This is a genomic window from Brachyspira hampsonii 30446 (genome assembly GCF_000316195.1).
Lineage (GTDB): Bacteria > Spirochaetota > Brachyspiria > Brachyspirales > Brachyspiraceae > Brachyspira > Brachyspira hampsonii_C.
Map to the genome: position 1 here is coordinate 380,571 of NZ_JH994111.1, position 230,686 is coordinate 611,256.

The window sequence follows — 230,686 nt, forward strand, 5'->3', positions numbered from 1 at the left end:
ATGTATTTAATTTTTTTTACTAAATTAAATATTTGCTGTTTATAAAAATATATTTAATTTTTTTACTAAATTAATTATTTGCTGTTTATAAAAATATATTTAATTTTTTTACTAAATTAATTATTTGCTGTTTATAAAAATATATTTAGAGATAGTTGTTTATATGAAAGATAAAAATTTAAAAAATAAATTAAAAAAAATAGAGGTATCAAGAGAAGAATTGGAAGCAAAGGAAATACCGTTGCTTTTTAGTGTTGTAAATTTTTCTTCCAATATACCAGTTTCTATTTATGCAGATACTATAGGGATAAAAACTTCTGAATCATCATACAGGGCTGCTATGCATTCAGAAGTAAATAGAAATATTAGTGAGGAATATCTTTTAAACTCTAAAAAATCATCAATAGATTTATCTTCTCTGCTAAATGTTGTAAGTTATTCATCATTTCCTATAGATGCGGCTTTAAGTAACAGGGTATTATTAGAAGAAGAAGTGCATAAAAAGGGAAATGCATTGAAACTTCCACCGTATAAAAATATTAATGCCTCTATAGGATCTGTAATAAGGTCAAGAAGAAGCAGAAGAGATTTTAAAGGCAATCCATTAACATTAGTTGATTTATCTACTTTACTTTATTATGGAGATGGAATTTCAGGAGATTTTGATTTTAATTTAAATAAAAATGAATATGATACAATAACTTTCGGAGATAAATATATATCAAAGCTGAGAACAGCTCCTTCAGGCGGAGGACTTTATCCTATATATCTTTATATAGCCGCACTTAATATAAATAATCTTGATAAAGGTATATATAAATACATGCCTTTTACTCATTCGCTTGAAAAAATAAAATTATTTAGCGATGAAGATTTAGAAAATTATTATAACAATAATGTTTTCGGAGGCGGTATAGATTTAAGAAAAGTAGCATTATCTGTTTATTATGTTTATAGTTTGTATGAGAATTCGAGGAAGTACGGAGATATGGCACTTCAATTTGCTTTGATAGAAACAGGAGAGATTGCTCAAAATATACAGCTTACTGCTGCTGCAAGCGGTATTTCTGCATGTGATATTGGAGGATTTAATAAAACTTTATCTGAAGATTTACTTAATATTGATGGTAATACAAATCATGTTGTGCATTTGACTTTACTTTCAAAATAAAATAATTAAATTTATGTAATATAAACATATATAAAAAATAATAGGTTATAAAAATGGATAAAAAAAATATTAAACTTTATGATAATGTAAGTATCTTCTTTAATTCTGATCATGAGATTAGATTTAGAAAAGGAGTATGGAATTTTGAGGAGGCTTCTTTAGAGCTTAATGATTTAAATGATGATATAAAAGAAGCTGTTATGTTCATTTCTAAAGAACTTTTTGATGATAAATTAATTTCTTTTGATGATATAGTAAAGAAATTTTCTCTTAATGATAAAGATAGTGACTTTTTGAATGAGATTATATCTTCTCTTATAGGCAATAGATTTTTAGAGTATGATGATAAAAAAAATAATATGCTTAATACTGTTTATGAGTTCATAGGAGAATATTTTTATGATATACCAGATGAAAGTAAGGTTCAGAAGAATAAAATAATGTTCATTACTGATAATGACAGATTAAAAGAGTATGCAAAATTAACATCAGAAGATTTGTATATGAATGTCATCATGATGGATATTGATGATATAAAAAAAATAGAGAAAGCAAATCTTACAGATACTACAGATGCCATTGACAACATAGAAAAACATAAAGAATTAATAAATTTATTTGATGATATTTCCTGTATTGTTGTAAGTGTTGAGAAGCCTAGATTAAATTTACTTAGAAATATAAATAGACTTCTTCTGGATAAATCTATACCAATAGTTATATCAATATTAGACGGACCGTTTTTAAATATTACTACAATAAAAGGTAAAGAAACCGGATGTTATGAATGTTTTGAAAATAGAGTAGTGGCTAGAAATGAAAGTTTATCAGTTTATAATAAATTTGTTAAGCAGAGTATGAATTTTAAATATAATGGTAAAAGAACTTATATAACACCTATTTTACAGACATTTACTTCTCTTGCATTATATGAAGCATTTTTATTTGCATCTATAGGTAAATGCAAACTAGCAGGACGAGTTATTAATGTTTATATACCTTTAATAGAGATTCAGATTCAGGATTTACTTAGAGTACCTTTCTGTCCTGCATGCGGTCATATAAGTAAGGCTAAATATAATGAGATGTATACTTCTTCAAAACAGATAATAGAAAATTTTTCAAGTAAAGTGATAATAAAATGATTAAATGATGGACAATATATGATTAAATATTACCCAAGCTATAAAAATATATTAAATAAATACAATTCTATTTGCGGTCATCAGACAGGTATTATGGATTCTCTTATTATAATGCAGGCTAATTCTGTTATTGCTGAAAATATCAATACATGTACTGCTATGCTTCCGGATTATCATAAAATATTATTAGGCGATAATGCTGAAGTTAATTATCATCTTTCAGGTTATGGTATTTATAGAGATGAGGCTGTTATTAGATTATTGGGTGAAGGCATTGAAAGATATGCATTATTTACAGCAAATTTATACTTTGAAGAAAAATTAAAATATGCCTCCTATAATCAATTAAAAGAAAAGTATCCTGATAATATAATACCTTTTGAATATGTTAAGATATATAGCGATGAAGACTGTAATAAATTAAATAGTATAGGTATTTTAGAAAATATAACAGAAGATGATGTATTGTCTTGGGTACTTCTCCCTTCTTTATTTGACAAAGAAAAAGAGTATTATGTACCTGCACAGAATTTCTTTTTATCTCATATTATTAGAAGGGATAAGAAGGAAAAAATATTTATAGGGGGATTTTCAAAGGGAAGTGCAAGTCATAAAAGTATTCCGCTTGCCTTGAAATCTGCTGTCAATGAAATTATAGAATGCGATGCATGCATGATAAAATGGTATACAGAGAGTAAAGTCAAAGAAATTATTATTGATGATGATATTCTTAATGAAGTTATAAATAGTATTTTAAAAGATATTGATTATAATGTTAGAGTTTTTGATTATACAGTTGACAAAAAATTAGGATATGTTTTTACTGTTATGCTTGTAAATAAAAGTGAAAAATCTCCTTATATTGTTGTAGGGGCTTCTTCTGGGCTTAATCCTAGAAAAGTTATATACAGAGCCTTTATGGAGGCTTTAGCTATACTTACATTAAATATTAACGGACCTTTATCAATGCCGGCGGATTATTTGGAGACTGTATCTGAAAAAAATTATCTTAATCTTGACAGTAATGTTAATTATTGGGCTGATGCTGTCAATAAAGATAAGAATTTAAAATTTATTAACAGTAAAGTTCAGGAAAAAATCGAATTAAAAAAATATAAAAACCTCGAAGTAAATACTGAGTCTGATTTGGAGTATTTATTAAAAGGTCTTTATAATGTATCTAAATATGCAGTTTATTTGGATATTACATCTTCCGAAATATCGGATAAAGATTTGCATGTTATTCGTGTATATATTCCGGAGCTTGTTCAAATGTCAATGCCTGCTTTCCCTTACAGTAAGCACCCTAGGATTATTAATAATGGAGGAATTTCAAATAATGAATTTCCACACCCATTACCTTAGTGCTTTTCTTGTACTGCTTGCCATTTCTTTTCCTACTTCTTTGATAGGAGTATTTTTCAAATTAAATTTAGGAAAGATTAATACTATACTTCCAAATAGTTTAAGTCATCTTTTATTTGTGGTAATGCTATTTTTTACAGGATATATAGGAATAATTAATTATCATATTGATATTTATTTTGTTGTTTTAGCTTTTATTATGTCCTTTGTATGTATTGGATTAGAAATATTTGAGTCAATGCTGATTCATTTTTTTAAATATAAATTCTGGATAAAAAGTATAGAAGTTCATAAAATAATAGAAAAAAAGAATATATTATTTGATATAATAATAATATTCATAGGTGTTTTATGTGAAGAGATGATTTTCAGGCAGGTTTTTTTTAATATCACTTATAATATATTTAATATTAATATTCATATTATTATTATACTTTCAGCATTTATATATTCCATTAATCATATATATTTCGGAGCTAATGCTGTATTTCAGAAGTTTATTGTAGGGATTATTTATTCTTTATTGTTTGTATTTTCTTCTTTTAGTATAATAGCACCTGTAATTACTCATTTTTTACAGAACTTTATTTTATATATACTATCATTTAGAAGAAATAAAAGAGAGGCATTAAATTGATATTTTTAACTCTTTTACCTTATATAGCAGTATCTTTTATATTAGGCATTATAATCAAGTTTTTAGAACATACTAATATAATTAATAATATTTGCTTTAAATTAATGAATCATAGCAAGCTTGAATATGATGAAATATATGTTTATGTAAGCACTTATATATATTGGCTATTAATGATTTTTTTTGCTGTTGTAATAAGTTTAGTAGAAAAACAAAATATTTTATCATATTTATCTATAGAAAGAAAATATATAATTTATATTTTTATAAATATTTTTGCTGTTATATCTTCTTTTGAACTTATTATTAGCGTAATAAGTATATTAAATAGTGATATGAAAGTAAATACTATCTTTAATAATATATTATTAGTTCCTTCAGTATATATGCTTTATTCTTCAAGAAGCAATCCTAAATGGACTTTGATAATGTTTGCCAGTATAATTAAATGTTTATTCTTCAACGGAGTAATATACTTAGCTGTGAAAATGAAGTTTAGCGACTACAGTATATTTTTTACTATTTTCATAGTAAGTATTTTATTTTCATTAGAAGAAATTTTGAGAGTAAATAATATAAAGCAGGCATTGATATTTACAATAGCTTGTTTTATTGTTACAGCTATTAATACTATCTCATTTGAATATAGCGGAAGTTTAATTCCTTCTATATTTGCTAATATATCTTTTACACTTTATTATTTTGGACAGTTCGAGAATATGGACAAATTTTATAAAAATTAGGTATTAATTTTTTTATATATTTTATATAGAAAATTTAATATGAAAAACATCAAAAGGAGTTGTTATATGATTAGATATTCTTCTAAACTACTAACAACATGTTCTATAAAAGTCAATCTGTTGTGTTGACTCCTGGAGGATGTTGCTGTTCTTGTTGTTGTTCTTGCTACGTTAGCGTAGTAGTCAACTAATTTATTATAATAGACTTGTTTCAAAAAGTACTTGACAAATGCTTTTGTACTTTCATTAAAGCAATAATTATGTTAATATCTTATTAAAAAAGGTTTTTATTAAAATGATTGATTGTCAAAGTATTATTGGCTTAAAAAACATATTTCTTTCTTTTAGAAAAATTAAGAAAAGTATATAAGGATTGTAATAACGGCAGACCGCGAAAACCCTCTTTAGAAACGATGCTTTTTCTCACTTTTGTATATTTCAAACAATACATCACTTTTAGACAATTATCTTTCTATTTTAATGTATCTGCTTCTACTATTTCTCAAGTATTCATTATATAGAAGAATTATTGTATCTTATTTTGAATAATAGACTTGTTTCAAAACTCAAATTTTTAATATTTATAGTTTTTTAATTTAATATTTTTTTGATTATAGTTGGGGCTTTGCTGCGAAGCACACAGTCGTGCCAAACCACACTTCTTTTGTGACGCCTGTCCGCCTTCGGTGTGGCACATACGAAGTACGCCTCGCCGTGCGTGCCTTCGGCAGGCGAGAAGCAAAAAGACTGCATATTTATATACTAAAACAATAATTTATAAAACATGTCAAACATTATTTTATAAATTATAAAATTATGAAATTTTTATATGTAATTTTTTCAAGTAGTTTTGAAACAAGTCTAATAAAAACTACATACAAGTAAAGAATGATAAAAAAATTATTATACTTGTTTCAAAACTAAATTTATAAATTTTTAATTTAATATTTTTAAATTTAGTTGGGGCTTTGCTGCGAAGCAGACATTCGTGCCAAACCCCAGTTCTTTTATTGGTATAAAAGAACCAAGAGAACTGCATTTTCTAGCTTAAACATACAATTTACACAATAAGTAAAACATTTAATTAAACTATAATTAATATTATTTATATTTATCATAAAATAATAAACTTATTAAATTATTTGTCAAGTACTTTTGAAACAAGTCTAATAGTTTATAGTAAATTAATACGCCTGCTATATTAGTTTTATTAATGCAGCGGGTTATTTACGATAATAATTAAGTTGGTTATAATGGAAACATTGATTAGTGCTAGAAATATAGAAAAGAAATTTAATAAAAATCTTATTTTAAAGAACGGAGAAACTACTCCTTATCTTAATGGAGATTATTCTACCTCAGAGCTTACAGTTACAAAATAACAATATATAAATTATCTGATAATTCATTTAAAACGGCTTTTGTAGGAATTGAAGAGATTTTTACATTTACTGATACTGGTTTAACTGTTAGTTCTTTATGGAAAGAAGTTATTTATCAAAAATAATGATAAAATTTTGATAAAAAGTTGGCTGCAAAAAGCCTCTTTTTTATTTGCATTGAAAAATATTTATATAAAAAAGTTATAAAAATATTTTATATACTATTGACATTTATTTATATTTGTGTTATATATATAGCATTCAATAATAAATAATTTAAAGAATATCTTAAATAATGGATATTCTTTGAAGGAGTTGTTATATGATTAAATATTCTTCTAAACTAAGAACAACATGTTCTCTAAAAAGTCAATCTGTTGTGTTGACTCCTGGAGGATGTTGCTGTTCTTGTTGTTGTTCATGCTGCTTTAGCGTAACAACCAAATAATTTATTATAATATTTTATAGTAAATTAATACGCCTGCTGTATTGGTTTTATTAATGCAGCAGGTTATTTATAATAATAATTAAGTTGGTTATAATGGAAACATTGATTAGTGCTAGAAATATAGAAAAGAAATTTAATAAAAATCTTATTTTAAAGAATGTTAATTTTGATATAAATAAAGGTGAAATAATAGTACTTGTAGGTCCTAATGGTTCGGGAAAAACTACATTAATTAATATATTATTAGGAATATTAAAAGCTGATAAAGGCGAATTAAAAATAAATATAGATAATTATAAAAAACATATAGGAGTTCAGCTTCAGTCTACTCCATTTTTTGATGGATACAGTGTAAAAGATAATATATTAATGTTTTCAGCACTTTATGATATAAAAATGACCGATGAAGAAATAGAAAGCATTACAAAAAAATACGGATTGAATCCGAAAACTCTTGCTATAAAACTTTCAGGGGGTGAACAGAAGAAACTTGCTATAATGATAGCTACTATGCAAAATCCGGACTTACTTGTATTTGATGAGCCTACTGCAAGTTTGGATCCTAGAGAAAGGTATAATGTTAAAAATATGTTGTTAGAGTTTGCTAAAAATAATAAGACTATACTTTTTACTTCTCATGATTTAGAGGAAGTTGAGGACCTTGCTGGCAAAATAGTATTTTTATATAAAGGCGAGATATTAGAAAGCGGCAGCAAAGAAGAACTTTTAAATAAATATAATTTTGATAGTTTGGAGAAGCTTTACCTGCATATTACTAACTATTAATATATTTTTGAAATTTTTAAATTTTATGGAAATAAAAGAATAATCATGAAAACTATATTTAAACTCACAATGAAAAAAGCTATAAGAGATCCTTTTCTTATATTTTGGTCTATATTTTTTCCTTTGGTGATAGTTATATCATTAGGACTTTTTTTAAAAATGGAAAGCTATACTGTGCATATACTTACTGCTATGAGCTGTGTGAGTGTTCTTGCTTATTCTTTTATGACTACTAGTTTTAATGTACTTAGTCAGAGAAGGAGAGGAGTTTATAATCTGCTTAAAGTAACGCCTCTTCCTTTATACAAATATATTATAAGTTTATCTTGTGCTTGGGTAATAATATCTATTATAAGCTGTTTATTTGTATTTTTTGTATGTGCTTTATTTTTTAAATTAGAATTTTATTTTGCTTCTATACTTTTATTTTTGCCTGTAATTATATTGGCATCTTTGCTTTATATATTTATAAGCTTCTTTGTTTCTAGTATTGTAAAAAATAATGAGACAGCAAGCATATTATATAATATTATTTTAATGGCTTCTATGTTTTTAAGTGATGGGTATTATTCATTATATGATGCTCCTAATATAGTGCAAATTTTAAGCAAATTAAATATTTTTCAGTATTTTTTGAATGCTTTTAGAGGTGCTTTTTATTTTGATTTTCATGCTTATTTTATTGGTATAGCGGTACTTCTAGTATGTTTAATAATTGCTTTAATTCTTGCAGTTAATACTTTTAGATATGCTGATAAATAATAAATTATTTTTTTAGCTATTGACAAAATTCTTTATTATCTTACCTTAAAAAATATATTATAATTAGTTTAGGATTAGTTTAATGTATATAGAAAGTGATATTATAAGAGGTCATATAGATGCTGTGGTTATGCATTTTTTGGAGTATAATGATTCTTATGGTTATGAGCTTTCTAAATTAATTACTGATAAAACTAATGGAGAATATGAGATTAATGGTCAGACTTTATACAGTGCTATAAGAAGGCTCGAAGGTAAGAAGTTAATAGAAAGTTATTGGGGCGATGAAAGTCATGGCGGAAGAAGAAAATATTATAAAATTACAGAAGAAGGTAAAAAGTTTTTGAAAGAAGAGAGAGATATATGGCTATTCACAAAGAAGATAATAGATAAACTTCTTGGTATTGAATAGATTTTATATAAAAGAGAAACATTATGATAGATGATTTTTGTAATGAACTGAAAAATAAATACCCTAATACTCAAAAAATTAGAGATCAGATTGAAGAGCTTAGAAATTATTTATATATGAAAAGTGAAGAATATATAAATGATTCTAAAGAGGAAGCTTTTAAAAAGGCTCTTAAATCTTTTGGGGATGTAGATTCACTTCTTGAAGAATTATCCAAGGATGCAAAAATTATTAATAAATACAGATTATATTTATTTGCCGGTATTATTGATATTTTTATTGCGGCTTTTTTAAGTTTATTATTATGCTTTATATCTTTGAAAAATAATAATATATCATTTTTTTCTTATATAAATAATTCATTGATTGCTAGTATATTTTTTATTATTTCTGGAATAATTGCTATTTTTTTAACTACAGTTATACCATTTATTAATATGCGTAGTATATATGAGGTAGTTGAATATACTTATAATGATTATAAAATCAATTTAAAATATTCTATAATCGGTTTTTTTATTATATCTTTAGCTGTATTTATATTCAATATGTTCTTTAGTCCGCATCATATTTGGTTTGTATTTGTTATTATATATTTTTTATCTTGGCCTTTGACTGTATTTTTCTTTTATAAGTTTTTTAAAAATTCTGATAAAAATATTAATAGGAAATAGTAATGAATATTAATGAGTTTTATAAAAATATTAAAAAGAAATATCCTAATACAAAAGAAGTTCTTGAGCAATTAGATGAAATAAAAGATATGCTTAATTCTAAAGTTCAGAATTATGTAAAAAATGGAATGAAATATGAAGAGGCAAGCAGTAAAGCTATAGAGAGTCTAGGAAATATTGATGAAGTTTTTGAAGATATAAGCAAAGATGCTAAAATTGTTTATAATGTTTATATAAAAATATTAACAGTTTTAATATCATCTTTTTCTGCTGCTTTTTTAGCTTTTATTTTGGGTTTGATTATAGAGAATTTAAGTATTTTTAATGAAACTACAAAAATCGGATATAAACTTACTATGCCTTATTTTTATTTGATGTTATTTATTTATATAGTTGTTTATTCTCTTTGGAATTTCTCTGATAATATCAAACCTAAAATAAGAAAGTATAGTTATGATATTTATAAAATTAATTTAAAAAACTCTATTATTGCGGTTATAGTTTATTCGCTAATAATGCTTATTATAAATATTATTACTTATAAATATAATAATTATTTATGGTTTGTTTGGGCTTTTATGGGAATATTAAATTGGACTATTTCTATAATTGCTGATTATCATTTATTTAGGAGTAAAATATTTGAATATAAGAAATAATTCTTTAATATTTTACACAAAGTATATTGACAGACATAATACTTATGCTATAATAGTAATATAAGATAAATAATAGGTGCGGCGTTTTGAAAAGAATATTATTATTATTTTTTATACTATCAAGTTTCCTCTTTGCTCAGAATGATTTTGTAAAATCTGGTTTTCATTATAGTTATAATTATTTTGGATTTCCATTTTCTGTTGATTTAGGATATGCGTATAAAAAGAATTCACATTTTGTATATGTACCTCGTATAGGAATAAGTTTTGATTACGGCTCTGAGTCATCATTTGGAATATTTGCTAATGTTGGAATGGAGTATAGATACAGAAGATTTTTTATAGATTTAAATTACAAACAAGGAATAACACCTCCTTTTTCTACATTTAATTATAAAGATTTAGAATATTACGGACAATTAAAATTAGGGTACTCTTTTGATAATGTAATGATTTATTATGGAATGAACATAGGAAAAATACTTTCTTCTGAGAGGGAGGTTTACAGATTAAGTTCTATTTTTAAGATTAATCAAAGTGTTGGTCTAAGTTCTACATTTGTTGATGACGGAGTTAATAAATTAAAATTCAATGCTGGAGTTGGGGCAAGCATTATACCTAATGAAAATCAGTATTCGTATAATGTTTCAGCTAGTATGCCTTATTCGTTCTTTCATTATTGGGGCGAGCTTGGAATTATGCCTTATATAGGATACAGTGCTTATTTTGATAAAAGTGATAAAAAATATTCTATAGGGTTTAAATATTTATACTCTCTTATGATGATGCCTTTAAGTAATTTAGAAGCTCATCTTAAAAATATGGATTTTCTTACATTTGTTCATCTTGAATATAAATTTTTTATGAGATTTCTTCCTTCTGGTTTTAATGATATATACTTAGTTGCTTTTGGAAATGTGGGATACGGAAAATATTTTGAAAGCAGTATTGATAAAGGAAATTTATTGTACGCAGTAGGCGGAGGAATAGGATATAACCTTTACGGGTCAACACCTTTGCAATTAACTTTTGGTATTGATAATAATAAAAGTTTGGTTATGAATTTGATAATAAGCACTATAGTGTTTTAATGTTTTGGAGTTTATTATTTATGGTAAATGTAAAAAATAGAATTATATATTCTTTTATATGCTTAATCTTTTATACAGCATTGAGTTTATCATTTTATTTAATACCTTTTAATTCAGAAGTATTAAGTTTAATTGCAATATTTTGTACTGCTATATTTAGCATATTTTTTATACTTCCTGCATTTTTATATTCTCCTATTTATTCAATAGTGATTGGTATTTTATATTATATATTTTTTAGATTGTTTGAAATTATAAGAATGTTTACTATTTTGGATTCTACTCCTGTAACTTTACTTTATATGAAGATAAAAGACAAAGCGTTTTTTGCTAATATGAATAATTTGAATAATGATGTTAACAATGAGTAGTTTTTATTGTATCTTGTTTTTAAGGAGGATTTAAAATATGATAAAAAAAATTTTAACAGTTTTATTTTTATCTTTTGTTTTGACTATTTTAGCTTTTTCATATAGTAAGGATTTTAATGAACTTTATAATCTTTACTATATGATTAATACAAATAAAGAAGGGGATTTAAATGCTATTATAGAAAAAATAAAAAATGGTAATTATGGAAAAATAGAAAAACAAACTTATGAGAATCTTATTTTACTTATGGATATATATATGAATCCTAAAAGTAAAAGAGAGACTTATAAATTATTAAATGATAATATAAATAAGAATACTCCGTTACTTTCAGAAAAAGATGCTGATTATATGTCTTCTGTTGCTGATGTGATGAGCGGTGCTATTAATTATTCTTCATTTAATGATGTTATAAAACTTTCAGCAAAAGCTGGGGAGATATATGATAATGCTTTAAAAGTAAATGCCAATCATTTTCCTTCGCTTTTGGGCAAAGCAATACTTACGTCATACAGTCCGGAGTTTGTAGGAGGCGGAATAGATAAAGCAATTCCAATATTTAAAAAGGCTGAAAGCAATGCCAAAGAGAAATGGGAAAAACATGTAGTTTATTTATGGACTTCTCAGGCTTATTTTAAAAATAAAGATAAAGCCAATTATGATAAGTACATAAAAATGGCAAAAGATATATTTCCAGAGGGGGCTTTTATAAAAAATGTTATTGATATGAATAATAAAGGAAAAGGAATGTTTAATTAATATATAGTTGTATAGTTATATATAAGATTATTATAATAGATTATAAACTTAAAAATTGTTAGTATATATAAAATTGCTGTAATAAATAAGGATATTAAAATGTTTAGAGTGATTGTTTTGATTTTTATTAGTTCTTTCTTAGGATTATATGCTGAGGTTTCAAGAGAGGCTAATAATATATTAAAAGAAATAGATAATAAAAATAATGAATATCATTCAGGTAAGAGACTTGTAAGAACGAGCGAGGCTAAAGATATTTTAAACAGAATAAAAAACAGTAATTTAAGCGAAGAAGAGAAAATGTATTTAAGTATAGAATGCTACACTCTATGGTCTAATGTATCTATAGCAAGCGGAACTTTTGAAGAGGATTATAAAATATTAGGGGATATATATAAAGATCTTAAAAAGGATAAAGTTTTTAAAAAAGGCTCTTCTGATATTTACGGAGCTTATGCCAATTTTGCTAACTCTTTTACTTCTCTTGCTTTTTTCAATAAAAAATATCCTTACAGCGTGATTGTTGATATGTATACTTATTCTCGTTTGGCTCTATTAAAGAACAAAAATAATATAAGAGCAAAGCAGGTTTATGGAATGTGGCAGATAGCTACTTTGAGTTTTTATAATAATGCGGCATACTATTCTGTGATGACATCATTAAATGATACAAGCAGTTTACCAGATTATATGATTTACAGAGCTTATATTTACAGATCTATGGCATATATGAAAGTAAATGAAACGTATAAGGCATTTGAAGAATTGGATAATGCTTTGAAAATGTATCCTAAGGGTTTTTACGGGTATTTATTAAAAAACTCTTATGATAAAGGTAATGACGGATTTTTAAGTGCGGAGGGTTCTGAGTTTTAATTATGATAAAATGCGAAAATATATCAAAAATATATAAAACTAAAGATTACAATATAGCTGCAAATAAAAATATTAGTTTGGAGATAAAAGACGGAGAAATTGTTTGGGTGGCTGGAGTTTCAGGTGCTGGTAAAAGTACGCTTCTTCACATACTCTCAAGTATAGATATTCCTACAGAGGGATCAGTTTATTGGAATGATAAAGAGGTTTCAAGATTGAGTGATAGAGAAAGAAGCAGTTTCAGACTTTTAAACATTGGGCTTATTTTACAGTCTCTTGAGCTATTAAAAACTCAGAGCGTATTTGATAATGTGGCACTTCCTCTTAAATTTTTAAATGAAAGTTCTTCTAATATAAATAAAAAAGTTAATGAAATATTAGAAAACTTAAAAATAGATAATTTAAAAAAGAAAAAACCAGAACAGCTTTCAGGAGGACAGAAACAGAGAGTAGCCATAGCAAGGGCATTGGTAAGTGAAGCTCCTTATATATTCGGCGATGAGATAAGTGCTAATTTAGATACTGACACAAGCAAATTTATTTATGAATATATAAGAAACACTATAAAGAGAAGAAACGGCATAGGCTTTTTTATTTCGCATGATGAATTGATAGAGAATTATGCTGATACAAAATATATTATGAGGGAGGGTATATTATTACTAAATTGATGTGTATATAAATTTTATATATAGGTAAAATATTATGTTTTATTTTTTCAACTTTTTCCCGCCTTTGCTTGCCTACGGCACACAGAGTGGCGGACTTCGTCAAAGTTGTAAAAAGTGCAAGTATAAAATTAGTAATCAAATAATCAATTAAAAAACTTAAATTTGTTAATAAATATAACGGAATAGAAAAATGAATATAATAAAATTAGCTTTTGATAATCTTTGGTATAATAAAACCAGAACAATTTTAAATATGATACTTATTATAGTGTCTTTTGTATCTCTTATGATGATAAGCGGATATAATAATTTTACTAAAGAAGGCATTATTACAAGTATAAATACAAGCGGAGGATCTATTGTAATAGCTGATAAGTCATATTGGGATAAAAAAAGCGAAAAAATTAATATGCTTAAAGATAGTGATTTTGAAATTATTTATAAAAAACTTGAAACTATAAATGAAGTTAATGATTATCAGAAAAAACTAGATATAAGCGGACTTATAGGCAATGAAAGTAAAAGTAAATTCTTTTCAGGTTATGCTTATGAGAAGCCTTCAAAGATTATGTCATCAGTTTCTTTAAAATCCGGTACTCCTATATTTGATGATGATATTAATACTATGGTGCTTGGTAAAGATTTGGGAGAGTTTTTTAATCTCGATTATGATGAAGAGGCTTATTTAAATTTGATGACTGATTTCGGAGAGGGCATAAGTTTAGGTTCTTTAATGTCGGTTGGTTTGATATCATTAAATAATAGTGCTTCAGATGCTATTACTATTTACTGTCCTCTTAATGCTGTATATGGAGTATTTGGTCTTGAATACGGTGATGCTCATAATTTACTCATATATTTGAAAGATTATAAAAAGGCAGAAGAAATAAAAAACAATCTTAACAAATATTTTAGTGAAAACAATTTAAATTATGAGGCTAAAGATTGGAAGTATTTGAATGCATTTTTACTTTCTGTTATTGATATGAATACTAATAATTATTTAATAGCTTTAGGAGTATTAAGCATATTAGTATTTGTTTCAGTCATGCAGATGCTTACTACAAATTTTTTGGAGCGTTTAAATGAGTTTGGTACTATGCGTGCATTAGGAATAAATATAAAAAATGTAACTTTGCTTTTATTTTTGGAAATTATAATAATGGCTGTATTAAGTTCAGTTATTTCAATAATTATTTCTTACAGTGCTTCCGGAATACTTAATGCTTCAAACTTTATAATGAAATTTCCTGGGGCTACTGACGGTTATCCTTTAAGTTTATTACTAACATTCAAAGATACTGTTTTAATATTTGCATGGGTATTATCTGTATCAATTTTAGCGGGTATTTATCCGATAATAAAGGTTATAAAAATGCCTATAATAGAGGTTATAAAATATGTTTAGAAAAATTGTGAAAGTTTTATTTATAATAAGTATTTTATCTTTTAATTTATACAGTCAGAATATATTTAATGATTTTGTTAATATTTATAATAGAGGTGGCAAAAGTTATAAGATGTCTGGAACTTTTACTGATATAAAAGACGGAAAAAAAACTATTAATAATTTTGATATGATAGTTGGAAAAGATTATAAACTAATGTATTTAAAAGATAATAAAACTTTATTTTTAGCTAATAATCAGGGATTTTTTGTTCAGGGAGAAAAGCAGGTTTCTCCTTTAAAAATTTCAGGGAGCTATGTTGTAACGGGTGCTGCCAATATGAATGATTTGATGTCTATAAACTTTACTGATGATTATAAACTTGAAAGCATTGTAAGTGATAAAGAAGTGAATTTAGTAAAGAAAAATAGAAGTGTTCCTTATGCTAAGGCAATATTAAAAAAAACTTCTAATGGCTATAGCATAGAATTTTTTGACAATAGCGGTAAAGCATTAAAAAGAGGAATATATAAAATTAGTAATAATGCTTTTAATGATATGGAGTTTTATAATTTGATTATTAATATTAATTTAAGCACAGTATGTCGTATAGAAACTACAGTGCCTTCAAATTATTCAAGTTCATATTTTAGAAGTGAAAACATGAAAATACTTTTTAATTTATTTAAAGATTAATTAGAGAAATGAAAAATATAAAAATATATCTTATTTTTTTTATTGTATCATCTATAGCATTTGCTGATATAACTCCTAAGTTCGGAATAAAAAACAATTTTAGCTATATAGATATGAAAGAGACGGCATTTATGCCAAACTCTGTCTTAAGCAATGATACTTATTTTTATTTGGGATTTGAATATCTTAATAATAATTTTTATTTTTCATTTAAGCCGGCATTAAGAATATACACCAAAGATAACATAGATCTCATTTATGATAACGGTAATTTTATAAAGCAGACAGATAATAAAGCATATGCTTCTTTTACTTTTGATGAGATTCAATTTACATATATAAATGATATTTTTAGTTTTTATATAGGTAAAAGAAAATTTCATTTCGGAGAAGGTTTTAATAGGCAGTATATGTTTGTAGGAGAGAGCGTATTATATAATGATTTTGATGCTTTATATAACAGCGAACTTAATTTTTATCAGAATAATATAACGCATTCTATAGGATTTATCACAGATACAAAGTCAATAGATTTACTAGAAGAACCAAAGTATTACAGAGCTTGGTATTATTTAAAATACTCTTCTTCACATTTGGGTTTAATGGCTATTACAAAATATACTTATGACTTAACACTTAAAAATAATTTAATGCTTGGTTTTGAGGCTTCATATATATTTGATATAGGGTTTAAACTTTACGGAAATGTTACTTATAATATTTTAAGCAGTGATAATATAGGAAAAAGTCTTAATGATATAAAAAGCCTTTTAGGAATAAATTATACTTTTATTTATAATTATGATTTTGTATTAAGTCCTTATGTTGAATATTTTTATGAGGATAGTCATTCATTTTACTCTATAGGACTTTATTTATCTTTTCTTAATAATTTATTTAATATAATAACTTATTTTTCTCATTCGCCTAATTATAAAATGGATTTAAATACTAAATTTCTTATCAACTATAATAATTTTAGTTTTACTTTTAACTATTATACTCCATTTAATCATGATGAAGTTTTGGAGCATGTATTTGAAATAGGTTTGGAGTATAATTATTGATTAATTTTCCTAAGTAATATATTTTTTAATACTTTATTTATTTTTACTTACACTAAGTATATTTACTAATTGAAGAAAATATAATATTTTTATTTAATAATTATAAAACATATAATTAATAATATAAATTTTTTTAGTAATATTATTAAATATAGTAGTAAATCATTTTTTAATTTATTGATTAATTTATTATAAAAATATATAATACAATCAATATTAAAAAGGAGTAAAATATGATTAAAAAATTATTTTTATTTACTTTGTTAGTATCTAGTTTTTTGGTAATAAGCTGCAGCAACAAAGATACAACAGGAGCAACAGGTACAGGTATAGACTCAAAATATGATGGAACCTATTACTATGGTACAAGTGAAAGAATTGTAGTTGCTAATGGAGGAACTACTTCTTATACTTATGGGAATTATTCTACTACAGTGCTTACAGTTTCAAAAGAAAAATATTATAAATTATCAGATAATTCATTTAAAACAACTGTTGCAGGAGTTGAAGAGATTCTTACATTTACTGATTCAAGTTTGACTGTTAGTGTTTTAGGAAAAGAATTGTTTTACATAAAACAATAATAAAGTTTGATAAAATAAATGGGCTGTAAAAAGCCTCTATTTTTATTATTAACTGTTTTTATATATTGACTAATTAAATAAAAACATATATTCTTATGTCAGATATAAAAAAGGAGCAAAATAGTATGAAAAAATTATTTTTATTTACTTTGTTGTTTTCAAGTTTTTTAGTAATAAGCTGTAATAATAAAGATAAAACAGGTCCTAATAATGCATCAGTAGGAATAGATACAATATATGCTGGAACTTATAGCGGTAATACAAGTATCTATGAAGATTTTGGTATAATGACGGAAACTATGCTGACAACTCTTACAGTGAGGGCCGACGGTTCAGCTTTAATTGAGCTTAATAATAGTGGTGCAATAATTACAATAGATATAACTAAATATTTTCAAGATGACGGTGCAGGAAAATATATATGCAAAGGTTATAATAGTAATTATGGCTTCCCTTATATTTTGTATTTTAATTTTAGTGATTCATCAGTATCTATTCAGATGACTGAAAATTATTCTGAAGATTCTAATCTTATACCAAGTGTAAGGGTTGGTATTCTTAATGCATCAACACCTGCACAGTAATAATATAATTGTATAATACAAATTAGAGGAGCCTTTTTAAGCTCCTTTTTTATTTGCATTTAAAATTATTTTTATAAAGCATTAAAAAATTACTAAAAATATTTCTTATACTATTGACATTATTTATATTTGTATTATATTGATTTTCAATAATAAATTATTTATGCAATAGCTCGAGTAATGGATATTCTTTGCAGGTGTATCTGTTGACTAAGAAAGGCTTATTATTAATCTATAATTAGCTAGAACGAAAAAAACCCTATGCGGGTAAGCGACGAGTAAACTGCGTTTTATACGTTAAGATGTATATACGTAATTTTACGGAGGCTATTGCAAATATACGCATAGGGGGCTTTATCATGAGCGATAATATTATCGTGTCTTTAAAAAATATCAATGTTTCCTACGATGAAAACTCTATATTAGAAAATCTTAATCTTGATATCAAAGATAAAGAATTTTTAACTCTTTTAGGACCTTCAGGCTGCGGCAAAACAACTATACTTAGAACTATAGCAGGTTTCATAAAGCCCAATTCAGGAGAAGTTCTTTTTGACGGAAAAGTTATTAATGATACTCCTGCTTACAAGAGGGAAGTTAATACAGTTTTTCAGCGATATGCATTGTTTCCGCATTTAAATGTTTTTGAAAACATTGCTTTCGGACTTAATCTTAAAAAAGTTCCTAAATCAGAGATTAAAGAGAGAGTTCATCAAATGCTTAAAATGGTGAACTTAGAAAATTACGGAAACAGAAATATTGCAAGGCTTTCAGGCGGACAGCAGCAGAGAGTTGCAATTGCAAGGGCGCTTATTAATAAACCTAGAGTGCTGCTTCTTGATGAGCCTTTGGGGGCTTTGGATTTGAAACTTAGAAAAGAAATGCAGATAGAATTAAAGAAAATTCAGCAGTCTTTAGAAATTACTTTTGTATATGTTACTCATGATCAGGAAGAAGCTTTAACTATGAGCGACACTGTAGCAGTAATGAAAGACGGAGAAATACTTCAGATAGGAACTCCTGAAGATATATACAATGAACCTAAGAATGCATTTATAGCAGACTTTATAGGAGAGAGCAATATTATAGATGGGATTATGCATGATGATTATTCTGTAGAGTTTGCTGGGTATATGTTTGAATGCGTGGACAAAGGTTTTGAAAAATTAGAAAAAGTTGATGTTGTTATAAGACCTGAAGATATAATAGTTGTACCGCCTGATAATGCTAATATATCTGGTTTGGTAGAATCTGCTATATTTAAAGGCGTTCATTTTGAGATGATACTTGATGCCCATGGTTATAAATGGATAATACACTCTACAGAAAAATGGGAAGCAGGTACTGAAATAGGGATAGATGTTGCTAAAGAGAATATACATATCATGAAAAAAACTGTAGAAGAGGTGATATTATGAAAACAAAAATACCGGCAATACCTTATTTAATCTGGACATTAGTTTTTGTATTAGTTCCTCTTTTTTTAGTTATATATTTTGCTTTTACAAATCAAAATGGAGATTTTACTTTAAATAACTTTGCTAATGTTACATCATTTACTCCTGTTATAGTTCGTTCTGTGGTGCTTGCATCTATTGCTACGATAATATGTTTGATACTTGCTTATCCTATGTCATATTATATATCAAGGCAGGAAAAAACAGTTCAGCATGCTCTTATAATGCTTGTAATGCTTCCTATGTGGATGAATTTTCTTCTTAGAACTTATGCTTGGATGACTATATTAGAAAATAATGGGCTTATAAATAAAGCTTTTATTTTTATGGGGCTTTCACCTGTAAAGCTTATAAATACTCAGACTGCTGTATTAATAGGAATGGTTTATAATTATCTTCCTTTTATGATACTTCCGCTTTATTCGGTTATGACTAAAATACATCATAGTTTGATAGAGGCTTCTCAGGATTTGGGAGCTAATTCTTTTGATGTATTCAGCAAAGTAATATTTCCATTAAGTCTGCCTGGAATGGCTGCTGGAGTTACAATGGTATTTGTGGCAGCTGTTAGTACATTTGTAATTTCTCGTATGCTTGGCGGAGGATCTAATATACTTATAGGCGATTTAATAGAGATGCAGTTTTTAGGTATGTCTTATAATCCTAATTTAGGTTCGGCTATAAGTTTGGTGTTAATTGTAATATCTTTATGTGCTATTATGCTTATGCAGCAGATAGATGAAGAAGATGAAGATATTAATGGTATGTTTTTATAAGGATATGCCGTTATGATAAAGAAAATATTATCAAGAAGTTATATTGCTTTTATATTTTTATTTTTATATGCTCCAATAGCAATATTAATTTTTTTCTCTTTTAATAAGGCTAGAGGAAGAGGGGTTTTTACCGGTTTTACTTTGCATTGGTATAAAGAATTATTTTCCAATGATTTAATATTAAGTTCATTTGTTAATACAGTAATAGTTGCGGCAGTATCTTCAATATTTGCTACTATACTTGGTACAATGGCGGCAATAGGTATAAATAGTTTTAATAAAAAAATGAAAAGTGCTGTTATGGGTATTACTTATGTATCTATAATAAATCCTGAAATAGTAACAGGAATATCTTTAATGCTTTTATTTGTTATAATGAAGCTTAAATTCGGATTTACAACTTTAATATTAGCACATATAACTTTCAATGTACCTTATGTTATATTAAATGTACTTCCTAAGTTAAGACAGCAGGATAATAGTTTATATGAAGCGGCTTTGGATTTAGGCTGTACTCCTTCAATGGCTTTTTGGAAAGTTGTTATACCAGATATACTTCCAGGTATACTTGCCGGATTTTTAATGGCATTGACTTATTCATTAGATGATTTTGTTGTAAGCTATTTTACTACGGGTATTACTTCTCAGACTTTGCCTATTACCATATATTCTATGACAAGAAAGAGAGTAAGCCCTGAGATTAATGCTATATCTACAGTTATATTTATAGTTGTACTTGTGAGTCTTGTTGTTATGAATTTAAAAGAGATTAAAAAAGAAAAATATTTAATGCAGTTAAAAAGAAAAATAAATAAAAATTAAAAAAAGGAGTAACAAAATGAAAAAGAAAATTTTGGCAGTTCTTATGCTGATTGCTATAGTATCAAATGCTCAAACTATTGATCTAAGCAAATTTGATACTAACTATTATCATAAGTATAAGGGACAGAATTTATCGGTTAATGTTTACAATTGGGGCGAGTATATATCTGATGGTTCAGACGGTTCATTAGATGTAAATAAAGTATTTGAGGAACTTACAGGAGTGAAAGTCAACTATTCTACTTTTGCCTCTAACGAAGAAATGTATGTTAAATTAAAAGTAGGAGGTATTCAATATGATGTTATAATACCTTCTGACTATATGATAGAAAGACTTATAAGAGAAAATTTGGTAAGAAAATTGAATTTTAATAATATTCCTGCAAATACTAATATCAATAAAAGATTTAAAAACCTTCCATTTGATGCTACAGGAGAATATTCTTTAGCTTATACTTGGGGTGTTACAGGTATAATATATAATAGAGAGTTAGTAAGTGAAAAGGAATCCGATATAGATTGGAAAATACTTTTCGATAAAAAATATCAAGGACAAATACTTATGTATTATAACCCTAGAGATGCTTTTGGAATAGCTCAGGCATATTTAGGATATTCTCTTAATACTACTAATGAATCAGAGCTTGCAGAATGTGCCAAACTTTTAAAAAGTCAAAAACCTTTGGTGCAGTCTTATGTAATGGATGAAATGTATGATAAGATGGAAGCTGGAGAGGCTGCTATAGGTGTTTATTATGCTGGGGACTCTTTAAGTATGATAGAAAACAATCCTAATTTGAATTTTGTTATTCCTAAAAAAGGAGCTAATTTATTTGTAGATTCTATGTGTATACCTTCTTCTTCAGGTTCTCCTGAGTTAGGTGAGATGTATATTAATTTCTTATCTGAACCTGAAATAGCTTTAGCAAATATAGAGTTTATTAATTATGCTTCTCCAAATGACGGAGCTATCGCTATAATGAGCAGCGAAATGAAGAATAATAAAATAATATATCCGGATAAGGAAACTTTGGATAATTGTGATGTTTATATAACATTGCCTGATGAAACTAATATCTTAATGGAAGAATTATGGAATGAAATACTTTCTAATGATACTACATATAAAGGCTGGGTAATACCTGTTGCTTTGGGGGTTATAGTTCTTCTTTGCGTAGTTATTATCGTATTGAAAAAGATGAAAAGAAGAGAAAATTAATATTTGTCTTATGATATAAAAGCCTAGTATGTTTTAGCATGCTAGGCTTTTTTTATTTATAAAAAATTACCTTGAAAAAGAGAATAATAGATATATAATTTTTATATAATATTTAAAGGAGAACTAAAATGTTTAAAAGAGCTTATGTTATTTTATTATTATCTTTAATCATTTTATTTTTATATTCCTGCTCTAATTCTACTGCAAAGAAAACAGGAAATACAGGCAGCTTAACCATAATACATATGAATGATACTCATGGAAAAGATGAACAAGAAATGGTTGTTAATAGTGATGTAAATCCTCCTGAAACTAACTATATGTATGGAGCAGCTAGAAGAGCTTCATATATAAAACAGGTAAAGTCTACTAATAATAATGTATTAGTACTTCATGCTGGAGACACTATTACAGGAAGTGTATATTCTACAGTATTTCAGGGAAGAGATGAAGTTGATATTATGAATATGATTGGAGTTGATGCTGCTGCTGTTGGAAATCACTTTGTAGATTATGGACTTAGCAATTTCACAGAGATTATGAAAGACAGAAAATTTCCTACGCTTTCTTTAAATATAAAAAATAAATCAGATAATAGCTATTATGCTGCTCCATACATTGTTACAAATGTGAATGGACTTAATGTAGCAATTATTGGTATAACAACTTCAGATTCTGTTTACAGTCCTAAAAATATTGAAGGTTTGGTGTTTGAAGAAGAAATTAAATCATTAAAAGATTTCATAAAACAAACTCCTCTTAATACTACTAATGATCTTACAATATTGCTTAGCCATGTTGGATATGAAGCAGACAAAAAAATTGCTGAAGCCATTCCAAATACATTTGATATAATAATAGGAGGGCATAGTCATACTGAATTAGAAAAAGCTGAAGTTGTTAATGGTACTCATATAGTTCAGGCTGGTTCTTACGGACATTATTTAGGAAATATTAATTTGAATGTTAATAATGGGGTAATGGATAAAAATAATTTAAACTATAAATTAGTAGCTATGGATCAGACAATAGAGCAGGATAATGATATGCTTGCATTTATTAATGAGATGAAAGGTACGGTGGACAAAGAATTCAATGTAAGAATAGGATCTTTACCTATGGAATTAGCTCATGACGGAATAAGATCGAACTCTATGGCTATAGGAAATTTTGCATGCGATTTAGTAAAAGATTCTTATGAAAATGTTGATATTGTAATGATTAATTCCGGAAATTTAAGATCTGCATTAAAAGCTGGGGATATTACTTTAGGAAACATACAGAATGAATTTGCTCCTTTTGATAATGAAGTGATTATAGTTTCATTGAATGGAAAGGATATTCTTGATATGATAAAACTTTCTGGTAAAAAGAGAGGACTTGGAGGATTCTTACAGTATTCTAAGGGTATGGAAGTAAAATACACAGCAGACGGAGAGTTAGTATCGGCAAAATTGAATGGAGATGATATAAGTGAAGCTAAAGATTACACTGTTATTTTATCAGATTTTGTATTTGACGGCGGAGACGGATATTTTGATGCTCAAAATAATCCTATTGGTAGAAAAGGAAAAAATGTTGTTCATACTGGAAATGATATAAGAGATGCTTTAATATCAAAGATTAAAGAGTTCAATAATGTTCCTTATGATTATATTGATCAAAATCCAAGAGTAATATTTGAATAATAGTAATTAAAAGATAAATAAGAGTCTAGTTGTAATAAACTAGGCTCTTTTTTTATATACGATAACATTTTAAAAAATTAATTTACACGCGGTGATTAGATTTTAAACATAAAAAAAATTATTCTGTAATAAGAATTCATAATATAGTTTTCATTAAACGCGTGCTTAAATTAGTTATAAATTTTAAAAAAAATAGGGTGGGGCATATTATTTCTGTGTTCATAAAAATAGAAATAAAAAGTTAAAAATAACTAATTATAACAATAAGGAAAAAGGGCGGGCATTCTAATAAAATTTAGAAACCAACCCTTTATTTTTATCATATAGTATTATTAATAATATTAAAATGAATTTTTTCAATATTATTTTTTATAAAAAACAGCCTTTAAGTTTAGTATCACCAAGTAAATGCTTTTCTATTGATGCCGCTATAGAAACAAAAGAATCTTTCACACCTATATCAATATTTTTTTTCAATTTTTTTCCGTAAGCAAGTATAGGTATATACTCTCTTGTATGATCGCTTCCCTTGTATGTAGGATCGCATCCATGATCAGCAGTTATAATAAATAAATCATCATCATTCAAATTTTCAATCATATCAGGAATATATCTATCAAACTCTTCTAATGCATTTTTGTATCCTTTAGGATCTCTTCTATGTCCGTAAAGCATATCAAAATCAACCAAATTTGTAAATATTAATCCTTCATCAATTTCTTTAATAGCTTTAATAGTTTTTTCTATACCATCAAGATTGTTTTTATTAGTTTGTCTGTTTTCTGTAATTCCAACACCTGCAAATATATCGCTTGTTTTTCCTATGCCTACAACAGGAAGACTATGATTTTTTAATCTGTCAAGCATAGTTTCTCCGCTTGGAGGCACTGAATAATCATGTCTTCTTTCAGTTCTTTTATAACTGCCTTTAGTTCCTATATAAGGACGAGCTATAACTCTTGCTACAGGAGAATATTCATTGCATATTTCAAGAGTTTTTTTGCATATATTATAAAGCTCATCTATCGGTATTATTTCCTCATGAGCTGCAATTTGAAGCACAGAATCAGCAGAAGTATAAACAATTAAAGAACCATTTTTTAATTGTTCATCAGCATAATCATCTATAACTTCAGTACCTGAATAAGGCTTATTGCATACAACTTTTCTTCCTGAAACTTCTTCTATTTTTTTTATAGTAATTTCAGGAAAACCATTAGGATATGTATTAAAAGGTTTTTCTGAAACAAGCCCTGCTATTTCCCAATGTCCTGTAGTGGTATCCTTAGCTTTAGAAGTTTCCATCGCTTTACCATAATATCCTAAAGCATTATTATTTTTAGAAACTCCTTTTATATCTATTATGTTTCCAAGACCTATTTTTTCCATATTAGGAAGAGCTATTCCTCCTTCAGCTTCCGCTAAATGAGCAAGAGTATTAACTCCCTCATCACCAAATACAGCTGCATCAGGTAAAGCACCTACACCGCAGCTATCTACAACTATTAAAACAGCTTTCTTTTTCATATATGAATCCTATACTTATAAATTTATATCATAGACTTGTTTCAAAACTCAATTTATTAATACTTATAGTTTTTTATTTAGTATTTTTTTAATATAGTTGGGGCTTCACCAACCGCTCTACGTGCTTCGCAAAGCCCCACTTCTTTTGTTGCCCCAGGAACAGCCCGCCTGCGGCGAGAAGCATACGAAGTACGCCTCACTATGTGTGCCTACGGCAGGCGAAGGACTGCATATTTATATGTTAAAATAATAAATTATACCACATATAAAACATACAATTTATTTAATAATTAATATTATATAATTTAGCATAAAATAACAAACTCATAAAATTATTTGTCAAGTAGTTTTGAAACAAGTCTCATATTTAAATATAACCATTTTCAAACAATAAAATAAAAAAGGACAGCATTAAGCCATCCTAATTATAAGTATTATTTTTTTATTAATTTATTTTTTATTATCTTTTTTCTTTTGAAGTTCTGGTATAGCATCAGCCAATTCCTTATCTATAACAACAACTACATCATTATGAAGTTTAAGGAAAGTAACCGGACATTTGGTAGTAATTTTATCATTAGTAAGAAGCTCTTTCATAGCAGCAGCTTTTCCTTTACCAATAGCAGCTATAACTATTTTTTTGGCTTTTAATATTCCGCCCATACCCATACTGAATGCCTCTTTAGGTACATCTTTTTCTGAAGCAAAAAATCTTGAATTAGCTTTAATAGTTTTTTCATTAAGTTTAACACATAAAGCATTAGCATGTAAAACTTCATCAGGTTCATTGAATGCTATATGTCCATTAGGTCCTACTCCTAATAATTGTATATCTCTAGGAAGTTTATTTATTTTATCATCAAATTCTTTTAATATTTTTTCTTTTTCACCTATACCTTTAGGAACAAAAGTATTCTTTTTATCAATATTTACATGATCAAATAAATTTTTATTCATAAAGTATCTGTAGCTTTGTTCATTTTTAGGATCTAATCCTTTATATTCATCTAAGTTTACAGATTTAACATTTTTAAAATCTATTTCTTTTTTTTCATAAGCTTTTATTAAATGAGGATATACAGCCTCAGCAGTACCTCCTGTAGCAAGACCTAAAACAGCATCTTTTTTCACTTTTAATAAATTAATAATTTCTGCTGCTGTCTTTTTTCCAACTGCATTAGCATCTTTAGCAATAATTAATTTTAATCCCATAATAATATGCTCCTTTTACTTGGATTATCATATTTTTCATAAATCATCTTTTCATCGAAATTATAACATAGATATAATTTATTATCAAACTTTATGCTGCTATTGATTTTGATAGAAAAAAATATAAAATATTTGTATTAATATATTAAGGGAAGATTAATAATGTATAAAACTATAAAGATAAAAGCGGCAATATGTGATTTTGACGGAACTTTAGTCGATAGCGAAAGTTTATATACTAAAGCTTTGATTCATGTATCTAATGAAATGAATGTACTCAAGGATGTTGATTTTAAATCCTTGGCTGGTTTTCAGACTAAAGATATAGATAATCTTTTAAAAAAAGAAGGGCATTATATACCGGATAATTTTTTTAAGTCGGCGGAAATTTATTTTCATAAAATAATAGAAACAGATTTAGAAACTTTTGATGGTGTTATGGAAACTTTAGAAAGATTAAAAAATATTGATATTGTTATAGCATCAAATAGTAATATTAATTATGTTACAAGAGTTTCTGATAAAAAAGGAATATCAAAATATATAAAAGATTATTCATGTTATAATGGTGAATTAAAAGCTAAACCTGAACCTGATTTATTTTTAAATGCTTTTGAACTATTAAAAAAATTAAATAGTGATATAAAAAAAGAGGATGTCATAATATTTGAAGACAGCCTTGCCGGTGTTATAGGGGCAAAAAAAACAGGAATAATTACTGCAGCAATTACAAATAGCTACAGTAAAGAAATATTATTGGAAAATGGTGCTGATATAGTTTTAAATAGAATAGATGAAATATTTAATTATATAGAAATTATTTGATATTTGTATATAAAATTGATAGAAATATTTACAATAAAAAAAGGGAAACTGAAAATTATCAGCTTCCCTTTTTATGTTATTATATAATTTACATATCAGCTATAAATTTGTACATAGGGAATCTTTTACATAGAGCAGCTACTTTTTTAGCAATGGCATTAATCATTTTTTCATCATTACTATTGCTTAAAACTTCATCTATATATTGAGTTAATTCCATAACATCTTTTTCTTTTAATCCTCTTGTAGTTATTGCCGGAGTACCCAATCTTATTCCGCTAGTAATCATTGGAGATTCAGTATCATAAGGTATTCCATTTTTATTTATAGTTATATGAGCTTTATCTAAAATAGTTTCAGCAAGCTGACCTGTTATGCCTTTAGATTTTTTTACATCAACCAATATTAAATGTGTATCAGTACCGCCGGAAATTAATTCATATCCTTTAGCAAGGAACATATTAGCCATAGCCTCAGCATTTTTTATAACCTGCTCCTGATATTTAACAAATTTAGGATCCAAAGCCTCTTTAAAACATACAGCTTTAGCAGCTATAACATGCATTAAAGGACCGCCTTGTATACCTGGGAATATAGTTTTATCTATTTTTTTAGCCAAATCTTCTTCTGTAGAAATTATATATCCGCCTCTAGGACCTCTTAAAGTTTTATGAGTAGTACCTGTAACAAAATGAGCATAAGGAACAGGGCTAGGGTGAACACCAGCAGCAACAAGTCCTGCAATATGTGCCATATCTACCATTAATAAAGCACCAACTTCATCAGCTATTTCTCTGAATTTTTTGAAATCAATGAATCTAGGATAAGCACTTCCGCCTGCCACAATTAATTTAGGATTAATTTTTTTTGCAGTGTCTCTAAGTTCATCATAGTCAATTTGCATAGTATCTTTTCTAACATTATAATGTTGGAAATTATAAATTTTTCCGGAGAAATTGACATTTTTACCATGTGTTAAATGTCCGCCTGAATCAAGAGATAATCCTAAACAAGTATCTCCCGGCTGAAGAACTGCCATATAAACACCCATATTTGCTTGAGAACCGGAATGCGGCTGTACATTTATAAAAGGTGCTTTGAATAGTTTTTTAGCTCTTTCTCTTGCTAAGTCTTCTACAATATCAACCTCACTGCATCCGCCGTAATATCTTTTTGACGGATAACCTTCGGCATATTTATTTGTAAATATAGAGCCTTGTGCCTCCATAACAGCACGTGAAACTATATTTTCGCTAGCTATAAGTTCAAAGCCATTAACTTCTCTCTTGTACTCGTTTTTCATTGCAGCAAATATTTCTTTATCAGCACTTTTTAATGGAGTTTCTGATACATAATATTTAGGAGCAATTACTTTTTTATCTGCAGTTTTTGAAGCTTTTTTTACATTAGAAGCTTTATTAGATGCAGCTTTTTTGTCAACAACTGTTTTCTTAGCAGATTTAGAAACCTTTTTTGATGAAGATTTAACTGCTGCTTTTTTATTAGATACAGCCATATTTCCTCCAATGAAATTTATTATTTATATAAAATTTTTATTTTAAACAATGATATATCAATATAATTTTTTTTTCAATTATTAAAATATTATTTGATATGTTTTTTTATAATTTTTGAATTATAAATATTTTTTTTATTTTATCTATTTTTAGCTATTGATTTTTTTATTTTAAATGTTAGAATATACTAACAAATTGAATATGTGTACTAACTTATGCATGGTGCTTATATGAAATACATAATTATTTTATTTATAATAATAACAAATATAATATATTCTTATGAATCCAAAGAAATAAATAATTTTTACAATGAATATTATTCTTCATCATATAGTATAAAATCAATAGAAAATAATACATCAAGAACTTATAAGAATATATATGCTCTAATAAAATCAAAAAGTATAACTAATGAAAAAGAAAAATATAATTATTTGAAAGATGCTATAAATGCTAACAAAGATTATACAAAATCAGAAGATATTGATTATTTGATAAGTGTATCTGAATTAATGAGTTATATAGTTTATTACAGCGGACTTTCAGAAAAAATTTCTTTTGGTTCAAAAAGCAAAGAGATATATAAAGATATTTTAGAGAAAGATAATTCTAACTTTTTTGCTCTTTTAGGTACAGCTATAGGATATATGCATGCTCCTGCAATAGCTGGAGGAAGTAATAAAAAGGCTTTTGAATATTTTAATGAAGCATTGGATAATGCAAAAGAAAAATATCAAAAATATTTATCATATATATGGCTTTCTCAATACTATTTCAAGGTAAAAGATGATGAAAATTATAATAAGTATATTGAAATGAGTAAAGAGATATATGAAAACGGAGAATTATTAAAGGAGGCAATAGAAAGAAACAATACCAAAAACAAACCATTATAACAAAAAACAGATTTAATAGTGATAGGAGTCTATAATAAACTTGTTTTATCATTTTATCTGGGGATTTGTCATGATAAATATCCTGCCAATTTTATATATGGCAGATCCCTAGTTTCTATATGAAACAAGTATATAAATATTGTATTAATAAAAAATACAGAGTTGTTAAAAAAATTATAAACAAAATTAAGGATAATATTATGAAACGTTTATGTTTGATTTTAACAGCTTTAATAATGAGTGCTTATAGTATATTTGGCTATACTATTTTAGAAGACTTTAATGATTTTTTAATTGATGAGAATCAGTTAACTATAAGGCTTGACAGATTAGGAGTATTAGCCGGTACTGAGAATTTAAGATTTATGGTAGGTGTTGAAGGAGAAACAGCAGGAGTATTACTTGATAATTTGGATAGCGGAACAGAAGGCGGAATAAATACTTTCAGACCTGCAGCTATAGCTGGATTCGGATACAAAACAGACAGCTTTGGTATAGGGGCTGGATATCAATTTAAATATGTATCAGGATCTTGGCAGGCACATACTCCTATAATTACAGCTACTGCATTGAATGATAATTTGAGAATCAATGTACCTGTTACAATAGGGGTGGGAAGCGGAAGTGTTAATGAAGGAGATATAGCTGTTTCAACAGATATAAGAGTGGAATACTACACTGGAAATGATATTTTCAGCAGAATAAGAGTTAATCTTAAATACGGTATGTATAAATTAAAAGCTAATTCAAGCAGAAGCAGAGATTTAGCAGGAAATGGAAGTATAAATATGTTTCCTGTAACTGGAACTGTAGGTGAGAATGGTAAATATGGATTTTTAGAAGATACTACAGCACATTCTATAGGTATAGATTTAAGGGGGTATTTTATAGCAGCAACTGATCCTTTATTGATAGAGCCTCAGGTAAGAGTAGTATATCAAGGATCAATAGCTGACTTTACAGGAACTTCATATACTGTAACAACACCTGCAGGAACTAAAGAAGGAGGAGCTAAATTCGGACTTTACAATATAGATGCTTCAAATCCTATAGGTGCTTTTGAAGTGGGAAATTCTGGTACAATAACAGCTGCACCATATTATGATTATACAGCTCATAATATAATGTTTACAGGTGAGGGAGCTTCTATAGAAATAGGCGGAACAGAATATTATCTTACAAAACCTCAGTTTATAGGTGTATCTATGCCTGTAGGATTTACTGCTGAAAGCGAGTTTATAACTGTATATTTAGAGCCTGCTATTTCATTTTCTATGATTACAGGAGGGGTTAATGCTTATGCAAGCAGTTCAAAACCTGTAAGAATACCTCCATTATTCTACTCTGTGGGATATTTAGTATATGGAGAATTATATATCACTCCTAAGCCTAATTTAGAATGGTATTTTGAAGCTCAGATTGGAGGTGCTACTACTGTTGATGGTATTGGAAATAGTGCGAACAGTGCACTTGCCTTCAATGGAAGTACAGGCATTACTTGGAAATTTTAATTTGCTAAATTATTGATATTGGGAAGATAGATTTATTGGGTGTCTTTATAAAAAAAGATACCCAATATGCAAAACAAATGAAGGTTATGAAAATGATTGTAAAAAAAGATTATTGTGGTTTTTTATGTTATAGTAATGAAGAATACAGAATATATAAAAAAAGAGAGAATGAGAAAAAAACTATGCTTTGTATGATAGAAATTTACTGCAGGAATAATCATAAAAAATATCATAAATTTTATAATAAAACTTTCGGCAGTAAAAATATTTGCAAGGAATGTGAAAACATATATAATTATGCTAGTATAAGAACTGATAAATGCAGATTTATGGAGACAAAAACTTTCTGCAGTGCATGTATATCTCAATGCTATAAAAAAGATATGAAAGAAAGAATAAAAGATATTATGCATTTTTCTGGTAAGAGAATGCTTTTTTATCACCCTATAATAGCATTGAAACATATTATTGTTATGATAAAGCATAATTTTAATAAAAATAAAAAAATTAATTTTAAAGGTTTAATATGAGAGTGTTATTTATAGTTTTAGGTTTTATTTTTGTAGGTATAGGTGCTGTTGGAATAGTAGTTCCTATTTTGCCTACTACACCTTTTCTTCTTCTTGCTTCTTTCTTTTTTGCTAAGGGGTCTAAGAGGTTTCATGATTGGTTTATGTCCACAAAACTATATAAAAGACATTTAGAAAGTTTTGTAAAATCAAGAGCTATGACTTTAAAATCTAAACTAAGCATACTTCTTCCGGTAAGTGCAATGCTTATAATAACATTCATTTTTGTAAATAATATTTATGCTAGAATAACGCTTGTAATACTTTTTATTGGGAAATATTTATACTTCTTTACCCAGATAAAAACTATAAAAGAAGAGGAAATAAATAAAAACACAAATGAATTAGACAATTTAGATAATATAGAGTAATTTTTTTTATCTTAAACAAATAAATAACATTCTTAAAAAATAGCAGTTATATTTTATTAAAGGAAAATCGATGAAAATATTAAAATATATTTTTATAATAAATATTATACTTTTATATTCATTCGCTATACTTAATGCAGAAGAAAATACAGAAGAAAAAAAAGGATTTCAGTCTGTATTAGATAATAGATTTTTTTCTATAGGACTATTTAGTAGTGCAGATTCTATAAAGACAACTGTCAATATAGAGTTTGGATTTAAGATAATGAGATATAATAATTTTCAAATTAAAAGTTATACTGCCATAACAGGTTCAAAAATATATGATGATAATCCGCAAATGTATCAGTTAGGACTTATGCAGAAATTTACTTTCGGTAATAATGATGAATATACAGGAGAGATAGGTATATCAAGATATGGATTTGCTTTTTTTAGTTTTGGATTTTTATCTTTTGATCCTGATAAAAGCGGAAAATTTTTATTTGCTTCTCCGTATTATTGGGAGGTTGGAGGAGGAGCCGGTTTTAACATAAATGTAAGCAAACATGTTGCTATAGTGTTGGAGTTCGGAGGAGGACTTCATCTTGTACCTGATGGCAAAGAACTTGGATATCCTGAAAAAATTAATAAGGCGGGATTTGGAAGAATGAGTATTGGCGGAAGATATTATTTTTAAATTGTTTCTCCTATTATTATAATTGCTTAGTATAATTAAATTTGCTTCAATTATATTAAGCAATTATTTTTTATTAAGATTAAAATTTATTACCAAGTTTTTTTAATTTCTTTTAGAATGTTTTCTGTTAATTTTATAGTATTAACATCATTTTCAATAGATACGAATCTTTTATCTTTTCCTAGTATGCAGTTGGCAAAATGTTCATCTTCTAATTTAAGAGGATTATCTCTATGTATAAATACTCTTTCTATTATAGATTCCTGCTTATAATTAATACCAACTGATGTTTTTATATTACTTTGACTTGCTGCCTGTCTATGTATAGTTATATCCTGAGTGGCATAATCCAATAAGAAATATGCTTCTTCTGTACTAATGGCTAAAGTTCTTATTTTTTCTTGAGTTACTCTGCTTGCACTTATAGTTGCTATAGTTGAATCTTCAAACTCTAATAATGCACTTGCAATATCTTCATTTTTTGTTCTGATTCTTTTTCCGCTTGCTGAAAATTTTATTACAGGTTTTTTCACCAAAGAAGTTACTATATCTAAATCATGAATCATTATATCAAATACAACCCCTACATCGGCAATACGAGGTGTAAAAGGTGCTAATCTTCTAGCTTCTATTAAATAAGGTTTTTCTATTATATGATGAAGTTCCTGTACGGCACCATTAAATCTTTCAACATGCCCAACTTGAAATATAACATTTTTTTGTTTTACAATTTCTTCTAATTCTAAAGCCTGAGTATAAGTTTCTGTCATTGGTTTTTCTACTAATACATGTTTTCCTTTTTCTAAAGCTTTTTTCGCTATTTCAAAATGATATATTGTAGGGCTTGCTATTATAACAGCATCAGCATTATCTATTGCTTCATCTATACTATTAAATTTCCTTATATTAAATTTTTTTGATATTTCGTTTAAATGATTTTCATCAGCATCATATATACCTGATAAATTTATTTGATTTATTTGACTTACAACATTTAAATGGAATTGTCCCATTCTTCCTACACCTATAAGGCTTATATTTACTTTATCCATTGGTAATCCTTTTTTAAATAAATTTTATTTCCTGTAAATATTGAAAACTTTTAAAGATTATAATAATAATTTGACAAAATTCAATAATATTTTTTTATTTTATAAAAATTTATAACTATCAAATATTTTAAAATTATAGTATATTTTGAATGCATATAAAAAATTGTTTAATTGGAGTATATATGAAAACAGACATAGAAATAGCTCAAGAGTGTAAATTAGAAAGAATAGAAAAAATAGCTGAAAAGCTAAAACTATCAGATGATGATTATGAGGTATACGGAAAATATAAGGCAAAGATAGAATTATCATTATTAAATAAATTAAAAGATAAAAATGATGGAAAATTAGTTTTAGTAACTGCAATAACTCCGACACCGGCAGGTGAGGGAAAATCAACCGTTACAATAGGACTTACTCAGGGATTAAATAAAATAGGAGAGAATGCTGTTGCTGCTTTAAGAGAGCCTTCTCTCGGACCTGTATTTGGTATAAAAGGAGGTGCATGCGGAGGAGGGTATTCTCAAATTGTACCTATGGAAGATATTAATTTGCATTTTAACGGAGATTTTCATGCTATAAGCAGTGCCCATAATTTAATATCTGCCTGCATTGATAATCATATTAAGCAGGGAAATGAATTAAAAATAGATCTTAATAAGATAGTATTTAAAAGAGTTTTGGATATGAATGACAGAGCATTAAGAGATATAGTTATAGGTCTTGGAGGAAGTGAGAACGGATTTGTAAGGCAGTCATCATTTCAAATTACTGTATCTTCTGAAGTTATGGCTATACTTTGCTTATCAAATTCATTAATGGATTTAAAAGAGAGAATAGGAAATATTATATTTGCTTATGATATAAATGATAATCCTTTGAGAGTAAAAGATTTAAAAATAGAAGGTGCTGCATGTACATTGCTTAAAGATGCCATAAAACCTAATTTAGTTCAGACACTAGAGAATACGCCTGTTATAGTTCATGGAGGCCCTTTTGCTAATATTGCTCATGGATGTAATTCTATACTTGCAACAAAAATGGCTTTAAAATTATCTGATTATACTATTACAGAGGCGGGCTTTGCTGCGGATTTAGGAGCTGAAAAATTCCTTGATATAAAATGCCGTGCGGCTGGTTTAAAGCCTAATTGTATAGTATTAGTTGCCACTATAAGGGCATTAAAACATCATGGCGGAGCTTCTGATATTAATAAAGAAGATTTAGATGCTTTAAATAAAGGTTTTGAGAATTTGGATAAACATATTGAGAATATGCATAAATATAATATTCCTGTGGTAGTTGCTGTTAATAAATTTGTTTCTGATACAGATAAAGAGATAGAATGCATAACAAAACATTGCGAGAGTATAGGAGTTGATATTTCATTATGCGAAGTTTGGGCTAAAGGAGGAGAAGGGGCAATAGATTTATCTCATAAAGTTTTGAAAGCGGCTTCTAAGGAATCAAATTATAAACCTTTATATGAATTGGATAAGAGTATAAAAGAAAAAATAGAAACTATATGTAAAGAAATATATTCGGCAGGTGATGTTAAATTTTCTAATAAGGCTTTAAAGATGATGAATAGGATAGAAGATATGGGATTTGGAAATCTTCCAATATGTATATCAAAAACTCAAAAATCAATATCTGATAATCCTGCTTTATTGAATGCTCCTAAAGGCTATACATTAAATATTGATGAGATAAAACTTGCATCAGGGGCGGGATTTATCATTGCTATGGCTGGAGGTATTATAGACATGCCGGGACTTCCTAAGATACCTGCTGCATGCAATATAGATATAGATGAAAATGGTAAGATAAAAGGTTTATTTTAATATAAATAATTATTAGAATATAAAAAAAAGAGCCGTAATTTCATGGCTCTTTTTTATTAATTTTATTTAATTTTTAATTTGGTAATACTGTGTTATCTGTACCAGCAGTATCATTATCTGAGGTATTTTCAGTGTTATCAGTATTTGCTGTATCTCCTACAGCCGCATCATTTGCAGTGTTATCAGTATTTGCTGTATCTCCTGCAGCTGTATCATCTGTAACAGTATCACTAGCCATATTTCCTGTATCATCTGTAACAGTATCATTTGCTGTATCTTCTGCAGCTGTGTTATCTGTAACGGTTGTATCTTCTGCAGGTTCCGGTTCAGGCGGTGGCGGAGGCAGTTTAAGGTTATCAATATCTTCTACTCTTATATTTAAATCCATTCTTCTAATTACAGTTTTAGCAATTTCTGCTTCTACAGGTTCCCCTAAATAATCAAGCAAAGTTATTTCAGGATCTTCATTTCTGTACTGTTTCATTTCTAGTACATATCCTTCGGCATCTCTTGCCACAGTAGTTTTATTTCTTCCATCATTTACTATATCTATAGTAACACCATCGGCTCTTATATCATTGACTGTTGTTCTGCCGTCTGTATAGGTTTTTGTAGTTGAGGTACTTCCATCTGCTTCTGTTGTTGTTGTTTCCGTATTTCCTAGAGTATCTTTTATTACTACAGTGCTTGAACCATTAGGTCTGACTGTTGTAGTTATACTGCTTGAATCTGCTGCTATAATTTCAGTTACGGTGCTTGAATCACTATTAATAGTAGTAGTTTCTTTTGATCCGTCTTGTTTAATTATTCTTTTTATAGTAGTACCGTCAGGCATTTTTATTTCGCTTGTAGTATCTTCTGCAACAGTATCAGTTATTACTGTACCGTCAACTTTTTTAGTTACAACAGTAAATGAACCGTCATCATTATAAGTTTTTGTTATAATACTTCCGTCATCAGCTTTAACATTGTATGAGAATGTGCCGGCTCCTGCTCCTGTAGAGTTTCTTTCTTCAACTCTTCCATCAGGATAAACTATTTTTAAATTGCTTGTTCCGTTAGTATCTACTGTTGTAGTTCCTATGCTTCCGTCTATGTAATTGGCAACTACTACATAACTTCCGTCAGGATTCTCTGTTTTTACTATAACAGCTCCGTCAACCCTTTTAGTTTCAGTTGTAATATTGCCTAGATTATCTTCTGTTCTTTTTACCTCTGTACCGTCTAAACTTCTTGTATAGAAGAATGCTCCGTTATTATCTTTATAATTTGTTGTTATAGAACCGTCGGATCTTTCCACTACAAATGCTTTGTTGCTGTCTAAAGTTTTTCTATTTATAAATGAACCGTCCGGATATAAAGTATATTCAAAAGTATCGCCGGCAGAAGTTTTTGTATTGACAGATTTTGAATTATCTGCCATATATGTTTCTAATCTTTTGTCTCCATTTTCAAATACTGTTTCTATTTCTCTTTTTCCGTAAGGGTATATTGTATCTGAAATTTCATAATTATTAGAATACATTTTTGTCTTTTCTATTTTTCCATTTTCATAAATTATTCTAACACCATTAGGATATATAGTTTCTCTTTCATAATCAAAATTAGGGAATATAGTTTCTGTTGTTATGCTTCCGTCATTATTTGTATTCACTCTATGATTATTAGTAAAAGGGATAAATTTAATTGATGTATCATTACTTCTTATAAGTGAGATAACTCTTTCTAAAGATTCTTTCTGATAATAATCATTTCCTACATTAGTTAAAAATATTTCATAAGATATAGCCGCATTAGTTATTTCGCCAAGTGCTAAAAAAGTATGTCCCATATTGAGATATGCACTGTAATATAAAGCCCAAGTATTATAAGCGTCTACTGAAGCTATATTCGTTTTTATTTCTACCATATTTCCATTAGTATCCATAACATTAGTCATTATAACTATATTTGTTACTATAAATGGATTTTCTTCTGTTATTACATAAGTAGAACCTGTAACTGTTGAATTGGTAGACATAGAAACAGTGTTTGAATCTCCTGCTGCTGCTTCATTAGTAACATTATCAGGAGGGAGTGCAGTTTCTGATACTGAAGGATTTACTACTTCTAAATTAAAATTAGCATTTGCTTCAAATATTACAGTTGTATTTGTAAATTCATAATTATTTGTATATGTATTTGTTATAACTACATTTGTAAATAATGGAAGTTTTGTAAATGTGCTGTCCAATGTATTTTTAATGTTTTCATTTGCTGCATTAAGATTATTTATGGCATCAGATATTGCATTGGTATCAGATGATAAATTTGTTGCTGATGTGTTTGTAGTTATAGCAGTGGCAGTTATATTAGTTGATATAAATTCATTTGTTAATGATTCATTTGAAGTTATTGATATATTAGTAGCAGATTCATTAGAAGCAGTATTATTAACATCAAATATAAATATTGTGTTTGTTACTACATTTTGTGAAACTGTATAATTAGTCAATACCTCATGATTTAATTTAGTTATATATGGTGAATGAAGTCTTTCTATGGATCTATTATACCAAAGCAAAGCATCTTCATAATTTTTTAACTGATAGTATGAGTTTGCTATATTATTGCAATATGAATATGAATCATTTATATCAAAAGCCAATTTATAATAATTTATAGCATTTTCATATTGTTTATCTTGGAAATAGCATGCTCCTATATAATAATAAAGCATATCATTTGTTGATAATGGTCTTCTTTTCAAATATAAAAGAAATGCCTCTCTTGCAAAATTATATTTTTTTTGGAAGAAAAGTTTTTCTGCATTATAAAATTCTCTGTCAATATTTCTTTCATCGTTTGGAGCGGCATTCTGTGCCAACAGTATAGATGATAATGATATTAAAATAGATATTATAATTATTGAAAGAATTTTTTTCATAATAATATGATCCTCTTTATTTTCTAAGGATAATATTTAAAACTATCAATTTTTTATATAGTCAAAATAATGATTAAATAGCGAATATAATATATATTCACTGTATCCTCTTACCTTTTTATCTTTATCCAAAACATCATTTAAAAATTCAAAAGTTTGTTCATTTGGATTTTCTATATAGTAAATCCTTTCTTTAGATATTGAATTGCTTTCGTTTTTTATCATTTTTATAATAGAAAGTTCTTTTAATCTGTCTTTTTTATCCTCTCTGCTTGCTTGATATGAGAACAGACGCTTTACTAAATTTTCAAATACTATTTTATTGTACATAACAGCTCTTCTCACATCAGTATCAACGCCGCCGTCATAATTATTAATTTCACTGTCAAATATTGCTATAGATATTGCAGACCTAATATCAGCAAATACAGCTTTCTCTTCTTTTAGTTTAAATTTCTTATTAGACATAATATCAGAAAATATTCACCTTTGTTTAAAATATGAGTCTTATACTATATCGACAAAGTAAGAAATTTAATTAGATTAAAAAATTGATTTATATTAGACTTGTTTCAAAACTCAAATTTTTAATATTTATAGTTTTTTAATTTAATATTTTTTGATTATAGTTGGGGCTTTGCTGCGAAGCACACAGTCGTGCCCCGCTCTGCGTGCTTCGCAAAACCCCCACTTCTTTTGTTGGCACATACGAAGTACGCCTTCGGCGAGAAGCAAAAAGACTGCATATTTATATATTAAAATAATAATTTATAAAACATGTAAAACATTATTTTATAAATTATAAAATTACGAAATTTTCATATATAATCTTGTCAAGTAGTTTTGAAACAAGTCTATTATAGTGTTAATATACTTAATAAAAAACCCCTTCCATAATTATTTTATGAAAGGGGAAAACTATATAATTAAATAAGATTATTTATTTTTAATAGGATCATTAGGATTAGAAGCTGTTTCTTTAGATAATCCGCGAGCCCATTGACCTGTAATGAATAGTTCTATAACAGCTAATATTATCATAACAGCGGCTATAGCAGCTAATACATAACCGTCGAAAGTAGCTTTCATAACATTAGTATAAACAACTAAGCATAGAGCTGAAAGAGTAACAGCAAACATGAATACTAGAGGAATAATATTTTCCCAAGAATTTCTTTTTTGTCTGTTTTTTATCCAAGCAGCAACAGCAAGCAATGATAAACCAGCTAATAATTGGTTAGCACTTCCGAATATAGGCCAAATTCTAGCATAACCGTAAAGAGTAAATCCTAAAGAAACTAATACTGTAATACCAGTAGCTATATAAGGATTAGTTAAGAAAGTTTTATGTACTCTTCCATCAGCAGCAGTATATTCGCCTAATTCTTGTATTAAGTATCTTCCTATACGAGTAGCACTGTCTAAAGAAGTTAAAGCAAAAGAAGCAAATGCTAAAGTAACGAAAGTTTTACCCATACTTAGAGGAACTCCGAAAGAAGTCATAAAAGTAGCAACACCAGTAGCAAATCTAGCAGCAGGAGTACCTTCGCCATTACCAGCAACAGCAGAAACACTCATTAAAGCAACTATAGCAACTATACCTTCAATAAGCATAGCACCATATCCTACTAATTTTGCATCTTTTTCACTGTTAAGCTGTTTAGCACTAGTACCAGAGCTAACAAGAGCATGGAATCCTGATATTGCACCGCATGCAACGGTAATGAACAGTATAGGGAATAAGTAGTTGCCTTCGCTAGGCATAAAGCTAGTAAATGCTGGAGTTACAACAGCAGGTCTCATTATTACCAAACCAATAACTCCTCCTACTACCATAGCATATAGCAAGAATGAAGATAAGTAGTCTCTAGGCTGTAATAATATCCAAACAGGCATTAAAGAAGCTAATATTATGTAAATAATTAATATTATTTGCCAATGTATTTTTTGTAAAGCTAAAAATGGGAATTTATCAGAAATGAAAATGATAGCGGCTAATAATACAACACCAACTATTGTAGAAACAGCAACGCCGGCACCTCTTCTGTATACTAAGAAACCAAATAATAAAGCTAAAACAATGAAAAGCATACTGGCAGTACCAGCAGCAGCAGATTCTCTAGCATTATCAACATTTACCGCAAAAGTACCGGCAGTAATGTCTAAGAAAGCAGCTACTACCAAACAAATAGTAATAAATGCATAGAGAGTAAACATTATTTTACCTTTTTGGCTTACATTATGTCTTATAACTTCTCCAATAGATTTACCTTCATGTCTTAAAGAGGCAACTAATGAACCATAATCATGAACTCCGCCAAAGAATACACATCCGAATATAATCCATAAGTATACAGGAAGCCAACCAAACATAGTAGCAATAATCGGACCTGTAATAGGACCTGCTCCAGCTATAGATGAGAAATGGTGTCCTAATAATACTTTAGCATCTGTAGGAACATAATCTTTACCATCATTAAGAGTATGTGCAGGTGTTTTTTTACCAGGGTCTATTCCCCATTTTTTTGCTAAATATGAGCCATAAGTTATGTAAGCTACAAAAAATATGACCATACCTAACAATAGAAGAATGAAAGCATTCATTATATATCTCCTTATATTTTTTTATAACCTCCTAAAAATCTGAAAGAAGAAGTTTTAACTCTTTCTTTCTCATTTTAGGTAAGTATACATTTTTATCAGTCATAGACACTATAGCATACTGTGTCTCTGACCAGCCGTGAAATAAAAGTTTGTAATTAACTTTATAAAAGAATTTTTTAGCCATCTTTTCCCATTCTTTTTCTAATGGGCTTTCTGTTACTATAATTCCTGTTATAACACTTCTTTTATGAAATTTATTAGGGTTTGAAAGTATAGGTGTTAATCTTATAAGCATTTCCTGAAAATTCTCTATATCTTCTTTTTTTAATTCTTTAACAAATCTCAAAAGCATATGCTCAAATACAGAATAACCTTCATAAACTGTAGATTTTGTTATGAATGACTTAAAAAAATCATTTCTATGAAAAGCATAGAGGTCAAAGTATTCATTTTCTTTGGTAATTTCATATTCTAAGTCGAAATGTCTCATCAATTTTTCTGAAATATTGAATATGTATTTTTTTACATTTTCATTATCTATGTGAAGTTTTGCCATGTCTTTTCTCCATGGTATATAGTATATAAAGTTTTTTTTTATTGTCAAGTTTATATACATACTAAATAGTAATTATTTTTATTTAATATTATTTTTTTATTGGCTTTTGTATATGGGTATTATTTGTATGATATATGTAAAATAACAATACCAAAAATATACTTTAGATAAATAAATATATTAAATTTACTTTATATACTAAATATTAATATAATATTTTTTATTCTTTGATTATATTAGACTTGTTTCAAAACTACTTGACAAGATTGAGTATAAAATTATTTAATTTTAAAATTACATACATGGTGTTTTACATGTCGTATAATTTATTATTTTAGTATATAAATATGCAGTCTTTCACCTGCCAACACTTGCAAAAGGCACGTTTCTTGATGTGGACTTTGTCGGCATGCACAGCGAGACGTACTTCGTATGTGTAACCACCGAGTAGGTACCTTGATCATGGCACACAGAGCCTCGGCAAAAGAAGTGGAGTGTTACTAAGTAGCACGGCTGTGTACTTCGTAGGGCTAGTACACACAAAATTATAAAAAATTAGTTTTGAAACAAGTCTAATATAAAAAGTAAATTTATTGTTATAACATTGATATATGTTATAATTTCTGTAATATCATTTATAGCTGTAAAAATAATATTTAGTAAGGAATAATTTATGAAAAAGCAAATAATTTTTATTATGACAGATACTACAAGAAAAGATATGCTTGGCTGCTATGGAAACAAAAAAATGATAACTCCTAATTTAGATAAGTTAGCAGAAAACGGCATAAAATATGAAAATGCTTATACATGTCAGCCTGTATGTGGACCTGCCAGATCTGCCATATTTACAGGTACTTTTCCTCATACTAATGGAATGGTTACCAACTGTGTTTCTTTAAGGGAAGGAGTAAAAAGTATAGGGCAAATATTAACTTCTAATAATATACATTGTGGATATATAGGCAAATGGCATCTTGATGGAGGAGATTATTTCGGATATGGTGTTTGTCCTGATGGATGGGATAAAAATTATTGGTATGATATGAAAAATTATCTTGATGAACTAAGCGAAGAAGACAGAGTAAAATCCAGACAGTCTGAAACCTCATACAATGATGATATGAAAGAAGATTTCACTTATGCACATAGATGTTCTGAGAGAGCTTTAAAATTTTTAGATGAGTATAAAGATGAGGATTTTCTTTTGGTAGTATCTTATGATGAACCGCATGGACCTTGTTTATGTCCGGCACCTTATAATACAATGTATGAGGGATTTAAATTTGATGATGACACAGTTTTTAATGATAATTTAGAGAATAAGCCTTTTATGCAAAGATTATGGGCTGGAGAGGCTTTGCATCAAAAAGCCGATGAAATAAATAAGCCTTCTAAACAATTAGCTTTATTCTTAGGATGTAATTCTTTTGCAGATTATGAAATAGGGAGAGTTATTGATAAGGTAAATGAAATAGCTTCTGATGCTATGATTATATTTACATCCGATCATGGAGACATGCTTGGTGCTCATAAACTTCAAATGAAAAATGCATGTGCTTATAAAGAAATAGCCAATATACCTCTTATAATTAAATATAAGGAAAAGGGAAAAACAGTATCATATCCTGCTTCTCATATAGATTTAGCACCTACTATACTAGATTATATGAATGTTAAAATACCTAAAGCATTTGAAGGAAAGAGTATGTTAAAGCAAATTGAAGACTCTAATGTGAGGATAAATGATGAGGTATTTTTAGAGTTTACAAGATATGAAGTTGATCATGATGGTTTCGGAGGACTTCAAATGATGAGGGCGGTTGTTGATGACAGATATAAACTTGTTATTAATTTATTGGATAGTGATGAGTTTTATGATTTAGAGAAAGATCCTTATGAAGTTAATAATCTTATAAATGATGAAAACTATAAAGAGGTTAGAAACAAATTACATGATAAACTTTTGGATAATATGAACAGAACAAGAGATTTATACAGAGGATATCAGTGGGCTGCAAGATCTTGGAGAAAAGATAAAGTGCCTAATTGGAATAATGACGGATATACAAGGCAGAGAGAAAATGAAGAAAATGAACCTCGTCAGCTTGATTATGATACAGGGCTTCCTATGATTAATGCGGTTAGAAAAAAAATATTAAATGACGAAAAAAAATAAATATATTATTTTTAATTGGGTATATATAATATGTTATATGCCCAATTTAAATAAATATTTATTTAAAAACAAAGCATCAGTAGAAAGCAGAATATTTTATAGTAAACATCTGTTTATTGATATTCATTAATAGAAAACAGTTTTGAAATATGATACGAAACATTTTAAAGAAAATAAATTTTATATAATTATTATCTATATATATAATAGAATTAAAAATAATGCAAAATATTTTTGATCATACTTTTAATATTTATATATATTATTTGCTTTTATCATGTTTTCAAAATTATCTTCATATTAATAATTATAAACTAATAGTGATAAATACCGGACAAAATATTTTTCATTTTATTCATAGCTAATGATCTATGACTCATGGAATTTTTTTCTTCAAGGCTCATTTCAGCATAAGTAATATTATATCCGTCAGGCTGAAATATAGGGTCATATCCAAAACCTTCAAAACCTCTTGGATTTTCTATTATCTTTCCATTAACTCTGCCTTCAACTGCTATATAATAATTATCATCTAATACGCATACAGCAGAAGTAACAAAATATGCAGTTTTATCTTTTTTATCTTTTAATTCATCTAAAAGCATCTGCATTTTTTCTTTATATCCTAAACTCTCTCCTCCGTATCTTGCAGAATATATCCCAGGTTTTCCTCCTAAAGCATTGACACAAAGTCCGGAATCATCTGCTAAAGATGGAAGCTTAGTATGATAGTATACCGCTTTAGCCTTTATAAGAGAGTTTTCTATAAATGTATTTCCGTCTTCTATTATTTCACCTATATCAGAGGGCATTGATAATATTTCTTTTATTACACTTCCTTTAAATATAGATTCTATTTCTTTTAATTTATGTTTATTTGATGTTGCTATTACTAATTTATCAAGCATATTAATATCCTTAAAATAATTCTAATTTTTAATTTTAAAAAATAAATAAAAATCTTTGCTGTTAGGTATATAGTATTCCATTACATTTCCAACTATTATATATCCATTTTTAGGAGCATAATCCTCTACTATCTTTGTAAATATTTTGCTGTAATTTTCTATATTGCATTTTACTTTTATGAACTTGCCGCCTTTAATATTCCATTTTATCCAGTCTTCAGGCACGGAAGAATTTTCTTTTACTTCTACTCCTGCCATATATTTACCCATTTCACCCCAAGGAGCAAAAGTCTCATCAACATCATTCATGATTCCCCATATACCCGCCAAATTATTATTTTCATCAACTTTTACTAAATTTATAATTTCTTTAATATTTTTATTAAAATTCTGCCAAAGAGGAAGAACCCACTGAGAATGTTTTTCACTTTCGCCCTCAGCTACTTTACCAATTACTTCAAAATCTTTTTTTTCTAGTATTTCTATTTCCATGGATATATTTCTCCTGCTTATATTAGCAAATATAATAACATATTTTTGTAAAATGAACACATGATTTTATATATGCATTTTAAATAAATTGCTAATATGATACCAGATTATGCATTGTACTTTTTAATTAATAAATGAGTTTAAAATACGGATTAAAATTATTAAATTTATATGGTGATAGTAAGAAAAAATTATAAAAAATAAGGAAGCCTATATTAGACTTCCTTCTATTTTTTATTTTATGCTGCTGCAGTGTTCATTTTATTTTTGTTTCTTGTCAGAATTTGTACAGCAACTAATATTACTATCATTCCTATTCCTATAATATCGCTGTAAACTTCAGGATATATAGAAAGAAGACCTGCTATAATAAATAATATTCTCTCATAAGGTTTACATTTTCTAAATACATAACCTTCTAATCCAGCAGATACCCCAAACATACCTATAAGAGAAGTTATTAAAATAGGTATAACATCAGAAATTGTAGTATTAATCATAAGTATATCCGGATTAAATATAAACATATAAGGTATAATAAAAGCACCTATAGAAAGTTTTGTCGCCTCTATTCCTGTTTTAAGCGGGTCAGATTTAGCAATAGCAGCGCCAGCCATAGCAGCTAAAGCAACAGGAGGAGTAACATCGGCTATAATACCAAAATAAAATACAAACATATGAGCAGCTAAAGGTTCATAACCTAAACCTATTATAGCACTAGCAGCTATTGTAGAAGTGATAAGATAATTAGCAGTAGTAGGGACACCCATACCCAATATAATAGAACTTATCATAGTTAGGAACAATAAAAGTATAGGTATGCCTCCGGATATTGATATTAAGCCTGCACCTATTTTTAAACCTAATCCTGTTAGGGTTATAACTCCTATTATAATTCCAGCCATAGCACATGCAATGGCAACGCTTATTATATTTCTGGCAGCATTAACAAAAACATCTATTAAATCATTAAGTCCGAAACTTACTTTTCTTTTCATTATGATGTCTACTATAGAGTTAATAACAGCAACTATAGCAGCAGCAATAATACCCATTAAACCAGCATAAATTGCAGTTTTACCAAGTACAAAGAAATATATTATAGTAAGAAGCGGAATAACTAAATATCCCTTCTTCATTAAAAGCTCACCCATTTTAGGAAGAGAATCTCTTGATAAACCTTTAAGCCCTGTTTTTTTAGCCTCTAAATGCACCATTATAAATATACCTGTAAAATAAAGTATAGCTGGAATGATAGCAGCCTTAGCAACCTGCATATAAGGTATTCCCAAACTTTCAGCCATTAAAAAAGAAGCAGCACCCATTATAGGAGGCATTAACTGTCCTCCTGTAGAAGCAGAAGCCTCAACAGCACCTGCAAACTCTCCTCTGTATCCTAAAGATTTCATCATAGGTATTGTGAAACTTCCTGTACCTACAGTATTAGAAACAGAACTTCCTGATACTGTACCGAACATTGCACTTGTAAGTACAGCTACTTTTGCAGGACCTCCGTCAAAACCTCCTGCTATAGCATTACATATATCTATAAAAAACTGACCTATTCCAGTCTTATCAAGCAATGCTCCGAAGAATATAAATAAAAATATAAATGTAGCCGATGCCCCTATAGGAGTACCCATTATACCTTCTGTATTATAAAACAAATGCGATACTAATCTTTGAAGAGAGTATCCTCTATGATTTAAAAAACCAGGTGCATAAGCTCCGAATAATGCATATATAATAAAAACTATTGATATTATAAGTATAGGAAGACCTACTATTCTTCTGCAGGCTTCAAATACAAGAAGTATTCCTATGATGCCTATTATAATATCTGTTGTTGTATATATACCAGCTCTTCTTACTATTGATTCAAAATTAATTACAATATAACCCCAAGAAGCAGCTCCTATTATAGCAAGTATAACATCATACCAAGGAAGTTTATCCTTAGGCATATCTTTTTTCATTGGAAAAAGCAAATATGCAAGAAGCATTACAAAGGCTAAGTGCGTAGCCCTTACAACCTGAGCAGTAATTCTTCCAGAAAGTATTGAATATAATTGAAACAAGCAGAATATTACTGATATTGCTATGATTAAATATTTTTTAAATCCATTATATCTTCTGTATCTTGATTCACTGTCATATTTGCTCATATAATCATCAATTTCTTCGACTGTTGGAATATGAATATCTTTTTTATCTTTCATTGTTTTCTCCTTGCACTTGTAATCATTTTAAATAATGAAACTTTTTTATATTGTATTTTTATATTTATTTGAGGTTTGAATAGAGTATTTAATTTTATTTCTTTTTCATCAAATTCTATTCTGTGATCCGCTACAATACCTACAAACAAATATAAATCTTTTATTACTTTATTAATGTTATTTATTTCTATGTAATCATCTGTAATAATTATATTTTCATCGCCCTGAGGATCCGACATACCGGCACCATAAGAAACAAATCTTGTTTTTTCCAGCACTATATCGTTGTTATCATTTATAATATAGTAATCTCTAATTCTTCCTTTATTTACAGAATGGGTATATGAAATTATAAACTCTTTTTTATCAATATTAAATATAAAATTAACTTTATTATTTTTAACACTATTTAATACAAGTCTTGGAAATAGAGGCACAAATAATAAAGCAATAATTATTATGATTATAACAGATATACATATAATAATTTTCTTTAACATATATATATTATTTTTTAGAATAATTATTTGGTGTATTCATTTTAATTAAAATAAATAATATGAATACACCAACATATTTATAATTATTGTATATTATATCCCAATTCTTGATAATATTTTAAAGCACCGGGATGGAATGGTATAGATATGCTTTTATAAGCATCTTCAATATTTAATTCTTCGCCTTTAGCATGAGCAGTTGCTAAATCAGCTTTTTTATCAAATAATGTTTTCATTAAATTATAAACAACATCTTCAGGTATATTATTATTAACAGCAATAGTAGCTTTTACTGCTACAGCTTTAGTATCAGTATTAACATTATTATAAGTATTTGCAGGTATTGTTATTTCTGTATAATATTTGTATTTTCTAATCATTTCATCTACCTGAGTCTGCTCCAAAGAAACTAATACTATATCGCTTGATAAAGATAATTCCTGTAAAGCAGCGTTAGGTATTCCAGCAACTATAAAACAAGCATCTAATGTTCCATTTTGAAGTCCGTCGCTTGATTCTTTAAATGAAAGATTTGATTTGTTTATATCATCAAATGTAAGTCCATAAGCTTCTAATATTTGTTTAGCATTAAACTCAACACCGCTTCCGGCATCGCCTACAGATACTCTTTTACCTTTCATATCAGCTATTGTTTTTATTCCGCTTGATTTTGTAGCAGCTATCTGTACTATCTCTGGGTATAATGTAAGCATAGCAGAGAAATTAGTTAATACCTCTCCTGCGAATATGTCTGTACCGTTATAAGCATAGTCCATAACATCATTTTGTACAAATGCAAAGTCAGCTTCATGTCTATTAAGAAGTCTTAAATTTTCAGCAGAAGCTCCTGTTGACTGAGCAGTAACATTCATTCCTTCAATATTAGCATTCCATATACTTGCTATACTTCCACCAAATGAATAGTAAGTACCGCTAGTTCCTCCTGTAGCAAAAATGTAATTTAGATTGTTGCTTTTTTGACATCCTATCATTATTAATGATAGAATAATAGCTGTAGAAATAAAAATATTTCTCATAATAAGAATACTCCTTATAAGATTTATTAAATAATACATTCTATAATATTAAAAGTCAATATTATATTTGTATAATAACAATAATACTGTTTTTTAGAATTTTATCAATAGTAATAAACTATTCTAAGACTTCTATTATATCTTCAATATTAAATTCACCCTTATAATAAACTTTTTTCCAAGTATATTTAGCCCAATTTGTAGTGGTATATTTTTCCCCTTTTGAATTAGTTTCCTGATAACCTTCAAAATTTCCTAAATATAATGTCATCTGTCCCTTAGGTATACCCTCCCAAGCATTTCCATCTGTAGCACCTGTAAAATCTAATCTCGAACCATAATATACTACATGTTTAAGATTTGTTACACTAGCAAGCATACGAGGATACATAGTATTAAAATTACTTCCCAAAACTATCGCTTCAATTGATGTGCAATTATAAAAAGCATTATTTCCTATAGCTTGCATATCAGCTGGAAAGTAAATCCCAGTAAGATTTCTTACATTTGTAAAACTTTCACTTGGCCATGTTTTATTGTTATCTTTAAAAATAACATTTTCTGCATATAAAAATACATGTTTATCCGGACGCTGTCTTAAGCATTCCGCTATACTTTTTATTGTAGTTGTATCTATAACTCCTCGAATTCCTAATCTGCTTCCTCCGCTTCTGTCTATTGCATCATATATTATAGGACATTGAAAAGCTCCTCCATTATTACTAGCAGACAAGTGAATTTGATATATAAAAAAATCTACTTTGCTTGCTTCTTCTATTGCATTATCAGGACCTAAATATTCTATATTACAAGATATAGTAATAATTAAAATAACCATAATAATAATAATGTTTTTTGTTTTCATAAATTAAACTCCTTTATAATTTTGGTTCAGATGCAAATCTATATACAAAAGGTATGAACATAACTGAAAAACTCTTTGAAAATATAGCATATTCAAATGATAAGGATTGGTAAAATATATCAATAGTAGCACCAATTCTTATATCATAAGAGAAATAGTTATCTTTTATTGATACTTCAGGCATATTTGAATGCAACTCATAAGTTTTATTATTAATATTTTCAGTTATACTATTTATACCAAATGTAGATTTAGAATCTAAAAAACTATATATTAAGTCAACGCCGATAAAAGCATATATAGCAAAATAATCTATATATGGAACTTTATCTTTAATCTTTAATCCTCCTACTAATTTTGGAGTTAAAGCAAAACTTATCCATTTATTTTCTATATTTGCTGATGTTGAAAAATATGCACCAGTATATGTACTATTTGCAGAATTATACATTTGAAACATATATCTTTCATCCATAAAACCTAATTTGAATGTTCCATAATCAAAATTGAAATCTGCCCTAGCATCAATAAAGAAATAGTTGTCTCTATATACATAAAATTTCAAATCCATAGCTGCATGTAATCCAAATGTTTCTATTTTTGTATCTTTAATAAATAAATTATAAAAATCGCTATAACCCGGCATAAATGCAAATCTTAATCCTATAGATAGAGGTGCTGTCCAGCAATTAATAGAACCGAAAGCATAGATATATGGAAATGGTACTTTATCTATAGAATTTATAAGTCTTGCAAAATCATTATCATAATTTAACGAAGTTTTAGTATCTTCAAGCTGAAAATTCAAGTAAGCACCAATTCCAACAGTACCTAATGGAAAATGCAAAGGAATAATTAATCCATAATTATCTCCTGAAGCAGCATTAAACTGTATTTTTCTCTTTATTTTCTGCTCTATAGAATATCCTACAGACATATTAAAATAATAAATATCATATAGGAAGTTTATACTTGACATTAAAAGTATTGCATCAGGAGATTCAGGGTATTTTGATATTAATGACGGATTATTAACAACATCTGTCCAAAAATCAGGATTAATATCTTCTATAAATAATTTGGTATTATTAAAAAAATTTAATAAATATTCATTTTTAGAAATGTAATCAATATATCCTGCATCATATTTATTTTCCATTTGAAAGTATTTTGTTATAAATTCATTATACTGACTATTAATATCTTGAGAAAATGCAATGGGAGCATATAAACAGATGAAAATATAAACATGTAAAAAATATTTCATATATTTTTAATATAATAAAATTATTTTATAAATCAATATGAAAAAAAAATTATATAAAAAAAATTATTAATTATTAAAAATTAAATAATATTTTTACGATAAAATTTAAAAAAGTAGTTATTTTATTTATGAAAAAAATTATTATTTTTATATTTATTATTTTTTATAGTATATTAATGTCCACCCCATTATTTATAGAAGAAACTCCAATAAAGAACTATGTAAAAAATAAAATTTTGAAAGAGGCAGAAAAAAAAGGAGATATACAAACCATAAAAGAATTAACTAATGATTATGTTATAATTAGTACAAATATGCAAACTAATAATAATCAATTAATCATAACTAATGATATAGATTTTTCAAAATATATAGATAGAGGATACGATATAACAATGGATGTACTTCCCAGATATTATACTGTGAGGGCAGGGGATACATTATTAAAAATATCATCATATCCATTCATATATGGAGAAAGAAATTTCTGGCGTATTATATATATTCATAATAGAGATATAATAAATGATACTTCTTCTCTGCCAATTGGGTTAAAACTTTTTATACCAAGCATAAGAGGAGAAACCAGATATTGGAATTATGAACCCAAGCTTGAATATGTGCCTTTCAAAATAAAGATGGATTTAACTACAAATCTATATCAGGACTATCCTTTCATTATAAAAACTGAATAATTTTAACAATAAAAAAGGCTTAAACTTATAAAAGTCTAAGCCTAATATTTTATATAAGTTACCCTTTGAGTATTAACTCCATATTATAAGTTTCATATCAAATTTATAACTTAAGTCCTTATGATATGGATACATTCTTATAGCATAACCGCTTTGTCCGCTATTAGTACATTCTAAAGTACCTGAGAAAGAATGTCTTCCATTTCCTAAATCAGAAGAATGCTTCATTTCAACTGTAATAGGATCTATGATATCTTCTTTCATGCTTAATTTACCATAATAAAGTTCTATTCTTACAGAATCAGGTGCTATATCGCCAAGATTAACTATAGTTTTAACTTCAAATTTACTTCCAACTTTTAAGTTTCTTGAAGGCATTTCAGAAATTGTATTTTCAAATGAAACTTTAGACCATTTTGAAATAATATCATTTTTCCAATTTTTTAGATTTTTAGCTTTATCAAATTCATTTTCTGTCATATTAATAAATCTTTTGCTTGCATTATTGTAGAATTTGTTAAAGTAATCGGCAACCATTCTATTTGTAGAGAACACAGGACAAACAGTCTGCATACTCCATTTCATAGCAGCAACCCATTGTCTAGGTATATCATCTCTTCCTCTTTCATAGAATAGAGGTATAATTTCATTTTCTAATACATTATAAAGAGCTTTACTTTCAACCTCATCTTGATATTCTAAATCTGTATACTCTTCTCTGTTGCCTATAGCCCAGCCATTTTGTCCGTCATAAGCCTCATCCCACCAGCCGTCTAATACGCTGAAGTTTAATCCTCCGTTTGGCGGAACTTTCATACCGCTTGTACCGCTTGCCTCTAAAGGTCTTCTAGGATTGTTAAGCCATACATCTACACCCTGAACCATATATCTAGCTACATTTATATCATAATCTTCTATAAATACTATATGATCTCTGAAATCTTCTCTTCTGCATATCTCAGCAATATTTCTTATTAATTCTTTACCGCCATTGTCATGTGGGTGAGCTTTACCTGCAAATATTATCTGTACTGGTCTTTCAGAATTAGAGACAATTTTCTTTAATCTTTCTAAATCTTTGAAAAGTAATGTTCCTCTTTTATAAGTAGCAAATCTTCTAGCAAAACCTATTGTTAAAGCTTCTGGAGAAAGTATTTGATCGGCATGTTCTATTTCTTTTTTTGTGAAGCCTCTGTTTGTAATTTGAGTTTTTAATCTTTCACGGCAAAAGTCAATGAGTCTTTCTTTTCTTCTTTCATGAGTTCTCCAAAGTTCTGCATCAGGTATTTTTTGAACTCTTTCCCAAATTTCATATTCTAATGGTTTAGTTCTCCAACGAGGTCCTAAATATCTGTCAAGTAAGTTCTGCATATCAAAAGATATCCAGCTTAAAGTGTGAATTCCATTAGTAATAGAATCTATAGGAAGCTCATTAACAGGAACGCCTCTCCAAATATCTTTCCACATATTTCTTGATACCTGTCCATGAAGTTCGCTTACACCGTTATTTTCAGCTGATAAATTAAGAGCAAGAACTGTCATACAGAAACTTTCTTTTTGATCATCAGGATTAATTCTTCCTAGTCTTATGAACTCATCCATAGACATATTGATATGCTTAACATATTCTGTAAAATATTTTTGTATCATATCTATAGGGAATATGTCATTACCAGCAGGCACAGGAGTGTGAGTAGTAAATATATTAGAACTGTAAACTACCTCTCTTGCTGTTTCTCTATCTAAATTATTATTTTCCATTAATTGTCTTATTCTCTCTAAAGAAAGAAAAGCACTATGTCCTTCATTCATATGGTATATAGTAGGTTTAATACCTAGTTTGTCCAAAGCCTTAACACCGCCTATACCAAGAAGTATTTCCTGCTGTATTCTAGTTTCTAAGTTACCGCCGTAAAGCTGAGCTGTAATATCTCTGTCTTCAACGCTGTTTTCTTCAATATTAGCATCTAAATAATAAAGCTCTATTCTTCCTACATTAGCTTTCCATATCTGAGCATAAACTTTTCTTCCAGGCAAATCAACATCTACTTTCATTGTTTCGCCGTTTTTATCTAAAACTTTTTCTAAAGCTAAGTTAAAGAAATCATTTTCTATATCGTATTCCTGCTGCCAGCCGTCAGCATTTAAATATTGTCTGAAATATCCTTTTCTGTATAAGAGTCCCATTGCCACTAAAGGTAAACCTAAATCGCTTGCAGATTTTAAGTGATCTCCTGATAATATACCAAGACCTCCTGAGTAGTTAGGCAAAGATTCATGAAGTCCGTATTCAAAAGAAAAATAAGCTATTTTTTCATTTTTAGTTTTTTTGCTTTCATCTAAACTATTATACCAAGTTTCCTGATTCATGTAAGTTTTAAACTCATCATAAACTTCAGCTAAATTCATCATAGCAGCATCATCTTGAAGCATAGCATCAAAACGTTCTTGTAAAGATTCGCCTAAAACTCTTATAGGGTTGTGATCTCTTTTATCCCAATTATCAATATCTATCGTTCTCAACAAAGTTATTGCTTTCTGATTCCAGCACCACCAAAAGTTTTTAGTAATTTCTATAAGTGGTTCTAATTCTTTTGGTACCGATGGTGAAACCATATATTTATTTAATTTCATAAAATTACCGCCTTAAAAATTATTTTAGATATAGCTCTGCTTATTCTATAATATTTTACAATAAAATCAATGAATTTATTTAATTATATGCTGTTATTTTTTATAAAATTATAATTATAGGTGATTTTTCTTGACTTTTATTCATATTGATATATAATTAATTATTATGAAACGCAGAATTTTTATTAACTCTATCAGCAATAACTTCTTTTGCTTATCATTCTTCTTTAACTTTTTTGGCGTTTAAGGCGCCAGAATATTCTATTTTTTACAACAAACAAAACATATAAATTAATTTTTTAATTCAAAGAAAACATAATATAAAGCAATCATACTTAACATAATATTTTAAATTCGAGGAGATAATTACTATGATTATTGTAATGAAACCAAATGCTAAAGAAGAACATATTAATAATATAACAGATAGGCTTATAGAAGCAGGACTTGGTACTAATAAGATAGTAGGAGTTGACTGCACTGTTATAGGTATAGTAGGGGATACTTCTAAGGTTGACAGAGAATTGATGGCCACTTTACCGGGTGTTGCAAGAGTTTTAAAAGTTCAGGAACCTTTCAAAAGAGCAAACAGAGCTTTCAAAAAAGAAGACACTATAGTTGATGTAAGCGGTGTAAAAATAGGAGCTGAAAAACCTGTTATAATAGCAGGTCCTTGTTCTGTTGAAAGTGAAGAGCAGGTTATCAATATTGCTAAAAGCGTAAAAGCTGCAGGTGCTTCTATACTTAGAGGAGGAGCTTTCAAACCTAGAACTTCGCCTTATGCTTTCCAAGGATTAGCACTTGACGGGCTTAAAATATTAAAATTGGCTAGAGAAGAGGTTGGCATTCCTATAGTAAGTGAAATCGTATCTATAAGACATTTGGAAGAGTTTGAAAATACAGTGGACATGATTCAGATTGGGGCTAGAAATATGCAGAACTTCGAGCTTTTAAAAGAAGTAGGTAAATTAAAGAAACCTATACTTCTAAAAAGAGGCTTGGCTAATACTATGGAAGAATGGCTTATGAGTGCTGAATATATTTTGGATAAAGGAAACAGCAATGTAGTATTATGTGAAAGAGGTATAAGAACTTTTGAAACTTACACTAGAAATACTTTCGATGTTTCTGCAATACCTATAATAAAAAGAATGAGCCATTTGCCTGTAATAGGAGATCCTTCACATGCCAGCGGTAAATCTTGGATGGCACTTCCGCTAACTCTAGCTGCTCTTGCTGCTGGTGCTGATGGTATGATAATAGAAGTACATAATGATCCGGAACATGCTTTATGCGACGGAGCTCAGTCTATAAAGCCTGATACTTTTGAAGAGATTATGGCTTCTGTTAATATGATGGCTGATACTGTAAGTAAGATAAAAGAGCGTCATGGTGGTAAGATTTATACTAAAAATTAATTTTATTTAAAATGGATTTTAAACTATGTATTTGTTTTTGTCTTGATAACAAATACATAGTTTTTTCTTTTTTAAATATTGGACAAATCCATTATGGTGAAATTCATAGACTCTATAACTTTAAGTAAAGCATAAGCCGTATCTAATGATGTAATACATGATATATTATTTTCAGCAGAAGCTCTTCTTAATTCTAAACTGTCTGAATGTGTTTGGCTGTTGCTTTCTATTGTATTTATAACATAGTCCACTTTACCAAGTCTTATAGTGTCTATTATATTTTCTAAACCTTCTTCATAAATTTTTGATACTTCTTTAACATAAAGTCCTTTTTCTCTTAAGAAATTGGCAGTTCCTTTTGTGGCATATATTCCGTAGCCTATATTAGAAAATCTTTTTGCCAAATCAAGTATTTCAATTTTATGATTATCTGAAATAGTGAGAAGAACATTTCCTTGTAAAGGTATTCTAAGTCCGCTTGCTATTAATGCTTTGTATAATGCTTTTTCAAAATTAAAATCAAAGCCTAATGCTTCGCCTGTACTTTTCATTTCTGGTCCTAGTATAGTATCTACTTTTCTTAATTTAGCAAAAGAAAATACAGGAGCTTTAACAAATACTTTATTAGATTCTTCTTTATATAAACTATTGTATCCTTGCTCTTTCAATGATTTTCCAATTATGCACATAGTTGCCGCATTAGCCATTGGTATATTAGTTATTTTGCTTAAGAATGGTACTGTTCTGCTGCTTCTAGGATTCACTTCAAGTACATAAACATTATCATTTTTATCAACTATAAATTGTATATTGTAAAGCCCTATGAAATTAAATCCTATACCTATTCTTTTAGTATAATCAATAATAGTTTCTTTTACTTTATTTGATATTGTTTGAGTAGGGTATACGCTTATAGAATCACCGGAATGAATTCCTGCTCTTTCTATATGCTCCATAATTCCCGGAATAAATATATTATTCTCACTGTCGGCAATAGCATCAATTTCTATTTCCTTTCCTATAACATACTTATCAATTAATATAGGAGCTTTATTGCTTACTTCTTTTACAGCAGTTTCCATATAAATTTTTAATGATGCATCATTATCCACTATCTCCATAGCTCTTCCTCCAAGTACATAACTAGGACGAACTAAAACAGGATAGCCTATATTATTTGCTATTATTAAAGCTTCATCAACAGTTATAGCAGTTTCACCTTTAGGCTGAGGTATATCCAATTCTTTAAGCATCTTCTCAAATTCATGTCTGTCTTCAGCTTTATTGATATTTTCTAAAGAAGTGCCTAATATGTTAACTCCATGCATAACTAGTTTTTCTGCCAAGTTAATAGCTGTTTGTCCGCCGAACTGTACTATAACACCTTTAGGTTTTTCAAGCTCTATTATATGCATAACATCTTCTATAGTTAATGGTTCAAAATAAAGTTTATCGGATATAGAAAAATCAGTTGATACAGTTTCAGGATTATTATTTATTACTATAGCTTCATATCCTGCTTCTCTTATAGTCATAACACAATGAACTGTAGAATAATCAAACTCCACACCTTGTCCTATTCTTATAGGACCTGAACCTAATACTATGATGCTTTCCTTTCCGCTTTTAAAAGATTCATTTTCTTTTTCATAAGTAGAATAGAAATAAGGAGTCTCACTTTCAAACTCTCCTGCACAAGTGTCAACCATTTTATATACAGGAATAATGTTATTTTCATGTCTTAATTTGTATATATCAATTTCTTCAGTTTCCCAAACTTTAGATATATAGCTATCAGAAAATCCTCTCTCCTTACATTCTTTTAAAACTTCTATATCCATTTTATTTTTATGCAATTTTTCTTCTAATGTAATTATATTTTTTATTTTGTCTAAAAAGAATTTATCTATATGAGTAATATATATAATATCTTTTATATCTTCTTTTCGTCTTAGAAGTTCAGCTATGATAAATATTCTTAAATCATCTCTTAATTCTATACGCTCCCATAATTTTTTGGTGGTATAATTGGAAACATCATTATGTATTATATGATCGCATTTTATTTCAAGAGAGCGTACAGCTTTTAAAAATGACTCTTCAAAATTTCTTCCTATACTCATAACTTCGCCTGTAGCTTTCATTTGAGTACCTAATTGTCGATCGGCGTTTGGAAATTTATCGAATGGAAGTCTTGGGAATTTTGTAACTACATAATCAATAGAAGGCTCAAAACATGCAAAACTTTTTTTAGTTATCGGATTAATTATTTCATCTAAAGTCATGCCAACCGCTATTTTGGCACTGATTTTAGCAATAGGATAGCCCGTAGCTTTACTAGCCAAGGCACTAGAACGAGATACTCTAGGATTAACTTCTATTATATAATATTTAAAGCTATTAGGATCTAATGCCAACTGTACATTGCATCCGCCGCATATTTTCAAAGCTCTTATGATTTTAAGACTTACATTTCTAAGCATTTGATTTTCTCTGTCGCTTAAAGTCTGACAAGGAGCAACTACTATACTGTCTCCTGTATGTATTCCAACAGGGTCAACATTTTCCATATTGCATACTACTATAGCATTATCATTATTATCTCTTATTACTTCATATTCTATTTCTTTATAACCCGCGATACTCTTTTCAACTAAGCATTCATGTACAGGACTAATTTTTAAACCTGTTTCGCATATTTCTATTAATTCTCTTTCATTGCGTGCAAATCCGCCTCCTGTTCCTCCAAGAGTATAAGCAGGACGGACAACCAAGTGATAGCCTATTTTATTTGCAAATTCAATAGCTTCTTCAACACTATGAACTATTATACTTTCAGGAACAGGTTCATTAATCTCATTCATAAGATTTTTAAAAAGTTCTCTGTCTTCAGCACAATTTATAGCATTCAAATCCGTACCTAATACTTCAACATCATATTCATCTAATATTCCGCTCTCAGCAAGTTCAACAACCAAATTCAATCCTGTCTGACCTCCAAGAGAACCTAATATAGCATCCGGTCTTTCTTTATATATTATTCTTTTAGCGAAATCTAAGTTAATAGGCTCAATATAAACTTTATCAGCAACAGCAGCATCGGTCATTATAGTAGCAGGATTAGAATTTATAAGTACAACCTCATATCCTTCTTCTCTTAAAGATTGGCATGCCTGCGTACCTGCATAATCAAATTCAGCAGCCTGTCCTATAACAATAGGTCCTGACCCAATTACTAATATTTTTTTTATATCATTTCTTTTAGGCATTTTTTTCTCCATAATTGTTGTTTATCATTTCAATAAAATTATCAAATAAATATTTACTGTCTTCAGGTCCCGGACTAGACTCAGGGTGATACTGAACAGAAAATACAGGATATCTTTTATGCTTAACTCCCTCACAGCTTCCGTCATTTAAAGATATATGCGTCATAATAAGATCCGTATTTGATAAACTTTCTGCTTTTACTGCATAACTATGATTCTGACTTGTTATGCTTACTTTTCCGGTTTCTAAATCTTTAACAGGGTGATTTCCGCCTCTATGACCAAATTTTAATTTCATAGTATCAGCACCGCATGCCAAACTTATAAGCTGATGCCCCAAGCATATACCGAATATTGGTACTTTTCCTATAAGCTTTTTTATTGTATTTATAGACTCTTTAACATCTTTAGGGTTTCCCGGTCCGTTTGAAAGCATTATTCCGTCAGGATTTAAACTCATTATTGTTTTGAAGTCTGTATCATAAGGAACTACTATTAAATCACAATTTCTTTCGCTTAATTCTCTTATTATGCCGAGTTTTGCTCCGAAATCTATTAATACTACTTTCTTTCCTCTATTAGGAATAGGAAAAGCATTTTTTGTAGAAACTCTTTTTACATGATCATTCATATATGGTGTTTCTTTAAGCATTTTTACTATATCGTCTTTATTATCTATAGTATCGCTCATTACAGCTTTAAGAGTACCTGCTTCTCTTATTTTTTTTGTTATTGCTCTAGTATCTATATTTTCTATACCAGGAATATTTTTAAGCTTCAAAAACTCATCTATAGTTTCAGCATTCCTGAAATTATTAGGACTTTTACAAGCCTCTTTAACTACAAATCCAAATATAGCCGGATTTAAACTTTCAAAATCATCTCTGTTTATTCCATAATTTCCTATAAGCGGATAAGTCATAACAGTAATTTGTCCGCAGTAAGATAAATCGGATAATACTTCCTGATAACCTGTCATAGATGTATTAAATACTAATTCTCCTACTTTAAAATTATCAGAACCAAAAGCTATGCCTTCATAATGGCTTGCATCTTCAAGTATTAAGTAACGTTTCAAATTATACCTTCCTATTATTCTAAATTTTTTTTAGATTTTTGTTAAAAATAAAAAAAAGATTGGAAATTAACTGAAAGTCAATCTCCAATCTTTTTAAGATTATCAAAAACTGTTAACAGCATATTCTTTAATTTAAACTTTTTCCAAATCATAGTACAATTTTCTTCTCAATTTTTGCCTCTAATAATAACATATAATAATTTATTTTACAATTAATTTTTTCTTAATGATATTAATTATTTATAAATTTGAACAGATACTCTTTTAGTTTCTTCGTCAAGCCATTTTATGAATGATTCTCTCATGCGGGCTTCGCTTAAATAGTTTTTTACTCTTGTTCTTATGCTTTCCATATCTTTTTCTATTTCCATTATTTTTACTATGTAGAATCCTTTTCCCACTAATTCGCGAACGCTGCTTACAGTACCCACTTTATATCCTCTTTTAGCCAAATTAAGACCGGCATTTATTTGAGCAGGCAAAGATCTTTTACCGGCATCATAAAGAAGATTATATCCCAAATCTCCTCCGTTTTTTCTTGTTGCTTCATCTTCGCTGTATTGCTTAGCTAATTCAGCAAAATCTTGTCCTCTTGCTGCCATTCCTCTTACTTTACTTGCTAATTCTTGTTTTTCTCCTTTTTCTGTAAATGTGGCAGCTTTGAAAAATATCCAAGAAAGTTTTACCAAAGTATCAGCTTCAAATGCAGATTTATCTTTAGAATTATTATAGAATTCATCAGCCTCTTCATCAGAAATTTCTGCATTATTAACTACAAGTCCGTATAAATTTTCCATAGCTATTTGTTTTTTTATAGAATTCTTATATTCTTCATAAGATATTCCTTCAGCCATCAATTGTTTAGCAAACTGATCTGAAGTCATATTATACTGTTTTGCAATACTTTCTAATCTTCTTTTTACATCATTATCTTCTATAACATAATTATTTTCTTTAAGTTTTAAATACATTATCCTCTCTTCAACTAAATCTTTATAAACCATATCATCAGTAACTTTTTGACCAATAGATCTAGCCTGCAATGTCAAAAATGTTTTTCTGCTTAAAAAATCTTCATAAGTAATGGGCATAGAACCAACTATACCAACTATACTATTTACAACATCATTAAATAAAAGATTACTTTGCAGAAAAATAAAAGATAATATAAAAACTACTGCTTTTTTCATATAAACTTTAATCCTTAATAATTATGGCATATATATAAACCGTTTAAAAAGAATATCATTAAAACATTTTCCATGCAAGTATATTTTTAATCATTTAAATAGTATGAAAGTATGTTTTTAAACGATTTTATATAGTATTTTATATCGTAAATATCTCTTATACTTTTTATTTTCTGAAAAACATATCTTGGAGTAAATGATAAATTATAAAATGATTCAATGTATTTGAATATTTGTTCATCATCTATATCAAGCTTCATAACACTTTTTCTCATATCATAGTCAAACCAATTTTTTGTTTTAATCAAATCATTTTCATCGCAATATTTGAATAATTTGGTTCCGGGATATGGTATAAAAAGAGAAGCGTTCATAGAATTAATATATCCATTTAGCATTAGATATTTTATAATATTAAATGTATTTGTTATATCTTCAGGCGTTTCCCAGGGATAACCTATTTTTACCATTATATCTACGAATAAACCTGCTCTCTTGGCTAATTTTATGGATTCTATAATATTTTCTATCTTGTTGTCAGTAATGCCTAGTTTTTCAATAGTTTTAGAATTTCCTGAAGGTAAATTAAAAATAACCGTTTTAAACCCGGATTTTTTCATCATTTTATAGTCTTGATATTCCAATATTCCAAGATAAACATAACAGTCTATATAAAGTTTTTTATTGAGTTTTCTTTCCTTCATGGTTTCACAGAATAATGAAAGCCATTCTCCTGTGGGAAAATAAACACTTGTGTCTAATATTTCTTTTATTCCATATCTTTTATTTAAATATTCTATTTCATCTATTACATTAATTGGATTTCTAACTCTTATATTGTTAAATAGAATATTTGAAGAATTACTATTATAGTTATTATATATAGAACCTCTTGCCGACATTACAAATGTTCCGGGTGTTTTTTTGAAATATCTATTTATTTTTGAATATAGTTTCCAATTTGTGAGATTTCTATCTATAAATGGCAGTCTGTCTAAAGATTCTTCAAGTTCAAATCTTCCTGTATTTTTTATATTTCCATTTGAAGTTCTGTAGTATATTCCTTTTTTCAGTTTCTCACCGTTATTTATATGATTAATCAAATTTAAAAGAAGAAAATCATAATCTCCGCCTGTTAATACAAAATCAGTTTTAGATTTATTCATACTTTCTTCAGGCAAAGCTGTAACATGATCGCCTCCTAAAACTACATAAGTATTGCTATATCTTTCCTTTATCGCTTCTATTGTATCCCAAATATAATTAATTATAGGAGTTTTTACCTCAAAAAATATTAAATCAGGAGAGATATTATCTATACTATTAAACCAATCTATAGTTGTTATATTAGAGGCTATTGTATCTAAAAAGACAACATTAATACCGTTATTCTTTAATAATGTGGCAGCATAAGAAGGTATCATTGGATATGAATATGACGGATTTTTTAACCATTGAAATTGTCTATTTAAAGATATTAATGGATATCCATTATTATATTCAAATGGCGGATATGTTATACAAACTTTTTTTATTTCTTTTTTTTTCATATTTTATCTATTTTTTAATTTTTTTAGCAGCCTTTTTCTTTGTGCCGGAAGATTTTTTCTTAATTATCTTATTTTCATATACATATTTTTCTAATTCATACTGATCATCAAATATTATATCATACCACTCTTCATATCTCTCACATTTAGGAGGACTATGCTTTGAACAGATTTCATTTCTATTCTCATAATTTTTACATAAATATGTTTTTTTATCTAAATATCTGCATTCGCTTCTTATCATGTGATACCAAGTCTTTTGATATATAAAGATAAAAGAATGTCTGAAATGCAAATACCATTTTAATGTATTAAGTTCTGCTTCATTTTTAGGAGGAGATATTTCCATAACCAAATCATGACAGCATAATGAATTGCAGTCAGCACATAATTTTTCACTTACTTTTTCTTTTCTATTTTTTAATAAACTATCTGATGGTATAACTTTCAAAATAAAACCGCCTTTAAAAATAATTTATTCAAGTATTATATTAATTATTTTATTAAATTCAATATTTTAATTATCAAAATAACTATTCATAAATGTTATAAGTTTCTTTTGAGATTCAACATAATTTTTTATCTCATCTTCTGTAAGACATTTAAGCATTGCTATATCCAATTTTTCCAACTCTTTTAATATAGGCTCAGCAAATGTAATACCTTTTTTTGTTAAGCTAATAAGTCTGTTTCTTTTATCTTTAGGATTAACTTTTTTCTTAATATATCCTTTCTTTTCAAAGTTGTCTAGTATAGAACAAACAGTTTGTTTTGGTACAGACAATTTTTCGGTAATGGAGTTCTGTACACATTCTTTGCTGTTGTAAATTATAAATAATGTAAATAAAGATAAATCTGTGATTCCGTATTGTTTAGCCCATAGATAATAAAATCTATTTGATGTATACCAAAAATCATATATTATTTCTATATGTTTTTTCATATCTTCATTTTTCATAATTTTATCCCATTATTTAATATTTTTATTAATATTAAACATAAATTAAAAATAAAACAAGACGGATTTGTATAAAAATAAGAGTTTGAAATTTACATCTCAAACTCTTATTATTATCATAAAAATTGTCAGCTTTTATACTATGATATAAACTTACTAATTTTATTTTACCTTTATCTCTATAGTTTCTTCTTTTACTCTTTTATTTTTTACTGTAATTTTTATACTTCCTTTATTTTTATTTGATTTAACCCAAAAAGAATAATAACCCCCTTCAAGTACAGGATTATCATTTCCTATTAATTCTCCTGCTCCTTTTACTTCTATAGTAATAGCTTCGTTAATATATGGAAGTCTGTTGCCAATGGCATCAACTGCTTTTACAGTTATTCTTGTTGAATCCCAAGAAGAGCCGTCTCTTACAGCATTAATTTCATTGTCATCTGCATATACATCTAAACTTGAAAATGTAGGATTACTCAAATATTTTTTTTCTATAACTGCTTTTCCTTCCATGTAGCCTATTATTTTAAGATCTCCCCAACCCATATCACTTACACCAGGTATATTAACTTCCATACTAATTATTATAGGAGGATGCTTTAACCCCTGATACTTTCCTGTTGCAGGATACTCTTTTGCTAAAAGCTCATCTCTATAATATAATTCCACATAATCACAGTTAGTAGAAATCATCAAAGGGGATATTCCTCCTATAGCTCTTTCTCCTCTGGCATATATAGTTATAGGTTCTAATACTATTTTATTTCTTTTATTTGTTTGTGATGAATATACTGATGCAGCCAATTTTGGATTTCTAAACATGTCGTAAACACCATGATAGCATATTCTGTCGCCTGAACCGAAATTATAGTGAGTATGATAATCAAAGGTGCACCAACCTGTAGAACCTGAAATATGATTATCTATAGCAACGGCATTAATTATTTCAAAATGTCTTTTAGTATGTTCTATTAATCTCTCTTCACAGTCCTGCATTTTTGTAGGGAACATATGTCCGTTATATTCTGTTATCATATAAGGAACATTTTTATCTAATTTTGTTACAGATTTCTGTGCTCTTAGAGGATCGGCAATACCGTCATAATTAAAATCATTCACTGTGTATACATCTTCTAATAATTCACTTCCTGTTATATATCTTACTCCGCCTGTTTGTCTTGTTTTATCAAGTTCATGTGCTGTTTTATTAGTTTCTTTATAAAAGTTATGATTATCCTGACTTTCATTTATTCTTACACCCCATATAACTATAGAAGCATGATGAAAATCTCTATCTATCATATCTTTCACATTTTCTACAGAAACTTTCTGCCATTCTTTATCACCTATATGCTGCCAGCCCGGTATTTCTTCAAAAACCATTAATCCTATTTCATCGCATCTGTCCAAAAAATGTCTGGAAGCAGGGTAATGCGAAGAACGAACTATATTAAGTCCCAAATCAAATTTCAGTATATCAGCATCTTTTTTCTGTATTCTTTCAGGCATTGCATATCCTACATAAGGAAAACTTTGATGTCTGTTCAATCCTCTTAATTTAATTTTTTCACCATTTAAAAAGAATCCATTTTCTGTAAATTTGGCATCTCTAAAACCAATTTTTATTGAAACAGAATCTTCATTTGAAAGTGAGGCTTCTAATCTGTATAATCTAGGATTATTAATATTCCAAAGCTCTATTCTGTCTGAGTTTATATTCTCATCTATCTCTATATCAGTGAATAATTCATCTTTTTTTAAATTTATTTCTTTTTTTATCTCGCATATATGATATTCCCTATTATATAAATTAATTGATATTGTTTCATTTATATTTTCTTTTTTGCTGTTTCTTATTCTTATTTTGCCTGTTATATTTTGATTAGCAAGTCCTGTAAGCATTACATTTTCTATAGAAATTTCATCTGCTATAATTATCTGAACTTCTCTGTATATTCCTCCATAGCATAAATAATCTATTTCATTTCCGAAGGGTGGAATATCTTCTCTCTCTGTACTATCTAGTTTTACAGCTATGAGATTTTCTCCGTCTTTTAATTCATCTGTGATATCATATACAAAAGGTAAATATCCGCCTTTATGCTCTCCAAAACTTTTTTCATTGACAAATACTTCAGCAGCTGCCATGGCACCTTCAAAATTAATTAATATTCTTTTATCTTTTAATTTTGATTTGTCGTATTGAAAAATATTTTGATATCCTGATACAAGCCAAGTATCTGATTCGCTGAAATAATGCAGAGGGAGCTCAGAAACTGTATGAGGCAATGTGATATTTTCTCCGTTTAATTTTTCAATTTTTATATTATCATTCCATTCCTTAAAAAACTTCCAATCGGTATTAAAATTGATTATTTCTCTCATTTTTGTAATACTCCAATAATTTTTTATGAAAATATTTTATATTTAAAATAATAAAAATCAATGAAAGTGTTGAAAAATATATTTTATTTGAATTTACTCATACTTTTTATGAATATATAGAAGTATGAGAGAAAATTTTTATTAAATTTAGTTAAAATAATAAACTTATTTTAGAATTATAGAGTTTTAGAAATTATGTTTTTATTCAACACGCGTTAAACTCATACTAAAATAATGGATAATTAATAGTTCTAATTTTTGCTATAAACTGAAATTTTATTCACCGCGTGCTATTATAACATCAAATTAAAAAAACACTTGGGCGGGCATGCTTTTATTAACAAAGTAATGAGTATTAATAAAATGTTTATTTCAGAGTAAAGTCTTAAACCTTAAAGGGCGGGCAGTTAGAATAAAATTTTTTGCTTTATTCTAATTCCCACCCTCTAGATATTTTAATTTAATATAGAATTATAATATTTATTTGATTTTTTATTTTTCTCTAATTTGTTAAATCCCACCCAAGCTGTAATTAGATTTATGACTTTTTTAACGCACGCATAACATATTTATAAACATAGTAAAAATTTTATTATTAATCAATTTATATTGTAGAATTTAGTTTACCGTGCGGTAAATTGACTATAAATTTAAATTAGTTTTGGAGGGTCATGCTTTTTAGAAGTTTGAAACAAACCTGCAAAAAAATCTTCTTTAAAAAATTTATATTATTTTTTAAAGCAGTGTTTTGAGCAATTCTATTATTTTTGATGATTAATTATATGTTACTATATAAAATGTCAAATAGCTTGCAAATAAACACCATGCCAAATATGGTACAAGAAGATAAGAAGCTGCTTTTGAAATAGATTTAAATTTTATTATAGTTATTATTATCATAACATCCAAAATCATTATTTCTATAAGACCGAATAAAGGCTGTTTTAAACCGAAGAAAATAAAAGTCCAAAGAGAATTTAATATTAATTGTACTATAAAAATTATAACAGCTTTTTTATCTGTAGGTTTTTTATTTATTATAATCGAAACTGATACAGCAAGCAGTATATAAAGAATACTCCAAGCTATTGGAAATAATATATTCGGAGGATTTAACGGAGATTTATTAAGTGAATCATACCAAACAAAATTATCCGCTTTTACACTAAGTCCTCCTAAAGCCCCTATTAATAAACATACAGCTGCTGAAATTATTAAAGTAATGATAAATCTTTTATTCATTATAATACCTCCTCATATATTATAATTATATATTATAATATAAATTTAGTATTCATTATATAGTTTGAAGTTTGCGTAAAAACAGAACTTTTTAATATTTTTATGCATAAGTATCTAAATTATTTCCTTTAGAAGATGAACTTGCTATTGCTGCCTTTGTAACACCTCCAGAAACATAAACTCTTTTACATTCTGGGCATATATTAGTAGTTAATGTTACATTTTGGAAAATTACTTCACCACCGCTTTTTTCAGCAGATCTCTGATTATTGGCAACATGCTCTTGTTCATGTGATGCTACTAGGGAAGGGGCACTTGAAGGATCTATACGAGTAGGGCTTTTAAAAGATACTCCTATATCATTAGATCCGTCCTGATATGTTCTTGAGGCACAAGTTTTACATACTCCTACTTCACTTATAGGAGTTTTTTGACTTGCTTCCTGAACAATATTATTGCTGTTATTTCTTATGTTAGTATTGTTTCTTATATAAGGAGCATTATTACGAATACTTATTTCCATAATTTTATCCTCTTAAATATTTAATTCTACCCCTATATGCAAATTATAAACCTATAAAAATAAATATCAATACATATTATATTTATAATTGTTGTTATGTTTACTATTTATACAATTTTATTTATAATTTGACAAATTTTTTATTTTATAAGTATAGTTTTATTATTTCCGATAATAGAAACGGTATTTTATAACTTGGATTTTATAATGAAAAAAATAATTATTCTATTATTTATAGTATTTAATTTGGCATTTGCTCAGAATGATGAATTAATGGAATCTATAAAAAATAATGATATAGATAAAGTAAAAACATTATTAAGAGAAGGCATTAACTTGGATTTATATAATGTAAATTATGGTATGAGTCCTTTAATGTATGCAACTCAGCTTGGTAATAATGAAATAGTTCAGGAACTCCTTGATTTTGGTGCTAAAGATTTTGATTTTGCTTTTTATGTTGCATGTGCCGAAGGTTATTGGGATATAGCAGAAAATATAATGAAATCTGGGGCTAGTAATTATAATATTGCATTATCTTATGCGGCTATTGGCGGACAATTGGATATAGCAGAGAAACTTATTGATTTAGGAGCTAAAGACATTAATTCAGCATTGGTATCTGCATGCGAAGGTAATCATTTAGAGGTTGTTAAATATTTAATAGATAAAGGTGCTAATGTTAATACAAGAGCATATATAGAAGTATACAGAAATTATAAAGGTGCTGAGAGAAAATCACCTTTAACTGCGGCAACTAATATTGATATAATAAAAGAATTGGTAAATGCTGGGGCAAGCAATTTGAACGAGGCTATTATATATAATTCTCAAATGATATCTACGAATTTTGACAGCACTTATTCTACGGAAATATTAAATGAATATATAAATTTAGGTGCTGATGTAAATTCTTCAAGTACAAATGACGGAAAAACACTTCTTATGTATTTGATAGAAAAAAGGCAGTTAGATTTTGAATTAATAAAAAAAGTGATAGAACTTGGTGCTGATGTTAATGCACGCGACAGGAATGGAAATACTGTTTTAATAAGAGCGGTAATGTATGAATATGAAGCTCCTGTTCAGGATAGTAATTTAAATAAAAAAATATACAGAACTATAGGAACGCCTATAAATATAATAGAAGAACTTTTAAAAGCAGGGGCTAATCCTACTGATAGAAATAGCTATGGAAATACTGCATACAGATTAGCAGCAAAAAATAAAAGAGACGATATAATAAAACTTTTTGATGAGTATTTAAAAAGATAATTATTTATTAATATAAAATTTAATATTATAAGAGTTAGAAAATATATATAAATCTTTCTTATATTTTTTTATAATCAATATCATTACTTGCATTTATTTTTATTAGAAACATTTCATTTATATGCAACTGAAAAATATTTTAATCTTGCACTAATTTTTGCAATTCCTCTTTCGTTTGTGGTTTGTATTTTATTATTGTGTTTCCTTATTGTTTTTTTATTATTTTATATTTTATTTATTAGAACTGTTGCGATTTTGTATTTTTATACAGTTAATATTAAAAATATATTATAAAGTTTATTTATAGTAATTTTATATTTCTTATTTTTTGTTTTAAATGTAATATAATTTTATCTAAATAAGATATAAAAATGCAGTCTTTTTGCTTCTCGCCGAAGGCGTACTTCGTATGTGCCAACAAAAGAAGTGGGGTTTGGGGCAAAGCCCCAATTATTAAAACTATAAATATTATTTTTAAATTTATTATATAATAATATCACTATATGTATGTACAAAATTGCAACAAGTCTATTTTTTATTGTTCTTTTTCCCGCCGCAAAAAGAACCTTATATCCTCGACAAGCTCGGATACGCTTAGCGAAAGTGCAAATAAAAAATTACTATAAAATATTTTTATATGTGTTAAATTATATAAAAATATTATTATTGCAGTTGATTTTTATTTAATATGAATAAAATTAAAGTGTTATAATATCCTACTAAATAATTTTACTAAATCTTCATTTATACTAGAAATATATTTATCTATTTTTAATATACCTAAATCAACTAATTTGATAGTAGCAAACTCCTCAGAAATTCCAAATATATATTTGACATATTCTATAAACATTATTGCCATATTTTTATTAATATGTTGATTATCATAAAATAAAAAATTTTTAGTTATACAATATTTCTTTCTAAAATAATACCAATGAATTTCCATAAATATATTATTTACTAAAAAATTAGAGGCAAAAATATTAGCTTGCATTTCCATTCTTCTATTGAGATTTTTTGGTATAATTTCATTTTCTGAAAAAACATCTGTAATATTATCTTCAAATATATCCATATATTTTTCTAAATATTGTTTATGTAAAATAAGATGACCTATTTCATGTGCTAAAGTGAATCTCCATCTTGGACTATCATACTTTAAGCGATTTGATATAAATATTGTATTTTTTTTAAATGATATTAATCCTAATATTGTATCTCCCAAATTTATATTAAATTCAAAAGTTATATTATATTTATTACTAAAAAAATATATAACTTTATCTGTATCCAATCTATCATTTTTATAAATACTAAAATAATCAAATTTTTTAGTTATTATATTAATTATTTCTTTTTCTGATATAAATGGTATTTTTATTTTTGAAAAATATTGTATGTTTCTATCTAAAATACCAAATTTAAATAATATTTCAAAGATACTATAATATATATAGTTATCTTCATTTCTTTTAAGAATTATGTCATTTTGATTATTAATAACTATCAAATCAATTTTTAATTTTTTGGCTATTGAAATTGCATCTTCTGTAAAATCACTTTCTGATATTATTATTCCGCTTTTTGCTCTTGAATTTTCTATTTGAGTATGAAAATATTCTATATTTTGCACTGATAATTTTCTATTATGAGATTTACATTCTACAGCAATCATTTGATAATGTTTTATATTTTCACCTTTTTCAGCTAGTATTTTTTCTTCCTCAGTGTTATATACTTTTATAACAATGTCAAAATTTATATCTCTGTAATTATTATCTTCTTTTTTACATACATATTTATGTATAACTATACTCTTTTTAGGATTAATATAATACTTATCATCGTTTATATACTTTTTCAATAGTTCATATACTTTTTTTTCAAATTTATCACCTTTTTCTGTTGTATTTTCCATAAAATATGAATATCCCTAAAATAATAAATCAATATATTAATATTCAATAATTATATATTTATATATTACAGTTTTTTAATTATACAACTTATAAACTATATTACAATCCACTATAAATAACTTTTAATTTTTATACCAAGATGGCGGACTATTTTCTATAATCAACATGAAAAACTGTATTTCTGAATAATCTGCTCATATCAGTTATTAAACTAGATATCACCCAAGTAAATATTGTTTCTTGCACTAGCTTTTTCAATTCTTATTTTACATAAGGCTTATATTTCATTTTGCAGCCTTTTATAATTTTACATTCTTATATCTGGTATATCAAATACTTTTCCATTTTCAAAGTTTTTCACTTTTTCTTTTTCTGTAACGGTAATAAATACCTGTCCTAATGTTTTTATGTATTCTAGTATATTATCTCGTCTTGTATTATCAAGTTCAAGCATAGCATCATCGATTAATAGAATAGGATATTTTTTTCTGTATTCAGATAATATTTTCTCGCTTGCAAGTTTCATTATGAGAGTAAACATTCTTTTCTCGCCTTGAGATGAAAATTTTTTTGAAAGGGAGTCTTTATAAAAGAATTGATACTCTGCTCTATGTATCCCAAAATATGTTGTGTGCATTCTTATTTGCTCGTTTAGGGTGGTTTCTAGTTTTTTTATATATTCGTTTTCATTTGATATATCTTCTATAGTAGACTGATACTTTATTGCATAAGGGTTTTCATTATTAAAAATATTTTTGTAAATTTCATTCATTTTATCTTCTAAAAGAGAAGAATATTTTTTATTTTCACTAGCTATATAAATAGAAAGTTTTGCTATATCATTATTATAGATATATGCTTCATTGGGTTTGGTGCTTAAACAAATATTTCTCATTTTTAAGAGTTTATTATATTTGATTAATGCAAGCAGATATTCTGATGATATTGTAGATATTAGCATATTAAAATAATCTCGTCTTAATTTTGGCTCTGCTATTACCAAGTCAGTATCATTAGGCAGAAATATAACATAAAGTATTCTTCCTATTAGATCTTTTCTTGAAGACACTTCTTTTTTATCTATAAATACCTTTTTTACTTTTTTTTGATATGCTATTTCTATATTTGTGTCATAATTTAATTCATCTTCTCTGAAAACTCCTCTCAAAAAATAATTATCATTTCCATTTTTTACAAGCTCTCTATCAAGTCTTGTCCTAAATGATACTCCGTTTCCAAGCATATATATTGCTTCGAGTATATTAGTTTTACCGCATCCGTTATGTCCGTAAAGCACATTTATTTTATCAGAGAATTCAAATATATTTTCATTGTAATTTCTAAAAGAACGAATAGTAAGTTCTTTAAGTATCATTTTATTTAAGCCTTTTATTTTATTAGTGAAAAGTATTATATATTAAAATATTAAAAATAGTAGTATGAGTATTATATTAATTTTTTATAAAAAATTTTTATACGACAGTTTTTGTCATATAAATTACATATACTATAATTAAATAGAGGAGACTATTATGTATAAAGATTTTGAAAAAAGAAAAAATGAATACTTGATAAAAAGCGGATTTTTTAATTGTGATAAAGGAAACGGAGTATTTAATGGTAAAAAATATCCTTATGTATTAGAACATAATGAAAATAATTTCTACATGCCAATATACAATGAAGTTATAGATTATTTTAATAAATTTGCTATTACTTGGTGGGGTGAAAATAAAAGCAAACCTAGCTGTCATACTTTATCATCTCAAATATCATGTTTAAATCATTTATTTTATATTAGAAGAAATAGATTTTTATGCTTGCATGTACTTAATTTTATAACAAATAGAAATTTTATAGATGTGATTTCCTTTGAAAATTATATTAATGATAATGGATATATAGCCTTTGAAATTTCTAATTATAAAGAACCTTATGTATCAGTAAATGCTTTATTTTTAGCAAAAGATAAAGAAAATAAAAAACATATTATAATGATAGAATGGAAATATACAGAAGATCATTCAGATGAAGATTTTTCTATTAATAAATATGAAAAAATACTTAATGAATATTTTTATCTTATAAATAACTCTAAACAATTAAAGATGAAGTATTTTAATTATAAATCAAGCATATATTTTCAGGGTGAACTTTATAAACTTACAAGACAGACTTTATGGGCTGAGCAGATGATAGAAAATAAATATAATGAAAAAATAGAAGCTGATGATTTTCTGCATATAGTTGTTATACCAAATAAAAATAAATCGATTCTTTCAAGCAGATACAAAATATCAAATATGAATTTAGAAGATACATGGAGAAATGTTTTGAATGATAATTCTAAATTTATGATAATAGATAATAAAAAAATTATTGAAGCATTAGAATATATTACAGAATTAATAAAGTATGGACTTATAGATTCAAGTTTAATAGTATCTCATAAAAACATTAATGTAATGTCAAATAGTAGTAAGTTATCTAATAAAAAAAATAATTCTGTTGAAAGCCATATAAGTTCAGAAGATATAGTTGTTTCAGAAGAAGATATATATGATTTAGAAGATTTTGTAAAATATTTAAAAATAAGATATTAATAATTTTAAGGAAGTCTATATGAATATATACAGAGAATTAGAAATTAAAAAAAAATGAAAAGTTAATCAAAGATGGATTTTTTAATGGCGATGCAGGAAACGGAATATTTAGAGGTACAAAATATCATTATGTATTAGGAGATTATAAAAATAATTTCTATCCGCCTATAATTGAAGAGGCTTTAGAATATTTTGAAAAGAATGAAATAAAATGGTGGAATAAAGATATTAATATAAATCAGCCTGCCACAAACACTTTATCATCTCAGATAGCATGCTTAAATTATTTATTTTTTATTAGAAGAAGTAAGTTTTTAAGTTTGTATACACTTAATTTTATAACAAATAGAAAGTTTATAGATTTATTCACTTTAGATAATGATAAATATAATAAGGCTTATATATCTTTTGAAGTTTCAAGCGATAAAGATCATTTAAATGAAATAAGTACAAATAGAGGAGAGTTAAACACTTCAATAGATGCATTATTTTTGGCAGAAGATGAAAATCATAAAAAATGTATGGTAGTTATAGAATGGAAATACACAGAAGAATATTATAATAATGAAGATGAATCTATAAAGATAAAAAATGGCGTACATAAAAAAGGAGAAGAGAGATTAAACAGATATACTTCACTGATTACTAATTCAAAACAGTTAAAACATAAATATTCAGATTATAAATCATCTGTATATTTTAATGGAGAGCTTTATCAGCTTACAAGACAAACTTTATGGGCAGAACAAATGATAGAAAATAAAGATGATGAAAGTATAAAGGCTGATGATTTTCTTCATTTAGCTGTAATTTCTAACAAAAATAAATCTATGCTTTCAAGTGTATACAAAATATCAAATATGAATTTAGAAGATACTTGGAGAAATGTTTTAAATGATAATTCTAAATTTATGATAATAGATAATAAAAAAATTATTGAAGCATTAGAAACATTATTGCAATTAATAGAATACGATGATATAGATTATAAAAAAATTGTTTTTGATATTGAAAATCCAAAACCAGCATCAAGTATTTTGCTGCATATATTAAGACATGCTGAAAAAAGTAAAGCTAATATAATTAATGAACTTACTGATTTTTTAACTTATTTAAAAACTAGATATTAATAAAATAAAAGCATACTAATATGCATTATAAATATTAGTATGCTTTTTATAATTTAGAAATTTGTTATTTTTAATCCAATGCAGAAGTCTTTAAATTGATCCAAGTTTAATACAAATTGATTGAATAATGCATATCCCATAAATGAAGATACTGCAAATTTTATTTCTATATTTTTTAATTTAGATTGTGTTTTTATAGCTTCTTTATATATTCTATAAGTAAGCTCGCTTTTAGGATTCAAATCGGCAAATAAAATAATACATTCTGCTTTATCATCTAATTCTTTAATATCATCTGCATTTTTATCTGCTCCGCTGCTTAAATTTATTAATCCTAATTCTCTTAATTGTCTAAATTGAATTAGAGTTTGTTCTTTTAAACTATCAAGATGAGAATGTCCGTCTAAATATAAAATATCGCTAAAATGTTTATTCATATTATCAAGAGCATCTTTACCATATTTCATTTCTACGATACTCAATTTACATTTATTTATATTTTTTCTATTAGCCCATTTAAAACCAACTATATCAAATCGGCATTCTTTCATATCAGGATCTATACTTTCAATATCGACAAAATAATAATCTGACTCCAATGCTAATTTAGAACTTGTATTTGTTCTAACCACCAATTGCTGAAATTCTTTTTCTGTTTGGGATTTATTTATTTTTGTATCAACTAAATTTTTTAATGTTCCAATATTATCAATCCATTCATTTACATTAGATATAGATAATGAAGAATGTGCAATACATACTTTATCGTAATGTGATTTATCTATTCCTTTACCATCTTCAAATTTTAAAATACTTACTCCTCTATAATAAACATTAATATTATTTTCTCTTATGCAAAATAACAAAGTATCATCTTTTTTTACTATATCAACTACTTTTATCAAATCTGGCTCTTTCATGAAATCGCTTCTTAATTTTCTCATATTTGTATCCTAAAAATATTTATAATATAAAGGGCTTGCTAATATTTTATTAACAAGCCCTGAATGTTTAAAACTTTTTTATTCTTTTATTAAAATTAATTATTTAGCATTAGCAAACAAATCTTTTATATCTGTTTTTTCCCAAGTAAACTCTGGAAGCTCTCTGCCGAAATGTCCGTAAGCAGTAGTTTTTTCATAAATAGGTCTTCTCAAATCTAATCTTTTGATTATGCCTGCAGGAGTTAAATCAAGCTCTTTAGCAACTATATTAGCCAATACTTCATCATGAACTTTTGCAGTACCGAAAGTATTAACATATACAGATAAAGGCTCAGGAACACCTATGGCATAAGCAAACTGAACTAAAGCTCTGTCAGCTATACCAGAAGCAACTATATTTTTAGCAACATATCTAGCCATATAACAAGCACTTCTGTCTACTTTTGTAGGGTCTTTACCAGAGAAAGCACCGCCGCCATGTGCACCATGTCCGCCGTAACTGTCTACAATAATTTTTCTTCCTGTTAATCCGCAGTCTCCCATAGGTCCGCCTACTACAAATGAACCTGTTGGGTTAATATAGTATTTAGTATTTTCATCAAGCATATTAGCTGGGCATATTTCACTAATAACATGTTTTTTTATGTCAGCTTCTATTTGTTTGTGATCAACACCTGCAGCATGCTGAGTAGAAATAACAACAGCTTCTATTCTAGCGGCTTTACCGTCTTTATATTCAACAGTAACCTGACTTTTACCATCTGGTCTTAAATAGTCAACTATTTTTTCTTTTCTGACTTTAGCCAAACGCTCTGCCAATCTATGAGCTAAATGTATAGTTAAAGGCATAAATGTCTCAGTTTCATTTATAGCATAACCGAACATTATACCTTGATCGCCTGCACCTTCAGAAACATTTGATGATTCAGAATTAAATAATCCTTTACCAGCACTAACACCCATATCTATATCAGGAGACTGTTCAGCAATAGCCTCCATTACCGCACAAGTATCAGCGTCAAAACCCATTTCGCTGCTTGTGTATCCTATTCGCCTTACGGTATCTCTGGCGATTTTTTGATAATCCAATTTAGCTTTTGTAGTTATCTCTCCAGCAATAAAAATCATACCTGTTTTTGCTAAAGTTTCGCAAGCTACTCTTGAATTAGGATCTTGTTTTAAACATTCGTCTAAGACTGCATCGCTTACAGCATCGCAGATCTTATCAGGATGGCCTTCTGTTACCGATTCAGAAGAGAAATAATAATTTTTTATCTCTGCCATAGTTTTACCTCTTTATTAAAATATAATCTGATTATTCTATATCAGTAAACATAAATAGTCAAGGAAATATATGATAATTATTACAATTTAGTATAAATAACTATTAATTTTTATAAGAATTATTATTACATATAGTATTAATTAAAGATTGTAATACATATCAAACTATGGTATTATCAAAAACCTAGTTGTAGAAAGTATTACACTTAAACATAAACAAATCAAAGCTATTATAATGAAAGGTTTATACAATTCTTTATATTGAATTAAATCATCATCTAATATTGGTTTTTTCTCTAATCTGTCTATTGTATTGTAAACATTATCTAAAGCTGAGGCATTTTTAGCATTAAAATATTTTCCGCCTGTAGTTGCCGCTATATCTATTAAAGATTCTTCATTAAGTGTAAAATCCGCTCTTATTCTTCTTTTTCCATAATTAGGATCATCATAAGTTACCCAAGCATGACTTCCGCCAGCATCACCTATACCTATAGTATATATTTTTATATTAAAGTTAGAAGCTATTTCTGAAGCTAATTTAGGATCTATTTCACCAGAATTATTTTCTCCGTCTGTAAGAAGTATAATAATCTTTTCATTATCGCCTTTAACACTTCTAAGCATATCAACAGCAGTGGCTATTCCAAGTCCTATTGAAGTAGAACCTTCTTCATCTATTTCTATCTTTTTTATTTCTTCTTCTAATGAAGTATAATCAAAGGTAGCAGGTGATAGTACAGAAGCCCTTAATGCAAATGCTACCAAACTTATTTTATCAAAATTTCTTTTTTTTATAAAATCTATCATTGTTTTTTTAGAAGCCTCTAATCTTGTAGGAAGCATATCTTCAGCCATCATAGAAGGTGAAACATCCACTACAAGAGAAATATAAACACCTTCTCCATTAATATCCGATAAATGAGAAACTTTTGCAGGACGGGCTAAACCTATGATAGAAAAAAATAAAGCTAAAATTATAAGTGTAAATGGTATATCTTTAACATAGTATCTTGATTTCAATACTTTAGACATACTTACCCTTGGGTGCTTTACTGAGTATGAATGATTTTTTCTTGTTTGTATATATAAAAATATTATAATAGGTAAAGTAAGAAGCAAGAATAAAAATTTTGGAGATACAAAAGTCATTTATATATTTTCCTAATTATAATTTTAATATTAAAACATGCTAAATAATACAAAGTAATATTTGCTAAACTATTATACTAAAATACAGATAAAAGTAAAGTATTATATATCTAATAGATGTATATATTTAATATAAAATAAATTATATTTGATGCATACAAATATTTTATATAATTTCTTCTATAATAATTTATCTATTATAGAAACTGCCTTTTTAAATCTTGAATGATAATCTCCATTTATAGAATAATATTTAATTTTTAGATTATCAAGTATATCTTTTATTTGTCTGCTGTATTTTTCTCGATCATTTTTTATTACTTCGCTTCTGTCTCCGTCCTGAACAAAATCAACATCAGGCTCTAAAAATAATACTGCATCATATTTATTTATATTAATAATCGCTTTTGCTAATATTTCATTATTAACTATATTTTCATCTTTCAAAAAATGCATATAAAAAATTGTAATTACAGCATCAGTATCTATAAATAATATTTTATTGCTATGTTCTAATGCCTTTATTTCATTTAGCTTATGAGTTAAAAGGATTTCTGTAAAATCTTCTGAAAGCATAAGCAAGTCCGTTCCAGATTTTTCGGATATTTCTCTTCCAGCCTCTTCTATATAATTGGTATTATAATAATTAGCCAAATTAATTGTAAGTGTTGATTTTCCTGTACTTTCGCTTCCCAAGAGCAAAACTCTTTTTGTATAATAAGGCTTTACTATATTAGGTAAATAATCCCAATATTTATAAACATTTTCTCTAATCTTTGCAGAGCTTATTTCATCTCTCTCTATAAATATTAATTCTGACTCTTTATAGTATCTTGTATAAAAAGAATCTTTATCTTTATAATCATCTCCCAAAAATACAGCATCAATCTTTTCACCTATAGCATTTTTAATTTTTATAGAATCCTCTTCCCAAAAATCTTCTGTATAATCTTCTTTTGTTTTTGCATTATCTTCTATAAATAGAATTTTTACATTTCCTATATGTTTAGTTAATTGATAAAGCCATCTGTATCTTATTTTTCTATCAATTTCATTTCTATTATTTCCAATGCATAAAATTATAAAAAGAGTTTTACATTGATTAGCAGCTTCTATTATGCATCTTACATGCCCTAGATGAATTGGATTGAATGATCCTGCATACATTCCTACATTATACATAAAAAACTCCGAACAACATATTTTATTATTTTTATTAAATATTCACTTTATAAATTTTTGAACATTTGCCTCTTTGTACCATTTTATAAGCATAAATATAGCATTAACTAAATATACACTCCACATAAGTAAAGTGGCTATATTATCTCCGCCGCTTGAAAAGTTAATATACCATATAGAAATATTTAAAATATTTACTAATATCCACATTATCCATTGTTCTGAACATCTTTTTATGCATAGTATCTGTGCCGTTATGGCAAATACTGTACTTGCACTATCTACAAAGGGAAGAGAGCCTCCTAATTTTTTTAATATAAGTCCGTAAATAAATATAGATATAAAAGACAAAGCAAATATTATAATTTTATATTTATCATTTAATTTTGTTTTTACAACTTCCTTGCTTTCGTTATTTAAATTTCTGCTCCAAAGTATAAATCCAGCTATATTCATAGGTATATAATAGAAGACATTGAGCATAAACTCACCGTAGTATTTGGCATTAAAGGCGATATACGAATATAGAATTGTATTAATCATTCCAAATATATATGAAGATAATTTTCCTTTTCCTGTTAGAATTACACATAATATACCGCTTATTGATGATATTATGCCTATAATATTTTCTTTCCAATATATAGAAAGTGATAGTATTATAGCAGTTGCTGTTACAATCCATAATATTTCTAAAGCTTTCCAATTTTTAAGTTCACTCTTTATGAAATTTGTCATTATAATTTTTTATTTTGGTAAGTTTTTTATTTATTATATAATTATTTTACATAAAATCAATATTACTAAATTTTCTATATTAGACTTGTTTCAAAACTAATTTTATTTATAATTGCTGAGACTAGCAATTAAACTAATTTTAGTATGTATGTATTCTAAAGATGGCAGTAAATTACAAAATATATATAATATCTCAAGTACTTTTGAAACAATCCTGATATTTGAAAAATAACAAAAACAAGTTGGTAAGTTTAGAGATACCAGCTTGTTTTTCATATTATTATTTTATTCTTTTATGCTTAAAGCTAACTCTATGGTTTACATAATCTTTTATTATCTCTAATAAAATTGTTAGTTAAATGTCTCCTGCCATTCTAACGAATAGCAGGTACTAATAATTTTTATATTTTATTTTATTCTCTTATGCTTAAAGCTAGATTTATGAGTAACATAATCATCTACAATCTGATAATTTCCAAAAATTTTGTATTTGTATATGGTTAAACCTTCCAAACCTACAGGACCTCTTGCATGCGTTTTGTTTGTAGATATTCCTACTTCCGCACCGAAACCGTATCTAAATCCGTCAGAAAATCTAGTTGAAGCATTACAGTATACATTGGCAGAATCAACATAAGTCATAAACTTTTCTATATTGTTTTTATCTTCGGATATGATTGAGTCTGTATGATGAGAGCCGTATTTGTTAATATGATTGTATGCTTCCTCTGTGTCTTTTACTATTTTTAATGATACTTCTTTATCTCCGTATTCTAAATGCCAATCTTTTACTTCTCCTATGTCTTGAGTATTCAATATTTTTTTTACTTCTTCATCACCGTTCATTTTTATTTCATTTTCTTTAAATAAGTTATAAAGTTTTGGTAAATACTCTGAGGCAATATTTTTGTTTACTAGTATAGTTTCAACAGCATTGCATGCACTCGGATACTGAGCCTTTGAATCCAAACATATTTTTAATGCCTTTTCCTGATTAGCAGATTCATCTATATATAAATGGCATATACCGTCAGCATGTCCTAGTACAGGTATATTTGTATTTGATTTTATATATTGTACTAAACTGTTTCCGCCTCTTGGTATTATGAGATCTATATATTTATCCATTGATAATAATTCTTTTATGTCTTCTCTGGTAAATACTAAATTAACAGAGTTCTTTGGAAATTCTTTTATATTGTTTAGAGTTTCTTCTATTATGTAGAATATTGCTTTATTAGTATTTTCTCCTTCAGAACCTCCTTTAAGTATAACAGCATTTGAAGATTTGATGCATAAAGAAGATATTTGAGATATAACATCAGGACGAGCCTCGAATATTACAGCAATTAAACCTATAGGGCAGGATATTTTTTTTAATATTAAATTGTCATCAAGCTCAGTTTCTAATAATACTTTATTAATAGGGTCTTCAAGTTTTACAACATCTCTTATACCAGAGACAACATCTATTAATTTATTTTCATCTAGTTTTAATCTATTGAAAATTGATTTAGAAATTTTATTTTCATTAAGAAGTTTTTGAGCATATTCTAAATCCTTTTTATTGGCTTCAAATATTTTATCTTTATTTTCTTCTATTTTTTTTGCTATTTCAAGCAAAGCCTTATTTTTTATATCAGTATCAAGCGATTGTAATTGATATGTTGCCTCTTTTGCATTTTTTACTAAATCTATTAATTGCATATTATTCTCCTTAATATGTTTATAATATAATTATTAATTAAGCATTATTGATACCCAATCATTTTTCCTTTTTCTCATAATAATATTCAGTTTGTTTGCTCTTATGGCATTAATCATATAGGATTCTTTTTCTAGTAAAATTCCTGATAATATTAATGTAGAACTTCTTTTTAATAATTCTTTTAAATCCGCAAGAATCTCTATTAAAATATCAGTTTCAATATTAGCTATTACCAAATCAAATTTAAAATTCAAATTAATTAAATCTCTTGCATTTCCAAGTATTACATTATCAAGTTTTATACTGTTGTAATCTGCATTATCAAGAGTACAATTAACAGCATCATTATCAATATCTATAGAGGTAATATTTCTTGCTCCTAATTTATAAGCGAATAATGATAATATACCGCTTCCGCATCCTATATCAGCAATACTCTTTGAAGCTATATCGTTATTATCAGTATATTCATAAATCATTTCAAGTGCAAGCGATGTGGTTTCATGAGTTCCTGAACCGAATGCATACTGCTTTGCTATATAAAGAGGATTAGTACTTTCTTCATTATGAAAATCTTTTAAGTTCGGCACTATAGTTATATTTCCAATATCAAAAGGCTTTAAAAACTCTATATATGAAGTTAAATATTCTTCTGATTTTAACTGTTTTGTAGTTAAAGTATAACTCGCAATATCTTTTATATTTTCTTCTATTATAGAGAGATTATTTTTTAATATATCCTCTGTTTCATTATATATATTTACTATAGACGAAGTGCTGTCCTCTATTGGGAACTCTATATTAAAACCCAATATATTTAATTGACCGCTCTCTATAACAGCCTCGATTATATCTTCAAATCCTCTTTCTAATTTTATAGATAATGAATATATCAGCATAACAACTCCAAATATTTTTAATATATTATAATATATTAATTAAATTATTAATATCATTTATTTTATTTTCCATGTCTTTTTTATATTTTACAACAAAAGTATTATCATTAACAGTACCTCTCACAGCTTCAAAATCTTTTTCCATCATCGTTTTATCATCTATTCCAGCACTAACCATTTTTGCTATATCATATTCTTTTTCAACATCTTTATAAAATATATCATATGCTTTTTCTAATAATATTTTATGCTCATCTAATAATTTTTTTATATTATCTTTATTAATACTTTCTATATTATATCTTGATTTAATAGAGTTCATAACCCAAGATTTTTCATCTTCAGAGTATATATTGTATAATTTTTCAAACTCTTCAATTAATGATTTTATATCATTTATTTTGTCATTTTCTAAGTCATTTATTATATTATCAACTCTGTCCTTAGCACATATAAGCCCTCCAATATCAGACCAATTATCAAATACATTATTTTTATCATATTCTAAACTTGATATTATCTCATCTATATTTTTAGAATCTTTTATGTATGAAAGTATTTTGTTATGCAAGTATAAATCTATTGCTATAGAATATCTTTTTGAATATTTATCTAAAGAAGATTTTTTTATTATCATATTTTTGTATGTTAAAAAGTTTTTATCATTATTATTATTTTCTTTTTTAATATTTTTTAATATCTTTTCGGACTTAATCATTTTTGAAACAGTATACGGACTAAATACATCAAATATTATCAAATCTTTTTTATCGCCTTTTCTTCTGTCTCTGTCTTTCCATTTATTTTCATCTCTTGAAAGCCCAACACCGAATAAATTTAAGGCAGGTATTAGTCTTGTTTGATGATACCCATGTTCGGTTATGTATGAGAAAGGAAAATCCGAAGTATCAACATTATCATAATGAGCACCTATAACAGTTGAAAAAGCCCCTATATAAGAAGGCCATAAAATATATGAATTACTTCCAGTTTTGCATCCTCTCTCCATAAAACCATGATGATAAGGTCCTAATTTGTACATATGATTGCTTTGATTAGTACCGCTTCCCGCATTAAAAAATGAAAAATGACTTGCTATTAAAAGTGTTGCTTTATGATGCGTAACTGTATAAGGACCTGCAAATATAGAAAACATCTCGCCATGCTCACCTTCGCAGTTTGCAAAAAGAAGAGAGTCCTCGCATGAAAACTGCCTTGCAAGTCTTACCCCTTCTCCTATAAAAGCCTTTTTTATTACAGTGCTGTCTGTTATACTTGCACCTTTAAGAACGATAGAGTCTTTTAATATAACAGAAGTTCCTATATATGAAGGACATTCTTTTGTACTTATAACTGTTGTATTGCTGATTTCATCTGCATTTTCTACAGTGGTGTATGGATCTATTAATGAGTTTTTTATTAGTCTTGCATTTATTATTTTGGCATGTTTTTTTATTTTTCCGAATTTTCTTGTTTTTTGTTTTGCATATTCATCTATTATAGTATTAATTTTTTCACGCATTAATTTTTTATGTCTGTATATTGCAACTAAATATGCTATATGAGAATTAAGTCTATTAAATATTTTTACACTTCTTCCGTCTCCTTCCATAATAGGAGAGGTTTCAACTCCGTTTCCGAAACTGCTTTTTCCTTCCATATATATGGAACCTGCATTTTCTATTATAACGCCATTTTCTATTTTATAATTTTCTATAAATCTTCCTACATTATTAATATAAACATTTCCATTAATGCATACATTTATTAAAGTTGCTCTGTTTATAGAAGCTAATACTTTAAGTTTTTTATGATATCTAACATTTCCATTAAGAGAGTTTATTTTTATTCTGCCATGAAACTGAACATCTTTTATTCTGCTTAAATCTACATTTTTGATGAGTATTTTATTCCAAGACTGAGAAGAACAGCCTTGAGATTTAAGGAAGTTTATTTCTTCATTTGTAAGGTTTCTAAAATCTTTGTCTTTTTTTTTGAAAATATACATAATTAAAAGTTTTCCTTTTTTTATTATTTATTAGTCATTATGTTAACTTTATGATTTTGTGTAAAATTTGTGTAAAAATCAAAATTCGTTAAAAAATGAAAAATATTATAGATTATATATCAAAATTAAATAATTTTCTATTACTTTTTATTTACTTTTATTGTGTGCTTATTTTTGTATTTACGAAATTTTAAAAAAATTAATATTATCTATTGACTTTATTGCTATATAAGTATATTATTATATTATAATATACTTATATAGAGATGAGGCAATATGAAAAATAATGTAAAAAAAGATATTGAAACTTCTGATGAGGAATATTTAAATAATAATGATGATGATTGTGAAATAAGTACAAAAGATTCAAATATATCATCACTCATTCCAAAACTTCCGAATGATGAAGAGTTTTCGCTTTTGGCTGGATTTTTTTCTGTGTTTTCAGATCCGACTAGACTTAAAATAATATCAGCATTAAGCGAGAAAGAGTTATGTGTGCATGAATTATCATCTTTACTAGAGATGAAGCAGCCTTCTGTTTCTCAGCATTTAAAGATGCTCTGGCAGGCTAGGGTGGTTAAAAAAAGGAAAGTAGGACTTCATGTTTTTTACAGGCTAGATGATGAACATATAGAAAAGATTTATACTTGGGGGTATGAACATGTTAAAGAATAAAGAAAGATTTTTATTTTTATCAGAGATTTTTTTAGGGCTTATAGTATTAATATTATTATATACGCTTCATAAAAATATACATGGTACTATAGAATATATTATTTTCTTTATACCATATCTTATTTTGGGAAGAGAAGTTTTTAAGAATGCTGCTTTAGATTTTATAAAGGGTAAGTTCATGCGTGAGAGCTTTCTTATGAGTATTGCAACAGTAGGAGCTATTATACTTCATCAGCTTCCAGAGGCTTTGGCGGTACTTATGTTTTATAGGGTAGGTGAATATTTTGAGGATATGGCTGTTGATAAATCAAAAAGAACGATAGCGGCATTAATGGCTATAAGACCAGACTCAGCAAACATTATAAGAGAAAATGGAAAAGTTGAAAAAGCTGATATATCAGAAGTTCATGTTGGAGATAATATAATAATTAATCCTTTTGAGAAAGTACCTCTTGACTCTGTTATATACGATGGTGAAAGTTGGATTGATACTAAGGCATTAACAGGAGAGAGTATGCCTAGAAGCGTTAAAGTTAATGATGAAATTTTAGCTGGAACTATAAATGGTGATAACACTATAAAAGCAAAGGTTGTCAGAGCTTATGCTGAGTCTTCTATAGCTAAAATTTTAAAACTTGTTCAGGATTCTCAAAACAGAAAGGCTAATATTGAGCAGTTTATAAGCAAGTTTGCTGGTATTTATACTCCTATAGTGGTATTCGGAGCGATTTTTCTTACAGTTATACCTACACTTATATACGGCAAAGAGGTTTTTTCTAATTGGTTTCAAAGGTCTTTAACTTTGCTTGTAGTGTCTTGTCCTTGTGCTTTTATGGTTGGCATTCCTTTGACATATTTTGCTTCTATAGGAAGGGCTTCAAAATTGGGTGTAATGGTCAAAGGAGGAGTGTTTTTAGATTTGCTTGCTAAGACTGATAAAGTAATTTTTGATAAAACAGGTACTCTTACAAAAGGTGAGTTTTCTATAAAAGAAATATACAATACCGGTGTATATGATGATGAAACTATGATTAAATATGCTGCTTATGCTGAAACAGGTTCTTCTCACCCAATTGCAGTTTCTATAGTAGAACATTATAAAAATCATCATAATGGTTCTATAAATGAAAGTTTAATTTCAAATCATAAGGATATTAGCGGTAAGGGAGCTTCTGCTGTAATAGAAAATAAAAATATACTTATAGGCGGTATTAATTTATTAAAGCAGAATAATATCGACACATCCAATTATAAAGAAAATATTAATGTTCATATAGCTATAGATTCAAAATATGCCGGCGGTTTCTTAATTGATGACAGTGTCAAAGATGATACTAAAGAGGCTATATCATTATTAAACTCTATGAATATAAAAACTGCATTGATAAGCGGAGATAATGTTGGAAGAGTAGAGACTTTTGCTAAAGAGATGAATATACAATCATTCAAAGGAGGCTGCTTGCCTGAAGATAAAGTTACTACATTAGAAGGTATGATGAAAGATTCCAAATCTTCAATATTTGTAGGCGATGGTATTAATGATGCTCCTTCTCTTGCCCGTGCTGATATAGGTATTGCTATGGGAGGTCTTGGTTCTGATGCTGCTATAGAGAATGCCGATGTTGTTATTATGGACGATAAGCCTTCAAAAGTTGCTTCAGTTATAAAACTTGCTAAAAAGAATTATATTGTGGTTTGGGAGAATATACTTTTAGCATTGGTAATAAAATTTGGGGCTATTATATTGGGAGCTTTGGGGCTTGCTAGTATGTGGCTTGCTATATTTGCTGATACAGGTGTAACTGTAATAGTAGTATTAAATGCTTTAAGGCTTCTTTATCCTTTAGGAGAAAAAGATGATACCTTGAATAATGTAGATACTAAATCCTGCAATATCAAAGTTACTGACTGTGACTGCGGATGTGAGCATTAATTTATAATATCAATAAATAATATTTATTTAATGGAGATGTTTTATATAGGCATCTCCATTATCTTTTTTTATAGTCTTTTTTATCATTAATCTATGCATAATAAACATCAATATTAAAATGAATACTAAATATATTGGAAGCAATGATATTGATATATGATTTGCAATATATCCGAATAATGGAGGCATTGCAAGAGTACCTATATAGGCACTAGCCATTTGTACTCCTATTATAGCCTGAGAGTTTTCTCTCCCAAAGTTATATGGAGTTGAATGTATTATTGATGGATATATCGGAGCACATCCTAAACCTATGATGATAAATCCTACTAAAGATACTGTATTTACTGCAGGAATAATTATTAATACTATTCCTATAAAAATTAATAATTCACCTAAAATTATCATTTGATTATCATTTAATTTCATTGTTATAAATCCGGATATTGCTCTTCCTATAGTTATTCCTATATAAAATAAACTTCCAAAAGAAGCTGCAGTTTTTATATCAATATTTTTATATAGATTTAAGTAACTGCTTGCCCATAATCCTGTAGTAGACTCAATGGCACAATAACAAAAAAAGCATATCATAATTTCTTTAGTTCCTGATATTTTTATAATTTCTATTAATTTTAAAGTTTTTGTATTTATTTTTTCTTTATTTTGTTCATCATTTTTCTTCCATAAAGAAAGACTAAAAAATAAAATAGCGGTCAGCACAATCTGTATTATTGATATGTATCTGTATCCTTTATTCCAATTATTATTAATGAGTGCATATCCCATTATATAAGGCCCCATTGCAGCACCTATTCCCCACATACAATGAAGCCAGCTCATATGTTTGCTTTCATAATGAAGAGCTACATAATTATTTAGAGAAGCATCTACACTTCCTGCACCTAATCCATAAGGTATAGCCCAAATACAAAGAAATAAATACGAATGAGCAATAGAAAAACCAAAAAGTGCTATAGCTGTCATTGCAACACTAAAGGCGGTTATTTTTCCTGTACCAAATTTTTTAGTAAGTCTATCGCTTTGCAAACTAGAAATTATAGTTCCTGCAGAAATAATCATAGAAATTATACCGGCATAAGAAATAGGCACTTTTAATTCTTTATACATAGTAGGCCAAGCTGATCCAAGAATGGAATCCGGAAGTCCTAGACTAATAAAAGATAAATATATAATAGCAAGAAGAAGATTAAACATATTAAATCTCCATAAATTGATTTTTATATTATAATACAAATAATTTTTTTTAATACTTATTATATAAATAATTTTATAATTCTATTATGTTTATATACTTTTTTTGTGTATGTATAATTTTTATTTGACATTAAGCAGAAATTATTATATCATAGTCCTAATATCAAATTAGGAGAATAAAAATATGGTTGTAACCGCACCGCACCGCACCGCACCGCACCGCACCGCACCGCACCGCACCGCACCGCACCGCACCTAGCATTATATAGAATAAATAATTTAATATATTCTAATTCATTAACAAAAATATTTTTAAATAAAAAATTTATAATCATGGAGTTATTATGTTATTTAGCTCTATGATTTTTTTGTGGCTTTTTCTGCCTGTAGTTTTTATACTTTATTATGTAATCGATAAAAGATTTAGAAATGTGCTGCTTCTTATAGCGAGCATTATATTTTATGCTTGGGGTGGAGTTAGTTACACTCTTATAATGTTTTCTTCTATAATAATTAATTATTTTTTTGCATTGTTAATTGATAAGGCAATCGAAGAAAATGACAAATCTAAAAAGAAAATATATTTATCCTTATGTGTAATAGTTAATTTATCAATATTAGGTTATTTTAAATATACTGATTTTGCGATATCAATAATTAATTCTATATCAGGTAAAGAAGTAATTTCATTAAAAAACATAGTTCTTCCAATAGGTATATCATTTTACACTTTTCAGGCTTTGTCTTATGTTATAGATGTTTACAGAGAACATAATAAAGCACAGAAAAATATTATTAATTTGGCATTATATATATCTTTCTTTCCGCAGTTAATAGCAGGTCCTATAGTAAAGTATCATGATATAGACAGTCAAATAACAAACAGGACTGAGAGTTTAGAGAATATCAGCTACGGAATAAAAAGGTTCATTTACGGACTATCAAAAAAAGTAATACTAGCTAATATGTTTGCTTTATCATGCGATGAGATATTAAAACAGCCTATAGGTGATATAGGTACTGCCTTAGCTTGGGTTGCTGCCATTCTTTATACACTTCAAATTTATTATGATTTTTCAGGTTATTCTGATATGGCTATAGGTTTGGGGTATATGTTTGGATTTAAGTTTTTGGAGAATTTTAATTATCCATACATATCAAAGTCCGTTCAGGATTTCTGGAGGAGATGGCATATATCTTTGTCAACTTGGTTTAAGGAATATTTGTATATACCATTAGGTGGAAACCGCAGAGGAAAATATTTTACTTATTTAAACTTGCTGATTGTATTTTTTGCTACAGGTTTATGGCATGGAGCTAGTTTTAATTTTATTCTTTGGGGGTTATGGCATGGTTTATTTTTGGTCATAGAGCGTATATTTTTAGGCAGGCTATTAGAGAAAAATAAATTAAAGTTTATTAATCATATATATGTAATATTAGTATTTGTGCTAGGCTGGGTATTATTCAGAGCCAATGATTTAAGTCATGCACTAGATTTATATAAGTTAATGTTTAGTTATCATGAAAGTCCTTACACAGTAAGATATTTCTTTTATCCTCAAACCCAAGTATGTTTTATATTTGGTATATTATTCAGCGGTATATTTCAGAGTTTATTTCCAAAGATTAGAGAAGCTGTATTTTCAAGCAGAGTTTATATATTAGAAAGTATTATTCAGTTCATACTTCTATTTATATGCATTATGTATTTAGTTAATGGTACTTACAATCCATTTATTTATTTCAGATTTTAAGAGAGTTATTTATGAAATTAAAAAAAGTATTAATTAGTATTTATGTATCTTTATTAATTTTATTTGTTATAAGTTTAATAGTTCTTAGTATTTTAGGCAGTAAAGAGAGGATAGGATATTTATCTTATATTTCATTAAATACAGAAGAGACATTAAATAATAATTCTATAAATACCAATAACATTACTAATATAGAAGAGTATATATTTACAAATAATTCAATTACTAATTATATTTATAATTTTAGGATAAATTATTATGATAAAGTATTTAGAAACAGTGATATATATGATGTTTATTTAAATACTAACAGTCTACCTGATTATATAAAAGATGTAAAATTTGTAAGTAAAGGAAGTCCTTTTGGTGCTCTAATATCATCTAAAAAAATAGAAGGAAATATAGATAATATTAAATATTCTTTAAAATTAAAGTTTTCTAATTTATTTTTATATTTAATATTATTTTATATATTTGTTATTTTAGTATATATTTTTAGAAAGTCATTATTTAATATTTTACATTATATTGTTTTTATTTCCAAAAAATATATGAAATTGTTGTTAATATATTTTATAATATACATATTTATTTTATTTTCTTTATTTATATTAGGTAAAGTTAGCAGAGTTGGTTATTTATCTGATATTTCCTTAAGTATAGAAGAAACATTAAATAATAATTTTATAAATGCTAATAATATTAAAAACATAGAAGAGTATATACTTACAAATAATTCAATGACTAATTATGTTTATAATTTTAGAATAAGTTATTATGATAAAGTATTTAGAAACAGTGATATATATGGAGTCTATTTAAATACTAATAGTTTGCCTGATTATATAAAAGATATGAAATTTGTAAATAAAGGAAGTCCTTTTGGTACTCTAATATCATCTGATAAAATAGAAGGAAATATAGATAATATAAAATACAGTTTAAAACTTAAACTTACTTTTTTAATAACTATATTGTTATTTTTTATATTTGCTTTACTTATTAGACCTATTATATTAGAATTTGTAAGTCTTATTAAAATTAGAATTAACTTAAAAAACATATATGTATATATACTTATAATATTTTTATGTTTTTTGATAATGCCTAATATAATATATATTTTATTTGGAAGTTATTTTGACAATACTAATTATGAGAATAGATTAAAAGCTAATAAACCTATTTTATCCATAAATAATTTATCAAAATATCCAAATGAATATGAAAAATATTTTAATGATTATTTACCTTTTAGAAATGAATTGATACAATTAAAGAATATTATAGATTTTTTAATTTTTAATAATATTTTATCACAAAGTGCTATACTTGGAAAAAATAAATGGGTTTTTTTTAAAGAAATTAGGTATGTTATACAAAATTATATTGGAATATATAGATTTTCTGATGAAGAATTAGAAAATGCCAAAAATAATTTACTTCATTTTAGAAATGAATTAAGAAAAAAAAATATAGATTTTGTGTTTATGATATGTCCTGATAAAACATTGATTTATGCTGATTATATGCCATACTATGTTAAGAGAAAGACCATGATTAATGCTGCAGAACAATTTGTAAATTATATTAGAAAAAATACAGATATAAAAATAGTTTATCCTAAAGAAGAATTATTGAAATATAAAGATACATATTTATTGTATTATAAATACGATTATCATTGGAATTATTTAGGGGCTTATATAGGATATAGTGAATTTATGAAAACTGTTGGTATTAATGTACCTGAAATATATAATCGTAATATTATATTAACTAATATGCTTCCTTTTTATAAAGATTTGACAAGTTTCATAAATTTATATAGTTTTTTAAAAAAAGATATAGAAAAAATATATACGATATCAGGTTATAATAATTATAATATAATTGAAGGTACAAATGTTTTTAGCCAATATGTATTAGTAAAACCAAAGTTAAATACTAATGTTATTAATAGAAAATTGTTTGTTATACGTGATTCTTTTTCTCAAGCAATGTTCGAATATCTTTCTTCTAGTTTTTCACAAGCAAGTTATAGACATATTGACAGGTATAAAAATTCTGAAATAATAAAAGAATATCCTGATATAGTATTATTCGAAACAGTTGATAGTTTCTTAAAAGAAAGTTTATTTAAAGTTATACCAAATTATAAAATAGAAGAAATTAATAAAGATTTAGAAACTAATTCTGCTACATCCAATAATTAAATTGACAAAACTTTTATATTTAGTATTATATAGCATAGATTTTATTATGGGGTTATAAATATTGAAAATAAAAGATATAGGCTTTGATGAATACTTTGAAAAGTTAGCATTAGAGAGCTTGAATATTAATTCTTTGGAAGAAATTAATAATGAAGAGCTTGTACCTGCAAGGGTAATAAGAATTAATAAAAGATACTACACGCTTTTTTCTGATGACGGAGAGTTTTTAGCAAGAATTAAAGGAAAGATTAGATATAATTCTGAAATACAAAGTGAGCTTCCCGTTGTAGGCGATTGGGTATTAATGAAAAAGTCGGATAATAATGCCTTTATTGATACAATACTTACTAGAAAAAATATTTTATATAGAAAAGCTAATATTAAAAAAAATGATATTCAGGCTATAGTAAGCAATATTGATTATGCCTTTATTATAGTTGGTATTGATAATGAAATGCCGATGTCTGCTATAGCAAGATATTTGTCGGTAGTTCATACTTCTGGTATAAAACCAATAATAGCCATAAGTAAAATTGATTTATATGAAGATGAAGAATACAAAGAATTATTATCAACTATAAAAGACACTTATCCTAATGAAACAGCATTCGCCTATAGTTCAAAAACAGGTAAGAATGCAGATACATTTTTGAAATATATTAAAAAAGATACTTCATCAGTTTTCATAGGAGCATCAGGAGCTGGAAAATCTACTATTATTAATTATCTTTTGAAAGATGAAAAGATGAAAACTCAAGAGGTAAGAGAGTACGATTTTAAGGGAATGCATACAACTACACATAGAGAACTTTTAGTATTGGATAGCGGAGGAGTAGTAATAGATACACCGGGATTAAGGAATTTAGGTTTATGGGAAGATGATAAAGGTATAAAGAAGACTTTTGAAGATTTAGAGGAGTATGCCAAAAGATGTAAGTTCAAAGACTGTACGCATCAGCATGAACCGGACTGCTATATATTAGAACTTCTTGAAAACGATGAGATACCATATGAGAGATATGATGCTTATATAACCCTTCTTAATGAAAATAGAGAATTACAAAAAAGTTCTATAGAGATAAAGAAAGACAGAAAAGTAGCTTTAAAAAAAATAACAAAACATGGAAATAGAAATAAAAAACTTAATAAGTAGTGTTTAACCAATGCTATAAACGAGCAGCTGATAACTGACAATGGAAGTTATCGGCTATTTTTTAGCGAGTTTATGACTATCAATAATAAAAATCTATTAAATAAAAAATTTATAAATTCATATATTATATTTTGTTAATTTACAATATCATAATAAACAATTAGAATTTATAATAAAAGACCTGTTTTATATAAATTTAGTTTACATAAAATAAAAATAATATAAAAAAATGTAAAGTTTAAATAAATTTTATTTACAAAAAATTGACAAAAATCATTATATTTATTATACTATTTTTATAAGTTTAAGTATCATAAAAAAGTGGGAGATTTTTATGGATAATTTGAATTCTAAAATACTAATATTTTCATTTGTTTTATTTTTGATATTTTGTTTAAATGCATTTTCAAAAAGCAACATAGCCATTATTGATGCGGCAGGAAGAGGCGATATAAATGAGGTAAAATCACTTATAAATAATGGTGCTAATATTAATCAGCAGGATAGAGTAGGCGAAAATGCTTTAATAGAAGCAGCAGAAGGCGGGTATATAGAAGTTGTAAAATTGCTTATAGAAAATAAAGTAAATTTGAATCTCAAAAGCAAATGGGGCAGAACTGCATTAATGAGAGCTTCTTCTAAAGGCTACACTGATATAGTAAAACTTCTTGTAAATGCAGGTGCTGATATTAATATTAAGGATAATAGAGGCAGAACTGCATTAACTTATGCAAATCAAAGAGGACATCAAGATATAGTAAAAATATTAAAAGCAGCAGGTGCAAAATAAAATTAAGGAGATATAATTATGAAAAAAATTACAGTTTTAATTTTTATTATTAGTATGAATATTTTTGCTCAAAGGAATATGACCCCTTTAATGGAGGCTTTGGAGAATAAAGATACTAAAAGAGCTATAGAATTAATAAATTCAGGAGCTGATATTAATACAAGAGACAGACGAGGAGAAACACCCTTGATAGAAGCATCAGAGGAGGGACTTCCTGAAGTTGTAAAATTATTGATAAGTAAGAAAGTTAATTTGAATGATGTTAATAATAATAATAGAACAGCTTTAATGAGAGCAGCAAGCAGGGGACATTCAGAAATAGTTTCTATGCTTATAGAAGCAGGAGCTAATATCAATATGAAAGATAAATACGGAAAAACAGCATTAGCTTATGCAAGTCAAAGAGGACATCAGAATATAGTAAAAATATTAAAAGCAGCAGGTGCAAAATAAAATTGATTTATAAGTAAAATTATATTAGACTTATTTCAAAACTCAAATTTTTAATATTTATAGTTTTTTAATTTAATATTTTTTTTATTATAGTTGGGGCTTTGCTGCGAAGCACACAGTCGTGCCAACCCCACTCCTTTTGTGACGCCTGTCCGCCTTCGATGTGGCACATACGAAGTACGCCTCACTGTGTGTGCCTACGGCAGGCGAAAGACTGCATATTTATATACTACAATAATAATTTATAAAACATGTAAAATATTATTTTATAAATTATAAAATTACGAAATTTTCATATATAATCTTGTCAAGTAGTTTTGAAACAAGTCTATTACAATCCTTATATACTTTTCTTAATTCTTCTAAAAGAAAGAAATATGTTTTTTTAAGCCGATAATACTTTGACAATCAATCATTTTAATAAAAACCTTTTTTAATAAGATATTAACATAATTATTGCTTTAGTGAAAGTACAAAAGCATTTGTCAAGTACTTTTGAAACAAGTCTATTATCAGATTGATTTTATTATCAAGCAGAAAAACTACTATAATGTATACTTTTTAAAAAATTATATATAGGTTATTATACATATATAGTTATTATGTTAATTAATGATAGATATGATATTATTAATGAAGATAAATATGTAAAAAACTGCTTTATATATTTAAATGGTATAATAAATATAACTAGTTTTGAAACAAGTTTATTTATTAATTATTAGAATTTTATAAAATTTATTTAATTTTTTAAAAAATATTTTTGTAAAAAGAAAAAATGACGATTTTATAATATGAGATTTTCATGTAAATTTTTTAATATAGGAGTTTTTTATGAAATTAAATAAAAAAATATTTTTATTTTTCACTATTCTATCATTATTAATTTATAACAATGCATTTTCTAAAAGTAATGTAGATTTAGTAAATGCCGCAGAAAATGGCGATATAAAAAAGGTTAGAGAACTGCTTAGAGGCGGTGCTAATATCAATGAACAGGACTCTAAAGGTGATAATGCCTTAATGAAAGCATCAGAAAACGGACATTTACAAATTATAGAATTATTAGTTCAGTATAGATGCAGTTTAAATCTTCAAAACAAAGACGGAAGAACTGCGATAAGCAAGGCATCAGAAAACGGACATGTCAATGTTGTAAGACTTTTAATTGATGCTGGTGCCAAAGTTAATTTAAAAGATAGAAAAGATAAAACAGCCTTAACTTATGCTTCAGAGGAAAAACATAAAAACATAGTTAGCCTTTTAAAAGCTGCAGGCGGTAAATAATTTAATATAAAATGTAAAAAAATGTTAATTTTGCCTGAAATTACTATATATAACATTGATAATAAATTTCAATTATAATATAATATTTTATAAAGTTAAATTTTTATAAAGGGAAGAATAAAAAATGAAAAAAATATTATTTTTATTTATAGTAATGTCAGCATTATTTGCTCTATCATGCGGCGGTAATACTTCTAATACTGCATCAGAAGACACAACTGTTGCTATAGAAGCTCCTGCATCAGATATGGTAGTTATTACAGTTGACGATTTATTAGGAAAAGAGTATTCTCTTACTAATATGTATGAAGGTAAAGAAGTTACTATAGCTTTTTCTGATACTAATATGTTAGGCGGAAAATCAGCCGTTAATAGCTATATTACTGAGTTTTCATTAGACGGTAATAAAATAAAATTAAATGCTTTAGCTTCTACTAAAATGATGGGACCTGAAGAAGATATGGCAGTGGAAACAGAATATTTACAAATATTAAACGGAGCTGATACAATCTCTTTAGATGGAGATGTATTGACTATTACTACAGCTTCAGGTACTAATTTAATCTATACTTTCAAAGGTAATGTAGAAGCAGCAAGTGAAAATGCCAATTAATTAAACACTATCTATATTTTTAAGCAAGATAAATATTGTTATATTATCTTGCTTTTTTATTTTAAATTTTTTAATAAAGTATTGACTTTTATATTCAGTAGTATAATATAAAAGTATATTTTTGTTTTTTAGAAAAATATTTGGAGTGATCATGAAATTAAATAAATATATTTTTATACCGCTAGTATTTTGTTTGACTATAGTCATATCATGTTCAGAAAGTATGCCTTTAAAAGAATATAAGGATGCTACTGCATTGAGAGATAAAGCTATAAGGTATGATTTGCAAAACTATTCTAAAGAACAATTTGATATAGCTGAAGCAAGTTATTCAGAAGCTATTATACTTATAGATGAGAATAAAGATTCAGCAAAGGTAAAAGATCTTCTTACTACTGCATCAAATTCATATCAGACAGTATTAAATGAAGGTCTTCCGCAGTATGCTGAAGTTTTAAAAAATGAGATAGATTTAGAAAGAGTGTATTCTAAAGAAGTAAAAGCATATAGAGTGGATAAAGATAATTATGAGTTTGCTGAACTTAATTATATAAATGCATTATCAGCTTTAAGTACGAACAATTATGAAGAAGCAGTTAATTGTTTTTTAAATGCTAAGAAATATCATCATAAAGCATATTTCACAACTAAAGTAAGATACGATGAAAGTACAAGGGGAATAAAAGAAGCAGAAGATAAAATTAAGCAGGTTGATGAATTAGATGTATCATATTCTAAATAATTATTTTTTACTATAACTTATAAAATTAATGGAGAAAAAATATGAAAAAGGGATTATTTTTATTTATCTTATTAACATTTTCTTGTTTTTTGTATGCTCAGGAAACAAATACTTTGGTTTTACCGCCTGAGTTGCCTGCGAATTTGCCTGCTAGTATAAAGGAAAGCGATGATTATAAATTGGCACAAAGATATAGAGAAATGGCTATAGATGCTCATAGTGTAGGTGATTATAATCAAAGTATAGAATATTCAAGACAAAGTAAAGAATATTCTGATAAAATCATATTAAGATACGGCATTTATGAATATGTTTTAAATAGTCAGAGAGATGCAGAAAGAAAACTTGCTTTATTTAAAGGAGTTGGAGGCGACACTAATGAATTGACAACTTCTTTATATGAAGAATCTGTTACTGATATTAATTCTGCACATAGTATGCTTGAAGCATCTACTAACAGCACTGATTATACTAATACTATGCTTGAATATAATAAGTCAGCTGAAAAATCTGAATTAGGATATAATGTTCTTTCTATAGATTTAAGAAGAGAATATTTAATGAGTGAATCAGTATTAACTAATGGTGATAATAATGATACGCAAATCACAAGTTTAAGAGATGAATCTAAAAACGCATTAAGCAGCGGAGACTATACTAATTCTTTGACAAAATCAAGAGAAGCTATGAATATGCTTGATATGTTAGAAGCTCCATTAGCTTATGCAAAAGCTCAGGATTCTATGGATAAGGCTAAACAAGACGGCTATAATAATAGTAAGCCTAATTTATATACAGAAGCTTTAAAATCATTATCTTCAGCAGGCGAAACTTTGATAGCTAATAATTATGCTGATTCTTTAATGCATTCTAAAAATGTTATAAGTTTAGTTAATTCAATGGAAAGTTCTTCCGGAGATATAGTTTCTTCTGAAGGAGAACAGATATTAGTATCAGATGGAGCATCATTCCCTCAGTATTATATAGTTCAATCAAGAAGAGCTAATACAGATTCATTATGGCGTATAGCTTCTTATGATTTCATATATGGTAATGGTAATTTATGGAGAAGAATATACGATGCTAATAAAGATACTATAAAAGATCCTAATGTTATAAGAGCAGGTCAAAGATTAATTATACCTAGTCTTAAAGGAGAGACAAGACAGGGAACTTATGATACTAATCAGACTTATGGTAATATAACTACTTTCTCTACAAATAATCAGGTTATATCTACTAATAATCAGATTTCATCTACAAATAATCAAACTAACCAAATGGAAGGTAATGTAATTATAGAAGATGAAGCAGCTATGGAAGAACAATCAGAACAGACAGAAGAAACTGTTATAGATGAGCAAACTGATACTGCAGAAATGACAGAAGATGCAGCAGTTACTGATGAGAATGCAGAAATGACAGAAGACACAGCAGCTGCAGATGAGAATACAGAAATGACAGAAGACGAAGCAGTTACTGATGAGAATGTAGAAATTGCTGATGATGTAACAGCTGCAGATGAGAATACCGAAGCGGAAGAAATAAATCAATAATAGAAATAAATTTATAGAAAATAATTACGAATATTATTAAAGTTATTACAATATATAAGAGGTACATATTTTGGGTAAAAAATTAAAAATCATTACTATTTCATTGTTGGGGCTGATTATATTCGGAACTGTTCTTATAGCACAAAAGCCGAAAACTTCAAAAGAGCATCTTTTTATAGAAACAAATTTTGGTACTATAGAAATAGCTTTCTTTCCTGAAAAAGCACCAAAACATGTAGAAGCTATAAAAAAACTTGCTAATGAAGGCTTTTATGACGGAACACTTTTTCACAGAGTTATACCGGGTTTTATGATACAAGGCGGAGACCCTTTAAGCAAACAACCTAACAGAGCTTTGCATGGTACAGGCGGTCCTAATTTTGTAATACCTGCAGAGTTTAATGATATTTCCCATAAAAGAGGTATATGTTCTATGGCTAGGGGAACAAGCATCAATAGTGCTGGCTCTCAGTTCTTTATTTGTGTAGCTGATAGTCCTTTCTTAGACGGACAATACACAGTATGGGGTGAAGTTGTTAGCGGTATGGATGTTGCTGATAAAATAGTGGCATTAAAAAGAGACGCTAATGATAACCCGTTAGAGCCTGCTAAAATGAATAGAGTATATGTAAAAACAGTTAATTAATTTATAAAGGAAAATGGTAAATTAAAATGAAAGAACATTTATTTATTGAAACAGATTATGGTACTATAGAAATAGAATTCTATCCTGAAATAGCACCAAAACATGTAGAGGCTATAAAAAAACTTGCCAATGAAGGCTTTTATGATGGAATAAGATTTCATAGAGTAATACCTAACTTTATGATACAAGGCGGAGATCCTGTAAGTAAAGATGCGGCAAAAAGATATTTGCATGGTACAGGCGGTCCGGGATTTAATATTCCTGCTGAGTTTAGTGATAAACCTCATAAAAGAGGAATATGCTCTATGGCTAGAAGTCAGGATCCTGATAGTGCCGGTTCTCAGTTTTTTATTTGCGTAGCTGATTCTCCTCATTTGGACGGACAATATACAGTTTGGGGAAATGTTGTTAATGGTATGGATGTTGCTGATAAAATAGTGGCGTTAAAAAGAGATCATAATGACAACCCTATGGAAAATTCTACTATGAATAAAGTTTATATTAAAGAAGTAGAATAATTTAGTAATAAGCAAATAAATAAAGACGAAGCTCAGTATATGAGTTTCGTCTTTTTTACATTTAAAAGTTTTAATATTTAGTTATTATTGTTTTACTGATTTTTTATGTACAAAGTAAACAGCAAATGCCATAATCAAGTAAATAGCTGAAGTTATTAATGCAGTTATAAGGTTATCCCAAGTAGAGCCTACAGCAAGTACAGTATTGAGTATAGGTACTATTAAAAGACCTGTTACAGACATCAAAGAAAAACCTAAAGAGAATTCTGTTAGAGCAGGGCTTTTGTATTCAGGGTCGCATATTTTTAGAAGTGTCATTCCTGTTATGAGAACCCCTGTCAAAGTACCCCATGAAATTATAGCTCTTTCAAATCCATAATCATCTTTAAATAGCATATTATGAAATATAAATACTATTAAGTAAGTAAATATAAAACCGGCTATACACATAACTATTATAGGTGCTATATAATGTATAATAGCTTTTATAGGCAGGCTTGTTATTGCTGATACTATAGCAAAATCGCTTAATGTACCTATTATTTTTGCCTTAACCTTTGCATCTACCATCCATGATAATTTTAATTTTTTTATGAGCATATTTAAAGCAAACATTATAATCATAGAATAAGTCCATACAGGAAGAACATCTAATCCCGGTATCTTAATTTTTTTTATGAAATTTAAAACTATAAAAGCTAATCCGCATACTGCAAATATTACAGCCAAATGAAAAGTTATAGTTTCTATTGAGCTGCTTAAAAAAGTTTCTCTTCCTAAACTAGCCTGCTTACTTATATCATTATTGTATCCAAGTTCCATATTTTTATCTATTTTGTTTATATTTTGACTATCTTCATTAGCATTAATAATTTTTTTTATAACATTGGTTTTATTTCTTCTTACTGCAATATTAATAAATATGATTCCAAATATCATTCCTCCTACAAGTCCTATTGTAGCTGTAGTTAAAGCAACTCCCTGAGCTATCTCCCATTGAGGTATTCCAAAACCTTCTAAGAGTTTTCCTGTAGCAGCAGCAAGTCCATGTCCTCCGGCAAATCCTGCTGAAAGTTCATAACCGAAAGTTCGGTACATATTTATATCAGGATTTATTTTTGTAAATAATATATTAGTGGCATATCCTATGGCTGACTGAAACATACTTGCACATTGAAATATACCGAATGCTATTAAAACTTTTGTAGGATATAGTGATTTTATACTTTTTGTTTCGTTTAAGAACATACCTAAAGGAACGGCTGCAAATATAGGTATTGATAGTATTCCGGGAAGCAATGAATAAGTGCTTATCCATTCTGATGATATAGAATAGTTTGAGAATTTACCTAATATTTCAGGAGATATTAAAAGCCCTATAAATCCTCCTATTACAGAAGCGGGCAAATATAATTTTTGAAACAGCTTTATTTTAGCCCTTAAAAAAACTCCTATAAGAAGCAGCACCGATAATAGAGATAATGACTGAAGTAATTCAGTTAATAGTTTAGATGTCATATTTGTTTCCTTAAAAATGAATGTTTTTATTTTTTAATTATTTAATTTTTGATTTTTATCTATTTTTTTATTGCTTTTATTAGTTTGAGAATATTCTTTTTCTTCTATTTTAATAACATCCCCATAGAATTTAGGAGGTCTGTTTAATAAAATATCAATAAACATTAAAGCTCTTGCTCCTAATTCTCTTGGAAATTGTCTTATTCTATAAAGTTTTCTCACATTATTTGCATTATAGGCTATTGCATTAATATTTTTTTGTCTTGCTATTAGTATTGCTCTTTCATTATGAAAAGGCTGAGATACTATTGTGAAATTTGTAAGATCAAAAACTTTATTTGCTCTTATAATGGAATCTCTAGTTCTAAATCCTGCAAAATCCAAAAATATATGATTTTTATTAACTCCCAATTTTATTAAATCAAGACGCATTTGTCTGGGTTCATTGTAGGATTTGTATCTGTTATCTCCGCTTACAAGTATATATTTAACTTTTCCGCTTTTATATAATTCATAAGCAGCATCCATTCTAAATTTGAAATACATATTTATTTTACCATTATTCATATATTTGCTTGTGCCCAATACTAATGCAACATCATTATATGGTATTTTTTCTATTGATGAATATACATATCTTTTTGAATATAATGAAACAGATGAATATAATATTATTGACGATATTAAAGATAAAATAATAATTTCAGGAATAAAACTCAAAATAGAAATAAAAATAAATAGTATATAATTTATAAATTTATATATACAGCTTTTCTTTTCTATTCTATTTTCTATTATTCTTTTATTATTTTTAATATATAATATTTTATTTTTGTATCTATCTTTTAATATATTTACTATCTTCATAAAACCTGCAATATGATTGTTTTGATAGTATACTTAAAATAATTTATATTGTCAATTATTATTAACATAAAACTTGATAAAAAATTTACTTTAAGTATTGCAATATTACTCAAAAATATTATAATATAAAGCAAATATCAGAAGGAGAATAAAGATGAATGCATCATCTATTAATTGTATGAATGCTGTTTTTTATGATATGAAAAAAAATACAGCATCTGCATCTAATTTTTATAAACAAAATAAATCTTCAAAAACTATTTTTTTCTTAAACATTCTCCTCTCTATTCTTGTCAATATCCTGTAATATTACAATCTTTTTTATTTAAAATACATTATTTAATTTAATACATTTAAAAATAAAATTTCTATAAGTAGAAATACTAATAAGAAAAGTAAAATGCTATAAAACATAAGGAGTTATTTAATGAAGTTAAACGGTTCTGATATAATAATGGAAGTTCTAATAGAAGAAGGTGTAGATACTGTGTTTGGATATCCTGGCGGTGCTGCATTATTTATATATGATGCTATTTATAAATATAGAGATAAAATAAAACATATAATGCCCGTAGATGAGACAGGAGCATGTCATGCTGCTGACGGTTATGCCAGAGCAAATGGAAAGACCGGAGTTGTAATTGCAACTAGCGGACCGGGAGCTACTAATTTGGTAACGCCTTTAGCTACCGCTTATATGGACAGTGTGCCTTTAGTTGCAATAACTGCCAATGTTCCGGAAAGTTTGATAGGTAAAGATTCATTTCAGGAAGTTTTTATTGCGGGAATAACAATGCCTATAACTAAACATAATTTTGTTGTCAGAGATATTAATGAACTTGCAAACACTATAAGAAAAGCATTTGTAATAGCTAATACCGGAAGAAAAGGACCTGTTTTAATAGATATACCAAAAAATTTCACATTTGCAGAAACAGAATTTACTAAAAGAGAAAAATTTATTCCAAAACATATAGAAATAAGTGCAGAAGATGAAAAGACAATAGAGTTAGTTGCAAAATTGATAAATGAATCTAAAAGACCAATTATATATTTCGGAGGCGGTGCTAAGGATTCAAGCGATAAATTAAGAGAGTTTATGCTTAATTCTAATATACCTTCAGTACATACAATAATGGGAGCAGGAGTATTGGGTTATAATGAAAAATTGAATATAGGTCTTTTGGGAATGCATGGATCTGCTACTGCTAATAAGGTTATGAATGAAGCTGATTTAATACTTGCTGTAGGTACAAGATTCAGCGACAGAGTTGCTTTAAATACTTCTAAATTCGGAGGAGTTGCTAAGAAGGTTCATATAGATATTGACAGAAGCGAGATTAACAAAAATGTTCATGTTGATTATAGTATAATAGGCGATTTGAATGATGTACTAGATAGATTTAATAAATTAGTAAAAAGAGTAGATGATGATGAGTGGGTAAAATATTTATCAGACTTAAAAGCTAAAGAAATGAAAGAGGATGCTGATAGAAATACTAATAAAGATGGAATTTATCCTAGCAAGGTTATGGATATAATAGGAGAAAAAACTAAAGATGAAGCTATATATGTTACAGATGTAGGTCAGCATCAAATGTGGGCTGTTCAGTATATAAGACATACTAAACCTAGAAGTTTCATAACAAGCGGCGGATTGGGTACTATGGGATTTGGATACGGTGCTGCTTTAGGATGTCAGGTTGCTAAACCAGATAGAAGAGTAATACATATAACAGGAGACGGCTCTTTTTATATGAATTTAAATGAAGTTGCTACTGCCGTTGAATATGATCTTCCTGTTATAAGTATTATACTTAATAATAATACATTGGGTATGGTAAGACAATGGCAGACTATATTTTATGATAAAAGATACTCAAGTACTGATATAAATAAAAAAATGGATTATGTAAAAGTAGCCGAAGGTTTCGGAGCTAAAGGTTTTAGGTGCGAAACTATAAAAGAATTTGAGGCTGCTTTTGAAGAGGCGTTAAAATGTAAATGTCCTGTATGGATAGAATGTGTTATAGATAAAGATTTAAGAGTTTTGCCTATGATACCAGCGGGCGGAACTATAGATGATATAATAGTAGATTAATAAATATCAGGAGTAAAAAAATGGATAAGAAAGAAAGAAGAGTTTTAGTTTTATTTGTAGATAATATTACTGGTGTATTAAATAGAATAACTTTATTATTCAGTCAAAAAGGGTTCAATATAGAAACTATTACATGTTCTGCAACTTGTGTACCTAGCATATCAAGAATGACTATAGTTACAGAAGGAGATGATTCTCATATTAATCAAGTTATAAAACAAACTTCAAAACTTATAGAGGTTCATTCTGTACATTTGATAGATAGTTCTAATAACATAATAAGAGATTTTCTTTTGGTAAAAATAGAAATTAATGATAGTAATAGAGGTAAAGTCTGCGATATAACTAATTCTTATAACGGACTTATACTTTATATTGGAAATAAAAGCATTACAGTTGAAATAACAGCTCCAGCCTCAGTAATAGATGCATATTTAGAAGCATTAAAAGATTTTAATATTTTAGAGCTTTCAAGAACAGGGGTAACATCTATACAGCTTGGCGATGATGTTCCAGATATGAATATAATCAATAATTTTGAATTTTAATAAAAAATAATAAGTTAAAGGAGAAATTAAAATGATAAAAAAATATTATGATGCTGATTGTAATCTAGGGGTACTAGACGGTAAAACTATAGCTATAATGGGATACGGCAGTCAGGGACATGCTCATGCTCAGAACTTAAAAGACAGCGGTATGAATGTTATAGTAGGACTTAGAAAAGACAGTGCTAACTGCAAAAAAGCTGAAGAAGCAGGTTTTAAAGTAATGGAAGTAGAAGAAGCTGCTAAGGCTGCTGATATAGTTATGATGCTTGTACCAGATGAAGTAGCTGCTGATATATACAATAGTCAGGTAGCTCCTCATATGAAAGAAGGAAATGTATTAATGTTTGCTCATGGATTTAATATTCATTTCCATTTTATAATGCCTGCTGAGAATATAGATGTTATTATGGTTGCACCAAAAGGACCTGGACACACTGTAAGAAGTCAGTATTTAGAAGGAAGAGGAGTTCCTAGCTTGATAGCTGTTTATCAGGATAAAAGTGGAAGAGCAAAAGATTATGCTTTAGCTTATGCTTCTGGAATAGGTGCGGGTCGTGCTGGTATATTAGAAACTACATTCAGAGAAGAAACAGAAACTGATTTATTCGGAGAACAGGCTGTATTATGCGGCGGCGTTACAGAATTAATGAAAGCTGGTTTTGACACTTTAGTAGAAGCAGGATATGAACCAGAAATGGCTTATTTTGAATGTATACATGAAATGAAACTTATTGTTGATTTGATATATTCAGGCGGTTTTGCTATGATGAGATATTCTATTTCAAATACTGCCGAATACGGCGATTACAGAACAGGAAGAAGAATGATAACTGAAGAGACTAGAAAAGAAATGAAAAAAGTATTAAGAGAAATACAAGACGGTACTTTTGCAAGCGAGTTTATTCAGGAGTTTAGTGCAGGACGCAAAGCTAAATTTAATGCTACTAAAAGATTAGAAAGAGAGCATAAATTAGAAAAAGTCGGTGCAGAATTAAGAAAGTTGATGAGTTGGATTAAAAAATAATAATAGATTTTATAATAAATATTTTTTATAATCCAAAGCATCTTTAGTTATAAATGATGTTTTATTATAAGGGTTTTAACAATGAGAAAGATTAAGATTTTTGATACTACTTTAAGAGATGGAGAACAATCTCCTGGTTGTACTATGAATTTGGCTGAGAAGTTAGAAATGGCAGCCGAATTAGATAAATTAGGCGTTGATGTCATAGAAGCTGGTTTCGCTATATGTTCTGACGATGACTTTAATGCTATAAGGGAAGTAAGCAAAGTTGTAGAGAATGCTAAACTAGCTAGTTTGGCAAGATGCAATAAAAAAGATATAGACAGAGCTTATGAAGCACTTGCTGAGGCTAAACACCCTATGCTTCATACATTTATAGCTACAAGTGATATACATTTAAAGCATAAATTAGAGATGACCAGAGAGCAGGTATTGGAAACTATAAAAGAATCTGTTTCTTATGCTAAAACTAAATTTGAGTTTATAGAGTTTTCTGCTGAAGATGCTTCAAGAAGCGATAGAGAATTTTTAGCTCAGGCTTATTCTGCTGCAATAGAAAATGGTGCTACTACAATCAATGTTCCTGATACTGTAGGGTATACTACTCCTGTAGAAATGGCTGATTTAATTAAATATTTAAAAGAGAATGTTAAGGGTATAGATAATGTTGATATATCTGTGCATTGCCATGATGATTTAGGACTTGGCACTGCTAATTCTTTATCTGCTGTTTTGGCTGGTGCTACTCAGGTAGAATGTACTATTAATGGTATAGGCGAAAGAGCTGGTAATGCTAGTTTAGAAGAAATCGTAATGGGCATTAAAACTAGAAAAGATTTTTATAATGCTTATACAGATATTAATACTAAAAGAATTTATAAAATTTCAAAATTATTATCTACAATTTCAGGTATGGTAGTTGCTCCGAATAAGGCTATAGTAGGTGCTAATGCCTTTGCTCATGAGGCTGGCATTCATCAGCATGGAGTATTAAAAGAACGTTCTACTTATGAGATTATGAATGTTGAAGATATAGGAATACCTCAAAATAAAATGGTATTAGGAAAGCATTCCGGAAAGCATGCTTTTAAAGACAGAATAGAATCTTTGGGTTATGATATTGATGATAAGTCTTTAGAGGAAGCATTTATAAAATTCAAAAATCTAGCGGATAAAAAGAAAATAGTTACTGATTCAGATATAGAAGCATTATTGATAGGCAACAATGATTCAGAAAATCCTATTTACACACTAAACGGATTTGTTGTGAACGACGGTAATTCAATATCTTCTTTGGCTACAGTATCTATTATGGATAGTCAGAATAATGTTGTTGAGGGAATAGGTAAGGGAAACGGACCTATTGATGCGGCTTTCGGTGCTATAGACTCTATTACTTCTAATAAGGCTAAATTGGTTAATTATAGTATTAATGCTATTACAGAGGGCGAAGATGCTTTGGGAGAGGTTATTGTAAGGTTAGCTTCTAATGATAAAACCGTTATTGGAAGAGCGGTAAGTACAGATATTATTGAAGCTAGTTTGAGAGCTTATGTTAATGGATTAAATAAATTATAATAATTTTTATAGGGCTTATACGATTAAAATATTGTAAAAGCCCTTTTTTAATTTAAGGATAAAATTATGACTATTACTCAGAAAATTTTAGCGGCACATGCTGGTGTTGATAAGGTTGAAGCAGGCGAGCTTATTATGGTTAAAACTGACTTGGTTTTAGGCAATGATATTACAAGTCCTGTTGCTATTAATGAATTTGAAAAATATGGTTTTAATAAAGTTTTTGACAAAGAAAAAATAGCTTTGGTTATGGATCACTTTGCTCCGAACAAAGATATCAAGGCGGCAGAGCAATGCAAACAATGCAGAGATTTTGCAAATAAATACGATATTTCAAACTACTATGATGTAGGCGATATGGGAGTAGAGCATGCACTTTTACCGGAAAAAGGATTAGTTGCACCTGGAGAGCTTATAATAGGTGCTGATTCTCATACTTGTACTTACGGAGCTTTTGGGGCTTTTTCTACAGGTGTTGGAAGCACTGATATGGCTGCTGCTATGGCTACAGGTGAAGTTTGGTTCAAGGTGCCTTCTGCTATTAAATTTAATCTTAAAGGTAAATTAAAGCCTAATGTATCTGGTAAAGATGTTATACTTCATATTATTGGTATGATAGGTGTTGACGGAGCTTTATATAAATCTATGGAGTTCAGAGGAGAAGGTGTTTCATCACTTACTATGGACGATAGAGCTTGTATTGCTAATATGGCTATTGAGGCAGGTGCTAAAAACGGAATATTTGAAGTTGATAATCAAACTGTAGAATACTTAAAAGATATAGTAAAAAGAGATTATACTATTTTTAAAGCTGATGATGATGCTGTGTATGAAAAAGAATATGATATTGATTTATCTGCGATAGAGCCTACAGTTGCTTGTCCGCATTTACCAGAAAATACTAAAGAGGCTAAAGAATTAAAAGGAATAAAAGTTGATCAAGTTGTAATTGGTTCTTGTACTAACGGCAGATTATCTGATATGGCTACTGCTGCCAATATATTAAAAGGAAAAAAGATAGCTAAAGATGTTAGATGTATTATTATTCCAGCTACGCAGAAAGTTTATAAAGAATGCATAAAATTAGGCTATATGGATATATTTATTGATGCTGGCTGTGCTGTTTCTACGCCTACTTGCGGACCTTGTTTGGGCGGATATATGGGTATACTTGCTCATGATGAGGTTGCTGTTACTACAACTAATAGAAATTTTGTAGGAAGAATGGGAGATAAAACTTCTAAAGTATATTTGGCTAGTCCTGCTACTGCGGCATACAGTGCTTTGACAGGATATATCACAGAGCCTAAATAATAATACTAATTTATTATTAAAAAAATCATTTTTATATTTTATTATTGGAGATAATATGAAAGCTAAAGGTTTCGTTCATAAATACGGTGATAATGTTGATACTGATGTTATTATCCCAGCAAGATATTTAAATACTGCCAATCATAAGGAATTAGCAGCACATTGTATGGAAGATATTGATAAAGATTTTGTAAGCAAGGTAAAGAAAGGCGATATAATGGTAGGAGGAGAAAATTTCGGATGCGGTTCTTCAAGAGAGCATGCACCTATTGCCATTAAAGAATCTGGTATATCATGCGTTATAGCTTCTTCTTTTGCTAGGATATTTTATAGAAACTCTATTAATATAGGACTTGCTATACTTGAATGCGAAGAGGCAAGCCAAAAAATAGACAATGGAGATGAAGTTGAAGTTGATTTTGACAGTGGCGTTATAACAAATATTACTAAAAATGAAAGCTACAAAGCAGAGCCTTTTCCTGAGTTTATTAAGAATATAATTAACTCCAATGGGCTTTTAAACTCTATAAAGAATAAGGGGTAATTATTTATGGAAAAAAATATTGTTGTTATTAAGGGCGATGGGGTAGGTCCTGAAATAGTTGACAAGGCTATTGATGTGCTTAATAGAATAGCTGAAAAATATTCGCATAAGTTTAATCTAGAATATGTTGACATGGGAGGATGCTCTATTGATAAATACGGAGTTCCTCTTACCGATGAAAATTTAGAAAAATGCATCAAGTCTGATTCGGTACTTCTTGGTTCTGTAGGAGGTCCTAAATGGGACAATGTCGCTCCGGAAAACAGACCAGAAAGAGGTTTATTGAAACTTCGTAAAGAAATGAAGCTTTATGCTAATATAAGACCTATAAAAATATTAAAATCTCTAGAATATGCTTCTCCGCTCAAAGAAAGTATATGTAAAGATGTTATTGATTTTGTTATTGTAAGAGAGCTTACAGGAGGCGTATATTTCGGCGAGCATAAATTTGAAGTGGTTAATGGTGTAAGGCAGGCAACTGACCTTATGGTTTATAAAGAAGATGAGATATTAAGAATAGGTAAAGTTGCTTTTGAATTGGCTAGAAATCTTAAAAAGCCTTTAACTTCTGTAGATAAGGCTAATGTACTTCATACTTCTAAATTATGGCGTGAAATTATGAATAATCTCTCTAAAGAATACAGTGATGTTAGCTATAATGACATGTATGTTGATAATGCAGCTATGCAGATAACATCTAACCCTTCACAGTTTGGTGTTATAGTTACTGAAAATATGTTTGGAGATATACTTTCTGATGAGGCAAGTATTATAAGCGGTTCTATAGGAATGGCGCCTTCTGCAAGTCTTTCTGACGGTTCTGTGGGTATGTATGAACCTATTCATGGTTCCGCTCCAGACATTGCAGGCAAAGACTTGGCTAATCCTATAGGTACTATTCTTTCTCTTGCTATGATGCTCAGATATTCTTTTAAAATGGAAAAAGAAGCTGAAACTATAGAAAAAGCTGTTTATAAGGCTATAGATGAAGGTTATAGAACTTTAGATATAATGCCTAAGCATAATATGATGACTTATTTATATAAGCAGGTGAGATGCTCTGAAATGGGTGATATAATAGTATCTAACATATAATTTCGTAATTTTTATTAACAAGAGGTAAAAACCTCTTGTTAATTACTTCATAATATTATTTAATTTATACTTGACAATTCATTTATAATGTACATAATAGATATTATATATTAAATAAATAAAGGGTTGCAGAAGTGGAATATACTGATAAAGAGATTATTTTAGAATTGCAGGAGGATAATAAACTTCTTTCTTCTAAAATAGATGTCTACAAAGAAGAGATAAATGAATTGAAGCAGAAGTTAGAGTATGCAAAGAAATTTTTTACTTTATACGAAAATATAATGGAACAGTCCAGAAGCGAAACTAAAGAATTAAATAATAAAGTAAAAGAATTAGAAGCTGAAATTAAAAGATTAAAAAATGCTTAATGTTATTTATCCCAAAAAAAATGATAATAATAAAATATATATAGCTGTACTTCCTAAAGGTGACGATATTGAAGCTAAGGATATAACTGTAGAATATAGAAGAAAAAGGGAAGATGACTTTTTTCAATATATTAATCTTGACATAAATAAATCTATTTTTATGCATCAGATTCATCAAGTAAATATAGCAAAGATAGATGAAAACAATATTAATATGTATGGCGGAAGAGAAAAAGTTGTGGAAGATACTGATGCTTTGATAACAAATCTTAAAAATGTACCTTTAGTTATACAAACTGCAGATTGTGCTCCTGTGATTATATACTGCAATGCAACCAAATCAATGGCAGCAATTCATTCTAGCTGGAAAGGAACAAGAGATAAAATAGTGCCTAAAACTATTGAGTTAATGATAAAAGAGTATAATGCTGAGCCTTCAAAAATGTATGTTTATATTGCTCCTTATATAGCTTTAAAAAATTATGAGGTTGGGGAAGAAGTTGCTGTACATTTTAAAAATAAGACTATAATTAATAATAGATGGCATTTTGATAATGGGCTTGAGATAAAAGATCAGATGATTAATTTAGGGGTATTAAAAGATAATATAGAAATTTCTGATCTAAATACTTATGATAAGGAATTTTACTCTTACAGAAGAGATGGTACTCAGATAGGAAGAATGCTTACTCTTGGAGTTATAATTTGACATTACGCACGTTTAAACGATTAAACAAAAAAGCAAAACTATTTTTTCTATGAATTCTATTATTTATTATAATGCTAATCGTGCGGTAAGTCAGTCATTCAATTTAATAAAAACTTGGGCGGGTGTGCTTTTTCTTTTTTAATTAACTAATATAAGTATAGTTATAAAATAATAGTTATACTGTAAATCTAATGGGTGGGGTGTGTAGAAAGATTTCAAATTTTATAACTTTTAATATTTAATACTTTCTAGATAATAAGATAATTCTAAAATAATAATTTTTAAATATAAAAATAGAGTCGTTTTTGATACATTTTCATGCAAACAATTTTATTGACAGTAATAAAAAATAATAATTTAATAAAAACTTTTTTGAAGTAAAAACAATAAATTTAAATGAATGTAGTAAATTAACATTCTATATAATTATTTTTAGCGTCTATTAATCCTACTTTTATATCACAGTTAAAAAACTTTACCAATAATTCAGCAAGTTCATCTCTAGCTTTAATAGCCTTATCATCATTTATACCAATAAAAGCATCTATAGGAAATATTATATTTGAAGAGTTTTCAGTAATTTTTCCATATTCGCTTTGTCTCCATATCCATCTTCTAGTTCTAACATCATTAGAAACCGCATACACCAATTCATTATTATCAACTTTTTCTGTTTCACTTTCTCCAAAAGGAAGGAATGTATCATCACTTAGAGAATATCTAATATAAAAATCTTCATTATTCATAGAATCTAAATCATGTGCCCCCATAGGAAGTTTATATTTAATAGAAACAGCATTAACTAAGTCTACTACCGCATTTATTTCCGGCATTCCTTTCTTTTTTGATATCCTTGTAAGCAATGCTTCTATAGAGCACATAAATTTATTAGGATTAATATTTAGTTTTTGAAAAGCATTTCTATAACATTGTATATATTCACTTTCTTTTACCTTTATATTTTCAAATTCTTTTTCAGCATTTGAAATACTTTCTTTAAGCATTATTGATATATCATTTATTTTATTTTTATTATCAATTCCCTTAGCAATTATTACAGCAACGCACATATCATTTAGAGTTTCAAATACTTTATTTTCTATGATGAATTTCATGATTAATCCTAATATTTAGTAATTATTTATTATTTAGATTGAGATTATTTTTTATTTTGTGAGAAAGGTAATATTTTATCAATAAAAAATAATTAGAATAAGTTTTGAAATATCTTAAACTAATTATTTTTTATATAATTTAATTTAGGCATTATTTTTTTAAGCCATAACGTTTTTTAAATTTATCAACTCTTCCTGCAGTATCAAGAATTTTTTGTTTTCCTGTAAAGAAAGGGTGGCAGTTATGACAAATATCTACGTGTAAACTTTTTTGTACGGAATGAATTTTGAAATTGGCACCGCAGGCACAGTTTACATCTGTTTCAAAATATTGTGGATGTATACCTTTTTTCATTTTTGCTTCTCCCATTAAAAGTAAAATATTAGTAAGTATATATTATATTATAAACTCTTACTTTTTGCAATACTATATAATATAATTTTTAAATATTTATAAATATGACAATTTCGGCATTATTTATTTTACTTTATATATATTCTTTGCTTTAGTAATAATTAAGATAATAAATCTAGATAAAAATGTTTCTAGTTTAAACTAAAGTAATTTAAATAATTATTTTTATAAAAAAAGTGAGAAAAATAAATAATATAATTTTCTCACTTTTTATCATTCTTATAATAATTAATATTTTTTAATTATTTACAACTGTATCATAATAATTAACTATATACCAATAATCTCCCATTCTTCTTAAAATGAAAGTTCTTTTAACTACAGGATCATAAATATCTCCTGTATCAGCATTAAAGTATCTATGATAAAGAGTAGTTTCTACTTCAGCCTTTTGCAAGCCGTATTCCTGAGTAATGGTTGTTTTATCTATTGTGTAATTTAAAAGCGTATAGGTTACTGCAGGATCATATTCTTTTCTAATCATATCAAGTACAGCGGTGTAATGTTCTTTTAACTTAGCATCTTTAGTAGCAATTATATCTCTTTGAAGTTCTGCTATAAAGGCATTTCTTACCTGTCTGTCATAAGCTGAAGTTAAATATTTTTTGAATTCTTCAAAAAGCATTTTTCTATCTTCTGGCAATGAAGTTCTATAAAGAATATCAAATCTTATAGCAAGTTCTCTTATATTGCTTGATTTATATGCCATTTCTAAATTATTTAAGAAATTATTTCCAAAATTAGTTCTTAGCATATCAGCACTTATATTGTCTGAGAATTGAGTTCTTAGGTAATTCTCAAAACTTAATTCTCTTGCTTTCTGACGAATTCCTGTATCTGTAAAATCCTCTAAATATGCATTGCTGTAATTATTTCTGTATGTTTCATAATATCTTTGGCTTATACTTATTATAGAAGGCATATGCATATAGTTGTAATAATTAGTCCAATCTCTATTTTTCATAGCAAACAAAGTATTAGAGATAATGCTTGACGGAGCATAATTATATAAAACGCCCTGACTTTGCTGTATATTATTGTTGTTATTAGTAATATAAACAGGAGCATTATTTGTTTGTGTTTGATATACTCTGGCAGCTTCTAATAAGAAGTAAGCAGTATCTGCATGCATAGAAAAATTATCACTTATTTCAGGCATAGGATTGAAACTGCATTCTATTCTGTATCTTCCTATTTTATCGAAATGGAACCAATTATTTAAATCTATATAATATGAAAAACTTTCTCCTTCATTAAGAGTTACTATTCTGTCTTGAGAATTATCTAATGTTCTTTCATTTTTGTATTTCCAAAGTGTGTAATTATCTGATGATACTACAGGGTTGTTATAATTATCATAAACAGTAAAGCTATAATTATTAAATGGATTAACTGAATTGGTAAAACTGATAGTTCCCTTTTTAGCATATATTTTTATTTCCATAGTTATAGGTTCATTTAATCTATATCTGTTTAAATCAAAATTCATGCTTATTGTGTAGCTTGAAGGAGAAACTACATTATCATTAGGATAAACTCTCTCTATTTGATCTAATATAATTGTGTCTAAAAAATTGTCATTTTGAGCAAATATATTAGAACAGCTAATAATTATAAATAAAAGTAAGAATATTCTATATTTCATATCTAATTACCTTAAAAAATACTACTATAATAGTTTATCGGAAAAAAGTAAAAATAACATAAGAAAAATTATATATCTTTAATATAATTATCTTTCAAATAAAAAACAATATTTTTATTAGTTTTTTTATTGTAAAAAAATATAAATATTCTTTAATAAATATTGACAATTTAATATATAATTATGTAATTTGGATGGGAGAATAATTACTATCATACAGCATACAGCATAACTATTCATTAAAACTATCATCACTATACAATCTATATAAATTAATAATACATTGCGTTTCTTTTTGTGTTGCACAAATAAAAAAATTGACAAGTCGAGAAATCTAATTAATACCTTTTTAATTTTTACTCAAAATACATTTTATATCTTTGATAACTTATTAAAGATAAAAAATCTTTAATTGTTATAAATAAAAAATATTAATAAGGGGTTTTTTATGAAACACTTGAAAAAAATTATTTTCACAGCTGTATTAGTAGCAGCATTAAGCACATCAGCATTCGCTGAAAGCGGTTTTGAGTTCATACTCAATGTGCCGTTAGGAATGTCAATATCAATAGATAATTATTATTCCAGTCATGTTTCATCTTCTGGAGCAGTGAATCAATCAGCAAATGTACTTTATAAAACTCCGGCAGGATTAGGATTTGATACAGGAGTATCTGCTCAAGTAGGATATATGTGGCAGGTTGTAAATAATTTCGGTATAAGTCTTTTAGGAGAAATAGGATACAGTTTTGATTCTAGTTTCGGAGAATATAGTTTTGACCAAGCAAATGTAACTGACGGACTTAAAGTTCCTGGCGCTAAGGATGAAGACATTGCTAGTACTCTTGTTGGAAGATATCCTGATGGTTTTAAAATATCTACATACACACATAATTTAAAAATTGGTATATTACCTAAATTCAATATTAATGCATTTTCTATAGGTATAGGCGGCGGTATTATAGTTCCTATGGCTGTAAGCATGTATGGCGAACTTAATGGGGAAAGCGGAAAAATGGGCGGAGATAATGCTAAATATAAAATAGTAAATCCTGTAGGTCTTTATGGTAAAATAACTTTTGATTATTCAATATTCTTTACAGATAAAATAGCTATGAATATAGGTTTATATACAGGTGTTGATATGGTTTCAGGAACTGAAATAACTATCATGGAAGAAAATAGCGGCGGACAAAGTATTAGAAGATATGACAGTTCAATACTATTTACTTATGATATAGGATTACAAGTAGGATTCAGATTCGGACCTAAAGCTTTTAATTAATTTTTTACATAAGCTGTTAAATTAAAACAATCAATATTATAAAAATCCTGTCTTATATTTTAAGTTGTAAGGCAGTTTTTTTATATCTTAAACTTATTTTACCACGCGTTGAATCTCCTCTATAAACAAAGCTAGTTAATAATTAAACATTGACTATAAATTTAAATTCTTTCCTCCGCGTGCTTTTAAAAGCTCTAAAATTAAAAAAACGCTTGGGTGGGTGTGCTTTTTCTTAACAAGGATAATAAGGATTAACAAAATGCCTATTCAAAGTGAAATTCTAAACATAGAGGGCGGGAAACTAAAATTAATTTCTAAACTTAATAAACGCTTTGGCTGGTATGATTTTTTTAATAAACATTAAATATAATCTAAGTTATAATTACAAATAATATAATAACAAAATAAATAGAGCGAAATATAAATAATTTTCTTTTGAATTTTTTTCTAATTCCCGCCCATTATATTTGTTAATTTATTTCTAAAATAAAAATTTAAATTTGTTTTTTTTGTTACTGTAGAAATTATAGCACCCACCCTAGATTTTTTTAAATTTATGATGCATATACCGCACGGTGAGCAAAATAAAAAATATTGTTTTATTTTGAATTTTAATTTTTATTATATTTAAAATTTAGCTAACCGTGCGTATGATAAAATTTTTATTCCAACTCTTTGTTTATCTTTATCAATGCACGCTCTATTATGTAATGGTTAAAATCAATGCTGTCTTTCATAGCTTCGTATAGCTTGAATGAGCTTATTATAGATTTATGCATAGTTTTGTCTTTAAATTCAAAACCTTCTGTTATAGTTTTAATAGTTTTCTGCATAGTAATTCCTAGAAATTCGTTAACTTTACTAATATTAAGTATTTTTATATCAGCTTCATCTAGTTTTGAAATAAGTTTGTCAACTTTTCTGTGTCTTGAAAGCTCATCATTTATTGTATGGCATAAATTAATAGCCTCTTCAGTGTATGGTTTTAATGATATAATGTCTTTATCTATTTTTACTAAACCATTTTTTAAGCTCTCAAGTATTTTATTTTTGTCTTCTGTATTCCTATCGTTTTTATCTATTTGTATATTTATATTTTCTAATTTATCAATAAGCTCTTGAAGAGTGATATTCTCCATTGCCTTTATTATAACGCCTCCCTCTGTGGCATTATAAAATTTTATATTGCTGTTATTTGCACATTGAGCCTCATACCAATTTCTATACATATCAAATCTTGAATCAGTAAATACACTCTCACCATAAACATTCTTCTCTTCTCTTAAATTACCAGCAACAAGAACTTTATATATTCTGCTGTCATAAGAATCTAGCTTTCCTATCTCAGTAAAGAAATTTTCTTCATGGTAGCTTCCTTTTATATGAGTCTGATGATTAGGAAAAGATAAATCAAGCCCAACCATTATTATAGGATTAGCACCAATTCTAACAGCAAAATCATAAGCTGCAGTAGAAACGCTTCCTCCCATAGTAATGTCGCCTCTTTTTCCTAATGGCTTCATAAAGTATTTTGCTAATGGAAATATTGAATCTATAAAGTATATTGAACCATTAAATGATTCTATAGCCTCATGGTCGACTGATGACTCTGCTATTAATACTGTATCTTCAAAATGAATATTTCTGAAATATTTAGAGTTTTTCTTCTGCGGATCAATAGTTATAACAAAATGCGGAGATATGCCATGTGATGATAAAGGCTTCATTGCCGTATCAACTGCTATTATAATCGCTTTATTTTTCATCTCTTTTAATTTTCTTATATTTTTTTCAAGAGAAGGTCCGGCTGATACTATGACAGCAGGTATATTTTTGTACTTATCAAAAAATCTATTAACCCCATAATGAGTAGCAATTTCAACTGCATTAGAAGCAATATTATAAGCCCATAGTTTATCAAATCTTGAAATTGTATTTATATTTATTATTTTTTTATCAACTACAGAAAGAACCTTACTTTGATAATGCATAGCATCTTCAGCAAATAATGAAGCATAAGACCTTGTAACAAAAAACTTCACTTTTTTTGTAGTAGTTATTGATATAAACTTTTCTATATCTTCATCATCATTTCCGCCTATAAAAAAAGTTATTTTACTGTCTTCGAGTATTTTGTCTAATTTGAAATTATTTATTAAAGTATTAAAAAAATTTATATCAGGCTCAATTACAGCAATAGAAACATTAAGTTTTTTTACAGCATTAATTAAATATCCAGCACCAATACCAAATATAAATACCAAATCCAAATCTTCATCATTTTCAATTTCTTTTATTAAAGTATTAGCTTCTTTTATGGGGTCATAAGCACTATGAAGAAGTATCTGCTTTCCATTTTTCATAACTTTAGCGGAAGGTTTTTGAGATTTTGTTTCTATTACCTCTAAAGTGATATCAGATTGTTTTGCATTATTAAGAATATTAATAAAGTCATAAGGGTATGCTCTGATATTTTTATTTATTGCTTCTAAATTAATTTTTCTAATTTCATTCATAATATATTATAATTTTGTAATTAAATTTATATTTTATTATTTTGTTATCGGAGAATTAAAAAAAGAATTTAATAAAATGGTTTTATTTAAATATTTTTAAGATTTTCTCTCTATTATATAGTTTGCTAATTCTATTAAAATATTTTTAGCTTCACTATCTTTATAAGGCTTTAAATATTCAATGGCTTTTTCTGTTACTTTTTTCGCTTCTTTTTTAGCTCCTTCAAGTCCGAACTGCTTAACATAAGTAAGTTTGCCTTCTTTTTCATCTTTACCTACAGTTTTACCTAAAGTTTCATTGTCGGAAATAACATCAAGTATATCGTCCTGTATCTGAAAAGCTAACCCCACAGCTTCAGCGTATTTTGTTATATTTTCTATATCATTGTCATTTTCAGATGATATTGCACCAAGCCTTACAGCTCCTCTAATCATAGCACCTGTCTTTTTTGCATGAAGAACTTTAAGCATATCAAAATTAATTTCTTTCTCTTCATAATATAAATCTATAAACTGCCCCATAACCATTCCATTAACTCCAGCAGCATAGCTTAATTCAAATAAAAGTTTTCTTAAAGTGCTGTCTTTAACATCTGTTTTAGAAAGTAATTGAAAAGCATAAGTAAGAAGCCCATCTCCTACAAGTATAGCATTAGCCTCTCCGTATTTAACATGCGTTGTAGGTTTTCCTCTTCTTAAATCATCATTGTCCATAGCAGGCAAATCATCATGAACCAAAGAATATGTATGTATAAGCTCTAATGATACTGCAGGTATTATTGATTTTTTATAATCGCCTTCAAAAAGCTCGCATGCCAAACAAGTAAGTATAGGCCTTAATCTTTTACCGCCCGCATCCAATGGATATTTAAGCATTTCTATAAAACTATTTTCTAATTCAATATTGCTTTTCTCAAATACATTATCAATAGTTTTATTAATTTCTTCTAATCTTGCATTCATATATTCTTTGAGATTCATAATTCAATCCTGTTTTTATGATTTTTATTTGTTATTAGGCATTATGTAAATAGTATATAATAAGAAGTAAAAATGTAAAGAATAAAAAATAATATATTTTTATATAACTTATAGTAGATTTGTTTCAAAACTACTTGATAAAATTATATATAAAAATTTAGCAATTTGTCAATCATAAAAATAATGTTTTATAATCTGTAATTTTAGTATATAAATACGCAGTCTTTCACCTGCCAAAGGCACGCAGAGCGGGCACGACTGTGAATCTACAACTATAACTAAAAAATACTGAATAAAAAACTATAAGTATTAAGAAATTGAGTTTTGAAACAAGTATTAATATATGATAAATGTTCAAGTCTAACTCCACCCAATTTATACTTCTAAAAATTATAAACATTCTGATATTCTAAATTAAAATCATCTACAATGATATTATATTTCTTATAAAACTCATTTCTATATTTTCATTGTTTGAAAAATCATAAGATATAATTTTATTAGCTAAATAATAACTAGATAGAAAACTTCTTAAATGAACTGCTCTAGATGATAAACTTCATAAAAAACTTTTACTGTATTATTAAAATTAATTTCTTTTATTAGACTAGATATATTTTTTATAAGCTAATCATATTTAATAATTTTATTTGAAAAATCAAACATTAAACATTTTTTTGCATATAAAAAACCTCCTTCATTTATATGCATTTTATTATCATCTATACAGCCATTTTTCAAAAAATAATTAAATAATATTTTCTTATCTTTTTTATAAATTTCAATACCAATCATAGTCATTTTTTAATTAGCATAAAATTAATTAAAAGGGCTATCCTTATCATGTATATTGCTAAGAAGTTTATTTATTATAAATACTAAAGTTTCTTTTTCCTCATCAGTCATATTAGAAAACATAATTTCATTATTTTTTCTAATATCCTCAAATACAATTTCTTTTAATTTTTTACTTTTTTGAGTAAGATATATTTCTTTATACCTCTTATCCTCTAAGCTTATCTTTCTTTTTATAAACCCTTTTTTCTCAAGACGATATAAAGTACCAGCTATTGTAGGATTACTCAAACCTAAAAAATTTTCTATATCTCTTTGATTGATGATTTTTTCTTCGTTATGATAAAGAAACATCAATATATCCATTTGGGAAGATGTAAGTTTATGTTTATCCAAAAATCTATTAAACCTATTGTCTAAAGTAGTATGCAATTCTTTAATCAATTTCCCTATAAAAATGTCTTCCATAATAACTTTTCCTCAGCAATCAAATTTACGCATATACTACATGATATACATTTTTTTTCACAAATCAATATTTATTTTTCTAAATAAGAGTATGAAAACTTATATTGAGCAAAAGGTATATAAAACACATCTTTCAAATTCGGACTTTTTAATACAGCCGGTTCAAAATATGCTATAGGTATTATAACAGCTTCATCTTCTATAAGTATTTTTTCAGCTTTATGAAGTTCACGCATTCTAATGTTCTGATCAATAGTTTTAGAAGCAATACTAATTGCCTCATCAAACTGAGCATTTGTAAATAAAGAGTGATTTTTATAAGAATAGCTAACAAACATACCTAAAAAAGTTGTAGGATCATTATAGCTTCCTGTCCAGCTTGCACTAGCCATAGTATAATTTCTCTCTGTTCTAAAAGCATGAATAAAAGGGGCAAATTCCATTTGAGTAAGTTTAACATCTATTCCAAGATTAACTTTCCACATATTCTGAACTGCTTCAAACATAGGTATATCATTACTAAAAGTAACAATAAACTCTAATACAGGAAATCCTTCTCCATTAGGATAGCCTGCTTCAGCCATTAATCTCTGAGCTTCTTCTACATTCTTTTTATAATCTTCTTTATTAGTGCTTATATATTCACCAGCATTATCTCTGAAATATCCTTCAACATCTGTAACTCCCCAAGGCACTAAAGCTCCTGCAGGCTTACCTGATTTTAATACATTATCTACTATATAGTTTCTGTCTATTGCAAGAGATAAAGCCTTTCTTACTCTTTTGTCTTTTAAAGTTTCATTAGTTGTATTTAAAGCATAATACTGAGTACCTATTCTTGTGGCAGTATCAATATAGCCTTCTTCTCTCAAAGTATCTATATCCTGATAAGGAAACTGATCTGAAAAATGTAAAGAACCCTCTTTTACTCCTGCAACTGCTGAATTAGGATTATCCATAAGAACAAATTTAATTTTTTCAGCAACTATAGTATCAGCTGCCCAATAATTAGTATTTTTTACAACAGTAATGCTTTCATCTGGTTTTCTTTCATATAAAACAAAAGCTCCGTTTCCTATGCAAGTTTTAGGGTTTCTAGTCCAATTATCAGGATCTTTTTCAACCATATCCTTTCTTACAGGTGAAAAAACAGGTAAGTTAACAAGCTCTAAAAAATAGGCTGTAGGATACTCTAATTTCACCTCTAAAGTATAATCATCTATAGCTTTTATTCCAAACTCATCAACCGGCATATATCCGCCATTAACATTAGAAAAGTTAAGTATAGGCTCAAACAAATAACTAGGTTCGCTTGCAGTATCAGGATCAACTACTCTTTTCCATGAATATTCAAAATCATATGCAGTTAAAGGTTTTCCGTCAGACCATTTTCCATTAGTTCTTAAATGAAATATATATGTAAGTCCGTCTTCGGATATTTCCCAACTTTCCGCAGCTCCGGGCTGAATAGCAATATCTTTATATTTTGTAGTTAAACACTCAAATAAATGAGTTACATAGGTAGAGCCTTGCAATGTTATATTCAAAGCAGGGTCTATGGTTTTTGGTTCTGCACCTAAATTCACATGTACAGTATTATCATCAGTAGTTTTTTTACTTGAACAAGAAGCAAAAACTATTAAAGAAATTAAAATTAAATAAAACTTTTTCATCGTACCTACCCTTAGTATGGTTTTAATGTGTGAAATTATATTTTATTATGAAGTTTTGTCAACAAAAATATTTTTATATAACAAAATTAATTTAATTTCTTTCTATACAAATTAAACAGCTCATTTGTATAAATTAATATAGAATTACTGTCAAATAAAAATTGCTCACTATTATCATCAAAATCCGGCTTATTTGGGGTACTATACCAATAATATAATGATAAATTATGATGCGGTATTATTTTTATATTACTATCATCTTTAGCATACAATGATGAATTTGTATTTTCTGTTATTAAATATTCTATTTTATAATCTTGATTAGTATAAGTATTTTCTTTTTTAGTTAAAAATAAATTCATAGCATAATTAAAAATATTTCTTGAATACAAAGTAAAAGGCTCTCCATCAGCATCTCTAGCCATGTTTTTTACAATATCATAAGTAAGCCTTTGTTTTTTACCTATCAAAGAAAAATAATAATTTTGTTTATAATAATGCCAAGGAACTGCAAGAACATGAATGAACATAAATATTATTAACAGATTAAATAATTTAGTCTTTTCATAATATAAATAATTTGTAAATAATAAAATAGTAAAGAAAGATAATGCAAACATTGAAAAATGATAAACATATCCTCCTCCTTTACCTTTTAAAACCATAGGGCAAAGTATAGCTACAGGTATATACAAAAAATAAAATAATAATACTTCTTTTAATAAAGCATCATTTTTAAATCTTTTACCTCTAAATAAATCCTTCTTACATAAAAACATAATAGAATATACAAAAGAAGCAATAACTATAATATGAGAAATTATTATTGTAATTATTACTATAGGACTAAATATACCCCAATATGTTAGTGCAGTTTTTACATCAAATTTATTTAATATAAAAGTAGGAAATATTATTTGTGCATATATTTGTGGGAAGCGTTTATAAAATGCTACAGTATATCCTTTTGATAAATTAATCATCTTTAAAGAGTTATTAAATCCATTTTGAATCTCAACTATTAAATATGGTAAATACAATAAAAATGATATGAACACCCCTAAAGCTAAATATTTAAAATATTTTTTAGAATAATCTATTTTAATGATTAAATAAACTAAAAGTGTAGGAACTATACCATAATATACAGCAAAATGAAATTGTCCCATAATAGCTAAAACAGGAAATAAAAGTGTAGCAAAAACTTTTGAATATTTTTCATCTCTCAAGTACTCTGCAAAAAACATACAAAACAAAAATGAAAACATTACTACAGGATTAGGATTAGTAAAAGAAGTGGTAACTTCAAATATAATACAGTTAACTGCCATAAAAGAAGTCATTATAGCAGCAGAAACAAAACCAAATCTAAAATAAATCCAAATTAAAAATATAAATAAAACTAATAAATATAAACTAACATCAATAATTCTAGCTGTATAATAATTTTCTCCGCCCAAATTAAACAATAGTAAAAATTTAGAATAAAACCCAGCTCCAGGAACTCTTGCTATATCATCAACTAAAAGCCCGCTTGTAACTAATCTTGCTCCTGTATGAGGAATTTCTTTATTATCATAAGCTGTTCTCATCTCATAAAAATGCTGTTCATTATCATTAGATAAAAAATAATCTTTTTGAAAATAAAAGCTGGATATTAAACTTATTATAATGGATAATACAATTAACAATTTTAATAAAACATAATTTAAATTTTTTTTCATAATTCATTCCTAATTTTAATTATAAAAAATTATATAAAATTCTCCGGACTTAATAATTCATCATTACTATGCTGAAATTTATAAACTAATATATATTCATTTGTATAAATTAGTTTAGAATTAGAAGCTAAATAATTTATATATTTTGGATAAGCCGGATCATCTGAATTATTTAATTTTATAAAATCAATAAGTATATATAAATTTGTACCATTATTATTACAATTCCAAGCATATTCTGAAAATAAATTTTTTGATATATCACAATAAGTCTCCTTTCTCTCTCCATATATTGAGATTAAGTTTACATCCATACCGCCATTAGAATCATCATAAATAGTTTTAATAATATTTTTCATATTAAGAAATCCGCTTTGTAATTCATACATTAAATACGGAACATACTGTAAAAAAGATAAAAATACACCTATTACCCAAAATGTTAAGTATTGTTTGGTACGTTTAAATCGAATGAGCAAATAAATTATTATAGTAGGTACAACAGAAAAAAAAGTAAAAAAATGAAGCTGAGATATTAATGCTATTATAGGAAATATAATAACAACTGAAAATCTAACAATATTTTCATTTTTACTATCTATATATTCATACAAAAAAATAAATAATAAAAAACTAAAAATTAAAGCTAAATTTGGATTCCATAAATCTGTTAATGAAATAATAAAATATGGATTCATTAATATCAAGGAACCTATAATAGATGTAATAAATAAACCATATTTTTTATAAAACCAAAACAAAAAAATAAAAAATATTGATAAACTAAATAACAAATTAATTATTTTAGCACCAATTAAATTTTCAGAAGCTAATTTATAAAATATATAATAAGCTCCGCCAGGAACTCGTCCTGTTACAAATTCATCATCTATAGTACGGCTGTTTGTAAATCTAGTACTTGTAACAGGAATTTTTCCGCTTTCATACCATCTTTTTATATCATAAAAATGCTGTTCCTGGTCAGTTCTTATGGCTCTATTAAATACAATATATGAATCTAAATAAATATTAACAGTAATAGATATTATTAATAAAACAATACATAATATCATTTTATTTAATTTATTAATCATATATTCTCCATAAAAAATTATTGACTTTTATTATTTTCAATGTATCTGTAAACTTTCAACTTATCATCGCCGGCAATTATTTCTGCATCACTAGGCAAATTATTTAATATATCATCATAAGGTCTTGATTTACCTGTTGTTTTTAACCTTATATTTTCAACCTCATAATAAATAAAATATACTAGTTTTGAATTATCATCTCTATTCCAATCTAAATTTGGAAAATAAGCTAGCTTCATATTATCAAAGTAATTTTCATCATAAGGTATTATTTTAAAAGCTCTGCCTTCAGCATCTTTAGATATAGCAGTTAATATATTTCTAAACTTCTTCTCTGTATATGGAGCCTCAAATAAATTATAATATCTTGTAAGATGTAAAAATCCCATATTTATACTATTTAATGTGAGAAGTATTATAGAAATCATAAGCAGTTTATTCTTATTTTTTAATAATTCATTAAATAATATTATTATAGTTATAAAAGAAAAAGCAAATACCCCATATAGGTATCTGAATGTGCCGGGTACTGATTTAAATATAAAAAATGTAAAACAAGTAGCTGGTATAAATAGTAAATAAAATATAAACCCTTCTCTTTCAATAATATATGTTGAAATTTTTGATTCATTTTTTCTTGATTTAATAAGAAATATGATAGAGTATATAAATGCTGCTAAAGAAATAACGGCAGTAATAGCTAAAAATATCATACCTATAATAAAAGTATTTTCATTAAACCAAAAATAATTTACAGGTGTTGAATTAGTACCATATAAGACAGAAATCTCATTTGTAGGAAAAATAAGTATCGAATAAACTTGAGGAAGACCTTTAAACACAGAAGAACTCTGCATATTCAGCATTAAATTCATATTAAAAAAGCCATTTTTTATCTCTGAAACCAAATAAGGCAAATAAGTTAAAAAAGCAATAAATACACCAAGCAAATGAGCTTTAATATATTTTAAGGTTCTCTTATATCTTATTATAAGATAAATAATAGTAGTTGGAACAATAGAGAAAAATACAGCAATATGCCCCTGAGCCATTAATGCTTCTATAGGAAAAATTAGCATTGCAAATGTAGAAGCTAATTTATCATCATTATTTGATACATATTCAGAAAACATTATAAAAAGTATAAAAGAAAGCATCAATGGTATATTAGGATTCCAAAAATCATTTGAGGAAAACATAACATATCCATTAGTAAGAATTAATGCTGACAAAACGGCACATAAATACAGAGAAAACTTTTTATATACCCAAAACAAAAATATAATGAGTATTAAAGCACAAAGTATTATATAAATAATTCTAGCACCGGTAATAGATGCTCCTCCCAAAGTATAGCATAATAAATAAAGTATATAATAAAATCCGCCCGGTATTCTTGCATAAGTAGTATTATCTCTTACATCCAAAGGATTTGTGAGTCTATTTCCTACAACAGGTATAGTTTTTGTTTCATAATACTGTTTCATATCATATAGATGGTATATAGGATCTATATAAATAGCTGTTTTATTAAAAGCATAAAAATGTATAAATATTGAAGAAACAACTACTGCAAATATAGAAATGATAAACAATTTTTTCATTTTAATTTTTTCCGGCAAAATGCTAAACTAAATGACAAGCACAATAATGACCGCTTTCTACTTCTCTAAACTCAGGTACTTTTTCTGCACAAACAGCCTCAGCCTTAGGACATCTAGTTCTAAACTTACAGCCTGAAGGAGGATTGATTGGAGAAGGTATTTCACCTGAAAGTATTATACGCTGTTTAGTTTTAGCTATAGAAGGCTCTGATATAGGTATTGCAGAAATCAAAGACTGAGTATAAGGGTGAAGTGATTTTGTGTATAATGATTCACTGTCTGTAAGCTCTACAATATTACCCAAATACATAACCCCTATTCTTTTTGATATCTGACGAACTACAGCTAAATCATGAGCTATAAAAAGATAAGTAAGCCCCATATCCTGCTGCATATCATAAAGCATATTTATAATCTGTGCCTGTATTGATACATCTAAAGCTGATACAGGTTCATCGCAAACTATAAACTCTGGATTAACTGCCAAAGCTCTCGCTATACCAATACGCTGTCTCTGTCCGCCTGAAAACTCATGAGGATATCTCTGTGCCTGCTCGGCATTAAGCCCTACAAGTTTGAGAAGATTAATAACTTTTTCTCTTCTTTCATTTTTTGTAGAATATAGTTTATGTACATCGAGAGCTTCGCCTATTATATCTTCAACAGTCATACGAGGATTAAGAGAGGCATAAGGATCTTGGAAAATTATCTGCATCTTTTTAGCATAATTGCGGTAGTTTTCATTATTAACTTCTTCTCCGTCAAAAAATATTTTTCCGCTTGTAGGTTTATATAGATGAAGTAAAGTTCTTCCCAAAGTAGTTTTTCCGCTACCAGACTCTCCAACAAGTCCAAAAGTTTCTCCCTTATTTATGGTAAAAGATACTCCATCAACAGCTTTTACTGTTTGTATACTTCTTCCAAAGAATCCGCCTTTGATTTTAAAATGTTGTTTCAAATCTTGTATTTCTATTAAAGGTTTCATAAAAACTCTCTTTTATTTACTATATTTGCTATTTTATTATTAAATAAAAAATTATTTAGGCATTTGATGAAGCCAGCAGGCCGAAAAATGTCCTTTCTCAAACTCTGTTATAGGAGGCTTATTATCAATACATACTTTCATACATTCTTCGCATCTTGTACTAAATGGACAGCCTGCCTTCATATTTAAAAGGTCAATAGGAGTTCCCTCTATAGGAATAAGTCTGTCCTGCTTTATGTCAATACGCGGAAGTGATTTCAAAAGTCCCAATGTGTAAGGGTGTTTAGGACGCTCGAATATATCAAAAACAGTGCCGCGTTCTACTATGCCGCCTCCGTACATTACTATAATATCATCTGCCATATCAGCTACAATTCCAAAGTCATGCGTAATTAGTATAACAGCCATATGTATTTTTTTCTGTATATCTTTTATAAGCTCTAGTATCTGTGCCTGTATGGTAACATCAAGTGCAGTTGTAGGCTCATCAGCTATGAGTATTTTAGGACTTCCTGCAAGTGCCATCGCTATCATTATACGCTGACGCATACCGCCTGAAAGCTCATGAGGATATTGTTTTATTCTTCTTCTAGGTTCATTAATACCAACTAATGTAAGAAGTTCAACTATTTTCTCTATTGCATCGGTTTTGCTTATTTTCTGATGCGTAGTTAAAGCCTCCATTAATTGGTTTCCTATAGTGTATACAGGATTAAGACAAGTCATAGGGTCTTGGAAAATCATAGAGATTGAGTCACCTCTGATTTTCTTTTTTTCATGCTCTGAAAGTTTAAGCAAATCTCTGCCTTCAAAAAGTATCTCCCCATTCATAATTTTACCTGGCTCTTCTATAAGCCCCATAATAGAATATGCTGATACACTCTTACCGCTTCCAGATTCTCCTACTATTCCTAAAACTTTTGATTTATCCAAATTGTAAGAAATATTATTAACAGCCTTAACCTCTCCAAGAGGAGTAAAGAAAGATACTTGTAAATTTTTAACTTCTAACAAATGATTATTATCCATATATATACCGCCTTTATAAACTTCCTTATCTGTTCTTCATTCTAGGATCTAATGCATCTCTTAATCCGTCGCCAACCAAATTAAAGCAAAGTATTATAATACTTATCAAAGCAGCAGGAAAAAGAAGCTGATAAGGATAAGAATAAACACCGCTTACAGCATTAGAAGTAAGTGATCCTAAAGAAACCATAGGGGCACTAACTCCCAAACCTAAGAAACTTAAAAAAGCTTCAACAAATATAGCATTAGGTATCTGAACCATAGCAGATACTATTATAGCTCCCATAGCATTAGGTATTAAATGCTTGAAAATTATTCTGCTGTGAGGAGTTCCTAAAGCTCTGGCGGCAGTTACAAACTCCTGACCCTTTAATGCTAAAATCTGCCCCCTTGTCATTCTTGCCATATTAGTCCAATAAAGCAGAGATATAACTATAAATATACTAAAAAGTCCTGGACCTAAAAGTCCTATTCCTCTTAATGATTCATTTTGTAAAAATAATTTATCCATAGGGGCTTTAAGTACAACTGATAATAATACAACTACTAAAAGTGTAGGAACTGCACTTATTATATCTACTATACGCATCATAATACTGTCAGTAATACCACCGAAATATCCTGATATAGAACCATAAACTATTCCTATTATTACAACCAAAGTAGCAGATACTATACCTATTAAAAGAGAGATTCTTGCCCCTATCATACATCTTACAAGCAAATCTCTTCCCAAAGTATCAGTACCGAATGGATGTTCAAAAGTAGGAAGGCTATTTTCCACACCTCTATTTATCTGAGCATATCCGTATTCTGAAACCATAGGTATAATAATAGAAAGAACAGCTATAATAGCAATAACTATAATAGATACCAAAGCAATTCTATTTTTTTTAAATCTTCTGTATGCATCCTGCCAATATGTTACACTCTCTCTTTTTACCTCAGCTGAAGCCTTCTCTTCATCTGTAGCTTTAACAAATAATGATTTATCTAAATTATCTAAACTATTTTCCATTTAATATCCGCCTTTTATAAAAATTATTCCTGTATTTTTATTCTAGGGTCTATAATACCATAAGATAAGTCAACCAAGAAATTCATAGCTATTAAAAAAGCTCCGTAAAATATTGTAACACCTAGTATTGTAGGATAATCTCTTTGTGTTATGCTTTCAACAAAGTATCTTCCAAGACCTGGTATATTAAATATTTTCTCTACTACGAATGAACCAGTTAATATTCCTGCTGCAAGAGGTCCTATATAAGTAACTATTGGTATAATGGCATTTCTTAAGGCATGTTTAAATATTATTATGCTTCTTGATATACCTTTAGCCCTTGCTGTTTTTATATAATCCTGATGAATAACATCAAGCATAGAGCTTCTCATAAGTCTAGCCATAAAGCTTAAAGAACTAAAAGATAAAGCAAATCCGGGCATTATATACTGAGCAAAAGAATCAAAACCATAAGCTGGAAGAAGTCTTAATTTTACAGAAAATACTATAATAGAAACTGTAGCTACAACAAAGCTAGGTACTGCTATACCTAGAGTGGCTGCAACCATTACAGCCCTGTCTACAAATTTACCATGCCTCAATGCAGCAACTATTCCAAATAATACCCCTATAGTAGTAGAAATAAACATACTAAATATTCCAAGCCTAAATGACACTGGAAAAGCTCTTATAATAGTTCCTGAAACTGACTGTCCTATTTTAGTAAGAGAAGTACCTAAATCACCTTTTAAAGCATTATTTAGATAATTACCATATTGTACTATTAATGGTTTATCAAGTCCGTATTTTCTATTCAAGTTTTCAAGAGCAACCTTACTAAGAGGCTTTTCTCCTACGAAAGGTCCGCCCGGTACTGTGTGCATCAAAAAGAATGTTATTGTTACTATAACAAAAAGTGTTAGAAGTGAAATTAATAATCTTTTTATAACATAAGAAAACATAAAAAATACCTTCTTGATTAGGATAATGCAAATAACTAAAATTAGTATTGACATCATATTATCTATTAAAATGAAACTTTTGTCAAACTTTAAAATAAAGCAAATTTTGTTTAATTGATGCGTATATAACATATTTTTAGTTTAAAAAACATGTATTACTTACTAAGTTAAATTAATTCAAATAAACTATGCTAAAAATTAAATCAAAAATTAATGCGTATATAAATTTAAGAAGTTTTTTATTATTCTATACATACTAAATTTAAAAATACATTCAACGCACGGTGAACAAAATTTTTTATATAATTTAAATTATTATTATTAATTCATCTGTAATTATAATATCACTCTGCGTGCGGTTTAGATATTGTAAATCTTAATAAAATTTTGGGCGGGTGCTTTAATTTCAGTTATAAACCAAAAAGAAATATGACATAAAATTATCAGAAAAATTTAAAAAGCCTAGATGGCGGGATTCAGTATAAGTAAAATGCATTTCTAATAAGAATTATATTTTTATTGGAAATAATTCTAAATAATTGTTATAATATTAGTATGAAAAAAATAATTTTATTAATTATAATACTATTAATGTCGCTGTTTTTATCATGCAGAAACAGTATCACTCCAGCATCATATATAAATTCTACTGATAATGAATATTTAGAATACTTGGAATACGGGCTAGAAATAGATGAGGCTAATACACAGAATATGGAAGAGGCATTGATACGATATGCTAATAACAATAATGGAAAATATAAATTAATATTTAAAGGAACATCAACTAAAAAATATGATATTTGGAGTTCAATTACTCAAATGCTTAATTATATTTCTTTGGAAAACATAGAAATTGAAGTATCTTTAAAATATGTAAATTTTCCAGATAATAAAATACAAGATTATTTATTTGGAGCAAATGCTATTAATAAATCAGTAAAAAAAATAATACTTCCAGACACAATAACAGAGATAGGTGAATATTCTTTTTATTGTCCTGGATTAACAAATATAAATCTTCCTGATACATTAACGAAGATAGGCAGAAGAGCATTTGTAGCATGTTATGATTTAAAAACTTTGAAATTACCTAATTCATTAAATACTATAGATGAGTTAGCATTTTCATTATGCGGACTTGAAAGTATAGAAATTCCTGATTCTGTAACTTCTATAGCAAAATCGGCATTCGGAGACTGCGATAATTTAACATATATAAAATTACCTAATAATTTACATACCATATCTGATAGTACATTTGAAAGCTGTAATTTATTAAATACAATAACTATACCGGCATCTGTAAAAGTAATAGAAAAAAATGCTTTTTATTATGACAGAAATTTGGAAAGTGTAAGATTCTTAAATAATGATCCTTCATCAATGATTATTGCTAATAATGCATTTGTAGGATGCAGTTTAAAAATAGTATATATACCGTCAAGCAGTACAGCTTCAGATGAAACTTGGAGAACTGCTTTAAATTTAGATTCATCTGTAAATATTATAAGAAAATAATATAAGATTTTGGGTTTATATTAAGTATTATACTTCTTAATACAGACCCAAAATTATGAAATTTATTATATTAGTCAATTTAATTTTTGAATATAATTATTTTATTAATCCTATATCTTTTCTGTAGTATTTATCTTTAAAATCTATTTTTTCAATATCTTCGTAAGTTAACTTTCTAGCCTCTTCTAAAGTATCTGCTATATTAACAACATTAAGAACGCGTCCGCCGTCAGTAACAATATTATTATTTTCATCTATTTTCGCCCCAGCAATAAAACATTTGCCTTTTATATTTTCAATGCCTTCTATTTTATATCCTTTATTATAGCTTGCTGGATATCCGCCTGATGCCATTACAACACAGCATGCATGTTTATTTTTCCATTTGATATTTAAATTTGATAAATCTCTTTTCATAGCGGCTTCTATAATAGATAAATAGTCAGTATCCAAAAGCTGAAGTACTGCCTGAGTTTCAGGGTCGCCCATTCTTACATTATATTCCAGCAAGTATACACCTTTTTTTGTTATCATAATACCAAAGAATATTATGCCTGCAAAAGACATTTTTTCGGACTTTATACCTTTAAGTGTAGGCCCTAATATATCTTTTATAAATAATTCTTCTGCTTCTTTTGTATAGTAAGGATTAGGAGCAATAACTCCCATTCCTCCTGTATTATTTCCAGTATCATTATCACCTATCTTTTTATGATCTTTTGCGGATATAAAAGGTATTATAACATTGCTGTCGGTTACTGAAAGTATAGATGCTTCAACACCTTCTAAAAACTCTTCTATTACAATTTCATCTCCAGCTTCTTTAAATATTTTTTTAACCATTATATCTTCTAAAGCGTTTTGAGCCTCTTTTTTATCTTGGCATATTAAAACGCCTTTTCCCAAAGCAAGTCCGCTCGCCTTTATAACTATAGGATAACTGCATTTATTTAAATACTCACTTGCTTTATTATAATCAGTAAATGTTTCATATTCTGCAGTTTTAACTCCATACTTTTTCATGAAATTTTTAGCATAAACTTTTGAGCCTTCAAGTATAGCAGCATCTTTATTAGGTCCAAATATTTTTAATCCGTTTTCTTCAAACTTATCAGCTATTCCGTATACAAGCATCTCTTCGCTTCCTACAATAGTTAAATCAATATTTTCTCTTTTGGCAAAATTTAATATTTCATCTATAGAAGAAATTTTTACATTTTCGCATTTGTTTTCTTTTTCAGTTCCAGCATTACCTAAAGCACAATATATTTTTGATACTCTTTCATTTTTACTCAAATTATTGCAAATGGCATGCTCTCTGGCACCTGAGCCTATAACTAATATTTTCATATTTTTTCCTTAATTTTTATTTTTATAAAAACTATTCTCTATAAGTATATAGATACTAATAATTTTTTGTTATAACTTTTCTACTTCCTCTATACTCAAACCTGTATTATTACTGATAAACTTAATATCTAAACCAGATTTTTTAAGACTTTTAGCTATGCTTAAAGCTTTATTTTTTTCACCCTTTTCTATACCTTGTTCTATTCCCTCTTTTATTCCTTCCTCTCTCTCCTTCTTTAACATTAAAGTTTGTCCATATAAAAAAGCATCTCTAGCATTATAAACTTCCATTTCTTTTTCACTTGATATAAATCTTTCATATTTATCTATTACTTTAGGCATGATATCATTGACCTCCTTTAATTTTTCTTTAACTTTATTTAAATCCTTAACTGTAAAAAACTCTATCCAAGATAATATCTTATTTCTCTTGATATCATCTATATTTGAATTATTAAGTACCTTTATAAATCTTGGTACTTCTATTATATGCATTTGCATCATATCTAATGATACCTGATGATTTTCAGTATCTATTAATTTAAAACATCTATGTGCCTTACCCTCATCATAAAAGTCCATATTAAAATTAACAAAATTAATACTTATTACCTGACTGATAATATCATAAGACTCATTTTCATTTAATTCACTAACAATATTTTTCGATATATAATAAAATATCCTTTTTACAAAGTCTATATTTCCAGATAATTGTATTTCTATAATAATTTTTTTATTGTCTTTAGTAATAGCTTTAACATCAAGAACAGATTCTTTAAGATTAATATTTTCAGGAAGATTATGAGGATTAATTATTTCTAAATTATGTACTTCTTGAAAGCCTGAATCTCTAAGAACGCAATTAACTATATTTTCAAGTATATCTTCATTTCCAATAGAGCCTAAAAGATAGCGTACAAAGTAATCATTCATTCTGTTAATATTTCTCATATAAAAATTATAACAAAAAGGATAATAAAAGTAAATAATAAACTATAAGTTATAAAAACTATATTAGACATGTTGCAATTTTGTATTTTTATACAGTTAAGATTAAAAATATATAATAGACTTGTTTCAAAACTACTTGACAAATAATTTTATGATTTTGTTATTTTATGCTAAATTATATAATATTAATTATTAAATAAATCATATGTTGTATATGTGGTATAATTTATTATTTTGACATATAAATATGCAGTCCTTCGCCGCAGGAGTACTTCGTATGCTTCTCGCCGCAGGCGGGCTGTGCCTGGGTCACACCGAGTAGGTGCCTAGACGGCAAAAGAAGTGGGGTTTTGCGAAGCCCCAACTATATCAAAAAAATACTAAATAAAAAACTATAAGTATTAATAAATTGAGTTTTGAAACAAGTCTAATATAAGTTTTATTTATAGTAATTTTATATATTATTTTTTGTTTTAAATGTATTGTAATTTTATCGTAATAAGATATAAAAATGCAGTCTTTCGCGAAGCATATCCGAGATTGTTCGAGGATATTGCTTCTCGCCTGCCAAAGGCACGCACAGCGAGGAGTACTTCGTATTGTGGTATCACCGAGTAGGTGACTTAACTATGCACGTAGAGCGTCGGTAAAAGAAGGTGGGCACGAATGTGTACTTCGTAGGTAAAGCTCCAATTATTAAAACTATAAATATTATTTTTAAATTTATTATATAATAGACTTGTTTCAAAACTACTTGACAAAAAATTTTATGAGTTTGTTATTTTATGCTAAATTATATAATATTAATTATTAAACAAATAGTATGTTTTATATGTGGTATAATTTATTATTTTAACATATAAATATGCAGTCCTTCGCCGCAGGCGTACTTCGTATACTTCTCGCCGTAGGCGTACTTCGTATGGGTCACCAAAAGAAGTGGGGGTGTGGGGGCTAGTCCACACAAATTATAAATAAAATTACTTTTGAAACAAGTCTAATAATGTTTGACATGTTTTATAAATTATTGTTTTAGTATATCAATATGCAGTCTTTTTGCTTCTTTGTGTCAACAAAAGAAGTGGGGTTTGGCACGACTGTGTGCTTCGCAGCAAAGCCCCAACTATAATAAAAAAAATATTAAATTAAAAAACTATAAATATTAAAAATTTGAGTTTTGAAACAAGTCTAATAATATCATTATATATAATTGCAACAGGTATAATGAATTTGAGGGGAGGAGACTCCTATAATAAAATTAAAAATATATTTTATAATTATTTATCAATTTAATTTATATACATTATTGGCATTATAAAACATACAAATACAGAAAATACTAAATATACATATATAAACATTAAATGTTTGTTATCTATGACTATATTTAAAGTATTATTATACTCTCTGTTTTGAAATGAGTTTATAAAAGATTTTATAGTATTTAAAGAAATTAATATTAAATGTATTAGAAATAGTATATTTAAAATGAGTAATGTTAATTTATTAGGAGTAAGTCCGTAATTTACTATTCTGTATATAGTTGCGGTTATAGTTAATATATCAAAGAGTAAAGCAAATATTGGCACTATAAGATACATTGCTTTTATGAATATATTTGATTTTTTATCCATTCTTGCAAACATCAAATTAATTATAGTTAATGATAAAATTATATTATACAATACATATACAAATCTATTATTATATGGTCTTGCTTCATAAGGCAGCATAAAAAACATCATTATAAATATAGAAAACAAGTTTATTACTAAAAAGAATCTTGAAATATAAATTGATATTACAGATTTGGTATTATTATATATGTAATATGATATAAATGGTATGAATCCGTATAAAAATATTATAGAACATATAACAAATTTTGCTATTGTAAATCCGATTCCTGTTGATGCTGAAAATAATTCCATTATAGAAAATCCAACTATAAAAAGAAGAGAAAATAATATACTCAAAATGGTGCTGCTTCCTGTATTAATTATTAAGAACCATATAAAAGTATCTGCAAATAAAGTAAAAAAGTCAGATATAGAATCAGTATCTGTTACATTAAATGAATTGTATGAAAGCATCATTATTACAAAGTATATTATATTAAAAAATATGAGTCTATTTATTAATATCTGAAAGTCTGTAGTATTTGCAGGTGGCATATAAACATAATTAAAGGATATATTAGAGAAAATTGCTATTAAAGATATAAATAAAAATGATAAAAATGTAATAAAAATAAGTTTTTTATTTAAATTATTTATATGAAAAATTACAGTAAAACAAAATAAATAAAGACTAATAAAAAAATGGATATTCAAAAATATTGGAAATATATAGCCTCTATCAATGTTTCGTAATGTAAGTATATAAACACATATAGGAATAGTTGATATTACTGGTATTAATATTTTTAAATAATTAAATTTTTTTATATTATTTTTTGCAGTTAAATTATCATTCATTTCATAATCTCCGTATTTTGCTTAAATAATAGACTTGTTTCAAAACTACTTGACAAGATTGTATATTAAATTTTTATAATTTATCAATTATAAAAATAATATTTTACATGTTGTATAAAATATAGTTTTAGTATATAAATATGCAGTCTTTCGCCGCAGGCGTACTTCGTATGGGTCACCAAAAGAAGTTGGGGTGTGGGGGCTAGTCCCCACAAAATTATAAAAAATTAGTTTTGAAACAAGTCTAATATATATCATAAATAAAAAAAATCAATTATAAATAATATAATGCTTTTTGTTGAAAAAAGTGTTTTTTTATATTAAACTTGGATAATTATAAATCATTTAGGATTTTGGATTATGTATAATGATATGGAAAATTATTTTTATGAGTTCTATAAAAAGTTGGAGAGAGATTCTATATTAATGTCATTAGATTTTAATACAGAGAATGAATTATCAGAAAACTTATATACTATAGATAAAAACTATAAAGTAATAAAAAATGATATAACAAATATTCTCTCAGGATATTCATTCAATAACAATTTATTAATTCATAATGGAAAATTATACAATAAATCAGAGATAAATGATAATAAAGAATATATAAATGAATTAATATATAATGCATTTAATAAAAATATATTGTACGCCATACCTTTATATTTGGCAGATGATACTAAAAAAATTAATAAGGCATTATTTTTGGATAGGGACGGTATATTAATGGAGGATGTAGGATATATAGGCACTATAGATAGAGTAAAAATAAAAAAAGAGTTTATTGATGTGGTAAAATATGCAAATGAGAAAGGATATATAACAATAGTAACAACCAATCAGGCAGGGGTATCATATAATTATTATACTAATGAAGATGTTAATAATGTTCATAAATATATTTACGATGAATATAAAAAGGGCAGTGCGATTATAGATGATTTTTATTATTGCCCTTATCATATTAAAGGACATGTAGAACCTTATAATATACTATCAGTATTGAGAAAACCAGAAGCAGGAATGCATTTGCTTGCTTCAAAAAAATATAATATAGATTTATATAATTCTTTTATGATAGGCGACAGAGACAGCGATATTATAAAAATACCTTATCTTAAAACTTTATTAATACAAACTGATGTTTATGAAATAGAAAATAAAAAAAATATAGTAAAAATAGATGATATATATAATATTATCAAATAGAAATCATAAAAATATTATTATCTATTTTAATCTAATTTATTGCGGTATTTCAGGTATTTCATTATTTTTCAATCTTTCAATAAAGCTTCTTAAGTCATTTTTACTATTTTGATTATTATTAACTTTTCCTCTTTCAATGATTCTCTTAGTACCAAGACTTACTATTGTCTGTATGTCCAAAATGAAGCTTACAGTACCATCACCCAAAACAGTAGCACCAGCCAAACCTTCGCTTTTTGTAATATTATCTTTAAGAGTTTTGATAACTATATCCTGTTCTCCTATTAGGTTATTAACAAGAAGTGCCACTTTTTTACCTTCAGAAGAAAGTATAACAGCATAGTAAGATTTTATATTGCTGTATCTTGAAGGAAGTCTGAATAATTCTTTGATGCTAAGTACATTAATAACATCATCTCTAACTTTAATAACTTCTATACCTTCCAATTCCTGAATATCTTTAACATCTATTTTTACAGTTTCTAATATACTGTTAATAGGAACTGCATAATATTCTTTTTCTGCATCAACTATAAGAGCCTGAATAATGGCAACAGTAAGAGGAATTCTTAAGAAGAAAGTAGAACCTTTTCCCCATTCTGTTTCTATACCCACAGTACCATTAATTTTTTCAAGACTTTTCTTAACAACATCCATACCAACACCACGGCCTGATACATTTGTAATTTTAGCAGCGGTAGAAAAACCCGGAGCAAATATATATTCAAGCATTTGTTTTTCAGATAGTTTAGCATCAGCAGAAACAAGTCCTTTTTTAACGGCACTTTCAAATATTTTCTGCGGTATCATTCCTTTACCATCATCAGATATTTTAATAATTATCAAGTTGCCTTCATGCGAAGCACCTAAAACAACAGTTCCTGTTCTAGGCTTACCTGCTTTTTCTCTGTCATCAGGATGTTCTATACCATGGTCCATTGCATTTCTGATAATATGTACTAATGGATCTACCAATACTTCAATAACAGATTTATCTAATTCTGTTTCTTCTCCGTACATTTCTAATTTTACTTCTTTACCTAAATCTCTTGATAAATCTCTTATAAGACGAGGGAATCTGTTGAAAGTCTGAGCTATAGGAAGCATTCTTATTTTCATTACAGTTTCCTGAAGTTCATTTGTTACCCTAGTAAGAAGCTGATAAGAGTTTCTGAATTTGTCTAATGTGTTTTTAAACTCTTCTTCCATTTTTACAATTTCAGTTAATCTATTATTAAATCCGTCAATGTAAGTATTCCTAATTTCTTTGGCTTCTTTTTTTTGCAAATGCTCTTCAAATTTTCTAAGTATCTGAACAATACTGTCTCTATAGTATCTTTTTACTTCATTTATGCCATTACCTATTATTTTTTGATATGAAGTAAGATCGTCATCATATTGTACATAAGAACTTTTGTTTGTTACAAGCTCTCCAACCTGATTCATCATGGCATCTATTCTGTCGCTTTCTACCCTTAAGAATGAACTTTGTCTTTCAATCTTATGCTCTTTTCCGCCTTTGGCAGCATCAGGTTTTTTTGCTGCATTTGGAGCAGGTGCAGCAGCTTCTTTAGTTTTTTCTGCTGCTTCTTTTTGTTTTTTCTCCTGAAGGAATTTTTCATATTCCTCTAATATAATCTCTTCAATAGATATTTCTTTAGTAACATCAGGCAATGTAATAGCATCTATTATAGTTTTATCTTCATTAATGGTAGCAAGTATATATGTAACATGTTCATAAAACTCATCTCCCTCCAAAGATTCTAAAGGAGGAATACTTCCCATTATTTCGCCTAAATCTTTCAAAGCAACGAATACCTGAACACCTCCAACTGTTCTCATAGGGCTTTCAGGATCAAAACTTACATGAACTAATTTAGTTTTTACACCTTCTTCAACATTATCTCTTATTATACCTAATAAATCATTATCATTTGGAAGAAGTTCATATTTATTAACTTTTTTTTCAGCTTCAGGAGATGATGTCTGAGGAGCAGAAGATGCAGCAGGCGAATCATTTGTAGGTGTAGAAGGGGCAGCCCCTAATTTCATATTTTTAAAATCTTCTAATTTTTTAATTTCAGCTTCTATATCTCCAGAATACTCACTTTCTTCGCTTGCCGTATTAATAAGGTCTTTTAATATATCTATACCTTTTAAAAGCACATCTATAGTAGCATCATCTACTTCTATTTTATTGTTTCTTATTAAATCTAATAAATCTTCAAATCTGTGGGCATATTTTTGAGTTTCAACTAGCTCTACAGCACCGGCACTTCCTTTTAAAGTATGAACCGCTCTGAATATTTCTTGTATGGCATCAACATTATCTCTTTCATTATCTAAAATAAGAATATTTTGTTCTAGTCTGTCAAGCATTTCAAATGCTTCTTCAAAGAAATCTTTAAGCAGACTTTTTATATAATCATCCATTTATACGCCCCGTAAAAATTTAAAATCTTATTATATATTATCGTAAAAAGTTAAAAATATCTATAGTAAATAATATTTTGCTTGAAAATATAATAATTTATTATATGATAAAAACAATTAAATGTCTACTTTTATTTTAAAGGAGTATAAAAATGAAAATATGTATAATAGGTACAGGTTATGTAGGACTTATTACAGGTGCATGTTTAGCTGAAATGGGAAATTATGTAATATGTGTAGATAATGATGAAGAAAAATTAAAAAAACTTAAAAATGGTATTACTCCTTTATATGAACCCGGTTTGGAAGAACTTATTATTGATAATGTTTCTGAGGGAAGATTAGAATTTACCAATGATTTAGATTATGCTGTAAAAAACTCTATTGCTTGTTTTATTGCTGTTGGAACTCCTTCAGGCGATGATGGAAGCTGCGATTTGAGTTTTGTACTATCTGTAGCTAATGATATCGGAAAATCTATGAACGGATATAAAGTTATAGTAGATAAATCAACCGTACCTGTTGGAACTCATAAATTAGTAGAAGATGAAATAAAAAAACATTACAGCGGAGAGTTTGATGTGGTTTCAAATCCAGAATTTTTAAAACAAGGTGCTGCTGTTGATGATTTTTTAAAACCTGACAGGGTAGTTATAGGTTCAAACTCTGAAAAAGCTATAGATATAATGAGAGATATTTATAATCCTTTTACAAGAACAGGAAATCCTATAATAATAATGGATGTTCGTTCTGCTGAGATGACTAAATATGCTGCTAATGCTTTTTTGGCCACTAAAATATCATTTGCTAATGAAATTGCTAATATATGTGAAAAAGTAGGTGCTAATGCCGATTTAGTTAGAATTGGTATGTCAAGTGATAAGAGAATAGGAAATCAGTTTTTATTTCATGGTTTGGGATACGGTGGGAGTTGTTTTCCAAAAGATGTACAGGCTTTGATAAAAACAGCATCTGATTATGGTATAGACTCTGATTTGCTTAAAGCTGCATATCAAGTTAATGTTAATCAAAGGAAGATTTTTGTCAATAAGATTTTAAAACATTATAATAATGATATTAAAGGCAAAACATTTGCTTTATGGGGATTGGCATTTAAGCCTAGAACTAATGATATGAGAGAAGCCCCATCTATCACTATAATAAATATGCTTTTAGATGCGGGTGCTAGTATTAGGGCTTATGACCCTAAGGCTTTTGATAATGCTAAAGCTATATTTGGAGATAAAATATATTATGCTGAAAACTCTTATGATGCTTTGAAAGGTTCTGATGCTTTGATTTTAGTTACAGAATGGAACGAGTTTAGAAGACCTAATTTTGATAAAATAAAAGAGCTTTTAAAAGAGCCTATTATATTTGATGGAAGAAATCAGTATGATAAAAAAAGAATGGAGGAAAGAGGTATTAAATACATATCATTAGGTGTTGCAGATAATTAATATATGATATATTTTATTTCAGATACTCACTTTTTTTATATGCCTTCAAGCAGAAAAAATGTATTTGATGATTATCAAGATATGCATAATTATTTAATAAATAAATGGAATGAAAAAATAAGTAAAGAAGATGATGTATATATAGTAGGCGATTTTTCCAATGATAGAGGATATTTAAAAACTGCGGAGTTATTAAAATTATTAAATGGTAATAAATACCTTATAAAAGGTAATAATGATAAATTTTTAAATAATAATAAATTTGATAGAAATCTATTTAAATTTATTAAAGACTATTATATTTTAGATATAAAAAATTACAGCAGTATTATTAAAAAAATAGTTTTATTCCATTATCCTATATTGGAATGGGAGGGCTATTATAATAATACTATGCTGATACATGGACATTGGCATAAAGATAAAAAATATCATAATTTAGCATTCAATATTGCATGTGATATTCATAATTTCAGCCCATTGTCTATTAATGAAATATTAAAAATGGTGCTAAATGAATAATCATAAAGATATACTATTAAATAGGCTTCATACTACTATAGAGCATCAAAACGAAATAGAAAATGACTGCATTAAATTTTTGAGTTATGATATTACTATTGAGCCTAAAATAGTGCAGCTTGAAAAGAAAAAAAGTATATTATGCACAATATATTTTTATGTTAAAGCTCCTCTTTTTGATAATGTTTTTTTTGAATCTTCTTCTAGCATAGCTTCTGATGAGTATAAGGCAATAGAGTTATCTTCTGATAATTTTGTGTATTGTGCTTTGCATGGTATATTGGATTTTCTTTCAGGCATACATCATCATGATATAGAAACTTCAATATTAGGTAATAAAAAGATTTTTACAGTATGCGAAAGTCCTATATTAGGTCTTGGAAATATAGATGACAAAGAAGATTTTTATAATGATTATATTGGCTTTGATGATAAAAACGGATATTCTAGTTTTTTATGGAATTGCATATGTAAAGAAGTTCCTTTTATACTTTCAAATAATAGAGTAAGTTTTATAAAGACTTATGCTGCCAAAATGCCTAATGATGACATTATAGTAGAGTGTACGATAAATAATATTCAAAATAAAACATTAGAAAACTGTGTTCAAAATGAGATTATTAAATGGGATAATAATGGAGAGTTCTTTTCTATAAAGCAGTTTTTCTTCATACTTCAGTCGGATACTACATATATAAAATATCCATATACAAAGGAAGAAATTGAGTATTTTGTTATGGAATATGTATTAGAATTTGAAAAATGCGGTTTTAATTATGATAACTTTATTAAAAATATAAAAAATTTAATATCTGATAATAATATAATAGAAGAAATGATAAATTTTGTACCTGAAATATGTGCGGAATATGCTTTTAAAGATGCTGTTTTTAATGATAGGGTAGATGTTAATATAGGAAATAATCATTATAATGTATTGAAAACACAATTTACAAGCTATGGATATATTGAAGATTCTTTGATAGACGGATTTTCAAATAAAATTTTTAAAAAAGAAAGTTTTAATGAATTAGTTCATATCAGCAATTCTTATCATATAATATATGAGGCTATGCAAAACGATAATGATATACAAATGAATGATATATTTGTTTCTGTTACTTTTAATTTCTCTAATGATTATAAGTTTATATAAAAATTATAATATATTATCTATATTGTTTTTGATTGAATCGTTAATAGAGTTTATGCTGTCAAAACAATTTTCTAATCTGTAAAATATATATGAATCTGTTTTTATAATATTTTTCTTTTTTTCTTCGCTGTTATAATCATTAATTTCATTTTTAAATAATTTAGCAGTGTTTTCTAAAGTATTTGAAATATTTTCAATGAATATTAGTATATTATTTTTATCTTCAGGTCTATTATATTTTTTCATAAGATGTATTAATTGTTCTGCCTCAACTATAAATTTTCTATTGCTTTCTATTAAAGAGTCTGTTATAGGAGTCCCTTTATATCTTGTTTGGTTTTTTTCATGTATTATAATATTGTTTTTTATCATGTATGCTTTTAATAGTATTTCATATAGATACTGAGATGTAGTTTCATTATTTATAGCCTTTCTCATTTGATTTATTATTATAGTATCTATTTCTATAAGTTCGCTTATTTTATCTACCATGCCTTTATGACTTTCAGTTCTTATAATAAAATGGTCAAATACCCATACAATAGAAAGAGCCATTATTATAAATCCTAGTCTTGATGAAGCTGACATCAATTTCGGCATATACGGAAATGATGATATTAATGCTGAAATTGTACCGTATATTTTTTTTAAAAAGTCATTAATAGATGCAAGGGATAATATAAAGCATACCCCTATAGCAGGAATAATCATATCATAAGGTATATACTTGAAAAAAACTGAGAATATAAATACTCCTATAAAGTTTCCTAATACATTTATTTTTAAATTATGTTTCTGTTCCTCATAAAATGGATAGAGCATTATATATGATAAAATAGGAAGCCAATAACCTCTTATTGCTATTTCTTCCGGTAAAAAATATCTAATAGTAAATGATATGCACATTATGATTCCCATTTTTAGGGAGAATCTAAAATGGCATTTATTGATATTGAACTCTTTCTTTAATCTTATAAATTTTAAATTAAATAATTTTGTTATTTCAAATTCATCTTTTTTATTTTCAAACATATTAGATAATATATTTTTCAATTTAGATATAGTATATATCCATTCATAATTACTTTTTTCATCACTTAAAAAATAATTATCATTAAAATAATTTATAGCACTAATTATACTATTGTATTCTTCTTCATGCTTTGATATATCTTTTTTTAATAAATTAGATATTCTATCTAAAATTTTTGAAAGCATCATAAAATATTCTGAATCATTATCTGTAAAATTAATAATATTCTGATGTTCTTTATCTATTAATAAATTTATTTCTTCCAAAAATAAAACAAGCTGAAAATGATTAATATTTCTATTATTCATAGTATTATGTCTTTTTAATGTATCTACATATATGGCAGTAGTATATTCATTTATAATAGGAAATAAATCATCTTTTTTATTTAACGAGCATGTTTTATTATATAATGATGATATTTTTTTATTTATGGTTTCTATTGTTCTGCAAGCCAAATTATTAGATAATTTATGTTTAGTTAAAAATTTATTTATTACTAAGAATATAAATATTATGAGTAAAGCTGTTAGTATAGCTTCCATTCTTAAGTGTATATATGATATAGGTATGTTATATGCCTGCAAAATAACATAAGTAAAGCCGTATATAAAGTAATTTCTAGGTACAAAATCATCTGAAAGCAAATATACTATAGAAAACGGCACTATAAAATTAAGTGATATAGTAAGGAATAAATTTTGTTCTGCTATGGTAGCCAAAAGCCCTAATAAAAGTATTCTAAAAGATACAGCAGGAAAACTCTCTATTGTAAAACTTTGACGCATTAAAGCACATATAAATATAGAAATTACACCTATTGTTGAATTCTCTCTTCCAAATAGATTAGTTGACAATATCATTATAAAAAGTCCCACTAATACACTAGGTAAAAAATCTAAGACTCTTTTTAGAAATGCAATTAATATTTCTTTTTGTTTTTGATAAAATAGTTTATTTTTTAAAAACATTGGGATTAATTTGTATTTTTTTATTATATTTATATAATAAGACTATATTACAAATAAAAAATAGTCAATAAAGAATTATATAATTTTTTATTATTGCCGATATTTTAAAATTAGATATATTAATTTTAGGGGGATTAAATTATGCCGCCGGTAATCATAGAACATGAAGAATACCCTTCTGTAGTAGTTATAGAATATAACAGCATATACAGAAATGAATTACAAAATTTTATACATAATATAAAAATAAAAGATAATAAAGAAGAAGTTTTTGTTGAGCCTTATTTTAATAAAATCCTTTATACGAATAATACCAATATAGGGCTTCTTACTATAGATGGAAGAATAAATGGATATTATTATATAAATAAAGAGGGTGTATTGAAATATATATATATGAATTACCCATATAGAAGAAATGGTTTTGCTAAGCTTCTTTTAACACATGCAATCAAAGCTAATCCTAATATACAATTTGAGAAGAATGCTAATCAAGCCTATACTAGACTTATAAGTTCTCCTATATTTGAAGATATACTTAAAGGCAACTCTTCAGGAGCATTTGATAATAATTCAGGCTCAATGGATACATTTGAAGATCTTAGCGGCGGCGGAAGTAAAGAAGGGGAGCTTACTCTATTTTAATTTTGAAAAGATTTTTATATTTAAACATTATATTAGTGATATTCTTATTTATATCATGTGCTCATAATATGGTTTCTATATCTGAAGATCCCATAATAGAAGAAAAAATTAAGGTTTATCATCTTATAAGTATGCATCCCGCTTCAAATATTACCATAAGTATAGATGATGGAAAAATCTATGGAAAATCTGCTATAAATGATTACTATGCAAATTGTACAATTAATGGAGAGTTGATTTCAATAGATATGATAAAAACTACAAGAAAAACGGATACAGTAGAAAAAAGAAGAATAGAGGGAGATTATATTTCTATACTTCAAACAGCATACTCATTCAAAGTAGAAGGAAATAAACTTATAATATATACAAGATTTATAGATGAACCTCTTGTTTATGAAGAAATAGAAGATTAAATGAAATAAAAATTAAAAAGGCTGTACTTAAAAATATTAATAAGTACAGCCTTTTCTATTTAACGATATATTAAACTAGCAATATACCTTATAAACTCAGCAACTAAAAATATCATTACTATGAAACCCAAGAATATCCAAGATTTCAAAGTTCTTTTTTTAGTTTCCTTTTTATTAAATTCTCTCCTAAAAGGATCGTTATTATCATATTCCATAATAAAACCCTATCACACTTTTTTCAAATATTTTTGCGTATCAACTGCAACAGCTGCAATTATGATAGCACCCTTAATTATGTACTGCATATATGGAGAAATACCAACGAATGTCATACCATAGTTAATAACTTGGAATATTAAAACCCCAGATACAATACCTAAGATAGAGCCTATACCTCCAGAGAATGAAACTCCTCCAACTACACAAGCAGCAATAGCATCAAGCTCATAACCATTACCCAAATTGTTAGTAGCAGAACCAACACGGGCAACCTCTAATGAACCAGCTATACCATATAAAGCACCAGCCATAGTATAAACTATCATAAGAGTAAGAGGAATATTTACACCGCTTACAGCAGCAGCTTCAGGGTTTCCTCCCACAGCAAATATATTTTTACCTAATTTGGTTTTATTCCATATTACCCACATAATTGCGGTTATTATGACAGCAAATATAATTAGGTATGAAATAGTATAGTTTCCTATTTTTATACCTCCCAAAGCAAGATTAGTAAATCTAGGATCAAGTCCTCCGATAGGCTGAGCACCATAAGGAGGTCTGTCAAAATAAGTACTAGTTACACCATAAAGTATAAGCTGCATACCTAAAGTAGCAATAAATGGAGTTACATAAAGTTTAGAAATGATAAAACCATTTATAAATCCGAATACCATAAGTATAAGCATAACTAAAAGTATAGGAAGTATAACCGGAAGCATAGGTAAATCCGGATACATTCTAGTAGGGTTAGAAGGAGATTGTAAAAGTGAAGCACTTACAACCGCAGCAAGCCCTACAGCTCTTCCTGCTCCTAAGTCATTACCTTGAGTTACAAGAAGTGTGCCTACTCCTACAGCTATTATCATACGAGTAGAAGCCTGAGCAAATATATTTAAGAAATTACTCAATTTGAAGAAACTAGGGTCTTTAATGATAATACCTATAAGTATTAAGAGTAATGCTGCAAATATAGCATTGTTTAATATAAATGATTTAATATTTTTAATGTTTATTTTATTAGTGTCCATAATCCGTCCTTTCGATTAAAATTATAAATATTTAGCAGACAATGCCATAATTTCTTCCTGATTAGTATTTTTAGTTTCAACTATACCAGCAACTCTTCCATTACTCATAACCATGATTCTGTCAGTTATTCCAAGCAATTCCGGCATCTCCGAACTTACAACTATTACAGCTTTTCCAACAGTAGCCAAATCAATAATAAGTCTGTATATATCATATTTAGCACCCACATCAATACCTCTTGTAGGTTCATCAAGCATAAGAATATCAGGTTTGCTTAAAAGCCATCTTCCTAATATAACTTTTTGCTGATTTCCTCCGGATAATGACTGTATAGCTGTTTTTTCAGAAGGGGTCTTTACCTGCATACTGTCTATAACCCATTTAGTATCTTCATGCATTTTTTTATTGTCCAAAAATCCAAATTTATTTTTGTAACTGTCTATATTTGCTATAGTAGAATTAAAATTGATGGACAGCATACCGAATATGCCTGTTTGTCTTCTCTCTTCAGTAACTAAAGCAAAGCCATTTTTTATAGCTTTTCTTGTAGAAGAATTATTAACTTCATGATTCATTTTTACAACATGTCCTGAAGACAAAGTACGCATGCCGAATATACTTTCTAATACTTCAGTCCTTTTTGCTCCTACAAGTCCTGCAATACCAAATACCTCGCCTTTTCTTACATTGAAATTAACTTCTTTAAGGGAAGGCTGATAAAATGCAGTAAAATCTTTTATTTCTAATATATCCTCTCCCGGAACATTTGTTTTTTCAGGGAAACGATTAGTTAAATCTCTTCCTACCATCTGCTTAATAATCATATCGGTAGTTAATTCTTTAGCAGGAGTAGTGGCAACATATTTACCATCTCTCATTATAGTAACTTCATCAGAGATTTGCAGTATTTCTTCCATTTTATGTGATATGTAAATCATACCTACGCCTCTGCTTTGAAGTTTTCTAATGATTTTAAATAATTTAGCAACTTCTTTTTCTGTAAGAGAACTTGTAGGCTCATCTAATACCAATATTTTGGAATTATACGAAACTGCTTTTGCTATCTCCACCATCTGCATTTCTGATACAGATAATGTAGATACTTTTGTTCTGGGATCCAGAGGTATTTCTAAATCATCAAAAATAGCCTTAGTATCATCATACATCTTCTTTTCGTCAATAATAACACCATATTTGGTAGGATATTTTCCAAGCCATATATTATCCTGTATATTTCTTTGCCTAACTTGATTAAGTTCTTGGTGCACCATGGCTACACCATTATTTAAAGCTTGTTTAGGAGATATAAAGTTAATTTCTTTACCATCTAAGAATATATGTCCTGAATCTTTACGATAAATACCAAATAAACATTTCATCAAAGTAGATTTTCCGGCTCCGTTTTCTCCCATAAGAGCAACTACTTCTCCTTCTCTTACAGTGAGCTTAACATCATCTAATGCCTTAACACCCGGAAAAGACTTTGAAATACCTTTCATTTCAAGAACAATTTTTTTATTATCCATATTTATAAAACCTTTATTTTCAAACTCTGCTAATACAATACTATATAGATAATTAACAAACAGGGATATTAAAAATATATTAATATCCCTGTTTTATAGCAAATTAATTATTATTTATAAGCTTCTTCAGCAACATTTATATTATCTTTAGTTATAGGTACATAAGGAACGCGAACTGCTTTAACTTCGTCTAAAGTCCAAGTAGTACCATCTAATGGATCTTTTCCAGCAGCAACATTTAAAGTAATGTCAACTAAAGCCTGAGATTGTCCAACTGGGTCATTAAGAACAGAACCTACTACAGTTCCTTTTTTGATTTCATTGATCATATCAGGAATAGCATCAACACCAACTATAGGTATAAATTTAGTATTATCACCTTCTTTATTATATCCTAAAGCCTGTATAGATTGTAAAGCACCTAAAGCCATAGCATCATTGTTACAGAAAATATATTCAAGTTTATCACCATATTTTTGTATCCAAGCATCTACTATATCTTTAGCTTTTGCAGTATCCCACATAGCTGTTTGTTCTTCTAATCTTTCTACTTGAAGACCATTGTTAGTAATATATAAAGTAACATGGCTAGTTCTAGCTTCAGCATCTGGGTGTCCTGGTTCGCCTTTTAATAAAGCATATTGTATAATACCGTCGCCATTTTTATCCCAAGCAGGATTATTTTTCCAAGTATCTACAACTATTTTTCCTTGCATATCGCCTGATTCTTCAGGAGTAGTACCTACATACCAAGTTTTATCATAACTAGCCATAGCTTCAGCACTAGGCTGTTTGTTAAAGAATACTACAGGTATATTTTTAGTTTTAGCTTTATCTATGATAGTTTGAGCTGCCTGAGGGTCTACCAAGTTAATAGCTAATGCTTTTGAATCTTTTTGAAGCATAACATCAACTTGGTCATTTTGCTGAGCTTGGTTATTTTGTGAGTCATTGATTATTAAATTAGCTTTTCCGCTGATTCTGCTTTCAATGTTTCTTCTGTAGAAAGACATAAAGTTATCATCATAACGATAAATTGTTACTCCGATAGTTGGTCCGTCAGTAGTTGTGGAAGAAGAAGCTCCGCCGCCGCAAGATACTACAAAAAGTGCAGACATTATAAATAATGCTGCCATAACTATAAGTGACTTTTTCATATTAGAAAACTCCTTAAATTAATTAATATTCTCTATTAATTAGTATATAAATTTATTTTCTTAAATCAAGTAAAATCAGATCTTTTGATTTTTGATATTTATATAAGCTTCAATTTATGATTTAGTGTTATGATAGTTTAAAATTTTTGATTTTTATTTGTAAATGTCTTTTGTATATAATTAAAGTAAATAAAAGGTAAGATACTATTATATAATTAATATCTTACCTTTTTTATTAAAATTAAATTTATAATTATTAAAAATTATTTATATGCTTCAGCAGATTCATCTATATTTTCTAATGTAATAGCTCTATAAGGCACTCTTACAGCTTTTACATCATCTAGTTTATATTCTGTACCGCTTAATACATCTTTTCCATTTGCAGCATTAATAACCATATCAACCACAGCTTTAGCCTGATCTTTAGGGCTTTGTAAAACAGTACCTACTACAGTTCCTTTTTTAATTTCTTCTATTATTTCAGGAATAGCATCAACTCCTACTATTGGTATAAATTTATTGCTGTCTCCTATGTTATAACCTTGTTTTTGAATAGATTTTAATGCTCCCAAAGCCATAGCATCATTATTTGAGAATATAAACTCTATACTGTTTCCGTATTTTTCTATCCATGAATCAGCAGCTGTCTGTGCCTGAAGTATATCCCAATTAGCAGTATATTCATCTAATTGATCTATAGCTATTGAATTATCATTTAATACTGCTTTAATTCTCTCTGTTCTGGCTTCTGCATCTGGGTGTCCTGCTTCTCCTTTCAATAGAACATATTGAATTTTGCCGTCTCCGTTTTTATCCCAAGCAGGATTTGCCTGCCAAGATTTAACCACTATATCTCCTTGTATATTTCCGGATTCCTCACTTAAAGTACCTACATACCATGCCTTATCATAAAGCATCATATCTTCTTTACTTGGCTCTTTATTAAAAAATATTACAGGTATTCCTGTAGGTTTTATTTTGTTAATCATAAAACTAGCTGATGTGGAATCTACTAAATTAATTGCTAATGCATTAACATTTCTCTGAATAGCAGCATCTACCTGATCATTTTGTTTAGCTTGATCATTTTCTGAATCATTCATTATAAATTTAGCTTTTCCATTTAGCATAGTTTCAATATTTCTTCTCATAAATGAAATAAAGGCATCATCATATCTGTAAATAGTAATACCTATCTCTATTTCATTATTATCAGATTTTGAAGAATTGCTGCAGCTGATTAATGATATAAACAATAAAATTGATAAAATAGTAACTATTGCTTTATTCATAAAAAACTCCAATTTTTTATATAATAATATTCTAGTTTATTAAAAAAAAATATATAAGTCAAATTGAATTATGAAAAAATATAATTTATTTATATATTTTTATTGCAGTATCTATATTATATTTAGTTACGGGTATATATGGTATAACAATGTATTTATTATTGTAAAAATTGAAATGCAGCCCTTCCAAAGGGGATTTACCATTTATAATATTGCTTGAAACAGAACATAAAGCCTGAGCTTGTATAGAAGGGTTCTGCATAACTGTTGCAAATATTCCATAATTATTTATTTCTTCCAAGCATTCAGGTATTCCATCTATCCCAACTATAGGAATATAATTTAGCATTCGGCTGCTGCTGTTATATCCCAATTCTTTTAATGTATCCAATGCTCCCAATGCCATATTATCATTATTGCATATAATGTATTCTATTTTATCACCGTATTTATATATTATATTTTGCATTACTTCTGCTGCTTCATTTCTTTTTCCATTGGCTGAAACTTCTGCTAAAATATTTAATTTTATATTGTTTGAAGCTATGTATTTTTTCATGTATTCTGTTTTATTTATTGTATCATTATCATTCAAATCGCCTTTTAATATTACGCATTGTATTTTTCCGTCCTGATTTTTATCCCAATTCATTCTATCTTTCCAGCTTTCTACTATTACTCTGCCTTGAGCATTTCCTGCCTCTTCGCTTATTCCTCCTATATACCAAACTTTATCATAAGTTTTTAGAACTTCTAATCCGGGATCTCTATTAAAAAATATTAAAGGTTTATTATTTATGCTTATTTTATCTAATACTTTCTGAGCTTGTGTTTTATCTACCAAATTTATAGCTAATAGACTTACATTTTTTTGTAAGAACATATCTATTTGACCGTTTTGAGTTGATTGGCTATTGTAAGAGTCTGACATAATCAGAGAAGTATTTTTATTTATATTTTTTTCTATGTATTGCTTTAAATATTTCATATAACTGTCATCATATCTATAAAGTGCCACACCCATAGAATTTATTTTTCTTTGCGTATACAATAATACAGAAGATGATAATAATACTGTTAATAATAAAATAATAAATCTTTTCATTTATATATACTCCTAATAATGACTTTTAAATTATAGTAAAATAGTTTTTATTGTCAAGTTTATAAATATTCAAATATGATTTTTATATTATGAAAGTTTGTTTTTTATATTAATCTTATATAAAAATATAAGAATTTTTTTTAGTTATTAGAAAATATAATTTTATGTTTTTTTATTTTTGAAAATGATTTATAATATTAAAATATAAAAAAATAATGGATTTTAATGTTATGAATAAAGTAGAAGTAAAAATAAAAAATGATGTAAATATTAATTATGATATTTTAGTTCAAAATGGATTAATAAAAGATACAGGTAAATTAGTAAAAAATATACTAAGAGGAAAAAGAGCTTTAATAGTTACAGATGATATAGTAAATAAACTTTATACTGATATAGTAAAAAAAAGTTTGGAAAAAGAAGATATTATCACTTCTGTATGCGTTCTTACTCATGGAGAATCAAATAAAAATATAGAAAGCATTAATAATATATTTTCATCATTGGCAAAAAATGAATTAAGCCGCAAAGATATAATAATAGCATTAGGCGGCGGTGTAGTAGGGGATATGGCGGGATATGCTGCTGCTGTTTGGATGAGGGGTATTGATTTTGTGCAGATTCCTACTACTTTGCTTGCATGTGTTGATTCTTCTGTAGGCGGAAAAACAGGAATTAATATAAAAGAGGGTAAGAATTTAGTAGGTGCTTTTCATAGCCCTAAACTTGTTATAATAGACAGCAATACTTTATTAAGTCTTCCTAAAAGGGAGTTTAATGAAGGAATGGCTGAGGTGATAAAGCATGCATTTTTATTTGATGAAAAACTTTTAGAGCTTATAGAGGATCACTGTTATAATAATGCTGAATTAGATATGGATTATATACTTAAAAGAAATTGTGAATTAAAGGCTCATATTGTAGAAATAGACTATAAAGAACAGAAAGAAAGAATGTTTTTGAACTTCGGGCATACTATAGGGCATAGTGTGGAAAATGCTGCAGGTTATGGTGTGCTGCTTCATGGTGAGGCTGTTTCTATCGGCATGATTTTTGCCATAGAGTACGGTATTAGAAAATCTATAACAAAAGATAAAAATATATTAGAAAGAGCTAAAAATATATTGTCATCATGTTCTTTGCCTGTAACTATACCTGATAATATAGATTTGAAAGAGGCTATTAAACTCGATAAAAAAAGAAGCGATGATAAAATCAATTTTGTATTTTTGGAATCTATTGGAAAACCTTGCATTGAAAAAGTGAGTATTGAAGATATTTTAAATGAATAAATTACTTTGATATTTATACTTTATTGTTATACTAATAGACTTGTTTCAAAACTACTTGACAAGATTATATATAAAAATTTCGTAATTTTATAATTTATAAAATAATGTTTGACATGTTTTATAAATTATTATTTTAGTATATAAATATGCAGTCTTTCGCCTGCCGTAGGCACACACAGTGAGGCGTACTTCGTATGCTTCTCGTCGTAGGCGTACTTCGTATGTGCCACACCGAAGGCGGACAGCGTCACAAAAGAAGTGGTGTTTTACGAAGTACGCAGAGCGGTGCACGACTGTGAAGCCCCAACTATAATCAAAAAAATATTAAATTAAAAAAACATAAATATTAAAAATTTGAGTTTTGAAACAAGTCTAATGTCTTTAATATTAAATTCTATTAATAAAATATTCTATAGATATTATAATTTGTTTGAATGAAGAAATAAGAAGAAATAATAAGAGGCATTAACTTTTTATAAGCTAATGCCTCTTTTTTGTTTTAGGATTTATTTTTACTTATGCTTTCACCAATGCCTCGCCTAAACTAACACATTCACTTACAGCATTATCATCTGGAGTGAGATTGACAATAAGTCCGTCTTTAACTAAAGAAGCACCTGCAGAACTTACATCTTCCTGCCAAGTTCTCATCCATTCGCCGTCGCCCCAGTCATAAGAACCAAATAATGCAACTTTTTTACCAGATAAACTTCCTTTTACAGAATCATAAAAAGGCTGAAATTCTGATTCTTCCAAAACTTCTGCTCCCATAGCAGGACAGCCTAATGCTATTTTTGAATAGTTATTTATATTTGCAGCATCAAAGTCAGATACACTGAAAATATCAGCCTCTCCTCCGGCATTTTCTATACCTTTTTTTACATTCTGAGCCATTAATTCAGTATTACCTGTGCCGCTCCAATATATTATTCCTATTTTATTACTCATCTTATTACCTCCTTAGTAATAAATAATAATTTTTATTTATAAAGCCAAATATAAAAATTGTGAGCATATAGCAAATTCATTTGCTATATATTTTTAGCGAACAATTTTTATTATTATAAATAATGAAGTTTGTAATCGTCCATTATCTCCAAAATGCCCTTTCCTTTTAGAAATGTATTTATATAAAAATTTCTGCATCTATTATAATTATCAAAAGTTTTTAGAGCTTCCTTTTTATTATGATACACTTTCCAATATCCTGTATATAAACTATTTTTTCCATAGTTGTTTATAAAGCCGTTTATATCTATAAGCGGATAGCCTAAAAATATACCTATTTCATGGGGAAAAGTTTTAGAATACTGCATTCTTTTTTTCAAAATCCCTATACTTTCATATGTATTTTTTGACTTATATCCGTAATTTCTCAAAAACTTAAAAATATTATCATCTGATAAATAATTTTCTAATGCTTTTTTGTTATAAACATAAACTACAGCCTTATTATCATAGTATTTTATTACAGCTACATTTATACCTCTTTTGTTTAGAATATTATTATATAAAGAAACTTTTTTATTAAGTTCTTCTTTATTGTTATATTCATAAGTAAATATATTAGCTATTTTTATACCTGATAAAGCAGGTGCACAATGGTTAATAATTAATTTGTCAAACATTCAATCTCCTATTGTTAGAGTATTCTAACATATAGTTTAAAAATTGTCAATAGATTTGTTAGTATATTCTAACATTTTTTAAAAATTTTATTATTTTTTAATTTTTAAGAATTATACAAAACTAATAATTATACAGAATATCAATGACATTATAATTTGAAGCGACAAGAAACCGGATATAAATTTATTAATTTTATCATTATTGGTGTACATTAATAGTATGAAAGGCGATGGAGAGAGAAAATATATAATCATAGACTTTACAAGAATTGAATTTACAACTATAATTTTTGACATAACAAATAAAGTTAATGATATTAACACAGCCATAGTAGCAAATCTTACAAAGAATAATTTAATTGCTTTTTTGAATATGTCTATTTCAAATTCAAGTTCGGCACCTATACATATTAATATCATAGGGGATAAAGGCTCTGTTAAAAAAGATATTATTCTATTGTATGTAGACGATAAATTTGAATTATCAATTTTTTCTCCTAAATTGAATAAAGCTCCTATTATACCTAATATAAGGCTTATTATTATTGGGCTTTGGAATATAGATTTTATTATTTGTTTAGCACTTTGCTTATTTCCTGATATTAAAGTTAATCCTGTTGTAACTACTGTAAAAACAAATATATTATTTACCATATCCATTTGTATTATTTGAAAGAGATTATCTTTACCTATAATCATATTAAGTACAGCTAAAGCAAACATTCCGCTTTCAATACAGGTATTTGTATAAGGTACATATTTTTTTATATTATCTGTAAATAATGGTTTGTACAAGAAGCCTAATAAATATGCTGCAAATATAATTATAAAACCAGCTATTATTAATACTATAGAATCCTTATTAAATGTGCCATGAATAATGATATTAAAAAAAGTGAATGGAAGAAATAAATTAACTGCCAAATTTTTTATAGTTTTTATTCCTTCATTACTGATTATATTGAAATGTTTTAATATTTTACCGAATGCTATCAAAACAAATATCGGAAGTATTAATTCTATAATAGTATACATTTTTTTACCCAAATATCTTATTATGATATATAGTATATAAAATATTATATAAATAATCAAAATTTATCATAATAAAATATTTGCTTTTTTTAAAATTTTTATTATAATTGTAGAATATTCATAAACTTTTTACTTTTTTGATTTTTAGCTTTTATATATTTAGACTTTATATATTCACTTTAATACTTTTATATTTAATCTTTAACCTTTAAAGAATAATAACTAAATTAAGGAGTTTATATTATGGCAGAAAAACAAATATTAAATTTTGAAGCCGAAACTAAACAAATATTAAATTTAATGGTGCATTCTATATACACTCATAAAGAAATATTTTTAAGAGAGCTTATTTCAAATGCAAGCGATGCATTAGACAAAGCAAGATTTGAATCTATAACGAACAGCGATAAATATAAAGATATAGATAATTTAAGAATAAAAATAGATACAGACGAACAAAACAGAACTCTAACCATTCAGGATAATGGTATCGGTATGACTAGAGAAGATGTTATCAATAATATAGGTTCTATCGCAAGAAGCGGTACTAAGGCATTTTTAGAAAAGATACAGAAAGATAAAGAAGCATCAAAAGAAAGCGGTATTGATTTGATAGGGCAGTTTGGGGTTGGTTTTTACTCTGCTTTTATGGTTGCTGATAATATTGTAATAGAGACAAAGCATGTTGACAGTGAAAAAGGCGTTCGTTGGGAAAGTAATGGAGACGGATCTTACTCTATAGAAGATATTGATAAAACTGATAGAGGAACTAAGATTATTTTAAAATTAAAAGGAAAAGATGAAAAATTAGAAGAAGATGGTTTTATTGATGATGATTACTGCAATAAATATACTTTGGAGAGTTTAATACATAAATATTCTAATTATGTTCATTATCCTATAGTTATGGATATGCCTATACCAAAAAAGGATGAAAATGAAGTTCAGCAGTATGAAGAAAAAACTATAAACTCTATGATAAGTATATGGCAGAAATCAAAAAGTGATGTTAAGCCGGAAGAATATAATGAGTTTTATAAAGAGCATTTTCATGATTATGCTGATCCTTTCGAGGTTATACATACTAAAGCAGAAGGTACTATAGAATATACTGCACTTTTATTTATACCTTCAAAAGCTCCTTTCAATTTCTTACACCCTGATTTTGAAAGAGGACTTGAACTTTATTCAAGAAATGTATTTATAATGAGTAAATGCAAAGACTTACTTCCTGAATATTTAAAATTTGTAAGAGGATTAGTTGATTCTCCAGACTTCTCACTTAATATTTCAAGAGAGATTTTGCAGCATAGCACTCAATTAAAAAGAATAGCTTCTAATGTTGAAAAGAAAATTTTAGATGCTTTAGAAAATATACTTAAAAACGATAGAAAAAGATATGAGAAATTCTTCAAAGAGTTCGGTGAATCTATAAAAATAGGAATATACTCTGATTTCAGCAAAAAAGATAAACTTGCAAATCTTTTATTATTTGAATCTTCTAGTACAGCAGAAGGAGATTATACTACATTAGCAGAATATAAATCAAGAATGAAAGAAGGTCAGGAGTTTATATATTATGCTGCTGCTAAGGATAAATCTGCTATAGAAAAACTTCCTCACATGGAAGGAATGAAAGAGAAAGGCTATGAAGTGTTATACTTTACTGACAGAGTAGATGAGTTTATGATTAGCATGATGATAGAGTTTGACGGTACTAAACTTCATTCTATACTTCAGGCTGATAATTCTGAAAATAAAGATGAAAACAAAGACAGTGCCAATAAAGAAGTTCTTAATGCAATAAAAGATGTATTAGGTTCTGGTAAAGTTGCAGAAGTAAGAGAAACTAACAGACTTAAAGAAAGTGTTGTTTGTTTATCAAATAAAGAGGATTCTATCAGCTTTAATATGGCTAAAGTTTTGGCTGAAACAGGAAATAATATGTTTGGTATGAAGCCGGAGAGAGTATTAGAGATTAACACTTCTCATGATGTATTCAAAGCTATAGAAAAAGAATATAATGAAAATAAAGTTTCAGATCTCTTCAAAGAATACAGCGAGCTTTTATATGATGAAGCATGTATACTTGAAGGACTTCCTCTTGAAGACCCAAAATTATTTGCTAGTAGAATGAGCAAATTAATGCTTAAATTATAAAAAATGTTTAAATAATTAAGATTTTTAACTGATTAGAAATAATTAGTTTATCAAAAACTTTAATAAAGGGCTTGAGTTTTAATACTTGAGCCTTTTTATTTTGTAATTTATTTTAAATCCCGCCCTTTAAACTTTATAACTATATTTGAAGTAAATAATTTTATTTATATTTAATACTTAAACTGTAAAAGCATGCCCACCCAAGCGTTTTTTAAATTTATGCACTTTAACAGCACGCGGTAAAAAATATTAAAATTTATAGTTTACATTATTATTATTGTTTATCTCTATTTTTAGAGCTAGTTTAACGCGTGGTTTAAAATTTATTATTTTCTACCTGAAGAATGAAGCATATCTATAAGCTATTTGTATACCTAAATCTAAATTGCCATACGCCTCACCTTTTGTAATATCAGGTAAATCAATATTGTTAAGATTAAATCCCCAATCATAACCTAGGTATAATCCAATAGCTATAGCCATATCCTCTCTGAAAAATATATTATAATCAGCTACGAACTTTAAATATGTTCTAGGAGTTCCAGGTTTATTTGAAGTATAATCTTTTCCTTTATATTGTATTGTAAGAGCAGGTGTTACAGGCAGTCTTATTCCTATATCTAAACCTAAAGAGAAATTTCCTATATAAACTTTAGGCATTCCCCCAAAAGTAAGTGAACTAGATTCATAAATATAATTAATATTTACATTATCTTTATGTATACTTGTTTTATTATATGAATAAGAAAAAGTAGCTAAGAAGCTCATACTCACTAAATCACTTATCCCTAAGTAGTATCCTAATCCTATACCAACGCCACCTTGAAAATTTACTTCATTTCCTGATGGTTTATATTGTGGGATACTTCCATGCGGAATCATTATACCCATTCCTATAGGCACATTAACATTAAAATCAAGTCCATGTCTTATTATAGGATAAATATTTTGAGGTATAGCTAATATTATAAATAATATGATTATATATTGTTTTTTTATCATGTTTTTTCCATTTTTTATTTTAATCATCAAATTTCTGACCCAAAAGCTGTCCGCTGCCGGCATCTATATAAAGCTCCATCATATTATTTAGCTTTACTTCGTATATATTCCATTTCTTTTTTATTTTAGTTATTACAGTATTAGGATAGGTTTTTGCTACTGTATTTGCTACAGACCTAGGAAGTATATTTGAAGGCAAAGCGGTATAATTTCCTTCTATTTCTTTTAAATCCCCATTTCTAAAGAACTCTATTTCTACTCCATTATCTAAAGCTATTTCATAAGTTTTTCTGTCCATTTCAGCATAAATGATATTCGTATTTTGAAAATATGTTTTTATAAACTGAAGTATATTACTTGGCAGCTGATTTGGTGCAATATACATTCCATCAGCGTATGCAAAAATAGACACTGTTAAAAATAATAATATTATTTTCTTGTTCATGTTTCCTCTTGTTTTTATTTTTTAATTAGCATTACAGCAAAACATGTAATTATATAAATTTAATCCTATTTTATCTATAAAGTTTATAGATATAGTTCCATTTACTTCTTTACAATATTCGCATAAATCAAAATGCATTACTATATAATTATTGAATACATGTATTTTATTTATTATATTGTCATAATTAAAATCAACTGACTTTTTAGAAATAGAATTGCTTTGTGGAAACAATACCGTACTAATAAGAATAAATAATATTACTGCTTTTTTCATTTTTATTTAATGCTACATTATAAATATAACAAAAATTGTATAAATATCAACATAAATAATTATTTAAAAAAATAAAAATAAACTAGTAATTAATGTAAAATAATATAAAATATTATCAAGTATAATTTGTTAATGGAATAGTTATATGATAGTAGATTTAAAAAAATATTCTTTAATAGATTTGCAGAAAATAAAGAATAATATTGACAGCATAAAAGATATGAGGTTGGATATTATTATTATTAATGAAGATGGTATATTGAGTGTAGTACCTTATGAACAAATAGAAGATGTTTTACTGCAATTAGAAGAATCTGAATATATTAAGAAATCTTCAATTTATGTAGATAAATCATTAATTTCAATAATAGGCAATCAATTAACTATAGATTTAAATAAACAGCATGCAGATATACATGATATTAATATTTTTTATTCATTGTATAAGAACTGCAAATTTGAAACTGATAAAGAATATTATGATAAGCATTTTAACGAATTAATTTCAATAAGAAATATAGAAAGAATAGATTATCTAAAAGAACTATTTAACAAATTAAAATTATTTATAACACATAATAAAATAGATTTGGAATTAGCGAAATTAATAGGTAATATCCTAACAGATATAGGCATTATAGAAAGATTAAATTTAATATACCATTTGAATTATATAAAACAGAATAATATATCAGATTTAAAAAACTATCAAAATGTTAAGAAAGATGATCTTCTTTTTGCAGATATTATAGGTACTATAGTTAATATATTAGATAAAGAGCATAGTGATGCAGTTATATTCAATAATATTTCATCATTTAAAGATGATAATGTAATATGCCATAGCAACAGAGTATTTGTTATGATGGTAGAGTTTTTATATTATTATAATGAAGAGATATCAAGAGGCGTAGCTTCTAAATTAAGAGTAGATTATAAAAAGAAATATTATTCATATTATGATGAGATAGGTAAAAAATATAATTTACTTACCAAAGCAGATAGAATAGAAGATATATCTAAAGTAGGTTTTAGAAAAATAGAGCAAAATGAGATAAAGTATTATGCTAGGGCTGCTTTTTGGCATGATATAGCACTTGTAGACATACTTCCTAATATTCCTATAGTCAGCAGTAATGAAGGAGATAATCATGCTGTATTAGGATTTAATTTGCTTAAATACTGTATGGCACAGAATGAATATACATATACTACAGTAGGACTTCATCATGAATATTATGGAAATGGATATGGTATATTTACAAATATGTATAATAAACAGTTTGCTAATAAGAGTTATAATAATATAGAAAATATATTAACTTATGATGCTAATGATATTGATAATTTAACTGCATTATCATATTTTCCTGCCAAAGCTTTGGAGATAGTAGATTCCTATGATAGTTTATATACTAGAATATCTAAGGATAGTGCGGGAAATATAGTGAATGATGTAATATCTTATATGTATGAGAATTTTTTAGGATATGATGTAAGGATTGATCCTATAATTTTTTATATATTTATTAGATATTTAGAAAATGTTAGGAATGCCCGTATATTTGATTGTCCTTTATAATTAAATATATATTGCATACTTGACAATTTACAAAAATCTTATATCCTAATAGTAATGTTTTTTTGTTTTAGGGAAAGTAATTGTTAAAAAAAGATATTAATCAAGAGTATAAGGGACCTGTTAGCGTATATTTAAAGCAAATAGGTGAAATAAGAAGACTCACTAAAGAAGAAGAACTTGATTTATGGCAGCGTCTTGAAGTTTGCCGGGATAATAGAGCCGCATTAGAAAATAATGACGATGAAGAGTCTTTAAAAAAGATAGAAGAGATAGATAAAGAAATAGATTCTATACAGCATAAACTTGTAAAATCTAATTTGAGGCTCGTAATAAGCATAGCAAAGCGATATTATAACAGCGGAGTACCTTTTATTGATATTATAGATGAGGGTAATATAGGTCTTATAGAGGCTGTTAAAAGATTTGAGTATAAAAAAGGATTTAAATTTTCTACTTACGGTGTTTGGTGGATAAAGCAGAGTATAGTTAAAGAAATATCAAGTAAAAGGCATATTATCAGATTTCCTATGCATATAGCAAGGCTGATAAAAAAGAGCATACAAACTTCAAAAATACTTACTCAGAAATTGGGCAGAGATCCTACAATAGATGAAATAGCTAAAGAAATGAAAATAGATAGAAAAACTCTATCGTATATAATGATATTTACTCAGGATACTGCTAGTGTTGATTCTTTTTTCAGAAATTCTGATAATAATGATATGACTTCTATCATAGAAGATAAAAATTTCCCTTCACCGCATCAGAAAGCATTTATGGACAGCCTTAGAGATACATTAACAGAGGCTCTTAAATGTTTAGATGAAAAAGAAAGAACTGTAATTATATCAAGATACGGATTATATGGAAAAGAGGCTAAAACTCTTGAAGATACAGGAAAAGAATTAAATATTACAAGAGAAAGAGTAAGACAAATCCAAATAAAGGCTATAAAGAAACTTGCGGGGCTTAATTTATCTAAAGAATTAAAAAGTTTCTTATGGGATTAAGTAATTTTCATCTTATCATTATATTTTTTTATTAAACAATTTATATTTTTACCGAAAAATTAATATAATAATTTATAATCATGGATGGGAATTTATGTCTAACGAAATGAAAGCAAAATTAAAACCTATAATTATAATAGTAATATTACTTGTAGTTTTAACTGCGGGTTTTTTTATTACTAAAAGTATATTGAGCAGCAGTAATATACCTGTTCTAGATTTCGGGGCTTCTGATACTAATGATATGCCTGAAGATACTTTAACAACAGATGATATATTCGGTGAGGATATAACCCCTGAAGAAAAAGATTTCTTAGCTACGAATAATACTATATTATCAGATAATAATACTAAGTCAACAAATAAAGATTCTTCTATAAATCTTACAGATAATGGATTGTATGAGGCTGGAAATAATCTTGATATACCAGATATAAAGCCTTCTCCTGCTAAGCCAAACAATAGCGGTTCAGCTTATACTTATAATACTGAAAATACTGTTTTAGTAACAAGTTCTAATACTCTTAGACCTAATAATAATAATATGACTATGATGGATACAGCACTTTCTGCTGAAACAAATGTGAGAATAAGCTCATTTATTATTAATTATAATGACAGATTTGTTGCTACTAGAAATAATCCTGTTTTAATAACTTTAGCAGTAAAATCTCCTGCTGAAGGAAAATATGCTAAAATAAGAGTATATGCTAGAAGAGTAGATAATAATTATAATATATTAAGCAGAGATTTAGTATTCTATTTGCCTAAAATATATGTATTGGACGGACAGGCTCAAACACAATTCTACTTCGCAGGAAGAACTTCTGCAAGCGGAAGATATTTGCCTAAAGGAAGATACTTATTATATGCCGAAGCAGAAATTACAGATGCTAACGGCAGATCAGTTGGAAAAGCAGGAAGATATCCTGTTCCTCAATGGAATTATGTTGTAACATTACAATAAAAATATTTTGTTGTAATAAAATGAAACTCCTCAGTATATAAAAAATATTGAGGAGTTTTTTTATATTGTAATTATTTTAATGTAATTTTAACTTGAAAATATAACATTATTGACAAATCATATATTTGTTAATATCTGAAACTTATTATTGATGTTTGTATTATAATACATTTTTATTAATTTTATTATAATGCAGTTTAGTATAAAAACATTTTTAAGTTTTTAATATGTTTATAAAAACTCATAAATAGCCTATAAAAAATCTATGCAGCTTAATTTAATAAAAAATTAAACGGCATAGATAAAATACTTTTTAATTTATGTGAAATTATTGAAAGTTCTTTTCTATTAATTTTTCATAAGTACCATTTGTCATTATTTGAGAAAGTCCTGCATTTATTTTTTCTAAAAGTGCTGTATCATCTTTTCTTACAGCAATAGCATAATCTTCTTTTACAGCATCGCTTTCTATTAATTTGATATCTTCATTGTATTTAGCAAAATTTTTACAAGGCTCTTTATCAAATACTACAGCTGATATTTTCTTTTCTTTCAAAGCAAGTACAGCAGCAGCACCAGTGTCAAATTTTTCATTATTTACACCAGCTTTTTCAGTCATTATAGTATCTCCTGTAGTACCTATAACAACTCCGATATTTTTTCCAACCAAATCATCAAATGTTTTTATTGTATCATCATCTTTATGAACCAGCATAACCTGACTTGAAACATAATAAGGCTCTGAGAAATTAACAGATAATTTTCTTTCCTCAGTAACAGTCATGGCAGCTATTATAGCATCTATTTTTTTTGTCTGAAGTGCAGGAAGAAGTCCGCTAAACTGCATATGTGTAAACTCTACATTCAATCCTGATAATTTTGCAATCTCGCTCATTATATCATAATCGAAACCGCCTATTTGTCCATCACTATTTAAATATCCGAAAGGAGGAAAATCAACATCTATTCCAACATATATTGGTTTATTTTCTGATTCTGATGTTTTTGAATTTCCGCATGATATAATGATTATCGAAGAAATAAGCATTAATAAGATTAGTATTTTTTTCATTTTGAACCTCTATTATATAGATAGTTATTTATATATTATATAACTATTTATAGTATTTTTAATAAAGATAATACTATAAATAGTATAAATGTCAAGTATAAAATATTATGAAACTTAATTTTTTATAAAGGATTATGATGTACTTACAAAAAATATATTTATTGTAATATTGATATAATGTTTATTTAATATATAATAAAAATATGAAAGTTAACATATTTACAGAAAATTTAAATACTAAAATATACGGACAAAATACTTTATTATTTGAATCATTAGAAAGTACAAATAAAAAAATGATAGAAGATTTGAATAATGGTATGAAGTTGGAAGAGGGCAGTGTATATATAGCATTAGTACAGACATCAGGAAAGGGCAGCTATGGTAATAAATGGGAATCTAATAATAATTTAGGATTATGGTTTAGTATTTTGGTTTATTCTCCTTATAAAAAAGAGGCTTTAAGTTTTCTGCCGGGTATAGCATTGAGTAAATGTTTAAGAGAAAAATATAATGTTGATGCTCATGTTAAATGGCCTAATGATGTTTTGGTGGATAATAAAAAAATATCAGGAACACTTATACAAGTTACATCTTTTGAAAATACAAATGCATGTGTTATAGGCACAGGAGTTAATTTATATCAAAGTAGTGAAGATTTTGATTTGAGCATAAGAAATAAAGCTACTTCATTGTATATAGAAACTAATAAAAAGGCTAAATTAGAAAGTTTTTATAAAGATTTAATTTATTATTTTGAAGATATTTATACAGGAAGTAAAAAATTATCAGAATATTTTAAAGAGTATAGTAAAATGATAGGCAAAACCATAAAGGCCATAAAAGATAATGCTGAAATATATGCTTATGTGAAAGGAATAACTGAAGAAGGATATTTGCAAGTTGAAGTTAATGGTAAAGATGAAACTTGGATATCAAGAGCTTCTTTAGATATAGATACAAATTATTAAAAATTAATAAACGGAAGGTAATTATGAGAAAACCAATACCATACAAAAAACCTGAAGAGAAAAAACATATAAATAAAAAGAGATTATTTCTTCTTATCATATTTGAAATAATTATTATATTGCTGTCAATAGTTACTACGGCTATAATATCACTATTATTTGGAATTAATCCTTATATAAGTGCTGGGATAAGTGCTGCTATACTTATTGTATTTAGCATATTTGTTGCTAGGGAGTTTTTACTTAGTATTAATAAATGATATAAGAATAAAAAATACCTACCATATAATAAATGGGGTTTATTATGGTAGGCTTTTTAAGAAAACATATGATAAAAAATAAAAACAATCTACAATGTATAGTATACTATATATGGTTTTTGTCAAGATAAATTTTTAAAATATTAAAAAAATAAATAATATAAATTTAATAAACATGTTTTTTATATTACATATAATACAAATAAATAGTATGTTATATTATTATAATGTAATCTCTTTTTTACTGCTGATTTTAAAAAATATAATAAGCGATATAATGGTTGTGAGAGTAAGTATTGTAGAAAGGGCAGCTGCAGTTCCGTAACTAGCCCTTATAACCTCTTGATAAATTGCTACAGACATAGTCCTTGATTTAGTTGTATAAAGAATAACAGATGAGCTTAATTCATTAATAACTGTTATCCAGCTGAGTATTGCCCCTGATAATACTCCTGAGAGCATTAATTTTGCTGTTATATTAAAAAAGGTTTTTATTTCGGAAGCCCCCAAACTTATAGAAGCTTCATCAACATTTTTATCTATTTGATAAAGTATAGCAGAGCTTGATCTTAAAGTATAAGGTAGTCTTCTTATTACTAATGATATGATAATAATTATGGAGCTTCCTGTTAATATTATTGGAGGTTTATTAAATGCTGTTAAAAATGTTATTCCAAGTACAGAGCCGGGTATTATGTATGGGAACATTGATACTGTATCTATTATGTTAGTAAATATATTCTTTTTTCTGATTGTTATGTATGCTGTGAGCATTCCTATCACTATTATTATTAATATTGTTATTATTCCGTATATATATGTATTTTTTATTGAAGAAGCTAGGGAATGAAATATTGCTGTATAGCTTTCAAAAGAAAATTGATTTGTAAAAACGGATCTGTTTGTTTTTAAGAATGAAGTATATATTACTGTAATTTGAGGAAGTATAGAAATAAAAACTAAAATATATATTATGATATGAATTAATATAGATTTTACACCTTTTATATTTTTTGATTTTATGCTGTTCATAGAATTCATAGAATATGATCTTTTATTTACAATATATTTTTGAAATATAAACATCATAGTTGTAATTATTACCATTATAACAGACATAGATGCTGAAAAATTAGCATTACTTCCAACTTCGCTTATGAATTCAGAATATATCATAGTGGGCATAGTTCTGTATCCTTCTCCTATGAGCATAGGTGTGCCAAAATCAGCCAATGCATTCATAAATACAATTAGTCCCGCTGAAACTATGGTTGGTTTTATTAATGGTATAGTTACAGTCATATTTCGTACAAAACTAGAAGCTCCCAAGTTTTCAGAAGCTTCTAAAAGTATATTATCAATTTTGCCCAAAGCTCCATAAATATACATAAATATAAATGGATATAACTTCAAAGAAAAAACTAAAAGTATTCCGCCAAAACCATATATAGTTGGTATATTAATACCTATATATGAGAAAAATCTGGTAATAACACCATTTCTTCCAAGAAGAAGTATCCAAGAATAAGCTCCTATAAATGCGGGAGACATCATAGATATAATTATTAGAATTTCTATTATTCGCTTGCCTTTTAAATTATACATTTTCATGCAGTATGCTAAAATTGTGCCTATTAATACGGCAAGTATAGTTACAGAAGTTGTTACGGCAAAACTATTTATTAATGTACTGTAATAATATTTTTTAGTAAAAAATCTTATAAAATTATTTAATGTCCAAGCATCTGTTTTTACATCTTTAAAACTGCTTAAAAATAATGAAAATAATGGATAAATTAAAAATAAAGCAAAAATAAATGTTATTATTATAGTAATATATGTCCAAAAGTCCATTTTTTTTAATATAGCGTTAATTTTGTTTTTCATAATAATTTTCTCTTTATTATTTTAATAAGAAAATGTATAAAATATAATTTTCTATTTTTAATATTATATATTCTAAAAAGAAAAATATATTTAATGAAAAATTATTAACTATAAACATTTTACATGCTTTAAAATAACATTAGAAATGTATATAAATATTTCAAATGCCTGTAACTATATTTTTAAATTTTTCAAGCCAAGCATCTTTATTTTTATCAACCATTTCTTCGTCTTCTTTTATATCATTTATATTTTCAAGAGGTATAAGTATTTGAGAACCTTCTAAATTTTTTATTATCGCTCTTGTAAATAATTCATCATTTATGATTTTTTGTGCATCATAGCTTGTTACATAATCTACAAACTTTTTGGCATTTTCTAAATTTTTAGCATTTTTTATTATAGCCATAGAATGTGCTTTAGTTAGTACACCTTCTTTCATGTATATAACATCTATAGGAGAGCCTGTATGTATATAGTTGGCAGCGGCACTTTCAAATGTGAGTCCTACAGCATATTCTCCGTCAGCAACACCTTTATATACAGCAGAAGAACTGCTTAAAAGTTTGCCGTCTAAATTAGCATATAATTTTTCTACATAATCCCATCCATTTTCAGGATTGCCATTACCCATAGCATAAAGCATATTAACTAACTGTTCAAAAGATGATGATGAAGTAGTAGGGTCATTAAATGCTATTTGTCCTTTCAAAGATGTATTAAGTAAATCAGCATAGCCTTCTATTTTTATGTCTTTTATTAAATTTGTATTTATTATCAATACGCTTGGACTAAGCATAAAGCCTGTTATGTATTTTTCTTTGCTTCTGTAATTCTCATATATATTATCATAATTTGTTGTAACATAATCTTCAAAAAGCTCTGAATTATATTTCAATATATTTTCATTAGCAGCAAAAAATACATCGCCTAAAGGATCATTTTTTTCAGCTTCTATTCTTTTTATTATTTCAGCGGTACCTGCTATAATAATTTCTACATTTATGTCAGGATTTTTTTTATTAAATTCTTCTACAAGTCTGTCAATAAAAAATCTAGTGGCAGGAGTATATATTACTAAACTATTTATGTTTTCCTCTTTCTTACTAGAACATGAAGAAATTAATATTACTGTAATGAAAGATACTAAAAATAATTTAATGATATTTTTCATATTTTTACCCTCGTTTTTATTTTTTATAATTTATCTGTAATTATATTTTTAAATTTTTCAAGCCAGATCTCCTGATTCTCTTTTACAAAATTGTCTATATATTCCAATTCTTCATTTGAAGTAATGGCATTGATATTTTTTATATCAACTAATATAGTAGAACTTCCCAAATCTTTTCTTACAGCTCTTGCATTAAGTTCATCATTCATTTTCTTTTGAGTATCAAAGCTAGTCATATAATCCAAAAACTTTTCAGCATTTTCCATATTTTTAGCATTTTTTATTATATATATTCCGGCAGGCTCCATTATAACGCCTTCTTTCATATATACCAATTTTACAGGCGAACCTGAAGCAGCATAATTGGCAGCGGCATTTTCAAATGTAAGTCCTACAGTATATTCTCCATCAGCAACGCCTTTATATACAGCAGAAGAACCTGTAAGTAATTTTCCATCCAAATTATCGCATAATTTATTAACATAATCCCAGCCTTTATTAATATCATCTTTTCCCATTGTATATAACATAGTAACTAAATGTTTAAAAGATGATGATGAAGATGAAGGATCATTAAAGGCTATTTTTCCTTTTAATTGCTCATTAGTTAAATCAGAATATCCTTCTATATTGATATTTCCTACAAGATTAGTATTTACTATTAATACGCTTGGGCTAATCATAAATCTTGTCATAGAGCCTTCTGTATTTTTATAGCTGTCTAGTATTTCATTTTCATTTGTTGATGTGTAGTTTTCAAATAAATCCTGATGATTCTTTACCAAATTAATATTAGCTGCCATTAAAACATCGCATAATGGATCATTTTTTTCTGTTTCTATTCTTTTTATTAATTCACCTGTTCCGGCTATTATTACTTCTACTTCTATATTTGGATTTTTACTTTTGAAATCTTCTATTAACGGATCTATAAAATCTCTTGATGAAGGTGAATATATTACTAAAGATGATTTTTCTGATGTATTTTCATTTTTTTCGCATGACAATATCAATATAGAAATTATCAAAATTGTCATTATTATATTAGCAAAAAGTTTCATAATTTTATCCGCAATTAATTTTAGAATAAAATATATTATATTGTGTTTTTGTCAACAAAAAAATATACTTTTTATCACTATGAATTAATGAATCGTATCAAAAAGTTTACATAATAAAAAAATGCTAATAAAAGTTATCATAATATCGATAATTATGTTAACACTTTAACTTTAGGATTATAATATATACTATGAAAAGCAAAATAGCTGACAGAGCATATACTCTCATAAAAAAAAAGAAATATAAAAAAGCCAAAAATTTACTTCTTAATAATAAAACTAAAATTTCTCATGATGCAGATGCCCTTGCCATGCTTTCATTTGCAGATATATTTTTAAAAGATTTTTACGGTGCTGAAGAACTATCAAGAAAGGCACTTAGAGAAGATAATTTTTGTTTTAATGCTATGCTTGCCAAGGCTTATGTGAGTTTACATAATGGACACAGAGAAAATGCATTGAGAGAGTATTTCAGAATATTAGATTTAGATCCTGAAAATAGAATTGCAAAAGATAATATAGAGAGAATAAGATTTTTAACTAATAATGCAAAAGGTGATGAGATAAATCCAAGAGCATATTTACTCGGCAAAAAAAAGTTATCAATGTCAAGATTTTTGGTTCTCATACCTATAGCATTTATACTTACATTTTTATCATACATTACAATAGACAGAGTATATCCTAAAATAAGATATGTACTTCTTGATAAAGACCAAAAAGAGTTAAGAGAAAAACTAGAGAATGTTTACTTATTTGAGGGACTTGAAGACGGAAAGATTCCAGATAGTGCCAAAAGTCCTACATACTCACCGCGTGAAGTGGCTGAGATGTTTGACAAGGCTAAAAACAATATGAGAAGTGCCTCTGTTAATGAAGCGGTTATGATAATAAACGGTGCATTAAAAAGCGACATTAACGAATATTTAAAAGAGAGATTCAGAGTTTTAAAAGAGTTTGTAATAGCACCAGACTACAATATATTCAGAGAGAGTCCTAGTTATCTTACAGTAGCTGAGAATTATGACCTATACAATGGCGGATATGTGAAATGGAAAGCCGATGTAAACAGGGTGACTCAGACTAATATCGACGGCATACCAAAAAAGAAAGCAAGAATATTAATTTACGACACTAATGACAAAGACATTGCGGGTGTTGCTGATTTAATTGTGAATGTAACTGTAACATTAGAAGCTAAAAATTATATAGAAGTTTACGGCAAGATTTTGGGTTATGATGCTAAACAAAAATCAATACAGCTTGAAGGTCAGATTATAAAGCATTTGCCTAAGAAGAAGTAAAAATAATTTATATAATTGCATAATCATCAAAAAACTATATAATAAAAAATATTTGTTAATAGGATTTTATATGTCTAAATATGATTTTAATATTATTATAGAACAAGATGAAGATGGAATGTATATAGCAACAGTACCTGCATTAAAAAGCTGTTATACTCAGGCAAAATCAATAGATGAATTATATATAAGAATAAGAGAAGTTATAGAGCTTTGTCTTGAAGTCGAAGAAGAACATAACTATTTAAAAGATAATTACAAATATAATAAACTCATAAAAGCTGACAGGGTAGAAGTTAGTATATGAGCAAATTATCTATATGTGATTCAAAGACTATGATTAAGATTTTGATGTTATTAGGATTCAAAGAATTAAGACAAAAAGGAAGCCATAAATTTTTTATCAATAATAAAGGACTTACTACAGTCATTCCCGTTCATAATGAAGATTTAACAAGAGGCTTAATAAGAAAAATTTTAAAAGACATAAATATCACTATAGATGAATACGAAAAACTAAAAAAAGAGATTTGATTATAAAGCATTTGCCTAAGAAGAAGTAAAATATATTCATCACTATTGATATTATAGTTTAATAATATAAAATAATATTATGATAAAATTTGAATGGGATAACAATAAAAATCTTATAAATATAAAGAAACATAAAATTTCATTTGAAGATGCAATATATGTTTTTTCAGATAAAAATGCACTCATTATGAAAGATGAAGAACATTCTGATTATGAGGACAGATTTATTACAATGGGAAATATTAAAAGAAAGTTTATTATTGTTGTTGTTCATACAGACAGAACAAAAAACTCTAATGAAGAAGTTATAAGAATCATATCAGCTAGATATGCAACTAAGAATGAAATTAATCAATACTATAATAGGGGGAATCATGAGTGATATAAAAAAAGAATACAATTTTTCAAAAGCTCAGAGAATTACAGATTTTGAAAATGGTAAATTTTTTATTAATAATGAAGATATAAAAACTCCAATTTATTTAGATAAAAAAGTATTATCTGAACTAGAAATTTTATCCAAGCAGTCAGAAATCTCAATATCAGAAATAGCTAATGAAATACTTTCAAAATATTTCATTAATAAATAATTTGGATTATTATAGTTTTTCTATCAAATTATTATATTCTTCTACATCAAGATTTATTTCATTTAATATTTTTCTCATAAGAGGTCTTGATATTACCTTGCTTGAGTGAAAAGGAATAACAGTACATCTCCCATTTTCATGTTTATAAAAAGCATGACTTCCTTTTTGTCTTTGTTTAATAAATCCTAATAAAATCAGCAATTTTTCTATAGTTTTTGCATCTTTTAAAATCAGCTTACTCATACTAGCTCTATTTCTTCTACCTTTACAAACTCTGGAATAGAATTCTTCTCTTCGCTATCCATCTCTTCAAGACATAAATCCAGAACCTCTTTTAATTTTATATGTAATTCTTCCAAAGTATCAGCCTGTGTATGAGCACCTACTATTGAAGGAATATATCCCACATAAACATTGGTTTCTTTGTCATATTCTATATATGCGAAAAATTTTTTATTCATTAATAAACCTCTAAACATTTAATATTTTAATTATAACATAAATTAAGCCCCTTTTGCAAATTTCCTAAACGCAGTAACAGTCTGAACCGAGCCGTACCAAAAAGCAATTTTACCTATAAAGTAGCTAATACCTGCAAAAAATTGTTTTATATAATTTTGTCCTGACAATATTTCTAATCCTTTATAATCTGTAGGATTCAAAAAAAAGAAGAAATTATATATAAAATTACTTGTTAAATCTTGTCCCATAAATAAATCATATGTTATTTTTAATGGTACTTTTCCAAACACTATACCTGATATAATTAATATTAATAAGTATACATATATTTGAATTTCTTTTTTTATAAATTTTATAGATAATAATAAAATTATAAATATTGATAGTATAAAATGCCAAGTATTATTTATGATTGAAAAATAAAAGCCGAAAAAAGTTAAATTAGTCAATAATGTTATAATAAAAGCCCTAATCCAATTCTGTCCATTATCACTGTACAAAGAACTTAATTCAATTGAAAGTATATCTCCTAAAGTTTTTAGATTTTTATCCTTTTTAAATTGTTCTTTTAATTCTTCTTTGTGTAGTTCTACTTCCTGAGATTGATACTGCAAAGCATCAATAACATTATTTCTAGCATAAGCCTGATGCTTAAGCAATGATACACTTTCACGATTAGCAAATTGATGTACTTTGAAATTAATAGTATTAATTAAGCCTCTACTAATCAAAGAACCTTTAAAATCTGCTTCATTAACTTCTATATTTTGTAAATCAATTTTTCCATTTATTATTATATTATAAAAAGATACCTTATTTATTTTATTATTTTTATTTTTTAATTTTTCCTTATTTAAGAAATAATTAAATAAACTGTCATAAAAACTGTTATCTATAAAATTATTATCTATTGATAAAATAGAATTATCATTAAATTTAACTTCATTAAATGTTAATTCATTTATTTTAGAACCACGAAAATACATAACTCTATTAATAGCTGTATTTACAAATTTTAAATCTAATTCAAAATCAGATATATAAAAACAAATAATATTATTTAATTCCGATTCTATAAATTTTAAAATATATTTAAATGTATTTCCAATGAGAAATGAAATTCCATTGAATTCTGATTTTTTAATTTCAACTCTACATTGAAATTCACAATTTGAAAATAATAATCCGCCATTAAATTTTATTTTATTAAATTCTAATGTAAAACATTTATAAAAATTACAATTTGAGAATACTAATATTTTATTAAAATTGGAATCATAAAATCCAACCTTTGATTTTATAATAGTATTGATAAAATATACTGAACCATTAAAATTAAAATTTTGGATGCATAGTCCATAAGAAACTATGATATTTTCAAAATTAATATTATAATTTAATTCATATTTATTTTCTTTTTTTGCACTAAAATATAGAATTGCATCTTCTAAATAAAAATGAATTTGAATTTTATTTTTAACTTTATTATTTATAGCTCCTATATTTAAAGTATAGTATTTTTCTTCTTCATCTGTAATGGTTATAATATTATTTTCATCTGTTTTTTTACCTTTGTTAAGTGCCTGTTGTAATAAATCATATTTTAACCATTTAATAAGTTCTTCTTCTGAATTATATACGGTTGGCTGTTCTGTTATACCATATTTATTTATTTCATCAACATTTAAAATAGTCATAAAAAACCTTAAAAAATTATGATTCAATTATAACCCAAATAATTAAATCATCAACAATAGAACTGTTGCAATTTTGTGTTTTTATACAGTTAATATTAAAAATATATTATAAAGTTTATTTATAGTAATTTTATATTTATTATTTTTTGTTTTAAATGTAATATAATTTTATCTAAATAATATATAAAAATGCAGTCTTTTTGCTTCTTTGTGTCAACAAAAGAAGTGGGGTTTGGGGCAAAGCCCCAATTATTAAAACTATAAATATTATTTTTAAATTTATTATATAATAATATCACTATATGTATGTACAAAATTGCAACAAGTCTAATATATAAGATAACAATTAGTGCTGCAGTTCTTTTGGTTCTTTTATACCACTATACCACGCCACAGCGGACAGGTGTCATAAAAGAACTGGGGTCATGGCACGACTGTGTGCTTCGCAGGGCTAGTACCCACAAATAATAAAAAATATAAAAATTTTATTGTTCTTTTTCCCACCGTACGCCACAGGAGACTTAATCAAATAACCAAAAAGTGAAAATATTTTTACTTTATATCTTGTAATGTATAAACTTAAATTAATGCCTATATTTTGTATCTTTTTGATAAAGTAGTTACTCCTTCAAAAACACATGCTCATACACATTAGCAAAAATCTTTTATATATGAGTTAGATTTGAATTTATTTAAAATAACAATATTTTTAATTATTAAAATTACTCAAAAAATATAATTTTCTATTTGTGAATTTTTTATTATATAGTATAATATAGTGAGGACAAAGCTATATTTAAAAAGGAGTTTACAAATATGGTTACAGCTATTACAACTACTGACACAACTAATACTTATGTTACGTCAATAGGCGGGGTAAATATTACTGTTAGAAACAACTTTTCTGACAATACAGCTACGGTTGAGGTAGAGCCAAAGATCACAGGCGGTGCTTTAAATGTGCAAGGGTGATTTCCCCCTTATCGTGTTTAAATTATCGGTTATTTAATTTTATACTTTAATAAAAAGTAGTTTTTTGTTCGCTTATTTAAAAGTAATGGGGTTGTTTGTGGGAAGCAGCTCCATTTTTTTATGCTTGAATTATTGATATTTTTGTCTATAATTTTATATTAGCTTATATATTTTCTATAGTTATAGAATATAAATTATAAAGGCGGAATGTTATGAATAATAAATATAATGATAATAAAAAATATGAAACTATAGTGCATTATATAATAAATAGCTGTGATGATATTAGAAAGCTTGGAAGTATTAAATTAAACAAAATACTTTTTTATTCTGATTGCGATATGTTTGTCAGAAAAAATAAAACCATTACTAATGATAAATATATAAAAAGGCAATTCGGACCTGTTCCTAAAAAAATTTTGACAATACTATCAAATTTAGAAAAAAAGAAAAAAATTTCTATAAGAAATCCGTCTCAAAATAGATTATATGATACAACATTGTATTTTAGTTTAACTGATGATATGGATTTAGATATTTTAACAGCGGAAGAGGTTTCTATATTAGAACATTATTTAAAAATTATATCAAATAATTATACAGCTAAAGAAATAAGTGAAATATCCCATGATAGAATATGGGAATTGGCAGATTTAGGTGAAGAAATACCAATATATACTATACATGCTTCAGAAACTGAAGAAATAAATGCTGATGATATAGAGGCTTTAAGTGCAGCATTATAATATCGAAGTTAATCAAAAAGTCTATGATTTTATAGAAAAATATAAACCAATATATTCTGATTTATCTATTCTTTATGATGCAGCTTATTGGAGATTGCAAAGAGATGAAGAAGATTATTTTAATGATAAATTACAATTATATATATTATAGGTTCAAAAAAAAGCAGTCAAATATCATTATGCTTAGCTTTTGAGAAAGGTATTCAGAAATTAAGTAAAAATACTTTTGAAGAAACAAAATTAATTGTTTCGGCTTCTATAACTGATAAAAAAACAAATAAAATTATAAAAATAAAAAATAATAATTATTGATTAATAGTTTTTATATTTTTCTGAATCGATATTGTATTTCGCTCCCAAAATATATTGTCCGTGTATCCTTGTATTTCTTTATTTTGTTCGGCAAGCTCTATTCTTTTTTCTGCCCAAGCACAATAGGTTTTATGCTGCTCTATCCCAGAATAATTTCTTCCTAACTTTTTAGCTACCACCGAAGTAGTACCGCTTCCCAAAAAAGGATCAAATATAAAATCATTTTCATTTGAACTAGCTAATATCAATTTTGCAATTAACTTTTCAGGCTTTTGTGTAGGGTGAGCAGTATTCTCAGGCATAGACCAATATGGTATTGATATATCGTCCCAAAAATTAGAAGGATATGTATCTCTAAAGTTTCCATCCTTTGTTTCTATCCAGTCTTTAGGTTTTCCTTCTATTCTGTACGGAGCTATTACTTTTCTTCTTATCTTGACATCATCTACATTAAAAGTGTATTTATTGGATATGGTGGCAAACCAAATATCTTCCATTCCATTCTTCCAATTATTTTTTGCCCCTCTGCCTTTCTCCCTCTGCCAAGTGATTCTGTTTTGTATATTAAAATATTTATCTAAAACATTTCCTATTACAAGACTAGATTTCCAATCACAGCATACATATATTGTGGCATTTTCTTTTAACATAGGAATAATACTTTCTACCCATAGATGAGTATATTTTTCATAGCTTAAATTATCTATATCTTTAAATTTAAAGCCATGATAATTTTTAGATATATTATAAGGCGGATCAACTATCATTAAATCGGCTATATTATTTTCTATTTTTTTTAATACATCAAAAGTATTTCCATTTATAGTTTTGTTTATAATATCTTTTTTATTATATTCTTTTATATTTTCATTATCTATAATACATTTATTAAAGTAGAATTTTCCCTCTTCAGTATTTATATCAAAATCAATAGTTTTATTCTTAACTGATTTAACTTTCGTATTCATGTATTTACCGCAATTATAAAATTATTCCCATTCTATAGTAGCAGGCGGTTTTGAAGATATATCATAAACAACGCGGTTAATACCTTTTACTTCATTTATTATTCTGTTTGATATTATACCTAATACATTGTAGTCAATTTTAGCCCAATCAGCAGTCATAGCATCAATACTCTCAACAGCTCTAACTGCACAAACTTGCTCATAAGTTCTGCCATCTCCCATAACACCGACACTTTTTACAGGAAGAAGCACAGCAAATGACTGCCATAATTTTCTGTAAAGCCCTGCTTTTTTTATTTCAGCAACAACTATATCATCAGCCTCCTGAAGTATTTTTACCCTCTCTTCTGTAATATCTCCAAGTATTCTAACTGCCAATCCAGGTCCAGGGAAAGGCTGTCTGTATACGATATCTTCCGGTAATTTTAATTCTAAGCCTATCTCTCTAACTTCATCTTTGAATAATTCTCTGAAAGGCTCTAAAAGTTCAAATTTCATGTCTTTTGGAAGTCCTCCTACATTATGATGGCTTTTTATAACTGCAGAGCTTCCCCTTAATGATACACTCTCTATAACATCTGGATAAAGCGTACCCTGTGCTAAAAAGCCTACATTCTCTATTTTTTTAGCTTCATCATTAAATACACTTACAAATTCATGACCTATTATTTTTCTTTTCTGTTCTGGGTCTGTAATTCCTGCTAATTTATCCAAAAATCTCTTTGAAGCATCAACATATATCAAATCAATATTAAAATTATCTCTGAATACTTCTACTACTTTTTTATCCTCATCTTTTCTTAAAAGACCGTTATTAACGAATATGCATTTTAGCTGCTTTCCTATAGCTTTTTCTATCAATACAGCAGCAACAGAAGAATCAACTCCTCCAGAAAGACCTAGTATTACATTTTTATCGCCTACTTTTTCTTTTATTCGTTTTATCTCGTACTCTATAAAAGAGCCCATATTCCAATTTTTTTCGCATTTACAAATATTAAATAAAAAGTTTTCTATAATTTTTATTCCATTTTCTGTATGAACAACCTCTGGGTGAAACTGTATAGCATAAATATTTTTTTGTTTATTTTCTATAGCGGCAAGTTCTGTATTGGGTGTTTTTGCTATAAGTTCAAAACCTTCTGGTATAGATTTAATACTGTCTCCATGACTCATCCATACAATATTTTTTTTATCAAATGATTTGAATATGCTTTCATGATTAGTTATTTCAATTTCAGCTTTTCCGTATTCGCGTTTCTCTGCACTTTCAACTTTTCCGCCCATAGAATAAACTATTATCTGCATACCATAGCATATTCCAAGTATAGGTACTCCCAATTCAAATAAGGCTTTATCAACTTTAGGAGCATCTTCTTCATACACACTTGAAGGACCTCCAGAAAGTATTATAGCTTTTGGATTAAATTCTTTTATAAAATCTATTGAAACATGAAAAGGGTGTATTTCTGAGTAAACATTTAATTCCCTTATTCTTCTTGTAATAAGCTGAGTAAACTGTGATCCGAAATCTAGTATTAAAACCTTATCTATATTGCTTTGCATATATTTCCTCTTTATTATGAAATGCGATTAATGATTAATTGAATAATATTATATTAAAATAATAAAATTTCAATTAATAGTTATCATAATATTTTGATAAATACGCACGGTAAGTTAATTTTTTATAATAATAATTGTTATCATACATATTTATATTTATTTTATATAAAAAATTAATCGTGCGTTAATTATACATAAAATTTAAATAATACTAGGGCGGGCGTTATAATTCATATTAAAGTAATAAAGATAAATAAAATTATAAATTCAAAATTAATCATTAAATATAAAGGGCGGGGATTGAGAATAAAATTAATATATAATCTAGTTTTAAAATTAAAAAAATACTGACAAAAACTGTCGCATAATCATTTTATAATTTTAAATGATTAATTTAAGGAGAAGCTTTATATGGAAAAATTAGAAAAAATTTACAGAAGCGGAAATTTAAAAGATTTTCAATTGTTTTTTAAAAGTCATATTAAAAATTATTGCTCTGATAATGGCGTGGAAATAGTTAGAAATTTAATACATTGCGATAATGAAGATAATAAATTTAAGCTTTTTAAATTCTTCATAGATTATTTATCTGACAAGAAATTTATAAAGATAAGCGATGATTTTTTATTTAAGATATCTTCAATTCTTATAGACAATAATTATATGGATTTATTTAAATATGCCGTAAGTAAAAAATTTTATATAAGTTCTGATAACTGTGTAGAGATAATTAGAAAGTTAATACATTCTGATAATGAAGATAATAAATTTGAACTTTTTAAATATTTTATAGATCGTTTAAAAAATCGTTCATATTTAATAATAAAAATATTTAAAGAGGTTTATAAAAAACAAGATGCCGATTTTATAGAATATTTGGAAAAAAAATTTCATATAAAAGAAATATTATTAATTGAGGCTTGTGGAAAAAATAACTTAGAGTGGGTTAAATATTTAGTTAGAAATGGTGCCAATATAAATGGCAAAATTAATAATCATAATATTTTTGAATATTTTGACCATTGTACCATATTAGATTTAGATATTAAAATAATTGAGTATTTACTAAATTATGCAAATGAAGAAAATTATAAGTCAGCACTATTTATATGCTGTGAAAATAATTATTTTGAATTAGTTAAATATATATTAACTAAAGGGATTGATATTAATATAAAGAACCGTTATGAAAAAACTCCTTTAATTATTGCATGCCTAAATGAGCATTTAAATTTAGCAGAGTATTTAATAAAAAATGGTGCTGATATTAATATAAAAGATAAATATAATGAAAATTTATTATTTAAAGATAGAATAAATAATAATTTTGAATTAAGTAAATTATTAATAGATTTAGGAATCGATATAAATACTAGAAATAATAAAAAAGAAACACCATTATATACAGCATTCAGAAATAATAATTTTGAACTTGTAAAATATTTAATAAATAATAATGCTTATACAAATATTTATGATCAAGTAAATCTTTTTAGAATAGCTTGTGAGAATGATAATTTAAAATTAATAAAATATTTATTGGAAATAGGATTTAATATAGATAAAAAACTTTTGAAAGGAACTTTATTATTTGCAGATAAAAATTGTGATTTAGAAACAGTTGAATATTTGACAAAAATAGGATTTAATATAAAAATTAAGGATTTAAAAGAATTATTATTCATGTCTATTATTAATAATAATTTTAATAGAATAAAATGTTTGGCAGATAATGGTATTAATATGAACTGTTTTCATTATAGACCTTTAATGTATGCATGCATTAACGGAGATTTAAATTTAGTAAAACTATTACTGGATAATGGTGCTGATATAAATGCTGTTAATCATAAAAAAAATAATTCATTACATTTTGCATTAAATCAAGCTAAATATGATGTTGCAGAATTTTTACTTGATAATGGAGCAGATATTAATAATAGAGATTCTCACGGACAAACTTCATTAATTAAATATTCAAAAGCAGGAAATTATAATGCCGTAAAACTGCTTATTAAATATAAAGCGGATATCAATATAAAAGATAATGATGGACATGATGCTTTATATTATGCTGAGTTATATAAAAAACAAATGACTATTGAATTATTAGTAAAATATAAAGTATAGATAAATAATGAAAAAACTATTTACATACCCCGCCCTTTAAAGTTTTTTATTTTTTTTAGAATATAGAATTTTTAATTATTTTATTGTTTAATTAGAAAAAGCATGCCCGCCCAAACGTTTATTAAATTTGAAGATTTATTTAACGCACGGTTAACTAAATTTTATATATAATTGAAGCTGAATTTATGATTTTGTTTATATTTATAATTTTGTTCTGCGTGCGTTGTTATAGTTAAAAATTTAAATAAAACTAGGGTGGGTGTTGTAATAAGAGAATAAAACTTATATAAATAATACTATTTGGAATATAATATAAAGCTAAATAACCTAGAGGGTGGGGAGTGTAATGAAGTTTCAAAATTTAAATTATATAATCCTACCTTTATACTTTTTACTTTATTTGACTTTTTAATTCTATTTATATTTGATACTTATACAGAAAAAGCATGCAAGCCCAAGTGCTTATTAATTAAAATAATATTATGTTAATTAAAATATGTTAATTCTTTTTTATTACTTTTTTATTTGTCTTTAGTTTTTTATTCTGTATGTTTGGTATAGGAAAGTTATATTATAAAAATAATATAAATCTTAAAAAATAATTTAATAAAAATAAATTTTGATATATAATTATTATGATTTAATATATAATAATTTAGGAGGATATTTAGGTGACAGAGTTAAGATAAAAAACATTAAATTTAATCAAAGAATTACCAGAAGATAAACTTTTATCAGTAATAAATTTTATAAATAATGATTCAAATGAAAAAATAATAAATGATAAAAAACAGGCTTTAGAAAATTTAAATAAATATCAATGCAGATTACCTGAAAATTTTGATTATAAAAAAGAATTAGAAGAATATAGAGATGAAAAGAATTTTAATTGATACTAATATAATTTTAGACTATTTAATGAATAGAGATCCATTTTTTGAAAATTCTAAAAAAATAATAGACTTATGTGTTAATAATATTATAGAGTGTTATATAGCAGCACATACAATAACTAATTTATTTTATATACTTAGGAAATATTATTCATATAGTGAAAGAAAAGAAATTATTTTAGAATTATATAAAATATTTACTATTATACCTATAGACGATAAAAAAATTAATTTAGTTCTGATAGATAAAGATTGCAAAGATATAGAAGATGGATTACAAATAGAATGTGCTAAAGAATATGATTTAGATTATATAGTAACTAGGAACACATCAGATTTTTTTAATTCTAAAATAAAAGCAATAGAACATAACATATTTATAACTCTAATAGAATAAAATATTATTATATACTTTTATAATATGGTTTATATACTGTTATAATTAAAAAGATTTTTATATAAAAAAATAAAATTATTATTTGAGTTATAATTTAATAATATAATAGAGGCAATATGTCAGAGAATAAAACAGTAAGCAAAGAAAAGATAGCTAAATCATCATTAAAAATGTCATTAGTAACAACAGTAAGCAGAATATTTGGGCTTGTGAGAGATCAGATACAGGCAGCTTTGCTTGGCACCACATTCATAGCAGATGCTTTTGCCATAGGATTTATACTACCAAATCTATTGAGGCGATTATTTGCTGAAGGTAATATGGTTGCAAGCTTTATACCTGTATTTACAGAACTTGAAAAAGAAAAAGGTATTGAAGAATCAAAGAAATTTTTTAGGGCGGTTTTTACATTATTGGGATTAATACTTATAGCAGTTGTATGTATTGGAATAATGATATCCCCTTTGCTTGTTAGAATACTTTATAAATCAGCAGATAATAATATAGAAGCACTTAATCTGGCATCAGATTTATCAAGAATAATGTTTCCTTATCTTTTTTTTATATCTTTAGCAGCTTTGATGCAGGGCGTACTTAATATAAGAGGCTATTATTCCATATCAGCGGCTAGTCCTATACTTTTAAATACTGTAATTATATCTATGGCTTTATTCTTTAAATTCTTTCTGCCTAATTTTTTTAATAATATGTCTTATGTGTTTGCATTTGCAGTATTACTTGGAGGCTTTGTTCAATTTGCCTATCAAATGCCTTTTGTACATAAACAGGGTTTTAGTTTCAAGCCTTATTTTCATTTTAAAGAACCTTATGTTATAAAAATGATAAAATTATTTGCTCCCGGTATTTTTGGTGCTAGTATATATCAGATAAATCTGCTTGTTTCTACGGCATTTGCTGGAGCTATAGGAGAAGGCAGAGTTTCGGCTGTTACTTTTGCTACTAGAATACATGAATTTGTTTTGGGTGTTTTTGCTGTAAGTGTTGCAACTGTTATGCTTCCAACTTTAAGCAAATTAATAGCCGACAATAAAAAAGATGAAGCTATTGAGAATTTAGGATATTCTTTGAGGCTGGTTGCCTTAGTTACTATTCCTGCCACTTTCGGATTTGTGGTATTGGGCAGAGAAATTGTGAGAATGATATTTGAGTATGGAGCTTTTTCTTCAAAATCTACATATTTAGTATCCAGTGCTTTAAGATATTTATCTATATCATTATTTTTTGTGGCAAGCTATAGAATACTTGTACAATCATTTTATGCTATGAAAGATATGAAAACTCCTGTATATGTAGCATTTTTTACATTTATTGTTAATGCTTTTAGTAATTATTTATGCGTTTATATATTTAAATTCGATATTATAGGAATATCTATATCAAGTGTTGTTGCAAATATTGTATCTTTTTGTATACTATATATATTGCTTATAAAAAGAATGGCAGTAAAATCGATAATAAATAAAAAAGTTGAGGTTTTAAAGACATTGGTTGCTAGTTTGTTTATGGCGGCTTCTGTTTATGGAATGAAATATTATTTATTATCTGGGAATGCAGATTCTAGGATATTTTTCATATTAAAAGTATTTGCGGTAATATTATTAGGAGTAGTATTTTATTCTATAATAAATATTGTATTAAGAAATGATGATTTTGTTTCTTTTATTAATATGTTTAAAGGCAGATTATCGAGAAAGTTTATAAAAAAATAATATATATCATTCTTAATAATAACTTAAAAATATCCGATAATTTAAGTAATAATTTTTTTATTAATATAAGGTTTTTTCTATGAGTCTAAAAAATAAGGTACTTTTATTAGTTATTATAGTTGTAATTTTAGCATTATCTCCAACAATTTTTATAAACACTAAAACAAATAGAGAAGCATTATATAATTCTGCAATGAATATTTCACAGAACTATTTTTATGATGTATCTTCTACTTTTGATAATATATTCAATTCAACTACGGTAGGTACTGTTTCTTTGTCAGATATAGCAACTGTATCTTATGATTTATACTCTACAGGAACTGTTACTGATGTTGCTACTAATTTAAGATCGGTAATATATAGATTCCATAAATCGCAATTAGGTTTGCATCATGTTATAGCAAATGGTATATATTTTGAACCTGATATCATAGATAATAATCCTTATATGAGAGGTCTTTATTCTTTGTACTTATATGACATTGGAAATACAGGTAATATGCAGCCTAAAATAGAAAGTGCTGTAGATAATTACAATAAGGAAGAATTTTATTATTTAGCTATTCCTGAAACTTGGAATAGAGAAGCCAAAAGACCTAGAACTATCTACTATTCTTCTCCATATTTGAAGAATATTGATAAGCCTCAAAAAGTTATTTCTTTTTCTTCTCCTATATACTCTAGTATTAATAATAATCTTATAGGAGTTTCTTTGTCTGATGTTTCTTTGGAAATAGTTCATGAGATGTTTACAAATATAGTAAAGACAGGACCTTTTAATACTGTTATATTTGATTCCAGAGATAGGAAAATAATTTATCATGATAATCCTAACTATATATTAAGCGATTTAAAAGATATAGAATGGATCAACAGTTTAATAGATAATACAACATTTTATACTAATACTAGAATAATAGAAGATTATAAAGTAGGAGATAATAGCTACACTTTATTATTTAAACAGTTTGATAATGGTTTTTATAATATATTTATGTATGTTCCTACGAGCTTTTTCTATAATGTATTAGTTACAACTAATAATACAATATTCTTTATATTAATAGTTGCCATTATAGTTATAATAGTAGTTTTGAATATTACTATTCCTATATCATTAAAGCCTTTGGATAGAATATCTCAGGAATTAGAATCCGGAGTATTTGATAATAATATATTTGTTAATGTCAGTAAGATTAATTCTAGGGATTCACTTGGAGATTTAAGCACTTGGATAAGAATATTTTTTGATATGATTCAGCATGTATTTTCAAGTGTGTCAAAAACTCTTAAAGTATCAAAAGAGCAAAGTAATGCTTTAAAAGTTAAGATGGTAGATATATCTGAAGCTGCAGGTTCTATGACTGAGTCTGTAAGTATGATAATCGATAATATATCATCTCAGCAAAATGAATTTAAACATGTAGAAACTAGTAATTTAGAAATATATAAAATTATAGCTTCAAGTTTGGCTGAATTAATTTCTATTGATGATATGACGAATAATCTTCAAAGTAAAATAGATGATCAGTCTGTGAGTATAAATCAAATCAATTCATTAACTATGACTATGCAGAAAGATATGCAGGAAGTATCTGTTTCTGTTGGCAAGGCTAAGGAAGAATCAGAACATGTTGTATCTTTAGCACAGGAAAGCAAAGAAAAAATAGTAAAAACAGAGAATATTACAAAATCATTAATAACTTCTATAAGAGGTATTACAGACTTTGTAAACTCAACTATCGATATATCTCAGCAGACAAATATGTTAGCGATGAATGCGGCTATTGAGGCAGCACATGCTGGAGAGCAAGGTAAAGGTTTCGCGGTTGTTGCTGAAGAGATTAGGAAATTAGCCACTACAACAAATTTACAGTCTGAAAAGGCTTGGAAAATATTAAGAGATATAGAAAAAGAAATGAATCAAATTATGTCAAGTATGACAGAAAGAATAATAACTACAGAAGATATGTTAGTTAAACTTCAAAATTTTGTTAATACTATGACTAAAGTAAAAAAAGTAGCAGATGAAAAATGTGATTCTACAAAAGAAATAAGCGTATCAATAGAAAGTTTGCATGATGCTGTAAAAGATATTAAAGAACAATATACTAATTTGCATGGCAGAATATCTGTAGCTAAAGATGATTTAGTAAACCTTTCTGATTTCTCTAAGAAAAATGACGAGGCTATGAAACTTGTATCTGAAAATAGCGATGACATAGTTTCTAAAACACAGGATATGGGAAATCATATAGGAAATGTATTCGGACTTATAAAAGAAATAGAACAGCTTTCTAATGTTGCAAGCGATTCTATGGATATGTTAGAAAAAGAAATGTCCAATTATGTTATAAAAGATTTTGAGGATGTTATTAAAGAAAAAATCAAAACTATTAATGAAGGTGACAGAGCATACAGCAGACAGGCTTTTGTTAAAAGTATTTATAAATTTGTAGTAACTACTTTCGGAAAAGATAAATTCAACCATCTTTTAGAGCAAATGCCTGATGAATGCAAAGAGATATTCAAAGAGGCTCAAAAGACTAAATTTAGAAAGAAATATCCTTTATCTACATCTTGTTTCATACCTATGACTTCAATAATGGATGAGTTTTATGATGGGGCTAGAGAAGGTATAAGAGAAAAAGCTAGATATGATTTTAAAAAGTTTAGTTTTATGAAAAAATTATTCATAAAGATTGCTAAAAAGAATTCTTTGGCTGATGTGTTTGTTAATTTTGCTAAGAAAATGTTTAAAAATATTCATATAGAAGTAGTTAAAGCAGAAAAGAAACGCATTATTTACCATCTTCATTATTTCCCTAATTATGATTCTATGATAGAAACTTATTTTGATGAGATAATAAAGAATATATTCAGGTTTAAATATCCTAATGGCTCTAAGGTAAAAATGACTAAGTCTATAAGTAAAGGTTATATTTATACTGAGTATATAGTAACTTGGTAATTATTATAAATTATAAGGTCTGAATCTTTAATGGTTCAGACTTTTTTATTGCTAATATATTTTTAATCATTTCCGATATAATTAATGATATAATTTTATTATAGGAAATGTATATTATGAATATAAGTGACAAATATAATTTAAGCATGGGCAGTACCAATTTGACTAAATTAGAAAATGCTAAAAAACAATATGGTACTGCTAAATTCTCCATAGATGATACTAGTGCAGAAAATGTTAATGAGGCAGTATCTAAATATAATAAAGATTTTGAAAAAAAGCGTCTAAGACAAGTATCTGAAGACTTTGAAGCTTTGATGATTAATCAAATGCTTAAAGAGATGAGAAAAACTGTAGATAAAAGCGGTTTAATAGATGGCGGTATGGCAGAACAGATATTTGAGGACATGCTTTATGATGAGTATGCAAAAGAATTCTCAAAAACAAAAACTTTTGGTCTTGCTGATATAATATATAATCAAATGGAAAAATATGTATAGTTTTAATTTATAAGCATAATAATTTAATATTATGATAAAAATTTTAAAACTTATATTAATATTTTTTACAGCATTTTTTATAGTTTCTGACAGTAATAAATATTCTAATATATATTCTATTCCTATAGATGAATTATGCATGATTAGAAACGTTACAGGATTTCCATGTCCCGGATGCGGAATGACAAGAGCACATATAGAAATTTTCAAATTAGATTTTAAAAAGGCTTTTTATTATCATCCGCTATTCATATTTCCAAGTATTATTTTCTTTGCAGTAATTTTTAGAAAAAGATTCAAAATTGCAAATTATATCTATCATAATAATTATATTATAATTTCTATATTAATAATTTTTATAATAGTATACATTATTAGGTTTGTATTGTTATTCCCAAATGAAGAGCCTTTTACATATAATTATGATAGTATATTTTACAAACTATTAACAATTATAAAAAATATTCTTAAATAATTAGAGTATGTAAATTTGTTTTATCAATATTAATTTTTCAAATTTCTATTTTATTGGTTTAATTCTATATATTTTGTGATAAGATGGAAATTAAAAAGATGCCTGTATTTTTATTGATATTGCTATATATGTTTATGTCTTTTCATATTTATGCAGAAGATGAAAATACATTTGATTATAAAATCACACAAGAGGAAACAAATGAGCTGCAATCATCTCATAAGGAAAAAGGATTTATTTTAGACAGATCAATCAATATAAGCAAAAATCAAATAAAATCTTCTGAAGCAAAAAATACAGCGGAATTAATAAAAGAATATTCAGGTATAGATATAAAAAATAAAACAGTATACTCTCAGTCTACATTTATATTGAATGGAAAAGTTCTTAATAATGAAGAAAAAAAAGTATATTTATTTTTATATAATAAAGATGATATAGATTCAATTTATATAGATTATTACGGATCAATAGGAAGCATTGTATATAATATTTTAAGTAAGAAAGATTCTGAATATGAAGAGCTTTTGTATGTGAATTTATTAAAAGATGTTCAGATTGAATCAGATAAAACTATTAAATATGTAAAAACTCAGACTAATGAAAGCAAATCTTCAGGTAAGATGAATGTACTTGAATATAATTTAAAGAATCAAAATAACAGCTCATTAAAATTTAATTTAGATACTTCAGGAGAGGAAAGAGGATTTAGCGGCAAAAAAAGTAAAACAGCTGATTTCAGATCATATATAAATGGAGATGTAGATTTCAAATTAAATCCGGTAAAACAAATAAGTTTAACAGGAAAGTATTTCGTTAATATGCAGACAGATATTGCCATGCTTAATAAAGGCTATACTAATAATATAAAAAATCAGAATATTTATCAGGGAGGAAATATAGGAATATCATTAAAGCCTCATGATATAGTTACCTTGGAAGCCATGTATTTTATAAGTTCTAAAAAAGACTTACTTACAAATAATAATCAATATCTCACAACTCAGGGAAGTAAAACTAGTATAATATTTAATATACCAATAAAGGATATTAGTTCAACTATAAGAATAAAGGGAAATTATTCATATTTGGTTGGTAAAAATTTATATAATGTAAGTGTGAATAATAATGATTTACCCGGACTTCCAAGACATCAATTTAATACTTCATTAGAATATATATATAGTCAAAATAGTGATTTTGAATCAAGCATACTTTTTAATGTACAATATATAGGAGATAAATATAATAATACAACGAAATCTGAAGTTGATAAATCATATACTACTTTTGATATTATAAGTTCATTTGTATTTAAAAAATATACATCATTAAAATTTGGAGTAAAAAATGTATTAGATGTTAAATATGAAACAATAAAGGGTTATCCTATATCAAGCAGAGAATATTTTGTAAATGTTTCTGCCAAATTACGATAATAATTATGTTATAGTTTAATATTTATTAATCTATTAAAATAACAGTATATGGAAATATTATGAAAAAAACTTTTCTTATTATTGACGCTTTCGGTATACTTTACAGATACCACTTTATTTTTTTGAAAAGACCTCTTTTAAACTCTAAGGGGCAGAATGTTTCATCTATTAACGGTTTTATGAGAACTTATTTTTCTCTTATTAATACCTATCCTGCCGAATATACGGCTATAGCTTTAGACAGTTCAAGAAAAACATTCAGAAATGAAATATATAAAGAGTACAAAGAGAATAGAGAGAGTATGCCTGATGATTTAAGAAGTCAGATACCTATACTTTATAATCTTATAGATGCTTTGGGAATATCAAGAATAGTGCTTGATAATTATGAGGCTGATGATATTGTAGGCACTATTGCTGAAAGAAATAAAAAAGAGAATATAAAAACTATTATTTATTCTCCTGATAAGGATATACTTCAGCTTGTTTGCGATGATGTAAGAGTTGTTGCAAGCAATAAAGATAATGAACTTATGGAGTATGATGAAGAGACTGTTAAAGAGAAAAGGGGCGTTTATCCCAATCAAATAATAGATTTGCTTTCTTTAATGGGAGATGCTTCTGATAATATACCGGGAGTTAAGGGAGTAGGAGAAAAAACTGCTTTAAAACTTCTTGAAGAGTATAAGAGTTTGGACGGTATATATAAAAATATTGATTCTATTAAAGGAAAATTGCAGGAAAAATTAATTGAATCAAAAGATATGGCATATATGAGTTATAAACTTGCTACCATAGAAAAAAATATAAAAGATTTCAATTTGGATTATAATGAGATAGCAAGCAATAAAATAAATATTGAAGAAGTTAATAAAATATTAGATGAATTAGAATTAAAGCAAATAAGAGATAAAATTAACTCTTACATATACGGAGTAAGCGGCAAAAAAGAAGAAAAGGTGAAAATATCAAAAAATAATGATGCAGTATCTAAAGTAGAAGAAAATAAAGATGATAAAAAAGAAGAAAGCCCAATACTTAGTGCCAAAGATAATAAAGCAAGTTATTATTTAATAGAAAATGAAACAGAATTAAAAAATTTATTAAATGATATTAATAGTAAAAAATTAGTATGCGTGGATTTTGAAACTACAGGTCTTGATGTATTTAAAGATACCATAATAGGAATCTCTTTTGCGATAAGGTCTAATGAAGCATTTTATTTAGATGTAAGCGGAAGAACAAATATAGACAAAGACAAATGTTTAAATATGGTATTTGAAACTTTAGCCAAAGAAGATATAAAAGTTATAGGTCATAATCTCAAATATGAATACAAGATGATGAGAGCTATTAATAAAAGTTTTGGCAATTTATATTTTGATACCATGGTAGCAGCATATTTGATTAATCCTACAAGAGGAAGATATAATATGGACGATTTAGCTATTGCCTATCTTTCATATAATACTATCAAATACAGTGATTTAACTGATAATGCCAAAAAAACATTATTAGATGTACCTTTAAAAGATGTTGTTGAATATGCATGCGAAGATGCTGATATAACATTTAGATTTTATGAATGCTTTGCTCCGCTTTTAAAAACTTATAATCTTGAGGAATTATTTTTTAATATAGAAATGCCTCTTGTAAGTGTTCTTGCTGATATGGAGTTTGACGGAGTATATATAAGCAGCGAAAAAATGAAGTCTTTATCAGATGAATACTCTTCACTTTTAGATAAAACAAAGAAAAAAATATATGAAGAGGCTGGAGAAGAGTTTAATCTTCAGTCTCCTAAACAGCTTGAATATATATTATTTGATAAAATGGGAATACCTCCTACCAAAAAAACTAAAACAGGATTTTCTACAGATGAGGAAGTATTAACTGAATTATCACAGAAATATAAAATAGCTGAGTATATGCTTACATACAGAAAATATGCAAAATTAAAAAATACTTATCTTGATGTATTTCCTACTTTAATAAATGAAAAAACAGGAAGAATACATGCTTCATTCAATCAAACTGTAACAGCTACAGGCAGATTATCATCATCAGAGCCTAATTTGCAGAATATTCCAGTGAGAGGCGAAGAGGGCAGAGAGATAAGAAATACATTTATAGCAGAGAAAGGAAATTTGCTTATAGCAGCTGACTATTCTCAAATAGAATTAAGACTATTAGCACATTTTAGTAATGATCCTGCATTAGTAGAAGCATTCAAAAATAATGATGATATTCATAGAAAAACAGCAATGAAAATATATTCTGTGAGTAAAGATCATGTAACTGCCTCAATGAGAAATACTGCTAAGATAATAAACTTTTCTATAATCTATGGTAAAACAGCATTTGGACTTTCAAAAGAGCTTGGAATAAAACGCAAAGAAGCAGAAGATTTTATAAAGGGATATTTTTCTACATATTCAAGAGTAAAACCTTTCTGTGAGGAGGTTGTTGAGGAAGTAAGAAATAAAGGCTATGTTCGTACTATGTGCGGAAGAATTAGGGATTTATCCAAAACTATAAACTCTTCCAATTCTATGGCTAGAAATGAGGCTGAGAGAATGGCTTTAAATACTCTTATTCAAGGAAGTGCTGCTGATATGATAAAAGTGGCTATGGTTGCTATACATAAAGAGTTTAAAAATCATTTAAAAACTGCAAAAATAGTTATGCAAGTTCATGATGAATTGGTAGTTGAGGTTTCAGAAAAAGAAGCAGACAGGGCTATGACTATAATGAAAGAGATAATGGAGCATTCAGTAAAAACTAATGTTCCTATAACAGTTGATATACATAAAGGAAATAGTTGGGGAGAAGTTCATTAATAATATCAAAAATATTTTGAAATGAAATCTTTTTCAAAACTTTCAAAAGATGATATTTTTACATCTTTGAAATAACGGCTTTTATAATCTGTTGTCAATCTAGCACAATCTTCATTCATATTAACTCTATTTCTATTTTCTTTATTTTCTGAAATATTGTTTTCTGTATATTCATTTGCTATTAAATAATAATATATATTTAAATCTAAAATAGAATTAAATTTAATATTTACATCTATCATTTTATTAATTATTTTATGTATTGTTATTAAACTTTCTATGCCCTTTAATTTAATTTCATTTTTTAATTTTTGCTTAAAATCTTTACTGCTTTCCGAATTTATTAATAAAGATGTATTTTTAAATTCTATTAAATATATTATATTATCCTGTATATGTATCATATCAGCTGATTTTGGTCTGTTATTCTTTTTTATATTAAAAGTTATTTTATCAAAATCAAAAACTTTTGTATCTAAATTTATTTTGCTTATATTTTTATGAATATCTTTGCATACTTCTGATATCTTATCTTTACAATTATTAAAATCTGTATTTAATATATTTTTTAATTGATTTGTAATATAGTTCATTTGTTCTGACGTCATTTTTCTGATTCATTCCATAATGTATCTTCATCTAATTTTCTGTAAGCATCTGCTAAGGTTTTGTATATGCTTTCTATATCATCATTAACATTTTTTATTACAGCATAACCATCATCTTGTTTTTCACTTAAATAAAAGTTAGTTTTATCCGCTATTTTTTCTGACTTTTCAGAATATTTTTGTATAGCTTCTATAAAGTACGGACTATGAGAATTAATTAAAATTTGTATATCTAATTCTTCAGCCATTTTAACCATAAGTTTAGCATACTCAATTTGCCATTTAGGATGCAAATGCACTTCAGGCTCATCAAGTATTAAAATATGCTTATCATTAAAAATACCAGATTTAAGCAGCAAATCTATTATAGCAAAAGATTTTATACCAACAGCAGTATTTGAAAGTTCTATATAGTTATCATTTCTTTTAAATAAAATTAAATCTTTGCTGCTGTCATATTCTACAGCACCATTTATATTTTTTTGTATACTATTTGATAATTTTTTTGTTTTATTTAATTCTTCAAAAAGAGAATATTCGTTATCCGTAGATTTATTTCTATTTTCAATTATTTTTTTACTTAAATCTATTATATGATTATCAACTGTATATTTTTTTAATTTATAAGGTGTAATATAATTTTCTATTATATTAAATATAAATGGAGTTTCTATATATGTTATATTAGATGCATATACATTTCCTATCAATTCATCATCATTAAATTGATTATTTATAATATCTATATTTATAATTTTATTATTATCTTCTAAAATAGATATATTAGATTTTTCAGCATTAAAAGATTGTATGTTATTTTTTAATTCATTTGATATATGCTGTTTAACACTATAATGTTTTATTTCATTGATATTAGGTTTATTTTTTAATATATGAAAATATTTTCTTATATCATTTTTTATACAATTATATAAATCAAATTCCTGAAGCTTATTTTTATATTCTTCAAAAAAATTATTATACAAGTTATTTGTATCAAAATTAAAACATTCTAATATTTCACCTATATATTGCTGAAATTCTACAAAATCAACTTCCATTATTCTTATTAAAGAATTTTTATCTTTAAATTTTTTTAAAAATTCATTCTCTAATTTTCTTGCTATATTCCTTAATAATGGATATATCTTTGTTTCCTCAACATATTCTTTATAATATTTTTCAGCGTTATTCAAACCAGCAACTACAGCATATAAAGCCTTTCCTACTGTACTTTTTCCAGTATCATTTTCACCTGCTATTAGAGTAAGTCCGTCCAATATGACATCAGCTTCTTTTATCATTCCAATGTTTCTTAATTGAAGTTCCATATTTATTCCAAGTTATTATTAAATGATTTATGATACTATTATATATTCAAAAAATTATTTTGTAAAACCTTTAGTTTTTTCAAAGAGTTCTATGTATTGCTTTATACCTTTAGCTGTTGCTTTTACCATTTTTAGCCTTGTCTCTTTAGTGTTCATAAATTTAGCATCAGTAGGATTTGTGATAAATCCTAATTCTATTAATGTGGAAGGCATAACAGCACCTTTTAATACATAAAATAAAGCATTCTGTACAGGTCTCGTTCTTCTTGCTACTCCAGATACTTTAAGAACTTCTTCTGTAATTGATTCAGCTAATAATTTACTTTCTTTTTGATATTGTTCTACAAGCATGTAATTATGTGTAATTTGAGAAGAATCATTTTCATATTTGGAGGTGTCTATATTATCAAATTTTACCAAAGCATCATTTTCAAACATCGATACAGCCCTAGCATATTCGCTTGATTCCTGAGCACTAACAAAATAAGCCTCAAAACCTCTGGCACTTGTACTAAATGAAGCATTGGCATGCACACTCACAAATAATGCATTTTTGGCTTTATCTGTATTTATCTTGGCAGCATTATTTGCTATTTCAAAACGTTTTTCAAGAGTAGGGTAGGTATCACCTGTTCTTGTAAGCACAATTTTTACATTAGGAAGCAGATCTTCCAACTCTTCTTTTAATTCTAAAGAAAAAGAAAGAACTATATCTTTTTCATATAATTTATTTACCCCGATAGCACCGGGATCTTTTCCTCCATGACCTGGATCTATTATAATAGTAGATATAGTTTTTTCATTAAATTTGCTTACAGCAGGATTAAAAGCCTCTTTCAAATCCTCTATTTTTATGTTTAAATTATTCAGTTTTATTTTATCATTATTCTGTGCATAAAGTAAACAAGTATTAAACAGAGCTAATACAGTAATGAAAAATAATGTTATTCTTCGTCTTCTTTGATTTCCTCTGAATAACCGCAATCTTCCTTGATACAAACTTTAAACAATCCTTTGTTTTTAATATTCTTCTCAACCATAAGTCCTCCGCATTTAGGACAAGGCTCTTGAAGAGGTTTATCCCAGCTTACAAAATCGCATTTAGGATAATTGGAACAGCCGTAGAATTCTCTTCCTCTTTTTGAACGTTTTAAAGTTATATCGCCTCCGCATTTAGGACAAACGCCGAATGATATACCTTTTGTGTTTTTGCATTCAGGAAATCCAGAACAGGCTATAAAATATCCGTATCTTCCCAAACGCTTAATCATCTTCTTACCGCATTTCTCGCATATAAAGTCTGTCTCTTCATTGAAAAAGTCTTTCATATTGTTAATATTTTCAGTAGCTGTTTTCAATGTATCCAAAAAATGAGGATAGAATTCTTTTAATATATTATTCCATTCTATATTATCGTCTTCTATTTTATCAAGTTTACCTTCCATATCAGCTGTAAAGTTAATATTAACGAGTTCTGGGAAGTTTTCGCTTATAAGTTCATTAACTAATTTACCTAATTCTGTAGGCACTAACTGCTTTCCTTTTCTCTGTACATAATGCCTTGATATTATAGTTTTTATTGTAGGAGCATAAGTAGAAGGTCTTCCTATGCCTGATTCTTCTAATATTTTAACTAGTGAAGCATCTGTATATCTAGGAGGAGGTGTTGTGAAATGCTGCTGCGGATTATTTTCAACAAATTCGCAAACATCATCTTTTGACAAATTAGGCATTTTGGAAGCCTTTTCTTTATCCTCTTTATCTATTGTAAGAACTTTCATAAATCCGTCAAACTCTATTTTTGATGAAGATAATGAAAACTCACAGTCTCCTGCCGTTATTATAGCCCTTGTATTTTTCATTTTTGCTGGAAGCATTTGAGAAGATACAAATCTCTCCCATATAAGTTTGTACAGTTTGTATTGATCTGTTTTTAAATATTCTTTAATGCTGTCTGGAGTTAAAAAGACATTAGTAGGTCTTATAGCTTCGTGAGCGTCCTGAGCATTCTTTTTTACGGAATATGTAGGAGGTTCTGCAGGTAAATAATTACTTCCATACTCCTTTTCTATGAACTCTTTAGCCTGTTCCTGAGCTACAGGAGATATTCTTACACTGTCAGTACGCATATAAGTGATTAAACCTGTTGCCTCTCCTGCAATGTCTACTCCTTCATAAAGTGACTGAGCTACCTGCATAGTTTTTGAAGCACTGTAACCCAAAGCACTGCTTGCTGCCTGCTGAAGTTTACTTGTGGTATATGGGGCTGTCGGATTTCTTAGTCTGTCTTTTACCTCTATGCTTGAAACTGTATAAGTTTTATCTTTAAGATGTTCCATTATAGCTTCAACATCTTGTTTTGTTTTTAAATCTGGTTTTTCTCCTTTATATTTCTGAAGATCTGCTAAAAACTCTTTATTTTTATGCTTTAAAAATACTCCGAATGTCCAATATTCTACAGGCACAAAAGTTTCAATCTCATCTTCTCTGTTGCAGATTATAAGCAAAGCAACATTCTGTACGCGTCCTGCTGAAAGCCCTCTTTTAATCTTTTCCCAAAGCAAAGGACTTAAATTATAACCAATGAGTCTGTCTAATACTCTTCTCGCCTTTTGGGCATTTACCTTTGAAATATCTATATCTCTAGGCTGATCAATAGCCTCTTTTAATGCATCTTTAGTTATTTCATGAAAAACTATTCTTTTTATAGGTACAGCAGAATTAACCCCTCTGATTTTATTTCCTATATGCCAAGCAATACTTTCTCCCTCTCTATCATCGTCGGCTGCTAGTAAAACCTCTTCAGCCTTTTTCGCTTCTTTCTTTAATTCATTTAATATCTTAGCTCTGCCTCTTATTGTGATGTATTCAGGTTCAAAGCCATGATCAACATCTATAGCTAGTCTGCTTCTAGGCAAATCTATTAAATGTCCCATTGATGACATTACAAGATAATCAGAGCCTAAATATCTATTAATTGTTTTAGCTTTTGCCGGAGACTCCACTATAACAAGTTTTTTCTTTTTAGACTCTTTTTTGTCCTTTTTATTTTTAGATGCTGTTTTTTTTACTTTTTCCTCTGTTGTTGTAGCCATAGTTAAATCTCCTTTTATAAATCCTAAAGTTATATATATTTTTTTATTTTTCTATAGTGTAATATTTTCCTGAAAGCTGCTTTATAATCCCTTTTATTTCCAGCTGCATTAACATAGAAGTTACAGCCTGCACTTTCATTTTGCTTTCTTCTATAATTTCATCAATATGTATTTTATCATTTTGTTTTATTATATTATAAAGCAATGATTCATCTTCCTGTAAACTGCTTATAATAGATTCATCATTTTGTTTTTTAGTTTTCTTTTTTTTCTTTTCTTCTTTTTTTATTTCTTTTATCTCTTTATTGCTTTCATTTTTTATAGAATCATTTTTTACGGCTTTAGATTTTATCTCTCCGCCTTCAAAATATTTTAATTTCATTTTTACATAATCATCATCATTTGAAAATATTGAATCAAAATCCTCTAGTATATCCATATAACTATATGCTATTTTCGCCCCGTCTTTGTACAATTTATGATTTCCGAAATAACAGTTTTTTTTCTCATCATAAGGAGCTATATAAACATCTCTGCCTTGATTTAGAGCATAATCAACTGTAATTAAAGCACCGGATTTACTTGCAGCTTCTACCATAACAACAGCATAAGAAAGTCCTGATATTATTCTGTTTCTTCTAGGGAAATTCATTCTGTCTGGTTTTCTTCCAATTTCAAATTCACTTACTATTAATCCTTTTTCTGATAATTTATTATATATCTGCAAATTTTCAGAAGGATAAACTGTATCTATACCATTTCCCAAAACAGCTACAGTATTAATATGAGATGATATAGCCCCAAGATGTGCCTCTCTATCAACTCCCTTAGCCATTCCGGAAATAACTGATATATTTAACGATGATAATTTACTTGCAAGTTCAAAAGAATATTTACGGCTTTCATTAGTAGGCTCTCTCGTACCTACTATGGCTATGGCATTTCTTCTTAGTTTTTTTAAATCTCCCTTGTAATAAAGTATATAAGGAGGATTATCTATTTGTTTTAAATTAAATGGATAATCTTCATTAAATAAATCTAATATTCCTATACCATAATCTTTTGATTTTTCTACTATTGTATTTGCTTTGTCTAATATTTCATTTTTATCAAAGCTTCCTATTTGAGATTTAAATTTTTTTTCTAATAATTCCCTAATATTTTCTTCTTTATCCTCAAAAATATTTTCTACAGATTCATAATGATTAATAAGCTCGGATATTCTTTTATCTCCTACTTTATCAATTTGATTTAAGGCAATCAAATAAGTTTTAATATCGTAATTTTTACTCAATTTTGCTGTCCTATAATTTGTTCAATATTTTTTAAAACAGTTTCTTTTATATTATTTTCAACAGGAAGATTGAGTATTTTTCTGTATGCAGCCACTGCTTCATTATAATTTCCCCTGCTGTACTGTATTCTTGCTAATAACATTAAATAGTCTGCATTGTTAGGATTCATTTCTACGGCTTTTTTTATATTATCAAATGCTTTTTCATAGTCATTTTGCTGCAATCCTTGTAAAGATGCCAAAGCAGCATAGTAGTTGGCATTATTAGGATCTTTATTTATAGCAAAACTAATATTGTTTTCTGCTCTTTGTATAAAATTAGTCTTTTTTTCATAAGTATCAGCACTTTCTACTAAATTGGCATAAGATATTCCAAGTCCGTATCTTAAATAAGGACTGTTTGGAAGTATTTTTAATGCCTCGTTAAAATATTTTGCTGAATATGCATACTGTTCTTTTACTAAACTTCTTTCTGCTAAAGTTCTATATACAGATGCTAGTCTATCCTGAGCATATATTTTCTGATTTATAATATCATTATAAGTGGATGTTATTTCAAGCAAGGCTTTATCATCATCTGCATTTTTTCCTTTTTCATATAGACTATATGCTCTATTTAAATTAAATCTATTGAAAATAACCTGCTTATTACATGATATTATAGATAAAAAACAAATCATCAATGTAAAATATTTTAAAATTACTTTCATTTATTTTCCTCACAAATATAATATATACAATATAATAGAAAAAAGTAAAGAAAATTATTAATATAATAGTAATAATTAATGAAAATATGTGTTTATAATATAAAAATATAGTATATTTTTCATGAAATTAGATTAAAACTTAATAGTTACACTCTATTTTAAAAATATAATATCAGTTTTTATTTTATTTTTATCTATATTAGGATATTTCTGTTCAAGAACATGTTCAAACATAAATTTATAAGTATTTAATTGATATTGATATTTATTTATATTATATTCGCTTTCTTGAGCTACTTTATAATCTAAAATATAATATTCATCATTTTTATTTTTAGTTATAATATCAATTTTTCCTGTTATTAAATCTTTTCCGTCATAATGCTGGAATGTATGTTCTCTTGAAATTATTTCTTCATTTCCGCTTAATATATTTTGTATATGATTATTTTCAAATAACTTTTTGAATGCTGTATTTAAACTTTCTGTTAATTGCTCTTTGCTATAATGGTTATTACTTTTTAGAATACATGATTTTATTTTTTCCAAATATTTTTCTTTTTCTTTTATGTATTTATCAAAGTTAAAATATTCAAGCATTTTATGTATTATTATTCCTATATCTTTATATGATATTACTTCTATATCATCATTATATTGATTATCTGTATTATTAATATCATTTTCTAATCTGGATATTTTTCTATCTAATAGCTTTGATATGTTAACATAATTTTTATTAAATATGTTATTTAAAGAAGGATTAATATTTTTTATATATTCATTGCTTTTTTCTTTTTTATCTTTTTTTGAAATGCTGTTTATTTTTTGTTTTATTTCTTCGGCATTCTTAATATCTATATCTTCATTTGGTTTTACTGCTAATCCGTATAAATATGTATTAATAAATTTATTTTCTATATTATCAATTTTTATCAATTCTTTTGTCTCTTCGCTTATAATATCTGCTTTATATTTTTTTGTTTCATTATTAAGATATTTATCTAAATATGATCTGTATGTTTCTTCTTTGGTATGCTCTCCTGAAAGTATTAAATTATTTGATGCTCTTGTTAATGCCACATATAATAATCTTCTTTTTTCTGAAAGTTCGCTTTTTTTATTGTATTCAGTATTCAAAGCAGAAAAATCTACACTGTAATGTTTATTTTTTACAGGAAGTTTTATAAAAGATGCATCTTCTATAAAATCAAAATCTGATAAATTAGGCTTTATATATCCGCCTACCCCTGCCGCAAATACATTATTAAATTCAAGTCCTTTAGATTTATGTATAGTCATTATCTTTACAGATTTTACAGATAATTTTGGTATTGCAGAGTATGCTTCATTATCATTTGTATTTTTGATATTTAATACAAAATCATAAATATTATTTCCTGTTTGATTTTCAAAATCATTTGCTATTTTTTTTAATTTTTCTATATTGGCATAAGAAATTTCTGCATCATTCATAGTCATTAAATAATTATAAAAATTCGTATCAATACATATAGTTTCTATTATTTCAGCGGCATTCATCTTATGTATTTTACTTTCTATATTATTTAATAATTCTTTGGCAGTTTTTAATTGATTATAATAACTTTTTGACTTAGCTATACTTTCTATTTCTTTGTATTTATTTTCATCATATACCATTTTTGGAAAATAGTCTTTTATATCCAAATTTTTTACATATAAACTAAATAAAAAATCTGATAAATTACCTATATCAATATCAAATAATTCGCTTCTAAGTATTTCAGGAAGTTTAGCATGATCTCTCAGTATTAAATATTCCAAAAATGTTTTTATTAATACTATTTCTTCTCTTGAGTAGAATTTATTTCCGCCGTCTATATAGTATGGTATTTTATAATCTGATAAGGCTTTTAAATATTTATCTAATCTGCTGAATGTTGGAAGAAGTATAACAGTATTTTTATAATCATTGCTGTAATTGTTTTTTATATATTCAGCTATAGCATAAGCCTCTAATTCTGTTTTATCATCTGCATATAAATGAATACTTTCATCTTCTATATTATTATTAAATATTAGTAAAGATACTGCTTTATCATCTGTCTTTTTATTATAATCCAGATCATCTTCATCTTTATAATTGATATCATCATTTATAAATACAGTGCTTTTAAATAAATCATTAAAGAAATCTATCAGCATAGAATTACTTCTATAATTATCTTTTAAATATCTTACATAATTGCTGAAATTTTCCTGAGTATTAGTGAAAGCATTTACATCAGCATTTCTAAATCTGTATATAGACTGCTTTCTGTCTCCTACTATCATTAATTTTTTATCTGTTTTTGATGTGCTTGTTATCTCTCTTTGTCCGAATACTATTAAATTTATGAAGTCAAACTGCAAAATGCTAGTATCCTGAGCCTCATCTAGTATTAATGCTGATATATTATCTCTTATTTCTTTTGATACAGCATCATTTTCTAATGCTTCTATAGCTTTATACATCATATCTTCATGAGAGTATATTCCTATATTAGATTTTACTTTTTCTATATGATTGTATGTTTCTTTTATAAAGTCTATTACTGCTTTATAATTTTCTTCATTATATAATATATTAACATAATTAAGCATAGATACAGTGCATTTTTTTAAATCTTCTAATACAGCCTTAAACTCATCATGTTTAGTATTTCCCAATTTTGCACTCGATACATCTGATAATGCAATTCTAATATATTCATAATCTTCCAAAGTTAATTCTTTTATTTTTTCTTTGTATTTTATCAAATCAATTTTATTAAGAAGAAGAGATATTCTATTTTTACATTCTGTTATAAATTTTCCGCTTTTTAAATTATCATTTATAAGTTCTATACTGTAATTATATATGTTATTATATAGTTTATCATATTCTTTATCATCTATTTTTATGATTTCTAATGCTTTTTCTTCAAATCTGTTTATATTTTCAAGTCTCGGCTTTATTTTTAATAGGAATTGCAGTATTCTTTGAGCAAATTTATTTTTACTGTCCTCTGTTGATATTCTATATAGCGATCGTATTGTCTCAGCATGTTTTGATTGTCTTAAAATATTTAAAATTTCACTTTTTAATGTTTCCTGAATATCAATGCTTTCTTCTAATATTGCTATATTAGGAGGTATTGAAAGATACATTGCATTTTCCATAGCTATAGAATTGGCAAATGCATTTATTGTTGAAATTTTAGAACTTGTAAGTATATCTTTATAAACATTCTGCCAATATTTTTTTTCTTTTAAAGATTTTTCATCATCAGTATTTTTTATATTTTCTATTTTATTTCTTATTTTGGATCTTATTCTAAAAAGCATTTCATTAGCTGCTGCTTTTGTAAAAGTAATAACTACTATATTGGAGACTTTTTCTTTATTTTCTAATAGTTTTAAATATATTTCTGTTATAGTGCTTGTTTTGCCCGTACCCGCTGAGGCATTAACAAAGCATAATCCATTATCTTCAAAACATTTTATTATATCTTTTTGCTTATCATTTAAATTAAATACCATTTTTATATAATAACATAAATATTTAATAATTCAAATTAAAATGCTTGAAAAATATATTATATATATTATTATAAAAACATAATTAATTTCATTGATTAAACTTTTTATTTTTGGAGATTTTATGAATAAAAACAATATAGGCTATATTTTCTTTATAGTTTTTATATTCCTGTCTATATTTATAATGTATAAATTATTAAGACCATTCGGAATGATAATATTTTTTGCAGTTGTTTTTTATGTCATATTAAATCCTCTTTTTATAAGGGCTATGGGAAAGAGTTATAAAAAAACAGATAAAATCTCCATGATTAAAAAAAACACTTTAGCATTACTTTTTTCTCTTATATCTCTAATTATATTCTTAGTTCCTACAAGTATATTAGCTTATACTATAATAGTTCAGCTTATAGATATTTCTAATATTGGTATTAGGTATTTTATAAATTTGGATGTTAATGAAGTTATTAATAATTCCAGCATAAATAACTTTCTTAAATCCCTGCCTATAGATGTATCTATGGAAACCATATTAAAAAGAATACAGGATTCTTCTCTTTCAAATTTAACATTTATAAGCTCATATCTTACTCAAAATGTAGCTGGTTTATTAAAAAGTACAGGCGGATTTGTGAGTTCATTTATATTTATGATGTTTTCTTTATTTTTCTTTTTTGTAGACGGAGAATATTTGATAGATCAGGTAAGAACATTAATTCCTATAGAGAGAAAATATATTGACAGACTTATAAAACAGGTTTCTGAAGGTATCAAAGGAATAGTTTTTGGCAATTTGTTTACAGGAATATTTCAGGGTTTTTGTGCTTTTATAGTATATACTGTATTTGGTGTTACAAATTCATTTACATTTGCATTTCTTACTATAATAGCATCTTTTATGCCTATAATAGGAACTACCATAATATGGATTCCTTTAGGTGTATTATTTGCAATAGATGGAGAAATTATCAAAGCTATTATATTTATAGTATGTTCTTGGATATTTATTACAATACCTGATAATTTTGTTCGTCCTCTTCTTCTTGGAAACAGAATAGAGCTTCATCCATTATTTATTTTCTTTGCTATACTTGGCGGAGTATTATTTTTCGGACTTTCAGGAATAATATTGGGACCTTTGAGTTTTATATTATTCTTTGAGATTATGAAGATATACAATGAAGAGCGACTATTAGAAGAAAAAAAAGAAAGAATTGCCAAAAGAAGAAGGTTATCATAATATAAATAATCATAAGAGTTTTATTTATGACAAAGATATTGATTATAGGAATGAATTATATAGGAGATACGATATTTATAACTCCGCTTATAAGGGCTTTGAAAAAACATTATAATGACTGCAGTATTGATGTTGTAAATGGTATAAGAGGAATAGATATTTTAAAAGAAAACCCCTATATAAATAATATTATAATTAGAGATGATAAAGTATCAGAATATATAAGCAGTCAGAATTATGATATAGGTATTTCTGCCACAACAGCATTTTATGGAGCTTCTCTTTTATATAAAGCTAAAATACCGATAAGAGCAGGAGTAAACAGTGAATGCCGCGGATTTCTTCTTAATAAAAAAACTTCTTGGAAAAAACATAAAAGGCATATAGTAGATACAATTCTTTCTGTATTGAAGCCTATGAATATAAAAGATGACGGTATTAATACAGAGATTTTTTTAAGTGAAAAAGAAAATGAATTCGGTATTAGTAAAATGAAAAATTATAAGAGTGCCTTGCTTGTTCATGGCGGAGCTACAAGAATAAGTAAGAGATACTGCATAGATAATTTTTCAAAACTTATAGATTTATTTTATAAAGAAAAGCAAGTTCCTATAATATTAATAGGTTCTAAAGATGATTTGGATTTTTCTAATGAAATGAATAAAAGATTAAGAAATATAATAGCTGATGATTTTACTAATAAGTTGAGTATTAGAGAGCTTATATCTGTGATTAAACATTCTTATGCATTGATTGGAGGAGATAGTGCCCCTTTACATATAGCCAATGCATGCAATATATATTCTATAGGTATATTCGGAGATACTTTGCCATTGATTTACGGAGCTAGGGGAGAAAAAGCCGTTAATTTAGAGGCTAGAAAAAAATACTGTACAGCATTAAAAAGTTTTCGATGTGAATATATAAAAAGAGGCTGCAAAACTATTGACTGCTTAGAAAAATTTGAGGCTGAAGAAATTCTGCCTACACTTTTGTCTGTTTATAAAGATATTTGATTTTATTTTTACAAAGTATTATTTTATGAATTAAATTTATTACATTTTCTTTCTTGAAAAAATATAACTTTATTATAAAATATATGTTAATAATAATATATTTGCTTAAAAATATTATTTTTTACTGATAATAGTTCTATATAAATATTAATTGAGGTTTATGACAGCATGAAATTTAATAAGTTATATCTATTTATATTTTTATCTGTATTTTTTGTATCCTGTGCTACAACTTCTAAAAGTACATCTAGCGGAGGTGTATATGTGGGCGAAGATACAGGCGAAATAGGAATAGTTAATAATTGGAAGAATCCTGACTTTAAGGGCGGAAAAACCACAAAAATAACTGCCGAAGGCTATGCTTCTGCTGACGGAAGAGGAGAGGCTGATGCCATAGAGAGGTCTATTGAGAGTGCTAAAAGAAATGCAGTTGAACAGGCAGTTGGTTCTATAGTTCAGGGTAATACTTTAGTAGAAAATAACAGACTTATAAGTTCTAAAATATATGATAATACAACAGGTTATATATCTTCATATAAAGTTATTAATATATCTAAATCCGGTTCTGTTTGGTATTCTAAGATAGAAGCTACAGTAGGAGTGGATATGATACAGGATAATCTTCAGGCAATGGGCATACTTATGGATAGGAAAAATCTTCCTCTTATAGTTGTGCTTGTTACAGATGAAACAGGAAACTTAAGCGAATCTTTTAATGTAGAATTAGAAAAAAATATGAGTGAAAAAGGATTCAAATTTGTTAGTGCTTCATCATTGCAAAGTGTAATGAGAAAAGAAAATATAAGCTATGAAGATACAAGAGGTTCAAGTTCATCATCATCTATAAAAAAAATAGCCGATGCCACAGGAGCACAAATAGCAATAATCGGAAAAGCTGATGCTGCTTTCTTTACAACTATACAAGGCACTGCTATGAAAAGTTATAGAAGCGATGTTGCAATAACTGCAATTAATATATCAGATTATACCACTATAGCCCGTGCTACACATCAGGCAGGCGGTGTTGGCGGAAGCGATAAAGATGCCCATTCTATAGCTTTGGTGAAATCGGCAGATTATGTATCAGATGATTTTGTTAATCAGATAGTTAATAAATGGCAAAGTGAAGTTCAAAACGGAACAGAATATACTATATATGTAAACGGACTTGATTTTGATGAATCTATTGGTTTTGAAGATGCGTTGAAAGAGAATATAGGCGGATTAAAAAATGTTTATAATAGAGGAGTATCAGGAGAATCTTCCCGATATGTTGTTACTTATGTAGGAAGCAGCAGGGATTTGGCTGTTGATATTAATTCTAAAGCTAAAAATATGGGCTATCAGATAATAATAAGCAGCTTTGATGATAAAACTATCACTTTAAAGGCGAGTAAGAGGTAATTTTAACTATGGAAATTAAAGAAAAATTGGTTGTTCATACTTGCTGTGCTGTTTGCATGAGTTATCCGCGTACTATTTTAGAGGATTATGATACTGTATTTTATTTTTATAATCCTAATATATATCCTATATCGGAATATGAAAGAAGAAGAGATGAGTTTATTAAGTATGCTGATAGTATTGGGATAAAAACTTATATATCTGAAGAAGAAGATGATGTTGGAAAATGGTATGATGATATAAAAGGTTTTGAGAATGAGCCTGAGAAGGGAGCTAGATGCAGCATTTGTTTTAAGCATAGAATGAAAAAGGCTTTTGAATATGCCTCTAGTATAAATGCTAAGTATGTTGCTACTGTAATGACTGTAAGTCCGCATAAAAATAGCAAAGTTATTGAGATGATAGGTAAAAGTTTAGCGGATAATTATGAAGGGATAGAGTATTTGCATTTTGACTTTAAGAAAAAAGATGGATTTAAAAAGACTAATATAATAGCTAATGAAGCAGGACTTTATAGACAGCATTATTGCGGATGCGAGTTCAGTATAAGATAATTTAATATTAATTATTTATTTTTTTCTTCATTTTTGATGATATCATTTAAATGATCTATCATATCCCCTATGAAATCTAATTTTCTTTCTTCAAATTTTTTAAGTTTTTCTGATATTGCAAATATTTTTTCTTCTGAAGATTTTAAATTGTATGGTTTAATATTTAATAGCATATCCGGAGAAGTTTCTAACGCTTTACAGATTTTATTTAGATTTTTAATTGATATATTTCTATTTCCAACCTCAACACCTTGAAGATATTTTCCAGAAAGCGAAGATTTTTCAGCTAGTTCATCTATAGTCATTTTTTTACTTTTTCTTAATTCTCTTATATTTTGTCCTAGATTTTTTAATACTGCTTGTGTATCTATCATAAAAAACTCCAATTTATGCTTGTCTATCTTTACTTATGATATATAAAAATTTTAATTAAAAAAACAATTTATAATTTGACTATTAGTGAAAAAAGTATATTTTTAGCATTTTATAGTTGGTATGTTTTTATTTATTATAAAATAAATAAGCTGCCAATAATAAATATCAGCAGCCTTAAAAAAATTACTTTACCTTAAATTAAGCATAAGTGCTTAATCTTTCACCTACACCAGGTCTCATAGGTGCAGAAACAGCTTGAGGCTGAATGCTAGTCATAATTTTGTCAACAGCCTGAGCTTGCATGTCTGAAGTTTTTCTTATCATGCTTAAAGAAATATCTTGTTTAAGCATTCCTGTAGAATAAGAACTATAAGCTGAAAGATCCATATATTCCCTCCATTTAATTTATAAATTAAAACAAATTTACTATGTAATTGTAAATCAATGTAATATTAAATCAAGGAAAATATTAAAAAATATTAAAAAATAAATGCAATAGAATATGTTATGATAATAATAAGTTTACATAATATAGATTTTTGCTTAAAAATTATGACCAATTATGTTCTTTATTATTTTTATTTTTTATCAGCTTAAGAAATAGAACTTTTACATAATTGGTCAAAACTAATAATTAAGCATATACATCCAAAGTCTTTCCAATATTGTTGTTTATAGGAGCAGATGATCCCTGAGGAGTTACAATACTTGCAGCTTTATCAGCAGATTGGGCTGAACTGTAAGCTGAAGAGTTGTAAACATTTAATCCAGCAGAAGTCATATGTCTAGTCAATGGAAACATTTCAGATGAATAAATAGAATAAACTCCCATTTAATACCTCCAAAGACTTATTATACATATAATATCGGAATATTTATTATTAAAATAAACATAAATCTAAAAAATGTAAAAAATATATTAATTTTTATATTTTAAACTTTAAGTGAAAATATAATTCATTATTACAGCAGTAACCCTATTTAATATAGTATGATGATATTTTTTATTATATTTTTCATTAAAAATATTGACTTATTTTTTAATAATACATATACTAGGTATATTAATATAAAATATTATCAGGGAGTTTTTTACTATGAAAAAAATATTAATAGTAGGCGGTGTTGCAGGAGGAGCTTCTGCTGCTGCAAGACTTAGAAGATTGAATGAAGAAGATAAAATAATAATGTTTGAGAAAGGACCTCATGTATCTTTTTCTAATTGTTCTCTTCCTTATCATATAGGGGGGCTTATACCAAATGAAGAAACTTTACTTTTGATGAATCCTGAGAAATTTTTAAAACAATTCAATGTAGATGCAAGAGTTAATAGCGAAGTTGTTGCTATAGACAGAAAAAATAAAGAAGTTGTGGTTGTATCTGAAGGCAGGGAATATAGAGAAAGCTATGATAAACTTATACTTTCAATGGGTGCTAAGCCTATAGTTCCTCCTATAAAAGGAATCGATAAAGTTAATGTATTTACGGTAAGGAATGTTGTTGATATAAGCAAAATACATAATTTTCTTAATGGAAAGCCAAATGCTAAAGTATCTGTTATAGGCGGCGGATTTATAGGTATTGAGATGGCTGAAAACTTAAAAAAAGTAGGATATGATGTAACTATTATAGAAGCATTGCCTCAGATAATGAAGCCTTTTGACTATGATATGGTTCAAATTCTTCATAGAGAAATTATGGATAATGGAGTTAATTTAATCGTTAATGATAAAGTTGATAGCTTCGATACAAATACAGTTATTTTAGCTTCAGGAAAGAAAATAGATGCTGATGCTGTTATTCTTGCTATAGGTGTTGCTCCTGAAACTGACATTGCTGTTAAGGCTGGAATAGAATTAGGAAAAACTAAGGCTATAAAAGTAGATTCTACTTATAGAACCAATGATAAAGATATTTATGCAGTCGGAGATGCTATAGAAGTATACAGTCCATTATTTAATGATTATTACAGACTTCCTTTAGCTGGTCCTGCTCAGAAACAGGCTAGGGCAGTTGCTGACCATATTAATGGAAGAACAGTTGATAACAGAGGATTTATAAGTTCATCAGTTATTAAAGTATTCGGATACAACGGAGCTTCTACAGGACTTTCTGAAGGATTTATTAAAGCTATGAATTTGAATATAGATTATGATACTGTAGAAATTATACCTTTTGACGGGGTATCAATTATGCCTAATTCAAGATTATTGCATTTCAAATTAATATACGAAGTACCTACAGGAAAAGTATTAGGTGCTCAGGCTATAGGTAAAGGAAATGTTGATAAGAGAATAGATGTTATAGCAACTATTATAAAATTCGGAGGCACTATAGATGATTTGAAAGATTTAGAATTATGCTATGCTCCTTCATTCGGTACTGCTAAAGATGTTGTTAATTTTGCTGGTTATGTTGCTTCTAATTTAAGAAACGGTGATTATAGACAAGTTCATTTCAGCCAAGTAAGAGAATTAGTAGAAAAAGATGCTTATTTCCTAGATGTAAGACCTACTGAAGATTTTGAGACAGGACATTTAGAAAAAGCTGTCAATATACCTCTTGGTGCATTAAGAAGCAGATATAATGAAATACCTAAAGATAAAACAGTATATGTAACTTGTAAAACAGGTTTAACTAGCTATACAGCATGCAAAATACTTCAGAATATTGGATTTAATAATGTTGTTAATGTTTCAGGCGGATTTGTAGGCTTATCACAATATGAATATTTTAACGATAAAACTACAGGAAGAAAACCTATATTAACAGGATATTTCGGATAAATTTATATTTGTATACCTTAATAATAAATATAAAGAGCTGTTTTTTATTAAAACGGCTCTTTTTTTGTTATAAATGATTAAATTCAATTTTTTTATTAAAAAAATGTTTTATAATTTTATTTTTTTTGTATTTTATTATATAATAAAAATGTATACTTTTAACAAGGATTGAAATATGTTAATAGAAAATGATTTAAAAATATTATCTCCTTCTGAAGCCGATGAAATCATCAATAGTACAGACAATATAGTAATATTAGATGTAAGAACTGAAATGGAACATAATTATGAAGGTATGATTGAAGATTCTGTTTCTATGGATTTCCTTAAGCCAAGAGTGTTTAAAAGAGAAATATCTAAATTAGATAAAGAAACACCATATTTATTGTATTGCTCTATTGGTAAATTAAGTATGAAAGCGGCAGAATATATGAAAGAAGAGGGCTTCAAAAATCTTTATATATTAGAGGGCGGATTAAAGGCTTGGAATAAACATTTCGGAGATAATAATAGGGTTTCTAAATTTGATAGAGAAGAAGCTGTTGAGAGGAGAAAAAGACTTATTATCAGATTAAACCGAATTGAAGGTCAGATTAAGGGAATGAAAAAAATGCTTGCTAAAGGTGAATATTGCGGAGATATACTTAATCAGTCTTTAGCTGTTAAAGCTGCTATGGGAAGTGTTAATCAGGAAATTATGGAAGTGTTTTTGAATACCTGTATGATTTCACCTAAAGAAAAAGATGATTTCTTTAGATATATGAGAAAACTTATAAAGTAATTATTTTTTTTAGCAAGGGATAATCCCTTGCTTTTTATTTATTTTTTATTTTCCCCAAGAATCCGGATTTTTATTCCACTCCAAGGCTTTAGATAATTCTTCTTCAGTTATATACTTTTCATCTTTAGCTATTTCCATAAGAGATGAGAAATTAGAAAGAGATGAAAATTTAATGCCGGCTTCTTCAAAGTTTTTATATGCTTTTTCAAATTCATAAGAAAATATCGCTATAATTTCAAGCCCTATAGCCCCTTCAGCTTTAGCTGCTTCAAATGCTTTAATAGAACTTCCGCCTGTAGAAATTAAATCTTCTATCAAAATTAATTTTTTGCCACTGCATTCTGCTCCTTCTATCTGCTTTCCTCTGCCATGTTCCTTTTTTTCAGCCCTTATATAGCATAATGGTTTATTTAATTCATAAGCTATAAAAGAAGCCCAAGGTATTCCTGCAGTTGCTGTTCCTGCTATAACATCAAAATCTTTGCCTTTTAAAATATTCATAAAAGCATCAACTATAATCTTTCTTTCTTTAGGAAATCCTATTACATATCTATTATCGCAGTATATAGGGCTTTTTATTCCAGATACAAATGTAAAAGGCTCTTTAACATTAAGTTTAACTGCTTTAGTATTTAATAAAGCACTAGCTATTAATTTAGATTTTGCTTTTTTATTATTTTCTAAACCTTCAGCAATTTCTTCTACTATCATTTTGCAGGCTTTTACTCTGTCTTCATTTCTTGTAATAGGTCTTCCTACAACTAAATAATCGCATCCATTTTCAATAGCTTCCTTAGGAGTCATCACTCTTTCCTGATCATCAGTGCTTGCCCATTTAGGTCTTACTCCAGGACAAATTGTTCTGAAATTCTCTCCGCATTCTCTTTTTATTAGGGCAGCTTCTTTAGGAGAGCATACCACTCCGTCAAGTCCTGATTCTTTTCCTAATTTAGCCCAATTAACTGCCAAATCTGTAAGTGCCAAATTAGAGCTGAACATATTTTTTACATCATTTTCTGAAAGGCTTGTAAGTATTGTTACGCCTATTATTAAATTATCTTTATTAAGTTTTTTTATCTCCTCAACAGTTTTTTCCATCATTTTTTTACCGCCGCTAGTGTGTACATTAAACATAAATACATTCTGTTTAGCTGCAAATAATGAAGCCATAGCTGTTGTATTTGGTATATCATGAAATTTTAAATCTAAAAATACTTTTTTGTTTTTTCCTGCTAAATATTCTATTATTTCTCCTTTAGTGTATAAAAAGAGTTCAAGTCCTACTTTATAAAATACAGCCTCATCTCCAAGCTCATCTATAAGTTTGGCCGCTTCTCCCATAGAATTAAAATCTAATGCTATAATTAATCTTTCTTTTGGATTTTCACTTAATTTTGTCATAATTTATCCTTTATAGTTATTTATAATTAAATTATTTCAAATAAGAATTGATTTTTATTTGAAAGATAAAAGTTATAAATGTGCTGCTCCTATTATATCTTTTATATTATCTATATTATTTTCTTTTAGATAATTATCTATTCCATTAATAACTTCTATAGGAAGCACAGGATTTGAGAATATACCTGAACCTATAGAAACTAATGAAGCCCCTGCCATTATAAACTCCAGAGCATCATTGTAATTTGTAATGCCTCCCATACCTACAATAGGAATTTTCACAGCTTTATATATCTGATAAACCATTCTTACAGCAATAGGTCTTATACAAGCTCCTGATAATCCTCCGAATATATTTCCTAAAAGAGGTTTTCTTGTTTTAGTATCTATTTTCATTGATAAAAAAGTATTAACAAGCGATACACTATCAGCACCGGCATTTTCTACACTTTTTGCTATGCTTGCTATATCTGTAACATTAGGAGATAATTTTACTATAAGAGTTTTTTTTGTGAGAAGTTTTTTTACAGCTTTAGTAGTTGATTCTGCACTTTCACAGCTTGCCCCAAAAGCCATTCCTCCATTTTTTACATTAGGGCATGATATATTAAGTTCTACAAAATCTACTCTTTCTATTTCATTTGCTATTTCTGCAACCTTCATATATTCTTCTATAGAAGCTCCGTTTATATTTAAAATTATAGGAGTATCATATTTTATATTTTTTACTATATTATTTTTAAAATATTCTATTCCCGGATTTTCAAGCCCTATACAGTTTATCATACCAGATGGAGTTTCTGCTATTCTTGTTCCTTTATTGCCGTCTTTTTTATCTAATGTTATTCCTTTTAAATTAACTGCTCCAAGTTCATTAACATCAAAATAATTATTATATTCTTCTCCGAATCCGAAACAGCCAGAAGAGGTTATAACATTATTTTTTAATTCTTTACCTAAAAAGTTTATATTTAATCTGCTCATAATAGTATCCGTTATTTAAATATTTAATAATTTAGAATCAAATACAGGTCCGTCATAGCAAACCTTTTTTAATGCATATCCATTTTCAGAATTAATATCTTTTATTTCTATATTACAGCCTAAACATGCATTAACTCCGCAAGCCATTCTCTCTTCAAGAGAAGCATAGCAAAGTATATTATTCTCATTAGCTATATTTACTATTCCTTTCATCATAATAGTAGGTCCGCATGTATATATAATATCAAATTTTTTTTGTTTTAATAATTCTTTTGTTTTGTCTACTGTATTGCATTTATCTCCCACAGAGCCGTCATCTGTTGTGATGTATAAGTCAATACTGCTTGTATCAAATCTTGTTATTATTTTTATTGCACTTTCATTAGCTCCGCCCATTATTAAAGTTATAGAGTTATCATTTTTTAACAATTTTTCTATTAATAATTTAAATGGAGCTATCCCCATTCCGCCTGCAGCTAATAATATTTTTTTATCTTTTATTTCGCTGTTAAATCCATTACCCAAAGGTCCTTGAATATTAATAATATCATCTTTTTCTAACTTTGATAAATATTTTGTACCTTCACCCTTTACTTGATAATAAAACTCTAATATATCATTATCAATATAATGAATACTTATAGGGCGTCTTAAAAATGTACTGCTTTTAAGCATGAAAAATTGACCTTCTTTTGCATGTTTACAGCTTTCTTTAGACTTTACTTTAAGTAAATACTTATCATCTGATATTTGTATATTATCTGTTATAATGCAATCTTCTAAAAACATTTTTTTACCTTTCAATTTTTTTCTATAAAAAAAGAATACATCTTCTTTTTATAGAAGATTGTATTCTTTGAAAATCTATTTTTTAAAAATTATTATGCAAAAAATAAATAATATCTTTCATGAAAATTGAATATATCATATATCTATAAAAATTCAAGTACGGCATTAAAATAATTTTTTATCTTACTATTGCATATTATAGATAAAATTGTTATTTTAAAAACTAAATGAATAAAAGTTTAAAAGGTTAAAAATGAAAAACTATATTTTAATTTTTTTATTGCTGGTGATAATATCTTGTAATAATACTGCTACTAACCCTAGTAATGATAACACTTCAAATACTGATTCAAATAATAATTCAATAAGTGCTGATGCTCAGGAAGTATTCGGCTTAGTTAATCAAGAAAGAATCAAAGCAGGACTTACAGAATATAAATTAGATGCCAAATTATGTGAAGCTGCAAACCAAAGAGCTAAAGAAATAGTAGATAAATATGATCATGTAAGACCTGACGGAAGAGAATGGGATACAGTGCTTGATGAATATGGATTTAATTCAAAAGCTTATATTAGAGGAGAGAATATAGTTGCTATGAGGGAAAGTGCTTCTTCAGCTATGAATGCTTGGATGAACTCTCAAGGGCATAAAGACAATATTTTAGCTGATTATTATACAACTATTGGTATTGGGGTTTATGAGTATAATGGAAGTAAGTATTGGGTTCAGATTTTTTTGAGTGATTCTTTTATTTAATTAAAAATAAAAAATACTATCTTCTTCATTATTTATAAGAAAATAGTATTTTTCTATTTATTAAACTATTTTTAATAAAAATATATATTAAATAATATTTCCGTCTATTGAAATTATATATTCTTTAATTATTATATTTTTATTAGCAATTTCAAGAGCCTTCTGCACTATCATTTCAACTCCTCCGCAGCAAGGAACTTCCATTCTTACTATAGATATAGATTTGATATTTTTATTTGTAAATATGTTAGTTAATTTTTCTATATATTCATCTACATATGTATCTAGTTTAGGACAGAACATTAAAAGAGTTTTATTTTTCAAAAATCTTGAATGAAAATTAGGATAAGAAAAAGGCACGCAGTCAGCAGCTATTAATAAATCAGCATTGTCTAAATAATTAGCATTAGGGTTCATTAATTTTAATTGTATAGGCCAATTTCTTAATTCAGAACTTATTTGTATATTATTATTATTTTCTCCTCTAAATTGATTTCTCATATCTTTTTGCATACTTCCCTCACATCCGCAGGCTTTATTTTCTTCCATATTTGGAACCTCCATATTATTATCTTTTAAATAGTTTACAGCTTCATTAAATAGCTTATCTTCTCCATGATCTCTTAAATGTTCAAGATGTGCTTTTATTACATTAACTCCGCCTTTTACAATATTTTCCATTACTTTGCTTTCATCATATTCTTCGGCTTCTCTCTCTTCTATTTCCATAGCATTCTCAGGACAAGCCTTTATACAAGCACCAAGCCCATCGCAGAATAAATCGCTTATAAGTCTGGCTTTTCCGTCTATTACCTGCAAAGCTCCCTCAGGACAGTCTGGTATACATACTCCACATCCTGTGCATTTATCTTCATCTATTTTTATTATTCTTCTTTTCATCTACAATATCCTATATTATTTTGTGATATCTTTTAGCAGAATAATAGAATATTTATATATAAAATTCTATTGCTAAGGCAACATATTAATTAAAAATAACAGCATAGTTTTTTTAATATATTTTAAACATAATGGTTATTATTATCAAAGATTAGCATATTGATATTATACTAAATATAGGTATAATATTAACAATATTTTATATAAATGGAAATATTATGTTTTTTGGAGATTTTAAATTTATAATTTTGTATGTATTTCTTCCTGTGCTTATAATTTTATTTATTATGTCAAGGAGAAAAGTACATAAGGTTTTATCAATATTTACTAAAAACTTGAATTTTCAAAATGATAAAAACTATAAAAGAATATCAAATTTAAGAATATTTTCTATTATATTTATGATACTTGCATCTGCCAGCTTAATATTTGCTTTGATGCAGCCTAAATGGGGAATAATAGAGCAGAAAATAAAAACAGATAATTACATGGTAACTATAGCATTAGATTTGTCAAGATCTATGGATGCTGATGATGTATGGCCTTCCAGACTTGAAAGGGCTAAATTAGAAATAGAAAAATTTGTAAAAACAACCGATAATTTATCTGTTGCATTAGTTGGTTTTGCAGGAACAAGTTTTATAGCTTCGCCTTTTACTCAGGATATGGAAACTTTTACTTATATACTTGATAATTTGACAACTAAATCTGTTACTTTGCAAGGTACTAGAATATCAGATGCTTTAGTTACTGCCAAAAATACTTTTAATGTAGATGCGGTTAGTAAAAAATCCATTATATTGATAACTGACGGCGAGGATCATGGCGGTTATTTTGATGACATATTAAAACAATTAAATGAGATGAATGTCAGTGTATATACTGTAGGTGTTGGGACTGAAGCAGGGGCTAGTATAAGTACCGATTTAGGAGTAAGAGAAAAATCTGTTATTTCAAAAAGAGATGATAATACATTAAAGTTAATAGCTGATTCCACTCATGGAAAAAGTTATATTGCAGAAAATGTTTCGCTTGAAAGTATATTTAATGATATGAAGCAGAATATGGATAGTGTTTCGTCTGTGAGAAATAATAGAAGCTATAAAGAAAGATTTCAAATATTTTTAGCTATTTCTGCAGGTCTGATATTTTTGGCAAGTATATTCAGTATTTTAACTCAATTAAAGGTGAGGGAAACTATTAAAAAGAAAATAATAAAAGAGAAAATACTCAATAGAAAATCTGAAGTTAGTAATTATTAAGAGGAATTATTAAAATGAAAAAATGCAGCTTATTAATTATAATATTTTTATTCAGCTTTATTTCAAATATATATGCTTTTTCATTCAATGAGTTTACTGCAAAACTTGATGTGGACAGAGCAAACAGACTTATGAAGAAAGGAGATTATGACGGAGCCGTAACCTTATATGAAAAGGCTTTAAGCAAAGTACCAAATTCGCCTGAAATATTTTATAATATGGGTACCACTATGTCTTCTATAGGAGATATGAATAGTGCTGTACAATTATTTGATATGGCTAAAAAAAGTTTTACAGATAATACTAGTAAAGAAATGAAAAGTTCTGTATATTATAATGCAGGATTAACTAGGATTGAAATGAAGGATTATCAGGGTGCCATAAATGAATTGGTAGAATCTCTTGTGAATACTCCTAATGATAACAATTCAAAAAGGGCATTAGAATATGCACAAAAAAGATTAGAAGAACAAAAGCAGAATAATAATACAGGTCCAAGCAGTCAGCAGAATCAAGATCAGGACGGACAAAGTGATAATAATAACAGCGGTTCAGGAAATAATGATCAAAATAATCAAGATAATCAGAATAATGATAATCAAGGCGATCAAAATAGCAATAATCAAAATAATCAGGACAATCAGAACAACGACAATCAGCAAAATCAAAATAACCAAAATAGCGGCGGAAATAATGATAATCAGAATAACAATGGCGGAGATAATAATCAGGATAATCAAAATAATAATGGTGGGAACAATAATCAAAATGACAATCAGGACAGTAAATCTGATATAGACAGATTATTAGAATCTTTAAGGCAGTATAGAAAAGATAAAGATAATGGAGATCAGTATTATGGCGGAGGCAGAATTGATAAGGATTGGTAATACAGCTTTAAAATATATATTGGCAGTATTTTTTATTGCTTGTTCATCTTTATTTTCTCAAACCAGCATCAATGCAAAAATATCAGACACTAAAGTTGGTGTAGGCGAGGTATTCACTGTATCCGTAACTATAGATAATAGTACAGGAAGAGTTTTAATAGATGATATGCCTGGGCTTACATTAAGAGGCACATCTCAGTCAATAAATATGATGTATTCTTCAGGTACTTTCAAATCTATAAAAACATATAATTTTACTTATGTTGCTAATAGCGAAGGTAAATATAAATTTGATAATATAACTGTAAAAATTAATAATAGAACTTATATATCCAATCCTGTAGAAATAGAAGTTGTAAAAGCTCCTACTAGAAATGATGATTCTTATACTCCAAGCGGAAACAGATTCAATGATTTTATGAATTATTCAGATGATATATATGTGGATAATATTATTAATAAAAAAGAAGTATATCTGTATGAACCTATATACATAACACAAAAGGCTTATACTCATATTCCTGTTACAGTGCTTGGTTTTTCTAAGATACCTGACAGAACAGATTTTATTTCATATTCGGATTCTTCAAAGTATAATACTTTTACTGAAATAATAGACGGAAAGAGAGTAAGCAGCATACCATTAAAAAGAGAAGTGCTTTATCCTGTAAAAACAGGTACAAAGGATATATTAACTACTCCATTTGTTTTTGAAAAAGACGGTATGTTTTATGACAGAGTACAGTACGGAGAAGACACTTTTTCTGTAAAAGTTATTCCGCTTCCTGATAGAAAAGGTTTTGAAAATTTTTCAGGTGCAGTTGGAAATTTTATCTTTACTGCAAAGGCAAATAAAACCAATGTTGCTGTCGGAGAGGAGCTTTTAATTACAATGGAAGTTACCGGTGAGGGTAATACTTCTATAATAACAATGCCGAATATTAATGATAATATTACAAATTATTTTTCTGTTTATCAGCCTAAAATATATGAAACTAATTGGTTTGATGATAATAAAATGCTTGGCAGAAAAGTTAAGGAGTATATTTTAGTAGCTAAAAATGAAGGAGCTTCTTCGATTGCAAGTATTAATTTCTGTTATTTCTCTCCTAATGATAAAGCTTATACTAATATACATTCTAATCCGATAAGTTTAACAATATCAGGAAATAAAATTAATAATAATTCATTTGTTAATAATGACGGTGAAGAAATAAATACAATAGCTTTGAGAGATACATATCTGAAAGAAGATAAAAATTTTAAAGTATTAAGTATTAATATAGTTTATATTTATATATTAATATTGATAATTGCTGCTTTGATTATTTACAATGCCAAAAAATTTAATAATATAAAATTTTCATTTGCTAAAAAATATAATAAAGATAATAGTATAAATGATATTTTAAATTATTATAATTCTAATAATAGAAAAGAGTACTGCAAATCTGTAGAAAATCTTTTATTAACTGAAATAAATAATAAATTTAATATACAATATGATAATGTTTTTTATGATAAATTAAAAGATTATATTGATTATGAAAAGGCTGATGAAATAAAAAATATAATTGACAGATGTAACTTTGAATTATATTCAGGAAAATCTTCAGGCAATGAAGATTATCATACAAAATCCATAGAATTAATAAAATATATAAAAGAATTAAAAATTAAAAAATGAATTTTATGATAGGTATATATTGATATGAAAAAATTAATTATAGCATTTCTGCTTTTTCAATCGTATTATTTATATAGTGCTTTTGATTTAGATAGATTAAATAATTTATTTGAATCTGCTAATAAACTTTATAATGAGGGTAAATATTTAGAAGCTAATTATTTATATAAAGATATTGAGGCATCTAATTTTGTTTCAAAAGATTTGTATTATAATTTAGCTTCATCTTATGCGGCTATTGGAAGTAATGGATATGCTGTTCTTTATTATGAAAAGGCTTTGAATATATCGCCTTTTGATAAGGAAATAAAAATTATGATAAATTCATTAACAGGAAATAATGATTATGATTCTCAAATTATAGTTATTATGTATGGATTTTTAATATTGTTTCTAATATTTTTTACTTTGATGATCTTGATGTTTATAAAGAGAAAAAATATAAATAAATTTTTATTAATGCTTTCTGTAGTTCTTTTAATACCAACTATTATATTAAATAATAATATAAATTCTGATTATGTAATAACTGTAAATAATGCCAATTTATACAGCGGCAGCAGTACTAAATCATCTATAGTTTCTCAAATATCCGAAGGCGAAAAATTGAGAGTGCTTGAAGAGTATACTAATTGGTACTATGTGAAAGGTAATTTTAAGGGCTGGATAAGTAAGAGCTCTGCCGAAAAAATATAAAAAATAATATTATCATATAAATTTAAAATATTTTCTTTATTTGTAATTTTTATTAAATTAAATATTATGTAGTTTTATTATATAAAGAATAAAAGGAGAGTAGTATGCAAAAAATAGCGGTTGGAATGAGTGCAGGAGTTGATTCTACTACTACGGCAAAACTCTTAAAAGAGCAGGGTAATGATGTATTCGGTGTTACTATGCTTTTATGGAATGGAGATGAGAGGGCACCTTTAAGCGGTTCTTGTTATAGTCCTTATCAGAAAAATATTGTAGAGGAATGCGAAAAATATGCAAAGGCAATAGGTATAGATTATTATGCCTTTGATGTAAGTGAAATGTTTCAGAAAAAAGTTATAGATTATGTTACAGAATCTTATAAAAAAGGATTTACTCCAAATCCTTGTATAATGTGTAACAGTCAGATTAAATTTATGGCTTTATTTGAGGCTATAGAGAAACAAGGTTTAGAATTTGATAAATTTGCTACAGGGCATTATGCTGGCGTCAAATACGATGAAAATACTAAAAGATATCTTCTTTTAAGAGGAAAAAATCTAATAAAAGATCAGTCGTATTTTTTGTACAGACTCACTCAAGATCAATTATCTAAAATAATTTTTCCCATGCATGAAAATACAAAAGAAGATACAAGAAACATCGCAAGAGGCTATAATTTGGATGTTGCAGAAAAAAGTGAAAGTCAGGATTTTTTTGCCGGAGAATATCATAGATTATTTGATGAAGATAAAGAAGGCAGCATAATAAATATAGATACTAATGAAGTATTGGGGCATCATAAAGGAATATGGCATTATACAGTAGGGCAGAGAAAAGGTTTAGGTATAGCCTATAAAGAGCCATTATTCATAGTATCATTGGACAGTGAAACAAATACAGTTTATGTTGGAAATAAAAAGCATACATTGGTTAATGAAGTAAAAATATATGATGTTAATTGGATAGCTAAACCTATACAAAAAGAATTTGAAGCATTAGTAAAAACAAGAAGTGCTCATAAAGGTACTATGGCTCTTGTTATTCCAATAGATGAAAATACTATTAATATAAAATTTCATGAGCCTACAGGTATTATAGCTAAAGGTCAGTCATGCGTATGTTATGATAATGATATAACTTTATGCGGCGGCATAGTTTATTGATTTACATTTATATGATTTTATTGTTTTTATATACGAGAGATTTTTTAATAGCGAATATAGTTTAAGGAAAATATCAGATGAATAAATTATATATTATGATATTTAGTTTTATTTTGTTTTTGTCATGCTCTAATGCCGGAAAAATAAATTGGGAAAGTGATTTTGAGGCATCAGTTGAAAAATCAAAGTCTGAAAATAAAATAATAATGATGGATATATATACTGATTGGTGCGGAGCATGTAAGGAAATGGATAAAAATGTTTTTAGAAATAAAAATGTAGCTGATAGCAGCACAAATTTTATAGCGTTAAAATTCAATCCTGAAAAAATGCCTAATGGAAAAGATATACTAAAAAAATATAATATATTAGGTTTTCCTACTATGCTTTTTATTAATAGCGATGGATTTATTTTAAAGAGAATAGTTGGTTATATTGAAAGCGATGAATTAATAAATGAAATGAATAGTATGAAAGAGATAAATGATAGAGTAAATGCTATATTCAAAGATGATAATATTTCATTAGATAAGTTGGATATTTATCTTGAATCAGGTTATGATAATGAAGCTTTGGATATGTACAATAAACTCACAGAAGAAAATAAAATACCTGAAGATAAAATGGCTAGGTATATGTCAAGTATTGCTCTTTTACTTTTAGATAATGATAAACAAGATGAAGGAATGAAATATTTTAATGAGATAATAAGTAAATACAGCAATTATAATGAAGTTTATATAGCTCATTATTATAAGGCTTTGGATATGATAATTAATAATGCACAGACAAATGAAGGTATAAAATATATAGAAAATCTCACAAATCAAGTACTAGACGGAATAAAAAATGAGTATTTGGACTTTATAAGTTATTTTGGTTCAAATTAAATATATTGTTTTATTATTAAAATACTTTATAATAGTATAATTAAAAAAGGAGAAAACTATGAATAAAAATACTTTAATGATTTCTATAATGATATTTATTTCTATTGTTTCTTGTAATAAAGCAAGTGCCGAAATAAAATGGGAAAAAGATTTAGCTACCGCTATGAAGAAAGCTAAAGAGAAGAATATGCCTATAATGATAGATGTTTATACTGATTGGTGTACTTGGTGTAAGGAATTGGATAAAAATACTTATTCACATAAAGATGTTATAGATGCTGCTAAAAAAATGGTTTCTATTAAATTAAATCCTGAAACTTCAGAAGAAGGAGCAAAGATAGCTCAGAGATATGGTGTACAAGGTTTTCCTACAATACTTTTCATAAGTGCTGATGGTTTCATATTAGAAAATGTAGGAGGATATGTTGAGGGAGAAAAATTTGTTCCTTATATGAAAAATGCTGTAGAAAAATTGAATAAAGTAAATTCTGTATTGGCAAATAAAGAACCTACTTTAGAAAAATTAGATTTATATATGGAATCAGGCAATGAAACAGAATCTCAAAAGATATATGATGCTTTAATGCAGAAAAAAGCTATATCTAAAGAAAAAATGCCTAAATATTTACTTGGTTTTGGTTTAATAAAAGCACAGAAAAAGGATTATGATAATGCTAATAAATATTTTGATGATATAATAAAAAATTATCCTAATTCTGAAGAGGTTTATGTAGCTCATTATTATAAAGCAGTCATGATGGCATTAGCAGGTGAAAAAGATGAACCTAAAAAATATTTAGAGAAACTTCTTGATGATCCTAAGGTTCCTGAGAATATGAAAGTGCAGTACGAAAATTTATTATCATACATCAATGAAACTAATTAATTATTATTAGATAAATTTTTAAAAGAGGGGTATTTTTAAGCCTCTCTTTTTTTATATGATGTACTTTAAAAAATAATTTGTTATAATATAACTAATTAATATACAAATTGAAGTTTATATGGATATAAAAGATTATGGTTAGTATAATAATACCTGTTTATAATGTTTCAAAATATTTGAGTACTTGCTTGGATAGTGCGGTTAATCAAACATACAAGGATTTAGAAATAATATGTATTAATGATGGTTCTACTGATGATTCTCTTGAAATATTAAAAGAGTATGCAGATAAAGATAATAGAATCATTATAATAGATAAAAAAAATTCCGGAGTATCTGCTGCAAGAAATGACGGTATAGAAAAATCAAATGGTGAATATATATTCTTTATGGACAGTGATGACTATATAGATAATGATTTTATTGAAGTTTTTTATAATAATGCTGAAAAGAATAACAGCGATTTAGTGGTATTAAGCAGCTTTTGGAATTTGGATAAAAGAGTAAATAAAGATTATCATTCGGCACTTCCTACTTGGTCTATGTTTATAAAAAAATACATATTAGATGATTATAGGTATTTAAGATATCCGATTAATGTACATCCGGGTGAAGATGGTATATTCTCGCATGAACTTCTAATGTATACTAAGAATGTTAGTTTTGTTTATAATACAAATTATCATTATGTAAAAAGAGATGGGCAGTCAACTGAAAATACAGAAAAAAATATCAAAAAATTATCTAATGATATAAAAAAATATTTAGAAATATTGGAAGATTTCTACACTAAATATAATTTTTGGGAAAGTAAGTCATTATCATTTGCTAAATATATAGAAGGCGAAGTATTTTTAGCTTTCAGAACAAAAAATTTTACAGTAGAAGATGAGAGAAAAGTTTTTGATATAATAAAATCAACTTTAAATAAAGTTATAAAAAATATAAGTGCCGAAGATTATAATAAGTATTTTTCTAAAGAGTTTATTATTCTTATAGAGTCTAATACAATCAAAGAGTATTATAGTAAAATAAAATACAAGTATAATTATATAAGATTTACACTATTCGGAAAAGATGTATCTATACGATATAGAGAAAACAGATACAAATATTACAAGAATGATAAATAAAATCATTTAAAATATTACTAAAAGTTTTTAACGCACGGTAAACAGAACTTCAATTTTTATTCTGATTATAATTAAAAATAATATTATATTTTTAATTTTACTCTGCGTGCGGTGTATTGATTATAAATTTTATAAAAACTTGGGTGGGTGCTTTTAAATTCTAATTAGGCAATAAGAAAACAGAAATTTAAAATGCAAAATAAATTATTTAATATAGAGGGTGGAATGAAAATAAGTTTTAAAACTATATTTACATACCCCGCCCTATAGGCTTTCTATCATTTTTGTTATTTTCATATTTTATTTCTTTTAAATTTTTAACTATTGTTTTAGCTGCCCGCCCAAATTTTTTTTAAAATTATTATTTTAATTAACGCACGCTTAATATGCTTAAGAATATAAGATTAATAGTAATAAAAAAAAATTCAATTATAAATTAAGTATTATTTACCGTGCGTTTAGATATGTAATATAATTTTGTTGTATACTTTTATAAGTGAAATTCAAAAATTATAAGGTTTGTTTTTTAATATAATTCATAATTTTATCTATTTACAATTAAAGTAATTTTTATATAATATAAATACAGTTTTAATTTGAGGATAAGATTATGAGCAAAGTTGCTGTAATAAAATGCGAAAATTATGATCTTGAAGAAGTAAAATCTGCTATTAAAAAAGCTATAGATTTGATTGGCGGAATAGATTTATTTGTTAAAGAAAATGATAAAGTATTGCTTAAGCCCAATTTTCTAGCTGCTGAAACTGCCGAAAGATCTGTAACAACTCATCCTGTAGTATTTGAAGCTGTTGTATCTATACTTCAGGAAAAAACTAAAAATATTTCTTATGGAGATTCCCCGGGAATAGGTAAGGGAAGCAGTGTGGCATTGAAGTCAGGCATAGATGAAATAGCTAATAAATTAAATGTTAAATATGCAGATTTTGAAGAGCCTGTAGGAGTTACTTATGATGATGGAGTACAGGAGAAAAGTTTTACTATAGCAAAGCCTATACAGGAAGCTGATGTAATAATAAGTTTACCAAAATTGAAATCTCATGCCCTTACAACTATGACAGGGGCAGTAAAAAATCAATTCGGATGTATACCCGGTTTTAGAAAGGCAGAATATCATTTGAAGCTTCCAGATTTTGAAGATTTTTCTACTATGCTTCTTGATTTGAATAAACTTGTTAATCCTAAGCTTTATATAATGGATGGAATTCTTGCTATGGAAGGAAATGGACCTAGAAATGGAAATCCTAGAAAAGTCAATGCTTTAATAGTATCATCAGATGCTGTTGCTTTGGATTATGTTGCTTCTCAAATAATATCATTTGATTATAATACTATACCTACTTTAAAAATGGGATTTAAACTTGGCTTTTCAAATAAAGAGGAAATAGAAGTTGTCGGCGATGGTATAGAAAGTGTCAAAGTAACAGATTTTAAAAAGCCTCATAAAGGTGTCGGTATAGGAAGAAGTTTAATGAAGTTAAGCAGATTCCCTATAATTAAAAGACTTTTTGCGACTATAATACCTAAACCTGTAATAGAGAAGAATAAATGTGTAAAATGCGGAGTATGTGTTAAGGTTTGTCCTGTAACACCATTAGCACTTAATTTTGAGAAAAAAGGTAAAGATTATCCGCCTGAATATTATTATAAACATTGCATATCATGCTACTGCTGTCAGGAATTATGCCCGCATAAAGCGATAGTATTAAAAAGAAAATTTTAATATAAAAAACTAAAAGATAAAATATCATACTTAATTATTTAAATTAAGTATGATATTTATATATATTTTTTATTTACTGAACATTAATTCTAACTGTATTATCTATATAACTGCTGTCTATATTTCCAAGAGCTTTAATTTTTAATATCATATCATCTCTGCAGTCTTTACCTGTCATATTAATATTCTGTCCTTTCTGAGTAATATTAACATAATCACTGCTGTTATATATGAATGTAGATAAAGCTACTCTGTATGATTGTGATTCATTAATAGCAGTATTATTTAATTTAGCAGATATTAAATCTCCGCTGCTGTTGTATATAACTTCCATTCCTTTTGACATTTGAAGGAAACTTCCTCCTGAATTTCCAGCAATTACTGTACTTTTTTTGCATGCTACCCTTAATATATCAAGTATATCTTTTCCGGTTAATGTAACCAATATTACTTCATTATCAAAAGACGAAACTGTCATTACATTTGCTAATGTTATGTCTCCTTTTGTAAATCCAGCTCTTATTCCTCCGGCATTTATGAAAACAATATCTGCCTTATCTCCTTCCTGATTAGAATCGTATATCAAGTCGCATACAAAATTTCCTAAAGCTGTAGATTTTGATCTAATTTCTGTAACATTAATAGGCAAATCTTCAGATAAAGTGCCTATTCTCACATTAGATTCCTGTTCTACTTGAGTTTTCATTTCATTAATCAAAGCAAGCATATCAGGATCTTGTTTTATATTACTATCCATAGGAATTAGTTTATAATTAAATCTTGAAACATTTCCATTATTGGCATATAAATTAATATTTCCTAAGTACTGTCCGTAGCAGCCTGCCTGTACTATAGGAGTGCCGTTTACAGTGTTAGCATTTTGAAGTACAGTATGAGTATGTCCACCTATTATAATATCAAAGGTATTAGGTATGGCATTGGCAATTTCTATATCAACATTGTATCCGGCATGACTTAGAAGTATTGTAACATCATTAGTAGTATTTAAAGGAATTTCTGACATGAAATTTTGTAATGATTGTATTTCATCTTCAAATATTAAATTTTGAGTGTATTGAGGATTGTATCCTGCATTTTTTACAGTTACGCCTACTATTGCAATTTTTATACCATTTATATTTGTAACTATATATGGCTTAGCATAATAGCTATTATCTGATTTATTTTTAATATTTACTGAAAGAGTAGGGAAGTTTCTATCTTTTATTATTTGATTGAAATTATCAAGTCCATAATCTATAAAATGATTCCCAATTGTTACAGCATCTACACCAAGTTCATTCATAATTTTAACTTCATCTTGTCCTTTAAAAACAGTGGAATAAATACTGCCTGTAATGGTATCTCCAGCATGAAGAACCAAAACATTATCATTAGTTGCCTTTACTTGTTTAATATAAGCCGCTCTTCTAGCAGCTCCGTATACTCCATTTTCTTCTTCATCTTTTCCATGTGTATCATTCATATGAATTATTATAAGGTTTCCTTTTTCTTTAGGATATAAAATATTATTTTTTTGACATGATAATATTGTTATTAATATAAAAATTAAAATAAAATAAATTTTTTTAATCATAGTAATCACTCCATATTGCTTGAATGTTATATCATATTATATATTTGTCAATTATATAAAATAGAAATTATACTTGTTTCGAAACTACTTGACAAATAATTTTATAAGTTTATTGTTTTATGTCAAATTAAATAATATTAATTATAATTTAGTCAGATGTTTTATATGTTGTGTAAGCTATATATTTAAGCTAGAAAATGCAGTTATTTCGCCTGCCATAGGCATGCACAGA

General features: G+C 27.1%; 203 protein-coding genes. 110 read left to right on the plus strand and 93 right to left on the minus strand.

The features are described from left to right. The first annotated feature begins 163 nt into the window (after positions 1–163). From A966_RS06570 to A966_RS06690, 28 genes are all read left to right on the plus strand, one after another. Positions 164–1,171, plus strand: a complete 1,008-nt coding sequence (locus A966_RS06570) for a SagB/ThcOx family dehydrogenase (protein WP_008723836.1) — start codon at positions 164–166, stop codon at positions 1,169–1,171. A 53-nt stretch (positions 1,172–1,224) separates the two neighbouring features. Continuing rightward, positions 1,225–2,316 (plus strand): streptolysin associated protein SagC, encoded by a 1,092-nt coding sequence (locus A966_RS06575; RefSeq protein ID WP_008723838.1) that lies wholly within the window; start codon positions 1,225–1,227, stop codon positions 2,314–2,316. 18 nt (positions 2,317–2,334) lie between these two features. Next, positions 2,335–3,681 carry a YcaO-like family protein gene (locus A966_RS06580; protein ID WP_008723840.1) on the plus strand — a complete coding sequence of 449 codons (1,347 nt, stop codon included), beginning with the start codon at positions 2,335–2,337 and terminating at the stop codon, positions 3,679–3,681. After that, on the plus strand, positions 3,638–4,318 hold the full coding sequence (locus A966_RS06585) for a CPBP family intramembrane glutamic endopeptidase (protein ID WP_008723842.1): 681 nt from the start codon (positions 3,638–3,640) through the stop codon (positions 4,316–4,318). The genes A966_RS06580 and A966_RS06585 overlap by 44 nt, the downstream gene beginning before the upstream one ends. Beyond that, the gene (locus A966_RS06590; RefSeq protein ID WP_008723844.1) at positions 4,315–5,061 is read left to right on the plus strand and encodes a SagF family protein; all 747 of its coding nucleotides are present in this window, start codon (positions 4,315–4,317) and stop codon (positions 5,059–5,061) included. Before A966_RS06585 ends, A966_RS06590 begins: the two co-directional genes overlap by 4 nt. A 413-nt stretch (positions 5,062–5,474) precedes the next feature. After that, on the plus strand, positions 5,475–5,582 hold the full coding sequence (locus tag A966_RS14020; RefSeq protein ID WP_081588935.1) for a transposase family protein: 108 nt from the start codon (positions 5,475–5,477) through the stop codon (positions 5,580–5,582). Between the two features lie 732 nt (positions 5,583–6,314). Further along, a complete protein-coding gene (locus A966_RS13965) occupies positions 6,315–6,443 on the plus strand; it encodes a hypothetical protein (RefSeq protein ID WP_269798731.1) in 129 nt (42 codons plus the stop codon). 322 nt (positions 6,444–6,765) lie between these two features. Next, positions 6,766–6,891 (plus strand): streptolysin S family TOMM toxin, encoded by a 126-nt coding sequence (locus A966_RS14055; RefSeq protein ID WP_456297515.1) that lies wholly within the window; start codon positions 6,766–6,768, stop codon positions 6,889–6,891. Between the two features lie 93 nt (positions 6,892–6,984). Continuing rightward, positions 6,985–7,677: an ABC transporter ATP-binding protein gene (locus A966_RS06595; protein ID WP_008723846.1), complete on the plus strand. Its 693-nt coding sequence runs from the start codon at positions 6,985–6,987 to the stop codon at positions 7,675–7,677. 45 nt (positions 7,678–7,722) lie between these two features. Next, a complete protein-coding gene (locus A966_RS06600; protein ID WP_008723848.1) occupies positions 7,723–8,439 on the plus strand; it encodes an ABC transporter permease in 717 nt (238 codons plus the stop codon). A gap of 82 nt (positions 8,440–8,521) precedes the next feature. After that, positions 8,522–8,851, plus strand: a complete 330-nt coding sequence (locus tag A966_RS06605) for a PadR family transcriptional regulator (RefSeq protein WP_008723849.1) — start codon at positions 8,522–8,524, stop codon at positions 8,849–8,851. Positions 8,852–8,874: 23 nt separating this feature from the next. After that, a complete protein-coding gene (locus A966_RS06610) occupies positions 8,875–9,525 on the plus strand; it encodes a permease prefix domain 1-containing protein (RefSeq protein ID WP_008723851.1) in 651 nt (216 codons plus the stop codon). Positions 9,526–9,527: 2 nt separating this feature from the next. Further along, positions 9,528–10,184, plus strand: coding sequence for a permease prefix domain 1-containing protein (locus A966_RS06615; protein WP_008723854.1), 657 nt, complete (start codon positions 9,528–9,530; stop codon positions 10,182–10,184). Positions 10,185–10,270: 86 nt separating this feature from the next. Beyond that, entirely contained in the window at positions 10,271–11,275 is a 1,005-nt protein-coding gene (locus A966_RS06620) for a hypothetical protein (RefSeq protein ID WP_008723857.1), read from the plus strand. Between the two features lie 20 nt (positions 11,276–11,295). Then, the gene (locus tag A966_RS06625) at positions 11,296–11,646 is read left to right on the plus strand and encodes a hypothetical protein (RefSeq protein WP_008723860.1); all 351 of its coding nucleotides are present in this window, start codon (positions 11,296–11,298) and stop codon (positions 11,644–11,646) included. A 37-nt stretch (positions 11,647–11,683) separates the two neighbouring features. Then, positions 11,684–12,406, plus strand: coding sequence for a hypothetical protein (locus A966_RS06630; protein WP_008723862.1), 723 nt, complete (start codon positions 11,684–11,686; stop codon positions 12,404–12,406). 99 nt (positions 12,407–12,505) lie between these two features. Continuing rightward, positions 12,506–13,282: a hypothetical protein gene (locus A966_RS06635; protein ID WP_008723865.1), complete on the plus strand. Its 777-nt coding sequence runs from the start codon at positions 12,506–12,508 to the stop codon at positions 13,280–13,282. Positions 13,283–13,284: 2 nt separating this feature from the next. After that, on the plus strand, positions 13,285–13,953 hold the full coding sequence (locus tag A966_RS06640) for an ABC transporter ATP-binding protein (protein WP_008723867.1): 669 nt from the start codon (positions 13,285–13,287) through the stop codon (positions 13,951–13,953). 190 nt (positions 13,954–14,143) lie between these two features. Further along, positions 14,144–15,361, plus strand: coding sequence for an ABC transporter permease (locus A966_RS06645; protein ID WP_008723869.1), 1,218 nt, complete (start codon positions 14,144–14,146; stop codon positions 15,359–15,361). Beyond that, on the plus strand, positions 15,354–16,037 hold the full coding sequence (locus A966_RS06650) for a LolA-like protein (protein ID WP_008723872.1): 684 nt from the start codon (positions 15,354–15,356) through the stop codon (positions 16,035–16,037). The genes A966_RS06645 and A966_RS06650 overlap by 8 nt, the downstream gene beginning before the upstream one ends. Before the next feature lie 8 nt (positions 16,038–16,045). After that, the gene (locus tag A966_RS06655; RefSeq protein WP_008723875.1) at positions 16,046–17,104 is read left to right on the plus strand and encodes a hypothetical protein; all 1,059 of its coding nucleotides are present in this window, start codon (positions 16,046–16,048) and stop codon (positions 17,102–17,104) included. A gap of 233 nt (positions 17,105–17,337) precedes the next feature. Further along, a complete protein-coding gene (locus A966_RS06660; RefSeq protein ID WP_008723877.1) occupies positions 17,338–17,688 on the plus strand; it encodes a hypothetical protein in 351 nt (116 codons plus the stop codon). A gap of 125 nt (positions 17,689–17,813) precedes the next feature. Next, positions 17,814–18,272 carry a hypothetical protein gene (locus A966_RS06665; protein ID WP_008723879.1) on the plus strand — a complete coding sequence of 153 codons (459 nt, stop codon included), beginning with the start codon at positions 17,814–17,816 and terminating at the stop codon, positions 18,270–18,272. A 359-nt stretch (positions 18,273–18,631) separates the two neighbouring features. Then, positions 18,632–19,690, plus strand: a complete 1,059-nt coding sequence (locus tag A966_RS06670) for an ABC transporter ATP-binding protein (protein ID WP_008723881.1) — start codon at positions 18,632–18,634, stop codon at positions 19,688–19,690. After that, on the plus strand, positions 19,687–20,505 hold the full coding sequence (locus A966_RS06675; protein WP_008723884.1) for an ABC transporter permease: 819 nt from the start codon (positions 19,687–19,689) through the stop codon (positions 20,503–20,505). The genes A966_RS06670 and A966_RS06675 overlap by 4 nt, the downstream gene beginning before the upstream one ends. 12 nt (positions 20,506–20,517) lie before the next feature. After that, positions 20,518–21,327, plus strand: a complete 810-nt coding sequence (locus A966_RS06680) for an ABC transporter permease (protein WP_008723887.1) — start codon at positions 20,518–20,520, stop codon at positions 21,325–21,327. A 16-nt stretch (positions 21,328–21,343) separates the two neighbouring features. Continuing rightward, positions 21,344–22,546 (plus strand): ABC transporter substrate-binding protein, encoded by a 1,203-nt coding sequence (locus tag A966_RS06685; protein WP_008723889.1) that lies wholly within the window; start codon positions 21,344–21,346, stop codon positions 22,544–22,546. 128 nt (positions 22,547–22,674) lie between these two features. Continuing rightward, positions 22,675–24,234, plus strand: coding sequence for a bifunctional metallophosphatase/5'-nucleotidase (locus A966_RS06690; protein ID WP_008723891.1), 1,560 nt, complete (start codon positions 22,675–22,677; stop codon positions 24,232–24,234). Positions 24,235–24,603: 369 nt separating this feature from the next. Here A966_RS06690 and A966_RS06695 read toward each other — a convergent pair whose 3' ends face one another. Together A966_RS06695 and A966_RS06700 are read right to left on the minus strand one after the other, a co-directional pair. After that, positions 24,604–25,761: a phosphopentomutase gene (locus tag A966_RS06695; protein ID WP_008723893.1), complete on the minus strand. Its 1,158-nt coding sequence runs from the start codon at positions 25,759–25,761 to the stop codon at positions 24,604–24,606. Between the two features lie 450 nt (positions 25,762–26,211). Next, positions 26,212–26,973, minus strand: coding sequence for a glucosamine-6-phosphate deaminase (locus A966_RS06700; RefSeq protein WP_008723894.1), 762 nt, complete (start codon positions 26,971–26,973; stop codon positions 26,212–26,214). A 162-nt stretch (positions 26,974–27,135) separates the two neighbouring features. Here A966_RS06700 and A966_RS06705 point away from each other — a divergent pair, with 162 nt between their 5' ends. Next, positions 27,136–27,798, plus strand: coding sequence for an HAD family hydrolase (locus A966_RS06705; protein WP_008723896.1), 663 nt, complete (start codon positions 27,136–27,138; stop codon positions 27,796–27,798). An 88-nt stretch (positions 27,799–27,886) separates the two neighbouring features. Here A966_RS06705 and A966_RS06710 read toward each other — a convergent pair whose 3' ends face one another. Then, positions 27,887–29,314 (minus strand): serine hydroxymethyltransferase, encoded by a 1,428-nt coding sequence (locus A966_RS06710; RefSeq protein ID WP_008723898.1) that lies wholly within the window; start codon positions 29,312–29,314, stop codon positions 27,887–27,889. Between the two features lie 231 nt (positions 29,315–29,545). Between A966_RS06710 and A966_RS06715 the strand changes: the two genes are divergently transcribed. The 5 genes from A966_RS06715 (at position 29,546) to A966_RS06735 (ending at position 33,344) form a co-directional block, all read left to right on the plus strand. Beyond that, positions 29,546–30,214 (plus strand): hypothetical protein, encoded by a 669-nt coding sequence (locus A966_RS06715; protein WP_039955590.1) that lies wholly within the window; start codon positions 29,546–29,548, stop codon positions 30,212–30,214. Positions 30,215–30,414: 200 nt separating this feature from the next. After that, the gene (locus A966_RS06720) at positions 30,415–31,725 is read left to right on the plus strand and encodes a hypothetical protein (protein ID WP_008723902.1); all 1,311 of its coding nucleotides are present in this window, start codon (positions 30,415–30,417) and stop codon (positions 31,723–31,725) included. 92 nt (positions 31,726–31,817) lie between these two features. Beyond that, complete coding sequence (locus A966_RS06725) at positions 31,818–32,255, plus strand: nitrous oxide-stimulated promoter family protein (protein ID WP_008723905.1); 438 nt, start codon at positions 31,818–31,820, stop codon at positions 32,253–32,255. Next, complete coding sequence (locus A966_RS06730) at positions 32,252–32,665, plus strand: YbaN family protein (protein WP_008723907.1); 414 nt, start codon at positions 32,252–32,254, stop codon at positions 32,663–32,665. The genes A966_RS06725 and A966_RS06730 overlap by 4 nt, the downstream gene beginning before the upstream one ends. Before the next feature lie 70 nt (positions 32,666–32,735). Then, complete coding sequence (locus A966_RS06735) at positions 32,736–33,344, plus strand: hypothetical protein (protein ID WP_008723909.1); 609 nt, start codon at positions 32,736–32,738, stop codon at positions 33,342–33,344. An 89-nt stretch (positions 33,345–33,433) separates the two neighbouring features. Here A966_RS06735 and A966_RS06740 read toward each other — a convergent pair whose 3' ends face one another. Next, positions 33,434–34,396, minus strand: a complete 963-nt coding sequence (locus A966_RS06740) for a Gfo/Idh/MocA family protein (protein ID WP_008723911.1) — start codon at positions 34,394–34,396, stop codon at positions 33,434–33,436. A gap of 182 nt (positions 34,397–34,578) precedes the next feature. Between A966_RS06740 and A966_RS06745 the strand changes: the two genes are divergently transcribed. Then, a complete protein-coding gene (locus A966_RS06745; protein ID WP_008723915.1) occupies positions 34,579–36,240 on the plus strand; it encodes a formate--tetrahydrofolate ligase in 1,662 nt (553 codons plus the stop codon). Positions 36,241–36,313: 73 nt separating this feature from the next. Here A966_RS06745 and A966_RS06750 read toward each other — a convergent pair whose 3' ends face one another. The 4 genes from A966_RS06750 to A966_RS06765 all read right to left on the minus strand — a co-directional run bounded on the left by A966_RS06750 (position 36,314) and on the right by A966_RS06765 (position 42,326). Next, the gene (locus A966_RS06750) at positions 36,314–39,166 is read right to left on the minus strand and encodes a tetratricopeptide repeat protein (protein WP_008723917.1); all 2,853 of its coding nucleotides are present in this window, start codon (positions 39,164–39,166) and stop codon (positions 36,314–36,316) included. Positions 39,167–39,211: 45 nt separating this feature from the next. Then, entirely contained in the window at positions 39,212–39,634 is a 423-nt protein-coding gene (locus A966_RS06755; protein ID WP_008723919.1) for a hypothetical protein, read from the minus strand. A gap of 468 nt (positions 39,635–40,102) precedes the next feature. Then, on the minus strand, positions 40,103–41,770 hold the full coding sequence (locus A966_RS06760; RefSeq protein WP_008723921.1) for a carbon starvation CstA family protein: 1,668 nt from the start codon (positions 41,768–41,770) through the stop codon (positions 40,103–40,105). 31 nt (positions 41,771–41,801) lie between these two features. Continuing rightward, positions 41,802–42,326: a hypothetical protein gene (locus A966_RS06765; RefSeq protein WP_008723923.1), complete on the minus strand. Its 525-nt coding sequence runs from the start codon at positions 42,324–42,326 to the stop codon at positions 41,802–41,804. Positions 42,327–42,999: 673 nt separating this feature from the next. On the opposite strand from A966_RS06765, the gene A966_RS06770 reads away from it, so the two are divergent. Beyond that, positions 43,000–44,505 carry a sulfatase-like hydrolase/transferase gene (locus A966_RS06770; RefSeq protein WP_008723926.1) on the plus strand — a complete coding sequence of 502 codons (1,506 nt, stop codon included), beginning with the start codon at positions 43,000–43,002 and terminating at the stop codon, positions 44,503–44,505. 314 nt (positions 44,506–44,819) lie between these two features. On the opposite strand, the gene rdgB is transcribed toward A966_RS06770, so the two are convergent. From rdgB to A966_RS06805, 7 genes are all read right to left on the minus strand, one after another. Next, the gene (gene rdgB / locus A966_RS06775) at positions 44,820–45,413 is read right to left on the minus strand and encodes an RdgB/HAM1 family non-canonical purine NTP pyrophosphatase (protein WP_008723928.1); all 594 of its coding nucleotides are present in this window, start codon (positions 45,411–45,413) and stop codon (positions 44,820–44,822) included. A 21-nt stretch (positions 45,414–45,434) separates the two neighbouring features. Next, positions 45,435–45,905, minus strand: coding sequence for a GyrI-like domain-containing protein (locus A966_RS06780; RefSeq protein WP_008723931.1), 471 nt, complete (start codon positions 45,903–45,905; stop codon positions 45,435–45,437). 239 nt (positions 45,906–46,144) lie between these two features. After that, entirely contained in the window at positions 46,145–48,124 is a 1,980-nt protein-coding gene (locus tag A966_RS06785; RefSeq protein ID WP_008723933.1) for a TRAP transporter permease, read from the minus strand. After that, positions 48,121–48,624, minus strand: coding sequence for a DUF1850 domain-containing protein (locus tag A966_RS06790; RefSeq protein WP_008723935.1), 504 nt, complete (start codon positions 48,622–48,624; stop codon positions 48,121–48,123). Before A966_RS06790 ends, A966_RS06785 begins: the two co-directional genes overlap by 4 nt. Positions 48,625–48,707: 83 nt before the next feature. Then, positions 48,708–49,661, minus strand: a complete 954-nt coding sequence (locus A966_RS06795) for a TAXI family TRAP transporter solute-binding subunit (RefSeq protein ID WP_008723937.1) — start codon at positions 49,659–49,661, stop codon at positions 48,708–48,710. Positions 49,662–49,779: 118 nt separating this feature from the next. Continuing rightward, positions 49,780–50,526 carry a leucine-rich repeat protein gene (locus tag A966_RS06800; protein WP_008723939.1) on the minus strand — a complete coding sequence of 249 codons (747 nt, stop codon included), beginning with the start codon at positions 50,524–50,526 and terminating at the stop codon, positions 49,780–49,782. A gap of 13 nt (positions 50,527–50,539) precedes the next feature. Further along, positions 50,540–51,685 (minus strand): hypothetical protein, encoded by a 1,146-nt coding sequence (locus A966_RS06805; RefSeq protein ID WP_008723941.1) that lies wholly within the window; start codon positions 51,683–51,685, stop codon positions 50,540–50,542. 236 nt (positions 51,686–51,921) lie between these two features. Here A966_RS06805 and A966_RS06810 point away from each other — a divergent pair, with 236 nt between their 5' ends. Continuing rightward, complete coding sequence (locus A966_RS06810; RefSeq protein ID WP_008723945.1) at positions 51,922–52,488, plus strand: LysM peptidoglycan-binding domain-containing protein; 567 nt, start codon at positions 51,922–51,924, stop codon at positions 52,486–52,488. A 72-nt stretch (positions 52,489–52,560) separates the two neighbouring features. On the opposite strand, the gene glgP is transcribed toward A966_RS06810, so the two are convergent. Next, on the minus strand, positions 52,561–55,122 hold the full coding sequence (gene glgP, locus A966_RS06815; RefSeq protein ID WP_008723948.1) for an alpha-glucan family phosphorylase: 2,562 nt from the start codon (positions 55,120–55,122) through the stop codon (positions 52,561–52,563). Positions 55,123–55,493: 371 nt separating this feature from the next. Between glgP and aroF the strand changes: the two genes are divergently transcribed. Next, positions 55,494–56,540: a 3-deoxy-7-phosphoheptulonate synthase gene (gene aroF / locus A966_RS06820; RefSeq protein ID WP_008723951.1), complete on the plus strand. Its 1,047-nt coding sequence runs from the start codon at positions 55,494–55,496 to the stop codon at positions 56,538–56,540. A gap of 71 nt (positions 56,541–56,611) precedes the next feature. Here the strand turns inward: aroF and carB are convergent, their stop codons facing one another. From carB to A966_RS06865, 9 genes are all read right to left on the minus strand, one after another. Next, the gene (carB, locus tag A966_RS06825) at positions 56,612–59,809 is read right to left on the minus strand and encodes a carbamoyl-phosphate synthase large subunit (protein ID WP_008723953.1); all 3,198 of its coding nucleotides are present in this window, start codon (positions 59,807–59,809) and stop codon (positions 56,612–56,614) included. Then, entirely contained in the window at positions 59,802–60,887 is a 1,086-nt protein-coding gene (gene carA / locus A966_RS06830) for a glutamine-hydrolyzing carbamoyl-phosphate synthase small subunit (RefSeq protein ID WP_008723955.1), read from the minus strand. The genes carB and carA overlap by 8 nt, the downstream gene beginning before the upstream one ends. 236 nt (positions 60,888–61,123) lie before the next feature. After that, on the minus strand, positions 61,124–62,077 hold the full coding sequence (locus tag A966_RS06835) for a peptidylprolyl isomerase (RefSeq protein ID WP_008723957.1): 954 nt from the start codon (positions 62,075–62,077) through the stop codon (positions 61,124–61,126). Between the two features lie 86 nt (positions 62,078–62,163). Continuing rightward, complete coding sequence (locus A966_RS06840; protein WP_008723959.1) at positions 62,164–63,627, minus strand: B12-binding domain-containing radical SAM protein; 1,464 nt, start codon at positions 63,625–63,627, stop codon at positions 62,164–62,166. Positions 63,628–63,634: 7 nt separating this feature from the next. Beyond that, a complete protein-coding gene (locus A966_RS06845) occupies positions 63,635–64,078 on the minus strand; it encodes a YkgJ family cysteine cluster protein (RefSeq protein WP_008723961.1) in 444 nt (147 codons plus the stop codon). A 66-nt stretch (positions 64,079–64,144) separates the two neighbouring features. Further along, a complete protein-coding gene (locus tag A966_RS06850; RefSeq protein ID WP_008723963.1) occupies positions 64,145–64,585 on the minus strand; it encodes a MarR family winged helix-turn-helix transcriptional regulator in 441 nt (146 codons plus the stop codon). 162 nt (positions 64,586–64,747) lie between these two features. Beyond that, complete coding sequence (locus A966_RS06855) at positions 64,748–66,973, minus strand: glycoside hydrolase family 2 protein (RefSeq protein ID WP_008723965.1); 2,226 nt, start codon at positions 66,971–66,973, stop codon at positions 64,748–64,750. Between the two features lie 774 nt (positions 66,974–67,747). Next, complete coding sequence (locus tag A966_RS06860) at positions 67,748–68,215, minus strand: TspO/MBR family protein (RefSeq protein ID WP_008723968.1); 468 nt, start codon at positions 68,213–68,215, stop codon at positions 67,748–67,750. Between the two features lie 100 nt (positions 68,216–68,315). Further along, entirely contained in the window at positions 68,316–68,738 is a 423-nt protein-coding gene (locus tag A966_RS06865) for a hypothetical protein (RefSeq protein WP_008723970.1), read from the minus strand. A 207-nt stretch (positions 68,739–68,945) separates the two neighbouring features. Between A966_RS06865 and A966_RS06870 the strand changes: the two genes are divergently transcribed. Continuing rightward, positions 68,946–70,013 (plus strand): ankyrin repeat domain-containing protein, encoded by a 1,068-nt coding sequence (locus tag A966_RS06870; RefSeq protein WP_008723972.1) that lies wholly within the window; start codon positions 68,946–68,948, stop codon positions 70,011–70,013. A gap of 706 nt (positions 70,014–70,719) precedes the next feature. On the opposite strand, the gene A966_RS06875 is transcribed toward A966_RS06870, so the two are convergent. Both A966_RS06875 and recF read right to left on the minus strand, forming a co-directional pair. Continuing rightward, positions 70,720–71,934: an ImmA/IrrE family metallo-endopeptidase gene (locus A966_RS06875; RefSeq protein ID WP_008723974.1), complete on the minus strand. Its 1,215-nt coding sequence runs from the start codon at positions 71,932–71,934 to the stop codon at positions 70,720–70,722. 308 nt (positions 71,935–72,242) lie between these two features. Next, complete coding sequence (recF, locus tag A966_RS06880; RefSeq protein ID WP_008723976.1) at positions 72,243–73,310, minus strand: DNA replication/repair protein RecF; 1,068 nt, start codon at positions 73,308–73,310, stop codon at positions 72,243–72,245. A 157-nt stretch (positions 73,311–73,467) separates the two neighbouring features. On the opposite strand from recF, the gene A966_RS06885 reads away from it, so the two are divergent. Beyond that, the gene (locus A966_RS06885; RefSeq protein ID WP_008723978.1) at positions 73,468–74,538 is read left to right on the plus strand and encodes a PGN_0703 family putative restriction endonuclease; all 1,071 of its coding nucleotides are present in this window, start codon (positions 73,468–73,470) and stop codon (positions 74,536–74,538) included. 104 nt (positions 74,539–74,642) lie between these two features. Beyond that, a complete protein-coding gene (locus A966_RS06890) occupies positions 74,643–75,668 on the plus strand; it encodes a PGN_0703 family putative restriction endonuclease (protein WP_332835052.1) in 1,026 nt (341 codons plus the stop codon). A 53-nt stretch (positions 75,669–75,721) separates the two neighbouring features. Here the strand turns inward: A966_RS06890 and A966_RS06895 are convergent, their stop codons facing one another. The 8 genes from A966_RS06895 to A966_RS06930 form a co-directional block, all read right to left on the minus strand. Next, the gene (locus tag A966_RS06895; RefSeq protein ID WP_008723982.1) at positions 75,722–76,612 is read right to left on the minus strand and encodes a hypothetical protein; all 891 of its coding nucleotides are present in this window, start codon (positions 76,610–76,612) and stop codon (positions 75,722–75,724) included. Positions 76,613–76,711: 99 nt separating this feature from the next. Continuing rightward, positions 76,712–77,896, minus strand: coding sequence for a methionine adenosyltransferase (gene metK / locus A966_RS06900; protein WP_008723984.1), 1,185 nt, complete (start codon positions 77,894–77,896; stop codon positions 76,712–76,714). 165 nt (positions 77,897–78,061) lie between these two features. After that, positions 78,062–79,048 (minus strand): vWA domain-containing protein, encoded by a 987-nt coding sequence (locus tag A966_RS06905; protein ID WP_008723986.1) that lies wholly within the window; start codon positions 79,046–79,048, stop codon positions 78,062–78,064. Between the two features lie 180 nt (positions 79,049–79,228). Continuing rightward, complete coding sequence (locus tag A966_RS06910) at positions 79,229–80,230, minus strand: AAA family ATPase (RefSeq protein ID WP_008723987.1); 1,002 nt, start codon at positions 80,228–80,230, stop codon at positions 79,229–79,231. A gap of 42 nt (positions 80,231–80,272) precedes the next feature. Further along, positions 80,273–80,968, minus strand: a complete 696-nt coding sequence (gene pnuC / locus A966_RS06915; RefSeq protein WP_008723988.1) for a nicotinamide riboside transporter PnuC — start codon at positions 80,966–80,968, stop codon at positions 80,273–80,275. 408 nt (positions 80,969–81,376) lie between these two features. Further along, on the minus strand, positions 81,377–82,675 hold the full coding sequence (locus A966_RS06920; RefSeq protein WP_008723989.1) for a glutamate-5-semialdehyde dehydrogenase: 1,299 nt from the start codon (positions 82,673–82,675) through the stop codon (positions 81,377–81,379). Between the two features lie 33 nt (positions 82,676–82,708). Next, a complete protein-coding gene (locus A966_RS06925) occupies positions 82,709–83,575 on the minus strand; it encodes a 50S ribosomal protein L11 methyltransferase (protein ID WP_008723990.1) in 867 nt (288 codons plus the stop codon). 25 nt (positions 83,576–83,600) lie between these two features. Continuing rightward, positions 83,601–85,583, minus strand: coding sequence for a DUF4954 family protein (locus A966_RS06930; RefSeq protein WP_008723992.1), 1,983 nt, complete (start codon positions 85,581–85,583; stop codon positions 83,601–83,603). Between the two features lie 276 nt (positions 85,584–85,859). Here A966_RS06930 and A966_RS06935 point away from each other — a divergent pair, with 276 nt between their 5' ends. Beyond that, positions 85,860–86,261: an ArsR/SmtB family transcription factor gene (locus A966_RS06935; RefSeq protein WP_008723994.1), complete on the plus strand. Its 402-nt coding sequence runs from the start codon at positions 85,860–85,862 to the stop codon at positions 86,259–86,261. Continuing rightward, positions 86,248–88,194: a heavy metal translocating P-type ATPase gene (locus tag A966_RS06940; protein ID WP_008723996.1), complete on the plus strand. Its 1,947-nt coding sequence runs from the start codon at positions 86,248–86,250 to the stop codon at positions 88,192–88,194. Before A966_RS06935 ends, A966_RS06940 begins: the two co-directional genes overlap by 14 nt. Positions 88,195–88,221: 27 nt before the next feature. On the opposite strand, the gene A966_RS06945 is transcribed toward A966_RS06940, so the two are convergent. After that, positions 88,222–89,412, minus strand: a complete 1,191-nt coding sequence (locus A966_RS06945; RefSeq protein ID WP_008723998.1) for an MFS transporter — start codon at positions 89,410–89,412, stop codon at positions 88,222–88,224. 344 nt (positions 89,413–89,756) lie between these two features. On the opposite strand from A966_RS06945, the gene A966_RS06950 reads away from it, so the two are divergent. The 11 genes from A966_RS06950 (at position 89,757) to A966_RS07005 (ending at position 101,143) form a co-directional block, all read left to right on the plus strand. Then, positions 89,757–91,169, plus strand: a complete 1,413-nt coding sequence (locus tag A966_RS06950; RefSeq protein ID WP_008724000.1) for an MBOAT family O-acyltransferase — start codon at positions 89,757–89,759, stop codon at positions 91,167–91,169. A gap of 11 nt (positions 91,170–91,180) precedes the next feature. Continuing rightward, positions 91,181–93,385, plus strand: coding sequence for an alginate O-acetyltransferase AlgX-related protein (locus A966_RS06955; RefSeq protein WP_008724003.1), 2,205 nt, complete (start codon positions 91,181–91,183; stop codon positions 93,383–93,385). Positions 93,386–93,446: 61 nt separating this feature from the next. Further along, positions 93,447–94,538: a ribosome small subunit-dependent GTPase A gene (gene rsgA / locus A966_RS06960; protein ID WP_008724005.1), complete on the plus strand. Its 1,092-nt coding sequence runs from the start codon at positions 93,447–93,449 to the stop codon at positions 94,536–94,538. A 334-nt stretch (positions 94,539–94,872) separates the two neighbouring features. Beyond that, a complete protein-coding gene (locus tag A966_RS06965) occupies positions 94,873–95,328 on the plus strand; it encodes an ankyrin repeat domain-containing protein (protein WP_008724007.1) in 456 nt (151 codons plus the stop codon). An 18-nt stretch (positions 95,329–95,346) separates the two neighbouring features. Next, positions 95,347–95,781, plus strand: coding sequence for an ankyrin repeat domain-containing protein (locus A966_RS06970; RefSeq protein WP_008724009.1), 435 nt, complete (start codon positions 95,347–95,349; stop codon positions 95,779–95,781). 834 nt (positions 95,782–96,615) lie between these two features. Then, the gene (locus A966_RS06975) at positions 96,616–97,068 is read left to right on the plus strand and encodes an ankyrin repeat domain-containing protein (protein ID WP_008724011.1); all 453 of its coding nucleotides are present in this window, start codon (positions 96,616–96,618) and stop codon (positions 97,066–97,068) included. 124 nt (positions 97,069–97,192) lie between these two features. Beyond that, positions 97,193–97,681, plus strand: a complete 489-nt coding sequence (locus A966_RS06980) for an META domain-containing protein (RefSeq protein ID WP_008724012.1) — start codon at positions 97,193–97,195, stop codon at positions 97,679–97,681. A gap of 151 nt (positions 97,682–97,832) precedes the next feature. Next, a complete protein-coding gene (locus A966_RS06990) occupies positions 97,833–98,423 on the plus strand; it encodes a hypothetical protein (RefSeq protein WP_008724016.1) in 591 nt (196 codons plus the stop codon). 41 nt (positions 98,424–98,464) lie between these two features. Beyond that, positions 98,465–99,979 (plus strand): LysM peptidoglycan-binding domain-containing protein, encoded by a 1,515-nt coding sequence (locus tag A966_RS06995; RefSeq protein WP_008724018.1) that lies wholly within the window; start codon positions 98,465–98,467, stop codon positions 99,977–99,979. 70 nt (positions 99,980–100,049) lie between these two features. Continuing rightward, entirely contained in the window at positions 100,050–100,625 is a 576-nt protein-coding gene (locus A966_RS07000; RefSeq protein ID WP_008724021.1) for a peptidylprolyl isomerase, read from the plus strand. Positions 100,626–100,651: 26 nt separating this feature from the next. Then, positions 100,652–101,143, plus strand: coding sequence for a peptidylprolyl isomerase (locus A966_RS07005; RefSeq protein ID WP_008724023.1), 492 nt, complete (start codon positions 100,652–100,654; stop codon positions 101,141–101,143). Between the two features lie 84 nt (positions 101,144–101,227). Here A966_RS07005 and A966_RS07010 read toward each other — a convergent pair whose 3' ends face one another. After that, positions 101,228–102,661: a sodium/glutamate symporter gene (locus A966_RS07010; protein ID WP_008724024.1), complete on the minus strand. Its 1,434-nt coding sequence runs from the start codon at positions 102,659–102,661 to the stop codon at positions 101,228–101,230. A 33-nt stretch (positions 102,662–102,694) separates the two neighbouring features. Continuing rightward, complete coding sequence (locus A966_RS07015) at positions 102,695–103,528, minus strand: SanA/YdcF family protein (protein ID WP_008724025.1); 834 nt, start codon at positions 103,526–103,528, stop codon at positions 102,695–102,697. Between the two features lie 427 nt (positions 103,529–103,955). On the opposite strand from A966_RS07015, the gene ilvB reads away from it, so the two are divergent. The 9 genes from ilvB (at position 103,956) to A966_RS07060 (ending at position 112,815) form a co-directional block, all read left to right on the plus strand. Beyond that, entirely contained in the window at positions 103,956–105,629 is a 1,674-nt protein-coding gene (gene ilvB / locus A966_RS07020) for a biosynthetic-type acetolactate synthase large subunit (RefSeq protein WP_008724026.1), read from the plus strand. A gap of 20 nt (positions 105,630–105,649) precedes the next feature. Then, complete coding sequence (ilvN, locus tag A966_RS07025; protein WP_008724027.1) at positions 105,650–106,177, plus strand: acetolactate synthase small subunit; 528 nt, start codon at positions 105,650–105,652, stop codon at positions 106,175–106,177. Positions 106,178–106,208: 31 nt separating this feature from the next. Next, a complete protein-coding gene (ilvC, locus tag A966_RS07030) occupies positions 106,209–107,204 on the plus strand; it encodes a ketol-acid reductoisomerase (protein WP_008724028.1) in 996 nt (331 codons plus the stop codon). Positions 107,205–107,285: 81 nt separating this feature from the next. Continuing rightward, complete coding sequence (locus tag A966_RS07035) at positions 107,286–108,782, plus strand: 2-isopropylmalate synthase (protein ID WP_008724029.1); 1,497 nt, start codon at positions 107,286–107,288, stop codon at positions 108,780–108,782. Between the two features lie 66 nt (positions 108,783–108,848). Beyond that, the gene (leuC, locus tag A966_RS07040) at positions 108,849–110,096 is read left to right on the plus strand and encodes a 3-isopropylmalate dehydratase large subunit (RefSeq protein WP_008724030.1); all 1,248 of its coding nucleotides are present in this window, start codon (positions 108,849–108,851) and stop codon (positions 110,094–110,096) included. Between the two features lie 55 nt (positions 110,097–110,151). After that, entirely contained in the window at positions 110,152–110,640 is a 489-nt protein-coding gene (gene leuD / locus A966_RS07045) for a 3-isopropylmalate dehydratase small subunit (RefSeq protein ID WP_008724031.1), read from the plus strand. Between the two features lie 6 nt (positions 110,641–110,646). Beyond that, entirely contained in the window at positions 110,647–111,735 is a 1,089-nt protein-coding gene (leuB, locus tag A966_RS07050) for a 3-isopropylmalate dehydrogenase (RefSeq protein WP_008724032.1), read from the plus strand. Positions 111,736–111,869: 134 nt separating this feature from the next. Then, positions 111,870–112,106 carry a hypothetical protein gene (locus tag A966_RS07055; protein ID WP_008724033.1) on the plus strand — a complete coding sequence of 79 codons (237 nt, stop codon included), beginning with the start codon at positions 111,870–111,872 and terminating at the stop codon, positions 112,104–112,106. Further along, entirely contained in the window at positions 112,099–112,815 is a 717-nt protein-coding gene (locus A966_RS07060) for a polyphenol oxidase family protein (RefSeq protein ID WP_008724035.1), read from the plus strand. The genes A966_RS07055 and A966_RS07060 overlap by 8 nt, the downstream gene beginning before the upstream one ends. A gap of 410 nt (positions 112,816–113,225) precedes the next feature. On the opposite strand, the gene A966_RS07065 is transcribed toward A966_RS07060, so the two are convergent. The 3 genes from A966_RS07065 to A966_RS07075 form a co-directional block, all read right to left on the minus strand. Next, a complete protein-coding gene (locus A966_RS07065) occupies positions 113,226–113,930 on the minus strand; it encodes a B3/B4 domain-containing protein (protein ID WP_008724036.1) in 705 nt (234 codons plus the stop codon). Positions 113,931–114,081: 151 nt separating this feature from the next. After that, entirely contained in the window at positions 114,082–114,285 is a 204-nt protein-coding gene (gene rpmE, locus A966_RS07070; RefSeq protein WP_008724038.1) for a 50S ribosomal protein L31, read from the minus strand. Positions 114,286–114,583: 298 nt separating this feature from the next. Next, positions 114,584–115,990: a hypothetical protein gene (locus A966_RS07075; protein ID WP_008724040.1), complete on the minus strand. Its 1,407-nt coding sequence runs from the start codon at positions 115,988–115,990 to the stop codon at positions 114,584–114,586. A gap of 448 nt (positions 115,991–116,438) precedes the next feature. Here A966_RS07075 and A966_RS07080 point away from each other — a divergent pair, with 448 nt between their 5' ends. Then, positions 116,439–117,275 (plus strand): hypothetical protein, encoded by an 837-nt coding sequence (locus tag A966_RS07080; RefSeq protein ID WP_008724042.1) that lies wholly within the window; start codon positions 116,439–116,441, stop codon positions 117,273–117,275. Between the two features lie 662 nt (positions 117,276–117,937). Here A966_RS07080 and A966_RS07085 read toward each other — a convergent pair. From A966_RS07085 to A966_RS07140, 11 genes are all read right to left on the minus strand, one after another. Further along, the gene (locus A966_RS07085; RefSeq protein ID WP_008724043.1) at positions 117,938–119,791 is read right to left on the minus strand and encodes a motility associated factor glycosyltransferase family protein; all 1,854 of its coding nucleotides are present in this window, start codon (positions 119,789–119,791) and stop codon (positions 117,938–117,940) included. Positions 119,792–119,887: 96 nt separating this feature from the next. Continuing rightward, the gene (locus A966_RS07090) at positions 119,888–120,772 is read right to left on the minus strand and encodes a polyprenyl synthetase family protein (RefSeq protein WP_008724045.1); all 885 of its coding nucleotides are present in this window, start codon (positions 120,770–120,772) and stop codon (positions 119,888–119,890) included. Positions 120,773–121,591: 819 nt separating this feature from the next. Beyond that, the gene (locus tag A966_RS07100; protein WP_008724049.1) at positions 121,592–122,035 is read right to left on the minus strand and encodes a MarR family winged helix-turn-helix transcriptional regulator; all 444 of its coding nucleotides are present in this window, start codon (positions 122,033–122,035) and stop codon (positions 121,592–121,594) included. A 71-nt stretch (positions 122,036–122,106) separates the two neighbouring features. Then, complete coding sequence (locus A966_RS07105) at positions 122,107–123,708, minus strand: peptide ABC transporter substrate-binding protein (RefSeq protein WP_008724051.1); 1,602 nt, start codon at positions 123,706–123,708, stop codon at positions 122,107–122,109. 86 nt (positions 123,709–123,794) lie between these two features. Continuing rightward, a complete protein-coding gene (locus A966_RS07110; RefSeq protein ID WP_008724052.1) occupies positions 123,795–125,432 on the minus strand; it encodes a hypothetical protein in 1,638 nt (545 codons plus the stop codon). A 29-nt stretch (positions 125,433–125,461) separates the two neighbouring features. Beyond that, positions 125,462–126,526 (minus strand): hypothetical protein, encoded by a 1,065-nt coding sequence (locus tag A966_RS07115; RefSeq protein ID WP_008724054.1) that lies wholly within the window; start codon positions 126,524–126,526, stop codon positions 125,462–125,464. Between the two features lie 17 nt (positions 126,527–126,543). Next, the gene (locus A966_RS07120) at positions 126,544–128,130 is read right to left on the minus strand and encodes a hypothetical protein (protein WP_008724056.1); all 1,587 of its coding nucleotides are present in this window, start codon (positions 128,128–128,130) and stop codon (positions 126,544–126,546) included. A 22-nt stretch (positions 128,131–128,152) separates the two neighbouring features. After that, positions 128,153–129,115 (minus strand): ABC transporter ATP-binding protein, encoded by a 963-nt coding sequence (locus A966_RS07125; RefSeq protein ID WP_008724058.1) that lies wholly within the window; start codon positions 129,113–129,115, stop codon positions 128,153–128,155. A gap of 51 nt (positions 129,116–129,166) precedes the next feature. Beyond that, the gene (locus A966_RS07130) at positions 129,167–130,144 is read right to left on the minus strand and encodes an ABC transporter ATP-binding protein (protein ID WP_008724060.1); all 978 of its coding nucleotides are present in this window, start codon (positions 130,142–130,144) and stop codon (positions 129,167–129,169) included. A 25-nt stretch (positions 130,145–130,169) separates the two neighbouring features. Continuing rightward, a complete protein-coding gene (locus A966_RS07135; protein WP_008724062.1) occupies positions 130,170–131,162 on the minus strand; it encodes an ABC transporter permease in 993 nt (330 codons plus the stop codon). A gap of 23 nt (positions 131,163–131,185) precedes the next feature. Further along, positions 131,186–132,106 (minus strand): ABC transporter permease, encoded by a 921-nt coding sequence (locus tag A966_RS07140; RefSeq protein WP_008724064.1) that lies wholly within the window; start codon positions 132,104–132,106, stop codon positions 131,186–131,188. A gap of 555 nt (positions 132,107–132,661) precedes the next feature. Between A966_RS07140 and A966_RS07145 the strand changes: the two genes are divergently transcribed. Next, positions 132,662–133,627 (plus strand): leucine-rich repeat domain-containing protein, encoded by a 966-nt coding sequence (locus tag A966_RS07145; RefSeq protein ID WP_008724067.1) that lies wholly within the window; start codon positions 132,662–132,664, stop codon positions 133,625–133,627. A gap of 96 nt (positions 133,628–133,723) precedes the next feature. Here A966_RS07145 and purD read toward each other — a convergent pair whose 3' ends face one another. The 3 genes from purD to A966_RS07160 all read right to left on the minus strand — a co-directional run bounded on the left by purD (position 133,724) and on the right by A966_RS07160 (position 138,408). Beyond that, entirely contained in the window at positions 133,724–134,977 is a 1,254-nt protein-coding gene (gene purD / locus A966_RS07150; RefSeq protein ID WP_008724069.1) for a phosphoribosylamine--glycine ligase, read from the minus strand. 69 nt (positions 134,978–135,046) lie between these two features. Beyond that, positions 135,047–135,931, minus strand: a complete 885-nt coding sequence (locus A966_RS07155) for an Rpn family recombination-promoting nuclease/putative transposase (RefSeq protein ID WP_176720000.1) — start codon at positions 135,929–135,931, stop codon at positions 135,047–135,049. 1,289 nt (positions 135,932–137,220) lie between these two features. Beyond that, on the minus strand, positions 137,221–138,408 hold the full coding sequence (locus tag A966_RS07160) for a hypothetical protein (protein ID WP_008724073.1): 1,188 nt from the start codon (positions 138,406–138,408) through the stop codon (positions 137,221–137,223). A 360-nt stretch (positions 138,409–138,768) separates the two neighbouring features. Between A966_RS07160 and A966_RS07165 the strand changes: the two genes are divergently transcribed. Then, on the plus strand, positions 138,769–139,620 hold the full coding sequence (locus A966_RS07165) for a D-glycero-alpha-D-manno-heptose-1,7-bisphosphate 7-phosphatase (protein ID WP_008724076.1): 852 nt from the start codon (positions 138,769–138,771) through the stop codon (positions 139,618–139,620). Positions 139,621–139,656: 36 nt separating this feature from the next. Here A966_RS07165 and A966_RS07170 read toward each other — a convergent pair whose 3' ends face one another. Beyond that, positions 139,657–142,053: a chemotaxis protein CheA gene (locus A966_RS07170; protein WP_008724078.1), complete on the minus strand. Its 2,397-nt coding sequence runs from the start codon at positions 142,051–142,053 to the stop codon at positions 139,657–139,659. Between the two features lie 152 nt (positions 142,054–142,205). Here A966_RS07170 and A966_RS07175 point away from each other — a divergent pair, with 152 nt between their 5' ends. The 3 genes from A966_RS07175 to A966_RS07185 are packed head-to-tail and all read left to right on the plus strand — an operon-like array spanning position 142,206 to position 145,191. Beyond that, a complete protein-coding gene (locus A966_RS07175; RefSeq protein ID WP_008724080.1) occupies positions 142,206–143,513 on the plus strand; it encodes a UDP-glucose dehydrogenase family protein in 1,308 nt (435 codons plus the stop codon). 3 nt (positions 143,514–143,516) lie between these two features. After that, entirely contained in the window at positions 143,517–144,035 is a 519-nt protein-coding gene (locus A966_RS07180; RefSeq protein WP_008724083.1) for a metallophosphoesterase family protein, read from the plus strand. Then, complete coding sequence (locus A966_RS07185; protein ID WP_008724085.1) at positions 144,028–145,191, plus strand: DUF6348 family protein; 1,164 nt, start codon at positions 144,028–144,030, stop codon at positions 145,189–145,191. The genes A966_RS07180 and A966_RS07185 overlap by 8 nt, the downstream gene beginning before the upstream one ends. Positions 145,192–145,194: 3 nt before the next feature. Here the strand turns inward: A966_RS07185 and A966_RS07190 are convergent, their stop codons facing one another. Further along, positions 145,195–147,195 carry an FUSC family protein gene (locus A966_RS07190; protein ID WP_039955598.1) on the minus strand — a complete coding sequence of 667 codons (2,001 nt, stop codon included), beginning with the start codon at positions 147,193–147,195 and terminating at the stop codon, positions 145,195–145,197. Positions 147,196–147,336: 141 nt separating this feature from the next. Here A966_RS07190 and A966_RS07195 point away from each other — a divergent pair, with 141 nt between their 5' ends. After that, positions 147,337–147,840 (plus strand): hypothetical protein, encoded by a 504-nt coding sequence (locus tag A966_RS07195; protein WP_008724089.1) that lies wholly within the window; start codon positions 147,337–147,339, stop codon positions 147,838–147,840. A gap of 2 nt (positions 147,841–147,842) precedes the next feature. Continuing rightward, positions 147,843–148,256, plus strand: coding sequence for an META domain-containing protein (locus tag A966_RS07200; RefSeq protein ID WP_008724091.1), 414 nt, complete (start codon positions 147,843–147,845; stop codon positions 148,254–148,256). 59 nt (positions 148,257–148,315) lie between these two features. Here the strand turns inward: A966_RS07200 and A966_RS13595 are convergent, their stop codons facing one another. From A966_RS13595 to A966_RS07225, 6 genes are all read right to left on the minus strand, one after another. Continuing rightward, a complete protein-coding gene (locus A966_RS13595; protein ID WP_008724093.1) occupies positions 148,316–148,471 on the minus strand; it encodes a hypothetical protein in 156 nt (51 codons plus the stop codon). Positions 148,472–148,483: 12 nt separating this feature from the next. Next, complete coding sequence (gene mglC, locus A966_RS07205) at positions 148,484–149,506, minus strand: galactose/methyl galactoside ABC transporter permease MglC (protein ID WP_008724095.1); 1,023 nt, start codon at positions 149,504–149,506, stop codon at positions 148,484–148,486. A gap of 21 nt (positions 149,507–149,527) precedes the next feature. Further along, positions 149,528–151,033, minus strand: coding sequence for a galactose/methyl galactoside ABC transporter ATP-binding protein MglA (mglA, locus tag A966_RS07210; RefSeq protein WP_008724097.1), 1,506 nt, complete (start codon positions 151,031–151,033; stop codon positions 149,528–149,530). A 110-nt stretch (positions 151,034–151,143) separates the two neighbouring features. Continuing rightward, positions 151,144–152,190: a galactose ABC transporter substrate-binding protein gene (locus A966_RS07215; protein WP_008724099.1), complete on the minus strand. Its 1,047-nt coding sequence runs from the start codon at positions 152,188–152,190 to the stop codon at positions 151,144–151,146. Between the two features lie 263 nt (positions 152,191–152,453). Further along, positions 152,454–153,485: a galactose ABC transporter substrate-binding protein gene (locus tag A966_RS07220; RefSeq protein WP_008724101.1), complete on the minus strand. Its 1,032-nt coding sequence runs from the start codon at positions 153,483–153,485 to the stop codon at positions 152,454–152,456. Positions 153,486–153,570: 85 nt separating this feature from the next. Then, entirely contained in the window at positions 153,571–154,590 is a 1,020-nt protein-coding gene (locus tag A966_RS07225) for a galactose ABC transporter substrate-binding protein (protein ID WP_008724103.1), read from the minus strand. A 230-nt stretch (positions 154,591–154,820) separates the two neighbouring features. On the opposite strand from A966_RS07225, the gene aroB reads away from it, so the two are divergent. Further along, positions 154,821–155,882, plus strand: coding sequence for a 3-dehydroquinate synthase (gene aroB / locus A966_RS07230; RefSeq protein WP_008724104.1), 1,062 nt, complete (start codon positions 154,821–154,823; stop codon positions 155,880–155,882). A gap of 516 nt (positions 155,883–156,398) precedes the next feature. Here the strand turns inward: aroB and A966_RS07235 are convergent. The 3 genes from A966_RS07235 to A966_RS07245 form a co-directional block, all read right to left on the minus strand. Beyond that, positions 156,399–156,830 carry a flavodoxin gene (locus A966_RS07235; RefSeq protein WP_008724106.1) on the minus strand — a complete coding sequence of 144 codons (432 nt, stop codon included), beginning with the start codon at positions 156,828–156,830 and terminating at the stop codon, positions 156,399–156,401. 113 nt (positions 156,831–156,943) lie between these two features. Then, positions 156,944–157,510 (minus strand): DUF3793 family protein, encoded by a 567-nt coding sequence (locus A966_RS07240; protein ID WP_008724108.1) that lies wholly within the window; start codon positions 157,508–157,510, stop codon positions 156,944–156,946. 111 nt (positions 157,511–157,621) lie between these two features. Then, the gene (locus tag A966_RS07245; RefSeq protein ID WP_008724109.1) at positions 157,622–158,545 is read right to left on the minus strand and encodes an AEC family transporter; all 924 of its coding nucleotides are present in this window, start codon (positions 158,543–158,545) and stop codon (positions 157,622–157,624) included. A 243-nt stretch (positions 158,546–158,788) separates the two neighbouring features. Between A966_RS07245 and htpG the strand changes: the two genes are divergently transcribed. Then, a complete protein-coding gene (gene htpG / locus A966_RS07250) occupies positions 158,789–160,705 on the plus strand; it encodes a molecular chaperone HtpG (protein WP_008724111.1) in 1,917 nt (638 codons plus the stop codon). Positions 160,706–161,038: 333 nt separating this feature from the next. Here the strand turns inward: htpG and A966_RS07255 are convergent, their stop codons facing one another. From A966_RS07255 to A966_RS07265, 3 genes are read right to left on the minus strand one after another with little or no spacing between them, the layout of a single operon-like run. Next, complete coding sequence (locus tag A966_RS07255) at positions 161,039–161,707, minus strand: hypothetical protein (RefSeq protein ID WP_039955714.1); 669 nt, start codon at positions 161,705–161,707, stop codon at positions 161,039–161,041. 19 nt (positions 161,708–161,726) lie between these two features. Next, the gene (locus A966_RS07260; RefSeq protein ID WP_008724115.1) at positions 161,727–162,152 is read right to left on the minus strand and encodes a PepSY-like domain-containing protein; all 426 of its coding nucleotides are present in this window, start codon (positions 162,150–162,152) and stop codon (positions 161,727–161,729) included. 21 nt (positions 162,153–162,173) lie between these two features. Then, complete coding sequence (locus A966_RS07265) at positions 162,174–162,428, minus strand: hypothetical protein (RefSeq protein ID WP_008724117.1); 255 nt, start codon at positions 162,426–162,428, stop codon at positions 162,174–162,176. 145 nt (positions 162,429–162,573) lie between these two features. On the opposite strand from A966_RS07265, the gene A966_RS07270 reads away from it, so the two are divergent. From A966_RS07270 to A966_RS07280, 3 genes are all read left to right on the plus strand, one after another. Next, positions 162,574–164,010, plus strand: a complete 1,437-nt coding sequence (locus tag A966_RS07270; RefSeq protein ID WP_008724119.1) for a hypothetical protein — start codon at positions 162,574–162,576, stop codon at positions 164,008–164,010. An 80-nt stretch (positions 164,011–164,090) separates the two neighbouring features. Beyond that, positions 164,091–165,020 (plus strand): sigma-70 family RNA polymerase sigma factor, encoded by a 930-nt coding sequence (locus A966_RS07275; protein ID WP_008724121.1) that lies wholly within the window; start codon positions 164,091–164,093, stop codon positions 165,018–165,020. A 94-nt stretch (positions 165,021–165,114) separates the two neighbouring features. Continuing rightward, on the plus strand, positions 165,115–165,987 hold the full coding sequence (locus A966_RS07280; protein WP_008724123.1) for a hypothetical protein: 873 nt from the start codon (positions 165,115–165,117) through the stop codon (positions 165,985–165,987). Positions 165,988–166,315: 328 nt separating this feature from the next. Here A966_RS07280 and A966_RS07285 read toward each other — a convergent pair whose 3' ends face one another. Then, positions 166,316–167,059 (minus strand): basic amino acid ABC transporter substrate-binding protein, encoded by a 744-nt coding sequence (locus A966_RS07285; protein ID WP_008724125.1) that lies wholly within the window; start codon positions 167,057–167,059, stop codon positions 166,316–166,318. Between the two features lie 203 nt (positions 167,060–167,262). Between A966_RS07285 and A966_RS07290 the strand changes: the two genes are divergently transcribed. Continuing rightward, positions 167,263–168,030 carry a biotin--[acetyl-CoA-carboxylase] ligase gene (locus A966_RS07290; protein WP_008724127.1) on the plus strand — a complete coding sequence of 256 codons (768 nt, stop codon included), beginning with the start codon at positions 167,263–167,265 and terminating at the stop codon, positions 168,028–168,030. A gap of 23 nt (positions 168,031–168,053) precedes the next feature. Beyond that, entirely contained in the window at positions 168,054–168,290 is a 237-nt protein-coding gene (locus tag A966_RS07295) for a hypothetical protein (RefSeq protein WP_008724129.1), read from the plus strand. Positions 168,291–168,512: 222 nt separating this feature from the next. Here A966_RS07295 and A966_RS07300 read toward each other — a convergent pair whose 3' ends face one another. From A966_RS07300 to A966_RS07310, 3 genes are all read right to left on the minus strand, one after another. Then, entirely contained in the window at positions 168,513–170,177 is a 1,665-nt protein-coding gene (locus tag A966_RS07300) for an ABC transporter permease (protein WP_008724131.1), read from the minus strand. Positions 170,178–170,337: 160 nt separating this feature from the next. Beyond that, entirely contained in the window at positions 170,338–171,351 is a 1,014-nt protein-coding gene (locus tag A966_RS07305) for an extracellular solute-binding protein (protein WP_008724133.1), read from the minus strand. 23 nt (positions 171,352–171,374) lie between these two features. Then, on the minus strand, positions 171,375–172,412 hold the full coding sequence (locus A966_RS07310; RefSeq protein ID WP_008724135.1) for an ABC transporter substrate-binding protein: 1,038 nt from the start codon (positions 172,410–172,412) through the stop codon (positions 171,375–171,377). A 191-nt stretch (positions 172,413–172,603) separates the two neighbouring features. On the opposite strand from A966_RS07310, the gene A966_RS07315 reads away from it, so the two are divergent. From A966_RS07315 to A966_RS07335, 5 genes are all read left to right on the plus strand, one after another. Beyond that, a complete protein-coding gene (locus A966_RS07315; protein WP_008724137.1) occupies positions 172,604–173,716 on the plus strand; it encodes a hypothetical protein in 1,113 nt (370 codons plus the stop codon). A gap of 70 nt (positions 173,717–173,786) precedes the next feature. Beyond that, complete coding sequence (locus A966_RS07320; RefSeq protein WP_008724138.1) at positions 173,787–174,023, plus strand: type II toxin-antitoxin system HicB family antitoxin; 237 nt, start codon at positions 173,787–173,789, stop codon at positions 174,021–174,023. Continuing rightward, positions 174,020–174,250, plus strand: coding sequence for a type II toxin-antitoxin system HicA family toxin (locus tag A966_RS07325; protein WP_008724140.1), 231 nt, complete (start codon positions 174,020–174,022; stop codon positions 174,248–174,250). Before A966_RS07320 ends, A966_RS07325 begins: the two co-directional genes overlap by 4 nt. Before the next feature lie 79 nt (positions 174,251–174,329). After that, positions 174,330–174,632 (plus strand): BrnT family toxin, encoded by a 303-nt coding sequence (locus A966_RS07330; RefSeq protein WP_008724142.1) that lies wholly within the window; start codon positions 174,330–174,332, stop codon positions 174,630–174,632. Then, positions 174,625–174,840: a hypothetical protein gene (locus A966_RS07335; protein ID WP_008724144.1), complete on the plus strand. Its 216-nt coding sequence runs from the start codon at positions 174,625–174,627 to the stop codon at positions 174,838–174,840. The genes A966_RS07330 and A966_RS07335 overlap by 8 nt, the downstream gene beginning before the upstream one ends. A 9-nt stretch (positions 174,841–174,849) precedes the next feature. Here A966_RS07335 and A966_RS07340 read toward each other — a convergent pair whose 3' ends face one another. The 3 genes from A966_RS07340 to A966_RS07350 are packed head-to-tail and all read right to left on the minus strand — an operon-like array spanning position 174,850 to position 176,999. Next, positions 174,850–175,083 carry a type II toxin-antitoxin system HicA family toxin gene (locus A966_RS07340; RefSeq protein WP_008724146.1) on the minus strand — a complete coding sequence of 78 codons (234 nt, stop codon included), beginning with the start codon at positions 175,081–175,083 and terminating at the stop codon, positions 174,850–174,852. Next, the gene (locus A966_RS07345; protein ID WP_008724148.1) at positions 175,080–175,301 is read right to left on the minus strand and encodes a type II toxin-antitoxin system HicB family antitoxin; all 222 of its coding nucleotides are present in this window, start codon (positions 175,299–175,301) and stop codon (positions 175,080–175,082) included. Before A966_RS07345 ends, A966_RS07340 begins: the two co-directional genes overlap by 4 nt. A 42-nt stretch (positions 175,302–175,343) precedes the next feature. Next, entirely contained in the window at positions 175,344–176,999 is a 1,656-nt protein-coding gene (locus A966_RS07350; RefSeq protein ID WP_008724150.1) for a hypothetical protein, read from the minus strand. A gap of 816 nt (positions 177,000–177,815) precedes the next feature. Between A966_RS07350 and A966_RS13600 the strand changes: the two genes are divergently transcribed. The 3 genes from A966_RS13600 to A966_RS13790 all read left to right on the plus strand — a co-directional run bounded on the left by A966_RS13600 (position 177,816) and on the right by A966_RS13790 (position 178,868). Further along, entirely contained in the window at positions 177,816–177,971 is a 156-nt protein-coding gene (locus A966_RS13600; protein WP_008724155.1) for a hypothetical protein, read from the plus strand. A 212-nt stretch (positions 177,972–178,183) separates the two neighbouring features. Beyond that, positions 178,184–178,717, plus strand: a complete 534-nt coding sequence (locus tag A966_RS07355) for a Panacea domain-containing protein (protein ID WP_008724157.1) — start codon at positions 178,184–178,186, stop codon at positions 178,715–178,717. Further along, a complete protein-coding gene (locus A966_RS13790; protein ID WP_008724159.1) occupies positions 178,704–178,868 on the plus strand; it encodes a hypothetical protein in 165 nt (54 codons plus the stop codon). The genes A966_RS07355 and A966_RS13790 overlap by 14 nt, the downstream gene beginning before the upstream one ends. A 154-nt stretch (positions 178,869–179,022) precedes the next feature. On the opposite strand, the gene A966_RS07365 is transcribed toward A966_RS13790, so the two are convergent. Further along, positions 179,023–179,997: a DNA-methyltransferase gene (locus A966_RS07365; protein WP_008724161.1), complete on the minus strand. Its 975-nt coding sequence runs from the start codon at positions 179,995–179,997 to the stop codon at positions 179,023–179,025. A gap of 21 nt (positions 179,998–180,018) precedes the next feature. Further along, positions 180,019–181,563, minus strand: coding sequence for a glutamine-hydrolyzing GMP synthase (gene guaA, locus A966_RS07370; protein WP_008724164.1), 1,545 nt, complete (start codon positions 181,561–181,563; stop codon positions 180,019–180,021). A 411-nt stretch (positions 181,564–181,974) separates the two neighbouring features. Here guaA and A966_RS07375 point away from each other — a divergent pair, with 411 nt between their 5' ends. The 8 genes from A966_RS07375 to polA all read left to right on the plus strand — a co-directional run bounded on the left by A966_RS07375 (position 181,975) and on the right by polA (position 194,941). Next, entirely contained in the window at positions 181,975–183,693 is a 1,719-nt protein-coding gene (locus tag A966_RS07375; RefSeq protein WP_008724166.1) for an ankyrin repeat domain-containing protein, read from the plus strand. A gap of 873 nt (positions 183,694–184,566) precedes the next feature. After that, positions 184,567–184,983: a PIN domain-containing protein gene (locus A966_RS07380; RefSeq protein WP_008724168.1), complete on the plus strand. Its 417-nt coding sequence runs from the start codon at positions 184,567–184,569 to the stop codon at positions 184,981–184,983. 116 nt (positions 184,984–185,099) lie between these two features. Next, positions 185,100–186,713 carry a murein biosynthesis integral membrane protein MurJ gene (gene murJ / locus A966_RS07385; protein ID WP_008724170.1) on the plus strand — a complete coding sequence of 538 codons (1,614 nt, stop codon included), beginning with the start codon at positions 185,100–185,102 and terminating at the stop codon, positions 186,711–186,713. A gap of 79 nt (positions 186,714–186,792) precedes the next feature. Then, the gene (locus A966_RS07390) at positions 186,793–189,687 is read left to right on the plus strand and encodes a methyl-accepting chemotaxis protein (RefSeq protein ID WP_008724172.1); all 2,895 of its coding nucleotides are present in this window, start codon (positions 186,793–186,795) and stop codon (positions 189,685–189,687) included. 116 nt (positions 189,688–189,803) lie between these two features. Further along, positions 189,804–190,187 (plus strand): rod-binding protein, encoded by a 384-nt coding sequence (locus tag A966_RS07395; RefSeq protein WP_008724174.1) that lies wholly within the window; start codon positions 189,804–189,806, stop codon positions 190,185–190,187. A 31-nt stretch (positions 190,188–190,218) separates the two neighbouring features. Then, positions 190,219–190,662, plus strand: a complete 444-nt coding sequence (locus A966_RS07400) for a DUF2752 domain-containing protein (protein WP_008724176.1) — start codon at positions 190,219–190,221, stop codon at positions 190,660–190,662. A gap of 98 nt (positions 190,663–190,760) precedes the next feature. Next, entirely contained in the window at positions 190,761–192,101 is a 1,341-nt protein-coding gene (locus tag A966_RS07405; protein ID WP_008724178.1) for a TonB-dependent receptor domain-containing protein, read from the plus strand. A gap of 59 nt (positions 192,102–192,160) precedes the next feature. After that, positions 192,161–194,941 (plus strand): DNA polymerase I, encoded by a 2,781-nt coding sequence (gene polA, locus A966_RS07410; protein ID WP_008724180.1) that lies wholly within the window; start codon positions 192,161–192,163, stop codon positions 194,939–194,941. Positions 194,942–194,946: 5 nt separating this feature from the next. On the opposite strand, the gene A966_RS07415 is transcribed toward polA, so the two are convergent. From A966_RS07415 to A966_RS07445, 7 genes are all read right to left on the minus strand, one after another. Then, positions 194,947–195,549 (minus strand): hypothetical protein, encoded by a 603-nt coding sequence (locus A966_RS07415; protein ID WP_008724183.1) that lies wholly within the window; start codon positions 195,547–195,549, stop codon positions 194,947–194,949. Then, positions 195,546–196,880, minus strand: coding sequence for an AAA family ATPase (locus A966_RS07420; protein WP_008724185.1), 1,335 nt, complete (start codon positions 196,878–196,880; stop codon positions 195,546–195,548). The genes A966_RS07415 and A966_RS07420 overlap by 4 nt, the downstream gene beginning before the upstream one ends. Before the next feature lie 54 nt (positions 196,881–196,934). Then, positions 196,935–197,879 (minus strand): N-acetylmuramoyl-L-alanine amidase family protein, encoded by a 945-nt coding sequence (locus tag A966_RS07425; protein WP_008724187.1) that lies wholly within the window; start codon positions 197,877–197,879, stop codon positions 196,935–196,937. Beyond that, the gene (topA, locus tag A966_RS07430; RefSeq protein ID WP_008724189.1) at positions 197,825–199,975 is read right to left on the minus strand and encodes a type I DNA topoisomerase; all 2,151 of its coding nucleotides are present in this window, start codon (positions 199,973–199,975) and stop codon (positions 197,825–197,827) included. The genes A966_RS07425 and topA overlap by 55 nt, the downstream gene beginning before the upstream one ends. Positions 199,976–200,018: 43 nt before the next feature. Next, positions 200,019–201,269 carry a DNA-processing protein DprA gene (gene dprA, locus A966_RS07435; protein ID WP_008724191.1) on the minus strand — a complete coding sequence of 417 codons (1,251 nt, stop codon included), beginning with the start codon at positions 201,267–201,269 and terminating at the stop codon, positions 200,019–200,021. Beyond that, positions 201,266–201,979 (minus strand): tetratricopeptide repeat protein, encoded by a 714-nt coding sequence (locus A966_RS07440; RefSeq protein ID WP_008724193.1) that lies wholly within the window; start codon positions 201,977–201,979, stop codon positions 201,266–201,268. Before A966_RS07440 ends, dprA begins: the two co-directional genes overlap by 4 nt. Positions 201,980–202,132: 153 nt before the next feature. Next, entirely contained in the window at positions 202,133–205,522 is a 3,390-nt protein-coding gene (locus tag A966_RS07445; protein ID WP_008724195.1) for a UvrD-helicase domain-containing protein, read from the minus strand. Between the two features lie 121 nt (positions 205,523–205,643). Between A966_RS07445 and A966_RS07450 the strand changes: the two genes are divergently transcribed. The 4 genes from A966_RS07450 to A966_RS07465 all read left to right on the plus strand — a co-directional run bounded on the left by A966_RS07450 (position 205,644) and on the right by A966_RS07465 (position 209,736). Next, on the plus strand, positions 205,644–206,762 hold the full coding sequence (locus A966_RS07450; RefSeq protein ID WP_008724197.1) for an AI-2E family transporter: 1,119 nt from the start codon (positions 205,644–205,646) through the stop codon (positions 206,760–206,762). A 26-nt stretch (positions 206,763–206,788) separates the two neighbouring features. Further along, positions 206,789–207,778 (plus strand): glycosyltransferase family 9 protein, encoded by a 990-nt coding sequence (locus A966_RS07455; RefSeq protein WP_008724200.1) that lies wholly within the window; start codon positions 206,789–206,791, stop codon positions 207,776–207,778. Positions 207,779–207,946: 168 nt separating this feature from the next. Next, positions 207,947–209,182: a DUF6175 family protein gene (locus A966_RS07460; RefSeq protein WP_008724202.1), complete on the plus strand. Its 1,236-nt coding sequence runs from the start codon at positions 207,947–207,949 to the stop codon at positions 209,180–209,182. An 8-nt stretch (positions 209,183–209,190) separates the two neighbouring features. Next, positions 209,191–209,736 (plus strand): epoxyqueuosine reductase QueH, encoded by a 546-nt coding sequence (locus tag A966_RS07465; RefSeq protein ID WP_008724204.1) that lies wholly within the window; start codon positions 209,191–209,193, stop codon positions 209,734–209,736. 11 nt (positions 209,737–209,747) lie between these two features. Here A966_RS07465 and A966_RS07470 read toward each other — a convergent pair whose 3' ends face one another. The 3 genes from A966_RS07470 to A966_RS07480 form a co-directional block, all read right to left on the minus strand. Continuing rightward, a complete protein-coding gene (locus A966_RS07470) occupies positions 209,748–210,110 on the minus strand; it encodes a helix-turn-helix domain-containing protein (protein ID WP_008724206.1) in 363 nt (120 codons plus the stop codon). Positions 210,111–210,309: 199 nt separating this feature from the next. After that, entirely contained in the window at positions 210,310–210,498 is a 189-nt protein-coding gene (locus A966_RS07475; RefSeq protein WP_008724208.1) for a putative motility protein, read from the minus strand. A 247-nt stretch (positions 210,499–210,745) separates the two neighbouring features. After that, the gene (locus A966_RS07480) at positions 210,746–210,943 is read right to left on the minus strand and encodes a hypothetical protein (RefSeq protein WP_008724210.1); all 198 of its coding nucleotides are present in this window, start codon (positions 210,941–210,943) and stop codon (positions 210,746–210,748) included. A 265-nt stretch (positions 210,944–211,208) separates the two neighbouring features. Here A966_RS07480 and A966_RS07485 point away from each other — a divergent pair, with 265 nt between their 5' ends. After that, complete coding sequence (locus A966_RS07485; RefSeq protein WP_008724212.1) at positions 211,209–212,897, plus strand: FAD-dependent oxidoreductase; 1,689 nt, start codon at positions 211,209–211,211, stop codon at positions 212,895–212,897. A gap of 175 nt (positions 212,898–213,072) precedes the next feature. Beyond that, entirely contained in the window at positions 213,073–213,678 is a 606-nt protein-coding gene (locus A966_RS07490; protein WP_008724214.1) for a metal-sensing transcriptional repressor, read from the plus strand. Positions 213,679–213,723: 45 nt separating this feature from the next. Here A966_RS07490 and pyrF read toward each other — a convergent pair whose 3' ends face one another. The 3 genes from pyrF to A966_RS07505 form a co-directional block, all read right to left on the minus strand. After that, positions 213,724–215,079: an orotidine-5'-phosphate decarboxylase gene (pyrF, locus tag A966_RS07495; RefSeq protein ID WP_008724216.1), complete on the minus strand. Its 1,356-nt coding sequence runs from the start codon at positions 215,077–215,079 to the stop codon at positions 213,724–213,726. Between the two features lie 72 nt (positions 215,080–215,151). After that, positions 215,152–216,063 carry a dihydroorotate dehydrogenase gene (locus tag A966_RS07500; RefSeq protein ID WP_008724218.1) on the minus strand — a complete coding sequence of 304 codons (912 nt, stop codon included), beginning with the start codon at positions 216,061–216,063 and terminating at the stop codon, positions 215,152–215,154. 15 nt (positions 216,064–216,078) lie between these two features. Then, entirely contained in the window at positions 216,079–216,852 is a 774-nt protein-coding gene (locus A966_RS07505; protein WP_008724220.1) for a dihydroorotate dehydrogenase electron transfer subunit, read from the minus strand. A gap of 253 nt (positions 216,853–217,105) precedes the next feature. Between A966_RS07505 and A966_RS07510 the strand changes: the two genes are divergently transcribed. Beyond that, a complete protein-coding gene (locus A966_RS07510) occupies positions 217,106–217,609 on the plus strand; it encodes a CAP domain-containing protein (protein ID WP_008724222.1) in 504 nt (167 codons plus the stop codon). Positions 217,610–217,696: 87 nt separating this feature from the next. Here A966_RS07510 and A966_RS07515 read toward each other — a convergent pair whose 3' ends face one another. Beyond that, positions 217,697–218,509: an ATP-binding protein gene (locus tag A966_RS07515; RefSeq protein WP_008724225.1), complete on the minus strand. Its 813-nt coding sequence runs from the start codon at positions 218,507–218,509 to the stop codon at positions 217,697–217,699. 218 nt (positions 218,510–218,727) lie between these two features. On the opposite strand from A966_RS07515, the gene A966_RS07520 reads away from it, so the two are divergent. The 9 genes from A966_RS07520 to A966_RS07560 all read left to right on the plus strand — a co-directional run bounded on the left by A966_RS07520 (position 218,728) and on the right by A966_RS07560 (position 228,857). Then, positions 218,728–219,771, plus strand: coding sequence for a vWA domain-containing protein (locus tag A966_RS07520; RefSeq protein WP_008724228.1), 1,044 nt, complete (start codon positions 218,728–218,730; stop codon positions 219,769–219,771). A 14-nt stretch (positions 219,772–219,785) separates the two neighbouring features. Continuing rightward, a complete protein-coding gene (locus A966_RS07525; protein ID WP_008724230.1) occupies positions 219,786–220,661 on the plus strand; it encodes a tetratricopeptide repeat protein in 876 nt (291 codons plus the stop codon). Further along, positions 220,630–222,348, plus strand: a complete 1,719-nt coding sequence (locus A966_RS07530) for a BatD family protein (protein WP_008724232.1) — start codon at positions 220,630–220,632, stop codon at positions 222,346–222,348. Before A966_RS07525 ends, A966_RS07530 begins: the two co-directional genes overlap by 32 nt. Before the next feature lie 24 nt (positions 222,349–222,372). Continuing rightward, a complete protein-coding gene (locus A966_RS07535) occupies positions 222,373–223,044 on the plus strand; it encodes an SH3 domain-containing protein (RefSeq protein ID WP_008724234.1) in 672 nt (223 codons plus the stop codon). 104 nt (positions 223,045–223,148) lie between these two features. Beyond that, on the plus strand, positions 223,149–224,207 hold the full coding sequence (gene mnmA / locus A966_RS07540) for a tRNA 2-thiouridine(34) synthase MnmA (protein ID WP_008724237.1): 1,059 nt from the start codon (positions 223,149–223,151) through the stop codon (positions 224,205–224,207). Positions 224,208–224,284: 77 nt separating this feature from the next. Continuing rightward, positions 224,285–225,097 carry a thioredoxin fold domain-containing protein gene (locus A966_RS07545; RefSeq protein ID WP_008724238.1) on the plus strand — a complete coding sequence of 271 codons (813 nt, stop codon included), beginning with the start codon at positions 224,285–224,287 and terminating at the stop codon, positions 225,095–225,097. A gap of 58 nt (positions 225,098–225,155) precedes the next feature. Continuing rightward, the gene (locus A966_RS07550) at positions 225,156–225,983 is read left to right on the plus strand and encodes a thioredoxin fold domain-containing protein (protein WP_008724240.1); all 828 of its coding nucleotides are present in this window, start codon (positions 225,156–225,158) and stop codon (positions 225,981–225,983) included. 134 nt (positions 225,984–226,117) lie between these two features. Then, a complete protein-coding gene (locus A966_RS07555) occupies positions 226,118–227,116 on the plus strand; it encodes a glycosyltransferase family 2 protein (protein WP_008724242.1) in 999 nt (332 codons plus the stop codon). A 610-nt stretch (positions 227,117–227,726) separates the two neighbouring features. Next, positions 227,727–228,857, plus strand: a complete 1,131-nt coding sequence (locus A966_RS07560; protein ID WP_008724245.1) for a DUF362 domain-containing protein — start codon at positions 227,727–227,729, stop codon at positions 228,855–228,857. A gap of 73 nt (positions 228,858–228,930) precedes the next feature. On the opposite strand, the gene A966_RS07565 is transcribed toward A966_RS07560, so the two are convergent. Then, complete coding sequence (locus A966_RS07565) at positions 228,931–230,454, minus strand: bifunctional metallophosphatase/5'-nucleotidase (RefSeq protein WP_008724246.1); 1,524 nt, start codon at positions 230,452–230,454, stop codon at positions 228,931–228,933. Positions 230,455–230,686: the final 232 nt, after the last annotated feature.

Bases quoted from the DNA above. Each gene is read 5' to 3' on its own strand.
- A966_RS06690 (WP_008723891.1), top strand. From the start codon at position 22,675: ATGTTTAAAAGAGCTTATGTTATTTTATTATTATCTTTAATCATTTTA.
- A966_RS07100 (WP_008724049.1), bottom strand. From the start codon at position 122,035: ATGGAAGACATTTTTATAGGGAAATTGATTAAAGAATTGCATACTACT.
- A966_RS07060 (WP_008724035.1), top strand. From the start codon at position 112,099: ATGCTTAATGTTATTTATCCCAAAAAAAATGATAATAATAAAATATAT.
- A966_RS07155 (WP_176720000.1), bottom strand. From the start codon at position 135,931: ATGAGAAATATTAACAGAATGAATGATTACTTTGTACGCTATCTTTTA.
- murJ (WP_008724170.1), top strand. From the start codon at position 185,100: ATGTCAGAGAATAAAACAGTAAGCAAAGAAAAGATAGCTAAATCATCA.
- A966_RS06785 (WP_008723933.1), bottom strand. From the start codon at position 48,124: ATGAAAGATAAAAAAGATATTCATATTCCAACAGTCGAAGAAATTGAT.
- A966_RS06700 (WP_008723894.1), bottom strand. From the start codon at position 26,973: ATGGGATTAAAATTAATTATTGCTAAAGATGCTAATGCAGTTGGAAAA.
- A966_RS06770 (WP_008723926.1), top strand. From the start codon at position 43,000: ATGAAAAAGCAAATAATTTTTATTATGACAGATACTACAAGAAAAGAT.
- A966_RS07015 (WP_008724025.1), bottom strand. From the start codon at position 103,528: ATGAAGATAGTAAATATATTAAAAGATAGATACAAAAATAAAATATTA.
- A966_RS06655 (WP_008723875.1), top strand. From the start codon at position 16,046: ATGAAAAATATAAAAATATATCTTATTTTTTTTATTGTATCATCTATA.
- A966_RS07510 (WP_008724222.1), top strand. From the start codon at position 217,106: ATGAAAAACTATATTTTAATTTTTTTATTGCTGGTGATAATATCTTGT.
- A966_RS07420 (WP_008724185.1), bottom strand. From the start codon at position 196,880: ATGGAACTTCAATTAAGAAACATTGGAATGATAAAAGAAGCTGATGTC.
- A966_RS06750 (WP_008723917.1), bottom strand. From the start codon at position 39,166: ATGAAAAAAATTCTTTCAATAATTATAATATCTATTTTAATATCATTA.
- A966_RS07140 (WP_008724064.1), bottom strand. From the start codon at position 132,106: ATGTTTTCTTATGTTATAAAAAGATTATTAATTTCACTTCTAACACTT.
- A966_RS07480 (WP_008724210.1), bottom strand. From the start codon at position 210,943: ATGGGAGTTTATTCTATTTATTCATCTGAAATGTTTCCATTGACTAGA.
- A966_RS07505 (WP_008724220.1), bottom strand. From the start codon at position 216,852: ATGTTTTTAGAAGATTGCATTATAACAGATAATATACAAATATCAGAT.
- A966_RS07300 (WP_008724131.1), bottom strand. From the start codon at position 170,177: ATGAAAAACAAAATTAACGCTATATTAAAAAAAATGGACTTTTGGACA.
- A966_RS07180 (WP_008724083.1), top strand. From the start codon at position 143,517: ATGATATATTTTATTTCAGATACTCACTTTTTTTATATGCCTTCAAGC.
- pyrF (WP_008724216.1), bottom strand. From the start codon at position 215,079: ATGACAAAATTAAGTGAAAATCCAAAAGAAAGATTAATTATAGCATTA.
- A966_RS06695 (WP_008723893.1), bottom strand. From the start codon at position 25,761: ATGAAAAAGAAAGCTGTTTTAATAGTTGTAGATAGCTGCGGTGTAGGT.
- A966_RS06895 (WP_008723982.1), bottom strand. From the start codon at position 76,612: ATGAGAAAATTAAGAAGCGATTTCATGAAAGAGCCAGATTTGATAAAA.
- mglC (WP_008724095.1), bottom strand. From the start codon at position 149,506: ATGGACACTAATAAAATAAACATTAAAAATATTAAATCATTTATATTA.
- htpG (WP_008724111.1), top strand. From the start codon at position 158,789: ATGGCAGAAAAACAAATATTAAATTTTGAAGCCGAAACTAAACAAATA.
- A966_RS07400 (WP_008724176.1), top strand. From the start codon at position 190,219: ATGATAAAAATTTTAAAACTTATATTAATATTTTTTACAGCATTTTTT.
- aroB (WP_008724104.1), top strand. From the start codon at position 154,821: ATGAATAAAGTAGAAGTAAAAATAAAAAATGATGTAAATATTAATTAT.
- A966_RS06745 (WP_008723915.1), top strand. From the start codon at position 34,579: ATGAAAACAGACATAGAAATAGCTCAAGAGTGTAAATTAGAAAGAATA.
- A966_RS07440 (WP_008724193.1), bottom strand. From the start codon at position 201,979: ATGAAAGTAATTTTAAAATATTTTACATTGATGATTTGTTTTTTATCT.
- A966_RS06875 (WP_008723974.1), bottom strand. From the start codon at position 71,934: ATGGAAAATACAACAGAAAAAGGTGATAAATTTGAAAAAAAAGTATAT.
- A966_RS07125 (WP_008724058.1), bottom strand. From the start codon at position 129,115: ATGAAACCTTTAATAGAAATACAAGATTTGAAACAACATTTTAAAATC.
- A966_RS06835 (WP_008723957.1), bottom strand. From the start codon at position 62,077: ATGAAAAAAGCAGTAGTTTTTATATTATCTTTTATTTTTCTGCAAAGT.
- A966_RS06965 (WP_008724007.1), top strand. From the start codon at position 94,873: ATGGATAATTTGAATTCTAAAATACTAATATTTTCATTTGTTTTATTT.
- A966_RS06840 (WP_008723959.1), bottom strand. From the start codon at position 63,627: ATGAAAAAAAAAGAAATAAAAAAAGTTTGTATAACATATCCGCCATTT.
- A966_RS06905 (WP_008723986.1), bottom strand. From the start codon at position 79,048: ATGACTTTTGTATCTCCAAAATTTTTATTCTTGCTTCTTACTTTACCT.
- A966_RS07145 (WP_008724067.1), top strand. From the start codon at position 132,662: ATGAAAAAAATAATTTTATTAATTATAATACTATTAATGTCGCTGTTT.
- A966_RS07295 (WP_008724129.1), top strand. From the start codon at position 168,054: ATGAGAAAACCAATACCATACAAAAAACCTGAAGAGAAAAAACATATA.
- A966_RS07355 (WP_008724157.1), top strand. From the start codon at position 178,184: ATGAATAATAAATATAATGATAATAAAAAATATGAAACTATAGTGCAT.
- A966_RS13595 (WP_008724093.1), bottom strand. From the start codon at position 148,471: ATGGAATATGATAATAACGATCCTTTTAGGAGAGAATTTAATAAAAAG.
- A966_RS07475 (WP_008724208.1), bottom strand. From the start codon at position 210,498: ATGGATCTTTCAGCTTATAGTTCTTATTCTACAGGAATGCTTAAACAA.
- A966_RS07345 (WP_008724148.1), bottom strand. From the start codon at position 175,301: ATGAATAAAAAATTTTTCGCATATATAGAATATGACAAAGAAACCAAT.
- A966_RS06685 (WP_008723889.1), top strand. From the start codon at position 21,344: ATGAAAAAGAAAATTTTGGCAGTTCTTATGCTGATTGCTATAGTATCA.
- A966_RS06780 (WP_008723931.1), bottom strand. From the start codon at position 45,905: ATGGAAATAGAAATACTAGAAAAAAAAGATTTTGAAGTAATTGGTAAA.
- A966_RS07105 (WP_008724051.1), bottom strand. From the start codon at position 123,708: ATGAAAAAGTTTTATTTAATTTTAATTTCTTTAATAGTTTTTGCTTCT.
- A966_RS06940 (WP_008723996.1), top strand. From the start codon at position 86,248: ATGTTAAAGAATAAAGAAAGATTTTTATTTTTATCAGAGATTTTTTTA.
- ilvN (WP_008724027.1), top strand. From the start codon at position 105,650: ATGGATAAGAAAGAAAGAAGAGTTTTAGTTTTATTTGTAGATAATATT.
- A966_RS14055 (WP_456297515.1), top strand. From the start codon at position 6,766: ATGATTAAATATTCTTCTAAACTAAGAACAACATGTTCTCTAAAAAGT.
- A966_RS06715 (WP_039955590.1), top strand. From the start codon at position 29,546: ATGAAATACATAATTATTTTATTTATAATAATAACAAATATAATATAT.
- A966_RS07520 (WP_008724228.1), top strand. From the start codon at position 218,728: ATGTTTTTTGGAGATTTTAAATTTATAATTTTGTATGTATTTCTTCCT.
- A966_RS07215 (WP_008724099.1), bottom strand. From the start codon at position 152,190: ATGAAAAAGTCACTTATAGTTATGGCAGCATTATTTATAATGTCTGCA.
- A966_RS07445 (WP_008724195.1), bottom strand. From the start codon at position 205,522: ATGGTATTTAATTTAAATGATAAGCAAAAAGATATAATAAAATGTTTT.
- A966_RS06570 (WP_008723836.1), top strand. From the start codon at position 164: ATGAAAGATAAAAATTTAAAAAATAAATTAAAAAAAATAGAGGTATCA.
- A966_RS07075 (WP_008724040.1), bottom strand. From the start codon at position 115,990: ATGAAATATAGAATATTCTTACTTTTATTTATAATTATTAGCTGTTCT.
- A966_RS06625 (WP_008723860.1), top strand. From the start codon at position 11,296: ATGGTAAATGTAAAAAATAGAATTATATATTCTTTTATATGCTTAATC.
- topA (WP_008724189.1), bottom strand. From the start codon at position 199,975: ATGGCTACAACAACAGAGGAAAAAGTAAAAAAAACAGCATCTAAAAAT.
- A966_RS07065 (WP_008724036.1), bottom strand. From the start codon at position 113,930: ATGAAATTCATCATAGAAAATAAAGTATTTGAAACTCTAAATGATATG.
- A966_RS13600 (WP_008724155.1), top strand. From the start codon at position 177,816: ATGGTTACAGCTATTACAACTACTGACACAACTAATACTTATGTTACG.
- A966_RS06760 (WP_008723921.1), bottom strand. From the start codon at position 41,770: ATGAATGCTTTCATTCTTCTATTGTTAGGTATGGTCATATTTTTTGTA.
- A966_RS06955 (WP_008724003.1), top strand. From the start codon at position 91,181: ATGAAATTAAAAAAAGTATTAATTAGTATTTATGTATCTTTATTAATT.
- A966_RS06660 (WP_008723877.1), top strand. From the start codon at position 17,338: ATGATTAAAAAATTATTTTTATTTACTTTGTTAGTATCTAGTTTTTTG.
- A966_RS06650 (WP_008723872.1), top strand. From the start codon at position 15,354: ATGTTTAGAAAAATTGTGAAAGTTTTATTTATAATAAGTATTTTATCT.
- A966_RS06920 (WP_008723989.1), bottom strand. From the start codon at position 82,675: ATGCAATTAATAGATTTAGTAAAAAATGCAAAAGAGGCAACATATCAA.
- A966_RS07115 (WP_008724054.1), bottom strand. From the start codon at position 126,526: ATGATTAATAAATTAAATAAAATGATATTATGTATTGTTTTATTAATA.
- A966_RS06795 (WP_008723937.1), bottom strand. From the start codon at position 49,661: ATGAGAAATATTTTTATTTCTACAGCTATTATTCTATCATTAATAATG.
- A966_RS07535 (WP_008724234.1), top strand. From the start codon at position 222,373: ATGAAAAAATTAATTATAGCATTTCTGCTTTTTCAATCGTATTATTTA.
- A966_RS06950 (WP_008724000.1), top strand. From the start codon at position 89,757: ATGTTATTTAGCTCTATGATTTTTTTGTGGCTTTTTCTGCCTGTAGTT.
- A966_RS06990 (WP_008724016.1), top strand. From the start codon at position 97,833: ATGAAATTAAATAAATATATTTTTATACCGCTAGTATTTTGTTTGACT.
- A966_RS06680 (WP_008723887.1), top strand. From the start codon at position 20,518: ATGATAAAGAAAATATTATCAAGAAGTTATATTGCTTTTATATTTTTA.
- A966_RS07220 (WP_008724101.1), bottom strand. From the start codon at position 153,485: ATGAATAAAGCAATAGTTACTATTTTATCAATTTTATTGTTTATATCA.
- A966_RS07465 (WP_008724204.1), top strand. From the start codon at position 209,191: ATGGAAATTAAAGAAAAATTGGTTGTTCATACTTGCTGTGCTGTTTGC.
- A966_RS07530 (WP_008724232.1), top strand. From the start codon at position 220,630: ATGGCGGAGGCAGAATTGATAAGGATTGGTAATACAGCTTTAAAATAT.
- A966_RS07390 (WP_008724172.1), top strand. From the start codon at position 186,793: ATGAGTCTAAAAAATAAGGTACTTTTATTAGTTATTATAGTTGTAATT.
- A966_RS06865 (WP_008723970.1), bottom strand. From the start codon at position 68,738: ATGGAAATAAGTATTCGTAATAATGCTCCTTATATAAGAAACAATACT.
- A966_RS06860 (WP_008723968.1), bottom strand. From the start codon at position 68,215: ATGAATAAAAGATTTATCATTACTTTAATAATTTCAGCAGCTGTATGT.
- A966_RS07165 (WP_008724076.1), top strand. From the start codon at position 138,769: ATGTATAATGATATGGAAAATTATTTTTATGAGTTCTATAAAAAGTTG.
- A966_RS07330 (WP_008724142.1), top strand. From the start codon at position 174,330: ATGATAAAATTTGAATGGGATAACAATAAAAATCTTATAAATATAAAG.
- A966_RS07110 (WP_008724052.1), bottom strand. From the start codon at position 125,432: ATGAAAAAAAATTTAAATTATGTTTTATTAAAATTGTTAATTGTATTA.
- carB (WP_008723953.1), bottom strand. From the start codon at position 59,809: ATGCCTAAAAGAAATGATATAAAAAAAATATTAGTAATTGGGTCAGGA.
- purD (WP_008724069.1), bottom strand. From the start codon at position 134,977: ATGAAAATATTAGTTATAGGCTCAGGTGCCAGAGAGCATGCCATTTGC.
- rdgB (WP_008723928.1), bottom strand. From the start codon at position 45,413: ATGCTTGATAAATTAGTAATAGCAACATCAAATAAACATAAATTAAAA.
- A966_RS06585 (WP_008723842.1), top strand. From the start codon at position 3,638: ATGGAGGAATTTCAAATAATGAATTTCCACACCCATTACCTTAGTGCT.
- A966_RS07225 (WP_008724103.1), bottom strand. From the start codon at position 154,590: ATGAAAAGATTTATTATTTTATTATTAACAGTATTATTATCATCTTCT.
- A966_RS07525 (WP_008724230.1), top strand. From the start codon at position 219,786: ATGAAAAAATGCAGCTTATTAATTATAATATTTTTATTCAGCTTTATT.
- A966_RS07130 (WP_008724060.1), bottom strand. From the start codon at position 130,144: ATGGATAATAATCATTTGTTAGAAGTTAAAAATTTACAAGTATCTTTC.
- A966_RS06975 (WP_008724011.1), top strand. From the start codon at position 96,616: ATGAAATTAAATAAAAAAATATTTTTATTTTTCACTATTCTATCATTA.
- A966_RS07470 (WP_008724206.1), bottom strand. From the start codon at position 210,110: ATGATAGATACACAAGCAGTATTAAAAAATCTAGGACAAAATATAAGA.
- A966_RS06735 (WP_008723909.1), top strand. From the start codon at position 32,736: ATGAAAATATTAAAATATATTTTTATAATAAATATTATACTTTTATAT.
- A966_RS06995 (WP_008724018.1), top strand. From the start codon at position 98,465: ATGAAAAAGGGATTATTTTTATTTATCTTATTAACATTTTCTTGTTTT.
- A966_RS06675 (WP_008723884.1), top strand. From the start codon at position 19,687: ATGAAAACAAAAATACCGGCAATACCTTATTTAATCTGGACATTAGTT.
- A966_RS07255 (WP_039955714.1), bottom strand. From the start codon at position 161,707: ATGATAAAAAAACAATATATAATCATATTATTTATAATATTAGCTATA.
- A966_RS06645 (WP_008723869.1), top strand. From the start codon at position 14,144: ATGAATATAATAAAATTAGCTTTTGATAATCTTTGGTATAATAAAACC.
- A966_RS06615 (WP_008723854.1), top strand. From the start codon at position 9,528: ATGAATATTAATGAGTTTTATAAAAATATTAAAAAGAAATATCCTAAT.
- A966_RS07375 (WP_008724166.1), top strand. From the start codon at position 181,975: ATGGAAAAATTAGAAAAAATTTACAGAAGCGGAAATTTAAAAGATTTT.
- A966_RS06595 (WP_008723846.1), top strand. From the start codon at position 6,985: ATGGAAACATTGATTAGTGCTAGAAATATAGAAAAGAAATTTAATAAA.
- rpmE (WP_008724038.1), bottom strand. From the start codon at position 114,285: ATGAAAAAAGGTATACATCCACAATATTTTGAAACAGATGTAAACTGT.
- A966_RS06790 (WP_008723935.1), bottom strand. From the start codon at position 48,624: ATGTTAAAGAAAATTATTATATGTATATCTGTTATAATCATAATAATT.
- A966_RS06740 (WP_008723911.1), bottom strand. From the start codon at position 34,396: ATGGATAAAGTAAATATAAGCCTTATAGGTGTAGGAAGAATGGGACAA.
- A966_RS07365 (WP_008724161.1), bottom strand. From the start codon at position 179,997: ATGAATACGAAAGTTAAATCAGTTAAGAATAAAACTATTGATTTTGAT.
- A966_RS07380 (WP_008724168.1), top strand. From the start codon at position 184,567: ATGAAAAGAATTTTAATTGATACTAATATAATTTTAGACTATTTAATG.
- A966_RS07005 (WP_008724023.1), top strand. From the start codon at position 100,652: ATGAAAGAACATTTATTTATTGAAACAGATTATGGTACTATAGAAATA.
- A966_RS07270 (WP_008724119.1), top strand. From the start codon at position 162,574: ATGATAGTAGATTTAAAAAAATATTCTTTAATAGATTTGCAGAAAATA.
- A966_RS07280 (WP_008724123.1), top strand. From the start codon at position 165,115: ATGTCTAACGAAATGAAAGCAAAATTAAAACCTATAATTATAATAGTA.
- A966_RS07490 (WP_008724214.1), top strand. From the start codon at position 213,073: ATGTTAATAGAAAATGATTTAAAAATATTATCTCCTTCTGAAGCCGAT.
- A966_RS07185 (WP_008724085.1), top strand. From the start codon at position 144,028: ATGAATAATCATAAAGATATACTATTAAATAGGCTTCATACTACTATA.
- A966_RS07555 (WP_008724242.1), top strand. From the start codon at position 226,118: ATGGTTAGTATAATAATACCTGTTTATAATGTTTCAAAATATTTGAGT.
- A966_RS07560 (WP_008724245.1), top strand. From the start codon at position 227,727: ATGAGCAAAGTTGCTGTAATAAAATGCGAAAATTATGATCTTGAAGAA.
- A966_RS07290 (WP_008724127.1), top strand. From the start codon at position 167,263: ATGAAAGTTAACATATTTACAGAAAATTTAAATACTAAAATATACGGA.
- A966_RS07190 (WP_039955598.1), bottom strand. From the start codon at position 147,195: ATGTTTTTAAAAAATAAACTATTTTATCAAAAACAAAAAGAAATATTA.
- A966_RS06610 (WP_008723851.1), top strand. From the start codon at position 8,875: ATGATAGATGATTTTTGTAATGAACTGAAAAATAAATACCCTAATACT.
- A966_RS06800 (WP_008723939.1), bottom strand. From the start codon at position 50,526: ATGAAAACAAAAAACATTATTATTATTATGGTTATTTTAATTATTACT.
- A966_RS06850 (WP_008723963.1), bottom strand. From the start codon at position 64,585: ATGAAAAATGAAGATATGAAAAAACATATAGAAATAATATATGATTTT.
- A966_RS07565 (WP_008724246.1), bottom strand. From the start codon at position 230,454: ATGATTAAAAAAATTTATTTTATTTTAATTTTTATATTAATAACAATA.
- A966_RS07485 (WP_008724212.1), top strand. From the start codon at position 211,209: ATGAAAAAAATATTAATAGTAGGCGGTGTTGCAGGAGGAGCTTCTGCT.
- A966_RS07240 (WP_008724108.1), bottom strand. From the start codon at position 157,510: ATGTTTGACAAATTAATTATTAACCATTGTGCACCTGCTTTATCAGGT.
- A966_RS07415 (WP_008724183.1), bottom strand. From the start codon at position 195,549: ATGACGTCAGAACAAATGAACTATATTACAAATCAATTAAAAAATATA.
- A966_RS07090 (WP_008724045.1), bottom strand. From the start codon at position 120,772: ATGAATCTCAAAGAATATATGAATGCAAGATTAGAAGAAATTAATAAA.
- A966_RS06970 (WP_008724009.1), top strand. From the start codon at position 95,347: ATGAAAAAAATTACAGTTTTAATTTTTATTATTAGTATGAATATTTTT.
- A966_RS07135 (WP_008724062.1), bottom strand. From the start codon at position 131,162: ATGGAAAATAGTTTAGATAATTTAGATAAATCATTATTTGTTAAAGCT.
- A966_RS07195 (WP_008724089.1), top strand. From the start codon at position 147,337: ATGCCGCCGGTAATCATAGAACATGAAGAATACCCTTCTGTAGTAGTT.
- A966_RS06730 (WP_008723907.1), top strand. From the start codon at position 32,252: ATGAGAGTGTTATTTATAGTTTTAGGTTTTATTTTTGTAGGTATAGGT.
- A966_RS07320 (WP_008724138.1), top strand. From the start codon at position 173,787: ATGTCTAAATATGATTTTAATATTATTATAGAACAAGATGAAGATGGA.
- A966_RS06670 (WP_008723881.1), top strand. From the start codon at position 18,632: ATGAGCGATAATATTATCGTGTCTTTAAAAAATATCAATGTTTCCTAC.
- A966_RS07310 (WP_008724135.1), bottom strand. From the start codon at position 172,412: ATGAAACTTTTTGCTAATATAATAATGACAATTTTGATAATTTCTATA.
- metK (WP_008723984.1), bottom strand. From the start codon at position 77,896: ATGGCAGAGATAAAAAATTATTATTTCTCTTCTGAATCGGTAACAGAA.
- A966_RS06630 (WP_008723862.1), top strand. From the start codon at position 11,684: ATGATAAAAAAAATTTTAACAGTTTTATTTTTATCTTTTGTTTTGACT.
- A966_RS06935 (WP_008723994.1), top strand. From the start codon at position 85,860: ATGAAAAATAATGTAAAAAAAGATATTGAAACTTCTGATGAGGAATAT.
- A966_RS07340 (WP_008724146.1), bottom strand. From the start codon at position 175,083: ATGAGTAAGCTGATTTTAAAAGATGCAAAAACTATAGAAAAATTGCTG.
- A966_RS07285 (WP_008724125.1), bottom strand. From the start codon at position 167,059: ATGAAAAAAATACTAATCTTATTAATGCTTATTTCTTCGATAATCATT.
- A966_RS06665 (WP_008723879.1), top strand. From the start codon at position 17,814: ATGAAAAAATTATTTTTATTTACTTTGTTGTTTTCAAGTTTTTTAGTA.
- A966_RS13965 (WP_269798731.1), top strand. From the start codon at position 6,315: ATGGAAACATTGATTAGTGCTAGAAATATAGAAAAGAAATTTAATAAA.
- A966_RS07515 (WP_008724225.1), bottom strand. From the start codon at position 218,509: ATGAAAAGAAGAATAATAAAAATAGATGAAGATAAATGCACAGGATGT.
- A966_RS06575 (WP_008723838.1), top strand. From the start codon at position 1,225: ATGGATAAAAAAAATATTAAACTTTATGATAATGTAAGTATCTTCTTT.
- A966_RS06705 (WP_008723896.1), top strand. From the start codon at position 27,136: ATGTATAAAACTATAAAGATAAAAGCGGCAATATGTGATTTTGACGGA.
- A966_RS06755 (WP_008723919.1), bottom strand. From the start codon at position 39,634: ATGTCTAATAAGAAATTTAAACTAAAAGAAGAGAAAGCTGTATTTGCT.
- A966_RS07405 (WP_008724178.1), top strand. From the start codon at position 190,761: ATGCCTGTATTTTTATTGATATTGCTATATATGTTTATGTCTTTTCAT.
- A966_RS06765 (WP_008723923.1), bottom strand. From the start codon at position 42,326: ATGGCAAAACTTCACATAGATAATGAAAATGTAAAAAAATACATATTC.
- A966_RS06870 (WP_008723972.1), top strand. From the start codon at position 68,946: ATGAAAAAAATAATTATTCTATTATTTATAGTATTTAATTTGGCATTT.
- ilvC (WP_008724028.1), top strand. From the start codon at position 106,209: ATGATAAAAAAATATTATGATGCTGATTGTAATCTAGGGGTACTAGAC.
- pnuC (WP_008723988.1), bottom strand. From the start codon at position 80,968: ATGACAAATTTCATAAAGAGTGAACTTAAAAATTGGAAAGCTTTAGAA.
- A966_RS07170 (WP_008724078.1), bottom strand. From the start codon at position 142,053: ATGGATGATTATATAAAAAGTCTGCTTAAAGATTTCTTTGAAGAAGCA.
- leuC (WP_008724030.1), top strand. From the start codon at position 108,849: ATGACTATTACTCAGAAAATTTTAGCGGCACATGCTGGTGTTGATAAG.
- mglA (WP_008724097.1), bottom strand. From the start codon at position 151,033: ATGGATAATAAAAAAATTGTTCTTGAAATGAAAGGTATTTCAAAGTCT.
- A966_RS06720 (WP_008723902.1), top strand. From the start codon at position 30,415: ATGAAACGTTTATGTTTGATTTTAACAGCTTTAATAATGAGTGCTTAT.
- A966_RS06605 (WP_008723849.1), top strand. From the start codon at position 8,522: ATGTATATAGAAAGTGATATTATAAGAGGTCATATAGATGCTGTGGTT.
- guaA (WP_008724164.1), bottom strand. From the start codon at position 181,563: ATGCAAAGCAATATAGATAAGGTTTTAATACTAGATTTCGGATCACAG.
- A966_RS07160 (WP_008724073.1), bottom strand. From the start codon at position 138,408: ATGAATGATAATTTAACTGCAAAAAATAATATAAAAAAATTTAATTAT.
- A966_RS07175 (WP_008724080.1), top strand. From the start codon at position 142,206: ATGAAAATATGTATAATAGGTACAGGTTATGTAGGACTTATTACAGGT.
- A966_RS07245 (WP_008724109.1), bottom strand. From the start codon at position 158,545: ATGTATACTATTATAGAATTAATACTTCCGATATTTGTTTTGATAGCA.
- A966_RS06945 (WP_008723998.1), bottom strand. From the start codon at position 89,412: ATGTTTAATCTTCTTCTTGCTATTATATATTTATCTTTTATTAGTCTA.
- A966_RS06600 (WP_008723848.1), top strand. From the start codon at position 7,723: ATGAAAACTATATTTAAACTCACAATGAAAAAAGCTATAAGAGATCCT.
- A966_RS07545 (WP_008724238.1), top strand. From the start codon at position 224,285: ATGAATAAATTATATATTATGATATTTAGTTTTATTTTGTTTTTGTCA.
- A966_RS07500 (WP_008724218.1), bottom strand. From the start codon at position 216,063: ATGAGCAGATTAAATATAAACTTTTTAGGTAAAGAATTAAAAAATAAT.
- A966_RS07460 (WP_008724202.1), top strand. From the start codon at position 207,947: ATGAAATTTAATAAGTTATATCTATTTATATTTTTATCTGTATTTTTT.
- mnmA (WP_008724237.1), top strand. From the start codon at position 223,149: ATGCAAAAAATAGCGGTTGGAATGAGTGCAGGAGTTGATTCTACTACT.
- A966_RS07035 (WP_008724029.1), top strand. From the start codon at position 107,286: ATGAGAAAGATTAAGATTTTTGATACTACTTTAAGAGATGGAGAACAA.
- A966_RS07455 (WP_008724200.1), top strand. From the start codon at position 206,789: ATGACAAAGATATTGATTATAGGAATGAATTATATAGGAGATACGATA.
- A966_RS06635 (WP_008723865.1), top strand. From the start codon at position 12,506: ATGTTTAGAGTGATTGTTTTGATTTTTATTAGTTCTTTCTTAGGATTA.
- A966_RS06725 (WP_008723905.1), top strand. From the start codon at position 31,818: ATGATTGTAAAAAAAGATTATTGTGGTTTTTTATGTTATAGTAATGAA.
- A966_RS06640 (WP_008723867.1), top strand. From the start codon at position 13,285: ATGATAAAATGCGAAAATATATCAAAAATATATAAAACTAAAGATTAC.
- leuD (WP_008724031.1), top strand. From the start codon at position 110,152: ATGAAAGCTAAAGGTTTCGTTCATAAATACGGTGATAATGTTGATACT.
- A966_RS06980 (WP_008724012.1), top strand. From the start codon at position 97,193: ATGAAAAAAATATTATTTTTATTTATAGTAATGTCAGCATTATTTGCT.
- A966_RS06930 (WP_008723992.1), bottom strand. From the start codon at position 85,583: ATGTATATTTTCAAAAAAAAAGACAAAGATTTTAGAAACCTTACAAAT.
- A966_RS07080 (WP_008724042.1), top strand. From the start codon at position 116,439: ATGAAACACTTGAAAAAAATTATTTTCACAGCTGTATTAGTAGCAGCA.
- A966_RS06805 (WP_008723941.1), bottom strand. From the start codon at position 51,685: ATGGAAAATAAATATGATGCAGGATATATTGATTACATTTCTAAAAAT.
- leuB (WP_008724032.1), top strand. From the start codon at position 110,647: ATGGAAAAAAATATTGTTGTTATTAAGGGCGATGGGGTAGGTCCTGAA.
- A966_RS06910 (WP_008723987.1), bottom strand. From the start codon at position 80,230: ATGTATAATGTAGGAATGTATGCAGGATCATTCAATCCAATTCATCTA.
- A966_RS07450 (WP_008724197.1), top strand. From the start codon at position 205,644: ATGAATAAAAACAATATAGGCTATATTTTCTTTATAGTTTTTATATTC.
- A966_RS07010 (WP_008724024.1), bottom strand. From the start codon at position 102,661: ATGACATCTAAACTATTAACTGAATTACTTCAGTCATTATCTCTATTA.
- glgP (WP_008723948.1), bottom strand. From the start codon at position 55,122: ATGAAATTAAATAAATATATGGTTTCACCATCGGTACCAAAAGAATTA.
- A966_RS07265 (WP_008724117.1), bottom strand. From the start codon at position 162,428: ATGAAAAAAGCAGTAATATTATTTATTCTTATTAGTACGGTATTGTTT.
- A966_RS07335 (WP_008724144.1), top strand. From the start codon at position 174,625: ATGAGTGATATAAAAAAAGAATACAATTTTTCAAAAGCTCAGAGAATT.
- A966_RS07120 (WP_008724056.1), bottom strand. From the start codon at position 128,130: ATGAAAAAATTGTTTATCATTTCTATATTTGCAGTAGTTGTTTCTTCA.
- A966_RS06855 (WP_008723965.1), bottom strand. From the start codon at position 66,973: ATGAGAGAAATAATCAATTTTAATACCGATTGGAAGTTTTTTAAGGAA.
- polA (WP_008724180.1), top strand. From the start codon at position 192,161: ATGAAAAAAACTTTTCTTATTATTGACGCTTTCGGTATACTTTACAGA.
- A966_RS07550 (WP_008724240.1), top strand. From the start codon at position 225,156: ATGAATAAAAATACTTTAATGATTTCTATAATGATATTTATTTCTATT.
- A966_RS07235 (WP_008724106.1), bottom strand. From the start codon at position 156,830: ATGAGTAATAAAATAGGAATAATATATTGGAGCGGCACAGGTAATACT.
- A966_RS06710 (WP_008723898.1), bottom strand. From the start codon at position 29,314: ATGGCTGTATCTAATAAAAAAGCAGCAGTTAAATCTTCATCAAAAAAG.
- A966_RS06885 (WP_008723978.1), top strand. From the start codon at position 73,468: ATGTATAAAGATTTTGAAAAAAGAAAAAATGAATACTTGATAAAAAGC.
- A966_RS07395 (WP_008724174.1), top strand. From the start codon at position 189,804: ATGAATATAAGTGACAAATATAATTTAAGCATGGGCAGTACCAATTTG.
- A966_RS06810 (WP_008723945.1), top strand. From the start codon at position 51,922: ATGAAAAAAATTATTATTTTTATATTTATTATTTTTTATAGTATATTA.
- aroF (WP_008723951.1), top strand. From the start codon at position 55,494: ATGATTATTGTAATGAAACCAAATGCTAAAGAAGAACATATTAATAAT.
- A966_RS06925 (WP_008723990.1), bottom strand. From the start codon at position 83,575: ATGCTGATATATTCATTATCTATAAAATTAGAAAGAGGATTTGAAGAT.
- A966_RS07315 (WP_008724137.1), top strand. From the start codon at position 172,604: ATGAAAAGCAAAATAGCTGACAGAGCATATACTCTCATAAAAAAAAAG.
- ilvB (WP_008724026.1), top strand. From the start codon at position 103,956: ATGAAGTTAAACGGTTCTGATATAATAATGGAAGTTCTAATAGAAGAA.
- recF (WP_008723976.1), bottom strand. From the start codon at position 73,310: ATGATACTTAAAGAACTTACTATTCGTTCTTTTAGAAATTACAATGAA.
- A966_RS07350 (WP_008724150.1), bottom strand. From the start codon at position 176,999: ATGACTATTTTAAATGTTGATGAAATAAATAAATATGGTATAACAGAA.
- A966_RS14020 (WP_081588935.1), top strand. From the start codon at position 5,475: ATGCTTTTTCTCACTTTTGTATATTTCAAACAATACATCACTTTTAGA.
- A966_RS06580 (WP_008723840.1), top strand. From the start codon at position 2,335: ATGATTAAATATTACCCAAGCTATAAAAATATATTAAATAAATACAAT.
- A966_RS07305 (WP_008724133.1), bottom strand. From the start codon at position 171,351: ATGAAAAATATCATTAAATTATTTTTAGTATCTTTCATTACAGTAATA.
- A966_RS07260 (WP_008724115.1), bottom strand. From the start codon at position 162,152: ATGAACAAGAAAATAATATTATTATTTTTAACAGTGTCTATTTTTGCA.
- A966_RS07325 (WP_008724140.1), top strand. From the start codon at position 174,020: ATGAGCAAATTATCTATATGTGATTCAAAGACTATGATTAAGATTTTG.
- A966_RS07085 (WP_008724043.1), bottom strand. From the start codon at position 119,791: ATGAATGAAATTAGAAAAATTAATTTAGAAGCAATAAATAAAAATATC.